The following is a 230686-nucleotide window of genomic DNA, read 5'->3' as shown; positions in this document are numbered from 1 at the left end:
GGGCGGCCTGATGGAGGCGTCGGGCTTCGCGGATGGAGTCGTGCCGACCTGCAACTTCTATCCGAACGACCGCGACCCTGCGTTCGAGGAGAAGGTCGGCCGCTATCAGGAGCTGCTCGCCGGGAAGGGACTGCCGCTGCTGGTGACGGAGACGAACCGCTCCCACTTCCTGCTCCGGCGGCTGCTGTCCTGCGGCGCGAAGCTGCTCGGCCCTTATTTGCAGGTGTCAGGGACGGATTTCGGATTCACCAACGCGACGAACAACTGGGGCAAGCCGCTTGCTTTCCTAACCTCGGACTATGACTTCGGCGGCATGATCTCTCCGGAAGGGCATATCCGTCCCGAGGCGTACGAGGGCAGGCTGCTCGGCCGCTTGATGGCGGCCTATGGCGCGACGCTGGCGGAAGCGGCGCCTGCGGGGCAGGGGATGATGCGGACCTTGGCGGCTCCGGAAGGAGCGGCGGCCGGCTCGAGAGCGCTTAAGCTGCGGGACGGCGGCTATCTCGGCTTCGTCTCCAACGTCGCGGAAGAAACGGCGGCTGTCGTGCTGGAGATCGCCGGGACGCGGATTCCGCAGCGGTCGACGCTCCGGCTGGAGCGCTGGCGCTCCTTGGCGCTGCCGGTAGGCGTGCCGCTTCGCGCCTGGGGAATCGAGGGCACGCTGCTGCATGCGACGGCGGAGCTGTGGAGCTGCCGCAAGCTCGGCTCAAAGACGGTCCTCGCTTTCCACGCGGAAGGCCAGGGCGAGATCGCGCTGAAAATCGAGGGAGCGACGGTGCTGGAGACGTCGGGCATGGACGCGGATGAAACGGCTGGAGCGCTCATGCTGACCTTCGATTCGAGCGAGGACGCGGCGTGCAGGATCGCGCTCCCGGACGGCTCCGTGCTGGAGCTGATCGCGATGGACCGCTCCCGCGCCTTGCTGCTGGAGGAGATTGGAGAAGACGGCGAGCTGCGGTTCGGGGAAATGCCGGACTATCGAAAGGAAGCCGTCGAGCTTGACATTCCGTGGACGTTCTCGCCCGTGGAGGCGGATCGCCCGCTATCGACATCGCGCCGCCACGGCTTCTCGGCCGGCGGGGCCGGATATCTGGAGTCGTACGGAATCCAACGAGGCTACGGCTGGTACGTCGCGGAGACGGAGCCGCCGCCAGCCGCGGAGCCGCAGGGGCTGCTCGTGCGCAACGGAAGCGACGTCCTGTCCCTTTATGCGGGCAAGCGGTACTTGGCCACGATCGTTCCTGGAGGATCGAGCCGATACGTTCCGTTCGCAGATCCGGCGACGGACGGTCCGATTCCGATTACGGTGCGGGCGGAGATCTGGGGGCATAGCAATTTCGACGATATCCGTCTTCCTGGACTACGGCTGCACGCCGGCAAAGGATTGACGGGGCTCGCCACCGTCACGAAAGTCATCCCTCTGACGGGAAACTGGCGGGTGAAGGCCGCCACGGACCGCGAGCCGAAGGAGGAATGGATCGGCAGGACGGCCGACGAAGCGTTATGGCCGATCGTCAGCTTCGGAGGCTGGCTGTCGTCCGCGAGACCCGCTCTCGAGTATTATCGTAACCGCTTTCAAGCGGCGAGCGACGCAAATTGCTGGACGCTGCATTTCGACGGTCTGCAGGCATCGGTCCATGTCTTCGTCGACGGAAAGGACGCCGGCCCGGTTCATCCGGGCGATCCATACGTCGATCTCTCCGCTTTTGTCCAGCCTGGAGAGCCGGTTCAGCTCGCGGTATTCATGGAGAGGCAGCCTGGGCCCGCCGCCGGCAAAGTGACGCTGTACGAGGGCGTCGCAGCCAACCGATGGGAAATCTTCTCCGGCGAGGAAGAGCAGCTGCATGCCCACGCCCAGTCGCTGCAGGAAGCGGCAAACGTCCGGCTGCCCGTCCAGCTGGAGGCCGGAGACATGGGCTGGCTGATCGGAGCCGTCGGCCATTCGAATGACGGCAAAGGCTGGCGGGTTCAGGCGAAAGGCTCGAATCTCAAGCTGACGGCGCTGTTCAACGGGCGTCTGGTCGGCCGCATCTGGCTGCAAGGCAGCCGTTCTCGTCCCTTCTTCACGGGCGGGAGCCAGGATTCGTTTTATGTGCCGGGGCCGTGGTTCCGGGAGGAGGCCGGCCAGCTGGCGCTCCTGCTGGAGGCGGTCGACGGCGAAGCGCCGTCCGTGCTGGAGGAGCTGTCGTTCCGCCCGGTATAGGCTGGACGGGGGTGGAGGCGAGCGGGGCTGTCGATTTATGTAACCCGTTTCATCATAGTCCATACGTCGATGACGGCAGCGTCCAGGATAGGGGGAGAAGCGATGCGGAACAGGTCAAAGAGGATCGTTCTGGCCGGATTGGCAGGTCTGGCGGCATGCGGCATCTTGATTCTGCTCCTCGCGATGCCGCTGTCGCCAAAGCACGGCGCGGATGAGGAGCCAGGGAAAGGGGAAGCGCTCATGGGCAAACGGATTCAGCTGGACTACGACACGGCTTACCAGACGATCGACGGATTCGGAGCCTCCGGAGCGTGGTGGGCGCAGGAGGTCGGCGGCTGGAAGCATCTGGATGCGATCATGGACCTGCTGTACGACGACAAGCAGGGCATCGGGCTCGACATCTACCGCTACAACATCGGAGCCGGCAAGCCGACGATCGCAACCGATCCGTGGCGGACGACGATGACGGTGGAGGTATCCCCCGGCGTCTATGACCTCGACCGGGACCGGAACGCGGTCCAGGCGATGAAGGAGGCGGCCAAGCGCGGAGCGGACATCGTGCTGTTCGCCAACAGTCCGCCCGCCAGGCTGACCGCATCGGGCTATTCCTCCGGAGAGCCGTCGGGCAAGCCGAATCTCCCTCCGGAGAACGAGGAGGCGTTCGCCAAGTATCTCGTGGACATCACGGAGCTGATCGTCCGCGAAGGATTACCGGTCAAATACTTGAGCCCGATCAATGAGCCGCAGTGGGACTGGAAGGGAGGGCAGGAGGGCTGCCATTACGAGCCGGAGCAAGTGATCCGCCTGTCCCGCAAGGTGGCGCTGGAGCTGGAGGCGAGAAAGCTCCCCGTCAAGCTGCTGGTCGCCGAGTCGGGCACCTGGAACGACCCGGAGTACACGCTCGCGATGTATAAGCGGATCATGGGCGACGAGGTGCTGTCCCGCGCGATCGACGCCTACGCCGTGCATTCCTACTGGTCGAGCGTGAAGGACAAGAAGATCGCGGCCGAGTATTTCTCGCAGTTCGACGACCTGCTCCCGCTGCATCAGACCGAATGGTGCGAGATGGTGGACGGCAACGCGGCGGGCATGGAGGCGGCTCTCGTGCTGGCGAGGACGATCCATGAGGATATGACGATCCTGTCGGTATCCACCTGGGAGCAGTGGCTGGCCGTCGCCAAGGGCGACTATCGCGACGCCCTGGTGTACGTCGATCCGTCCACGAGGCAGTTCGGCGCCGCGAAGCGGATGTGGAGCTTCGGCAATTATTCGCGGTTCATCCAGCCGGGCTCGACCCGGATCGGGGCCGCGAGCGAGGACAGCGACGTGCTGGCCTCCGCTTATGTCAGTCCGGACCAGGACCGGACCGTCATCGTGGCGGTCAATGCCGGGAAGCAGGAGAAGCCGGTCTCGTTCGCCGGGCTGCATGGCAAAAAGGCGGAGATCTACGAAACGTCGGAGGCTCGCGACCTCGGCCTCGTGAAGGAGGTGAGCTCGCTCGGGAACTATGTCCTGCCGCCGGAATCGGTTACGACATTCGTCGTCCAGGCACGAACGGCCGGATTTTGGCAAAGATGAAGGCGCAAACCAAATGGGGAGGATCGAACATGGCAATCCAATCGAAAAGGCTGCCTGCGATGTTCATGGCCATCGCGATGTTTTTCACCGTCTTGATCGGCTGCGAGAATTCGAACGGAGATCCGGCAGCGGAAGCTCCGGCTAAAAACGAAGCGGCGCAAAACAAGGAGGAGCCGCAGCCGAGCGGAGGAGGCGGCAAGGGAGAGCCGACCGTCATCGTATTCGGCACCCACTGGCAGGCGGGAGACGACCCGAGCTGGAAGGATCCTGTGACCGGCGAGCCGGGCATGTCGCCGGAGCAGCTGCTCGCCCGCCAGAAAGCCCAGGAGGCGGTGCTCAGCGAGCTCAACGTCGAGATCAAATGGCTGCAATACCCGACCGACCTGCGGGAGTCGCTGCTGAAGTCGGTGCTCGCGAATGCTCCGCTCGTCGACCTGGCGCTGCTGTGGGGCGGCTCGCAAGGAACGCTCATCGGGCAGAACATCTTCCAGCCGCTGGACGAGTACGAAAGCATCTTCAGCGATCCGGACGACGCCTGGATGCTCGGCGAAAAGATGTTCGGCAACAAATATTTCCTGAACTACATCCTCGACTTTGTCAACGCCTGGCCGCTCGTCTACAACATCTCGTACCTCGACAAGGTCGACGCGCTCAAGGAAAACGGCAAGACGGTCTATCCGCATGATCTGTGGAAGCAAGGCAAATGGACCTGGTCGGCCTTCGAGAGCTACCTGTCCAAGGTCAACGAGTATTACGCGAACAAAAAGTCGCCGGTGCGGACGGACGTGCCGATCAAGCCGTTCCAGACCGACTATCGCTATACGGCGTTCCAGGCGATCCACGCCAACGGCGGAGCGGTGTACGGAGCCGACGGGCTGACGGCGGATTCGGCGGAAGCCAAGGAGGCGGTAGCCTATCTCGATCGGCTGATGTCGAAAAGCCTGATGATGACGTCCCGATACGGCGACGACTCCTCCGTTCCGGGCTGGACCTGGAACGGCAGCGACTTCGGCAACGGAGAGACCGTGTTCACCAACATGGTGCCGTGGCTGTCGAACGGAGCGGGCCAGACGCTGGCGTCCCGCGGCGAGTCGATGGGCGTCGTGCCGTTCCCGAGACCGGACGGCATCGCGGCCGACGATCCGAAGTATGGCCAGGTCATTTTCCCGAACAATCAGTTCGCCGTCCTGAAGGGCGTCTCCAAAGAGAAGACGGAGCTTGCGCTGAAGGCCTACAAGACTTATTGGTCGACCGTCTACAAGACGCTGGCGAGCAGCGACAAGGCGCTGGACTTCTTCAGCAAGCAAGCGAAGAGCACGGCGATCAACTACGGCTTCGACGTCACGAACGAGCAATATGGAGACGCCGTTTTGGAAGCGTTCACAGCCATCTCCGGCAGCAGCCCGAACGAATATGCGTCGATCATGCCATGGAGCAACATATGGACGGACGTCATCCTCGGCAATTCCTTGTACGGACTGAACGGCTCTCCGAAATATGCCGGCGCGATCGACGCGCAGAAAAACGTCATCGTAGACGCGATGGCTGCGGTTGAAAAGACGATCAGCTCCGGCGAATCGAAGGACAACATGCCGCCTGCCTTTACGGCGACCGGCACGCCGATCGCCGTCGCGGCCGGCACGGATCCGTCGACGATCAAATGGGATGCGTTCGTCAAGGCGGCGGACGGCATTGACGGCGAGATTCCGTTTGCAAGCGTCGCGGTCGACGTCTCCAAGACGAAGTTCGATACGGTCGGAAGCTATGACGGCGGCCTTGCGCTTTCCGCCAAGGATGCCGCCGGCAACGAAGGCAAAGGAGCCTTTGCCGTCATCGTCTACGATCCGAACAACAAAAAGCCGCCGACCCTCGCCGCAAAAGCGGAATACCGCAAGGTGAAGGTGGATGAAGACGCCTCGGCCATCAACTGGGGAGCGGACTTCGTGGATCAGGCGGTCGACAAGGACGGCTTCGATCTGAAGGGCCAGATTGCCGCGGACATCGGAAGCCTCGATGTGACGACGCCGGGCACCTATGACGTGAAGCTCTCGGTGAAGGACTTTGCCGGCAATGCGGCGGAGCTGACCATTCCGGTGACGGTCGAGTAAGGAGCAGACGCGAATCGCTGCGGGCTGCGGATGCGGCGCCCAGCCGGGCGGCGGCCGCCGTCCGCAGCCCTTTAATGGAGGGTCCAGGCGTATGTCCAAGATGAAAAGAACGATGTTGTGCGCGGCGCTGGCCTTGCCGGCATTCGCCCTGCTCCTGTCTGCGGCAGGAGCAGGCAGCGTGAATGCGCTGACGGCGGATGGAACGCAAGAGCGGCAAGGCTATCTCGAGGAATCGTACCGCGCCTACCTCGAGAGCGCCGGTTATGCAGGGAAGATGGCTTCCTCGGCCATCGAGGTGGATGTCGCTTCCTTCACCGCCTCGGACGGCATGGAGGCAAGCTACCGGGACGGCGCGGCCATCGCTGGCGAGAACGGCAGCATCACCTGGAGCGTGCCGGTGCGGGAGGCGGGATTCTACCATATCGCGCTCACGTATGCGCCTGTCGCAGGAACGAACGCGAAGATCGAGCGCAAGCTGCGGATCGACGGCAAAAGCCTGTTCGCCGGCATGGACCAGCTGGTCTTCCATCGCGTATGGGACAGCAGCGCGGCCATCGCGCAGAAGGATGGGAACGAAATTCGGCCCAACGCGATCGAAAAGACGGAGCCGATGACGGTCTATTTGAACGACTCGCGCAAGCGAGGCTTGGAGCCGTATGCCTTTTACTTGAGCGCGGGTACGCATGACCTCTCCTTCGAATCCGTCAAGGAGCCGATCGAGATCCGCGGCATCACGCTGCGAGCGGCGCCTGAGATCAAGCCCTATGCGGACGCGCTGGCGCAATGGCAATCGAAGCTCAAGGTATATGACGGAGCGAGCCTCGTCTATCAGGCGGAACGGACCGACGGCCGCACGGTCGGAATCGAGAAATCGTCGGTCGACATCATGCTGGCCACCGACTACGCCAATCCCAGCACCGTTCCCTACCATCCCTATAAAATCAAGCTGAACACGATCGGCGGCACGAGCTGGAGGACGCCGGGCGACTTCATCTCCTGGCGCATCGAGGCGCCGGAGGAGGGGCTGTACCGGATCTCCTTCCGCGGGGCGCAGAATACGAACCGCGGCGTCATGTCGTACCGGCAGCTGAAGGTGAACGGGGAAGTCCCTTTCCGCGAGGCGGAAGCGATCCCGTTCGCCTTCCATTCCGGGTTCGTCCACTATGTGCCGGGAAGCGGCGGCGAGGAATACCTCATTCCGCTGAAGCAAGGCGAGAATACGATCTCGCTGGAGGTCGTGCTGGGCGATTTTGCCATGCCGCTGTCGGAAGTCGAGAAGAGCGTGCTCGCTCTGAACGGCTTGTACCGCAAGACGGTCCAGATTACCGGCCTCGTGCCGGATCGGTACATCGACTATGAGATCACGAAAAAGATTCCCGGCTACGCGCAGACGCTGCAGGAGGAGAGCGAGCGGCTGCAGGCTGTCGTCCGCGAGTTGGTGAGGATCACCGGCGAAAAGGGCGAGAAGACGGCGATGATTGAAAAAATGCAGGTGCAGGCGGAGCGGCTGAGCCAAAATCCGGAAGCGGTCATCACGGAGCTGGCCACGATGGAGAACAACATCTCCTCGATGGGCACCTGGATCTCTTCGATCTCGGAGATGCCGCTGCAGCTCGACAGCTTTACGCTGTCCGCGCCCGACGCCCCGCTCCCGGCCGCCAAGCCGAATCCGTTCGTCCGCGCCTATTACGGAGCGGTCCGATTTTTCTCGACCTTCTTCGTCGATGAGACGACGCTGTCCAGCGGCGAGCAGGACGGCGCCATCAAGGTGTGGATCGCGGCGGGACGGGATCAGGCCCAGGTCATCAAGACGCTGATCGATCAAAGCTTCACGCCGAGGTCGAACATCCCCGTCGAGCTGCAGCTGATCCCGGAGGAGGTCATCCTGCCGGCGACGCTGGCGGGCAACGGCCCCGACGTCGCACTCGCCATCCCGCAGGCGACGGTCGTCAACTTCGCGATGCGCAGCGCGCTCGCGGACTTGTCCAAGCTGGACGGCTTCGACGGCATCCGCAGCCGCTTCAACGAAAGCCTGTGGAGGACGGTATCGTACCGGGACGGCGTATACGGAATTCCCGAGCAGTCGACGTTCCTGATGATGTTCTACCGCAAGGACATCCTCGACCAGCTCGGCCTGCAGCCGCCCGGCACCTGGGCCGAGGCCGAGCATGTCATCTCCGTCCTTCATGCCAACAACTACGACTTCTATATCTCCGGCCAGGAGCTTTATCCGTCGCTCGTGTACCAATCGGGCGGAGACCTGTACCAAGGCAGCGGCAGCGATTACGGCATCCAGAGCGGGCTGGCCAGCGATGAAGCGATGAGCGCGTTCAACCAGCTGACCCGCTTCTTCACGAGCTATCGCCTGCCTGTCACCGCCGACTTCCCGAACCGGTTCCGCACCGGATCGATGCCGGTCGGGATCGCGCCGTACGTCACCTACAACCAGCTCGAGGTGTTCGCTCCGGAAATCCGCGGCTTATGGTCGTTCGCGCCGCTGCCGGGAGTCGAGCAGGCCGGCGGCGGCGTGAACCGCGCCGCGCTGGCGACGACGATCGACAGCGTCATGATGGAGGCGTCGGACAAGAAGGAAGCGGCATGGGAATTCATGAAGTGGTGGGCCGAGACGGAGACGCAGGCTCAATACGCCAATGCGCTTGAATCGGTCATGGGCTCCGCCGCCAGGTACCCGACTGCGAACGTCGACGTGCTGAAGCGGCTGCCCTGGGCGGCGAAGGACGCGGAGCAATTGATGCGGCAGCTCGAGGACACCGTCGGATTCCCCGAGGTGCCGGGCGGCTACATGACGCCGCGGGCGATCGATTATGCATTCCGCTCGGTCGTGACGAGCGGCCGGAACCCGCGCGAGGCGCTGTATATGAACATCAAGCAGATCGATCGGGAGCTGGAGAAGAAGCGCAAGGAATTCAAGCTCTCCACAGATAGAGGGGCAAGGTGAGTATGCAGACGAGTCGGAATTCGATCCGGGAACCTATCCTGACCCGCAAGAGCGAGACGTCGATCTCGCATGTCTGGAAAAGACATAAAGAGAAATACTTGCTGCTGCTTCCGTTCTCGGTCATCTTCATCGTGTTTACCGTCATTCCCGTCCTGACTTCGATCGTGCTCAGCTTCACCTCGTTCAACATGCTCGAGCTGCCGAAGTTCGTCGGATTCGGGAACTACATCAACTTGCTCGTGAACGACGAAATCTTTCTGGTCGCGGTGAAGAACACGCTGTTTTTCGCGCTCATCACCGGGCCGGTCAGCTATATCATGTGCTTCGTCTTCTCCTGGCTGATCAACGAGCTGACGCCGAAAGTGCGCGCGGTCATGACGCTGGTGTTCTACGCGCCTTCGATTTCGGGCAACGCCTATCTGATCTGGAAGCTCATCTTCTCGTCCGATATGTACGGCTATTCCAACGCCTGGCTGCTGCGGCTCGGCTTCATCAGCGAGCCGATCCTGTGGTTCGACAAGAAGGAGTACGTGTTCCCGATCCTGATTTTGGTCCAGCTGTGGCTGAGCCTTGGCGTGAGCTTCCTGGCGTTCATCGCGGGCTTGCAAAACGTGGACCGGACGCTGTACGAGGCCGGACAGATCGACGGCATCCGCAACCGGTGGCAGGAGCTCTGGTTCATCACGCTGCCGTCCATGAAGCCGCAGCTGCTGTTCGGAGCCGTCATGCAGATCACCAGCTCGCTGTCGGTGTCGCAGCTGTCGATCGAGCTTGCCGGCTTCCCTTCGATCGAGTATTCAGGCCATACGATCCTGACGCATCTGTATGACTACGGCTTCATCCGCTACGAGATGGGCTACGCCTCGGCGATCGCGACGGTGCTGTTCTTCATCATGGTCTTCACGAACATCATCGTGCAGAAAGCTTTGAGAAGGGTAGGGGTTTAGGTGAGCGTCGTTCCTGCAGCGGTCAAAAAAGCGTACTTGTCGCGAAAGTTCAGGCGAAGGAACCGAAGCATTCTGGGCGACATGAGCCTGACGTTTTTCCTCGGCCTGTTCGGCCTGTTCAGCGTCTGGCCGCTTGTGTTCATCCTCAACAACGCGTTCAAGCCGCTCAACGAGATTTTCCTCTTCCCGCCGAAGCTGTTCGTACTGAGCCCGACGCTGACGAACTTCCAGGATCTGCTCATCATCATCGGCAACTCCTGGATCCCGATGTCCCGCTATCTGTTCAATACGCTGTTCCTTACGGCGGCCGGCACGGCGGGCACGGTCATCATCGGCTCGATGGCGGCTTTTCCGCTGGCCAAATACGTCTTTCCCGGCTCGAAGACGATGTCGAAGCTGATCGTCTACTCCCTCATGTTCAACGGCACCGTCACCGCGCTGCCGAACTACGTCATCATGTCGAAGCTGAATATGATCGACAGCTACTGGGCGGTCATCCTGCCCTCGGTCGGCTCGACGCTCGGACTGTACCTCATGCTGAACTTCATGGTCCAGGTGCCCGACGCGCTGATCGAGGCGGCCAAAATCGACGGAGCGAGCGAGTTCACGATCTTTTGGAAAGTCATGATGCCGCTGTCCAAGGCGGCCTGGATCACTCTCATCATCCTCTCGTTCCAGAACTTCTGGGGGACGACGGGCGGCGGCTTCATCTTCAGCGAGAAGCTGAAGCCGATCAGCTATGCGCTGGCGCAGATCGTCAATGCCGGCGTCGCCCGCACGGGGGTCGCCTCGGCCGTAACGCTGATCATGCTGGTCGTGCCGGTGGCCGTCTTCATCTTTTCGCAGAGCAACGTCATCCAGACGATGGCCTCGGCAGGCATCAAGGAATAACGACGGAGAGGAGGGTTCTCGCGATGAGGAAAACGTTGCGGGCGGCCGGCATCGCGGCCGTGCTCTGCTTGATCTGGCCGCTGGCGAGCGCGCATGCCGCCACGACGTTCGAAAGCAATTACACGTACGACGCCTGGGGGAACGTCAAGCGAAGTCCTCCGGCGTTCGAGCTGGTCGATACGCTGGACAGCCGCGACATGGAGCCGATCAAGGTCGGAAGCTTCGATGATGTCTTCGTCTCCGAAGACCGGATCTTTGTGGCGGACGCGACGGAAAGCCGCATCAGCGTCTTTGATGCCCAGCTCCGTTTCGCAGCGTCGATCAAGCTCATCCGCGACGGAGCCGGCAAGATCATGGTGAGCGAAGCGACCGGCAAGCAGCTGATGCTGACGAATCCGGAGGGCGTGTTCTACAGCGAGGCGTCCGAGGAGCTGTATATCGCGGACACGGGCGCGGAGCGGATCGTCGTCCTGGACGGGATGACCTATGCGTTCAAGCGGACGATCGAGAGGCCGGAGAACATGGTCGGAGCGACCCTGTTCAAGCCATCCAAGCTCGTCGTCGACAAGAACGGGAAAATCAGCGTCGTCGTGCAGGGCAGCTACGAAGGCATCATCGAGATCCAGCCCGACGGGTCCTTCTCCCGGTATTTCGGCTTGAACAAGCCGCGGGTCGATCTGGCGGACTTCTTCTGGAAGTCGCTGGCCTCCAGCCAGCAGAAGGAAAAGATGAAAAAGCTGTTCGCGCCTTCCTTCAACAACATCAGCATCGATGCGGAAGGACTCATCTATGCGACGACGTTCGACCCGTCCGCGCAGAACAAAGTGTTCCGGTTCAACTCGAAGGGGGAGAACATCCTCGTCCAGAACGGATATTTCCCCGTCATGGGCGATCTGACGCGGGTCACGGGCCAGGAAAGCCAGTTCGTCGACATCGCCGTTTCCGATTACGGCGTGTACGCGCTTCTGGACAAGACGATGGGCCGGGTGTTCCTTTACAACTTCGAGGGCGACATCATGAACGTGTTCAACTCGATCGGCAACCTGAAGGGGAACGTCAAGGAGCCGACCTCGATCGCCTGGTTCGGAGATCGGCTGATCCTGCTCGACCGGCAATTCGGAAGCGCGTCCGTGTTCCAGCCGACGGAGTTCGGAGCGGCCGCGCTGGAAGCGGAGAAGCAGTATTTCAACGGGAATTGGAAAGCGGCGGGCGGAGCTTACCTGGACACGCTCGAGCGCAACGCCAACTACGACATCGCCTATACGGGAGTCGGCCGCAACCTTCTGATGCAGGACGAGTTCGACGAGGCGATGTACTACACGAAGCTCGGCAACAGCCGCGGCTATTATTCGCAGGCGTTCGCGGAGTATCGCAACCTGTTCATCCAGCATCATTTCCTGTGGTTCGTCCTCGTGTTCGTCGCGTTCGCGGTCCTGTTGTTCTATTCGGAATACCGGTACAACCGAAAGACCGGCTGATCGATGCGGCGGCTCCATCATGTTCTCGAAAGAAAGGCAGGATCGCGACTTATGACCGGAATTGTCGAAGACGGCAAGTCTATGCTCCGCGTGCTCTTCCATCCGTTCGACGGGTTCTACGAGGTGAAGTTCCTGGGCAAACGGAATTTCGCGCTGGCGACGATCATCATGCTCCTTTGCGGCTTGACGGGCATCTTGAGCTATCAGTACACCGGCTTCATCCTGAACTACTTCCCGCTGTTCGAGATGAACAGCATCGCCCTCTTCGTGACGACGCTGTTTCCGTTCCTGATGTTCCTGCTCAGCAATTGGAGCGTGACGACGCTGTTCGACGGCAACGGCACGATCGGCGACATCTACATCGTGCTCAGCTATGCGCTCCTGCCGAAGCTGGCGTTCGACCTCGCCGGCATCGTTCTGAGCAATGTCGTGACGCAGGAGGAGGCGGGGCTGCTGCAGGCGTTTACGGCGATCGGGACCGTATGGTTCGCGTTCCTGCTGTTCTGCGGCTTGACCGTCACGCATGAATATTCGGCTCTCGTCAACATCGTGACGCTGGCCGCATCATGCGCCTCGGCGGTTCTGATTCTTTTCCTGTCGATGCTCTATTTCACGCTGATCGGGAAAGTCGTCGGCTTCGTCTATGCCGTGTTCCTGGAGCTATCAAAGAGGTGGTGACGACATGCTGAAGGATTTGCGCGAAGCGGCGTCCTTACGAAAAAAGGCCGCGGGCCGGATGGCGCTGGCGCTCGCGCTGCTGGCCGTGCTGGCGTCCGCCGCGATCGCTTATCTCCCCTCCGTCGTCCAGCATTACAGCATCGGACGGCAGCCGCTGCCGGAATACGAGCGGGCGGGACTGTCGCCCGCGACGGGCGAGATCGACAAGGGGGCCGGCACGGTGCTGCTGGCCCAAAACGAAGGCAGGGAGCTGTACCTCGACGCCCGCACGCTGAATCTGAAAGTCGTGGACGCGCAAAGCGGAGCGACGTGGAACAGCCTGTTTGAGGACGGCAAGAGCGGGGATGCCGAAAAATCCCCGCTCCTCATCCGGTTCCTCGGCAAGGACAGCGCGATGTACGAATGGGATGCGTACAAGTACGCGATCCAGAATGGCCGCTACACGCTGAACCGGATCGACGGCGGCGTGCAGATCGTGTTTGATTTTTTTGAATCGGAATCGTACCGCCTGCAGGAGTACCTGCCGCAGAAAATCTCGATCGAACATTACGAGAAGCTCTTCCTCGAAAAGTTGGAGCAGGCGGTGAGCCAGGGAAAGCTGACGGAGGCTCAGGCGAAAAAGCATGAAGAATCGCTCTCCATCGCGTACCAGCGGGATGAGGACAACGGCCTCTACTTCTTCAAGTTTTCCGGGCTGCCGCCGCTCTCGCTCGTGAAGGATCTGATCCAGTTCTCCAAGGCGGTCGGCTATACGACCGAGATGCTGCTGGCGGACAGCCAGCAGTATGGCATTTCGGTCACGATCGCGCAGCCGGCCCGCTTCGTCGTGACGATGGAGGCGAAGCTCGATCGAGGCGATCTCGTCGTCCGCGTGCCGTCCTACTCGATCGAGGGAGACAACGACTTCTACACGATCCAGAACATCAGCGTGCTTCCTGCATTCGGACTGGTGTCGGCCGAGAAGGCGGAGGACGGGCAGATCGTCGTGCCGGACGGGGCGGGCGCGCTGTTCCAGATCAATACGTTCAACGGCAAGTTCCCGGAATACGAGCGTCCGCTGTACGACAATACCTACTACAACACGTTATACGAGCTGCCGGAATATCCCGAAACGCTGTCGATGCCGGTGTTCGGCCTGTACGCGACCGATCTCCGCGGCAAATCTCAAGGACATCTGGGCATCGTCGAAAAAGGCGCGGAGCTCGGCTACGTGAAGGTGCAGCTCGGCACGAAGGACGCTTCGGCGGGAGGCTCGCTGTACAACAAGGTGTACAGCTCCTTCGACTCCACGCAGTATTCGCGGGTGAAGGTGTTCGGGCCTTACAGCGACAACGAGGCTCGCTTCCTGGCGGACACCGGCTTAATCCCGGTCGACTACACGGTCCGTTACAAGCTGTTCGCCGGGAAGGTCGACTATTACGATCTGGCCCAGACGTATCGCCAGCATCTGATCGACACCTACGGCCTGAAGCCGGCCTATTCGACGGAGCCGAAGCTGTTCCTGGACGTGATCGGAACGGTCACGCTGGAGAAGAGGAGGCTCGGCGTCCCGTATACCGAGCCGTATTCCATGACGACATACAGCCAGCTGCTGGACATCGTCAAGGATCTGCAGGACGTGAACGCGGTCGTGAACTACAAGGGCGTCTTCAACGGAGGCATGGACAACACGATCGGAAACAAGGCGGAGCTGGTCGGAGCGAACGGCAGCAGGAAGGAGCTCGAGGCGCTGCGCAAGCAGGTCGAGAGCGGGAACGGCTCGCTGTTCCTCCACGCCGATCTGATGCGGGTGGCGGACACGAGCGGAGGCTTCTGGCCGAAAAGCAACGCCTTGTACGGTTACGACGGCAAGCCGGTCGAGATCCGCAAGTACAATTATGCCTTCGGCAAGTTCGATCCGGACAGCCGAGGCCGCTATCTGCTCCATCCGCTTCGTTTGAGCGACACGGTGGACAAATTCCTCAAGGACTCGCAGGCGTATCCGAATCTCTCGCTCGGCGACATGGGCTCGACCTACTATGCGAGCTACAATCCGCGTGAAATCGTCGATCCGGTCATCAGCCGCGGCATCGTCGAGGAGAACCTGAAGAAGCTGTCCGCCCGCAAGAAGCTCATCCTCGAAAATCCGGCCATCGACCGGATCGGGTATGCGGCCTATGCCTCCGACATCTCCCGGGAGAGCAGCGGCTATGCGACGATGTACAGCTCGATTCCGTTCCGGCAGCTCGTCATGAACGGGTTGACGGAATATACGACGCTGGACGTGAACCTTGCGGCGGATCGCAGCGATTACTTCCTCCTGCAGGCGTTCGAGCTCGGCAGCCTGCCGAAGTTCACGATCAGCGCGGAGAACGTCGACGTCCTCAAAAACTCGGAGTACAGCGATTACTTCTCCATGCAGTACGCCGTCCTCGCCGACGAGATCAAGGCCGTATACGCCGAATACAGCGAGGGGCTGGCGGCGATCGGCTCCAAGGAGATCGTCGGCCATCGGATGCTTGCGGATAATGTGTTCGAAACGACCTATGCCTCGGGCGCCTCGGTCATCGTCAACTACAATAAATTTCCGGTCGCAGCAGCCGGATCGAATCTGGACGCTCTTGGCTATGTCATCCAGCCAACGCCGTAAGGAGGTAATGCCATGCCGGGTGCGGCAGAAAAGATTCGGAAGAGATCGCGCCTCTCCTACCAAACGATGCAGAAAATCCATGGCATCGTGTTCGTGCTGCCGTGGCTGATCGGGTTCGGCCTGTTTTTCGTCACGCCGCTGGCCAGTACGATCAAGTACGCTTTTCATGAAGTCGGCGTGGCGGAAACGGGCGGCATGGCGCTCCGGTATGTCGGCCTCGACAACTTTACGAATCTCTTCAATGTCGAGGTATCGAGCCAGAGCCAGCCGTTCCTGAGGGTGTTCTCCGACGAGAACGTCAATATTTTCATCAACACGCCGGTCATCGTCGTCTTCAGCCTGTTCTGCGCGATTCTGGTCAACGTGAAGTTCAAGGGCCAGGGACTGGCGAGGGTCGTCTTTTTCCTGCCGATCGTGCTTGGACTGAAGGTCGTCGTCGACCTGATCATGGTCTCGACAGGCGGGGACGTGGCCGATGCGGCCGTCGACAGCACCATCGACAACGAGATGATCTTCGATTTCCTGAGGGAGTACACGTTCCTGCCCCGGGACATCACGATGTTCATCTCGGATCTGGCGACGAACATCTTCCTGCTGCTCTCGCAGACAGGCGTGCAGACGCTCATCTTCCTCGCCGGACTGCAGTCCATCAACCCGTCGCTCTACGAGGTGGCGAAGATCGAGGGCGCCAACAGCTACGAGATCTTCTGGAAGATTACGCTGCCGCTGGTCGGCAACATCTCGCTGTTCGCGCTGATCTATACGTTCGTCGACATGTTCCTCAAGTCTCCGATTTCCACGGAAATCTATTATTTCGCCTTCAACAAGAACAATATCGGCGCGGGCTCCGCCTTGTCGGTCGTTTATCTCGTCAACGTGCTGGCCGACCTGCTGCTATTGATGCTGATCATGAACCGGGTGGTGAAGCTGAGCCATGCTGCAAAGTGAAACGCGGACGAAAAATCGAGTCCAGGCTTATCGGCTCAAGAAGGCGATCCGCGGCATCGTCATCGGGTATTTCTTCTATTCGCTTGTCATCGGGCTCGGGTTCGCCATCCTGTATCCGTTGATCAAGCTGATTCCGTTCGTGTTCAACAACCTCGAGGATCTCGGCAATCCCGACGTCATCTGGGTGCCGATCGAGCTGTCCGTAGACAGCTTCCGGGCTGCGATGCGGCTCGTCTTCGGCAACGGCCTGCCGTTGCTGCAGTCCGTCGCCTACGGGGCGGCGATCGCCTTGATTCAGATCTTCATGTCCGCCATCGCCGGCTATTCGCTCGGCCGGATCGGTTTTTGGGGCCGGAACGCCGTCATGGGGCTCGTCATCCTGTCCTTCGTCGTCCCGCCTCAGTCGCTGCTCATCTCGCAATACTTGAGCTTCAAAAACTTCGATGTCCTGGGGATCGCCTCGGCGCTCGGCGGCGGCCCGATCGACCTGATCAACCAGCCGTATACGCTGTACGCGATCGCGCTGCTCGGCTTCGGCGTGAAGCAGAGCATGTTCGTCTTCATTTTCCGCCAGTTTTTCAAGGGGATGCCGGCCGAGCTCGAGGAAGCGGCTTATATCGACGGCTGCGGCTTCTATCGGACGTTCTTCAAGATCGGGCTGCCCAACGCGCTTCCGGCGATCATGACCGTCGGAATCCTCGCTTTCGTATGGAACTACGGGGATACGTACTATACCGGCTACTTCCATCCCGATGGCCCGTACCTGAGCATCAAGCTGGCGACGACGTTCGCTCCTGCGAACGTAAACAACATCCTGTACGCGGTCCGCACCTGGTACGACGTGCCGGGCGCGACGACGTTCGCGTTCGACGCCGTCAAGCAGGCGGCGGCTCTCATCTTCCTGCTGCCGCTCCTGATCCTGTATTTCTTCGCGCAACGGCGGATCGTCGAAAACCTGGAGCAGTCCGGCATCGTCGGGTAACCGGCCGGGCTGCCGACCCCATCCAGACAGAAAGAGGCGTACACCTTTATGAAATCCTTATCCTTATCCAGATCTGCCGGCCAGCGGCAGTCGAGAGTCGACTTCGACCGCAAAAGCTTTGTCATCGATGGCGAGCGGGTCTTCCTCCAAAGCGCCTCTATCCATTATTTTCGAATGCCGCGCGCGGAGTGGCGGGAGACGCTCGTCAAGGCGAAGCTGGCGGGGATGAACAGCATCGACACGTACTTCGCCTGGAACGTCCATGAACCGGAGGAGGGGCAGTGGCGCTTCGAGGGCGATGCAGACTGCGGAGCGTTCCTCGACCTGTGCGCCGAGCTCGGCCTATGGGTCATCGTCAGACCGGGGCCGTTCATCTGCGCCGAATGGGACTTCGGCGGCTTCCCGTGGTGGCTCAGCCGCAAGGAGGGCATCCGCTTCCGGGAAGCGAACGAGACGTTCCTGCGCGCCGTGGACATCTATTTCGACCGGATCGGCGAAATCATCCGGGACCGCCAGCTCGGTGCCGGCGGCACCGTCATTCTCGTCCAGGTCGAGAACGAATACGGCTATCTGGCCGATGACGAGGCCAGCCGGCCGTACATGGCTTATTTGCGGGACGGCTGGCTGCGGCGGGGCATCGAGGTGCCGCTGATCACCTGCGCCGGCGGCGTAGAGGGGGCGGTGGAAGGCGCGAACTTCTGGAGCGGGGCGGATTCGCATTTTGACAAGCTCGCCCGGAAGCAGCCGGATGCTCCGAAAATCGTGACCGAGTTCTGGAGCGGATGGTTCGAGCATTGGGGAGCGCCGGCCGCAATTCAAAAAACGCCGGAGCTGTATGAGAAGCGGATGTTCGAGATCATTCGGGCCGGATTTTCCGGGATCAGCCATTACATGTTTTTCGGCGGCACGAACTTCGCCGGATACGGCGGCCGGACGGTCGGCGCGAGCGATACGTTCATGGTCACCTCCTACGGCTACGATGCGCCGCTCGACGAGTACGGCCGGACGACGCCGAAATATTTCGCCGCGAAGCGGCTCGCCTGCCTCGTGCAGGCCATCGAGCCGTTCCTGCTGGAGTCGGAGCCGCTGGATGCTGCCGCCGTCAGGGCGTCGGCAGGGCTGGACGTGCGCGGCAGGAGGCGGGGGGATCAGCAGCTGCTGCTCGTCGAAAGCGGGAAAGAGGAAAGGGAGACGTTCCATCTGACGCTGGAGGACGGCAGGACGCTGCCGGTCATCGTCCATCCCGGCGAGATCGCCCCCGTGCTCGTCTCCGTCGACATTGGCGGAGGGCTGCGTCTGACGAGCACGGCGAGCCTCGCCTGCAACGAGCCCGTCGGCGGCGTGCGGACGCTGATCGTCCATGCGCGCGACGGACTGCGCTCGTTCGTGGAGCTGACCGCCGCCGCGCCGATCCGGCTCGCAGGCGAGCGGCCGCAGCTCGCCTCCTGGAGTCCGGACGGGAGAACCGTTTCCTTCGACCTCTACCATTTTCGCGAGCCGCAAACGATCGAGCTGACGATAGGCGGGGAAGCGCTGCGCCTGATCGTGCTGAGCGGCAGCGAGATGGACCGGACCTGGCGCCTCGGCGCCGGGCGGTGGCTGTTCGGCTGCGACGATGTCGATCTGACGCCCGCAGGCGAGGGGGAGTTCCAGGTCGCGGTCAGCCGTGCGGCCGCCCGCCTGCCGCAGCCTCCGGCGCTGCTGGACTGGTCGAGCGCGGCGTTGGAGCTGGACTGCATCGGCGGCATGCCGGTCGATCGGCCTCGGGACTTCACGAGCTGGGGGCAGCCGTACGGCTATCTGCTGTACAGCTGCGAGATCGAGCGGGAGCACGAGGGCTGGACGACGCTGATTCTGCCGAGGCTGGAGGATCCGGCGCGGGTATTCGTCAACGGAACCGAAGCCGCGCTGATCCGCGAGGTCGGCTCGGCTGCCGTCCGCCTTCCCCTGCGGCAAGGAAGCAATCGGCTGCAGCTGCTCGTGCAGAACATGGGCCGCTTGAACTTCTCGCCCGATCTGGGCGAGCCGAAAGGGCTGTTCGACACGGGATATGTCGATGGCGTGGCGCTCGACCTGCGCGCGGGCTGGAAGGCCGATGACGGCGAGACGGAGGCGGCCGTTCATTTGGACCGGGTCGCTGCCGTCGACGGGCAGCCGAGCCTGTCCCGCATGTTCAGCCTGGACGGACAGGACCGGGCGCTGCTCGTCGGCGCCGTGGCCGTTCCGCTTCGCGTCAACGGCCGGATCGTGCCGCTCGAGGGCTACCAGAACTGGTTCGCTCACCGGACGGTCGATCTGTCGGCATATGTGCAGCAAGGCATCAACATCATCGAGATGCCGTACTTCAAGTCCCCGATCCCGCGCCTGGAGCTGCTGGCTTACCGCTCCGCCGACAGCGTCGGAGGCTGGAGCATGGCCGGCATCGGAGAGGAGCGGCCGGAGGCGGCGGCCCGGCTCGGCGCGGCTGCAGCGACGGTTGAGGAAGCCGAAGCGGCGAGGGCGGACGGTGCGGCGAGGGCGGCCGGAAAAGAAGCGGCTGCCGCCGCCGGGACTCCAGCTTGGCATGCTTGCGAGTTCGCAGCGCCGTCGCTGCCGGAGACGCTGCGCCCGAGGCTCAAGCTGCGGCTGACAGGCATGAGCAAGGGCTCGATCTGGCTGAACGGCATCGACCTCGGGCGATATTGGCAGATCGGACCGCAGGAGGACTACAAGATTCCGATGTCCTGGCTGCAGGAGCGCAACCGGCTCGTCCTGTTCGATGAGCAGGGCCGCTCGCCGGACCGGGTGCGGCTGCTGTATGACGAGGCGTCAGCCCGCGAGTGGGAGCCGCATATCGAGTAGGAGAACGCCGGCCGCCATGGACTCGACGATCCGCGAGGAGGCGCGCTGGCGGAGCCGAAAGTCAATATCGCCGTCAAAAGGGTAAAAAAGCCGATACCGGCCCGTTCATTTTCGCGCTAAAATGATCGAAACGATGGATTCGCGGACCGCCGCCGGCTGCTGCGGACCGCTAAAGGAGAGTGCTCGCTTGCAGCCAGACCGATCGAAGGAAACGGAGATCGCCTTCTATGAGCCGTATCCGGCTGCCGGGCTCTACGGACGGGACGGCGAAGCGCCTGACTGGGCCGCGATCGCGGCCGATCCCGCTCTCGCGGAGCCGATCGCCGAGCTGCGCGCCGAGGCGGCCCGCCTGCAGGAGCGGCCGGAGCCGCAGCTGACGGAGGAGCTGTATGCCGAGTTCGAGCGCGAGGGCAGGAGGCTCGGCTACGAAGCGGCCTATTTCGAGCGGCGCGGACGGCTGACGGCGTTCGGGCTGCTGACGCTGCTCGGCCTCGGCGGCGATTCCGCGCGGGCGCTGCTGCGTCAGACGATCGACGCCGTGCTGGGCGAGAACACCTGGTGCCTGCCGGCGCATATGAAGGGCGAGGCGATCGAGCGCGGCATCGACCTGTTCGCGGCCGAGACCGGCTTCGCGCTGGCGGAGCTGCTCGTGCTGGGCGGCGACGCTCTGGACGAGCCGCTGCGCCGCCGGATCGCCGGGCAGCTCGAGCGGCGTCTGTTCGGCCCGTATTTGGAGCAGGGGCCTTATCCCTGGGAGACAGCCGAGCATAACTGGTCGGCCGTCTGCGCCGGCTCGATCGGCGCGGCGGCGCTGCTGACGCTGCCGGCCGACGATCCGCGGCTGGAGCGGATCGTCGCCAAGGCGCTCGGCTCGATGGATGCCTACCTTGCGGGCTTCGGGGATGACGGAGCTTGCCTGGAAGGAATCGGCTACTGGACGTACGGCTTCGGCTACTATGTCTATTTCGCCGATCTGCTGCGGGCGCGCACCGGCGGCAGGCTCGATCTGCTGGACGGTCCGAAGGCGCAAGCGATCGCGGGCTTCCAGCAGAAAGCCTATCTATGCGGCAGCCGCACCGTCAATTTCTCGGACGCCGAGCCCCATGAGCGAGCCATGCCCGGCCTGGCCGCCTATCTGAGCCGCCGCTATCCCGGCCTGCCGTCGCCTCCGCCGTCCGTGCTGGGGCGCTTCGGCGACGATCCCTGCGCCCGCTTCGCGCCGGCCCTGCGCAATCTGCTGTGGAGGGCGCCGGCGGAGCGCGGCGCGCCGGCGCCGGAGAGCTGGCCGAGCGGCAGCTGGCTGCTGCCCGATGCCGGCTGGCTCGTCTCCCGCCATCGCAGCGCCGGCGGGAGCTTCGGCTTCGCCGCCAAGGGCGGGCACAACGCCGAGCCGCACAACCATCTCGACCTCGGCCATTTCCTGCTCGTCGAGGAGGGAGAGCCGGACTTCGCCGCCGATCTCGGCAGCGGCGAGTACACGGCCGCCTACTTCGGCCCGGAGCGGTACGGCTATGCCTGCACCGGGGCGCACGGACACTCGCTGCCGTCGCCGCTCGGCCTCTCCCAGCTGCCGGGCAGGGAGCGCTTCGCCCGCATCCTGGAGGCGGAGGCCGGCGCCGCCGAGGACCGGCTGCGCCTGGAGCTGGCCGCCGCCTACGGGCTGCCTCTCGGCGCCTCGCTGACCCGCCGCCTCCGCTGGCGCAAGCAGGAGCTGCCCGAGCTGGAGCTGACCGACGAGCTCCGCCTGCCGGAGCTCGCCGGCGCGGCGCGGCCGGACGGCGTGCCGCTGCTCGCGACGGCGCTGATCACCCGCTGCGAGCCGCTCGGGCAGGAGGACGGCAGCCTGCTGCTGCAAGGGAGCCGTCGCCGGATGCGCATTACATGGCCCGCAGGCTCGCTCCAGCTCCGCATCGAGAGGCATTCGTTCTCGAACCACTCCGGGCTGGAGGAAACTTACGTCCGCCTGGCCTTCGAGACGGCGGCCCCTGTCGACGCGGCAGCTTCGTCCGCGTCCATTTCGCTGTCGCTGCGCTTCCTGCCGTAGGAGTCGAGTCGCCGGAGCGCTGACTCGTCCGCCTGCGGAAGCCATCCGAGACTTGCCTGCAGCAGCCGTCCTCCGGCTGCTGCTTGTTTCGTTTCCGCCGCTTGCGCAAGCAGTCAAAATGAGCGTGAACGAGATCAAAATACCGTCACTGCAACGCGCGGGCTTTTCCTATACTGGAACGAGGAGGCGGCCATCCCGGGAGCATGCGGCCGGGATGGCCGTCCATCGTGCAAAGGCGAGGTGGACCTCATGAAAGCAACGACGACTGGCGGGGCGGCGGTCGAAGCCGCCGCCCCGCCCTCGAAGGCGCGGAGAAGAAGCCGGGGGAGGAGCTGTGGGGCTGGCTGTTCGTCAGTCCGATGCTGCTCGGCGTGACGGTGCTCGTGCTGCTGCCGATCGTAGCCACGTTTGTCCTCAGCCTGGCGGACTGGAACTTCGTCCAGGGCTGGGACGGCATCAAGTGGATCGGACTGGACAATTTCGACAAGCTGCTGCGGGACGACCTGTTCCTCCGATCCGTCCGCAACAACGTCATCTTCCTGCTCGCCGTCCCGGTCTACATGGCGATCTCGATGATCCTGGCCGTCGTCATCGACCGCCATGTGTATATGAAGGGCTTTTTCAAGGTCGCGTACTTCATGCCCTACATCTCCAACATCGTGGCCGTCGCGGTCGTCTGGCAGGTGCTGTTCCACCCGTCGAACGGACCGGTCAACCAGATGCTGCGCGCGCTCGGCTTCAGCCAGCCGCCGGGCTGGCTCGCCGATCCGAACTACGCGCTGCCCTCGATCATGCTCATCGTCGTCTGGACGTCGATCGGCTTCAACCTGATCCTCTACATGGCCGGCCTGCAGTCGATCCCGCGCGACCTGTACGAGGCGGCGGAGATCGACGGCGCGAGCGGCTGGGTCAGGTTCGCCCGGATCACGGTGCCGCTGCTGTCTCCGACGTCCTTCTTCCTGCTCGTCACCGGCGTCATCAGCACGTTCAAGGTGTTCGACATCATCGCCGTCACGACGCAGGGCGGGCCGATCGGCTCGACCTCGATGATGGTCTGGTACCTGTACGACACCGCCTTCGTCAACCTGAAGGTCGGCTATGCGTCCTCGATTGCCGTCGTGCTGTTCGCGTTCGTGCTGCTCATCACGCTCGGCCAGTGGGCCGCCCAGAAAAAATGGGTCAATTATTAAAGGGGGGGAAGACCAAGTGACGGAAACCGCCGCCGCATTCAGCTGGAAAAAAGGCATCCTGACCGCCGCGCTGCTCGTCCTCAGCCTCCTGTTCCTGCTGCCGTTCGTCTGGATGCTCGTGACGTCGTTCAAGCCGGAATCGGAAGTGTTCGTCTATCCGATCCAGTGGATTCCGAAGCAATGGAACGCCGTCCAAAACTACTCGGAGGTGTGGGCCGGCTCCTATCCGTTCTGGCGCTACTATCTCAACTCCATCCAGGTCGCCTTGATCACGACGGCGATCTCGGTGGCGGTGTCGAGCCTGGCCGCCTACGGCTTCTCCAAAATCCGCTTCAAGGCGGCGGGGCCGCTGTTCCTGATCGTGCTCGCCACCTACATGGTCCCGCATCAGGCGATCCTCGTGCCGCAGTTCATCCTGTACCGCCGCATCGGCTTGTTCGACAGCCATCTCGGCCTCATCCTGCTCGGCTCGTTCAGCGTGCTCGGCACGTTCATGCTGAGGCAGTTCTTCATGGGGGTGCACAACGAGCTGATCGAATCGGCGAAGATCGACGGCGCGAGCCATCCGCGCACGTTCGGGTCGATCGCGCTGCCGCTCGTCCGCCCCGCCGTCGCCACCTACGCCATCCTGCGCTTCATCTGGACGTGGAACGACTACCAGAACCCGCTCATCTTCCTGCGCAGCGATTCCCTGTTCACGATCCCGCTCGCGATGCAGAAGTTCACCTCCATGAGCGGCCAGTTCTACTCGCTCATCATGGCGGCGGCCGTCTCGGCGATTCTGCCGCTGCTGATCGTGTTCATCCTCGGCCAGAAGAGCGTCATCGAAGGCATCGCCACGGGCGGCGTCAAAGGCTGAGGCCGGGGATGTAAACGGAACCAAAAAAGTAAAAATGCCGCTAGTTCCGGTCAAGATAACGACATTGGCGGCGAGCGCCGGCTTCTATAATGAAGAAGCAAGCCAACGAGAACGGAGAGGGGAATGCATATGGCAAGAACGAAACCTTGGATGACGACCGTGCTGGCAGGGGCGCTCGTCGCCGGACTGCTGTCCGGCTGCGGCAACGGGGACGCCGGCGGCAACGGAGGCCAGGCCGCCGCAGGCAACGACGGCCAGGCGGGCGCGAGCGGCGATCCGGTCCAGCTGCGGCTCTATACGTACGGCACGGAAGAGGCTTATAATTGGCAAAAAACGCTCGCCGCCTATACGGAAAAGAAGCCCGGCGTCTCGATCGAGCTCGTGCAGCTGAGCGAGAAGGGCGATACGCAGGAAGCGTTCAAGAAGCTGGACCTGGCGGCCGCCTCCGACGAGCAGATCGACGTGCTGATGTTCTCCGATCCGGCCGGCTACGCGCAGCGGGTGGCGCTCGGCATGGCCGCTCCGCTCGACGACTTCATCGCCAAGGAAGGCATCAAGCTCGAAGAGGAGTACAAGGTCGACACCCGTCTGAACGGCAAGGTGTACGCGCTGCCGGGCAAGTTCAACCCGTGGTACGTGCTGCTCAACAAGGATCATCTCGCGGAGGCGGGACTCGACGTTCCGACCGAGTGGACCTGGGACGAGTTCGCCGATTATGCCAAGGCGCTGACGAAGGGCGACGGCCCGTCGAAGCGTTACGGCGCCTATTTCCACGGTCCTCAGAACGGCGGCTGGATGGAGTTCCTGAAAATCGCCATGGAGAACCAGCCGGAGGGCGCGGATTTCCTGAAGGAAGACGGCACGTCGAACCTCGACAGCCCGAACTTCCGCAAATCGCTCGAGCTGCGCGTGCGGATGGAGAAGGAGGATCAGTCGACCGTTCCTTACGCGGACATGATCTCTCAGAAGCTGGCCTACCGGAACCAGTTCTTCAACCAGACGGCGAGCATGATCCCGATCGGCTCCTGGATGAACACGGAGATCGGCGGCACGGACAAGGTGCCGCTGACGTTCAACGTCGCGGTCGCGCCGTTCCCGAAAACGAACGCGGCCGACGAGAACGGCCTGACGCCGGTGACGACCGACTACGTCGCCGTCTACGGCAAGTCGAAGCATCAGCAGGAGGCGTATGAGTTCGTGCGCTGGTACACGACGGAAGGCCAGGTCGTGCAGGGCAAGAACATCCCGGCCTGGAACGGAGTCAAGACGGAAGACGTCAGCGCGACGATCGACACGATCCTGTCCGGCACGAAAAATCCGGAGCTCGTCGACAAGGAGTCGCTCGTCACGGTCATGCTGGAATCCAAGGCGTCCCAGATCATCGCGCCGGCGACGTACCAGAGCGAGGTGTACAAAGCGCTGAACGAGGAGTATGAAAAGCTCATCCTGGGCAGCCAGGATATCGACAAGACGATCGAAGCTTCCAAGAAACGCGTCGACGAGATCATCGCCGCGAACAAAAACTAACGAAGCGGGGAAGCGGCAGGGGACTCGGTCCCTTGCCCGTTTCCCTTTCCTTGATGGAGGGGAGGGGCTCGGATGTACAAGGTGCTGCTGGCCGACGACGACTATCCCGTGCTGGAGCTGCTGTCCGAGGCGATCGACTGGACGGAGCTCGGCTTCGAGCTTTGCGGAGCGTACGAGAACGGAGCCGCCGCTTGGGCGCATGCCGAGCGGGACATGCCGGACGTGCTGGTGACCGACATCGGCATGCCCCGGATGGACGGGCTCGAGCTGTGCCGCCGGATGAAGGAGCGGCATCCCGGATTGTGCGTGGCCATCCTCTCCTGCCATTCGGATTTCCACTACGCCCGCCAGGCGATGCGGCTGAGCGTGCAGGAGTATCTGGTCAAGGACACGCTCGACCCGGCCGACCTCAAGGAGGTGCTGCGCAAGTTCAAGCAGGCGCTCGACGCGAAGCTCGAGACAGACTGGGAGCATATGCGCATGAAGCAGGTGATGCGGGAAGCGGGCGAGCTCGGCAAGGAGAAGTTTTTCCGCAGCTTCATCCAGCAGCCGCTGCTCAGCTCCGGACAGTGGCAGCAGGAAGCGGCCGCCTACGGGCTGCTGCGCGGAGGGGAGCATGTGCTGCCGGCGCTCGTCTGCACGGAGAGCTACGAGCGGCTCAAGGAGCGCTTCTCCTCCGAGCAGACGCTTCACTTTGCGATCGGCAACGTGCTCGGCGAGCTGCTCCAGCATGAGGGAGCGATCCATGTCGGCTACGGCCAGCGCCATACGTTCCTGCTGTTTTCGTTCCGGCGGGGCATCCACAGCCGCCCGGTCGGCGCGGCGGAGGAGACGCTGGTCCGCCTGCAGCGGGAGCTGGAGCGGGTGCTGGGCGTGCGCTTCGCCGCTCTCATCGGCACGGGAGCGGGCACCCCGGAGGAGCTGCGGCGGGGGATGAAGGAGCTGCTCGCGGCGACCGAGCAGCGCTTCTACCTTGAAGAAAGGGAGATCGCCCGGCTGACGCCCGTCGCGCCCGGACGCGGGGATCTGTTCAGCCGCTACGACGAGGCGCGGACCGAAATCCGCGACGCGGTCGCCAGCCCCGATCCCGGCGCCCGCAGGCTGGCGCTGCGGCGCTGGATCGACGTCATCCGCGCGGAGCGGCATCCGGAGCATGCCGTCAAGGAGTGGATGCTGAAGCTGCTGCTCGATCTGAGGCTCGGCCTGCGGCGCATTCCGTATGCCGGAGCCGCGCCCAGCGCCGACCGGATGCACCGGGAGATCGTGGAGACGGACTCGCTCTGGAGCCTGGAGCAGTGGACGGCGGAGCGGCTCGACGCCTACTACCCGAGCGCGCCGAAGCGAGGCGGAACGGGGCCGCGGCCGGAGGTGGCCGAGGCTTGCCGCTACGTTTCGCGGAACCTGGAGCGGCGGATCGCGCTCGAGGAGGTGGCCGGGCAGCTGCATCTCAACGCGAGCTATTTCAGCCGGCTGTTCAAGAAGGAGACGGGGCGCACGTTCATCGAGCATGTGACGGTCGAGAAGATGGAGCGGGCGCGGGAGCTGCTGGAGCATACGGCGCTGTCCGTCGGCGAGATCGGCGAGAAGCTCGGCTACGACAACCTGAGCTACTTCATCAAGACGTTCCGGTCCCACGCGGGAGCGACGCCGATGGAGTACCGCACGGCGGGCGCCGGCCAGGCCGGCGGAGGCGGCCGGGCGTGAAGGGCGGCTTCGGGAGGCTGCCGGGCTTCCGATCGATCCGCGGCAAGCTGATGGTTGCGGTCGTCGTCTGCGTGCTGGCGCCGGCGCTCCTGACGCTGCTGCTGTTCAGCTCGCTTGCCGAGGACGCGGTGCAGCGCCAGGCGATCGCGAATGCGGAGAACGCGATGAAGCTGACCGGGGCTTCCATCGAGACGCAGCTCGGCGACATGCTGACGATCGCCAACCACATCCAGCTCAATCCGGACATGACGGGGTATTTCAAGCGGTACGTGCGCTTCGGGTCCGAGCAGCCCGATCCGGTCGGGAAGTTCGCGGCCGGCAGCCGCATCCTGCAGCAGCTGGAGAGCCTGAGCGCCGTCGGGGACCGGAGCTACATCAGCATCCTGCTCACCGACGGCACGGTGTTCACCAACTACTCGACCGACGAGTTCCATCCCCGGCGGTTCCGGGAGGAGGCCTGGTTCGGGGAGCTGCAGTCGTTCATCGGCCTGCAGAGCTACTGGATTCCGACGTCTCCGACCGTGTTCCTGTACGAAAAGAAGAACAGCCCGTACCAGCTGAGCGTCGCGCGCACGCTTCGGCTCGACGACTCGACGATCTACGGCTATGTCGTCGTGACGACGATGGAGAGCCGGCTGCGCGTCCAGTTCGAAAAAGTGGCGCAGGAGCGCCGGGTGCTGCTCGTGGACGAAGAAGGCACCGTGCTGTCGGGACCGGAGCTGAGCGACATCGGCTCCGCGCAGCTCGCCAGAGTCCGGCCGGCCGATGCAGGCGTCCCAGCATCGGTCGTCGTCCGCGAGGACGGCGGAAAGCGGCTCGTGACGGAGATGCGCCTTGGCATCAACGGCTGGAGCCTCGTCTCCGTCCAGCCCTACAAGGAGGCGATCGCCAACATCAGCCAGATCTTCAACCGCGTCTTCCTGGCGCAGCTGCTGCTGTTCGTCGCGATGCTGGCGCTGCTCGTCGGCATCATCCGCCGGCTGACGTATCCGCTCGTCCATCTCGGCAAGGCGGCGAGCGCCGTGCAGCGAGGTAATCTGGAGATGCGGACGGGCGTGCGCGGGCCGGACGAGATCGGACGGCTCGGCATCCTGTTCGACCAGATGCTCGACCGCGTGCAGGACATGATCCGGGAAATCTCGGCCGGCCAGGCGCGCAAGCGGCTGGCGGAGCTGGCAATGCTGCAGGCGCAGATCAACCCTCATTTCCTGTTCAACGTCCTGAACTCGATCCGGATGAAGGTGCTGCGCTCCGGCGACGCCGACAGCGCCAAGATGATCTCCTCGCTGTCGCGGCTGCTGCGGATGACGATCAGCCGGGAGGAGGCCGCGATCACGCTGCATGAGGAGATCGAGCTGCTGCGGCATTATGTGGAGCTCATGAACCTGCGGCAGAAGGAGGGAGCCGATCTTGTCCTGGACATCGACGCGGACGCTTTTCTCGTGCCGGTGCCGCGCTTCATCCTGCAGCCGCTCGTAGAGAATGCGCTCCTCCACGGCCTCAGCCGCAGCGGAGGGACGGTGCGCGTGGAGGCGCGGCTGGAGGCCGGCGGCGCGCGGCTGCTGCTGCGCGTCGAGGACGACGGAGCGGGCATGGACGAGCCGAGCCTGGAAGGGCTCCGGCGCCGCCTCGAGGAGCCGCGTCCGCAGGAGGCGTCGGCTGCGGAGGCGAGCATCGGCCTGTCGAACGTCGGCGAAAGGATGCGGCTCATGTATGGCGAAGGGTTCGCGATCGAGGCAGACTCGTCCCCGGGACGAGGAACGTCGGTGACGATGAGGGTGCCTTTGCCGGCCGCGCGGCCGGCGGAAGGAACGATCGCGGCGAAGCGGCAGATGACAAAGGGGGAACGAGAGGATGGGTAACGAGACGATGGCGGATATCGAGCACAAGGCGGGAGCGAAGTGGGCGGAAGCGGCATGGGAAAGGGCGCTCGCCAAGACGCTCCGCGTCAGCAGGCGCATCGGCGCGGAATTCCCGCATGCGAGCCAGGGCGGCTCGTACGGGCTGGAAGCGCCGCATTGGTGGACGGCAGGCTTCTGGCCCGGCATGCTGCTGCTGCTCGACGAGGGCGGGCGCGCTCCGGAGCTGAGGGAGATCGCCGAGCGATGCGAGGAGCGGCTCGACGCCGTGCTGGACGGCTACGACAAGCTCGACCACGATCTCGGCTTCATGTGGGTGCCGACGAGCGTCTATCGCTATAAGCGGACCGGTGCGGAGGACTCGCGCCGCCGCGCCTTCAAGGCGGCCCAGTATTTGATGGGGCGCTTCAATCTGCAGGGACGCTACATCCGCGCCTGGAATCCCTGGTTCGAGGGCGACGACAACGCGGGACTGGCCATCATCGACTGCTCGATGAACACGTCGCTGCTCTACTGGGCTTCCCGCGAGAGCGGCGATCCGCGCTACCGCCACGCGGCGAACGCCCATATGGATACGGTCGTGAAGCATTTCGTACGCGAGGACGGCTCGGTGCGCCACATCGTCCGCTTCGATCCCGAGACGGGCGAGGCGCTCGAGGCGCTCGGCGGCCAGGGCTGGTCGCCGGAATCCGGCTGGTCGCGCGGAACGGCCTGGGCGCTGTACGGCCTGGCTCTCGCCTATCATCATACCGGCCGCGAGCCTTATTTGAACGCGTCCAAGCGCGTGGCCCACTATTTCCTGTCCCAGCTTCCCGAGGACGGGGTGCCGCACTGGGACTTCCGCGCGCCGGAGGACACGCTGCATCTGCGCGACAGCTCGGCCGGCAGCTGCGCGGCGTCGGGGCTGCTGCTGCTCGCGGGCCTCGTGCCGCCGGCCGAGAGCGCGTCGTACTGGCGCGCGGGCGTCCGCCTACTGCGGGCGCTCGACGAACGCTGCGGCGCCTGGGACGATCCGGCCGAGGAGGGGCTGCTGAGACATGGCACGAGCCACTATCCCGAGCGCAAGCATCTCGACGTGCCGCTCATCTACGGCGATTATTTCTTCGTCGAGGCGCTGGCCCGCCTGCGCGGCGCCGACGTCATCGGCTGGGAATAGGGGGCGGCCGTCATGCATGGATCGATCCGGCATCCGGCGGCGGACAATCCGCTGCGTACGAGAGCCGAACTGCAGGAGGCGGTCCGCCAGCTGATCGCCCCGCTGCGGCCCCATTACAGCGAAGGCGGCGCGCGGCTGCGGCTGGGAGCGACCGGCGCGAGCTACGCGCCCGAGGTGTCGCAGCTCGAAGGCTTCTCGCGCGTGCTGTGGGGCGTGGCGCCCCTGCTTGCGGGACAGCGCGGCTCGGAGCTGGCGGCGGACGATCGGGACTGGGCGGAGCGCTGCGTCCGGGGCTTCCGCTCCGGCACCGATCCCGCCCATCCCGATTACTGGGGCGACTTCGCCGACTACGACCAGAAGATGGTCGAGACGGCCGCGTTCGGCTTCGCGCTCGCGCTTGCGCCCGAGCAGCTGTGGGAGCCGCTGTCCGAGGCGGACAAGGAGCGCGTCGCCGCCTGGCTGTCCTCGTTGAGCGGACATCCCGTCTGGGATTGCAACTGGCTGTTTTTCCCCGTCATCGTCAACCTCGCGCTGCGCAAGCTCGGCCTTCCTTGGGACGAGGCGCTCGTGGAGCGCAATCTGGACCGGATCGACGCCTTCTACCTGGGCGAAGGCTGGTATGCGGACGGCGTGGGCGCCCATGCGGACTACTACGTGCCGTTCGCGTTCCACTATTACGGCCTGTTCTACAGCGTGCTGATGGGACAAGAGGACCCGGAGCGTTCGGCGAAATACCGGGAGCGCGCCGCGGCCTTCGCCCTCGACTTCGTCCATTGGTTCGATGCGGACGGCGCGGCGCTGCCGTACGGCCGGAGCCTGTCGTACCGCTTCTCGCAGGCCGCCTTCTGGGGCGCGCTGGCCTATGCGGGCGTCGAGGCGCTGCCGTGGGGCGTCATGAAAGGGCTGCTGCTGCGCCATCTGCGCTGGTGGCTGCGGCAGCCGATCTTCGGGCCGGACGGCGTGCTGACGATCGGGTACGCGTATCCGAACCTCGTCATGGCCGAAAACTACAACGCCCCGGGCTCGCCGTACTGGGCGCTCAAGTCGTTCCTGCCGCTGGCGCTGCCGCAGGATCATCCGTTCTGGTCGGCCGAGGAGCTGGCGCTGCCTGCGCTGGAGGCGATCCGTCCGCAGCGGCCGGCGCGCCTCGTGCTGAGCCGCGCTGCCGGCGGCCGCCATGTGGCGGCGTTCAACGCGGGCCATCCGGGAACGAACGAGCATACGCATGCGTCGGCCAAGTACGAGAAGTTCGTCTACTCGACCGTCTTCGGCTTCAGCGTGCCGCGCGCGGAGTGGGGGCTCGCCCAAGGCGCGTTCGACTCGATGCTGGCGCTGTCCGAGCGGGACAATCTCTACCGGGTACGCCGGCGCAACGAGGAGTCGCAGGTGGACGGAGAGTTCCTGTACGCGCGCTGGCAGCCTTGGCATGACGTCGAGATCCGCACCTGGCTGGTCGCGGGGCTGCCCTGGCATATGCGGATTCACCGCATCGAAAGCGCCAGGCCGCTGGACGCGGCCGAGGGCGGCTTCGCGCTGCGGCGGGATCTCGCCGACCCGCAGGCCGAGCAGGGCCCGGGCCTGGCGGCCGCCTCGGGCGCAGGCGGAGCCGTGGCGATCGAGGCGCTGCTCGCGGGCGGCGAGCGGAGCGGCGAGCTGCTCCAGGCGCAGGCGAATACGAACGTGCTGCATCCGCGCACGTTCATCCCGATGCTGCGCTCGAGCCACGAGCCGGGGATATTCTGGCTCGCCTCCGCCGTCTTCGGGGCGCCGGGAGAGGCGGTCGGGGCGGATGCTGGAGCAGGAGACGGCTCCAGCGCCGCGCCGAAAACGGCGGGAGCCGCAGGGGCGGAGCTTGCGGGAGCGGGAACCGCAGGCGCAGAGGCGCCGGCAGCGGAAGCAGCGGTCGCTGCCTCTGGGCTGCGCGGCGGATGGCGCTCGTTGTTCGCCTTCGAGGAGCGCCAAGGCTCGCTGCGGGTCCAATCTCTCAGGTCGGGACGGACGCTGACGATCGACCTCGACACCGGCGGATGGAGCCTCGCATGAGGGCGGACCCGGGCCGGCAGTCGGAGAGGAGCAGGAGGAGGTCCGTCAGGGCGGCAGCCAAAAGGGCGGCAATGGTCAGGACGGTGTGCGGCGAGGTCGGCAACGACTAGCTCCGCAAGGCAGCGCCAGGCAAGCAGGGCAAGGCATAAAGTAGAGAGAATGGAAAAAAGCGGCGAGGCGTCTGCCCCGCCGCTTTGGCGCGTTTTCAAGTTTGGGATAGCGAAGCGCGCCTGCTGCCGGTTGTGCAGCGGCTGCAGCTTCGGTTGAGAAGCCGGTTGAGAAGCTGATTGCTTCTCGATTGTGAAGCCAATAGCGAAGTCGTCCATGGAGCTAACGACGAATCAGCTCGCTAGAGCGCTGATTTCGGCTCTCTCCATACCGTAACGACTCGTGAGACGCTTAGAGGCGGAAAATGAAGTCCAATCGGCCTAAATAACGGTCCTGGTGACTTGTAAGCGTCTGAGGCGTCGTTAGCTGGTCGGAAAGTCGAAAACCAGGCTTCTAAGCGTTTGACGCGTCGTTAGCGCGTGAAGCTACATCGATTTTTGCTGGTCCAGCAGCTCGCGCCAGCGCGAGACCTTTAGACGTGATAGATTCCGTCCAGCAGCTCGCGCCAGCGCGAGACCTCTAGACGTGATAGATCCCGTCCAGCAGCTCGCGCCAGCGCGAGACCTCTAGACGTGATAGATCCCGTCCAGCAGCTCGCGCCAGATTCCATCATTGTCATGGAACATGTCGGGGACGCGGGGGATCTGCACGGCGCACACATGGGGGATGCGCCAGCCGAGGTCGACGATGCCCTCCGTATCGCCATGCTGCACGTAGAGCACGGCGAACGTCGCGCCGACGAGCGAGCGCAGCACGAGCTGCAGCTCGAACAGCTCCGGATAGCTGCCCTCGGTGCGCACGAGCAGGATGCGGCTGCTGCCGGAGAGCTTGCCGAGCATTCGGTCGACGCGCCGGTCGAGCTTGGCCTTCACCTCGGGATAGGGAAGCAGCGCCTCCGCATGGTCGGCACGCACCGGGTAATCGTGGTTGGATACGATGTGGTAGGCCGGATCGTACACGAGATAGCAGCCGGCGTTCGGATCGATGCCGGTGACGCTCAGGTTGCGCAGCTCCATGAAGCTCGCAAAGCGCTCCTGCAAGGCGCGCGAGACGCCGCTCAGCAGCGGGGAGCCCATCCAGTCGATCGGCCCGGAGTAGCGCCGGAGGCCGTTCTTGGCCAGCTGCACGCCCGGCAGGCAGTTGTGGCCGAGGCTGTAGATCGCGTCGTAGGGTCCTTTCAGTTCCGAAAGCGTCATCATCGGATGTCCCTCCTCGTTCAGCTTTCTATCAATAGATGCTAGAAGGCGATAGATGGACAGGGCAGGCGCAGAAAGCGGGACAAATTGGGCAGGCGGTGCTATAATCCGTCCTGACACCAATCCTGCCCGTCCGGCAGAGGGCCGGCGAGCGGCGGGAGAGACGGAAGGAAGAGAAGAAATGGGCTCAAGGCTAAGGTGGAGGCTCCCCGCACGCGCGGTGCTTCCGCCGGAAAGAAGGCTCGGCCGCGACGCGGTCGTCTCGCTGATCATCCACAGCTGCTTCCAGTTCGGAGCGTCGATGTCGGGGCTGTTCCTCAACCTGTATCTGTGGCGGCTGACGGAAAGCCTGGCGGTGAACGGCATGTACAACATCATCAGCTTCGGCATCACGCCGGCGGCCTTCGCGCTCGGCGGCTGGCTCGCCAAGCGCAAGGACCGGATGGTCGCGTACCGGCTCGGCATCGTCATGATCGCGGTCTTCTACCTGCTCGTCGTCATCGCCCAGGAAAACGTCGCCGAGTTCTTCGTGCTCTTCGCCTTGCTGAACGGCATCTCGTCGGGCTTCTACTGGGTCGGCTACCTCGTGCTCCAGTACGACGTCTCGACCGAGGCCAACCGGATCCGCTACCTCGCGTTCAACATGATCTGCTTCAACTCGGCCGGACTCGCCGGGCCTGCGCTCGCGGGCTTCATCATCCGCCGCAGCGAGGGGCTGCAGGGCTATATCGTGATCTTCGCCCTCGCCTTCCTCATGTTCGTCGTCGCGGCGGCCGTCAGCTTCCGCATCCCGTTCAAGCCGGACCGGCACCGGACCTACTACCTGAAGCTGATGGGGCTGCTCATGGGCAAGAACCGGCGCTGGCTGCTGGCGCTGTACGGCTTCCTCGTGTTCGGGCTGTTCCAGGGCGTCATGCTGTTCCTGCCGAACATCCTGCTCTTCCGCACCGTCGGGCGCGAGGACTGGGTCGGATACCTCGGCGTCTTCTTCTCCGCGCTGACGGTCGCCACCGGTTATGTCATCTCCCGCTCCGCTCAAAAGGAACAGGTCCACAAGTACCTGCTGATGTCCTCCAGCGGCGTCACGATCGGAGCGTCGCTGCTGCTCGTCGACGTCTCGCTCTGGTCGGTCGTGCTGTTCATGATGCTGTTCTCGATCTTCAACCCGCTCGCGGTCAACACGCTGACCTCCTACTATTACCGGCTCATCGGCACGCTGCCGCTCAAGGGCAACCTGAGGGTGGAGTCCGTCATCATGCGCGAGCTGTTCCTCAATACGGGGCGGGTCATCTCCATCGGCATCCTGCTGCTCGTCGCCGGCGGCCTCCAGCCTGCCGGCATGGCGCTCGTGCTCGTCGCGATGGCCGGCCTGCAATTCCTGCTGCTGGTGCTGGTCCGCCGCGACGAGCCGGCTGCGGAGCCGGCGGAGGGATGAAGGGCCGCGCCTTCCGACTCGGATGGGCGGATGCAGAGGTTCTCCCGGCCCGTTCGATCCAGCCCGCCTTCGCGCTTTCCGGCGCGAGGGCGGGCTTTTCGAATGCGGCCGGCGGCGCAAACTTCAGCCGTTAGGTTTGTTTTTTCAAGAACTTGGAAAAACCCCATATCCAGCCTATAGGAGGCGATTTATACTGGAAAAGCCATCCGCCCAAGCGGGGGCAGAAGCACCGGCGATACGGAGAGAGAGGAGGCGGCTGACAACCTTTTTGAAAACGATTACAGAAAGACGGCCAGCCTGAAAAAACAAGCAAGGCCAATCCGAAGGAGGATGAAAAATGAAGCGATTGTTCCTGACGGCCGCCGCGGCGATGGCGCTGGGCGGCCTGGCGGCTGGGGCGGCCTCGGCCGCTCCGGTCAGCGACGCCAACACGACGATGTTCGGACCGGACGTCTATGTGTTCGATCCGTCCATGCCGGCGGCGGACATCTCCGCCACGGCGACGTCGATTTTCGGCTTGCTGGAGTCGGCCGAGTTCAGCACGAGCCGCAAGGCGCTGCTGTTCAAGCCGGGCACGTACAACGTCAGCTTCAACGTCGGCTTCTACACGCATGTCGCCGGACTCGGACGCAATCCCGGCGACGTGACGGTGACCGGCGGGGTGAATGTCAATGCCGACTGGGACAACGGCAATGCGACGCGCAACTTTTGGCGCGCGATCGAGAACATGACGCTTGCGCCGGCTAGCGGCAAGACGCAGATCGCCGTCTCCCAGGCCGCGCCGCTGCGCCGCCTGAACGTCAAGGGCGAGCTCGACCTGTTTGACTTCGACTCCAACTGGAATGCCGGCTGGGCGAGCGGCGGCTTCCTCGCCGACTCCAGGGTCGACGGCAAGATCGTGCCTGCGTCGCAGCAGCAGTGGTTTTCCCGCAACAGCGAGTGGGGCGAGTGGACGAACGGCGTCTGGAACATGGTGTTCGTCGGCAGCAAAAACGCGCCGGCCGCCAGCTTTCCCGATCCGCCCTACACGGTCGTGCCGACGACGCCGCTCATCCGCGAGAAGCCTTATCTGTATGTGGACGGAAACGGCCAGTATCAGGTGTTCGTGCCCGCGCTGCAAAGCGGCACGCAGGGCGTCAGCTGGGCGGCCGGCTCGACGCCGGGCCAGTCGATTCCGATCGGACAGTTCTACATCGCGCGTCCTGAAAGCGCTACCGCAGCCGCGCTGAACGCCGCGCTCGCTCAAGGCAAGCATCTGCTGTTCACGCCGGGCATCTATCATCTGAACGATACGATCCGGATCACCTCCGCCAATACGGTCGTGCTCGGCATCGGCATCCCGACGCTCGTGCCGGATACGGGCCTGGCGGCGATGAGCGTCGCCGACGTGGACGGGGTGAAGATCGCCGGGCTCATGTTCGACGCCGGCCCGGCGAGCTCGCCGGTGCTGCTGGAGGTCGGCCCGCAGGGCAGCGCCGCCCGCCACCAGGCCAATCCGACGTCGCTCCATGACCTGACGTTCCGCACTGGCGGAGGATCGAACGGACGCAACGAGGTCAGCCTGCGCATCAACAGCAGCGACGTCATCGGCGACCATTTCTGGATCTGGCGGGCGGACCACGGCGCCGGAGCGGGCTGGACGTCCAACGTCTCCAAGAACGGGCTCGTCGTCAACGGAACCGACGTTACGCTGTACGGCCTGTTCAACGAGCATCACAACGAGTACCAGACGGTGTGGAACGGCAACGGCGGGCGGCTGTACTTCTACCAGTCCGAGATTCCGTACGACGTCCCGAACCAGGCTTCCTGGAAAAGCGGCGGCGGCGCCGTGAACGGCTATGCCTCCTACAAGGTCGGAGACGGCGTGACGAGCCACGAGGCGTGGGGGCTCGGCATCTACTCCTACTTCCGCGACGCGGCCGTCAAGCTGGGCAGCGCCATCGAGGCGCCGAACGCGCCGGGCGTGAAATTCCACAACATGACGACGATCTGGCTCTCCGGCACGGCAGGCAGCGAGATTACGCATATCGTCAACAACATCGGCGGCCGCGTGTACGCCAACACGCCGGCCGAGGCGATGCGCCAGACGCTGACGGAATGGGCCGGCAACGGCTCGGCGACGCCTGCTCCAAGCGCGACTCCGACACCAACGCCGACACCAACGCCGACACCAACGCCGACACCAACGCCGACGGCAACTCCGACACCAACGCCGACGCCGGGAGCGGCGCTGGACCGTACGGGCTGGACGGCGAGCAGCACGCCGTCGAGCGGCGACGCCGCGTCCAACCTGCTGGACGGCAGCATGGCGACGCGCTGGAGCACGGGCACGGCGATGGCGCCGGGGCAGTCGATCACGATCGACATGAAGGCGTCCAAGTCGTTCAGCAAGCTCGTCATGGACTCCACGGGCAGCGACGGCGATTATGCTCGCGGCTATGAAGTGTACGTGTCGGCGGACGGCGCGAGCTGGGGCAGTCCGGTCGCGACGGGCACCGGCAGCGGACCGGTCGTGACGGCCACGTTCGCGTCCCAGACAGCGCGCTATATCAAGATCGTGCAGACCGGCACGGCGAGCAGCTGGTGGTCGATCCGCGAGCTGAACGTGTACGGCACGGCAGGCGGAGGCCCGACGCCGACGCCAAGTCCAACGCCGTCCCCGAGTCCGACGCCGGGAGCGGCGCTGGACCGTACGGGCTGGACGGCGAGCAGCACGCCGTCGAGCGGCGACATCGCGGCCAACCTGCTGGACGGCAGCATGGCGACGCGCTGGAGCACGGGCACGGCGATGGCGCCGGGGCAGTCGATCACGATCGATATGAAGGCATCCAAGACGTTCAGCAAGCTCGTCATGGACTCGACGGGCAGCGACGGAGATTATGCGCGCGGCTATGAAGTGTATGTGTCGGCGGACGGCGCGAGCTGGGGCAGTCCGGTGGCGATGGGCACCGGCAGCGGACCGGTCGTGACGGCCACGTTCGCGCCCCAAACAGCGCGCTATATCAAGATCGTGCAGACCGGCACGGCGAGCAGCTGGTGGTCGATCCGCGAGCTGAACGTGTACTAGCACAACGGGCTTTTCGGCCGGGCGGCCGGAACCAAGGCATAAACCTGCCTTGGATTTGCGAAAACCGGCCGGGTGGCCGGAACCAAGGCATAAACCTGCCTTGGATTTGCGAAAACCGGCCGGGCGGCCGGAACCAAGGCATAAACCTGCCTTGGATTTGCGAAAACCGGCCGGGCGGCCGGAACCAAGGCATAAACCTGCCTTGGATCATCGAAAACCGGCCAGGCGGCCGGAACCAAGGCACAAACCTGCCTTGGATCCGCGAAAACCGGCCGGGCGGCCGTCCCGCCCAACTCAAAGGGGCAGGGTCAAGGTCCATTTTGGACCTTGACCCTGCCCCTTCTCCTTGCCCGGCAAGACCCGACCTGAGCGTCAGCCCTCGTCCGGCCTGACGCGGCGCACAAAGCTCAGCACGAGATCCTGCGCGTAGTCGCCGAAGCCCGTGCCGAACAGATTGAGGCCGCGAGCGTTCGCCGCATCGGCGGCGACGGCCAGCCTGATGCGGATCGGCTCGTTGAACGCAAGCGTCAGGTCGCCGAGCGACAGCTCCGAGCAGCGCTCGCCGTTCAGGAACGAGCCGTCCCGGGTCACCTTCCACTCCGTCAGCCGGCCATACTCGGTATTGCCGCGCCAGCGCTCCGGCGTGAAGCGTCCCTTGCGGTCGCCGAAGTCGCCGGGACTCGTCCAGGTGCCGACCGGCAGGCCGTCGACGAGCATCGTGATGTCGGACGGCCAGTCGTCGCGGAAGCCGGGCGCCTCGGAGCAGAGCTCGGCCGTCAGGACGAGCTCGTCGAGCTCCGCTCCGGGCGGCATCGGATTGGCGAATTCGTACTCCAGGCTGCCGCTGCCGGAGAACCAGAGGATGGCGGCCTCGGCGCGCTCCGGCATATAAAAGACGCGCGGGTCGTCCGGCGACCCGAGTCCGGCTCCTTCCCGAGAGGCCATGCCGCATGGGGCCTGGATGTCGCAGCGGGAATAGAGGCCGATCGGCATGCGGATCTCCTCCACGCGGCGAAGCGCGTCGCCGGAGCGCAGCGGAAGCTCCAGCAGCACGGAGCGGCAGCTCGCCGTGCAGATCTTCTCGCGCCCGCTGCCCTGGCGGCAGGAGACCAGCTCGGCCTGCTCGAGCGCCTGCACGTTGATCGAGATGGTCGGCTGAGCCGCTCCGAGCGCCTCGGCCAGCTGGCTGACGCTCATCGGGCGCTCGCCGAGCGCCTCCAGAATCCGCAGGCGGATGTCGCTCGACAGCGCCTTGGCGACGTCCAGCAGACGGGAGGCGGGATAGCGGATCAGCTCTTGTTTCGGTTCGTTCATGTCAGCCCGTCCTTTGGCGAAATTGGGATGCTTCTAGTCTAGCCGGAATCCTCAATATTGTAAAATAACAATACATATTGCGAAATCATTATGTATGCGCTATGATGAGGGCAATTCCTGCTGGAAAGGTGTGTGTCCGAACGTGCCATCCCTAACCGAAACGAAGCTTGAACAGCCTCGCCCCGAGCATCCCCGCCCCGATTGGGAGCGACGGGACTGGCTGAATCTGAACGGCGAATGGGACTTCCGCTTCGAGGCGGCCGCTGCTCCGACCGCTGCTCCGACCGCTGCTCCGACCGCTGCTCCGGCAGCCTCCGGCCAAGCCGCCGCCGAATCCGAATCCGCCGCGTCCTCCCCCCGCAAGCTGCCGGAGGACGCGGACTTCGACGCCCGCATCACCGTGCCGTTCTCGTGGGCGAGCCCGCTGTCGGGCTGGGGCCGCGACGAGAAAGGCGTCGGCTGGTACCGCCGCGCCGTCCGCTGGAGTCCTGCCGCCGCCGGCTCGCTCGTATTCCTGCGCTTCGGCGCCGTCGACTACGAGTGCGACGTCTGGGTGAACGGTGTCCATGCCGGCTCCCACCGAGGCGGGTACGGCTCGTTCGACCTCGACGTGACGGCTGCCTGGCGGGCGGAGGCGGACAATGAGATCGTCGTGCGCGCCGAGGACCTCGACGGAGCCTGGCAGGCGCGCGGCAAGCAAGGCTACGGCGAGATCCGCGGCATCTGGCAGCCGGTCTGGCTGGAGGGCCGGCCGCTGACGTTCGTGCGGAGCGCCAAGTTCGAGACGGCGATCGACGGCTCGGTCGAAGCCGTGCTGCGCATCGAGGCCGCGCAGGCGGGAGAGGCGCTGCTGCAGCTGGACTTCGGACCGGACGCGTCCGCCAGCGAGCAGCTGCAGCTGGGCGCCGGCGCGAACGAGGCGCGGGTCCGCTTCTCGGTCACGGAGCCGCGGCTGTGGAGCCCGGACGCTCCGCATCTGTACGAAGGCGGGCTGACGCTGACCAGCGTGGCGGGCGAGGACCGCATCGGCACGTATTTCGGCATCCGCGAGATCGGCGCCGAGGCGTTCGGCGAGCGCGGCTATAAGTGGGTCACGCTGAACGGCAAGCCGATCTACCTGAACGGCACGCTCGACCAGTCCTACCACCGGACGGGCTACTTCACGTACCCGTCCGACGAAGAGATGCGCGAGGAGATCTATTTGATGAAGAGGCTCGGCCTCAACTTCGTGCGCATCCACATCAAGCCGGAGGAGCCGCGCAAGCTGTACTGGGCCGACAAGCTCGGCATTCTCGTCATGGAAGACATGCCTTGCTTCTGGGGCAATCCGGACGAGCGGGCGCGCGCCGCGTACGAGAGCGAGGCGCGGGAGACGATCGAGCGCGACTGGAACCATCCGTCGATCTTCTCGTGGGTCATGTTCAACGAGACCTGGGGACTGAAGACGGATGCAGGCGCGGTGTCGACGACGGGGGACGCGGGCCAGCAGCAGCTGTACCTCCCGGAAACCCAGGAGTGGGTGCGCCGCTGCTACCGCTGGGCCAAGGAGCTGGACCCGACCCGTCTTGTCGAGGACAACTCGCCGTGCAACTGGGATCATGTCGAGACCGACCTCAATACGTGGCACTTCTATGTCAACGGGTACGCCAAGCTGCGCGAGCATGTCGAGCATGTCGTCTCGGGCACGCATCCCGGCTCCGAGCTCAACTACATCGGCGGCAACAAGCAGGCGGACGCCCCGCTCATGAACAGCGAGTGCGGCAACGTCTGGGGCATCGAGGGCGGAGCGGGCGACAGCGACCTTGCCTGGCATTACCGCTATATGCTCAACGAGTTCCGCCGCCACGACAAGCTATGCGGCTTCGTCTTCACCGAGTTCCGCGACGTGACGAACGAATTCAACGGCTACTACCGGCTGGACGGCACGTCCAAGGACTTCGGCTATGACGGCGTCATGCCGGGCATGAGCCTGCGCGACCTGCACGCGGCCGACTTCATCGTCGTCGACGAGCCCCCTTGCCGGACGGTGGAGGCCGGCTCCGAGGCCGAGGTGAAGCTGCTCCGCTCCAGCTACAGCGACGCCTATCACGGCCGGACGCTGACGCTGCAGTGGGAGCTGGCCTATGACCGGGACGGGGCGCGGACGATCCGCGAGAGCGGCAAGGCCGAGCTGGGGTGGGACGGCTACGGCGTCGCCGAGCTGCAGCCGCTGCGCGTGACGATGCCGGACGAGGACGCGGTGGCCGTGCTCGGCCTGCGGCTCGTCGACGATAAAGGCGCGGTCGTCAGCCGCAACTTCACGACATTCGACGTCAGAGGAAGGGCCGCCAGCCCGCTCGCCGCATCCGTGCCTGTCGCCGAGACGGCGGAGCGCTCGTTCGAGCCGGATTGGACCGCGATCGGCGGGCAAAAGCTGAACGGCGGCCGCGCAGGCAGCTTCGCCTACGAGATCGCGCTGCCGGACGCGCAGCGGCTGCCGCTGCTGTCGGAGGTGGAGATCCGCTTCGAGGCCAGCGCCAAGCGCCTGCTCGCGCATCATGTGGAGGGACAGAGCCAGGCGGCGAACGTCAACTTCATGCACGGCGACCGCGCCGACGCGCAAAACAACGCCAACACGCACTTCATGACGGGCGAGGAGAAGCATGCCTCGCAGGTCGACGTGCTCGTGGACGGGGAGCAGATCGCGACATTCGTCCTGCCGGACGATCCGGCCGACGCGCGCGGCATCCTCTCCTGGCACTACCAGGAGGCGGACAACCGGCTGGATGAAGCCGGCTCCTACGGCTGGCTGTGCCGGGCCCAGGTGCCGGCGCGGATCGCGGCGAAGCTCGACGCCAGCCGCCGCCTGCGCCTGGAGCTGCGCGCCGCCGAAGGCGGCCTGTCGCTGTACGGCCGCGATGCCGGTCGCTATCCGGTCGCGATCGAGGCGATCTGCCGCTGAGGCGAGGATCGGGCCGCGAAGGGAAGCCGAGGAGTCCGTCCTATGGACGGACTTTTCGCCATGCGGTAAGGTAAGGTGGAGAAGGACACGCGAGTCATGAGGAGGAGCCTGAGACATGAAGCATGAAGCATACGAGGGTACATACCAGGGCGAAAAGGCGGTCTGGCTGCGGTCGGGCAAGTATGAAGCGGCGCTGCTGCCGGAAATCGGCGGCAACCTGATCGCCTTCCGCGACGCGGAGACGGGCAGCCGCTTCCTGCATGAGCCGGCCGAGGACGAGATGGAGGCGTTCAAGGCGCGCCCGATGATCCACGGCATCCCCGTGCTGTTCCCGCCGAACCGCTACGAGGACGGAGCTTTTCCGTGGGAGGGCCGCACGCTCCAGCTGCCGGTCAACGAGCCGGAAACGGGCAACCATCTGCATGGCTTCGTCTACAACATGCCTTGGGAGATCGAGGAGTTCGGCACGACGGCGAGCGGCAGCTACGTCGTCACGTCCATCCGCGTCGACGAGAGCCATCCGAGCTATGCGAGCTTCCCGTTCCGCTATACGATCCGGCTGAAATACGAGCTGGGCGAGCTCGGCCTCGCCCAGCAGGTTCAGGTCGTCAACGAGGGCGACGGCGCGCTGCCTTGCCTGCTCGCGTTCCATACCGCGGTGCGGGCGCCGTTCCATCCCGGCAGCGCGGCATCCGACTGCAAGGTCAAGCTGACGATCGGCGAGCGCTGGGAGCTGGACGGCCGCATGCTGCCGACCTCGCGCCATCAGCCGCTCAGCCCCGAGGAGGAGCAGCTCAAGGGCGAGGGCGTCTATCCGTTCTACGCGGCGATGGACAACCACTACACGGCCGTGCCGCAGCAGGGCCGCAACCGGATGGAGCTGACCGACGCCAAGGCGGGCTTGACGCTCGTCTACGACGTCGGCACGTCCTACAAGCAGTGGATGATCTGGAACAACTTCGCGACGGAGGGCTTCTTCTGTCCCGAGCCGCAGGTCAACCTCGTGAACGCGCCCAAGTCGCCGCTGCCGGCGGAGGAGATCGGCCTGTTCCGCCTGGAGCCCGGCGAGATCTGGGAGGAGCGCGCCCGGCTGTATGTGAAGGCCGCCCGCTAGCGTCCGCTCCGGGCAGGGCAAGCCAATCGGCAATAGAGGAGAGAGGCGACATGTCCGCGCATGATCGGGGCAAGCTCCATTTCTCGGCCAAGGAGAACTGGCTGAACGACCCCAACGGAATGGTTTATTTCGAAGGCGAGTATCATCTTTTCTTCCAGCACCATCCCCATGGCATGACGCATGGACCGATGTACTGGGGCCATGCGGTCAGCCGCGACCTGACGGAGTGGGAGGAGCTGGACATCGCGCTCTTCCCCGACGAGCACGGCATGATCTTCTCCGGCAGCGCGGTCGTCGACTGGAACGACACGACCGGCTTTTTCGGCGGCGAGCCGGGGCTGGTCGCGATCTTCACCCATCACCTCGAGCGCGAGGGACAGCCGGCGCTGCAGACGCAGAGCCTGGCCTACAGCAAGGACAGAGGCAGGACATGGACGAAATACGCCGGCAATCCGGTGCTGAAGCACGACGACTACATCGACTTCCGCGATCCGAAGGTTCTGTGGCATGAGCCGACGTCGCGCTGGGTGATGGCGGTCGCTTGCGGCGACACCGTCTGCTTCTATGCCTCGCCTGACCTGAAGGAGTGGACGTTCGGCAGCGAGTTCGGCGACGGCATCGGCTCCCATGACGGGGTCTGGGAATGCCCGGACCTGTTCGAGCTCGCGGTCGACGGCGATCCGGCCCGCTCCAGATGGGTGCTGCTCGTCAGCATCGGCGATGCTCCCGCTGTGGAGGAAGGCTCGCGCACGCAGTACTTCACCGGCTTCTTCGACGGCGCCTCCTTCGTCCCCGACGCGGCCTCGCAGGCTGTCCGCTGGCTGGACGGAGGGCGCGACAACTATGCGGGCGTAACCTGGTCGGACGTGCCGAAGGAGGACGGGCGGCGGCTGCTGATCGGCTGGATGAGCAATTGGAAATACGCCAACCTGACGCCGACGGAGGGCTTTCGCGGCGCGATGACGCTGCCGAGGGAGCTGGCGCTCGCCTCGACGCCGAGCGGCGACACGCTCGTGCAGCGTCCGGCGAGAGAGCTGGAGCGCGCGCTCGTCCCGCTGCTGGAGCTTGCGGATGCTCCGCTCGCGGCAGCCGCCGAGGCGCTGGCCGCTCTGAGGCTGGACATCTGCCTCATCCGGGCCGTGCTGCCGGCGCAGTCCTCCTTTGTCCTGGAGGTGCGCAAGGGCGCCGCGGAAACGACCGAAATCGGCTTCGACGCGAAGCTTGGACAGCTGTACGTCGATCGGACCCGCTCCGGCCGGAGCGGCTTCCACCCGCAGTTCGCCGGACGGCATGCGGTCGCGGCGGAACCGGCCGACGGCCGGATCGAGCTCGACATCTGGGTGGACCGTACATCGGTCGAGGTGTTCGCTTGCGGTGGACAGGCGGTGCTGACCGACCTGATCTATCCGTCTCCCGGCTCCGACGGCTTCTCGCTGAGCTCCGAGGACCCGGAGCTGCAGCTGCCGTCTCTGCGCGTGTTTGCGCTGGAGCTGCCTGGCCGGGGCTGAGGAGCGGCGGACGAAAAGCTCGTGAAACGAAAAAAGCGCCGCGGACGTCCGGGAACCGAGACGTTCGGCTGGAAAAAGGCTGCCGCTGAGGCGGCCTTTTTGCTGTTGGAATGGAGACGGCCGGAAAGAGCGGTTTGACAAAACCGCTCGCCCGCCTATAATAGTAATTATTACGTTTAGATCCGAAGGAGAATTAGACTCATGAGCAAGTCGTCGGCCTACCGCCTGCCGCGCTCCAAAGGAACCGATACGGCGACGGTGTACAGCCCGAAGGAATGCGCCCGCAGGACGAGGCGCATCGTCTACCAGGAGGACAACCGCCGCATCGTCGAGGAGTTCCTCCGCATTCTGAGCCTGAAGGACAAATTCGCGGAGCATGACGTTCCGATTCCGAACAAGCTGCTGCTGTACGGCCCGCCGGGCACGGGAAAGACGCTGACGGCCTTTGCGATCGCCGCCCGGCTCGAGGTGCCGCTGCTGCTCGTACGGCTCGATTCCATCATCCACAGCCATCTGGGCGAGACGGCGAGCAACATCCGGCGGCTGTTCGACTACGCCCGCTCCCAGCCCTGCGTGCTGTTCCTCGACGAGTTCGACGCCGTGGCGCGCACGCGGGAGAACAACGACGAGGTGAAGGAGATGACGCGCGTCGTCAATACGCTGCTGCAATGCCTCGACGAGTTCGAGGAGGGCAGCGTGTTCATGGCGGCGACGAATCTCGACGGCGATCTCGATGCCGCCATCTGGCGGCGCTTCGATACGAAGCTGAGCTACGCCCACCCCGACGAGCCGGCGCGGCTGCGGTTCGTCGGGCTGCTGATCGGCGACTTCCCGGCCGAGCCCGCCTTGACGGCAAAGGCATCCGATTGGCTGCGCGGCTGCAGCTTCGCCGACATCGAGCAGATCATGCTGAAGGCCAAGCGCAAGGCGATTCTGGCCGACGGGCCGCTCACGGCCGCGCTTGTGCGGGAGGCGGGCGAGGAGTACCAGCCGAGGCGGACGCCGGACCTGGAGGAGGCGCCGGGCGCAAGCGCTCTGGCGCTGTGAGGATTCCTGCTTGAAGATTCTCATTTAAAAGGAGAGAGGCAACATGGCCAAGAAGTCCAAAGTCGTCAAAGAACAGAAACGCAAGGCGCTCGTCGAGAAGTATGCGGAGCGGCGGCGCCAGCTCAAAGCGGAAGGAAATTACGAGGCGCTCGCCAAGCTGCCGCGCGACTCCTCGCCGACGAGGCTGCATAGCCGCTGCGAGATGACCGGCCGCCCGCATGCCTATTTGCGCAAGTTCAAGGTATCGCGGATCGCGTTCCGCGAGCTGGCTTACAAGGGCCAGATTCCCGGCGTCAAAAAAGCGAGCTGGTAGTCCCGTGGCGATCGATCCGTTCACGAGATTCCGGATCAGCCGCATCATGGAGGGCTACGCCGAGCTCAAGGTGCCGCGTCCGCTGCGCGACCAGGTGCGCCTGTCGAGCGAGTGGGACGAGGACTGCTTGACGCTGCTGGAATGGCGGCCCGCCATGCGCGGCAGCAAGCCGCAGTGGGAAGCGCGTCCGATCGCTCGCTTCCGGCATGACGGGCAGCTCTGGGAGGTCCAGCGGCTGGACCGGTCCGGCAAGGCGTGGAGCCGAGTGCCGCATATTTCGCCGGATGCCGACTTCGAGCGTCAGCTGGAGCAGGTGGAGCACGATCCGGACGGCCTGTTCTGGGCGTCGCTCGCCGACTAGCGCCTGCTGGCGCACGGCCCGGCTGCCATCCGCCGCAGGCAGGATCGAAAAGACTCTTTCTCATCGGCCTGGAAAAGGTATACTTGGAAGAGATCCTCAACCAGGACAATTGAAAAGGAGTGGACAACCCCATGTGGAAAGACTTCAAGGCGTTCGCCATGAAGGGCAACATCATGGAGCTGGCGATCGCCGTCATCATCGGAGCCGCCTTCGGCAAGATGGTCAGCTCGCTCGTCGCCGACATCGTCACGCCGCTGCTCGGCATCGTGCTCGGCGGCATCAACGTCTCGGGGCTAGAAGTCACCGTCGGAGATACGGTGCTGACGTACGGCCTGTTCCTGCAGTCGATCATCGACTTCTTCATCGTCTCGTTCTCGATCTTCCTGTTCATCCGCCTGCTCGGCAAGCTCAAGCGCAAGGAGAAGGTGGAGGAAGGACCGGCCGAGAAGGAGATCGTGCTGACCGGCGAGGAGAAGCTGCTCATCGAGATCCGCGACCTGCTCAAGGAGCAGGCGAACCGCCCTTAGGCGCACTTGCCCCAGTCCCAGCCTGATAGCTTGGCCCGAAAACCGCTCCTGCGCGCGAGGAGCGGTTTTTTGGCGCGTCGCGGCCCTGTCGCCCCGGCTCTGACCCGCCTCGGCCTTGCAGCGAGGCGCTTCCGTCCACGCGTGTCCGCCCCAACCCCATCCCCGCCCTTCCGTCTCCGACATGTCCGTACAAGCTTGCATGTGGTATACTGGTCGGTAGCTTGATGGACGGGGTGCAGGCATGGAAGACAGACAACCGAAATACCGCTTGCTGAAGCAGCAGATCGAAGGCTGGCTGCGAGCGGAAAAATACCGGGCGGACGAGCAGCTGCCGTCCGAGAACGAGCTGGCGGCCCAGTTCGGGCTGAGCCGCCAGACGGTGCGCCAGACGATCGGCGAGCTGGTCAGCGAAGGGCTGCTCTACCGCGTGCACGGCAAAGGCACGTTCGCGAGCCCGTCGGCTCGTCCGGGAGCGGGCGGCGGCACGGCCGTCGGCATGATTACGACGTACATCTCGGACTATATCTTCCCGCATATCGTACGGGGAGCGGAGGCCGAGCTGAGGAGCCGCGGCTGCGGGCTGCTACTGTCGAGCACGGACAACAGCAAGCAGGCGGAGCGCCAAGGGCTCGAGCGGATGCTCGCCCATCCGGTCAAGGGGCTGATCGTCGAGCCGACCCGCAGCGCCCAGGGCAACACGAACCTGGATCTGTACGTGCGGCTCCAGCTCGACGGCATCCCGCTCGTCATGATCAACGAGCGCTACCCGGATCTGGACTGCCCCTGCGTCAAGGTGGACGACGAGGCCGGCGGCTACGCCGCCGCCGCCCATCTGCTCCGGCTCGGCCACACGCGTCTGGCCGGCCTGTTCAAGACCGACGACATGCAAGGAACGCGGCGCCTGCAGGGCATGCTGCGCGCCTGCCGCGAGCATGGCCTGACGCCGGAGCCGGACCGGCTCGTGCTCTATGCCTCTGAGGACAAGGCGAGCAAGCCTGCGGCCGCCGCGAAGCGGCTGCTGGAGCTGCCGCAGGGCGAGCGCCCGACGGCGCTCGTCTGCTACAACGACGAGCTCGCCGTGCAGCTCGTCGACCTTGCGAGCGGCCTCGGCCTGTCCGTTCCGGACGAGCTGTCGGTCGTCGGCTTCGACGACTCGCAGCTCGCGCTCGCCGGCTCGGTCAAGCTGACGACGCTGTCGCATCCGAAGTCCGAGCTCGGGGCGCGAGCCGCGCGGCTGCTGCTCGACCTGGCCGACGGCCAGCCGGCTCCGCCCCAGGAGCAGCTCATTTATGCCCCGGAGCTGATCGAGCGCGGCTCGACGGCTCCGTGGAACGGCTAATCCATTGCTTTTTGCTGCGCGGCTCGATTTATTTTTTTATTCGCATCGTTTTGCAGAGGCGTGAACCAAAAAATAAATCGAGTTGCAGCATCAATAATACGAAAAACAATATACTTTCGATTATTCCCATAAATTTCATCCCCATTTTCGCCTCATTTATCCCCTCGTCCTTGCTTGACAAAGGAAAGTAAATTGAATATCCTTGACGATAATGATTCTCAATCGCATAGACAAGAAAAGGGGATATTCATGTTCAACTTGACTAAACGGCTCGGCGGCGTTTCGCTCGCCACGGCAATCGTCATCGGTCTGATGGGCTGCTCGGGAGCCAACAATAACGGAGCGGACAGCTCCAATTCGACCAATGCCAATCCAAGTCCGTCGCCTGCCGCGACGGAATCGTTCAACGCCAGCATCGACACCAAATTCGGCCAGGTGACGATCACCGAAGAGCCGAAGCGCGTCGTCGCGCTCGGCTGGGGCGATGCGGAGACGGCGCTCAGCCTTGGCGTGCAGCCGGTCGGCGCAAGCGATTGGCTCGCCTTCGGCGGAGACGGAGTCGGCCCATGGCTGGAGGGAGCCTATGCGGAAGCTCCGACGATCCTCGGCACGATGGAGCTTGACTACGAGAAGATCGCCGCGCTCGAGCCCGATCTGATTCTGGACGTGAAGTCCTCCGGCGACGAAGAGCGCTACAAGCGCCTGTCCGAGATCGCGACGACGGTCGGCGTTCCGGCAGACGGAGACAACTATTTGACGTCCGCGAGCGAGCAGGTCGACATGATCGCCAAAGCGCTGGGCAAGGAAGAAGAAGGCGCGGCGCTGCTCAAGCAAGTCGACGACGCCTTTGCAAAAGCGGCTGCGGCCTATCCGGAATTCGCCGGCAAGTCCATTGTCGTCGGAGCTTATTCCTCCGACGGGTTCGGCGCTTACGTCAAGGGCGATGCTCGGGTCGACTTCATGGAACGGCTCGGATTCAAGAACAAGGCCGAGGTCGAGCAAAAGGCCGACGGAAACTTCTATGTGAAGGTTTCGGACGAGCAGCTCGACCTGCTGGATGCGGACGTGACGGTCGTCATGCCGATCTGGGTCGATCCAAAGGAAATTACGGACAACAAGCTGTTCCAGAAAATTCCTTCCGTCGTAGACGGCCGAGCCATCATTCTGGATGAGAACACATCCAATGCCTTCTCTACCGGCACGATTCCGTCCCTGCTGTGGACGATCGAGAATTTGCCGAAGCAGATTCAAGCCATCGCTAAAACCGGAGCGTGAGAACGTTGGCCAAGCAGCCCAAGCATGATCAGGCTCGAACTCGACCTGTCGGGTCCTTGCGATCCAAAAGGATAACGGGGTTCATCATCGCGCTCCTCCTGCTTGCGGCTGCCGTGTGCCTTAGCTTGATGATCGGAGCGAAGCGGCTTTCCATCGAGACGGTTTTCCAGGCGCTGCTTTCCAGCAGCGACACGTATGAGCATCGGGTCATTCTGGACTCCCGGCTGCCGCGCACGCTGCTCGCGCTCGCGGTCGGTCCTGCGTTTGGACTCGCGGGAGCGCTCATCCAGGCTTTGACCCGAAATCCATTGGCTGACCCCGGCATTCTTGGCGTGAGTGCAGGGGCAGCCTTTGCTGTTGCTGTGGGGGTCGGCGTCTTTTCGATCGGCACGGTGACGGGATATGTGGGCTTCGCGCTTGCCGGCGCGTTCGCGGCGACGGTCCTCGTGTATTTCATCGGCGGAGGCGCGGGCAAAAGCTCTCCGACGCCCGTCCAGCTGACGCTGGCGGGGGTCGCGATCGGAGCGGTCTTGAGCGGATTTACGACCTCCATGACGCTTTTGAACAGCAAGGAGTTCGAGCGCATGCTGAACTGGACCGTCGGTTCGCTCGCCCGGGCGAGCCTGGCCGACATCTGGCCCGTGCTGCCGATCCTGCTGGTCGGCGCCGGGCTGGCGTTGGCCCTCGCTCCCGCCTTGAACGCGATTGCCTTCGGCGAAGACCGGGCAGCCTCGCTGGGCGTCAACGTCATCCTGATCCGCGGCATCGGCCTGGTCGCCGTCACGCTGCTTGCCGGCGGAGCGACGGCGATCGCCGGCCCGATCGGCTTTCTCGGCCTCATGGTCCCCCATTGCATCCGCTGGTTCGTCGGACCGAGCCAGCCCTGGATATTCATCTACTCGCTCGCCGTCGCTCCGCTGCTGCTATTGATCGCCGACATGATCGGAAGAATCGTGCTTCTGCCGAGCGAGGTGCCCGTAGGCATCATCATGGGCTTCATCGGCGCGCCGATCCTGATCCTCCTTGTCCGTCGCCGCGCCGCCAGCAAGCTGTCTTGAATGGAACGAAGTTTGGAAGCAAACGCTATTTTCTAAAAGGTGGAGGAGTGGCTGCAATGACTCCCGTTCCGTTCGGCAGGCGGTACATACGAATCAAAAAGGGGATCCAGCTTCGGATCGATGCGAGGAGCCTGGCCGTGACGGCCGTGCTCGTCTCCATGACCTTGGCGCTGGCGGTCGCCGGACTGATGATGGGCTCCTTGCGGCTCAGCGTGGCGGAAGTTTGGGCCGCGTTGAACGGGGAAGGAACCAAAATGGCACGGACGATCGTCGTCGAGTGGAGGCTGCCGCGCGTGCTGGCGGCGATCGTCTTCGGCGCCGGGCTGGCCGTCAGCGGCGCTATTTTCCAGTCGTTGACGCGGAACCCGCTCGGATCGCCGGACATCATCGGGTTTACTTCCGGCTCGTATACGGGTGCTCTTGTCGCCATGCTCATCGTCGGCTCCACGTCGTTTGCAGGAATCGCGGCGGGCGCGCTGATCGGCGGCCTGGCGACGGCCGTCCTCATTTATTCCTTGGCATTCCGCAAAGGGACGCAGGGCTTCCGGCTGATCATCGTCGGCGTCGCCATCTCCACGATTCTGAGCAGCTTGAATTCAATGCTGCTGCTGCGCAGCAAGGCAGAGGTCGCGCTCACGGCCGCGGCCTGGGGCGCAGGCTCGCTTAACGGCATCAGCTGGGCCCAGTCCGCTGGAAGCCTGATCGTCGTCGCCGCGCTGCTGCTGGCGGCTATGGCCATGATCCGTCCGCTGCAGGCGATGGAGCTTGGCGAGGACGCGGCCAAAGCCCGCGGCGTCCGCGTGGAGCGCTCGCGCCTCGTCCTCATCCTGCTGGCTGTCGTCCTGACCGCCGCTCCGACGGCTGTCATGGGGCCGGTCAGCTTCATCGCCCTTGCGGCGCCTCAAATCGCGCTGCGTCTGACTAAATCGCTGCATAGCTTCGCTCCGGCGGCGGCGATGGGGGCGTTCATCCTGCTGAGCGCGGATCTGGCCGCGCAGCGGCTTGTGCCGGGCGTCCTGCTTCCGGTCGGAGTCGTCACGCTGACGATAGGCGGCTTATACCTCGTAGGCATATTGTTCAGGCAAGCGCGGTCGGCCTTGTAGCCGACCCATCGGCCTGGAAAGGAACGGAACCCTGACATGACAAGATCCGTGGATGGCAGCCGGCAAGCGAGCAGCTCCGAGCCGGCGTCGAGGCTTTGGACGGAAGACATTACGATCCGCTATGACGACCGCATCATCTCGCAGAACCTTTCCGTGACCATACCGGACGGCTCCTATACGGTCATCGTCGGACCGAACGCATGCGGAAAATCGACGCTGCTGCGGACGCTGGCCAAGCTCATCAAGCCTGCCGCCGGGCAGGTCCTGCTGGACGGCAAAGACATCTCCGCCTACAAGTCCAAGCAAGCGGCGCGCAAGCTCGGCCTGCTGCCGCAATCGTCGACCGCGCCGGACGGCATCACGGTGGCCAATCTGGTCGCGCACGGACGCTACCCGCATCAAAGCTTCATCCGGCAATGGACCGACGAGGACGAAGAAGCGGTCGTCGACGCGATGCGGCTGACCGATACGAGCGAGCTTGCGCAGCGCTTCGTCGACGAGCTCTCCGGCGGCCAGCGCCAGCGCGTCTGGGTCGCCATGGCGATCGCGCAGCAGACGCCGCTGCTGCTGCTCGACGAGCCGACGACCTATTTGGACATCGCCCATCAAATCGACCTGCTCGAGCTGTTCAAGGACCTGAACGAGCAAGGCCGCACGATCGTCGCCGTCCTGCATGACCTGAACCATGCGGCGCGATATGCGACTCACCTCATCGCGATGAAGGATGGCCAAGTCGTCGCGCAAGGGAATCCGAGCGAGATCATGACGGAGAGGCTGGTCGAAGACGTCTTTGGCCTGGAGTGCAGAATCATCGACGATCCGGTATCGCATACGCCGCTTGTCGTCCCGCTCGGCAGGTGACGTCCGAGCAGCGCCCGCCGCAGCGGCCGCGCCATGAGCCGCATCCAACTGCGAGACAGCCTCTTCTTTTGCGAGAAGGGGCTGTTTTTTTCTTTGCCGGAAGTTGACGCATGAACGCGGCATCGTACAAGATGGATGGAGCGCTCGGATTCCAGTTCTGGAATCGATTTCGCAGCGGATGCGCATGATGAAGGGGGAGCCGGACATGACGGAGGCTTATTTGTTCGTTCATTTCAAGGAAAAGGAAACGCCGGACGGAGAACAGGTGTACTTCGGCCTCAGCAAGGACGGGTTCCGCTGGGAGCAGGTGAACGGCGGCAGGCCGGTGCTCGAAAGCGTGCTCGGAGAAAAGGGCGTCCGCGACCATACGATCGTCCGTACCCGCGAAGGCGGCTTCTGCATCCTGGCGACGGATCTCAGCCTCGCGAACAGCTTCCACGGCAAGTACAAGGGCGACTGGGGCAACATCGGCATCGACGGAAGCAAATGCCTCTCCCTGTGGAAGTCGAGCGACCTGATCCACTGGTCCGAGCAGCGACTGATTCCGCTTGGCGACGACTCGTTCGGCTGCCTGTGGGCGCCGGACATCGTCCATGACGAGCGGAGCGGCGACTATATCGTCCACTGGTCGTCCTCGCACGCGTCCAACGGTTACGGGCCGAAAGCGATCTACTATTCCCGCACGCGCGACTTCGAGCAGTTCAGCCAGCCCGAATTGCTGTGCCGCAAGGAAGACAGCGGCATCATCGACTCGGCGATCTACGTGGAGGACGGGAGCTTTTATCGGTTCTTGAAAAGCGAGGCCAATCCGGCCGCGATCGTGCTGGAGAAGGGAACAGCGGTCGCCGGAGACGATTATGTCCGCGTCGAAGCCTTCGACGCAGAGATGGCCAAGCTCGAGCAGGGCGTCTACGAGGCTCCGACCGCTTTCCGCCTGCCGGATGGCAGATGGTGCCTGATGCTGGATTTCTACGGCGTGCAGGGCGAAGGACAAGGCTATGTGCCGTTTGTCGCCGAATCGCTCGCAAGCGGAAGGTTCATCCGTTCCGACGAGCTGTTCAGCTTTCCGTACGGATTCAAGCACGGCACGGTGCTTCCGATCTCGACCGAGGAATACGATCGGATCAAAGCCCGCTTCGGCGGCTGAATGTCGTGGCGACGGGGGGGCGCTCCGCATCGCGCTGCAGCAGCCCTCCTGTACGATTTGGCATTTTTGCATATTGTTGAGAATTGTTCACTGCCCCTAACGGCCGTTTGTCCATACAAATGGCCTTTTTTCACTTTCGCGCCTCGGAAGGGACTGGTATATCTATAGAAGGAAGCGCTTCCAAATTGACGTGAAGAAAGAGGGAGAATGATGAAAAGCTGGCTCAAGCTCATTTTGCTGCTCGCCTTGATCGCCCCATGCCTGACGCTGCAGTCGCCGAAAGAAGCGAGCGCCGCGGTCCAGACGATCGCGAACGGCACGCCGTGGAAGGATGTGAACAATGCCTCGTTCCAAGCCCATGCCGGCTCCATCCTGCAGGTCGGCTCGACCTACTACTGGTATGGAGAGGACAAGATCCACAACAGCGCGAACTTCAAGGCCGTCACGGTGTACTCCTCCACGAACCTGAAAAACTGGACATGGCGCAGCTACGCCCTGACGACGGCATCCAGCCCGGAGCTGGCGTCCGCCAAGATCGAGCGTCCCAAAGTCATCTATAACGAGGCGACGAATAAGTACGTGCTGTGGGCCCACTACGAGGACGGCAACGGCTACACGCTGGCTCGCGTCGCGGTCGCTTCCTCCTCTTCCCCGATAGGACCGTTCACCTACCATGGCAGCTTCCGGCCCAACAGCAAGGAATCGCGCGACATGACGATTTTCAAGGACACGGATGGACAAGCCTATCTGTTCTCCTCCTCCGACAACAACTACAACCTGCGCCTGTACAAGCTGACGCCGGATTATCTGGGCATCGCGCAAGAGATGAACATGATCTATGAAGGCGATCATCGCGAGGCTCCGGCCATCGTCAAAAAAGGCTCGCTCTACTACCTCATCACGTCGGGCGCGACGGGCTGGTACCCGAACCAGGCGATGTACTCCACCGCGACGAGCCTGAACGGGCCTTGGTCGGCCTTGCAGCCGATCGGCGATCCGTCCACGTTCTACACCCAGCCGGCCTTCATCTTCACGATCCAGGGCTCCAGCGGCTCCAACGCGATCTATGTCGGCGACCGCTGGAATCCGAGCGCGCTTGGCGATTCCAGATACGTCTGGCTGCCGCTCGTGCTGAACGGGACGAGCGCCTCGCTGACGTACTCGGATCAGATCCAGGTGGACGCGGACACGGGCTTCGTCGCCGGAGTCAACAACGGGACGCTGCTCTCTCAAGGCAAGCCGGCGACCGCGCAGACCGCGCAGGCCGCCTATCCGGCGAGCCGCGCCAATGACGGCAATTACCAGACGGGCTGGGTGGCGACGGGAGTGACGTGGCCGCACTGGTGGCAAGTCGATCTCGGCGCGGTCAAAAGCATCAAGAACGTGCAGATTTCATGGTACATGTACAAAGGCTCCGAAGCGTTCTACAAGTACAAGATCGAGACGAGCAGCGACAACGTCAACTGGACCGTCGCTCTGGACCGGACGGGGAATACGACGTACGGCTTCACTTCGGACTCGCTGACGGCGACAGCCCGCTACGTCCGCATCAACATGGTCGACGCCGTTTTGTGGAACAATCCCGGCAACTGGTATACGCCGCAGCTGTGGGAGGTCAAGGTTTTCGGCACTTAACCGTTACCCGTAACCGTAGGCCAATATCGAAGCGTCGGCCGGGAGCCTCGCGCTCGGAACGAGGCTCCCGGCGACAAGAAAGGACGGCGAAAGCCGTCCTTTCTTGTACATACCACTATGCAGCAATAAAAAAGATCTTCCCAACATGTACATACAAGTTTATACTAAGGGCATATTCATGCGAAGGGAGCATGCAGGCATGCTGGAGCAGCTGAAGCAAGAGGTGCTGGAAGCAAACCTCGACTTGCCGCGCCACGGGCTGGTCACGTTTACATGGGGCAACGTAAGCGGCATCGACCGGGAGACCGGACTTGTCGTCATCAAGCCGAGCGGAATCGCCTACAGCGACATGCTGGCCGAGGACATGGTCGTCGTCGACCGCAAGGGGGCCGTCGTGGAGGGCAAGTGGAAGCCGTCCTCGGATACGGCGACCCATCTGGTATTGTACGAGGCGTTTCCCGGCATCGGCGGCATCGTCCATACGCATTCGCCGTGGGCGACCTCGTGGGCGCAGGCTGGACGTCCGATTCCGGCGCTCGGCACGACGCACGCGGATTATTTCTACGGAGAGATCCCGTGCACGCGTCCGATGCTCGATGAGGAGATCGCAGGCGCTTATGAGGAGGAGACGGGCCGCGTGATCGTGGAGACGTTCGCACGGCGCGAGCCGGACGACATCCCGGGCGTGCTCGTCCACGCCCACGCGCCGTTCGTGTGGGGCAAGACGCCGGCCAAGGCGGTGCACAACGCGGTCGTGCTGGAGGAGGTCGCCAAGATGGCGTACCATACGTTCCAGCTCCGCCCCGAGGCGCAGCCGATGGCGGCCAGCCTGCTCGACCGGCATTACCTGCGCAAGCACGGCGCGGGCGCTTATTACGGACAGACCACGACCTAGGAGGAGATCAGGATGGCCAAGTATGCAATCGGCGTCGATTACGGCACGCAGTCCGGACGCGCCGTGCTAGTGAATCTGGCGAACGGGGCGGAGATCGCGGATCATGTGACGCCCTATCCGCATCATGTGATCGACCGCAAGCTGCCCGGAACGGGCCAGCTGCTGGAGGACGACTGGGCGCTGCAGCATCCCGGCGACTACATCGCCGTGCTCGAGCGCTCGATCCCGGAGGTGCTGCGGCAGTCCGGCATCGATCCGGCCGAGGTGATCGGCATCGGCATCGACTTCACGGCCTGCACGATGCTGCCGGTCGACGAGAGCGGCACGCCGCTCTGCCTGCTGCCGGCGCATAGCGCGGACCCGCACAGCTGGGTCAAGCTGTGGAAGCATCACGCCGCGCAGGACGAGGCGAACCGGCTCAACGAGATCGCGGCCGAGCGCGGAGAGCGCTGGCTGGCCCGCTACGGCGGCAAGATCTCCTCGGAATGGATGTTCGCCAAGATCTGGCAGATCCTCGACGAGGCTCCGCATATTTACGAAGAGACGGACCTGTTCCTGGAGGCGACCGACTGGGTCATCTCGCAGCTGACGGGCGTGACGCTGCGCAACAGCTGCACGGCGGGCTACAAGTCGATCTGGCACAAGCAGGACGGCTATCCGAGCGGGGATTTCCTGAAAGCGCTTGATCCGAGGCTGGAGCGGCTGGCGGAAACGAAGCTGCGCGGCGACATCGTGCCGCTCGGCACGCGCGCCGGCGGCCTCACGCCGGAGATGGCGGAGCGCACCGGCCTGCGGGCGGGCATCGCGGTCGCGGTCGGCAACGTCGACGCCCATGCGGCCGTGCCGGCGGTCGGCGTCGTGACGCCGGGCAAGCTCGTCATGGCGATGGGCACGTCGATCTGCCACATGCTGCTCGGCACGGAGGAGCGCGAGGTGGAGGGCATGTGCGGCGTCGTCGAGGACGGCATCATCCCGGGCTACTACGGGTATGAGGCCGGCCAGTCGGCGGTCGGCGACATTTTCGAGTGGTATGTGACCGAGGGCGTGCCGGCCTATGTGCGCGAGGCGGCGGAAAACGCGGGCGTCGGCGTGCACGAGTGGCTCGAGGCGGAGGCGTCCAGGTCCCGTCCGGGCGAATCCGGCCTGCTCGCGCTCGACTGGTGGAACGGCAACCGATCCGTGCTCGTCGACACCGACCTGACCGGCGTGCTGCTCGGCTATTCGCTGCAGACGCGCCCCGAGGAGATCTACCGCGCGCTGCTCGAGGCGACGGCCTACGGCACGCGCAAGATCGTCGACGCCTTCCACGGCAGCGGCGTGCCGGTCGACGTGCTGTACGCCTGCGGCGGCCTGCCGCAGAAAAACCGCCTGCTCATGCAGATCTACGCCGACGTGACCGGGCGCGAGATCCGCATCGCCGACTCGCGGCAGACGCCGGCGCTCGGCGCGGCGATGTTCGCCGCGGTCGCGGCCGGCGAGGAGGCGGGCGGCTACGCGACGATCGTCGAAGCCGCCGCCGCGATGGCGCGGGTCAAGGAAGAGAGCTATCATCCGATTCCGGAAAATCAAGCCGTCTACGAGCGCCTGTACGAGGAGTACAGCAAGCTGCACGACTATTTCGGCCGCGGCGCGAACCCGGTCATGAAGACGCTCAAGTCGATCCGCGAGACCGCAAAATCGGCGGCTCATGCGGAAGCATCCCCAACCACCAACTGAAAGCGAGGCTGACATTATGCTCACTGTACCCGCCTATCAATTTTGGTTCCTGACCGGCAGCCAGCATCTTTACGGTCCCGAGACGCTGCAGGAGGTAGCCGCGAACGCCGCTGCGATCGTCCGCCATATGAACGAAGAAGGAGGACTGCCGTACGAGGTGTCGCTGCGCCCGGTCGTCAAGACGCCGGACGAGATCCGCCAGGCACTCGTCAGCGCAAGCGCGGACCCGCTCTGCGCGGGCGTCATCACCTGGATGCATACGTTCTCTCCGAGCAAGATGTGGATCGGCGGCCTGAGCGCGCTGACCAAGCCGCTGCTGCATCTGGCGACGCAGTTCAGCCGCGACATCCCGTGGGATGAGATCGACATGGACTATATGAATACGAACCAGTCGGCGCACGGCGACCGCGAGCACGGCTTCATCACCGCCCGCATGAACGTGCCCCGCAAGGTCGTGTTCGGCCACTGGCAGGACGCGTCGGTGCTGAGCCAGCTCGGCGGCTGGCAGCGCACGGCGGCGGCGCTGGCCGAGAGCCGCTCGCTCAAGGTCGTCCGCTTCGGCGACAACATGCGCCAGGTCGCGGTCACCGAGGGCGACAAGGTCGAGGCGGAGATCAAGTTCGGCTGGTCGGTCAACACGTACGGCGTCGGCGATCTGGCGCAGCGCGTAGAGGCCGTGACGGCGGAGCAGGTCGAGGAGCTGATGGCTCTCTACGCGGAGCGCTATGAAATCGTCGCTCCGGGGCCGGAGCAGCGCGAGGCGATCGCCTACCAGGCGCGGCTGGAGCTGGCGATCCGCTCCTTCCTCGAGGAAGGCGGCTTCACGGCGTTCACGACGACGTTCGAGGATCTGCACGGCCTGCGCCAGCTGCCGGGCCTCGCGGTGCAGCGGCTCATGGAGGACGGCTACGGCTTCGCGGGCGAAGGCGACTGGAAGACGGCCGCGCTCGTGCGCCTCATGAAGGTGATGGCGGGCAACGAGGGCACTTCGTTCATGGAAGATTACACCTACCATCTCGAGCCGGGCAACGAGCTGGTGCTCGGCGCGCATATGCTGGAGATCTGCCCGACGATCGCGGCCGACAAGCCGCGTCTGGAGGTGCATCCGCTCGGCATCGGCGGCAAGGAGGACCCGGCGCGCATGGTGTTCAACGGCCGCGCCGGCGAAGCGCTCAACGCGACGATCGTCGATCTCGGCGGACGGTTCCGTCTCGTCGTGAACGAGGTCGAGGCGGTCGAGGTCAGCAAGCCGCTGCCGAAGCTGCCGGTCGCGCGCGCGCTGTGGAAGGTGCTGCCGACGCTCAAGGACGGGGTCGAGGGCTGGATCGCAGCCGGCGGCGCGCATCATACCGGCTTCTCGTACGTCGTGAAGACGGAGCAGCTGCTCGACTTTGCGGAGATGGCGGGCATCGAGGCGGTCGTCATCGGCCGCGGCACCGATCCGGGGCGCCTGCGCCAGGAGCTGCGCTGGAGCGACCTGGCCTGGCGGCTCGGCCGCTAGGCGGCGGGTGCGGTCATGAGCGATCTGAGGGAAAGCTTCCGCCGCCAGGCGGAGGCGCTTGGATTGGAGGAGCGGCTGCAGGCATGCCCGCTGCCGGAGCCGATCCTTGTCGAGGCGGACGCGCTGGAGCGGGTGCCGGCCTATATCGCGGGCCAAGGCTGGCGCAAGGCGGCGATCGCCTGCGACGAGCGGACGGCCGCCGCGGCGGGCCGGCGGCTGCAGCGGCTGCTTGAGCAGGCGGGCATCGACGCTTTTGTCGCCGTCATAGCGGCGGATGCCGCCGGGGACGTCGTCGCCGACGAGGCGTCGCTCATGGAGCTGCTGCTCGCGGCCAAGCCGGCGGGAGCGGACGTGCTGTTCGCGGCCGGAGCGGGCACGATCCACGACCTGACCCGCTTCGCCGCTTATGCGCTCGGCATTCCGTTCGTCAGCGTGCCGACCGCGGCTTCGGTCGACGGCTTCACCTCGCTCGGCGCGCCGCTGCTGCTGCGCGGCGTCAAGACGACGGTCGCGGCCGTCGGCCCGGCGGCCGTGTTCGCCGAGACCGGGCTGCTGCAGGCCGCGCCGGCTCCGCTGACCGCCGCCGGCTTCGGCGACATGCTCGGCAAGCTGACGTCGCTCGCCGACTGGCGGATCGAGCATCTGCTGTCGGGCGGCGCGCAGGGCGGCTGGAGCGCAGGCGTGGCGGCGCTGACCGACAGCGCGCTGCGGCGAAGCATCGAGCAAGCGGATCGCTTGCGAGGCGGCGAGGCCGCCGGGGGCTCGCAGGCGGAGCAGGGCGGAGCGGTTGTGAGCGTGCAGGCGGAGGCGGAGCAGGGCGGAGCGGCATCCGGCGTCGAGACGCTCGCCGAGGCGCTGATCGAATCGGGCCTCGCGATGCTGCTGCTCGGCGCGTCCCATCCGGCGTCCGGCGCGGAGCATCATCTGTCCCACTACTGGGAAATGGAGCTTCACCGCGCAGGAGCGCGGCCGCTGCTGCACGGCGCGAAGGTGGGCGTCGCATGCGCGATCATCGCCGACTATTACCGCGCCATCGTCGCCGCTGCTTCGGGCAAGGACGGAGGGGCAGGCAGCGGCGAGGCAGCTGCTGCGGCAGCGGGCACAGGGCGGGCTGCGGGAGTGGATGCAGAGGCGAGGCCGGGAGCGGCCGAAGGGGCTGAGCCGGCATCGCCGCCAAGCCGTAAGTCCGGGCTGGCTGCTCCAACGTACGCCAGCCTGCCTCCCGTGTCGGCGGAGGCGGCGTCGCGCGTCGCCGCCGCGGCAGGTCCGGCCTGGAGCGAGATCGAGCGGATCGTCGGCTCGCTGCCTTCCGGCGAGCGGATTCGGGAGCTGCTCGCTCTGGCGGGCGGACCGGGAAGCCCGGCCGAGCTCGGCCTGAGCGACGCCCAGGTCGAGCGGGCGCTGCTCGAGGCCGACCGGGTGCGCCCGGGCCGGCTCACGCTGCTCCGCGCTTACAACGAGGAGCTTCGCAAGCTCGGCTGAGTCGTGTCTGCATGCTCCGAAGAAAGCCGATATTGCCGAAAATTTCGATCCCTGCAAGGAACGTAGGCGATGGCGTACGGGGGTACGTCAAGCCTGCGTGACGAAGCAGGAGGCGTACGAGGGTACGTCAAGCCTGCGTGAGGGGGTACGTCAAGCCCGCGTGACGAAGCAGGAGGCGAAAAGGCCGTGACGCGATGCCTCGGAGCGGGTTTGCAAGCACGCTCTTAGGCTGGAAGCTGCAGAGCCAGCGATGAGGCGGCCGAGCCAGAATCGCTTGGCGGCAGGATAATCCCCAAGCATCACGGCTTTCTGCGGAGGCTGTCCTAGAGGTCAGAGTCATTGACCGAGGGACAGCCTCTTTTTTTGCAGCTGGAATCGGCCGGCTCACGAAAAGGCTGCGAGCCACGCGCAACAGGCAGGATGAGGCATGATATCCACAGCCGCCGCATCCAGTCGAAAGCGTTGACAGGCGATGGAAGGCGTTGCCATAATAGGACGATCATGCGATGCGGAAGGGGGACGTCGATGAATCAGGAAGCGATGGAAGCGCGGGTCGCGCGGCTCGAGGAAGAAGTGCGGGAGCTCCGGCGTCAGCTGTACCGATACGGGCGGCTGCTTCAGGACGGGGGGCCGCTGCAGGCAGAGGCGCAACCGCCAAGCAGCCAGCTGCAGGCAGAGGAGCATTCCGGGGCGCGTCCGTCAGGAAGCCACCTGCAGGCGGCGCCTCCGCCAGGCAGCCAGCAGATAGGGGCGCATCCGCCGGGCAGCGGCCAGCAGACAGGGGCGCATCCGCCGGGCAGCGGCCAGCAGACAGGGGCGCATCCGCCGGGCAGCAGCCAGCAGACAGGGGCGCATCCGCTTGCCGGGCCTAATCAGGCCGCTTCTCCTCCGCAGGCTGGCCATCTTGAAGCTCATTCGAAAGAAGGACCGCTCGCGGGAGCTCCATGGGCCGGTCAGAGCTCGGCCGCAGGCGCGGCAGAGCCGCCGCTGGCGGCAGGGCATCCGGCTGCCGGCTGGAGCGGAGCGTCTGCGCATTCGGGCGCCGAAGGGCGGCCGGGCCAGCCAGGGGCGGCCGGAGCCGGAGCGGGAGCGAATTCGCCGCGGCCGCCGGTGGATTGGGAGCGCCAGATCGGCCAGATATGGCTGCCGCGGATTTTCATCGTCGTCCTGCTGATCGGCGTGCTGTGGGGCTTCTTGGCCGCGGCGAGCGCGGGCTACATCACGCCGGCGATCCGCTGCTGGATCGGGCTGGCCGCCTCGGCGGCGATGTTCGGGCTGGGCGTCCGCTGGATGCAGCAGGATCGGCGAGCGCTGGCGCAGACGCTGCTTGGCGGCGCGAACGGAGTGCTCGTGCTGACGCTTTTCGCCGCCCACATGCTGTACGGCTTCATCGGCCCGGCAGCGGCCTTCGCCCTGTACGTCGCCGTCGTGCTGCTGTTCGTCGGCTGCTCGCTGCGCTACCGGTCGCAGGCGCTCATGCTGGCGGCCGGAGTCGCCGGCGCGCTCGTGCCGTTCCTCGTCGACTCGGTCGCTCCGAGCCTGCCGCTGTTCATCGGCTACGAGGCGGCGTTTGCTGGCGCGGTGCTGCTGCTCAGCTACCGATTCGGCTTCCGGATCGCCTATGTGCTGTCGTATGTGCTGCTTTTGCCGCCGATGCTGTTCGGAGGGGTCAGCGCGGACGAACCTGGCGAGCGCTGGCTCGTGCTGGGCGCGCTGCTGCTGCATTATGGGCTGCAGCTCGGACTGTCGCTGCGGGATGCGGAGTTCGCCAAGCGGCCGGAGCGGCAAGGGCTGCTGCTCGCTTCGTTCGCGCTGAACGCGGCCTGGCTGCATGAGCTGGCCGGACCGTCCGGCTACCGCTGGACGATCGCCGCGCTGTCGCTGCTGCTGGCTGGAGCCGCCTTCGGCTTCCGTTCTCTGGACAAGGACCGGATGCGCCTCTACGCGGCCGCCTCGACGCTGGGCTGGGTGCTTTTGGCCTTCGACGCCGCCTCGTACCGCTACCTCGGTCCGGTGCTGCTCGCGCAGGGCGTCGCATCGCTGTATCTAGGCCTCCGGCTGTCCTCCTGGATGCAAAAAACAGCGGCTGCCGCCACGCTGTTCCTCGGCGTCGGCCTCGTGCTGAACGCCCCGATCCGCGAGGCATGGTCGGAGGAGACGTTCGGCTGGCTCGCGCTGCTCGCCGCTTGGGCGGCCATGTACTTCCTGCTGCGGCCGCTGCGCCACAAGGAGCTGCCGGGCGGTCCCGGACCGCTGCTGCTCTGGAGCGGGGGGATGCTCGTGCTCGTGTTCCTCACGCAGCTGACGCTCGTGCTCGCCGAGACGCTCGATCCGGACCGCCGCTCGCTCGTCCTGTCCGCCGTCTGGGTCGCGTATGCGGTCGCGCTGTTCGCCATCGGCCTGCTGGCGCATAAGTCCAAGGTGCGAGCCGCCGGCATCGTGCTGCTGTTCCTGACGCTGATCAAGGTCATCTTCGTCGATCTGCCTGGCGTCTCGACGGCCGTGCGGGCGGTGCTGTTCATCGGTCTCGGCGTCGTCGGCATCCTCGCGTCGCGGCTGCTCTACCGCAAGCAGCAGGAGTAGCGGGCGGGATCGGTCGGAGCCGCAGGGACGGAGGCTTCGTTCAGTCGGAGAATCCTTCACGGTGAAATTGGCGCTAGGACTCTCCTTAACGGCAAAATTGTCGTTAAGAAGCCCCGCAGATGATGAATGGCTCTCCTTAGCGGCAAAATTGTCGTTAGGAAGCCCCGCAGCTGAGGAACGGCTCTCTTTAGCGGTAAAAATGGCACTGGAGAGCCGCGCCAGTCGGCTGCTGGGACAGCTCGAAGAAGTCCTATTTCGTAAAAAAGCGTCCAGCCCCTGGAATGGGGCTGGACGCTTTTTGCCTGTCGAGGACGGCATGTCGCGGCGAAGCCGCCTCAAACGCTTCGCCGCCGACTCTCTGCCGCGGCGCTGCCAACGGGCGCCGGCTCGTTCATCGCTGCCGCGCCGTCGCCGCACCGCCGCCAATGTTCACCGGCTCGCTCCACGACGCCGCTGCGCCGCCAACGTTCACCGGCTCGCTCCACGCCGCGCCGTAGCCGTGAGCCGGCTCGCTCCACGCCGCAGCCGCCGCCAGCGAAATCCAGCTCGCTCAGCGCTCCGCGGAGAGCCGCAGCCGGACGGAGCTTTCCAGCTCTAGCAGCCGGCGCTTCATCTCCAGCCCGCCTCGGTAGCCCGTCAGCGTGCCGCCGGAGCCGACGACGCGATGGCAGGGCACCGACATGAGCACCGGATTCGCCCCGATCGCCGCGCCGACGGCGCGCGCCGCCGACGGACGGCCGATCGCCTCGGCGATCTGGGCGTACGTCCGCGTCTCGCCGTACGGAATCCGCCGCAGCTCGTCCCATACGGTCCGCTGGAAAGCGGTGCCGCCAAGCGACAGCGGCAGCCGGAACTCGCGGCTCGCTCCGCTCAGCAAAGCGGCGAGCTCATCCAGATAGGGCTGGAGGACGCGGTCCGACCGCTCCAGCGCCGCGCCTGGCCGGCGGGCCGCCGCCCACTCGGCCAGCTCCTCGAACGGCGCGTCCTGCGATCCGCAGAACGCGAAGCCGTCCGCATCCGCTGCGGCATGCAGCCGCCAGCCGTCCTTTTCCAGCACGCTCCAGTACAGCCTGTTCTCTTCTGCGCTCATTCGGCCTTGCCTCCCTCGACATCTTGGTCTCCGCCTGTCCGGCGGCGGTACTCGGCGGGCGTGCAGCCCGCTTCCTGGCGAAACAAAGCGATGAAACGGCTCGCGGAAGGGATGCCGCATTCCTTGGCGACGGCCCCCGCGGTCAGCTCCGTATCGTCCAGCAGCCGCTTGGCCCGCGCGATCCGCTCGCGGCGGATGTACTGCTGCGGCGTCAAGCCCGTCGCCCGCTTGAAGCGGCGATGCAGATGCCAGGGCGACAGGCAGGCGGCGTCCGCCAGCTCGCCGAGGGACAGTCCGGCGCGCAGCCGCTCGGCGATCAGTCCCTCCATCTCGGACAGCCAGGCCTCGTCGGGCTTGGCGGCCTTTTCCGGCTCGCAGCGCTTGCAGGATCGGAAGCCGGCGGCCATCGCCTGCTCCGGCGTCCGGAACACGAGCGTGCGGTCGCGCCGCGGATCGCGGGAGCGGCAGGACGGCCGGCAAAAGATGCCGGTCGAGCGCACGGCGTACCAGAACGCTCCGTCCGCCGACGCGTCGCAGCCGGTGATGGCCGTCCATTCGACGTCCGACGGGAGCTCGCCGCCAAGCAAGGCTCCGGCCGGGCCGGAGCGGGTCGTTCGCTTCATGCGAGTCACCTCCATGACGCCAGTATACCCTTTTTCAGGCGCTTGCGGGCGCATCGGAGGATGAAACCGCAAGAATGGAGCATGGGGCGGGCAGGCGGCCTTTTTCCAGGCCCTTCTGTCCGCCCCATGCGGTTTCGGCTAGATGAACAGATTGATGCCCGACTGGTCCGCCTTGCCGAGGTAATAGCCGACGCCGCCGACTTTGATGCCGTCGATCAGCTCCTCGCGCTTCAGCCCCATGACGTCCATCGACATCGAGCAGGCGACGATCTCGACGCCCTGGTCAAGCGCCGTCTGGATGAGCTCCTCCAGGGAGGAGATGCCGCTGCCCTTCATGACGCCGCGGATCATCTTGGCTCCGAGGCCGCCCATGTTCATGCGGGACATGCCGAGCCGCGTGCTGCCGCGCGGCATCATCAGGCCGAACATCTTGCCGACGAGGCCTTTGTCCGCCTGTACGCGCTCCGGCTTGCGGATGATGTTGAGCCCCCAGAAGGTGAAGAACAGCGTCACCTTCTTGCCGCTTGAGGCGGCGCCGTTGGCGATGATGAAGGAGGCGATCGCCTTGTCGAGGTCGCCGCTGAAGACGACGAGCGTGCTGCCCTCGGGCGTGGCGGGAGCGGCTGCCGAAGCGGCGGACGCTGCGGCGCCTGCCGCTGCGGACGGCGACGCCTGCGCGCCGGCTGCCGGCCGCTTGCGCAGCAGCGCCTCGAAGCGGCCGCCTGCCGCGCGGCCGGACTGCAGCAGCTCCGCTCCGTACATGCGGGCCCATGCGCCGACATCCTCGCCGAAGCCGGGATCGGTCGCCTGCACGCGCAGCACTTGGCCGGGCTCGAGCGCGTCCATGCGCCGCTTGACCTCGACGAGCGGGCCGGGGCAGGAGAGGCCGCAGGCGTCGAGCGTCGCGTCCGGCTCCGGAGCGCCATCATCGCCGGCGGCCTTGCCGCCGGGGCTGTCCGGAGCTTCCGCCGTCGCCGCGATCGGCATCGCAGCCGGAGCTTGGCGGCTTGCTTCCGCGGCTTTTTCGCTCATCCGCTTCGCCGCCTCGAACAGACGGTACGTCTTGAAGCCGCCGCTCAGGTTGCGCGTCCGGTAGCCGTGCTGGGCGAGGATGCGGGAGGCGGTGTAGCCGCGCATGCCGACCTGGCAGTACACCCAGATCTCGCGGCCCGGATCGAGCTCGGCGAGGCGCTCCCGCAGCTCGTCGACCGGCACCAGCAGCGAGCCCGGAATGTGGCCGGCCTCATGCTCCATGACCGAGCGGACGTCCACGAGCAGCGTCGCGGACTCGTCGCGCTCCGCCAGCTCCGGCGCATGGAAGACCGGCATCCGTCCGGCGAGGATGTTTTCCGCCGTGTAGCCGGCCATGTTGACCGGGTCCTTGGCGGAGGAGTAAGGCGGCGCATAGGCGAGCTCCAGCTCCGCCAGATCGTGGACGGTGCCGCCGAGCCGCAGCACGGCCGCGATCGAGTCGATGCGCTTGTCGACGCCGTCCGCTCCGACCGCCTGCGCGCCGAGGATAGCGCCGTCCGGGGCGAACAGCAGCTTGAGCGCCATCGGCGCGGCATTTGGATAATAGCCGGCGTGGGAGGCGGGATGCACGTACGTCGCTTCGTACGGGACGCCTTGCTCGCGCAGCGTCTTTTCGCTGCGGCCGGTCGCCGCTCCGGTCAAGCCGAACACCTTGATGATCGACGTGCCCTGCGCGCCCTTGTACGTCGACGGCAGGCCGCAGATCGCATCGGCGGCGATGCGGCCTTGCTTGTTCGCGGGGCCGGCGAGCGGCACGGCCGACGGGCGGCCGCTGCCCAGCTCGCGGACGAGCACGGCGTCGCCGACGGCGTAGACGCCCTCCGCGCTCGCGCGCATCGACTCGTCGACAAGGATGTGGCCGCGCTCGCCGAGCGCAATGCCGCTGCCCTGAAGGAAAGCGGTGTCCGGCTCGACGCCGACCGCCAGCACGACAAGCTCGGAGCGGACGAGGCCGCCTCCGGCGAGCTCGGTCTCGACGGCGCCTCCGGCGAGCTCGCGGAAAGCCTTGGCCGTCTCATGCAGCAGGACGCGCACGCCCGCGTTCTCCAGCTCGGCTTGGAGCATCGAGGCGAGCTCGGGATCGAACGGGGCGAGGATTTGGCCGGAGATTTGCACGAGCGTCACGTCAAGTCCGGCCTCGCGCAGGTTCTCGGCCATCTCGACGCCGATGAAGCCGCCGCCGACGACGAGCACGGAGCGCGTGCCTTGGCGGTCGACGAGCGACTTGATGCGGTCGGTGTCCGCCAGGTTGCGCAGCGTCGTCACCGCGCCGAGGCGGGCGCCCGGCACGGACGGCACGATCGGCTTCGCGCCGGGAGAAAGCAGCAGGGCGTCATACGCTTCCTCGTACGTCTGTCCGTCGCGGGTGCGCACGGTGACCGTGCGGGCCGCCGCGTTGACGGCGACGACCTCGCTGCGGACGCGGATGTCCAGCCGGTAGCGGGCGGTCATCGCCTCCGGCGTCTGGACGAGCAGGCGGGAGCGGTCCTGGATCGAGCCGCCGATGTAGTAGGGCAGGCCGCAGTTGGCGAAGGAAATATGGTCGTCGCGCTCGAACAGGACGATCTGCGCGTTCTCGTCGAGCCGGCGCAGCCGGGCGGCGGCCGAAGCGCCTCCGGCGACGCCGCCGACGATCAGAATTTTTTTGCGGGTCATGATGGGGTCTCCTCCTTGAGCAGGATGCCGGCGAGCTGCTTCACGCGCTCGTCGGCGATCGTATAGTGGACTTCGAGGCCGCTGCGGGACGTCTGCACGATGCCCGCGGCGCGGAGCTTCTGCAGATGCTGGGAGACGGTCGACTGGGGCAGGCCGAGGCAGTCCTGCATGAAGCTGACGTTGCAGGAGCCTTTGGCGAGCAAGCCGTTCACGATGCAGAGCCGCACGGGATGGGCGAGCGCCTTCAGCAGCTCCGCCGCCTCCTCGAACGCTCGGCTGTCGGTGTTCATGGGCGGATCTTCCTTTCGGGAAAAATAATCGTTATAACGTAATATTACGATATATGGATGGAAAGGGCAAGCGAGGCCGCGGGCAAGGGAAAACTTGCCGCGTCCGCAGGCGCCAGACTGCATCGGGCTGGGCTCGCGCCCGCGCCGAGCGATCCGAGCGGAGCAGGCTGGCCGCGCCAGCGCTCGCGCCGCGTCGCGCCTCAACTATCCGCGCCTCAACTATCCGCGCCTCAACTATCCGCGCCTCAACTATCCGCGCCTCAACTCGCCGCGCCTCAATGCGCGCCGCGCCTCTTACGTCCGGCTCACTTCTCCTCCGGCTCGTCGTTCTCGGTGAACCAGAGCGGGTCGTCGCAGTCCGGCTCGCCGTTGTAGTTGATCATGATCTCCTCGCCCGCCGCGATGTCGCGATAGGCGTAGAACTCGACGGTCAGCTGCTCGAAGTTCAGCTCGTACACCGCGTTCGGCTCGTAGGAGTGGTTGAACAGGCTTCCGTATCCCAGCACGAGCGCGCCGTGGTTGGCCCCGAAGTTGAACACGTAGTCCTCGAGGATCGTCTGCTCGATCAGCTCATGCTCCTCGTTCGGGTATGTGACGACCGGAGCCTCGTGGAACAGCGTTCCTTTGGCGATGTCGCGGGTCGCGAAGACGCCTCGGGTGAATTCGCCCGTCGTATTCGGGGATTGGCGCACTTCCAGCATAGAGCGGCTCACCTTCCTCTTCTTTGGAATGAATATCTCAGTTTAACCCGCCCCCGCGAAAACGGCAAACCATGCCTTTAGTCTCCTGCCTGAAGCAGCGCTTTCATGGTAAAATTGGATTGCGCTTCCTGCGCGAGGACCTTCGCGTCCGCACGGCCTGTTTTTCCGCCAGCCGCACCTGCTCACACGACACGAGGCGGCACTCGGATGAACGGGCTTTTTGACGATGCGGCGCGCCTGCGGACGGCAGCGACATGGGTGATGGGGAGAGGGATGGCAATGGCTCTGCAATCGGCTTGGACGGAATGGGAACGCACGCTTCAGACGGGGGACCTGGTGTTTTTTCACGGCATTTTCCTCGAATCGGAGGAGATCGAGATCATCAGCCGCTCGGAATGGTCGCATGTCGGCATGGTCGTAAGGCTGCCCGGCTTCGATGAGGCGCTGCTGTGGGAGTCGACGACGACCGAGACGCTCGAGGACGTCGAGCAGCATCGGATCAAGACCGGACCGATGCTCGTGCGGCTGCGCGAGCGCATCGCGACCGACGAGGCGGACCGGTACGATTCGCGGTACGCGTTCCGGCAGCTGCAGGGAGACAGGCCGGCGGACACGCTGGACAAGTTCCAGGCGTTCGTCGAGGAGGTGCATGACGCGTCGTTCCCGAGCCTGACGAAGATGGCCGAGGAGCTGCTCGCGGGGAGCTGGGATTGCCAGGCGGATGAAAAGACGTTCTTCTGCAGCGAGCTGGTGGCGGAAACCTACATGCGCCTCGGCTGGATGGAGCGCGGGCATCCGTCGAATTATTATACGCCCAAGCTGCTGGCCAAGAGCCAGGACCTGCCGCTCGCCGCCGGGCTTGTGCTCGCCCGCGAGCTGAGGTATTTGAAGGATGCCGAAATTCCGACCGTCCAGCCGTAAGCGATGGCGGCTCCTGCCGGCCGCGCTGCTGCTGCTGACGATCGGGGGGGCGGCGGCCTGGACGCTGCTGGTGCCGGATAGCGGCGGGGAGCAGGCGCCTGCGGCGACGGCGGGAAAAATCGACCTGACCGGCCAGCCGTTCGACGAGGCGATCGCGCTGCGCGGACAGTGGGAGTTCTACCCCGGCCGGCTGCTGGAGCCCGCCAGCTGGGATGCCGGTGCCGGAGCGCCGCCGCAGCCGGCCGGCTACATGGACGTGCCCGGCTACTGGAACAGGCAGCCGATCGACGGACGGACCTATCCGCTGGAGGGCTGCGCGACGCTGCGTCTGACGGCGCTTTTGCCGGAGGAGCTGCCGCTGCTCGCCGTCAAGCTCGGCAATACGTTCACCTCGTACCGGCTGTGGGCGGACGGCCGCGAGACCGCGTCGGCCGGCGTCGTCGCCTGCTCGCGGGAGGAGGCGGTGCCGCGCCAGATCGTGCAGGTGGCGCCGCTGGAGAGAGGAGACGGGCCGGAGCTGGAGCTCGTGCTGCAGCTGTCCAACTACGACTACTATAAAAGCGGCTTCCAGCGAAGCCCGCTGATCGGCACGGAAGCGCAGCTCGAAGCGTCATATCGCCGCGACGCGGCCGTCTCCTGGTTCGCCTTCGGAGCCTGCGGCATCATCGCGTTTTACCATCTGCTCGTATTCGCCGTGCGGCGGCGCCATCTCGCTTCGCTGTATGTCGGCTCGTTCTCGCTGCTCATGTCCGTGCGGACGCTGCTGGTGAACGACCGCCTTGTCTATACGATCTTTCCCGAGCTGGACTGGCAATGGTTCGCCAAAGCGCTCTACCTCATCTTCTACCTCGGCCTGCTGCTGCTGACCCGGATGCTGCGGGAGCTGTATCCGGCGTTCGTCGGACGCCGGCTCGTCCGCGCCTCCGACGCCGTCGGCGGCCTGGGAGCGCTGCTATGCCTGCTGACGGAGCAGCGGGTGTACGAGCATGCGCTGCTGCCGGCGGAGCTTTACGCCTGCTTTGTCATGGCGTACGGGGCCGGCGCGATCGCCGTGGCCGTCGCCCGGGGCGAGCGGGGGGCGCTGCTGTTCCTTTGCGGCTTCGCCGTCCTCGCCGCTACGATCATCCACGACTTCTTCTACATGGCGGACCTGACGCGGGCGGCCTCGCTCGCTCCGCTCGGCTTCCTGGCGTTCTCGCTCTTCCAGTCGGTCCTGCTCGCCCGCCAGTACGCCGGCTCGTTCGCCGAGGCCGAGCAGCTGGCGCAGCGGCTGCTGGCGATGGACCGGCTCAAGGACGAGTGGAGCCAGACGCTGGAGCAGCGGGTGCGGGAGCGGACGGCGGAGCTGCAGGAGGCGATGGAGCGGCTGGAATCGGCGCAGCGGCAGCTCGTGCAGGCCGAAAAGATGGCCTCGCTCGGCAGTCTCGTCGCCGGCGTCGCCCATGAGATCAACACGCCGATCGGCATCGGCGTCACCGCGTCGAGCCATCTCGCCCAGCGCGCCGAGCGGCTGCGGCAGCTGTACGCCTCCGGGCAGATGAAGCGGACCGAGCTCGAGCGGTTCCTGGCCGAAAGCTCGGAGTCGGCGTCCATCCTGCTGTCGAACCTGCAGCGCACCGAGCAGCTCGTGCGCAGCTTCAAGCAGGTCGCCGCCGGCCAGGCGAGCGAGCTGCCCCAGCGGTTCGAGGCCAAGCAGGCGGCGCTCGACGTGCTGATCAGCCTCAGCCCTCTGCTGCGGGAATCCGGCGTCCGGCTGGACGTGCGGGTCGAGGCGGAGGAGGGGCTGGAGACGACGGGATATGTAGGGGCTTTTTATCAGATCCTGACCAACCTGCTCGTCAACTCCGTCACGCATGCGTATCCGGAGGGCGGCTCCGGCATCGTCGCGATCACCATCTCGCGGCTGCGGGAGCGGGCGGGGCTCTATGTGGAATTCGAGGACGACGGCGTCGGCATGGAGCCGGAGCTGGCCGCGCGGATCTTCGATCCGTTCGTGACGACGCGTCGGGGCCGCGGAGGAACCGGGCTCGGCCTCAGCCTCGTGTACAGCCTCGTCGCGACGACCTGGGGGGGAGCGGTCCGCATCTGGAGCGAGCCCGGACGCGGCGCGCGCTTCGAGCTGGAGCTGCCCGAGGCGGCGGAGGAGACGGGCGAGGAGCGGGCGCACGAACGGAGGGACGGCGGGCAGGCGCAGGCAAGGAATCGGTCATGAAGGAGGAGCAGAGGATGGAGGAAGAGGAGATCGGCTTCGCGCCGGAGGAGGAGCCGGCGGCCGAAGACGGCTCCGGCTGGAAGTTCCTGATCGTCGACGACGATCCGGACATCCACCGCGTCACCCGGCTCGTGCTCGGGCCGGAGACGTTCGAGGGACGGCCGCTCGTTTTTTACAGCGCCTACAGCGCGGCGGAAGCGCTGGAGCTGCTGCGCGGGCATGCCGACTTCGCGGTCGTGCTGCTGGATGTCGTCATGGAGACGGAGGATGCCGGACTGCGGCTGGCGAGATCGATCCGGGAAGAGCTCGGCAATGCGCTCGTGCGCATCGTGCTGCGCACCGGGCAGCCGGGCCAGGCTCCCGAGTCGGACGTCATCCGCAGCTATGACATCAACGACTATCGCGAAAAGACGGAGCTGACCAGCTCGAAGCTGTTCAGCACCGTCTACGCCTCGATCCGCGCCTATCGCGCGGCCGTGGAGCTGTCCCGCTCGCAGGCGCGGCTCGAGGAGGCGGTCCGCCGCCGCACGCAGGAGCTGGAGGAGCGCGGCCGGCAGCTGGAGGCGTCCATCCGCTCGGCCTACGAGGCGATGGCCGAGGTGGCCGTGCTGGAGGAGCGGGGGCGGATCGCCCGCGAGATCCATCACAGCGTCGGCCATACGATGACGGCGGCGATCGTGCAGCTGGAGGCGGCGCGGCGGCTGCTTGCCGCCGGCGAGGGCGACGAGGCCGAGGCCAAGGTGGAGATCGCCCGTCAGCTCGCGCGCAAGGGGCTGGAGGAGATCCGCGGCTCGGTGCGCGCGATCGCCGCGGACAGCTCGGTGCGGCGGTCGGCGGGCGAGGAGCTGGAGCAGGTGGCCCGGGAAGCCGAGTGGGCGAGCGGCGTCCGGGTGGAAGCAAGCTTCGGCGGCTTGCCTCCGCTCAGCTGGTACCAGGCGCGGCTGCTGCGGGATATTTTGCGGGAAGGGCTCACCAACGGCATCCGCCATGGCGGAGCGCAGCGCTTCGCCTGCCGGGCGGAGGTGGAGCCGTCCGCCGAGGGCGGGCGGCGGATCGCGCTGTCGCTCTGGAACGACGGCCGCTGGAGCGGCGACGCGGAGCCCGGCTTCGGGCTGCGCGCCCTGCAGGGGCAGCTCGCCGAAGCCGGCGGCAGCCTGACGCTCGCCGCGTCCGCGCGCGGCGGCGCGGAGCTGCGGGCCGCGCTGCCGCTGCCGCGAGAGGCGGCCGCGGCCGTGTCGGCGGAGGAAACGGCCAGCGGGGCGAGGTTGCGGACCGTGCTGCCGTTGAGCCGCGAGGCGGAGGCGGCGACAGCATTCGCTAATGGGGCGGCTCCCTCCGAGGCAGGAGAAGCGGGCGACGTAGCGGCGGCCAGCGAGCATGCGGATCGTTCCGAACCGCGTTCGCCAGGAGGCGGGACGCCATGAGTCCGCTGCGCATCGTCATCGCCGACGACCAGGCGCTCATGCGCGACGGCCTGCAGACGATCGTGCGGCTCGAGCCCGACATGGAAGTCGTCGGTCTGGCGGCGGACGGAGCGGAGGCGCTGGAGCGGGTCCGCGAGCTGGAGCCGGACGTGCTGCTACTCGACATCCAGATGCCCCGCATGGGCGGCATCGAGTGCGCTCGGAGGCTCGCCGAAGAAGGCTCGCCCACCGTCGTGCTGCTGCTGTCCACATTCCTCGACGACGGCTACGTCCGGGACGGGCTCGCGGCGGGCGCATGCGGCTATCTGCTGAAGGACATGGACGCCCCGCAGCTGCTCGACGCGATCCGCGACGCCGCCAAAGGCCGGCTCGTCATGCCGGCCGCCGTCGCCTCCAACGTCGCCGCGCAGCTGCGTCGGCTCGCGGAGGAGGCGGCGCCAGCCGGAGCCGCAGGCGCAGGATATCGAGCGGGTGAAGGCACTGGACAGCCAGCGGAATCTTGGCGAGCGGGAGCAGCAGGCGCTGGGCAGCCGCGGGAATCTGGTCGAGCGGGAGCAGGCCAGGGTCGATCCGTAGAAGCATGGCGTTCGGGAGGACCCGGTTCAGGACTGCGCGCCACCGCGAGCTCCGGCCATCGCACGGGCGTCGGCAGGCTGCCGGGCACGCCTGCGGGAGCAGCATGGGGGTTTACCGAGCGTGAGCTGGAGGTGGCGCGCCATATCCGCAGCGGCTTGTCCAACAAGCAGATCGCGGCTGCCATGTTCATGAACGAAGGCACGATCCGCAACTATGCCAGCGTCATCTACAGCAAGCTCGGCGTCGGCGACCGCACGGCGGCCGTACTGCTTCTGCGCGAAATCGAGCTGTAACGTCAAAGAGGTCCCTCTTCATCCGCTGCGGATGAAGGGGGACCTCTTTTTTTGTCGGCGCAGGCAGCATGTGTCGGCTTCAACTGCATGGAAGTCGGGGAGCGAGCTTGCAGCCCGAAAAAATCGGGTTGCAGAGGAGACCCACTAGCCAAGTCGGTTACATGAACGGAGTTACACGGAAAAACCGAGTAATTCGGGTGTGAGGTGATGCAGGCGGGTGGAGTTGCGCGGAAAAACCGAGTAACTCGGGTGTACGGGGATGCAGGCGGGTGGAGTTACGCGGAAAAACCGAGCAGCTCGGGTGTGAAGGGATGCAGGCGGGTGGAGTTACGCGGAAAAACCGAGTAACTCGGTTGTACGGGGCGGCAGGTGGGGGGAGTTGCGCGGAAAAACCGAGCAACTCGGGTGTGAGGTGATGCAGGCGGGTGGAGTTACGCGGAAAAACCGAGTAACTCGGGTGTGAGGGGATGCAGTGGGTGGAGTTGCGCGGAAAAACCGAGTAACTCGGGTGTGAGGTGATGCAGGCGGGTGGAGTTACGCGGGAAAACCGAGCAGCTCGGGTGTGAGGTGATGCAGGCGGGTGGAGTTACGCGGAAAAACCGAGTAACTCGGGTGTGAGGTGATGCAGGCGGGTGGAGTTATGCGGAAAAACCGAGCAGCTCGGGTGTGCGGGGACGAAACGGACGTAATTACGCGGAAAAACCGAGTAACTGGGAGTTGTGCTGTCCTTGGAGACAATCGTGCGGGCGGGGCAACTGCTCGCCAACTCGAAAAATCGATTTACTCAGGAACGAGGAGGCGCAGCATGATGGCGATGGCGGCGAAAAGCTGGAGCGGAGAGGATGGACCCTCTTGGAGAAGCGGAGCGGTTCCCTTGAAGGCCGGATTCCTTCCGCTTCGGAAAGGGAGATCAGAGGAATCTGGGCTTCACAGGAATCGGAAAGAGGGCCCATCCGCGGAGCGGCGCAACAACAAGCAGAATGATCCATCCGCGGAGCGGCATAACAGCAAGCAGAATGGCCCATCCGCGGAGCGGCGTTGAGCAAGCAAAGAGTCCATCTACGCATCGGCAAAGAAGCAGGCAGTCGAGGAATTGCATGACGTCCGCCATCTCCGGCCTCCCCGCTCCATGACGTCCGTCATCCCCCGCCCCCCGGCTCCATTACGCCCGTCACCGCATATACGGACAAAAACGGCGACTCCCGTCTCTGTCCGAATGACGCGCCGTCCCGGTATAACGGAGACAGGAAGTCGAAAGGAGAGGATAGGATGGCGAAAGGAATCGACACGGCGGTCAACTGCCACTCGCTGGCGAAGGCGATCCACGAGGCGGGCTATGCGTTCGTCGGCCGCTACTACAACCGCAATCGGCCGCAGAAGAATTTGACGAGGGAGGAGGCGGCCGCCCTGAGCGCGGAGGGGCTCTACATCGTCGCGGTGTGGGAGAACGGCTTCCCGACGAGCGCGGCGTACTTCGACTACGAGGCCGGCCAAAGAGACGGCGCCGACGCGGCGGCCTACGCCCGCCGGACGATCGGGCAGCCGGGAGGCACGCCGATCTACTTTACGGTCGACTACGACGCCTCCGAGGCGGATCTGAACGGACCGGTGCGGGACTATATCCGCGGCGTCGTCGAGTCGGTGCAGGCGGAAGGGGCCGAGGCGGCCGGCAAAGGCGGAAAGCCGTACGCGGTCGGCATCTACGGCTCGGGCTACAGCTGCAGCCGCATCCGCGCCGAGCATCCGCAGGTCGCGTACGCCTGGCTGGCGGAGTCGCGCGGCTGGCGGGGGCATGAGGCGTTCGCCGGCTGGAATATCCGGCAGCTGCAAAGCACGACCGTCTGCGGCCTATCGGTCGACACGAACGAGTCGAGCGGCGACGGCGGCGGCTTCCGCATCGCCGTGCCGGCCGGGTAGCGGCCGATGGAGCTGACGCTTCGCAAGCCGCCGCGTCCGATTCGCGGCGCCGCGCTGCCGGCGGCGATCGCGCTGCTCGTGCTCGCGCTGGCGCTGCTGCCGCCGCTCGTGACCGCGTACAACCTCACCAAGGCGCCGACGCGGACGCTCATCGCCGAGCTCGACCGGGGCCGGACCGACGGGCCTCCCGTGGCGGCCGACGAGCTGAAGGACCGGCAGGCAGCCAAAACCGCCGTCGCCCGGCTGCTCGGCCCTCCCCGAGCAGCAACGAGCGCTGCCGCCTTCGGAGCGAATCCGACGGCAAACGGGCTCGGCTCCGGCACGGATCCGTCCGCAGACGCTGCCGCCCCCGCCCCCGCGCTCGATCCCGAGCGGCTCGCCGAGCTGAAGGAGTCGCTCAGCTCCGGCCAGGGGGCGCTCTGGGCCGGACATGCGCTGCTGCTGGCGCTGCTGTGCGGACTCGTCAGCAAGCGGCTGACCGGCCGCTATCGCGGGCTGCTCGTGAACGAGCGCAACGTCATGAGCCTGTCCCGCTTCCAGACGGTCGTCTGGACGGTGCTGCTGCTGTCCGCCTACTATACGGCCGCCTCGCTGCGAGCGTACGGCCTGGCGGACCCGACGGCCGCGCTGCAGATCGACATGGACTGGCAGCTGTGGGCGCTCATGGGCATCAGCGTCACCTCGCTCGTCGCCGCGCCCGTCATCCATGCGCAGAAGCAGGACAAGCAGCCGGATCCGGCGGCGGCGGCCAAGCTCGATCCGGAGCAGGTGGCGGCCGGCGACGGCATCCTGCTCGCCAAGCCGCGGTTCCAGGATGCGGCGTGGAACGACCTGTTCCAGGGCGAGGAGCTCAAGACCGCGGGCTACGTCGACCTGGCCAAGCTGCAGCTGTTCTTTTTCACCCTCGTCGGGGCGGCCGCCTACAGCGCGCTGCTGCTCCAGCTGTTCGGCACCGTCCCGGCGGAGGAGCTCGGGCGGCTGCCGACGCTGGGCCAAGGCTTCCTCGCCGTGCTCGGCATCAGCCATGCCGGCTATCTCGCCAGCAAGACCGTCGACCGCACGCAGACGGCGGACGATTGAACGGCGCCGCAGCGCCATGCCCTTCCGCCATTCCCCTTTCCACCGATCCCCATCCGAAAAGGAGTGCAAAAAACGATGACCGACAGCCGCAATGCCCTGACCGACTTCGACCTGTGCCTGGCGCTCGCCCAGACGAGCCTCGACAGCCAGCTCGGCTACGCCTGGAAAGCCTGGAAAAGACGGCGCCAGCTCGACGAGACGCTGAAGCTGCATCCGCTCAAGAAGGACGGCACGCCGTCCCCGTACGGCCTGACGGCGACGCTGGCCCCGCTGCGCGTCGATCTGAACGTGCCGGACGCCAAGCTGGCGCAGGTGAAAGTGACGCTGACGCTGCTGAGCGGCACCGTCACCTATTACGACGAAGACAACGATGAGGCCGCCGAGGCGCCGATCGACAACTGGAGCGTGTCCTTCCTCACCGATCTGGACAAAAAGCCGGTCGATCTCAAGGCGCTGCGCGCCATCGACCCGGCCAGCGCCCAGACGGCGCAGGACGCGATCGACTCCGCCAAGCAGCAGGCCGGCTTGCCGGATGACGTGTTCTCCATCGAGTACCTGTTCCTGGAGCTGACGAACGCGAACCTGCTGATGGCCGACAACCACGACGTCAACATCCCGCCGGACGTGCCGCAAGCGGCGCGCGTGAAGGCGCTGTCGCTGCTCGGCGGCCTGCTTCAGTCCGGCGACTCGGACGACTTCCTGCTCGGCACGGTCGTGCGCCGCAACGCGGGCCAGCAGCAGCCTCCGACGTTCGCGCTGACCGACTTCGTGTTCGACGTGCATGCGGTGCCGGAAGCGCCCGCCGCGAGCACGCTCAGCTATCTCGGCGCGCTCGCCGGACGCCCGCTGCCGGCGGACAAGGACGGCGCGCGCGTCGCGCTCCAGGACCGCTGGATCGATCCGGCGATGCTGGACGGCTCGAAGGGGCTCGTCTCGGGCCTGCTCGCGATCCGCAAGGAGGTGTTCGTGGACAACTACCTCATGCCCCAGTTCGCCAAGGCGCTCGGCGGCCTGCAGCCGCAGGCGGACGGCTTGAACCGCCGCTTCCAGCGGGAGGAGACCCAGTCGAACCGCAGCCGCGACATCATCGACCACTTCATCGACCTGACGAAAGGCTTCGAGCTGAACGTGGCGATCCGCCCGGGCAGCGCCTCGATGGACGTCACCGGCCGCGTCTACTGCTCCTTCGTCTATCGCGAGCATACGCTCGGCCCGGCCGGCATGGAGACGGCCAAGCTCGACGCCGCCGGCGAAGCCCCGATCACGGGCAGCGTCGCCCTCTCGACGCCGGGAGGCACGAGCGCGTTCCGGCTCGATCCGCAGTTCGACTATTCGTTCGGCGACTTCCATACGACCCGCAACGAAGCGAGCGGCTTCGGCAAGGTCGAGGAGGCGTTCTCGGAAATTCCGAAGCTGCTCGGCATCACGGGCGGCACGCTGCTGGAAATCATGACCCATGCCGCCAGCGACATCGTCGGCGAGCTGGAAGACGGGCTCCGGCAGGCGTTCTCGCAGCTCGAGCTCGACCTGTCGCAGCACAGCTTCGTGCCGCCGGGCGGAGGCGTGTTCGCCTTCCAGAACTTCCGGTTCTCCGGCGCGACGGGCGACCTGCTGCTGGACGCGATCTACAAGGCGCCTTGAGGCGCGACCTTAGAAGGGAGAGGGATGGATATGGCAGACAAGCAGCCCCGCGTGGAGGCGTTCTCGGCAAAGGATGCTTCAGGCAAGGAGTGGAGCTTCACCGTCAGCTCCGACATTATCGACCACTATGAGCAGGCGCGCGTATTCGGACCGGAGGCGCTCGCCGATCCGGCGGAGGTCGGACGGTACCAGCGGCGGATTGTCTCGCTGCCGGATCATCGCGGCGGCGCCGTGCTGCCGATGCTGCTCAGCATCGGCACGGACGGCGAGCTGTTCCTGGCGCGGCGCGACCTCGAGTCGCCCGACGGCTGGCAGACGATCGACCTGACGCCCGGACGGACGGCGGACGGATCGCCCCGCGTGCAGGCGATCGGCGCGGCGTGGACGGAGGACGACCGGATCGCGCTGGCGGTCGCGACGGAGGAGGCCGGCGGTACGGGCGCGAGCCGGATCTGGACGGCCTTTAACCTGAGCAGCGCCGCCACCGCCTGGGAGACGCTGATCTGGACCGACGGCGGGACGAGGGAAGGGCGGCGCGTCGAGGCGATCCGCGTGCTGGACGAGGGCGACGGCAGCTGGACGGCCGTGCTGGCCGGACACGGGGGAGCGGGCGATCTGCTCTATCTGCTCCGCAGCGGCGGCAAAACCGGCTTCGCCGACGCGCTCGTATTCAATCCGGCGACGACGCTGGACGAGATCTACGACTTCGAGGCGGGCGTGCATCCGACCTACGGCTCGGGCCTGTACGTGCTCGGCACCGGCAGCGGCACCGACACGCTCATGTTCCGGCCGTTCCCCGACTATGACGCATCCGGCCATGCGGCGACCGTGCCGCCGGTCGTGCCGCTGCCTTGTCCGGCGGGAGCCCGCCTGCTGGAGACGGGCTTGACCGGAGCGGACGGCACCGACCTGTACGTCGGCGGCAGCGGCGTCAGCCTGCTGACGGCGGACGAGCAGGACAACGCCGACCAGGCCGCGCCGGCGGTCGTCGTGCCGCCGGAGGCCGCGCCGGCCGTGACCGATCTGTGCCTGGCCGAGCGTCCATCCGCAGGCGGCAAGGCGACGAGCGTCTGGTGCCTGCTGCAGGACGGCGGCCTGCTGACGGCCGCCCAGGACGCGGGCGGCGGCTGGCTGGCGCCGCTGCTCGTGCGGACCGGCGTGCTGGAAATGGCTCCGGCCATGGGCGACGGCAGCCTGCGCTCGTCCGTGCTGGCGGTGTACGCCGGCGGCGGAGCGGGGCTGATCGCCCAGGCGGCGGACGGCCGCAGCTGGCAGGAGACGGAGCTGCGCGTGCAGGATCCGGCCGCGATGATCGCCTCCACCTGCTACGCCGTCACGCTGCGCGTCGTCGAGCCTTCGACCGGCGAGCCGCGCCTGGGCGTCGCCGTGCAGGTCGAGGCGTCCGCGCCGACGAACATCCTGATCGGCGGCCGCCCGGCCTTCATCGGCCCGGGAGTCTCGGCGCAGGCCGTCACCGGCGCGGACGGGGGCGTCAGCCTGTACAGCCGCGTCCAGTCGCTGGCGCCGCCGTCGTATCGGCTGACGGTCGCCGGGCTGGACGGCCATCTCGACCTGCAGCCGGCGGCGGCCGCGCTGGAGCGGTTCGCCAGCCTGACCGGAGCGGAGCTGCGCTCGGCGACGGTGGCCATGCCCGGCGGCGAGCAGCCGCTGCTGCCGGATGCCTGGCGCTCCGGCTCGGGCGCGGAACAGGCCGACGCCGTCGCAAGCGCGCTGCGCCAAGGCGCGCAGCTCGCCGCCGGGCCGAGCGGCAGCTCGTGGACGATCCGGCGCAGCGCGGCCGGAGACCCGTACCGCTCGGACCTTTCCGCCTCGTCCGTGCCGGACGGCTACCGCTGGGGCATCGTCGCCGACGGCCGCGGCGGCGTGCAGGCCGCGGACGACAGCGTCATCGGACGCCTCGTGCAGGCGGCGGAGAGCGCGGAGAGCTTTTTCGTCCAGCTCGGCCATACGGTCGCGGACTTTTTCGAGGGACTGGCTCATCGGGCGGAGGAGGCGTGGACGTTCGTGCTGCACAAGGCGGAGGACGCGCTGCACTTCGTCTGCGAGCTCGGCGGCAAGATCAAGCGCTTCGTGCTGAGCTGCCTCGAGGAGGCGGCGGGCTTCTTCCGCTGGCTGTGGCGGCAGGTGGAGACGGGGCTCGACAAGGTGTGGCAGTTCCTCAAGTTCCTGTTCAGCTGGGAGGACGTGCTGATCGTCCGCGACGCGATGAAGGAGGCGGTCGACGACGCGCTCGGCTACGTGCGCAGCCGGATCTCCGCGCTCAAGCCGACCGTGGAGAGCGGCTTCCGCTCGGCGATGCTGGCGCTCGACAGCTGGCGGCCGGAGGGGGGAGCGGCGTTCCAGCCCAGCCCGCCGGCTCCGGGCGAGAGCCTTCAGGACAAGCTGGAGGCGGCCGCGTCTCCGGTGCGGGAATTCATCGACGCCATTACCGGCAACAGCGTCGTCAGCTGGGTGCGCCGCAAGCTCGACGACGCGGTCGGCGAGATCGTGCATGTCGACGGGCCCGATCCGGCGGCGGAAACGATCCAGGCGGTGGAGACGTTCATCGAAGGGCTCGTGTCCGACGAGGCGCAGGCGCTGATCGACACCTGGGACCGCGTCGAGGCGGACCTGTCGGCGCTGTTCAGCGGCAAGCTGCCGGGACGGTCGGCGCTGTCGCTGGAGACGTTCCGCGATGCGGCGGCAGCCGTGGCGGCCGACGTCGCGGAGGGGCTGCTCGAAGGGCTGCAGGCGCTCGTGCTGCGCTCGCTCGACCTGATGGACGCGCTGATGGGGGCGCTGCGCGACGCCTTGTTCGCGAGAGTCCGGTTCCCGTTCGTGGAAAAGCTCGTCGAGCTCGTCGCGCCGGGCACGCATGTCGACGCCTCCTTCTCGCTGATCGACGGCATGCTGCTGCTGCTCGCCGTGCCGGCGACGATCGCCTACAAGCTGATCGTCGGCGAAGCGCCGCTCGCCAAGGGCGAGATCGTGCCGCTCGCCTTCGGCAACGTCACGGCGCAGTCCGGCTTCTCGGCGCTGAACCGGTTCAGCTGGATCGGCGGGCTGATCGGAGCCTTCCTCAAGGCGGGTGCCGCCGCCTACGCCTGGGCCCAGCAGGCGAGCGACGACGCCAAGCCGTCCAAGCCGGCGATGTTTTTCGGCGTCGCCGTCCAAGGCATCGGCACGGCAGTCGAGGCGATGAGCCGGCGCACGACCCGCGGGGACGCGGTGGAGGCGATCGACGACACGAACCTCGCGATCTCCTCCTTCATGTCGGCCAAGGCGCTCGTGCCGGCGCTCGCCTCGCTGACGAAAACGTACAGCGACCTGGAGTCGGCCGCGTTCAAGAAGCTGGCCAAAGCCAATGCCGCGATCGACCTCGTCTGCACCGGCGTCCGCACCGTGCTGCGCACGGCGGCGTTCGGCATCCTGATCGACGAGGAGCGCAAGTCGGACGATCCTGCCGTGCGCGGCATGCAGACGGCGGAGTCGCTGCTGTGGGTCGACAATTTCTTCGACTATACGGGATCGATGCTGGCCTCGGCCGCGGTGCTGGACGACGAGCCCGAGACGAAGACGATCCTGCTTGGCGTCAGCACGGCGGAAAAAGCCGCCGCGATGCTGGTGGACATCGGCTACGTGATCGCGGTCCAGAAAAACAATCAGCCGGCGTTTTGACGGGAGCCGAGATAGGCCGATAGAGCGGCATAGGCCGATAGAGAGGATAGGCGGATAGGAGAGGGAGAGGCCGATAGAGAGGATAGGCGGATAGAGCGGAATGGACCTGAGGCGGAGCGATCCGCCTCGGGTTTATTTTGTTCGGGAGCGAGGGGGGCCTGCCGGGAGGCCGGGAGGAGGGAATGCCAAAGCGGGGCGGGACTGGGGCGAGAGGAAGCGCGGCGAGATCCGCCGACGGCTTGGTCGGATGGGGGATGCCCGATGCGGAAAGCGGGCTGCAGGCGCTGGCGGCGGAACTGACGGCGCTGACAGAGCTGGCGGAACGGGCAAAAGTGCCGGCTGACGGGGTTGGCGGAAGTGCCGGAGCTGGCGGGGTTAGCGGTGCTGCCGGTGGGATTGCGGGTGCTGACAGAGGCCGTCGGCGCTGGCGGGCTGCGAGAACTGCCGGAGCTGCCGGAGCTGCCGGAGCTGCTGGAGCTGCCGGAGCTGCCGGAGCTGCCGGAGCTGCCGGAACTGCCGGAACTGCCGGAACTGCCGGAACTGCCGGAACTGCCGGAACTGCCGGAGCTGCTGGAGCTAACGATACTGCAAGTCGCTATTGGCCCGAAAAGAGCGCGATTGGAAATTTAACGATACGGAGAAGCGCTATTGGTTGGGAATACGTTGATGTGCAGCGGAATCGGCCCGATAGCGTCTGTGAGTATCGTTAGAATTTCGGAATGGCCGTTTTGAGCGAAATAGCGTCTCTGAGTATCGTTGGCGTTATGGAGCAGGAGGCGGGGCGCCTTACCGTACTGGCTGAGACGGGAGATTCGGCCGACCCAAGTGCATTAGTCGAAAAGATAAGCCAGGCATCCCATCAATACGATGAACAAAAAGGCGACCGACAGAATCTTCAAATAAATGAGGTAGGAGTCCGATGGCTCGGTTCCGTCGTCCGTTGTCCAGCCAATCGTAATCCGCCATACTTTTTCCGGATAGAACCAAGTCGCGACCGATCCCCCTCACGAAATGAACATTCGACTCCAGCCATCGGCGCCTTGCCGGGAGCGGATCAAGGGATTCGACGGCTCATAACAACAGCGGCCAATGGCTGCTTCCTTCGTCGTCGGCAATGAATTCGGCGCCAGCCAGCAGCAATGCGAGCTGCTCGTCCACGCCGATGCCGGGAAAGCGGCTGCAAAGAGCTGCCAGCCGACCGGCCGCGAAGGCTGCCGCGCCGCTCGTATGCCCGGGCGGATGGGCGGGAGCGAACAACGTCGTGCCGCCGCCTGCCGATGCTGCCGGCGCTCGCTGGCTGTTCGGCTCGAGCATCCAGCCGCCAGCCGCACCCCCGTCCGCTTCGCGCAGCCGCTCCTCCAGCAAGCCCCCGTCCGCTTCGCCGAGTCGCTCCGCCTCCTGCACACAACCGTCCGCCTCGTCCCGTCTCCCCTCGCTCCGCCCGCAAACGGCTGCGCCGACGCTGACCGCGTCCGGGCAGCTGGCCGGCCAGGACATGCCCCAGCAACGCTGCCGCCGCGCAGCAGCATAAAAATTGCCGGCCGCAGCGACAAAAGCGACGCCTCGCCGCCGCAGCTCGCGGATCCGCTCCGCCGTCTCCGGCTGGCCGTCCGGCTCGTCCGGCAGCAGATGCCGGCCGTCGCCGAAGGCGGCGCAGACGACCGTCGGCCCCTCCGGCAGCTCGCGCAGGATGCGCTCAAGCGCGTCGGCGACCCGGCCGCGCTCCCACAGCGCGCCTCGCCGATCGAGCAGCCGGACCGGCACGAGCCGGATCGGCGCCGGCCCGCAAGCCTCGAGCAGCGTGCGCGCGACGGCCGTGCCATGCCCATGCGGATCGGAGCTGTCGTCCGGGGAGCCGTGCCGGCTCATGTTGAAGCCGGCGTGCAGGCGGACATGCGGAAATTCCTTGGCTGCGTCCGGATCGAATCCGGTATCCATGACAAAAACCGTCACCGCTGCAGGCATGAGGCAGAGCCTCCTTTCGTCTGCGAGCCCTTTTCGATGCCGCGGCTGCCGATTCCTGCTCAAGATGCGCGGAGCCATGAGGCGCAAGGACGCCGATCGGCGCCAGCCTGGCCCGCAACGCCCTCCGATGCCGCCGCATATCGACGCCGGCATGGAGCCAATCTAAGGAAATAGGCGATTGATGGCGGATTTACTTCTTGACCAATATAGGGGTGGGGGGTATATTGGAGTCAAGGAATCACCATTGGAGGAGAAGCGAGATGGCTCGAACAGACTCAACGACGGCCCCGTCGGGCGAGCATAAATCCGTCCTGCAGCTGACCGGCATGACCTGCGCGGCCTGCGCGACGCGCATCGAGAAGGGCTTGGGCAAGATGGACGGCGTTTCGGCGGCCAGCGTCAATTTCGCGACCGAGCAGGCGAGCGTCGTCTACGATCCGGGCAAGGTCGACCGCGAAGCGTTGGAGGATAAAGTGAAGAAGCTGGGCTACGGCACGGCGAACGATACGATCCAGCTGCGGCTGGAGGGCATGACCTGCGCCGCTTGCGCCGCGCGCATCGAGAAGGGGCTCTCCCGCATGCCCGGCGTCGCCTCGGCGACGGTGAACTTTGCGATGGAGACGGCGCGCGTCGACTACGCTCCGGGCGAGGTCGGCCTCGCCGACATGCAGGAGAAGGTGGCGAAGCTCGGCTACAAGGCGCTGCCGATGGAGCAGGAGGAGGGCGGGGCGGAGGCGCGCAAGCGCAAGGAGCTGAAAAGGCAGGCGCTGCGCCTCGCCGTCTCGGCGCTGCTCTCGCTGCCGCTGCTGTACACGATGGCGGCGCATTTCGGCTTCCTGTCGTGGCTGCCGGTGCCGGCGCTGCTGATGAATCCGTGGCTGCAGCTCGCCTTGGCCACGCCGGTGCAGTTCGTGATCGGGGCGCCTTTTTACCGGGGGGCGTTCAACGCGCTGCGCAGCGGCGGGGCGAACATGGATGTGCTCATCGCGCTCGGCACGTCGGCGGCCTATTTCTACAGCCTGTACCTGACGATCGAGTGGCAGCTCGCCGGCGGCGGCGCGCATCACGGCGCGCCGTCGCTCTACTACGAGACGAGCGCCGTGCTCATCACGCTCGTCGTGACCGGCAAGCTGCTCGAGGCGCTGGCCAAGGGCCGCGCGTCCGAGGCGATCAAGTCGCTCATCGGCCTGCAGGCGAAGACGGCGACCGTGCTGCGGGACGGCCTGGATGTCGCGGTGCCGCTCGAGGAAGTCGCCGTCGGCGATCTCGTGCGCGTCCGCCCCGGCGACAAGATTCCGGTGGACGGACTCGTCGAGGACGGCAGCAGCAGCGTCGACGAGTCGATGCTGACGGGGGAGAGCCTGCCTGTCTCCAAGCAGGCCGGAGATTCGGTCACTGGCGCGACGATCAACAAAAACGGCGCGCTGCTCGTCCGCTCGACGCGGGCCGCAGGCGACTCCACGCTGGCGCAGATCGTCCGCATCGTCGAGCAGGCGCAAGGGTCCAAGGCGCCGATTCAGCGGGTCGCCGACCGCATTTCCGGCATTTTCGTGCCGATCGTCGTCGCGGCGGCGCTCGCGGCCGGACTTATCTGGTACTTCCTGATCGCTCCGGGGGACTTTGCCCGCGCGCTGGAGATCGCGATCGCCGTGCTCGTCATCGCCTGCCCGTGCGCGCTCGGCCTGGCGACTCCGACCTCGATCATGGCGGGCTCCGGGCGCGCCGCGGAGCTCGGCATCCTGTTCAAGGGCGGGGAGCATCTGGAGCAGACGCATAAAGCCGATACGATCGTGCTCGACAAGACCGGCACGGTCACCGAGGGCAAGCCGGTGCTGACCGACGTGCTGCCGGCGATGGAGCGCGACGAGCTGCTGCGCCTGACGGGAGCGGCGGAGCTCGGCTCCGAGCATCCGCTGGCCGAGGCGATCGTCGCCGGCATCCGCCGCGACCTGCCGGAGCTGCCGGAGCCGACGTCCTTTGAAGCGATCCCGGGCTACGGCATCCAGGCGGTGGTCGAAGGCCGCCGCGTGCTCGTCGGCACGCGCCGCCTGATGGAGCGCGAGGACGTGGACGCCGCAGCCGCCCATCCGCAGATGGAGGCGCTGGAGCGGGACGGCAAGACGGCGATGCTCGTCGCCGTCGACGGCCGCTACGCCGGGCTGGTCGCCGTCGCCGACACGATCAAGCCGAGCTCGGGCGAAGCCGTGGCGAACCTGAAGGAGATGGGCTTGCGCGTCATCCTGATGACCGGAGACAACGAGCGCACGGCCCGGGCGATCGCCGCCCAGGCCGGCATCGAGGAGGTCAGGGCCGAGGTGCTGCCGGAGGGCAAGGCGGACGAGGTGAGCCGCCTGCAGCGCGAAGGCCGCGTCGTAGCGATGGTCGGCGACGGCATCAACGACGCGCCGGCGCTCGCCACGGCCGACATCGGCATGGCGGTCGGCACCGGCTCGGACGTCGCCCTGGAGGCGGCCGACGTGACGCTCATGCGCGGCGACCTGCGCAGCATCCCGGAAGCGATCCGGATGAGCCGCAAGACGATGGCCAACATCCGCCAGAACCTGTTCTGGGCGCTCGGCTACAACTCGCTCGGCATCCCGGTCGCGGCCGCCGGCCTGCTGGAGCCGTGGGTCGCCGGCGCGGCGATGGCGCTCAGCTCCGTCTCGGTCGTGCTGAACGCGCTGCGCCTGCAGCGCGTCCAGGCGGGCTGATCCGCCTCGCGGGCTGATCCGACAAGCTGCCCTGATTGGCCGGCTCGCCGACCCGCTTCGCGGACGCGACTTCGCCGGCAGACCCGCCGACCCGACTCGGCAGGCCCGCCTCGCCGGCTGATCCGCCGATCTAGCCCTCCGACACGGACTCGCCGAACTTCTGGAGCAGGCGGCTGAACTGCTCGACCTCCTGCGCGGTCCAGCCTTCCAGCAGCTCGCCGACGCGCTCGGTCCGCATCTGCTTGTTCCGCTCCAGCTCCAGGCGGCCGAGCTCGGTCAGCTCGAGCGTATAAGCGCGGCGGTCATTCTCCACCGGCCTGCGCGCGAGATGGCCCTTCTTCTCGAGCGCGGCCGTCTGGCGGCTGATTGTCGAGCTGTCCAGCCGGAACTCCTCGGCCAGCGTCTTGACCGACGCCCAGCCGCTGCCGGCGATATGGTCGAGCAGCAAATAGGCGGCGCGGTCGAGGCTGTCGCCGCTCTTGCGGTACGTCGTTTCCGCGATGAGGCGCCGGATCAGGTGGGCCAGCTCCATTTCGATCGTTTCGACTGCATGTGGGTCCATCGTCTCTCCTCCTGACAAGAGAGGCGGCGCCGATCGCCTTCCCGGGCGCCATCCGCCGTCTCCTTGGCCTGCCATGACGCATACTCTGCATTGACAGGCATCTATACAGTTGTATAATACAATTATATAGTTGCATGATGCAAGTATTGTCTAGCAGACGGGAACGCAGCCGGGGGGTGCGGGGGATGAAGGCGCATGAGATCATGGTCCGCCAGGTCCACAAGGTCAAGGAGACGGACACGCTCAAGGACGTCGTCGAGAAGTTCATCAAGTACAGGATCAGCGGCTTGCCGGTCGTCAACGAGCGCAACGAGATCGTCGGCTACATCAGCGACGGCGACATCATGCGCTACATCGGCCAGCGGGAGGACTTCGTCCTCGACGCGTTTTATTTTTCGGCCGTGATGAGCATGAACGAGGGCGAGTACGACGACCGCACGCGCCGGCTGCTCGGGCGCAACGTCATGGAGCTGTCGCGCAAGAAGGTCGTGGCGGTCAGCCAGGACGAGGACGTCGCGCAGATCGCGGGACTGCTCGGCCGCAAGCGGATCAAAAAGGTGCCCGTGCACCGCGGCGGCGTGCTTGTCGGCATCATCAGCCGCGGCGATGTCATCCGGCATTCCTTCGGCAGCTATTTGACCGAGGAAAGCTGAAAAAGGTGGAAGGAGAACCGGCCGAGCCGGCTTCCCTTCCACCTTTTTTGCGTCCGCAGCGCCCGCCGAAGCGGGATCAAGCCGAGCCGAGCGCCGTTCCATGCGAGGGCGGCCCGCCGCTCGGTCCGGCTTCCCGCCGGCAGGATCGCCGCAGCGCAGCCCGCTCGGGCCGGCTTCCCGCCGGCAGGATCGCCCCGGCGCAGCCCGCTCAGCCCGCGGCCTGAACCACGGACTGCCTCCCCGCTAGGCGGGATCGAGCCGGTACAGCGCCGCTCCGTGCGGAGGCAGCTCGGCGCTCAGCCGGCCGTCCGCAAGCTCGGCGGACCGGCCGCTCCACAGCTCCTTGGCCGTGAAGGCGCCGGCGCCTCCGAGCTCGGCGAGCGTCGCCTCGACGGCCGCCGCCCGCTCGCCGACGTTGAACAGCGCCGCGTACAAGCTGCCGCCGTCGCCGTCCGCCGCCCAGACGATCGAGCCGCCCTCGCGCTTGACCAGCCGGGCGCCGCTGCTGCTCCGGTGCAGGCGCAGCACGTCGCGGTTCGTCAGCAGGCTGTTCGTCCACGCGTCGTTGTCGCGCAGCTCGCCTCCGAAAAACAGCGGCGAGCGGAACAGGCACCAGAGCGTCATCATCGTCACCTGCTCGTCCCGCGTGAAGCGGGTCAGCCGGTCGGCGCCGCCTCCGTCGACGGAGCGGATGCCGATATGGCCGAGCGGCAGCATGTCGCAGTCCGGCCAGGCGCCGTCCGCTCCGAGGCCCTGCCACCGCTCGCAGCGGTCGAACATGTCGAGCAGCAGCTCCCAGCGGTCCCAAAAGTCGTCGGTGATGCGCCATAGATTCGCTCCGGCCTTGAGCTGCTCGGCCTGCTCGACCGCCGCGGGTCCGGGCGACAGGCTCAGCACGATCGGCCGCCCGCAGCGGTCGATCGCCCGCCGGATCAGCGCGATCTCCTCGAGATGGGCGCCGTACAGCCGGGACGCGGCGATGTCGTCGACCTTGACGAAGTCGACGCCCCACTCCGCATACAGCTCGAACAGCGAGTCGTAGTACGCCTGCGAGCCTTCGTGCCGCGGATCGACGCCGTACATGTCGGTGTTCCACGGGCAGATCGAGTTCGGATGCGCGATGTCGCGCGCCGTCGCCTCGCTGCCGAGGATCGGGGACGCGGCATGGACTGCCTGGCGGGGGATGCCGCGCATGATGTGGATGCCGAACTTCAAGCCGAGCCCGTGCACGTAATCGGCGAGCGGACGGAAGCCTTTGCCGCCGGCGGCGGACGGAAAGCGGTTCGCGGCGGGCATCAGGCGGGAATGGCCGTCCATCTCCAGTGGAACGAACTTGCGGTAGAGGGAGCTGCTCGCTCCGGGCTCGTACCACTGGATGTCGACGACGACGTACTCCCAGCCGAACGGCTTCAGCCGCTCGGCCATGTATTCCGCGTTGCCGCGGATTTCTTGCTCGGTGACGGCTGCGCCGTAGCAGTCCCAGCTGTTCCAGCCCATGGGCGGGGTCGGCGCGAGGTTCAGATGGCTCATCGTTTCCTCCTGTTTTCGCATCAAGCAGCGTTCTTTCTTGAACTATACTCGACGCGTCCCGGCGCCAACTACGACAATTTCACGCAGGCAATAGCATGAAATTGCTGTCTTGCTCCGAGAGGCTCAGTCGAAAAAGATGCGGCTGTAGGGAAGCCCTTCGCCGCCCAGGCGGAACGAGCCCGGCGTCCGGCCGGTCAGCCTGCGGAACGCCTTGATGAAATAGCTGCCGCTGCTGTAGCCGACAGCCGCGCCGATCCGCTCGATGCTCCAGTCCGTCGAGCCGAGCAGCTCCACGGCCTTCTGGATGCGCACGCGGGCGAGGTACTGCGCCGGCGTCACGCCGGCATGGCGGGCGAAGCTGCGGACGAAGTGGAATCGGGACAAGCCGACTCGGTCGGCCAGCTCATGCTGGCTGATCATGTCGGCATAGCGCGTCCGCATGCAGTCGGCCGCTTCGCGGATCGCAGCGGGCCAGTCCGTCTCCGGCCGGGCGCCGGTCGACGCCCAGCGGCAGAGCTCGACGAGAAAGGCGTGCACGCAGGAGGAGGCGACGAACGGATCGGATATTCCGCCCGCGCTGGCGCGCTGGAACAGATCGCGCAGCAGCAGGATCGGCGGACTGTCCGCCGACAGGCGGGGAAAGGGGCCGGTCCTGCTTTTGACGTAGTCCCACAAGCCCTGCGCATGCGTCGGCCGGAGGAGAACGAAATAGAACTCCCACGGCTCCTTTCCTCCCGGATAGCGGTAGCGGTGACGCCCGGGAATTTCCGTCATGAACGCTTCTCCCGCCGCCAGCCGGCGTTCGCCGCCGCTCTCGTAGATTCCTTCGCCGCTCGTCGTATATTGGAAAAGCAGGAGCGGGCCGTCGGTCCTCTTCTCCCCGTCCCAGTCGTAGTCCGTCGAGTCGATCGCCTCACGGCCGACCGCGAACAGGCTGCAAAGCGGCAGCTCCGCGCTCTCCTGGAAGCGGAACCCGTAGATGCCGTAGCCCTCGTTTCTCGCCATATGCGCCCGTCCCTTCCTCCATGCTGAATGAATCCATCGTAAAGCGGACGGGCGGCGCTGTCCACCTGCGGTAGGCGCTTGGGAGAAAAACGAGCGGCGGCAAGCCGCCGGAGACGATGCGTCCGCGCGTCAAGCGAGCCGCGGCAGGCGAAAAGGCGAAAATGCCGCAGGTCCGTTTGGACCAGCGGCATTTCTCCGCGCCTGCCGTCATGCCGGGCGAGGCGGTCAGGAATTCAGCGCCGTGTGGATCGCTCCCAGCAGCTCGCCGTCCAAGTTCTGCCCGTACTCCCAGAACATGATGCCCGCGAGGCTGTTCGCTTTCAGGTACTTGACCTTTTCGGCTAGCGACTGCGTGTCGTCGTAGCTGAGGAAGCCGCCGCCGCTGTTCGTCAGATACGGAGCCTTGGCCGCATCGTCCCATTGGCGCGTCCAGCCGTTTTTGTTGATGAAGCCGGCCTTGAGCTCGTCGTACGTATAGTCGGCCGTGCCGTGGGAGTAGAACGCGCCGCCGATGACCAGCTTGGACGCGGGCAGCCCCTTGCTCTTGAGCAGCTTGACGGCGGTGTCGACGCTGTAGCTGGCGCGCGAGGAGTTGTAAAGCGCCGTATGATGCGTGCCCGAGCCGGCCTGCATGTCGTAGGTCATCACGTTCAGGAAGTCGAACGACGGCTGCACGGCGGCGATGTCGATGTTGCCGAGGCCGTAGTCCGAAGCGCCTACGGCGGCGGTCAGCTGGTACTTGTTGCTGCCTCGGCCGTCCGCTGCGCTGCCTGCGTCAAGCACCGAACGGAGCTTTTGGATGAACAGCGTATAGTTCTGCTTGTCGCCGGCGGCCGGGTATTCCCAGTCGATGTCGACGCCGTCCAGCTTGTTGGCGCGGATGTAGGAAAGGGCGCTGTTCGCGAACGCCGTCCGGCTGGCGTCGGTCGAGGCCGCGCCGGCGAAGCCTTGCGAGCGGCCCCAGCCGCCGACGGAGACGAGCACCTTCAGGCTCGGATTTTTGCTGCGCAGCGTCGTCAGCTGGGCGAGCTTGGAGGCGTCGCCGCCGCTCACGCCGTTGTTGGCCACGTCGGCGAAGGCGTAGAACACATGCGTCAGCTTTTCGGCCGGCACGGTGCTCACGTTCGGGAAATGCCAGTCGGCGACGTAGGCGCCGGTAATCTTGCCGCCCGGAGCGCCGGGCGTCGGAGTCGGCGTCGCGCTAGGCGAAGGCGTCTTGGTCGGAGTCGGCGTCGGAGTCGGAGCGGACGAGCAGGCGCCGAGCGATTTCCATGCGCCCCATGGGCCGGACAGGTCGGGGCGCTCGTTCGTCGTCCACCACTTCGCTTCGTACAGCGTGCTGCTGTACACGGCTTTCTGGCCCGCGGTGTAGATCGCCGAGGCCGACCAGGCGGAGACGCCGGTGCAGGCATCGGCGGCATGGGCGGTGCGGACGGCGAGCGAGCCCGGCACGATCGAGCCGATCAGGAACACGGCGAGCAGCAGCGCGCGCAAAGCCTGGAAGCGGGGGGTGGAAGTGCGGGATTTTGCGGACATGAAAGTCCTCCTTTTCAAAAGTAGGATAAAAAAGCGGAATTCGGCAGGCGGCCTCCTTTCACTCGAAGAGTTCCACTATTATCCTATTAAATTCATAACGCTTAAAGGATAGTTTCTCAGAATGGCAGGGGGAAATATCCATTTCTTCCTCTGGGCAGGAGGACAGGGGCGAAAATCGCGTCCATTCGATGATATGAGCAGAAGGGCCTAGGCTGATTTATGAGAAAAGTAAGGGATTTGATGAGGGACTTCTAATATTTCCCGGGCAGGGATTCGACAAAAAACTACGAATATTAACCTTTAATAAAAATGATGAATCATCATGCCGAATTTTCGAGAAGAAAAACGGGGGAACCATACCGGGTGAATGAATCTTGCAAGAGAGGATTCTAGGGAACCTTCAACCGAACCCACAGCTAACTTCGTAGGCATCCGAAGGGAGAAGCAACTTGTGAAGAAAGTCATCCTGTCCATGCTTGGCCTGGTTCTGCTTCTGACGTTCAGCAGCAGCGCGTTCGCGAATACGCCGGATCTCGACAGCGCGATCAAAAAAGTCATCGGCACGCCTTACAAATACGGCGGCACGACGACAGCCGGCTTCGACTGCTCCGGCTTCGTCCGCCATATTTTCAACCAGTTCGACGTCAAGCTGCCCCGCACGTCCAAGTCGCAGGCTCAGGTCGGCTCCAAAGTGGACAAGGACGATCTTCGTCCCGGCGATCTCGTCTTCTTCAATACGAGCGGCCGCGGCATCTCGCATGCCGGCATCTACGTCGGCGACGGCAAGTTCGCCCACGCCTCCAGCAAGGGCGTGCGCTACACGAAGCTGAGCGATTCCTACTACGCCAAGCGGTACGTCACCGCCCGCCGCGTCGTCACCGGCGAGGACTACAGCAAGATGATCGGCGAGGACGACGGCGAGGACGTCGCCGGCGAAGAATAAGCATGGTCGTTGAAGTCCCGGCAGCTTGGGCTGCCGGGACTTTTTGCATCCGGACCCGCAGGGGAGCCGTTGGCGATACAGGAGGAGGAGGAGTCCATCATGAAGCTGCAAGGCCTTAATCATCTGCTGTTCAGCGTCTCGTCGCTGGAGCGGTCGATCGCGTTCTATCGGGAGGCGTTCGGCGCGAAGCTGCTCGTGCGCGGACGGTCGACCGCTTATTTCGATCTGGACGGTCTGTGGCTCGCCTTGAACGAAGAAAAGGATCTCCCGCGCGAGGAGATCCGTCTGTCTTATACGCATATCGCCTTTTCCATTAAAGAGGAGGAGTTCGACGAGGCGGTGTCCCGGCTGCGGCGCATCGGCGCGGACATCTTGCCGGGACGGGAGCGGGACGAGCGTGACCGGCGCTCGGTCTACTTCGCAGACCCCGACGGCCACAAGTTCGAATTCCATACCGGCACGCTGGCGGACCGGATGGCCTATTATCGCCAGACCAAGCCGCATATGGAGTTTTTTGACTAGAGGCTCCGCATGGCTCATAGGCCCGCGCAGTCGTTTCGTTAGCGCTTAGAAGCCTCGCTCGCGGACAGAAAGGAACAAGGGGCTGTCCCGGCATCCGTGAAACGGACGTCGGGACAGCCCCTTGTCGCATGGCCGCCTCTGGCGCCGCAGCCTCTCGCTCCTCGGGTTCGCGAACGGCAGAGCCGCGGCTTCTCGCCGCTCGGATTCGCGAACGGCAGCGCCGCTCCAGGCTCCAGGCCTACCGCGCAGCTGCTTTCATCGCTCTCGCTTGCGGCTCGACGAGCGCACGATCAGCTCCGCCGGCAGGATGAGCGTGCGCGGGCCGCTGCCGTCGCCGTTTTCGATCCGGTCGACGAGGCGCTCCAGGCCGAGCGCGCCGAACTGATAGGCCGGCTGCGCGGCCACCGTCAGGAACGGACTCAAAATGCTGGCGAAGCCGAGATCGTCGAAGCAGACGACCGACAGATCGTCCGGCACAGCCAGGCCGCGCTCGCGCAGCGACTGGATGACGCCGAGCGCGAGGAAGTTGTTGGCGGCAAAAATGGCCGTCGGCGGGGAGCTCAACGCCAGCAGTGGGTCGAGATCGCTCGGATTGAAGCCGTCCGAATAGTCGAGATGGCGGACGAGCGTCTCGTCATACGGGAGGTCGTTCAGCTTGAGCGCGTCCCGATAGCCCGCATGGCGCTCGCGCGCGGTGGAGACGTCCTCCGATCCGTTCACCAGCGCGATGCGCTCGTGGCCGAGTCCGATCAGATGCTCGACGAGCCGGCGCGCCCCGTCGCGGCTTTCGCCGAGGATGCGGTCCGCCTGGATGCCGGGCACGTCCCGGTCGAGCAGCACATAGGGAATGCGGTGCTGCTCCAGCAGCCGCAGATGCGGGGCGGAGCCGTCGCCGGCCGGAGCGAACAGCACGCCGTCCACGCGCGTGGAGAGGATCATGTCCACATAGTCCTTTTCCTTGCCGTAATCCTCGTCGCTGTTGCCGAACAGCAGCCGATAGCCGAGCCGCTTGGCCGCATCCTCCGCCCCCCGCGCCAGCGTCGTATAAAACGGGTTGGCGATGTCGGCGATGAGCAGGGAGAGGATGTTCGTCTTCTGCAGGACGAGGCTGCGGGCGTTGGAGTTCGGCACGTACTGCAGCTCCTCCATCACCTGCCGGACCCGCTTTCTCGTCGCTTCGCTGATCCGGCCGGTATCGTTGATGACCCGCGACACTGTCATGGCGGAGACGCCGGCCACGCGGGCGATGTCGTAGATGGTGACCATGAAGCTCCCCCGTTCCCTTTTTACAAGCTGCAATCATTGTAGCCAATGCGGTCTATTGACAGCAAGCATGAGGTCGCTTACATTTGAGTTACCGATAACCCAAATCGAGGAGCGCGGCCAGCCGATCCAAGTCGTCTGCCGGCGCAAAGAGGAGGAGAAGGCATGGAGCATGCGTTGGAAGCGGGAGCGGACGCGATCGTCATGGATGTCCGCGACCATGTCGCGACCGCGCTGCGGGATGTGGCGGCAGGAGAGACGATCCGCTACAAGACAGGCGGGCGGGAAGGAAGCGTCGTCGTCGCGGAGCCGGTCGCGTTCGGCCACAAAATCGCGATCGCGGCCGTAGCGGCAGGCGACGAGGTGCGCAAGTACGGCGAAGTGATCGGCCGCGCCGTGACGGCGATCGAGGCGGGGCGCCACGTCCATGTGCACAACATCGAGGGTATCCGCGGACGCGGCGACCAGGCTGCGGCTTCAGGAACGGGAGGAGCGAACGAATGAGCGCAGACGAAAAGGCGGCCGCAAAGGCCGTAGCGATGATGGCTGGAAGCCAGGCGGCGGCTGGATCGCAAGGAGCAAAGGCAAGCGCCGACGCGGCGCAGCTTTCAGACGCCGGCGCTTCGCCAGCGTCGCCAACCTCGCCAGCAGGGGCAGCGTCGCCCATGATCATGGGCTACCGAAGGGAGAACGGCGACATCGGCATCCGCAATCATCTGCTCATCATTCCGACCGTCATCTGCTCGAACCAGGTGTGCAGCCGCATCGCGCAGCTCGTGCCGGGCGCGGTCGCCGTGCCGCATCCGCATGGCTGCAGCCAGATCGGGGCGGACAAGGACCGCACGTTCAGCGTGCTGGCGGGGACGGGGGCGAACCCGAACGTCGGCGCGGTGCTGATCGTCAGCCTCGGGTGCGAGGTGGTCGATCCGCAGCAGCTGGCCGACGCCATTCGAGTTACCGGTAAACCGGTCGAATGGTTCGACATCCAGAGCGTCGGCGGCTCGGTGAAGGCGATCGAGCATGGCGCGAAGCTGGCGCGGCAGCTGCAGGCGGGCCTGATGCGCCTGCGGCAGGAGCCGGTGCCGCTGTCCAAGCTGAAGGTCGGCGTCAAATGCGGCGGCTCGGACGCGACCTCGGGACTCGCCTCCAATCCGGCGCTAGGCGCCGCGGCCGACAGGCTCATCCGCGAGGGCGGCACGGTCGTCATCGGCGAGACGACGGAAATCATCGGCGCGGAGCATGTGCTTGCCGAGCGCTGCCCGGACGCCGCGGTGCGCGAGCGGCTGTACGCGATCGTCGGCCGCTTTGAGCGCGAGGTGGAGCGGATGGGCGCCGACATGCGCGGCGGCAATCCGAGCCCCGGCAACATCGCCGGCGGGCTGTCGACGATCGAGGAGAAGTCGCTCGGCTGCATCAGCAAATGCGGCACGTCCCCGATTCTCGGCGTCACCGAATACGCCGAGCCGCTGCCGGAGGGCGGACTTTATTTCATGGATTCTCCCGGCAACGACATCGAATGCGTCTCCGGCATGGCGGCGGCCGGCGCGCATATCGTCTGCTTCACGACCGGCCGCGGCACGCCGACGGGCTCGGCTGTCGTTCCCGTCATCAAGATCACCGGCAACGGCCGCACGTTCTCGCTCATGGAGGACAACATGGACGTCGACGTCAGTCCGATGCTGGACGGCTCGCTCGACGTGGAAGCGGCCGGCGAGAGGATCTGGCAGGAGATCGTCGAGGTCGCGGACGGCAAGCTGACCAAGGCCGAGATTCTCGGCCATCAGGAATTTTCCATCAACCGCATCGGCCCGAGCCTGTGAAGGAGGTCCTATGAACGTCATCGATCTGGAGCTCGACTACAAGCCCAAGCTGCCGCAGGACGCCCGCATCGGCATCGCGATCATCGGCGCGGGCGAAATCGTCGGCGCCTGCCATCTTCCCGCTTACCGCAAAGGCGGCCTGAACGTCGTCGGCATCTACGATCTGAACGCAGAGCGCGCCGCGGCGCTAGCCGCGCAGTTCGGCCTGCCGCGCGTCTATCGCACGCTGGAGGAGCTGCTTGACGATCCGGCCGTCCGCGTCGTCGACATCGCCGTGCCGGCCAAGGCGCAGCCGGCCATCGCGCGCCAGGCCGCGGCCGCCGGCAAGCATATGCTTTGCCAGAAGCCGCTCGCCGAAAGCTACCGCGAGGCGGCCGCCATCGAGCGCGCTTGCCGCAAGCACGGCGTCCGCGGCGCGGTCAACCAGCAGATGCGCTGGTCGCCGGGCATCCGCGCCAGCCATGCGATCCTGAGCCGCGGCTGGCTCGGAGAGCTGACGCAGGCGACGATCTCGGTCGACGTCCGCCAGGATTTTGCCGCGTGGAGCTGGCTGCGGGAGATGCCGACGCTGGAGGTCATGTACCACAGCATCCATTACCTCGACAGCATCCGCTTCCTGTTCGGCACGCCGGACTCGATCTACGCCGACGGAGCCCGCTTCCCCGGCCAGCGCACGGTCGGCGAGACGCGCACGATGCTGTCGCTGCGCTATCCCGGCGAGCGGCGCGCGCTCGTCCACGACAACCACAACCATATCGCCGGCGAAGAGGACTGGCACGCGACGTACCGGTTCGAGGGCACGGAGGGCATCGTCCAGGGGACGAACGGCTCGCTGTACGACTATCCGGTCGGACGGGAGGACACGCTCAGGTTCCACTCGCGGCTGCTCCATCCCGATTATTGGTTCGTTCCGACGCTGCACGGCAAATGGTTCCCCGACGCCTTCCTCGGCACGATGGGCGAGCTGCTGCGGGCCGTGGAGGAGGATCGCGAGCCGGAAACCTCCGTCCGCGACAACCTGGAGACGATGCAGCTCGTCTTCGCAGCTTACCGATCGATGAGCGAGGACCGGCCGGTCGCGCTGCGCGAAATTGCAAACGAAGAGGAGGAAGCGGCATGCTGAAAGGAATTTCTCCGCTGCTCTCGCCTGAGCTGCTCCATGCGCTGCGGGCGATGGGGCATGGCGACGAGCTTGTGCTGGCCGACGTAAACTTCCCGGCCGCATCGACGGCGGCGCGGCTCGTCCGGGCGGACGGCCATGGCATCCCGGAGCTGCTGGACGCGATCTTGACCTTGCTGCCGGTGGACACCTACGTGCCGCAGCCGGCCGTCGTCATGGCGGTCGTGCCCGGCGATCCGCCTGCCCCAGCCGTCTGGCAGCAGTACCGGGAGCTGCTGCGCCGGCATGAGCGGCGCGAGGTCGACATCGCCGAGCTGGAGCGCTTCGCTTTTTACGAGCGGACGCGCCGGGCCTATGCCGTCGTCGCGACGAGCGAGGCGGCTCCTTACGGCAATCTGATTTTGACAAAAGGCGTGGTGCGGATATGAGGCTGAAAGACAAGATCGCGCTGATCACCGGGGCCGGCTCGGGCATCGGACGCTGCTCGGCGCTGCGCTTCGCCTCGGAGGGAGCGCATGTCGTCGTCGCCGACATCAACCTGGAGGCGGCCGCAGAAACGGCCGCCCTGATCGCCCAAGCAGGCGGCGAGGCTTCCGCCGTCGCCTGCGACGTCACCGATCCCGCCTCGGCGGAGGCGATGGCGCAGCAGACGCTGGAGCGGCACGGGCGGATCGACGTGCTGTTCAACAATGCGGGCATCAGCGGCGTCGGCGCGCTGCACGAGGTCGAGCCGGACGCCTGGGACCGCGTCATCAGCGTCAACATCCGCGGCACCTATTTGCCGAGCCGGGCCGTGCTGCCGTCGATGATGGAGCGCCGCGGCGGCGTCGTCATCAACATGAGCTCCTGCATCGCCGAGATCGGCCTCGCGCGCCGGGCTTCCTACGCCGCGACCAAGGGCGCGATCCTCGCGCTGACCAAGTCGATGCAGGTCGACTATGCGCCGTACGGCATCCGCGTGAACGCGCTGCTGCCCGGCACGATTTTGACGCCGTTCGTGGAGAAGTACCTGCGCGAGTCGTACGCGGACCCGGAGGAAGGGCTCGCCGGCATCCGCAGCCGCCAGCTGAGCGGCGATCTCGGCCGGCCGGAGGATGTCGCCGAAGGCGCGCTGTTCCTCGCCTCCGACGAGTCGAAGTTCATGATGGGTTCGCCGCTGTATTTGGACGGCGGAGTCGTATTCGGCAAAAATGCCTGACGGCAAGGAAAGCATGAGAAAGGGGAATCGGCGATCATGAAGCTGTTGACATACCGCAAGGAGGGCCGGCTCGCGCTCGGCGTGCGCACGGAGCAGGGGGTGCTGGACGTGGCGGCGGCTGAGATCCGGCTCGGAGAGGGACGGCAGGTGCCGCTGACGGTCGAGGCCGCGATCGAGGGCGGAGCCGAGGCGCAGCGGACGCTGGAGACGCTGGCCGCTCAGGCGGACGGAGTCCCCGAGCTGTGGCTGGACGAGGACGCGCTGCAGCTCGGGCCGTGCGTGACGGCTCCCGGCAAGATCATCTGCGTCGGCCTGAACTACCGCAAGCACGCGGAGGAGACGAATGCGCCGATTCCGGAGTATCCGATCCTGTTCAACAAGTTCAACAATACGCTGGCCGCGCATCGGGAGGACATCCCGCTGCCGCGCGTCAGCTCGGAGGTCGACTACGAGGCGGAGCTCGTCATCGTCATCGGGCGCACGGCCAAGGACGTCGGGCGCGAGCAGGCTCTGGAGCATGTGTACGGCTACTGCTGCGTCAACGACCTGTCGGCCCGCGACCTGCAGATGCGCACGCCGCAATGGCTGCTCGGCAAGACATGCGACAAGTTCAGCCCGCTCGGCCCGTATCTGGTGACGGCCGACGAGGTCGGCGATCCGAACGCGCTGGCGATCTCCGCCGTCGTGAACGGCGAGACGCGCCAGTCGTCCCGCACCTCGGACATGATTTTCCGCTGCGACGAGATCGTCAGCTACATCTCGCGGCATATGACGCTGTCGCCCGGCGACATCATCCTGACCGGCACGCCGGAGGGCGTCGTGCTCGGCCTGCCTCCGGAGAAGCGGGTTTACCTGCAGCCGGGCGACGTCGTTGAGATTTCCATCGAGAAGCTCGGCACGCTGCGCAACCGGATGACGGCGGAGCAGGGCGCGGAGGCTCGGATCTGACGATCAGGCTTCGGAAGAATAAACGAGCGATGCCGGGGCAAGCCCCGGCATCGCTTTTTTAATGGGAGAAGCGTATCAGGACTCTTTTTTCCGCAAACGCTGAATGGGAAGGAACGGAAAAAGAGGAGGGACGGCATGCGGATCGGCAGCCATGTATCCATGGGCGGGAAAGAAATGCTGCTCCAAGCGAGCAAGGAAGCGGCTTCGTATGGTGCGAATACGTTCCTGATCTACACGGGCGCGCCCCAGAATACAAGAAGAAAGCCGATCTCGGCCTATCGGATCGCCGAGGGGCAGGCGCATATGCGGGAGCACGGCATCGCCGACATCGTCGTGCATGCTCCGTTCCTGGTCAATCTGGCCAACGCCGTGAACGATCAGGTGTTCCGCCACAGCATCTCGTTTCTGCGCGACGAGCTGGAGCGGACGGAAGCGCTTGGCTCGAGGCAGCTCGTCCTGCATCCGGGAGCTCATGTCGGGGAAGGCATCGACATCGGGCTGGGCAAAATCGTCGAAGGCTTGAACGAGGTGCTGGAGCCTGGCGGCAAAGCCCAGATCTCGCTGGAGACGATGGCCGGCAAAGGAACGGAATGCGGCAGCCGATTCGAGGAGCTGGCCCGCATTTTGGACGGGGTCACGCATAACGACTCCCTTTCCATCTGTCTCGATACCTGCCATGTGCATGATGCCGGCTACAATATCGTGGACGATTTCGACGGGGTGCTCGATCAGTTCGACCGCCTGATCGGCCTGGACCGGCTGAAGGTGCTGCACATCAACGATTCCAAAAACGTGCGGGGCTCCCGCAAAGACCGGCACGAGAATATCGGCCACGGCTTCATCGGCTTGAAGGCGCTCGATTCTATCGTCCATCATCCCCAGCTGGCCGACATTCCGATGCTGCTGGAGACGCCTTCCTTTGGGCCGGTCAAATATAAGAACCCGCCCTATAAGCACGAAATCGCCCTGCTTCGCAGGCAATTGGCCGATCCGGTGAACAAGGAGCCGACCGCGTAGGCGGGACAAGCTTGGTTTGACGCGCCCAGGCGGGCCTCTGGCAACGCTGCAAGGATTTTGAAATTTCGGGGAAGGCTAGGTGCAGAATCGCATGCTGAGGAGGCTGAATCGTGATGTTCACTGTCGATCCGACGACGACCGGCATCGTCCTGACCGATCCGCAAAATGAATTTTTGTCGCCGGGGCATCCCGGGTATGAGCTGCTCAAGCCGGTCATTTTGCAAAACAATACGGTCGGCAACCTGGTGAAGCTGCTCCAGTCAGCCAAGCAAAAGGGGTATAAGGTCTTCGTCTCTCCCCACTACTTGTATCCGCATGACCATAAGTGGCAGTTCAAGGGAGCGGAGGAGACGCTCCTCCTTTCCACCTACGCCTACGATCGTCCCGATGCGCGGAGCCCGGTGCCGCCGGCCTCCGGAGCGGCATTCGTGCCGGACCTGCTGCCGTTTCTCGAAGACGGGCAGACGATCATCGCCAATGCGCACAAGATCGCCAGCCCGGCAACGAACGATCTGTGCTTGCAGCTGCGCAAGCAAGGGGTAAGCAAAATCGTTCTGGCCGGGGTCGTATCCAATGTGTGCGTCGAATCCCATATGAGGCATCTGATCGAGGAGGGATTCGAGGTCGCGATCGTTCAGGATGCGACGGCGGCTCCTGCGGACGGGTTCAATGCCGCTCTCGTCAATTTCAAAGGGTTCGCCTCGGCTGTCTGGACGACCGAGCAGGCAGTCGTCAATCTATAGAGCCTTGTCGAAAGGCAAACGAAAGACCCCCGGTCCACGGACCGGGGGTTTTTTTATGCTGCCGCGCCATTGCGCGCAAAACGAAGCTATGGTATCATCAGAAAACCAGTCGCTTCAATCGTTTGTTAAGAACCATAGTTATTGCATCGTACCTTTAATTCAATATTACCATGGGTCGCGGCTGGATGTCAAATGCCTTTTTCAGAGGAAAACGGGAGGAGTCGGTGCGGACATGCGGCACGAGCGCGAATGGAACGAAGAGCAGGCACGGCTGGATCGAGTCGCCCAAAAGCTGCGGGAGCGGATCGCCGAGCTGGAGCCGGAGGTGGCCGGGCTGCACGGGCAAGCGGGGGACATCCGCAAGCGCTTTTGGGAAGAAGTGACGGTCAACACGGCCACGGACGAGGACTTCGAGGAAACGTTCTACAGCATCCGGCAGCAGGAGGCGCTGCTCTCGGAACGGGAGCGCAGCCACCGGCTGCGGCTGCAGCAATGGAAGAGCATGACCCGGCTGCTGCCCTCCCCGTACTTCGGACGCGTTGATTTCCGCGAACATGGCGTCGGCTCCGCCGAGCCGGTTTACATCGGCGTCTCCTCCTTCGTCGACGCGGAAGGAATGGACTTTCTCGTCTACGACTGGCGCACGCCGATCGCAAGCTTGTACTACGACCACTCTCCGGGGCCAGCCTCCTACGACACGCCAGACGGCGCCGTGCGGGGCGACATGGAGCTGAAGCGCCAGTACCAGATCCGCCAAGGCCGGCTGCTGAACGTATTCGACACGAGCCTGACGATCGGCGACGAGCTGCTGCAGCAGGCGCTCGGACAGGGCGCGGACTCGCAGATGAAGAGCATCGTCGCGACGATCCAGAAAGAGCAGAACGCCATCATCCGCGACGACAGGAGCCGGATGCTCATCGTGCAGGGAGCGGCGGGCAGCGGCAAGACGTCTGCGGCGCTTCAGCGCGTGGCGTACCTGCTCTATAAAAACCGGGACCGGCTGAAGGCGGACCAGATCGTCCTGTTTTCGCCGAATCCGATGTTCAACAGCTACGTCTCGACCGTGCTTCCCGAGCTCGGCGAGGAGAACATGCAACAGGCGACGTTCCAGGAATATCTGGAGCAGGGCATCGGCTCGATGCTGAGCCTTGAGGATCCATTCGATGCTATCGAATACGTCCTGCAGATGGCCGGCTCGCCGGAGCATGACGCCCGGGTGGAGGGCATCCGCTGCAAGGCGTCGGGAGCTTTCCTGCAGGCGCTGAGGGACTATGCGGAAGGGCTGGGGCAATCCGGCATGCGCTTCAGCGGCATCCGGCTTGGAGATCGCGAGCTTATTCCGGCCAGCCGGATGGCGGAGCGCTTTTACGGGTACGATCGTTCGATCCGCCTGGCCAATCGCGTCGCCATGCTCCAGGAGTGGCTGCTCCAGGAGCTGGCCGGGCTGGAGCGCAAGGAGCGCGGCGCGGACTGGGTGAGCGAGGAGCTCGACTATCTCGACAACGACCGCTACGACGCCGTGCACCGGGAGCTGCACAAGGAACGGGGCGTGTTCGACTTCGCCGAGCAGTACGAGCGCATCCAGGAGTTCGTGCAGAACAAGCGGCGCCGGGACGAAGGAGACTTCGACTACGCGGAGAGGGAGCAGGAGCTGCTGGCCGGCGCGATCGTCCGGGAGCGGTTCGAGCCGCTGCGGCGAAGCGTGAGGCGGATGCAGTTCGTCGACATGGCCGGATTGTACGCGCAGCTGTTCGATCCGGAGCAGGCTTATGCGGCGCTGGCAGAGCAGGCGGCCGCGCCCCGGCTTTGGCCGGATATCTGTGATCAGACCCGGGAGAAGCTGGCTCGCGGGGAGCTGTTCAGCGAGGATGCGACGCCGTTCCTTTATTTGCGGGAGCTTGTGGAAGGCATGCGGACAAATACGCAAGTGCGGCATGTTTTCGTCGATGAAGGCCAGGACTACTCGATGGTTCAATATGAATATTTGCGGAAGCTGTTTCCCCGCGCCCGCATGACCGTGCTGGGCGACTTCGGCCAGGCGATCTTCGCCCAGGCGACGGAGCTGGACGGCGAGGACTCGCCGCTGATGCGGCTTTACGGGGAGGCGGACACGAGGCTGATCCGCCTCGTCCGCAGCTATCGGTCGACGCGCGAGATCGTCGAGTTCACCAAAGCGCTGCTGCCGAGCGCAAAGGAGATCGTGCCCTTCGCCCGAAGCGGCAAAAAGCCGCTGCTGATCCAGGCGGACGACAGCGCACGGCTGGCGGCGCGGATGGCCGAGGAGCTGGCGGCGCTGCAAGCGGAAGGCTTCGCCTCGATCGCCGTCATCACGAAAACGGCCGCCGAAAGCCGCGAGGCGCATGAGCTCCTGACCAAGCAGGGCTGCCCGTCGCTGCGGCTCGTCACCAAGGAGACGCCGACGTTCGAGAACGGGACGCAGGTCATCCCGGCCTATCTGGCCAAAGGCGTCGAGTTCGACGCCGTGCTGATCTACGACGCTTCGTCGCGGACCTATCAGCGGGAAAGCGAGCGGAAGCTGTTCTATACGGCGTGCACGCGCGCCATGCACCGGCTGCAGCTGTATGCGGCAGGAGAATGGACGCCGTTCCTGCAAGGCGTCGAGCCGTCTTTGGTCGAGGAGGGGGGCCAGACTCGCTAGGGCGTGTCTGCCAGCATGCTCTAGGAATCGAGAGCGGCGGATTCGATCTTTCCTTTGCCGTTCTTGTCGAGCTTGTACAGCACCTTATGGAACGATTCGCTTCCCTCTTCGTTCATCGCATGCTCATTCACTTTCACTTCCCAATCGGACTCTTGCTCGGCTATGGAGAGGATGGATGGATAGAAATTCCGCTCCTGCTTCGCGTGCATGAACGTGAACAGCCGCTCGATCGCTTTTTGTTCTGCCGCAGGGACAGCGATCTCGTACAGGTTCGCCGGAGCTTGGAGGGGAAAGGACGAATTGACGCCATCGTCCTCATAGAATACCTCCACTTTGGTTCCGATCTTCAACCGGGTGATTCCTTTGCGCATCAGGACGATCGGATTTTCCTCGCTGTTCGCGCCGACAATGACGGTTTTTTTGTTTTCCTTGTCGTATTTGTAGATGTAGCCGATGAAGTCAGGCTCTCGCTGCGAGCAGCCGCTTGCCAGCAGCAAGGCGAGTACGAATAGAAGGAAGAGGAGCTTTTTCATGATAACCTCCTTGGAATGGATGGCATCAGCGACAGAGCATTTAGAAAAATTATACTTAAATGAGCCGAATAACGAAACTGCCGCGCCGTTTTCAAAAACATCTCCTTTTTATCCCAAGGTCGGCTATAATAGGTCCTTAATAGCGTCCGACATGGGAGGAAGCCAAGCATGCAGCCTTGCCGAGTACTGCTCGTCGACGACGAGTTCATCATCCTGGACGGAATCGCTTCGGTCATCCCTTGGGAGCGCCATGGGACCGTGCTTGCCGGTACGGCGCAGAACGGCATCGCGGCGCTGGAGCTGATGGAGTCGGTCCGTCCGGACATCCTGATTACGGATATCCGCATGCCGGGCATGGACGGACTGGAGCTTGCCGAGCGGGTGTCCGAGGCGTACCCGGATGTCGGAATCATCATGCTGACGGGATTCAATGAGTTCGAATATGCCAAGTCGGCGATGCAGCACGGCGTCAAGCATTATTTGCTGAAGCCTTGCAGCTCGGAGGATGTGACCGCCGCGCTCGACGAGATCGTCGCCGCTCAGCGGGAGCGGGACTCCGGGCGCCGCTTCCTGGAGTCGGTCAAGCACAACCTGGCGCAGGCGCTGCCGTACGCGCGGGAGCAATTCCTGCGCGAGCTCGTCTCCAACAAGCGGTACGGAGAGCGCGAATGGACCCGCGGCCGCGAGATGTTCGGCCTTCAGCAGAACGTCGGGAGCATCCGCCTGCTGCTGTTCGAGGCGGATGGCGATCCGGAGTACGAGCAGCTCTTCGCCATGAAGAACATCGCGGAGGAGCTGCTGCCCGGCTGCCTGCTCAGCGCGCTCAGCGGCAGCTACGCGATGCTCCTGCTGGAGGATGGCGACGAGGACGAGCTGTATCGGGGCATCGATCTCGTGCGCGAGGCGTACCTCCGCTATTACCGGCTGGACGCGACGGCCGCGCTCAGCGAGGCCGGCCCGCCGGAGCAGGCGAGGCGGCTGTACCTGCAGGCGCTGAGCTGCCTCGGCTACCGCTTCTATCTCGGCGAGGGCGGCCTCATCACGCCGCAGGACGTCATGGAGCCGCTGGCAGAGACCGGGACTCGGGGCGAATTCGACATGCAGCGGCTGCTCATGCTGATCCAGGCGGGCAACGAAGCTGAATCGCGAAAGGAACTGGACCGGCTCATGGAGGAGCTTGCCGCCTGGCGGCTGGACGTGCCGGAGGCGAAGTCCTACCTCATCCAGCTGTTCATGGAGCTGAGCCGCCTGTACGGCCGCGAGGAGATGGACCGCAGCCTGGAGCGGCTGTCGGAGCTGATCGCGACCGGCTCGATCCGGCCGCTTCAGGGGCTGCTGGAGCAGATGCGGCGCGAGATCGCCGGACAGCGCGCCGAGCAGACCCGCCGCCGCCACTCCCGCATGGTCGAGTCGGTCAAGGCGATCGTCGAGCGGAGCTACGCCGACGAATCGCTGTCGCTCTCCTCGGCAGCCAAGGAGATGTTCATGAATCCGGACTATGTCGGCAAGCGGTTCAAGCTGGAGACCGGCGAGAGATTCACCCAGCATGTGCTTCGCTACCGCATCCAAAAAGCGATCGAGCGGATGGAGCAGGATGCCGGCATGACCGTTGCCCAGCTCGCCGAGGAGACGGGATTCGGCTTCAACGCTTCCTATTTCAGCAAGATGTTCAAAAAGATGACCGGCGTCTCCCCGACCGAATATCGCGGCTCCCGCTGATTGCCCTCGCTCCCTCCGAGCGGGGCTTTTTTTCGTTTCGGCAATGCTCGGTTTTTTGCTGCTCTTGTCCGGTTTTGGACATGGGAAATAAAGGATGGCGAAGGTAAAGTAAAGGAGTGCATTGAAAGCGCTTCACGCTGCCAGACGGCGAAAGGAAAGAACGGGGGGATCGACTTGAAGCTGGAAGAGGCCGCGGCGGCGGGAAGGACCGGATGGACGCGGAGCCGGACGGCCTGGATCAAGAAGGAGCTGTTTCGCAACAAATATGTCTATCTCATGCTGGTGCCGGTAATCGCTTATTATGCCGTCTTTGCTTACGGACCGATGTATGGACTGCTCATGGCGTTCCAAAAGTCCTACAGTCCCGTGAGGGGGATTCTGGACGGGCAGTGGATCGGCTTCGACAACTTCAAGATGTTCTTCAACAGCTACTACTTCGAGCGTCTGATCAAGAACACGCTCCTGCTCAGCCTCTACAGCATCGCCATCGGCTTTCCCGCGCCGATCGTGCTGGCGCTGCTGCTGAACGAGGTGCGCAAGAAATGGTTCAAGAGCGCCGTCCAGACGTTCAGCTACATGCCGCACTTCATCTCGGTCGTCGTCGTGGTCGGCATGCTCAAGACGTTCTCCTCGCTGGACGGCGGCCTGTTCAACGTCATCCGCGGCCTGTTCGACCTGCAGCCGGTCATGTTCCTGGCCGAGAAGGATTTCTTCCGGCCGCTCTACATCCTGTCCAACATCTGGCAGGGCGCGGGCTGGGCCTCGATCATCTTCCTGGCCGCGCTCAGCGGCATCGACCCGCAGCTGTACGAGGCGTCCAGGATCGACGGCGCGGGCCGCTGGCGGCAGCTGCTCCATGTGACGCTGCCCGGCATCCTGCCGACGATCGTCGTCATGCTCATCCTCCGGCTGGGCGCGGTCATGAACGCCGACTTCCAGAAGATCCTGCTCATGCAGACGGCGCCGACCTACGAGACGTCCGACGTCATATCCACCTTCGTCTACCGATCCGGCATCCTGGAGGGCAACTATACGTACTCCACCGCCATCGGGCTGTTCAACGGACTCATCAACTTCGGCTTGCTCCTGCTGGCCAACGCGATCAGCCGCAAGGTGAACTCGACCAGCCTGTGGTAGCGGCGAAAGAAAGGAGGACCCATGAGAAGGTCTCTCGGCGAAAAAACATTCGATGCCGTCAATACGGTTCTGCTGCTTGGCGTCATCGCCATCTCCTTTTATCCGATGCTGTACGTGCTCAATTCCTCGATCAGCGATCCGGAGCGGATGCTGCGGTCGCGCTCGTTCATGCTGACGCCCGAAGGCTTCCAGCTGGACGCTTACGCGTATGTGCTTAAAAACCCCAAGATCCTTCAGGGCTATCTGAACACGCTGTTCTACGTCTCCGCCGGCACGCTGGTCAACCTGATCATGACCTCGCTCGCCGCCTACACGCTGTCGCGGCCCGATCTGCTCGGTCGCAAGACGATGATGAAGCTCATCACGTTCACGATGTTTTTCGGCGGAGGCATGATTCCTTCGTTCCTGCTCGTGCAGAATCTCGGACTCGTCGACACCCGCTGGGCGATCATCATCCCGGGCGCGATCAGCACGTTCTATTTCCTCATCATGAAAACGAGCTTCGAGGGCTTGCCGATCAGCCTGATCGAATCGGCGAAGCTCGACGGAGCGAACGATCTGCTCATCCTCGCCCGCATCGTGCTGCCGCTGTCCAAGCCGATCCTGGCCGTCATGACGCTTTATTACGCGGTCGACCATTGGAACGACTTTGTCGGTCCGATGCTGTACCTGCGGAGCCAGGAGCTGTACCCGATCCAGATCGTCATGCGCGACATCCTGATCAGCAGCAGCACGGAGGCGATGGGCGCCGGCATCGATACCGGCTTCGCGCTCGGAGAGAACATCAAGTACGCGACGATCATCGTCTCGACGCTGCCGATCATGCTGCTCTATCCGTTCATCCAGCGATTTTTCGTCCAGGGCGCCCTGATCGGCGCCGTCAAGCAATAACCCATCTATGGAGGCGAATCCAATGGTAAAAAAATCAGGGGCCATCCTGCTCTCCGCTGTCATGCTGGCCGCGCTGGCCGCATGCTCCGGCAACGCCGACAGCCCTTCCGCAACTCCCGGAGCGGAAACGAACGCCGGGCAGCCGTCCGCCGCGCCGCAGCCGCTCAGCGAGATCCCGCTGCCGATCGTGAAGGAGCCGCTCGAAATCAAGTATTGGCGGGCGAATGACGCCAAGCTGACCGCTTCTCTGGAAAACTTCGGCCAGATGGCGGGCTACAAGAAAAAAGAAGAGCTGACCGGCATCAAGGCGACGTTCACCCACCCGCCTCTCGGCCAGCAGAAGGATCAGTTCAACCTGCTGATCTCGACGAATGAGCTGCCCGACATCATCTACTACAACTGGGCGGATGCGGTCGGCGGACCGGAGAAGATGATCGAGGACGGGCGCATCATCCGGCTGAATGAGCTCATCGACCAGTACGCGCCGAACCTCAAGAAGATCATCGAGTCCGATCCGGATGTGAAGAAGCAGATTACGCTCGACGACGGCACGATCTACATGTTCCCTCTCCTCAAGCTGGACGCGGTGAAGCTGAACGCGACCTCGGGCCTGATCATGAGGAAGGACTGGCTCGACAAGCTCGGCCTGCAGCCCCCGACGACGATCGACGAATGGCATGCCGTCCTCAAGGCGTTCAAGGAAAAGGACCCGAACGGCAACGGAAAGCCCGACGAGCTGCCGTTCACGGGCAACTGGGGACCGGGCAACCTGACGAAGCTGCATGACTTCACGACCGCTTTCGGCCTCATCGGCGGGTTCCAGATGCTGGACGGCAAGGTCGCCTACGGGCCGATCCAGCCGCAGTACCGCGACTTCCTCGAGACGATGTCCGTCTGGTACAAGGAAGGGCTCGTCGATCCGGAAATCATGACCAATGACGGCAAGGCGTTCGACTACAAGGTGACGAACAACCTGGCGGGCTCTTATGCCGGCGGCGTGTTCAGCGGCATGGGCAAGTATTTCAACCTGATGCGCAAGGACAACCCGGACTTCAACCTGACCGGCGTGCTGGGACCGGTAGCTCCGGACGGAAAAGTCTACGCCGCGTTCAATCTCGAGAACAAAGTGCTGTCCTACGGGGAAGCGATCACCTCCAGCGCGGCCAAAGAAAAGCTGCCGTACCTCGTCCAGTGGATGGACTTCAACTACAGCCCGATCGGCCATGAGCTGTTCAACTACGGCATTGAAGGGGAGAGCTACGTCAAGGAAGGCGACGGCATCAAGTTCACGGAGACGGTCACGAACAATCCAAGCGGCCTCACCTACGACCAGGCGCTCGCCTCCTACGCGCTCTCGATCATGGATGGTCCGATCAATCAGGATCCGAAGTATCTGGACGCCTTGCTGTTCGATGACGGTCAGCGCGAGGCGAACAAACAGTGGATGAAGGCGAGCTCCGAGCTGACGCTGCCTCCGCTGCGCTTGACGACGGACGAGGCGAGTCAAGTCAGCTCCATCATGAGCCAGGTCAACACGTATCTGAACGAGACGATGACGGCAATCATCAGCGGGCAGAAGCCGATCTCCGAATTCGACAAGATGGTGGAAACGATCAAGGGCATGGGCATCGACGAGGCGGTCCGCCTCCATCAGGTCGCTCTGGACCGCTATAACGCCAAATAAATCGATAGCATGAAGAGACCGCCGCGGGACCCCCGAGTCCGGCGGAGTCTCTTTTTTGCGTAAAGGAGAACCTTCCATGTGGATGTTCAGCCGGCTCAATATCCTCCAAAGAACATTCCTGCTCATTCTGATCGCGGCGGTGCTCATTCTGGCTACGGCGTTCGGCTCCCTGCAATACGCCTACTCCATCTACGACAAGCAGCTCTACGACAAATCGCATCGTCTGCTGAACCTGTCATCGACGGTGATCGACCGGGAGCTGCAGAAGCTGGAGGCGCTCAGCCTCGGCATCCTGTCGGACAGCCAGGTGCAGGCCGGACTGAAGCAGCTGTGGGAAGGAAGCTCTGACTACGCGGGCTACCAGATCCGCAAGCAGCTGACGGAACGGCTGTTCAAGCAGATCAGCTCGTCCGAGCGCTACGTGCAGTCCGTCCAGGTCATCGACGCGACGGGAAAGGTAAGCCGGTACGGAGCCTCGCCTTCGTTCACGGAAGCCAAGTACGCTTCCGTGATCGAGGCGTCCGAGGAAGGCAGGGGAGGCGTCCGCTGGTTCTATCCCGATGAAGGCGACTCGACGCTGATGCTGGTGAGGCAAATCCGCGCCTATGAGCCGATGACGCTGAAGCGGATCGGCGTCCTCATCCTGCGCGTGAACATGGAGCGGCTGATCGAGGATTATGCGGGCTTCGCCTCGACCGACAGCGACATTATCGTGCAGACGGGCGGTCGGGTGCTGTTCCCCTATCAGGGCGAAGGCGCTGCGGCATCGCCGCATGCGCTTGCGGACGATGGCTACCGGATCGTGAAGAAAGGAGGGGAGACCGTTTTTCTTTCCTATAAAAAATCGGCCTACATGGGGTGGACCTATATCAATTCCGTGCCGTACGAGGGAATCTTCCAGAAGATCATTCATCTGAAGAATACGCTGCTCGCGGTGTTCGCGCTGCTGCTCGTCCTGCTGCTCGTCATCGGCAGAGGCTTCGCCAAAAGCCTGACCCGTCCGATCCGGTCGCTGATCAGCCAGATGAAGGAGGTGCAGCTCGGCCAGCTCGAGCAGATCGATGTCGCGGCCTCTGCGCCTCCATCGCAGCAGCTGGACGAGATCGGCCAGCTGCATCGCACGTTCCGTCTGATGATCGCCCGCATCAACACGCTGATCCGAGAAAACTACGCGAACCAGATCCTGCTCAAGGAAACGGAGTTCAAAGCTCTCCAGGCGCAGATCAATCCCCACTTCCTCTACAATGCGCTCGACTCCATCCACTGGCTCGCGCAAAAAAACGCCCAGCCGCAAATTTCGAGCATGGTGCTCTCGCTCGGCTATCTGCTGCGGGCGTCGATCAGCAACAAGAAAAAGGTCATCACGCTCGAGGAAGAGCTCGCCACGGTCCGGCACTACGCGACGATCCAGAAGCATCGCTTCCGGGATCGCTTCGATTTTGCCGTCGATATTCCGGAACGGGTCATGAAAGTGAGGCTCCCGAAGCTGACGCTGCAGCCGCTGATCGAAAACGCGATCCTGTATGCCCTGGAGCCGTTCGTCGAGCCGTGCCGCATCCGGGTCTATCTGGACCGAGAGCGTCCGGACGGGCTGGAGATCGTCGTCGAGGACAGCGGGCCTGGCATCGACCCGGAGCGATTGCAGAAAATCTGGGCCGGAGAAGTGGAGACGAGAGGGACGGGAATCGGCCTGCTCAACATCAAGGACAGATTGAGGCTCGCCTTCGGCGATGCCGGCGGCATTGAAGTCGAAAGCGTCCGCAGCGGCGGCACCCGAGTGCGCGTCCGCTTGCCTTTGCCGGAGGAGGATCCGTCATGAAGAGACCGTTCAAAGCCATTGCTGCCGTTATGGTCCTGCTGCTGGCGGCGGCCGGCATCCGTTGGGGCGCATCGCAGCCATCGGAGCCTCCGACCGTCGCGCCGGAGCCGCTGACGCTGCGGATCGCCTGGTGGGGAGGCGACTACCGCAATGAAGCGACGATCAAGGTGATCCACCGCTACGAGCGGCTGAACCCGCACATCAAGATCGAATATGACTACAGCGCCTTCAATGAATATTGGAAAAAGCTCGCGCCGCTCGCAGCCGGCAACGTCTTGCCGGACATCGTGCAAATGGATGTCTCGTACTTGTATGAATACATGAGCCACGGCTTGCTGGCGGATCTGCAGCCGTTCGTGGAGCGCGGCCTGATCGACAGCAGCGACATTCCGGACGCTCTGCTCGCGGGCGGACGCGGCGCGGAAGGCGGCCTGTATGGCTTCAGCCTGGGCACGAACGCCTTGTTCGCCGCCTATGATCCTGCCGTGCTGCTCTCGCTTGGGCTGGAGCGGCCGACTGCGGATTGGACCTGGGACAGCTTTGCCGGGATGGGGCAGGCCATTCAGGGAAAAGGCGTCTATTTGAGCCTTGATCTGACGCCGGAGCAGTTTTTCGCCTATTACCTGCGCCAGCACGGCCGATCGTTGTATTCCAGCGACGGCAAGAGCCTCGGCTATGAGGACGACCGCTTGTTCGTCGGCTTTTTTGCCCGCCTGCAGAAGCTGGCGAAGGCCAAGCTGATGACCTTGCCGAACATCTGGAACCATGAAGCGATGAAGGAGAACAATCCTTTTGTCGAAGGAAAAGCGCTGTTCTACTGGGGGTATTCCAATCAGTTCATGGCGCTGGACGAGGACAGCAAAAGCGAATTGGCGATCGCTCCCATGCCAGGCCCGGACTCCAGCAAAGGCTTGTTCCTCAAGCCGGGCATGTTTTTCTCCATCGCCGAAAGCTCGACGCACAAGGCGGAGGCGGCCCGCTTCATCGATTTTTTCATCCATGATCTGGAGTCGAACCTGATCCTGAACGGAGAACGAGGGGTGCCGGTATCGGCGGCCGTAAAAGAAGGGATGCTGCCTCATATCAATCCGGCGCTGGCGAAGGTATTCGCCTATGTGGATTGGGTCCAGGCCAACAGCTCGCCGATGGATCCGCCGGATCCGCCGGGCGCCGCGGAGGTGACGGCGGCGCTGCGCGAGCTGAACGATCAGCTGCTCTTTCAGCGGATCGAGCCTGCGGCGGCGGCATCGGAGTTCCGGCGCAGGGCCGAACGGATTTTAGGGGCGCGGTAGCGGCTTTTGGCTGGCCTTTGCAGAAGAAGGAGTCTTGCTCCGGAACCATGCCATGAATTCAAGGACGATGTCGACCAGGGCATAGACGAGGAGAACGTTCACGAGCAGGCCGTTCAGGCGGGGCCAGACCGACACCAGCGTATCGTAGCCGTCGCCGCTCGACGGCAAGGGGCTCGCAGCGGCCAGGTCCGCTATGAACGTCGGGTTCCAGAGGGCGTCGTCGGCCAGCATGAGGCAGGCCAGCGTCGTGATCAGGACCGTCATCGCGATATGGAAAGCGAGCAGCCGGCCCGATCTTCGCTGCGCGATCAGCCGCACGCTGTCCTTGAGGATGGCGAGCGCGGCCAGCCCGCACAGCAGCGGGGCATAATGGAGGAGCACGTCGCGATCAAAAAAAGGAACACTGGCGGCGCTGCCGTCATGGATTCTCCACACGCCGATCAGATCGGGCGAGAAGAGGGCGAGCATGATGGCGGCGACGGCAAAAAAGATGCCGAAGATCGGTCCGCTTTTCTTGACCTTCTGGCCGGCCTCGGGAATCGGCGGCAGCTCGGAAGGCTTCCATGCCTTCTTCATGCGCCCGCTTCCGGCCGTTTTGGCCCGCTGGCTGCGCTCGACGCAGACGAAGATCAGAGTGACCCACAGAAATCCTTGGGCGACGCTCGAGACGAGCGAGGCAAGGAAGCTCAGGGCGCTGTCCAGCATCCCCGCGTCCGTCCGGAACGAATCGATCGCGAGGGCGGCGGCAAGGCTGAATACGATCGCGGCCGTCACGATCTTGAGCGTCGTCCAGTACGCGTCGATCAGCGCCGGCCCGATCAAATAACGCTCGTAGCCGCGGTATTTCGCGGCCAGCTCGCTCGGATGGCCGAGCTCCTGCAGCACGCTTTCCGCGTCTTCGACGGTCGGGGGGCTCTCCGGACTGCGCTCCTCCAGCATGTCTTCGATCAAGCTCTGCAGTTCCCGCTTGATATCCTCTCTCTGCGCCTCAGGCAGGCGCGCCGTCACCGCATGAATATAGCGATCAACGAGTTCCATCCCGATCTCCTCCTTCAGGTTCGTTCATTAGGCCTTCCATGCTGGCGACCAGCTTGCGCCACTCCTGCTGCAGCTCCGCGAAGATTTGCTTGCCGAGCTCGCTGAGCAGGTAGTATTTGCGCGGGCGGGACTCGTTCGTATCCCAGCGGCTCTCGAGCAGCTCCTGCTTCTCGAGCCTGCGCAGCAGCGGGTACAAGGTGCCCGGCTCGACGGCGATTCCCTTTTCCTCCAACAACGACACCAGCGAATAGCCATACTGCGGCTCGGCCAGCTGGCTGAGCACGCCCATGACGATCGTGCCTCGGCGCAGCTCGCTGAGCAGGCCTGCCAGCGTCTCCTTCACATCCGTCATATGCATCAGCTCCTGGAAATCATTATAGTGTATGGCGCACACTATTGTAAATGGGACGCTAATAAATAAGATACAATGATCGCTGGAGCTTAGGAGTTGCGTCGCGGGCGAAGAGGGCGGCAAGCCGTACTCGATCGTCATGGAGGTGCCGCTGCCGGACCGGCAGCGGTAGGGAGAAGCGGCGGCGTCTGGATGTGGAAGAACGGATAGGCAGGGAAGGCATGGAGGAGGCATGGGGAAGGACATCCGCGAGGATGTCCTTTTCGGGTTGAAGTCCTGACTAGCTCGATGAGCCGGGTACGTTCTTCGGCTGCTTATGCGGCAGCTTCTGGACGGCTGCTTGGAAGAAGGGTAAGGTGAAGCTGACTCCATTATTCGTTGCAGAGAGGGCGTTGCTTGAATTGAAAAAATGGTGGATCTTCTTGCTGATCGTTTCTTTCCTGGCAAATGGTTATCTGATCTCCAAGAGCTCGAAGGAATCCAATGAAATGCTCCAGGCGGCAAGAGAGAACTCCGTTCAGTCGTTGACGATTGATCAGCAACCGTTTCACTCCCTTAACAGCTTCATTTTACTCGACTTCCGGTACTGCATACATTCTGCCGAGTCGTGCTGAAGAGAGTACTAACACAATTCATATTTTCCAATGATCTCCAGTGCGCGCTATCCTAAATCCGTGAAACCGCGGATTCAGGGTTAGATTTATAGTGACAAATTTTTGGTACTGTGGGAAAATAGTCGTGGTAACAGGGTCTCTAGCTTTGTACTCATTAATTTGAGTGGACTCTTCGGGGTAAACCTAGTTAAAAGGCGTCAAAAAGCTTATGTCTTTGCCTCATCCTGACCTGTTTACAGGTGACATCCTTTATCCTCTAGAGACACTGTTACTAATACATTAAGCAGGTGACCTTTTATGAGCATTTCCGAACTATTTTCTCGAAAGTTTCAACTTGAACATTTGAGAAATGTTTATAATTCGAAAATTTCCCATAAAGCGAACCTTGGACTTGATAGAATGAATCGAAATGCATTTGAAAAAAATTTAGATGATCATTTAAATCTCATTAATTATAAAATATATAACCGCACATATAAATTCACTTATTTTAAGGAAAAGCTTCTTTCTAAGGGAAAGGGAAAGCTACCGAGAGTAATTTCTATTCCAACAATTCGGGATAAAATTACACTTAGCGTGCTAAATGAATTGCTTACTGAGGTTTACAAGAATGAAATTGAAGGAAAATTAACGCATACCATTATAGATGAAATAAAAAATGCAGTGAATTCAGGTGAATATAATTACTTCATTAAAATAGATATTAAGAATTTTTACGATAACATTAACCATCAGATAATCCTTAGGAAAATCAAAAAGAAGATTAAGGATAAAAGTATCTTATCTCTAGTCGAAAAAGCCTTGACAAACCCTACAGTTTCGGAAGGCAAAAGAAATGCAGAACCGGAAGTACCTTCAGTCGGGGTTCCACAAGGTGTTTCAATCTCGAATATCTTAGCTAACATTTATTTATTAGAAGTTGACAAGCGAATCAGTAATTTCAAAGGTGTTAAGTATTTTCGCTACGTGGATGATATTTTAATCCTTTGTACAACTAGCAATAAGAAGAGAACGTTAAAGTCCATTGAAAACGAGTTATGTAATAAACTAAAACTCGCTATAAATAGTAAGAAGGACGAGGGCTTACTTACAGTAGGTTTTGATTATCTTGGTTATGCTTATAAAAAATTAAATGAATATAAGTATGGTTTTAGCGTTAAATCAAACAATCTTTTAAAGTTAGAAACATCAATAATTGAAATTTTTTCGGAATATAAAAGAACAAAAAGCAGCGAACAGTTTTTGTGGGATGTAAACAATCGAATTACCGGTTTTGTTCTTGAGGATAGTAAGTATGGATGGTTGTTTTTTTACTCTCAGATTGACAACGTCGCGATATTGTACCATTTAGATTGGTTTGTAAATAAAATGTGTATTGTGTACAAAGTTAATCCAGCTTTACAGAAACAGATAAAAAGATTCGTCAAAGCGTTCTTTGAAATTATTATGAGAAGAGGCAAATCGGCATACATACCAAATTCAAAACAGTTTCCTCTGGACGAGAAAAAAAGAATCCTTCAAACAATTTACAACATTAACAAATCAGAGCTTGATAAGATTTCTGATGAAGAAGTCGACATATTATTCAAAAGAAAAGTGTATATTTCTGTAAAAGAACTTGAGAAAGATGTGCAAAATATTTCGTAGATTGGATGGAAATAATGGATGATATTTTAGCTCAGATAAAGTACTTTGCTGAGGAACGCATTTGGAAAACAAAGAAAACCAGAATGGAAGCTGAGGCTAGATTAAAATTCAATCACATGATATCAAATATATTAATCAATTATTACACTTTTGCTGTATTAGCATTCTCAATTTGGGCGTTGTTCTTAAACCCAAACAGTGAAACGGTTAGGTATGTTACGCTTATGACACTTATAACTTCAGTTGGTTTATTTGGAGTTACTCTACTTATCTCAACTTTAGGTTATAGAGAAAGGTCGGTTCAGTTTAAAGACTCATATATTAAACTAGATATTTTAGAGAGCGAATTCAAACAATTAATTCGAACAGCATACAAGTTACAAAAAGAAGAAGTTATTGATCAGTTTCATAAACTCGAGAAGAAATATTTTGATGTATTAACTTTGTCAGATAATCATGATCAAATTGATGTTGAAAAAATGACTATTGATAGAAAGTTGCCTGGATTTGAAAATTTGACTGATAGTTATAGAAGGAAAAAATGGTTTAAGAGATTTGTGATCACCTTGCTGTTTGTTTTTCCGCTAGTCCTCGTTTTTATAGTGACAAGAATTCAATAATAGGGTAGAAGGTTGTTAGTAGCCGATTGCACGCTTGCTCGATGCCTCTATCCTCGTTTCTTTCCCACACCGCTGCTTCTTTCAAGAATTCATCCCTAGCCCGCATGTCCTTAGAGACATCTCATTAAGAACAATTCGCAAGCCTATGTGGGTTGGGTTTGACGTTTAACACTCAGCACTAACAGTGACACTCCACATGGATGTACGGTAGAGCATAAATTCAGATATATAAAATGAAAGGCCACCTTCACTTTGGTATTGAAGGTGGCCTTTCAAGCCGATTTATTGCTGATTGGCATCTTTTTAAGTTCACCTCGTAAAAAACAGGACACCGGATTATCCCGACAAGACGTACAGCTCCGAACTCTCCCTATGATTGGAAAGATTTTATAAAAGCTCTTGAAACAATCCTCCTATCGGAGAAGGAGCAAAAGGTATCCAACCGCTGATGCAATCCAAGGCACTCTTGGCTCCATCCGCCTTCCCGATCGACTCCTCAAAGGAGAGGCGAACGCTCGAAAAAGCGCTCCGGGTCCGCCAGGAAGCGGGAAAACTCCGGCAGCCGGGAAGCCTCGTCCGCGTCGAGCAGCTCCAGGAGCAAGTCGCGGTACTCGCGGGCCTCCTCGATCTTGCCCATCGCGATCAGCAGGGCGATCATGCGGGCATGGGCCGTCTCCTCGAGCGGCAGCAGCAGCGTCCACTTCTGCAGCAGGCTCTGCGCCGCTTCGTAGCGCTTCGCGGCGAAGCAGGCGCCCGCGGCCGACTCCAGCAGCTCGGCATAGCCGAGCTCCAGCTCCGCCTGGCGCGGAGCGGCCCAAGCGTACCCGCTGCCGTGCAGGAATCCTTCTCCGTACGCCTGGATGGCCTGCATCGCCGGTCCGAGCGCCTGCGTCTGCCGATAGTCCGCGAGCAGCCGGCCATAAGCGACGACGTCATCGTCGACCGGCCCCGGCCAGCACAGCCGGTAGCAGCCGCCGGCCGTCTTCGACGACTCGAGCAGCCCGTGCAAGCCGCAAGCCTCCAAATCCTTGCGCAGCTGATACACGGTCGAATACAGCGTGGCCTGCGACCGCTCCGCATCCTTTTCTCGCCAAAGCGCTTCGAGGATCTGCGCCTTGCCGACGGGCTTGCCGCCGAACTGATGCAGATAAGCGAGCAGCTCGCGGCTTTTGGAATTGCGGAAAGCCACGGCGCGGCCTTGCTCCGTCACGACGGAAAAAGGCCCGAAGCTGCTGACCGCCAGCCTCGGCTGCGAATCGGCCGATGGCGCCTCCGCCGCCGCCGCCTCCAGCCGCTCGCGGGGGAGGCGCTTCGCGGCGCGGCGGACGGTGCGCGCCAGATCGTCCGCCGTGAACGGCTTGAGCAAGTAGTCGATCGCCTCCACCTCGAACGCCTCCCGGGCGTATTCCTCATACGCGGTCAAAAAGGCGATCTGGATGTCCGGCCGCTCCGTCCGAAGCGTCCTGGCCAGCTCCAATCCGTCGCAGCCCGGCATCTCGATGTCCAGCAGGACGAGCTCGACGGGCTCCGGGCTCGTCCGCATATGCTCCAGAAACCGTTTGGCGCTGTCGAACAAGCCGCTGATCTGCACGCCGTCCATTTCTTCCAGCAGCTTGCCCGCCCGGCGCAGCGCCGGCTGCTCGTCGTCGACCGCGATGATCCTCATCATGCCGATTGTCCCCTTTCGTGGTCGATATGGCGCGGGATGGCGATCGTCACGACCGTCCCGCCGATGCCGCTGTCGATGCAAAGTCCTTCTCCGTAGGCCCGCAGCAGGCGCTGGTGGATGTTGCGCAGGCCGACGCCGCTCTCGCCCTCGGCCTCCGTGGCGAGCAGCGCCTGCAGCGAAATGTCCATGCCCGCGCCGTCGTCCGCGACGGCGATGACCGTACGGGACTCCTCGCCGCGAACCGTGATCGTGACCGTGCCTCCTTCTTCCTTCCGAATGACGCCGTGCCGGACCGCGTTCTCGACGAGCGGCTGCAGCGACGTCGGCGGGAGCAGCCCGTCGACGCCTTCCTCGATCTCGTAGCGGACGCGCAGGCGGGAGCCGAACCGGGCCTGCTCGATCTGCAGGTAAGCCTCCGCCAGCTCGAGCTCCTTGCGGAGCGGCACCAGCTTCTGCTTGTTGTTGAAGTCGAAGCTCCCCCGCAAGTAGCGGCTGAGGTGAAGCAGCAGATCATGCGTCGTCCTCGGCTCGTCCAGCGACAGGGAGATGATCGTGTTCAGCGTATTGTAGAGGAAATGGGGCTTGATCTGCGCCTGCAGGAACGCGCTCTCCGAACGGACCGCCTCCTCCGCGGAGCGTCTCATCTCCAGCAGCGTGTGCGCCCGCGCCCGCAGCTCGTAAGGGTGGAACGGCTTCGCGAGAAAGTCGTTCGCGCCTGCGGCGAAGCCGTAGACAAGCTCCTCCGGCTCGCTGCGGACCGTCGTGAGCAGGATGGGCAGCTCGGCCAGCGTGTACGTCTCGCGGATGCACAGGCAGGTCTCGTAGCCCGACAGGCCTGGCATCATGACGTCGAGCACGACGAGGCCGAACGGCTCCTCGGCGTTCCGCAGCAGCTCGAGCGCTTCCTCGCCGCCGGTCGCGACGACGATGCCGTAGGGCTCGTCCAGAAAGACCGACTGCAGCACCTGGAGGTTGACGGGATCGTCGTCGACCGCCAGGATCGTCGGCCAGCCCTTGGCGGCCCGCTGCGGCTCGCGGATGACGCCGCGCTCGGAGCCGGCGGAGCGGCTCCGGGCAGCGGGGAATCCGTCCCGGGCCGAGCCGGCCGCAGGACGGGAGCGATCGCCCGGGACGGCGCCATGCGGCCGCGCCGCCGCGCCGCTTGCCGGCGCCGCCGGAAGCGTCACCGTAAATACCGAGCCCTCGTTCACTTTGGAGGTCACCGTGACGACGCCTCCGTGCAGCTCCACGAGCCTGCGCGTAATGCTGAGCCCGAGGCCCGCGCCGCCGTATTCCTTGGCGACGGCGGTGCCGTGCTGCTCGAACGAAAGGAAGATCCGCTCCTGCGCTTCTTCCGGTATCCCGATGCCGGTATCCGCGACCGTGAGCCGCAGCATCCCGCCTTCCGCGCGGGCGGAGACGACGACCTCGCCCTCCGGCGTGAACTTGATGGCGTTGCCGATCAGATTGTAGGCGATCTGCAGCAGGCGGCTCTCGTCGGCGAGCGCGTCCGGCAGGGAATCCGGCCACTCCATCCGCAGCGAGACCGGCTTGCCGCCGATGTAGTGGCGGAATACTTCCTCCTGCGAGGACAGCGCCGCCCGCAGGTCGACCGGCTTCAGCTGAAGCGCGATGCCGTTGTTCTTGAGCAGCGACAGGTCGAGGATGTCGTTGATCAGATTGGACATGCGCCGCGAGACCGCGACGATCGTCTCGAGCTGCTCCCGCTGCGCGGCGGCGAGCGGGCCGAGCTTGCCGTCCGCCATCGACTGCGACAGGTTCAGGATGCCGTGCAGCGGCGTTTTCAGCTCATGCGACGTATTGGCCAGAAACTCGTCCTTCAGGCGGCCGACGGCGATCAGCTCGTCCTTCATCGTGCCGATCGTGCGGTAGGCGCTCGTAAAGCGCCGCGCCAGCTCGAGCGCTTCGATGAAGACGAGCAGCACGAAGCCGTACGGTACGAGCTGCACGTCGATTCCGAGCATCCAGCCGGCGCTGTACAGAATATCGTGGACGGCGGCGGCGACGAACGCCAGCCAGCCGGCCAGCTGCAGCAGCGCCCCTTCGCGGCCGCGCCAGCAGGCCAGCGCGAAGCCGTAGAGAAAATAGAGCAGCGCGATCAGCGAAAGCAGCTTGTACGCGCCGAGCCAGGCGGTGAAGCTTTCGACGGGCAGCAGCAGGACAGAGCCAATGAAGACGAAGCCGGCCAGGACAAGCGCGTTGATCGCGAGGCGGTTGAATTCCCGGGGGTACAGGCTGCGGACGAACAGCGCCGCCGCGGTCACGCCGCCGTAGTAGGTCAAGTATTCCAGCACGATGATGAGCCGGATGTCCGCCTCGGGGTAGACCTGCACGAGATGGATGCCGCCGACGACCCACTGGCGGACGCCGCCGAGCAGGCAGCAGATGCCGAAGTACAGGGTGGAGCGGTCGCTGCGCCGAAGCAGATAAACGGCGATCTGGTACAGGCCGAGCAAGGCGCAGCCGCCAAAAACGGCCATGTCCGCGAAGGAGCTGCGCTCGCTGCGCGCCAGCATGTCCCGTTCCGCGCCGAGCGTCAGGCTGTACCAGACGCCGCCTTCCGGATACAGGTCATTGGAGATCTGGAGATACAGGTCGAACGAAGGCGACTCGGGCGTGAAATAAGCGGTCTGAGGCCGGTAGGCGGAGACGGGCTCCGTCCCGTCCGGACCGAACGAGCCGGCGGAGGCGATCTCGCGGCCGTCGACGAGGATCCGGTAGGCCGGGGCGATCGCCGGAACCTGCAGCCCGAGCGGCTCGGTCGCGTCTGCGGTCCGCACCTGCAGCCGGTAGGTGGCGATGCCTTTGCCCGGCATGCCGTAGCGGGTCCACACTCCGGGCACATGCGCGAGAGACTCGCCCCCTGCGGCGCTTCGGTCCGGCTCGGCGCCTGTCAGCAGGCGTCCTTCGTACAGCGTCCAGTCGCCGTTCAGCCGGAGCGGCCCGTTCCGGGCGAGCTCGCCTTCCCGGAGCTGGAGGACGCCTTCCTGCGCTTTCGGCCTGGCGTCGGGCGAGGGAAAGCCCGTCAGAGCGAGCAGGAGGGGGGCGAGCAGGGCGAAGCCGAGCGCGAGGGCGAGGAGCCCCGCCGGCTTCGGTTTGCGTTTTCGTAGGTTGGGCATCGGTTGTCGCGCCTTTCGCGTTCCGGCATTCGCGGAAATGATCAGCCCTATCATACCGCATCCGCCGATCGTTGGGGATGGAGGAAAGAAGCCCCCGCTCCGAGGCCGATGCGCGCATCGGTCCGGAACAGGGGCTTTTTGCTGCTGCCAAGCGGGGCGTGCTAGCGGGCTTCGCCGCCGGCCAGCCGCTCGTGCAGCCGGTAGAGCAGCGATGCCGCCTCCGCCCGGGTCAGGCGGCCTTGCGGACGGAAGCTGCCGTCCTCATAGCCTTTCAGCAGCTGCAGCTCCGCCAGCAGGCGAACGTCCTGGCGAGCCCAGGCGGAGATCGAGCTGTCGTCGGCGAAGGCAGGCGCCGCCTGGCCCGCGGCGGCTCCGCTCCGTCCCAGCGCGGCCGCTGCGAGCTTGGCCGCCTGCTCGCGCGTCAGAGCCGCCTGGGGCTGGAACGTCCCTTTGCCGTTGCCGGCGACAAGACCGTGCTCGAATGCGGCGCCGATTTCCTCGGCATACCATTTGCCGGCATCCACATCGGCGAAGTCGTTCCGGTAGCCGTTTTGCGTCTTGTAGCCGAGCAGCCTGACGAGCAGGGCGACAAACTCGCTGCGGGCGATCGGGCGCTGCGGCTCGAAGCGGTCGGCGCCGTCGCCTCGGATGAGGCCCTTCTGCACGAGGAATTCGATCTCGCCGCGGTTCGCCAGATGGGCGGTATCCACGAAGGAAACGAGCGGCTTCGTTGCCGGAGGAGCGTCCGTCGCATCCGGCACCGCCGGAGACGGAGACGCGGGAGCAGGAGACGGCGCTGCCGTCGGACCCGGCGTCGCCGGCGCCGAAGTCGGCGCGGAGGAAGGCGTCGGTGCCAGCGTCGGCGTGACAGTAGGCGTCGGCGCGGAGGAAGGCGAAGGACCAGGCTCGTCGCCGCCTCCGCCCGCAGGAGCGGCTGGCAAGGTGCGGCCCGTCGCGGCTTTTCGCTCGCTGCGGACGCCAGCGCCGTTTTCCGTCCACAGCTCGACCTCGACGCTCGTGTCCGCCGGCAGGCCGCTCAGGCGGAACTCCCGATCCTTGCCGCGGTAAAGCTCCTTCCCGCCGGAAGCGAGCACGAACCATTCATTGGCGGAAGCGAGCGTCCAGCGGACGAGGATCTCGCTCTCGCTGGCGTGGACGGCTTCGACGGCGAAGTCCCCGCGCGGAAGCGTCTCGAACGCCGGCACGGCCGCGCGCGCGCCTTCGCCAACCTCGTTGACGGGCGCGACGGCCAGCCGGTCGTACGTCCTGGCGCTCTCGAGCCCGTCCAGCCGGACCTCGGTCCCCTCGGCGGTCAGCAGCGGCCGATCGTCCGCGTAGACGACATAGGAGATCGCATAGGGAGCGGCCTTCCAGGAGAGAAGGGCGCTGCCTGCAGCGACTTCGCCGACGGTCGGCGGCTCGGGCAGCGCGTCCGGCCGCGACGCTATCACTTCGACCGAGACGGCATCCGACTCGCTGGCCGAGTAGGCGTCATTGCCTTCATAAGAAGCGGTGAAGGTATGGAGGCCGGGCGGAAGCTCGGAGACGTCCAGCGCGGCCTGGCCCTCGGACAGCGGAATTCGCCCAAGCTCGTCCTCGCCGCTGCGGAACGCGACGAATCCGGCTGCCGTGCCGCCATCGGGACTGCCGACCTCCGCCGTCAGCTTCACGGACTCTCCGCGCAGGACGGAGCCGCTGCCGGCCGTCAGGACGGTCTCGGTTCCACGAAGCTCGACGATCTGCAGCAACGGGAACGAGGTGCTGGGCGCGTGGAGCTCGTCGCCCTTGTAGCTCGCGAGGATCGGATGCCATCCGGCGGCCAGGTCGGAGACGTCCAGCGCAGCCGCGCCGTCGACGACCGGAGCCGTGCCCAGGAGCTCGTCTCCCTTCATGAAGTCGACCTCGCCGGTCGGCGCGCTGCCGTCCGAGGCGGACACCATCGCCAGCAGCTGCGTCTCGTCTCCTTGCAGCGACGGATTGTTCGACGAAGCCGCGGCGGTGGAGGTGCGGATCTTCGCGACGGCAAAGGACAGCGGGGCGGAGCGGGTCTCTCCGTAAAGGGAGTCTCCGGAATAGACGGCGGTGATGTCATGCGTGCCGATCGCAAGCTCCGCTGTCGTCAGGCTGGCCGCAGCCGGCGGCTGCACCAGCTCGTCCCATCCCATCGTGACGGAGTAGCTGTCCTGTCCCCAGAACGTCGCCGTCCGGTTCTCCTTGTCGATGGTGATCTGCCACAGATAGCGCGCGCCCGGCTTGTTCCACGTCCGCAGCAGGTTGCCGGAAGCGTCGTAGGCGGCGATGGCGAACGCGTTGCTGTTGTCGAAATAGCTGAACGCCCAATACGTGTATCCGCCCCATTGCAGCACCGGGCATGTCGCGAACGAATGGCTGTTCGGCCCGGCGACGCAGTTGCGGCCGGAGCCTTCCGGCGGCCGGACGCTGCCGCTGGCCGTCGCGACGGCGGGCTCGGGCTTGGACAGCGGCACGGTGCCGAGAGGCGAGTCGCCGTCCAGGAAGGTGATGGAGCCGGTCGGCTGCGCTTCTTCGGCGCCTGCGCCGGACGCCGTGGCCGTGAATGTGACCGTCTCGCCGAAGGAAGAGGAGGCGACGCTCGCCGAGAGCGCGACGGCCGGCGCTCCTTCGGCGCGGCTGACGCCGATGTCTTGCAGTAGAGTGAATGCGGCCAACGCCGCCGCCACGACCGCTCGCAGCCGAGCCGATCGTGCGGGATGATTCCACTTGAACAACAGGATGTCCCCTTTATCGTGAATTTGCCTTGCCGCTTGCTGCGCGGATGCGTCGGGGCGATGCCGCCTTTCGTCCGCGCTTTTCATGCTATCGCAGCTGGCTCTGCAGCAAACTGAAAAGAAAGCGCTTCATGTCAGGTTCGGCGCTGAAAAAGCGGTGTCAGAGTTGACTTATATACCCCCAGGGGGTATATTGAAGAGGAAGAAGGCAACCCTATTACCTGCTCGGATCCGAGCCGAAGGAGAAGTTGAGATGAAAACCGAAACGCTGCAAGTGAAGGGCATGTCCTGCGGCCACTGCGTGAGCTCGGTCGAGTCCGCCGTCAAGGAAGCCGGAGGAGCGGCCAAGGTCGATCTGTCCGCAGGCAAGGTGACGGTCGAGTTCGACGAGGCGAAGCTCTCGCTGCAATCCATCAAGGAAGCGATCGAGGAGCAGGGCTACGACGTCGTCTGATGGCGTCGGTGCTGATCGTCGACGATGAGCCGCTGATCCGGGAGTCGCTCGCCTCCTATTTGCAGCGGGAAGGATATGAGACCTCCGAGGCCGCGAGCGGCGCGGAGGCTCTTCGTCATGTCCGCGAGGGCCGGTTCGATCTCGTCGTGCTCGATCTGATGCTGCCGGACGGCAGCGGCGAGGAGGCGTGCCGGGACATCCGCCGCTTCAGCCCGGTGCCGGTGCTGATGTTGACGGCCAAGTCCTCGGCCGAAAGCCGACTGCGCGGACTGGCGCTAGGCGCGGACGATTATGTCGCCAAGCCGTTCGATCCGCGCGAGATCGTCGCCCGCATCCGCGCGATTCTGAGGCGGGCCGATCCCGGCTCGCTGCTGGCGGAGCGGCTGAGCTTCCGCGGCGGACTGCTGGAGCTGGACGCGCTGTCCGGCGAGGCGCGCTGCGCCGGACGGACGGTCATGCTTACGCCAGCGGAGCAGCGGCTGCTGCAGGCGCTCGCCCGGCGGCCGCGCCGCGTGTTCGCCCGCGACGAGCTGGCGGAGCTTGCGCTCGGACCGGATTACGAGGGCGACGTCCGCACGATCGACCAGCATGTCAAGAACATCCGGCAGAAGCTGGAGCCGCCTGCCGGAGAGCCGCCGTTCATCGAGACGGTGTACGGGCGGGGCTATCGCTTCGGGGGCGAGCCGTGAGCGGCCGCCGAAGCGACGGCGGCCGGCCGGCGCGCTGGAGCGGATGGCGGGCGCTGCGCCGAGGGGCGGCCGCCCGCGCGCTCGGCAGCGGGAGCCTGCGCGGCCGGCTGACGCTGCTGCTGCTCGGCTTCGCGGCGCTCGTGCTGCTGCTGTTCGCCGGAACGGTGCTGGCCGGGCTGCATCTGCATGTCGCCATGTACGAGCGGGAGCTGCGGCTGGCGCGCCATGCGGCGGAGGCGTCGCTGAGCGGCCATCTGGAGCGGGCGATCGCCGAGTCGGTGCTCTGGACGCTGCTCGGCTCGGTGCTGATCGCCGCCGCGATCGCTTATGCCGCCGCCGGCCGGCTGGCGCTGCCGCTCGTACGGATGAAGGAGGCCGCCGCCGACATGGAGCGAGGCGCGTATTCCGCCCGCGTGCAGGCGGCCGGGCCGGCCGAGCTGGCGGAGCTCGCCGCCTCGATGAACGGGCTGGCCGCCCGGCTGCAGGAGCAGGAGCGGCTGCGGCGCAGCATGAGCGAGAACATCGCGCATGAGCTGCGCACGCCGCTTGCCGCTCTCGGCGCCTCCCTGCGCGCGATGGAGGACGGGGTGTGGGAGGCGACGCCGGAGCGGCTGGCCGCCAGCTATGGGGAGGTCAGGCGGCTGGGCCGTCTGGTCGAGGAGCTGGAGGAGCTCGGCGGCTACGGGCGGCCGGAGTTCCGGCTGGAGCCGTCGCTCCAGTCCGCGGGCCGGCTGCTCGCGGAAGCGGCGGCGAGCTTCGAGGCGCGCTGCGGCGCGGCGGGGATCGAGCTGCGGCTGGAGCCGGTCCCTCAGGCCTGGTCGGTCGTCGCCGATGCGGGCCGGATCGGGCAGATCCTGCACAACCTGCTCGACAACGCGGTCAAGCACACGCCTCCGGGCGGGGCCATCGCGCTGCGGGCCGAAAAGAGCAAGCGTTTGCTGGCGCTCATCGTCGAGGATGACGGCTGCGGCATCCCTGAGGAGGAGCTGCCGTTCGTGTTCGAGCGCTTTTACCGCGCGGATCGCTCTCGCCGGCGCTCGCCGCAGGCGCCGGACGGCGCCTCGGGCCTTGGCCTCGCGATCGCGCGCCAGTTCGCTGAGGCGCATGGCGGCTCGCTGCGCGCGGAGCGCTCCGCAGCCGGCGGCGCCCGGCTGAAGCTGGAGCTGCCGCTGCCGGAGCGCTCCGGCGCCGGGCGTACGGCTGATTTCTGGCCGCCTGGTTCGCGCGGGGATTTCCAGCCATAAGGTCAGTCGAGATAAAAAAGCCAGCCTCATGGGCTGGCTTTTTGTTGCGATTTCAGCTCTGCGGACAAGTCCGCTGCGGCTTAGGACGATTCCTCTTGCGTGGCAATCCACCACGTGTTTCCGGCAGGATCCTTCACTCCTGCACGTCGATCGGGATCTCCTTCTTTGCGGGTCGGCTCCATGATTGATTTACCGCCGGCATGAACGGCACGCTGATAAGCGCTTTTGACATCCTCTACATAAAGATGCAATTGAGCGACCGTTGCACTCCAAGCAGGGGTGGCTTCTCCAAGCATAACAACCGTATCTTCGATCTGCAGTTCGACATGCATGATCGAACCATCCGGCCTATAAAAACGTCTTAGCTCGTTTGCGTCGAACGCTTCCTGCAAAAAATGGATTGCACGCTCTGCGCTGGGCACTACCAAATAGGGGGAAACGCTCGAATATCCTTTCGGCTTCCATGCGTTAGACATGTTCGTGCCTCCTGTTTAAACAAATGACGTTCAAGGGCAAGAAATCCAACCGCTCAGGCTGTCGAAATACTGGCAAGGCTGGGTTGAAGAGATGGAGCCAGCCGTTTTTTTCAGCGTACTCCATCACGGCGGGATTGGCAATGCGGCAGTCGAAGGAGCCGCTGGCGATTTCTACCCGGCTTTGTCGAAAATGCCGAAGGCCGAAGAAGAGGCGTTTTCTTCGTCCAGAGAAATTCGCTCGCGCCGCGAGAGCGAGCTCGTGCCGTTGCATGTTGTCGCGATTTCGCACCCTCGATGTCCGATTCCGATAGTCCCCGCGCTTGTTGTGCTGTGCTACAGTAGAGGCATGGACGCGAAGTCCGAGATTATCGAACCGGGAGGAACTCTGACATGACCCAAACGCTCCGAGTCGGCATCATCGGCTGTGGCGGCATCGCAAACGGCAAGCACTTGCCCGCGCTCAGCCAGAACAAGCACGTCGTGCTCGCCGCTTTCTGCGATATCGAGGTGGACAAAGCCCGCGACGCCGCGGAGAAGTACGGCATCGAGGGAGCCGGCGTCTACGCCGACTACCGCGAGCTGCTCAAGGACGGAAGCCTCGACGTCATCCACGTCTGCACGCCGAACGACTCTCATGCGCCGATCTCGATCGCCTCGCTCGAGGCGGGCAAGCATGTCATGTGCGAGAAGCCGATGGCCAAGACGGCGGCGGAAGCCCGCGCGATGCTGGACGCCGCGAAGCGTACCGGCAAAAAGCTGACGATCGGCTACAACAACCGCTTCCGTAGCGACAGCCAGCATCTCAAAAAGGTGTGCGAGGCAGGGGAGCTGGGCGACATCTACTATGCCCGCGCCCATGCGATCCGCCGCCGCGCGGTGCCGACCTGGGGCGTCTTCCTCGACGAGGAGAAGCAGGGCGGAGGTCCGCTCATCGACATCGGCACGCATGCGCTCGACCTGACGCTGTGGATGATGGACAACTACAAGCCGGTGTCCGTGACGGGCTCGGTGTACCACAAGCTCGGCTCCAAGGAGAACGCGGCCAACGCTTGGGGACCATGGGACCCGGCCAAGTTCACGGTCGAGGACTCCGCGATGGGCTTCATCAAGATGGAGAACGGCGCGACGATCACGCTCGAGGCGAGCTGGGCGCTCAACACGCTGGACATCGACGAGGCCAAATGCTCGCTCAGCGGCACGGAGGGCGGCGCGGACATGAAGGGCGGCCTGCGCATCAACGGCGAGGAGAACAGCCGCCTGTTCGTCAAGGAAATCGACCTGAACGCCGGCGGCGTCGCGTTCTACAGCGGCAGCAGCGCGCGCGACATCGACGTCGAGTGCGCGGCCTGGATCGACGCGATCCTGCAGGACAAAGACCCTGTCGTGCTGCCGGAGCAGGCGCTCGTCGTGACCGAGATCCTCGAGGCAATCTACGAGTCGGCCCGTACGGGCAAGACGGTGTATCTGAATCAGGATCAGCCCGCTGCGGTCTGATCGGAGAATAAAAAAAGGACCATTCCCGTCAAGCTATGACGGGGATGGTCCTTTTTACATGCTAAATCCATGCAAATTGACGATGCTGATTAGCGTCAGCGTTTTTCCATTTTGATATTCCTATCAAGAAGCTGACTAAACAGCAGTTGTAACTTTTTGAGTCTAACATCTATAAAGATGAGTAATCCGTTGCTATGGGGTTCCGCAACTGCCACGACAAACGGCAGCTATTTTCTTGTAGCGGATATTCACTGTAGCAGATGAACAAAAGCGGTAATTTCCTAATCACAATCATTAACTCACAAACTCCAAACACAACAGTGAATCACATCACTTCCTTATCTATACAAATGATTCCCAAAAAGTATAATGAGCTTATTACTTGTCCGGGGGTGTTCAAATCAATGAAGGCTTCTTCCGAGTTTATAAAGCAGTTGGAGATAATGTTCGAGCAATATGAGAAAGAGGTTTTGGAAAAGCAATGTGAAGGTATTCTTGAGGAAAAGACAGTTAAAACGTACCTTCTCCACTCTAACAACTTTGTCAGATGGTGTCGAAATGATTTCGTGCCTGGGGTAAGGAAAGCCAAGGTGAAATGATGAAGTTTGAACTAAGGAAAGAAATACTGATGCTAATCGACTCAAAGCGTGAAGACGATTATTGGGACTTCAAAGTGAAGTATCATAGTAATTCGGCTAATCTGTTACACGATATTATTTGCATGGCGAATAATCGTGTAGACAGAGATGCCTACATTATATTTGGAGTAGTTGACGGGACATACGAGGTCGTTGGGGTTAAGGACGATGAAAATCGAAGGACTCAGCAACATATGATTGATTTTTTAAAGGATAAGAAGTTCGTTTCAGGTATTCGACCTAGAGTTGAAGTACGTAACTTCATTATCTCTGGTTTGGAAGTTGATGTGTTGGTCATAAAGAATAGTACTGACACTCCGTATTATCTAACCGAAGATTATAAGGATCAAGGAAGAATAGTTCGTGCTAATCACATCTACACAAGGGTGGGCGACACTAATACCGATATTAATCGTAGCGCGGATATTAATAATGTCGAGTATTTATGGAAGAAACGATTCCTATTGACCAGATCTCCATTGGAACAAGTCCTTAAGCGACTTGAAAATAAGAGCGAATGGAAAAATGGTGAAGGCGGCTATTACAACTGCATTAAACCTGAATTCACAATCACTATTAATAATGAAGATGACGAATATGACAGGCGCATACCTGAGTTCTACTCATATGCATTGATAAATTCATCTACAATGTATCGAGAACTCAGAATCAAATACTTTAACACGCAGCTATTCAATGACTTAATTGTCATACTTGATGGTGGCAGGTACAGCACACCTGCTCCAAAGTGGGCGTTCCTCAATTTTGGAGAACACAAGGTGCATGCAGATTATCCATTTAAATATTTCACGATGGATAGCGCGTCGTATAAACTGAACGAGTTTCTTTACAATGAAGAAGATCAGGAAGAGGCCCACGTTCGAAGAAGATTTTTTGAGGTTGTTCTGTTGTTTAATGATGAACTTGAGAAGGAAACTTTCTTAGAATATGTCCACCATTACGAGGATGACTTTATCAATAAACTAAATACTTGTGATGATTATTTCTCGGTTGATGTAGATACAGATCATCATCGGGATCATATTGTAGAGCGTTTGAAAACGGGTAAAGTGTTGAATCAGATGCTTTTGGATTTTCGATTTAGATGGGGGTATTTATGAGCGATCCTTATCATCGCGAGTCCGAACTTAAGGAGCGCTTCAACCGATTTGTCACGGACAAAATAACCGGCAATTCCGAAGATTACTATTCAAAATTGTCGATTGAAGACTTTGAAGATATTAAGACTACACTCAGAGACATTCATAATATTATTACTTACAGAACCACAGTCCGCTTCATTGAATGGTTAGTGAACGCTTCCCTTACGTCAGGGAAAATTATCAAGTTTATTTGGATCAAGTATTAAACATCAAGCCAAGCGACAATGGTTATGACCTTGTAGTCACAGGGGATATTAATGTTTTAGCTGAGATAAAATGTAATAAGCCGATTAATAATGGATTTAAGTTTGGTGCTCAACAGAAAACGGGTCTTATTAAGGATATCACTGGGTTGCTTGAAGGTAAGTCCAAAGTGAAGTCGGTCAATCCGGCTGAGGCGCTCAAGTTTTTGGTGATCTATGATTTCGGTGACCATACATTACTCGCCGTGCAGCACCTGATCAAGAACCTTCCGGCTTACCTGAAGGGTAAAGTTTTTCTTTATAAAGAAGAAATAGCATTGGACAAAGACAAGGTATATATCGTGTTTATTAAGTGACACAAATTGGAGAGTTCATAATGACAAAAATTGAGTTGTAGTTGTTTCTATGGACTATTTTAAGCAGTAAAGTCAGGAAGAGCACATTTTTAACTGAATTCCGGCGATGGGATTCATCCCGAGAGCTGGCATCAAGTTTCACATAATTTCGACGCGGCAAGGCTTGACTTGGAGAGGACTCCAGGAGGTAGACTTTCCATAGGCTGGCCACTATGAATCCGAAGGAGCGCTGCAACGAATGGACTACGTGAAGCTGGGAAAGACCGGATTGGACGTCTCGCGGATCTGCTTGGGCTGCATGGGCTTCGGCGACGCGACGCGCTGGACGCATCCGTGGGTGCTGGACGAGGAGCGGAGCCGGGAAGTGATCCGGCAGGCGCTGGAGCTCGGCATCAACTTCTTCGACACGGCGAATGTCTACTCGGCCGGCACGAGCGAGGAATATCTCGGACGCGCGCTGCGGGATTACGCGAACCGGGATGAGGTCGTGATCGCGACGAAGGTGCATTTCCGCATGCACGACGGTCCGAACGGGGCCGGGCTGTCCCGCAAGGCGATCCTGAGCGAGATCGACAAGAGCCTGAGCCGGCTGGGCACGGACTATGTGGACTTGTACCAGATCCACCGCTGGGACTACGACACGCCGATCGAGGAGACGATGGAGGCTCTGCATGACGTCGTCAAGGCAGGCAAGGCGCGCTACATCGGCGCTTCCGCGATGTTCGCCTGGCAGTTCCAGAAGGCGCTGCATGTGGCCGAGAAACGGGGATGGACGAAGTTCGTCTCCATGCAGAACCATTACAACCTCATCTATCGCGAGGAGGAGCGAGAGATGCTGCCGCTATGCCGGGAGGAGGGCATCGGCGTCATTCCTTACAGCCCGCTCGCGGGCGGACGGCTGACGCGCGGCCGGGAGGAGTCGACGCTCCGCTCGGAGACGGATCAGGTGCAGAAGTCGAAATACGACCGCATGGCCGAAGCCGATCAGGCGATCGTCGATCGCCTCGCCGCCATCGCCGAGCAGCGGGAAGCTCCTCGCGCTCAGGTCGCGCTCGCTTGGCTGCTGCAGCAGTCGCCGGTATCCGCTCCGATCGTCGGCGCGACGAAGGCCGCCCATCTCGAAACGGCCGTGGCCGCGCTGTCGGTCCAGCTGACGCCGGAGGAAGCCGCTGCGCTCGAGGCGCCTTATGTGCCGCATCCGGTCGTCGGCCCGCAGTGATGCCGATGACCATATCGGAAGTGAGCGAGCGGTTCGGGCTGTCGCAGGATACGCTCCGCTATTACGAGCGCATCGGCTTGATTCCGCCGGTGCGCCGAAGCGCCAGCGGGATTCGGGACTATGGGGAAGAAGACTTGAAATGGATCGACTTCGTCAAGTGCATGCGGCAGAAAGCCGGCCTGCCGGTCGAGATGCTGATCGAATACCTGGCGCTGTTCCAGCAGGGAGACGGCACGCTGGATGCGCGCAAGACGCTGCTCGTCGAGCAGCGCGGCCGGCTGGCGGAGAAGATCGACGACATGACGAGCACGCTCCGGCGGCTCGACGACAAGATCGCCCGCTACGAGCAGACGATCGGCGGCAAGGAGCAGGCGCTGCGCGCGCCGTAATCCGGCACGCCGCCGATCGTTCCGTCCGCTTGGACGAGCGCTTGGAGAGAGGCAGGGACGAAAAAGGGACGAAACGGCGCAGGCGCCGTTTCGTCCCTTTCTATTGCGATCATTGCGGAACCCGATTCCTCCCTACAGCGAGGACATTCCGAGCAGGGCGCCGCCGACCAGGAAGATGATGCCGGGCAGCTTGTAGTAGCCCAACTCGCCGGACTCCGGATCGGGGTCTTCCCGGCGCAGCCAGTCGAGGGAGAGCCAGTAGAACGTACTCCACACCCGCTCGAAGCGCAGCATGCCCCAGCCGAGAACGAACAGCAGCACGGCGAGGCCAAACGGGATCGGCTGGCCGCGGCTTTCCTGAAAGTCCGGGTAGGCTGCCGTCAAGACGGCAGCAGGATGGAACCGCTCCGGAACGGTGCCGCCGCCGACGGGAGCTCCGTTCGCATAGGCAGCTGCGCCGGCATAGAACTCTCCTTTGGCGTCATAGGCCAGCAAAAGACCTTGCGCCAGCTCGACCCGGTAAGCCTCGCCCCCGGGATAGGCGATGCGGAACACCGCGTCGGCCATGGCAGGCGGCTTGCCCGCCTCGGCTACGAGCTCCTCGATGCGGAACTGGTAGCCGCCGGCCGTGACGACCCTCTCCGTGTCCGAGCCGGCTGCGACGACCGCTCCGGCCGCGCTGCCCGTCACCGGCGCGTACCGCCTCGTCTCTCCGGCAGCCGACTCCAGCTTGTAGAGGGTGCCGTCCAGCTCGAAGACGCGCGCGGAGAAATGCTTCGTCGCCAGGACGCATACGGCCAGCAGCAGCAGCCCCAGCACGGCGTCGCGAATCCATCTCTTCCGCCGGCTCGCGCGGACATCCTCCGGATGCTCCGGCTCGTACTCGTCCCGCCATTTCAGCGTCAACGGTCAGGCTCCTTTCTTGCCCTTCTAGCTCTTGAGCGGAGGCATCGGCTGGAACACCATCGTGATCGGCAGGTTGCTGCCGGAGGCGATCATGTACTTGAGCTCGACCGTCTCCGGGCTGTCGCCGGAGCGGTGCAGCACGGCCGCCTCGCTGGAGTTCTTGAGCTGCTCGTTGTTCGTCACCGGCACGATCTGGCCGTTGACGATGAACGCTCCCGCATATAGGCCGCCGCGCGGATTGAGGTAGATGACCGTGCGCGGGGCGAGCGTGACCGTCATTTTGTACAGCACGCCGAAGTTGCCCCGGTTGAGCTGCAGCGAGCCGTCGGAGTTGTCGTAGCCGTCGAGGTACGGATCGAGCTTGTTGTCGCCGAGCACGACGCGCTCCGCCTTGCCGCCTTCGCCGAGCATGCCGTCGATGTGGATGTCGCGCGTCGTGTTGTTGAACGAGCCGCGCGTGTGGGTGCCGTCCGCCGGCAGCAGCGAGAGCTGGTCGAGCGCGGCGATCGGCTCGCGGCCGTCCCGCACGACGACGACGCGGAAGCGCAGCGTGCGGTCGGCGGTGACGTCCGCGTAGGCGGAGTACACCATGCCCGGCTTGATCGCATTTTGCGAGATTTCGTTCAGCACGAGCTTCGTCTCGCCCGCCTTGATGTCCGTGTACGTCTGCGGTCCATTGGCGTTGACGGCGGTCAGATAGCGGATCGTCGACAGCTTGCCGGTGCGGATCTCGGACGGGTCGGGGCCGCCGGTGCCGGTCGCGCCGACGCCGAAGCGCGCCGTCTGGTAGCCCTCGTTGGTGACGGCCAGATACATGCGCACGTTGCCGGACATGTTGTTCTTGTTGTGGAACAGCAGCCGCACCTTGCCGTCGAACTGGTCGTCGAAGACGATGCCTTCCTCGTTCCAGATCTCCGGGCTGTTGCTGCGGATCATCTTGGACGGCTCGGAGTCGAAGTCGTAGCTGCGCGTCGGGATGCTGTACACCTGATCGCCGTCTACGCGGATCTTCTCGCCCGGCTGAGCGAACAGCAGGCCGAATTCATTCTCCGTGTAGAGGATCTCGTCGGTGACGGAGATCGTCTTGCTGACGGTCGACGTCAGTCCCTGCGCATCGGTGACGGAGAGCGTGACCGTATGGTCTCCGGGCGAGAAGAAGGCGTCCTGCTTGCCCGTCCACTTCGTCTTGGCGGGATCGATCGCGTTGTTGTCGTCGCTGCTCAGATCCGTGTAGGCGATCTTCTCGCCTTGGCGGTAGACCGGCTTGTCGGTCGTGAAGTCGGCGACCGGCGGCTGGTTGACCGCGAGCACCTGCACCGTGACGGTGAACGGCTCGCTCCAGTTGCCGTCCGCATCCTGCGCGCGCCGAGTCACCGTATACGTGCCCGGCTCGACGAAGACGTCCTGGCGTCCCGTCCATTCTTCATTCAGCAGCGGCGCTCCGGACGGCGAGGCGTACTGGTCGACGTAGGTCACCGGATCGCCGGCATAGATGACGGCAGGCTGCACCTGGAAGCCTGCGGTCGGCGCCTGCTGCTCCGTCCAGCGGAGCAGGATCTGCTTGCCGCTGAAGCTGATGCTGCTGCCGCTGATCTTGGCCCAGGTGCGGATCGGAATCATGAGCGAGCCTTTTTCGGAGTAGCTCGCCGCCTCGCCGGTCCATTTGGTCCCGTCGACCCAGATGTCCTTCGTATTCATCCGGAAGCGGATCTCGCCGCTCGGCGTCTTGGCGATCGATTCCTTGGCCTTGGCGTCGTAGGACGTCTTGTAGCCGTACAACTGGGCGAGCGTGCTGAACGCCGCGTAGCTGACGTCGTTCTTGATCGTCAGCGGCTGCACCGCCGTAATCGCCGCGCCGTCCTTGTCCATCTGCTTGCTTCCTTTGGTCAGCGTGATCGTGTTGACTCCCGGCTCGGCGCTCGCTTCGCCGGCGGCTCCGTAGAGCGGCGCGGCGGCAAGGCTGAGCAGGGCCAGGCTTTTCCACCATTTCATGAACGTGAACGACTCCTTTTCGCTTCCTGCATGCAGGGTGATTCCCCGTGAAACTCCCGTAACTAAGAACGCGCCCGGACTGGAAAAGTTGCGCCGAAGGAGGGAAATGTTCCCGGATGCGGGAGGCGTCACAGGCCGAGCTTCAGCGCGGCCAAGCCGAGATGCTCCTTGAGCGCCGCCTGGCTGAGCGCGAGCGCGGCGCCGGAGGGCAGCAGCTTGCTCCAGTACCAGCGAGGCTGGACCGGAGCCGCATAATCGACCGGATAGGGAAGAGGCTCGAGGCCGGCCTTGCGGAACTGCTCCAGGGCGCGGGGCAGATGGAGCGCGCTCGTCAGCAGCACCGGCCGGCTCAGGCCGCGCTCGTCCAGGAGGCGGCGCGTCAGCCGCGCATTCTGCTCCGTATTGAGCGAGCGGTTCTCCAGCAGGATGCGGTCCGGGGGCAAGCCGAGCTCCCGCAGCTGGCGGCCGGCGATGTCGGCCTCGTTGCCGCTGTCCGGGTACACCTGGCCGCCGCTGAACAGCACCGGCAGCCCGGTCGAGCGCGACAGCCGGACCGCGGCGAGCAGCCGCGCCTCGGCGGTGGCGGACATGTTGCCGAGGCCGCCGACATCCGGCGTATCCGGCACCGCGCCCGCCCCGAGCACGACGATGACGTCGCCCGCCGTCTCGTTCAGGGCGGGCTGCGGATAGCGCTGCTCGAGGCTGCGCGCCAGTCCGTCGGCGACCCAGGGGGAGGAGAGCGCATAGAGCAGCAGCAGCGCCGCGAGCGGAAGCGCCGCCCAGCGGCGGTCTCGCCGCAGCATGCGCCACGAGGCGGCGCCGAGCAGCAGCAGGAACAGGCCGGGCGGCAGCAGGAAGCTATAGATGGCTTTAATGAAGTAGATCAACCAGGCACCTCCAGCTGTAGCGATCGGTTCGTTTCTTTTATCATCGAGGAGCGGGCGCTCGGGCGCAAGCCCTTCGTTTCTTGCAGTCTCGCGGTGATGAGGTGCATTGACACCATTTTCGGGTACCTTTAAAATAAGTTGTTTGGTAACCGGGGTATGCTTTTTCGGTTCCTTTCGCAATCTAAAATTCATGCAAGCCGCTATAGACAAATGATAGGTCAGACTCTATAATACCACTTAAATCACTTGGTTTTGTAGGAATATTGACGGGCGGTGTTGTGCAGGAGGGATTAACCTGATCGAGTTGCAGCATGTCACCAAGATCTACAAGGGACGCGGAGGCACGGTCGACGCTGTCAAGGACGTCTCGCTCAAGGTGGAGCCGGGAGAAATCTACGGCATCATCGGCCATTCCGGCGCGGGCAAGAGCTCGCTGATCCGCTGCATGAACCTGCTGGAGCGTCCGAGCTCCGGCAAGGTGCTGTTCGGCGGCCGGGAGCTGACGTCGCTCAAGGAGCGCGAGCTGCAGGCGGAGCGCCGGCGGATCGGCATGATCTTCCAGCATTTCAACCTGCTGACGAGCGCCACGGTGCGCGAGAACATCGCGTTCCCGCTCGTGCTGGCGGGCCAAAGCAAGCGCAGGCAGGCGGCGCGCGTGGACGAGCTGCTGGAGCTCGTCGGGCTGCAGGCGCACGGAGACAAATATCCGGCGCAGCTGTCCGGCGGGCAGAAGCAGCGCGTCGGCATCGCGCGGGCGCTGGCGGCCGAGCCGGCCGTGCTGCTGTGCGACGAGGCGACCTCGGCGCTCGACCCGCAGACGACGAGCTCGATCCTCTCGCTGCTGCTGAGCATCAACGAGAAGCTGGGGCTGACGATTATACTCATCACTCATGAGATGCAGGTCATCCGCTCGATCTGCGACCGCGTCGCCGTCATGGACGCCGGACGCGTCGTCGAGGAAGGGCCGGTGCTGGACGTGTTCCTGCGTCCTGCGCATGGCGTGACCAAGCAGTTCGCGGACGAGCTGTCCGAGCTCGAGGGCGGCGCTCCGCTGCCGCGGCGGGCCGGATCGAAGCTGGTGCGGCTGCACTTCGTCGGCGAGGAGACGTATGAGCCGGTGCTGTTCGAGGCGGTCAAAGGCAGCGCGGTCCAATGCGCCATCCTGCAAGGAACGGTGTCGCGGATGAAGCATACGCCGTACGGCCAGCTGCTCGTCGAGCTGAGCGGCAGCCCGTCCGACATCGACGGGGCGATCGCCTCCCTGCGGAGCAGCGGCATCGACGCGGAGGTGCTGCCATGAGCGGGAACCTCAGCGCGCTGCGCTCTACCGGGATGGACTGGAGCCGCATCGATCCGGCCGAGATCTGGACCGCCACGCAGGACACCTTGTCGATGCTCGGCCTGTCGCTCGTGTTCACGATCGCGCTCGGCCTCGTCATCGGCGTCCTGCTCTATCTGACGTCCAGCCGCCAGCTGCTCTATCTTCCGGTCGTCTACTCGTTCTTGTCCCTCGTCGTCAATATTCTGCGCTCGGTGCCGTTCATCATCCTGATGATCGCCGTCATGCCGCTCACCAAGGAGATCGCCGGCACGACGATCGGCGTCGCCGGCACGATTCCGCCGCTCGTCATCGGCGCCGCGCCGTTTTTCGGCCGGCTCGTCGAGACGGCGCTGCGCGAGATCGACCGCGGCATCATCGAGGCCGCCCAGGCGATGGGCGCGTCCAAATGGGACATCGTGCGGCGGGTGCTGCTGCGCGAATCCCGGCCCGGCCTGCTGGCGGCCGTCACCGTGACGGCGATTACGCTCGTCTCGTACACCGCGATGGCGGGCGTCGTCGGCGGCGGCGGACTCGGGGATCTGGCGATCCGCTACGGCTACCAGAGGTATCAGACCGAGGTCATGATCGTCGCGGTCGTCGTGCTCATCCTTTTGGTCCAGCTGCTGCAGATGCTCGGCGACTGGCTGGTGCGCAAGATCAGCCGCAAGTGAACCTAGCTATACGATTTTTATTATAGAGAGAACCTACAGGAGGGTTAACCATGAACAAATGGCTCAAAGGAATCACCGTCGCGGCGCTGGCCGTATCGCTCGCTGCTTGCGGCGCCAAAAACGAAGGCAACAACGCTCCGGCTGACAACGCTGCGAACAGCGGCGGCGCGGCTGCCGAGCCGGTCACGCTGACCGTCGGAGCGACCGCGGTTCCGCATGCCGAGATCCTGAACCACGTCAAGGATCAGCTGGCCAAGGAAGGCGTCGACCTCGTCGTGAAGGAGTTCACCGAATACGTGCAGCCGAACGTTCAGCTGTATGAAAAGCAGCTCGACGCGAACTTCTTCCAGCATGTGCCTTACCTCGACGATCAGAACAAAGAGCGCGGCTATGACCTCGTGAAGGTCGTGAACGTGCATGTCGAGCCGATGGGCGCCTACTCCGACAAGATCAAGTCCGTCGACGAGCTTCAGGACGGCGCGACCGTAGCGATCCCGAACGACGCGACGAACGGCGGCCGCGCGCTGGCGCTGCTGGCCGAGAACGGCCTGATCACGCTCAAGGAAGGCGTCGGCATCGCCGCGACGGTGAAGGACGTGACCGAGAACGCGAAGAACCTCAAGTTCAAGGAGCTGGAAGCCGCGACGCTGCCGCGCGTGCTCGGCGAAGTCGATCTGGCCGTCATCAACACGAACTATGCGCTCGAAGCCGACCTGAACCCGACGGCGGATGCCCTCTTCATCGAGAGCAAGGACTCCCCGTACGCCAACATCCTCGTCGCCCGTCCGGACAACAAGGACTCCGAGGCGATCCAGAAGCTGGCCAAGGCGCTCAACAGCGAAGAAGTGAAAACCTTCATCGACGAGACGTACAAAGGCGCGATCGTCGCTGCATTCTAAACGCACATAATAGGAAAGGCCGTTCCCGGAAGTCCGGGAGCGGCCTTTTTTGACATTATGGGTAGCCTTGGCCCCGCGTGCCGGGGAGCCTGCACGTCAGTGGTAAAAATACCACTGGTGGAAGCGCTGCGGCGGAAAAGGCGCCCGTTAGTGGTAAAAGTACCACTGGTGGGGGCGCTGAGGCGGGATTGGCGTAGCAAAAGACCGCTGACGCTTCTCCGAACGGCAGCGGCCCGCTCTGCTTGATTGGCCTGATCGTACTCCGCGTTCAGCCGGAGACGATAGAGATTGCAATGGCCTCAGGCGAGGCGATCAAGCCGTCAGCGAGGTTGAAACCGGATGCGAAGCGGACGGGGGCTCGTGGAGAAGCGGCAGCGGTTCCCTTGGAGGCCGGATTCCTTCCGTTTTGGAAAAATAGAATCAAAGGAATCTGGGCTCCAGGGAGATCGGAACGAGTCCCCGCGCCGCGAAGCGAATGCCGGTTTCGGTGCCGCTCCGCGAAGCGAATACCGGTTTCGAGTCCCCGCGCCGCGAAGCGAATGCCGGTTTCGGTGCCCGCGCCGCGAAGCGAATACTGGTTTCGAATGCCCGCGCGTGTCGATGCTCGCTCCGGTCCCGCTTTTCCGGTCGTCCGCCGAATGTAATCGTCCGCCAGCAGCGCCGTCAGAGCGTCGGCAGAGCCGCCTCCGCTCCGGCAGCGGAGCCGCTCGTCCGGCGCAGCATGGCGCGTGCGATCCAGACGCCGGCCGCGCCGGCCTGGGCGAGGCCGCGCGTGATGCCGGCTCCGTCGCCGCCGCAGTACAGGCCGGAAATCTCCGTCTCCAGGTCGTTCGTGAGCTTCGGACGGGCGGAGTAGAACTTCGCTTCGACGCCGTAGAACAGCGTATGCTCGGACGCGATGCCCGGCGTCACCTTTTCCAGCGCCTCGACCATCTCGATCAGGCTGCGCATCGTGTTGTAGGGCAGCACGAGGCCGAGATCGCCCGGCACCGCCTCATGCAGCGTCGGCTCCAGGAAGCCCTCGCGGATGCGGCTCGCGGTGGAGCGCCGTCCGCGCAGGATGTCGCCGTACTTCTGCACGATGACGCCGCCGCTCGACAGGTCGTTGGCCCGCTGGCAGATCTCGCGCGCGTACTCGTTCGGCTTGTCGAACGGCTCAGTGAAGCGGTGCGAGACGAGCAGCGCGAAGTTCGTGTTGGACGAGCCGAGCGCCGGATCCTTGTAGGAGTGGCCGTTAGCCGCCATGACGCCGCTGTGGTTCTCGACGACGACGTGGCCGGACGGATTGCTGCAGAACGTGCGCACGCGCGTGCCGACGGAAGTGTTGTAGATGAACTTGCCCTCGTACAGATGCTCGTTGATCTCGCGCATGACGACGTCGCTCGTCTCTACGCGCACGCCGACGTCGACCTGGTTGTTGTGCATCTTGAGGCGTCGGCGCTTCAGCACCTCGGTCAGCCAGGCGGAGCCGTCGCGGCCTGGGGCGACCATGACGACGTCGGCTTCATGCGTCTCGCCGCCGCGGATCGTAATGCCGGTCACGCGGTGCGCGCCGTTCTCCTTGACGGTGACGAGATCCTCGACCTCGGTCTTGAAGCGCATGTCGATGCGCGTCTGCAAGTAGTCGAAGATCGACTTCAGAATCGCGAGGTTCTGCTCCGTGCCCAGATGGCGCACCTCGGCGCGCAGCAGCTTGAGGCCGGCGGCGTAGCCGCGCTGCTCGATGTCGCGGATCGTATCGGTCGTCGGATCGGTGATTGCCGTCGTCGCTCCGTGCTCGAGGTTGATGCGGTCGACGTAGCGGATGAGCTCCAGCACTTGAGAAGGAGGCAGATAGTCCGTCAGCCAGCCGCCGAATTCGGTCGTGATGTTGAACTTGCCGTCGCTGTACGCGCCGGCGCCGCCGAAGCCGGCGGTGATCGAGCAGGCCGGCAGGCAGCCGGCGAATTCCTTCTTGCCCGCGGGCGGAGGACAGAGCTGGATCTTCTCTTCGAGAATTGGACAGCTGCGGCGGTCGATCGAGTGGCCCTTGTCGACGAGCAGCACCTTCAGCTGCGGCGCTTTGAGCGTGAGCTCGTAGCAGGCGAAGATTCCGGCCGGACCGGCTCCGACGACGATGACATCATATTTTCCCATGACCTTCATTCTCCTTTGGACGCAAAAATTCCCGGCTGCAAACGGGTATGCGAAAAGCAACCCGTTCGTAGCCAGGAATTTACGGTTCCTTGTAGAGACCCTCGGGCCGATTCCCGAGGATATACGAACGCGCCTATCGGCGACAGTTGATATCGTAGCTCAGGAAAACGGATGTGTCAACGGTGGGGATGAAAATCATTCGCCTATCAGTAGTTTGGAAGAGAGAATGTATAGGTTCCATCGAATAAAATGACCAAAATCCGAACGATGAATCGGCGGCGAGTCTCCAATCAAAGCCGGACGTCCGAAGCGGGCGGAAGCGAACGGAAGCGAATGGAAGCATGTGAAAACCAACGGAAACGCCCCTCGATCCAGGCCGTGGAACGGCCGGAACGAGGGGCGTTTAGGGAGATGGCGCTCGCTATAGCACGCGCGCGGCGGAGACGAATCGTTTCTGATAGCTGCTGTTGAAGCTGCTGATGACGACGCCGTTCACATTGGAGCCGATCGTATTATGGATGAACTTGCCGTCGCCTATGTAGATGCCCACATGGCTGATCTTCGAGGAAGAGCCGCTGCTGCTGCGGAAGAACATCAGATCGCCTTTGCGAAGGCTGTCCTTGCCGACCTTGACGCCTTGCTTGCTTTGCGCCGTCGAGCCCCATTTCAGGCTGACGCCTTCGGAAGCGAACACATATTTCGTAAACGAGGAGCAGTCGAAAACAAGCCGGGACGGCTGGTTCGCGCCATAGACGTACTTGACCTTGCCTCGCAGCGACTGGGCGAAGGCGATGATGCGGTCGGCTTTCGAACTGGCCGAGACGGATGCGGCTGCATCGTCAGCCGAAGCGCTTGCCGCCGATGTCGAGACGGACGATACTGCGGCGGTGCTGGCGGCGGCCGTAGAGGGCAGCGAGAGTCCGGCGACAAGCGTCGCGGCGGCCGTGACGACAAGCAGACGGCGAAGCATCGGATGGTGGTGATGGTTCATGTTGGAGCGCCTCCTTATGCGTTGTGGGCCGATTGTAGCATCGGAGGACGAGCCTGGGTATCCTTCTTAGAAGATCCTAATACAGGAAAATGAAGGCAAAAAAAGCCCGGTCCTGAGCAAGGACCGAGGCTTGGGGGAGAGCGAATTCAGGTTGAAAAGCCGAGCCGCCCGTCTGGCGGGCCGTCAGCCGCCCGTTTGTCAGCGGGCAGGTCCGGTCAGCTTGCCGCCGGCCGGCGAGCGCAGCCCGCTCGCGCCGCCATGCGGCTCGCTGATCGTGCCCGGCCGGCCGGCGCCGAGGCCTAGGGCGACGACAACGACGGAGACGAGCAGCAGCACGGCCAGCACCGGATTCCACGAGCCGGTCCGGTCATGGAGCGTGCCGAGCAGCACCGGGCCGAAAGCGGCGAGAAAATAGCCGATCGACTGGGCCATGCCCGACAGGCGGGCGGCTTCTGCCGCCGTGCGCGTGCGAAGGCCGAAAAACGTCAGCGCCAGCGAAATCGTGGCGCCTTGGCTCAAGCCGAGCAGCGTGATCCAGAGCAGCGACATCGACGCCGAGCCCCAAAGCAGCCCGGCATATCCGCTCAAGGAAAGGGCGCCGGCAATGCCGACGAGAGGCACCTGGGAGCGCATCCGGCTCGCCCAGACGGGAACGAAGAAGGAGGTAGGCAGACTGACCAGCTGCATCAGCGACAGCAGCCAGCCCGCCGACGCCGCGCTGAAGCCGCGCTCGTGAAACAGCACGGGCAGCCAGGTGATCGTCGCATAGAACGTGAGCGACTGCAGGCCCATATACAGCGTGATCCGCCAAGCGAGCGGCGAGCGCAGCATGCGCGCCGGAGACTGGGCCGGAGCGGCGGCAGTCACGCGCTTGGAGCTCAGGCTGACCGGCAGCCAGACCGCGAACGCCAGCGCGGCGAGCAGCGCCCAGAGCAGCAGCGAGCGGCTCCAGTCCCAGCCCGGCAATGCGGCGAGCGGCACCGACGCGCCGGAAGCGATCGCCGCGAAGACGCTCATCGTCACGGAGTAGGAGCCGGTCAGCAGTCCGATCTGTCCCGGGAAGTCGCGCTTGATGAGGCTCGGCAGCAGCACGTTGCTGACGGCGATCGCGAGCCCGAGCAGCGCGGTGCCCGCGAACAGCGCCTCCGTTCCAGGGAGCGCGCGGATCAGCATGCCGGCGAGCAGCAGCGCCAAGCCGTACAGCAGCGAGCGCTCGGAGCCGAGCTTTTCGGCCAGGCGGGGAGCCAGCAGCGACATCGCTCCGAAGGCGAGCAGCGGCAGCGAGGTAAGCAAGCCGGACATCTCGCTGCTCAGGCGATAATCCGTCGCGATCCGGTCGAGCAGCGGACCGACCGAGGTGATCGCGGCGCGCATGTTGGCGGCGATGAGCAGGATGCCGGCGACGGCAAGCCATGTCGGACGGCGTCCGGCAGGCGAGGAATGAGGAATCATGGATAAAGCCCTTCTTTCTGACATGCCTGTCATGACATAAGATGTAAGGTTATAAAACGGCCTGAAACGTACTATAGCGCATCTGGAGCTTTTCGTAAACGGCGGACAGGCTGTTCTATGCGAATGTAAAGCGGTGACGCGGTTGAAGAAGCAGCTCTTCTAATGCTTGCTGCGGTCGCCGGCCGCCTTGCGGACATGAGGGAGGGGCGGCTTTTGTTAGCCTTTCCTGAGCCGCCGCGCCTGACGAGCGGAAGGTTTTCGGGGACGAGCGATAGGATAAGGTCGGCCGCCAACGCTCATACTAATCCCAGACCATGGGCCGATCGCCGCGGTGGACCGCGTGCCGATCCAGCGGCCAGACAGGGGGATTCGACATGCCAGGCAACAGCGTTAAAGGCGAGGACTATAAAAAAATGACGATGTCTCCCAAGGAGTACAAGGCATTCGCTAAAAACCGGGAGCCGGCGCGCTCCGTGCTCGGCAACTGCATTCGCGCGTTCCTCGTCGGCGGCTTCATCTGCCTGATCGGACAGGGCGTCCAAGAATTTTTCATGCATGCCTTCGGCTTCGATGCGGAAAAGGCGGCGAACCCGACGGTCGCGGTCATGATTCTGCTGTCGATCATCCTGACCTGCCTCGGCGTCTACGACAAGATCGCCCAGTGGGCGGGAGCGGGGACGGCCGTGCCGGTGACGGGCTTCGCCAACTCGATGTGCTCCGCCGCGCTGGAGCATCGGAGCGAGGGGCTCGTGCTCGGCGTCGGCGCCAATATGTTCAAGCTGGCGGGCTCGGTCATCGTATTCGGCACCGTAGCGGCTTTTTTTGTCGGCATCGCGCATCTGATCCTCGGCACGGGGGGGCAGTAAGATGAAAAAAGGCAAGCAGACCTGGTGGTTCGAGAACCGGCCGGTCATCATCGGCACGGCGACGGTCGTCGGTCCGGACGAGGGCGACGGGCCGCTCGCGGCCGACTTCGATCTCGTCCATCCGGAGCTCGACCTGCAGCAGAAAAGCTGGGAGAAAGCCGAGCGGCTGCTGCTCGAGCAAGCCTCCGACCTGGCGATCAAAAAATCGGGAATCGCCAAGGACGAGCTGGAATTCTACGTCGGCGGCGATCTGATGAACCAGATCATCAGCAACACGTTCGCGGCGCGCACGCTCGGCGTGCCGTATCTTGGCGTCTTCGGCGCCTGCTCGACCTCGATGGAGTCGCTGGCGATCGCCTCCATGATCGTCAATTCGGGCAACGGCACCCATGTGCTCGCCGGCACCTGCAGCCATAACTGCACGGCCGAGAAGCAGTTCCGCTATCCGACCGAGTACGGCTCGCAAAAGCCGCCGACCGCCCAGTACACGATCACGGGAGCGGGCGCGGCGATCGTCGCTCCGGCAGGCAGCGGGCCGGTCGTCGAATGCGCGACGATCGGCCGCATCGTCGATCTCGGCGTCAAGGATCCGTTCAACATGGGAGCGGCGATGGCGCCGGCGGCCGTCGATACGATCCAGGCGCATCTGACCGACACGGGCCGCTCGCCCGGCGACTACGACATGATCGTCACCGGCGACCTGGCGACGGTCGGCCACCGGATCGCGACCGATCTGCTCAAGCGCGGCGGCGTCCCGATGGAGGAGACGGTGTTCGCCGACTGCGGGCTCATGGTGTACGATGTCGACCGCCAGAAGGTCCAGGCCGGCGGCAGCGGCTGCGCCTGCTCCGCTATCGTCACCTACGGCCATCTGCTCAAGCGGATCGAGAAAGGCGAGCTGAGGCGGATCCTGGTCGTCGCGACCGGCGCGCTGCTGTCGCCGCTGTCGTTTCAGCAGGGTGAGAGCATCCCGTGCATCGCGCATGCCGTATCCATCGAAAGAAACGAGGTGAAGCCATGATCTATCTGTGGGCGTTTGTCATCGGAGGGGCGATCTGCGTATTCGGGCAGCTGCTGTTCGACGTCGTGAAGCTGACTCCGGCGCATACGATGTCGCTGCTCGTCGTGCTCGGCGCGATCGTCGACGGGCTCGGCTGGTACGAGCCGCTCATCAAGTTCGCCGGCGCGGGGGTGACGGTGCCGATTACCAGCTTCGGCAACTCGCTCGTGCACGGGGCGCTGACGGAGCTGCATGATACCGGCTGGATCGGCGTCATCTCCGGCATCTTCAAGGTGACGAGCGCGGGCATAAGCGCCGCGATCATCTTTTCGTTCCTCGCCGCGCTCATCGTTCGTCCCAAAGGGTGAAACCTTTTGGCCGTTCCGCTCGTTGATTGGAGAATCCTCCTCCTGGAGGATTCTCCAATTTTTTTTGCGATGCGAGCGGACTGGGAAATGTTGTTGAGGCATCCCGGTTCCTGTAAACTAATGAGACCAGCGTCCCATGGCGCTGGCTCACTCGATGTAGAATTCGGGAAGGAGTTGTCGACTTGGAAGTCTATGCCCCTCATACGCGGCTGTGCTCGTCCATCCGCAGCAACCTGGAATCCGTCATCCTCGGCAAGGAGCGGGAGATCGAGCTTGTTCTGATCGCGCTTCTCGCCGGCGGCCATCTGCTGCTGGAGGACGTTCCCGGCACCGGCAAAACCCAGCTGGTCAAAGCTCTTGCCCGTTCCATCGGCGGCGATTTCCGGCGCATCCAATGCAATCCGGACCTGCTGCCTACCGATATCACCGGCCTCACGATCTATCATCCCCGCGAAGAACAATTCATTTTCCGTCCCGGTCCGATCATGTCCCATCTCGTGCTCGCCGACGAGATCAACCGCGCCACCACCAAGACCCAGTCCGCGCTGCTCGAGGCGATGGAGGAGAACAGCGTGACGGTCGACGGCGAGACGCACGCGCTTCCCGCGCCGTTCATCCTGATCGCCACCCAGAATCCGATCGAGTTCGAAGGCACCTATTTGCTGCCCGAGGCGCAGATGGACCGCTTCATGATGAAGCTGTCGCTCGGCTATCCCGGCGAGGCGGACGAAAAGCGGATGGTGCTGGGGCGCCAGAGCGGCCATCCGGTAGACGCGCTGGAGCGCGTCGCCTCGATCGCCGACATCATCGCCCTGCAGCAGCAGGCGGAGCGGATCCATGCCGACGAAGCCGTCGCCGACTACCTCGTGCGCATCGTGCGCGGCACGCGCGAGCATGAAGGCGTGCAGCTCGGCGCCAGCCCGCGCGCGGCCGTAGCGCTCATGCGCGCGGCCAAAGCGCGGGCGCTCGTCGAGCAGCGGGAATACGTCATTCCCGATGACGTCAAGCAGCTTTCGCCCCATGTGCTCTCCCACCGGCTGCTGCTGCAGCCTTCCGCCCGTCTGCGGGGCACGCGTCCCGAGACGGTCGTCCAAGATGTCATCGAGCGGACCAAGGCTCCGGTCCGTCTGGAGCGATGAGCATGCGACGGCCGGCCACGGATCGACGCTCCGTCCGAGCGCGGCGCCGCTGGGGGCTGATGGCCTCGCTTTACGTCAGCAGCCTGCTGTACATGCTGTTTCAGGGCGGCAAGACCGCGGTCATGCTGTTCTGCATCTTCAATGGCCTCATCCTTTATCTGATCCTCGGTTATTGGAGCGGCATCCGCCGCATATCGGGCTCGCGCCGGATCGCCGCGACCGCTCCGGCAGGCATGGCCGCGGGCAGCGCCGACAGCCGGGTGCTCGCGGCGGGCGACAGCCTGCGCGTAGAGATGCAGCTGCGGCTGCCCGGCTATTATCCCGTTCCTTATGTGCTCGTGCAGGAGCGTCTCGAACGCAACGGCGGAGAGACGATTCCGTTCGAGGTCAGCTTCGTGCCGGGCATGCGCCGCAGCGGCGCCGCCGACTTCGAGACGCCGCCGCTGCGGCGGGGCGTCTACCGCTTCCTGCCGACGCTCTGCACGACCAAGGACGTCTTCGGCTTCCTTGAGCATGAAGGCAGCTTCGAGGAGGAGATGAGCTTCTCCGTCCGTCCGCGCACGATCGCGGTGCCGGGCTGGGACCGCGTCAGCCGCGGAGCCAAGGGGCATTTTTCCCACTCGGCGGCGCCGCGCTCCTCGCGCGAGACGACGCAGATCAACGGCATCCGCGAGTTCATCCCGGGCGACCGCCTCTCGCGCATCCATTGGGGAGCGACGGCCAAGACCGGCCAGTGGAAGTCCAAGGAGTTCGAGCGCGAAGCGCTTCCCCGCACGATCGTGCTGCTCGACGCCTGCGTCCGCAGCGGACCGGGCGAGGCCGAGCGGTTCGAGACGGCCGTATCGGCCGCCGCCTCGCTGTTCGAGCACGGCATGAAGCGGGGCACGTCGATGGGGCTGTGGTGCTCCTCGGCCGTCCCTGCCGCGCTCAAGGCGAGAAGCGGCGGCGACCAGCTGCATCGCGCGATGGAGCTGCTCACCGAGGCGAGCCGGGACGGCGCCGACCGGCTGGCGCAGGCGGTGCTGCGAGCCGATCCGATTCTGGAAGCGGGATCGATGACGCTGCTCGTGACCGACGCTCCGCCGGAGGAGATCCGGCAGGCGATGAGCTGGCTCGCTCGGCGCGGGCACAACCCGTGCTGTATCCGCGTGCTGGATGAAGACCAGGCCCGCTCCGCCGACGGCTTGTCCGATCATGCCGTCGGCCCGGTGCATGCGATCCGCAGCCTCGAGGAGCTGCCTGAGGCGCTGAGCGGAAGGGAGGCGGCTGCCGATGCTGGAAGCTGAACCGACGCGCGGCCGGATGCGCACCTCGCGCGGATGGGAGCGGCTGCAGCCGCCGGCGCGGGCGCGCTGGTTCCTCGCGCTGTCCGGCGTATTGACCGCCGTCATGATCGCGAGCTCCCTTTCGGTGCTGGAAGAGCTTTGGTGGGAAGAGACGTATACGATCGTCTATGCCGTGCTGGGCGTTGCGGCGCTGCTGGAGCTGCTGCCGGTGCGCCGTCTGCTGCGGCTCGTCCTGCAGGCTGTGGCTGTCGCCGTCATTTTGGTGCAGCTGGCGCCGGTCGATTGGAGCCTGCTGCCGAGACCGGCCGAGATCGGCTTAGGGGAGAGCGTCCGGGCCGCCGCGACGCTGCTGCATCCGTTCTGGGAAATCGCGCTCGCCGTTTGGGCCGTGCATGCGATGTTCGCCGCCTGGAACCGGGCGCGCATCCGCATCGTCGGCTTCACGACGGTCAACCTGCTCGTGCTGGCGATCTCCGACTCGTTCACGCCGATCTACTTGTGGGACAGCGTGGCGATCGTCGTGTTCGCCGGCCTCGTCTGGCTGATCGCCGAGCATTACGCCGGCTTCCAGCAGCGGCATCCGGTCAGCTGGCGGCGGCTGCTGCGATATCCGCTGCAGCTGCTGCTGCCGATCGTGCTCGTGCTGTCGCTCGTCATGGCCGCCGGCCTGGCGGCCCCCGAGATTCCGCCGCTGCTCAAGGACCCGTACACGGCCTGGCAGGAGTCCAGAGGGGTGGCGGTCCAGAACTTCGTCGGCGACAAGGGCATCGCGCCGGCCTCCTCCAAGAAGTCGGCCAAATCCGGCTACAGCCGGGACGACAGCAAGCTCGGAGGCGGCTTCAACTTCGACTACTCGCCGGTCATGGAAGTGTCGTCCACCCACAAGAGCTACTGGCGGGGAGAGACGAAGGATTATTACAGCGGCGAGGGGTGGAAGGCGAGCGAGGCAATCTCAAGCCCCTTTGACCTTCCGCTCGGCACCGATCTTGGCGATCGTCCGGACATCGCCGGGGCGGAGACCGTGATGGTCGACCAGACGTTCACGATGCTGCGCAAGGACAAGTTTCCGGTGCTGTTCGCCGCTCCTTCCGTGCGTTCGCTGAAGCCGCCCGAGCGCGAGGACGGCTCGCGGATGCGGGTGCTGTACGATTCTAGGACGGAAAAGCTGATGCCCGATCCGGGCGGCAATGCCTATCCTTCCAGCTATACGATCCGCTCGGAGCAGGTCGTGCTCTCGGAAGAGCTTAAAGCGGCTCCAGCCATTATGGAGACTGGCATGATTTCCGACTATTACCGCCAGGTTCCTTCAAAAACGCCGAGCCGCGTCGCCGACCTCGCCCGCGAGATTACAGCCGGCGCGGCGACCGACTACGACAAGGCGAAGGCGATCGAGACGTATCTGAGCACGACGTTCCCGTACACGAACGAGCCCGACTTGACCAAGAAAAAGAGCGCCGACTTCGTCGATTCGTTCTTGTTCGAGATCCAGGAGGGCTACTGCGACTACTTCTCGAGCGCGATGGCCGTGCTGGCCCGCTCCGCCGGCTTGCCGTCGAGATGGGTCAAAGGCTACGCTTCGGGCACCGGCACGGTCGATCCCGAGGCGATGATGCGCGGAGGGCGCGAGGCGGCCGAGCGGATGGACCGCGACGGGGCCGATACGTACACGGTGCGCAATTCCGACGCCCACTCCTGGGTGGAGATCTACTTCGAGGGCTACGGCTGGATTCCGTTCGAGCCGACGCCGGGCTTCGCCTTCCCGTACGCTTCGGCCGCGGCCGAAGCCGCGCCGGAGCCGAGCCTCGCGCCGGAGCCGTCCGCAGCGCCAGACGCGACAGAGGCTCCGGCCGAAGCCGCCGGGCCGCTCGTGCCGAGATGGCTGGGCTGGACAGGGCTGGGCCTGTTCGCGGCGGCGGCGGCGGCGCTCGCTTTCCTGCGCCGCGACTGGCTCGCCGCCAGATGGCGCGGCTACCGGACCCGCTCGCTCACGGCCGAGCAGCGGATCGTCTGGGAGACCGAGCGGCTCATCCGCTCGGCGCGCCGCCACGGCCTCGCCAAGGCGGAGCATGAGACGCTGCGCGAGGCGGTGGAGCGCTGGTCCGGCCAGCGCCGCTTCCTCAAGCAGGAGCTGGGTGAAGTGCTCGGCCTGTTCGAGCGCACGAAGTACGGCGGCCGGCCGGCGACGCGCGAGGAAGCCGATTCGTATGCCGCCAAGGTCCGGGAGCTGAGCGGAAGGCTGCGCTCGCCGGGCTGATGCCCGGCCGGCGCGCTTACGCCGGCGGGGCTCGGCAGGGGCTTCCCCTCCGAGCCCCGCAAGCCGTCCCTGCGCGCCGCATGGATGCGGCGAAAGACTCCGTTTCGAGCGCTGGCGAGCCGGCGCGCGGGACGGGGTTTTTCGCGCTTTTGCGCTTAAGGTTCCATTTTGCGCCTGCATCCTGTACTATGGTATAGTTTCGTAAGACAAGCAGGCTCTATAGCAAGGGAGACAAAGCGATGTTCGAACGGCTGGTGCCGCACATGCGCGTGAAATCTATATATGATATCGATCTGGATCTGCTCGCCCGCAAAGGCGTCAAGGGCATCATCACCGATCTCGACAACACCCTTGTCGGGTCGAAGATCGCGCTTGCTACGCCCGAGCTGATCGTTTGGCTCGACCGGGTGCGGGAGCTCGGCTTCCAGGTCGTCGTCGTGTCTAATAACCACGAGACCCGGGTGTCGCGCTTCGCGCTGCCGCTGTCGATCCCGTTCATCCATGCCGCCCGCAAGCCGTCGACGCGCGCCTTCCGCAAGGCGCTCGTCGTGCTCGGGCTCGAGGCGGAGCAGACGGTCGTCATCGGCGACCAGATGATGACCGACGTGCTCGGCGGCAAGCGGATGGGATTGTACACGATTCTCGTCTCCCCGATCGCGCCGCTGGACGAAGGCTTCGGCACCCGGATCAACCGGCTGCTGGAGCGGATCGCCCTGACGCGGCTGCGCCGCAAGGGCCTGTGGCAGGAGGAGGAAACAGGCAAGTGAGCAAGCAAGTGAAGCCGATAATAGGGAAAAATAAGGACAAGCCGTCCTGCGCCGGCTGCGGCGCCGAGCTGCAGACGCTGAGCAAGGACCGGCCGGGCTATGTGCCCGCCTCCGCGCTCGACGCGGATGGGGCGATCTGCCAGCGGTGCTTCCGCATCCGCAATTACAATGACGCGGTCCAGGTGTCGATGGACCACGACGAGTTCCTCCGGCTGCTCGGCGGCATCGCGTCCACCGACAGTCTCGTCGTGCATATCGTGGATCTGTTCGACTTCGAGGGCAGCCTGATCTCGGGCCTGCAGCGGTTCGTCGGCGCCAATCCGGTGCTGCTCGTCGTCAACAAGATCGACCTGCTGCCCAAGGGCACGAACTACAACCGCATCCGCAACTGGGTGCAGCGCCAGGCCAAGGCCCAAGGGCTGCGCACGGTCGACGTCGTCCTGTGCAGCGCCAAGAAGGGCATGGGCTTCGAGCGCGTCGTCGAGTCCGTGGAGCAGCTGCGCGGCCGCCGCGACGTCTATGTCGTCGGCGCGACCAACGTCGGCAAATCGACGCTCATCAACCGGCTCATCTCCGACTACAGCGACCTGGACCGCGAGCTGACCGTCTCGCGCTTCCCGGGCACGACGCTCGACGAGATTCGCATCCCGCTCGACGACGGCAAGGCGATCGTCGACACGCCGGGCATCGTCTACCCGTCGCGCCTGACAGAGCTCGTGCCGCGCGGCGTGCTCGGCGCGCTGCTGCCGGACAAGCCGATCAAGCCGCTCGTCTATCAGCTCGACGCGGGGCAGACGCTGTTTTTCGGCAGCCTCGTCCGCTTCGACTATACGCGCGGCTCGAATCTGAGCTTCACGCTCTACACGGCCAACGGGCTCAAGGTGCATCGCACGAAGCTTGAGCGCGCCGACGAGCTGTACGCCCAGCACAAGGGCGAGCTGCTCGCGCCGCCGACCGCGGCGGAGCTGGAGACGATGCCGGCCTGGACGCGCCATTCGCTGCGCGTTCCGCGCGGCAGCGAGTCCGATATCTTCATCTCCGGCCTCGGCTGGATCCGCGTCAACGGCACGAGCGGAGCCCAGATCGAAGTGTACGCGTCCAAGGGCGTCAAGGTGCTTGTCCGCGAAGCGCTCATCTAGAAGCTGCGCCACATCTCGCTACGGGAGGACTTACGATGCAGACCCGACTGGACGGCTCGGACCGGATCGCCGTCGACAGCTCGACGACGCTGTTCGGCGTCATCGGCGATCCGATCCGCCATTCCAAATCTCCGATCATGATGAACCGCGCCTTCCGCGAGACGGGCGTCAACGGCGTCTACGCGGCGTTCCATGTGACGGCGGACAAGCTCGGCGACTTCTGGCTCGGCGTCCGCGCGATGGGCATCCGCGGCGTCAACGTCACGATTCCGCATAAGCTGGACGTCATGCGCCATCTCGACTTCGTCGACGAAGGAGCGCGGCGGATCGGAGCGGTCAATACGGTCGTCAACAACGGCGGCATGCTGACCGGCTACAATACGGACGGCATCGGCTACGTGCGATCGCTCAAGGAAGAGGCGATGCCGGAGCTGAAGGGCAAGCGCATCGCCGTCATCGGCGCCGGCGGCGCGGCCCGCGGCATCCTGCACGCGCTGCTCGGCGAGGAGCCGGAGCGCGTGAGCGTGCTGAACCGTACGGAGTCGCGGGCCCGGGAGCTGGCGGACGCCATGTCCGACCGCGGAGAGGTCGAGGCGCTGGCCGCGGCCGGCACGGACGCCGACGAGGCGATCCGCCGCGCCGATCTGGTCGTCAATACGACGTCGATCGGCATGTACCCGTATGTGGCCGACATGCCGATCGACATCTCGCTGCTGCGGCCGGATGCCGTATGCAGCGATCTCATCTACAATCCGCTGGAGACGGCCTGGCTGGCCGGCGCGCGCGAGCGCGGCTGCCGCACGCACGGCGGACTCGGGATGTTCATCTACCAAGGCGCTTACGCCTTTGAATATTGGACGGGACTGCCGGCTCCCGCGCAGGCGATGCGCGAGACCGTGCTGCAAGCGCTGCAGGTCCCGGCCGCGACTTGAAATTCCCGCCTCGCAGCGGGACGAGACAGAGAGGAAATGTGACGTTCATGACATTGACCGGCAAGCAAAAGCGCCATCTGCGCGCGCTGGCCCACCACCTGACCCCGATCTTTCAGATCGGCAAGGGCGGCTACAACGAGCAGCTGGTGAAGCATATCGAGGAAGCGATCGAGAAGCGGGAGCTGCTCAAAGTGAACCTGCTCAACAACTGCGACGAGGATCCGCGCGAGGTCGGCGCCCAGCTGGCCTCAGGCTCCGGCTCGCATCTCGTGCAGGTGATCGGCAAGACGATCGTCCTGTACAAGGAGTCCAAGGACTACAAGACGATCGAGCTGCCGCGCTAGGAATTCGGCCCGCGATCGCGTAGAGGAGGAAGCCGATGCGCAAGATCGGACTGATGGGCGGCACGTTCGACCCGATCCATATCGGGCATCTCGTCGCCGCCGAGCGCTCCATGGAGGCATGCGGCCTGGACCAGGTCTGGTTCATCCCGAATGCCGGCCCGCCGCTCAAGGAGCGCGCGCCCGGGGCGTCCCCCGAGGAGCGGCTGCGCATGACGGAGCTCGCGACGGAGGGTCATCCGGCCTTCCGCGTGCTGGATCTGGAGTTGCGGCGCGGCGGCGTCAGCTATACCTACGATACGGTGGAGGAGCTGAGCTGGCTGGAGCCGGACGCGGAGTTCCACCTGATCGTCGGCACCGACCGCATTCGTGATCTGCCGCTCTGGCACCGGATCGGCGAGCTCGCGCAGCGCATCCGCTTCATCGGGGTCGACCGTCCCGAGGACGGCGGCCAGCCGGCGGACCCGGCGCTCATGCCGCCGCTGCCGGAATCTCTGCGCGAGCGCGTCATCCGCGTGCCGATGCCGCAGCTGGACATCTCGTCGACGGCGATCCGCACGCGGCTCGCCGCAGGTCTGTCCGCGCGCTATCTCGTGCCGGACGCCGTGCTGAGCCATCTGACCGCAAAGGGGCTGTACCGCCATGATGGATAAGGAGCGTATGATCGAGACAATCCGCTCCGGCATGCCGGAGCGCCGCTGGCTGCATGTGCAGGGCGTCATCGAGACGTCGATCGTGCTGGCGCGGCGCTTCGGCGCCGATCCCGCCCAGGCCGAGCTGGCCGCCATCCTGCATGATCTGGCCAAGTATTGGCCAGTCGACCGGATGGAGGCCTACATCCGCGAGGAAGGCGTCGATCTGGACGTGCTCGGCTACGACAAGGAGCTGTGGCATGCTCCGGCCGGCGCCTATGCGGCGGCCAAGGACTTCGGCGTGACCGACGCGGAGGTGCTGGACGCCGTGCGCTGGCATACGTCCGGCCGCGAGTCCATGACGCTGCTCGACCGGGTCGTCTGCCTCGCGGACTATATGGAGCCGAGCCGCGAGTTTCCCGGCGTCGACCGCATCCGCGAGCTCGCCCAGACCGATCTGGACGGCGCGCTGACGGCCGGCTTCGATTCCACGATCCGCTTCCTGCTCGACAAAGGCAAGCGCATCTATCCGCTTACTGTAACGGCCCGCAACGGCCTGATCCGCAACACCACTACCACTTAAGCCCAAGGAGGCAACGGAATGGCCCTGAATTCCGAACAACTGCTGCAAGCGGCCGTCGAGGCGGCCGAAGATAAAAAAGCCGGCAACGTCGTCGCTCTGAACCTCAAGGAAATCTCGCTCGTCGCCGATTATTTCGTCATCTGCCACGGCAACTCCGATACGCAGGTGCAGGCGATCGCGACCGAGATCCGCAAGCGCGCCCAGGAGGGCGGCGTGACGATCCGCGGCATCGAGGGCATGGACACGGCCCGCTGGGTGCTGATCGACCTCGGCGACGTCGTCGTGCATGTGTTCCACCGCGACGAGCGGGATTATTACAGCCTGGAAAGGCTCTGGTCCGACGCCAAGGTCGTGGAGTTCGCATGACGACCTACGCCGGATCGACGATGAAGCTGAGGGTGGCGCGCGAAGTGTCGCCCTTCGGCTATTTTTTGTCTCTGGGCGACGATGAGGACACGGAGGTGCTGCTGCACTACTCCGAGACGAACGGCGTCAAGGTCAAGGAAGGCATGGAGGTCGAGGCATTCCTGTTCCACGATACGGACGACCGCCTTTCCGCTACGCTCAAAAAGCCGCTTATCCGGCTCGGCGAGCTGAAGCGCCTCGCTGTCGCGGACATCCATCCGCGGCTCGGCTGCTTCCTCGAGATCGGGCTCGGCCGCCAGCTGCTGCTGCCGATCTCGGAGCTGCCGGAGCTGATCGACCTGCGTCCGCTGCCGGGGGACGAGGTGTTCGTGACGCTGACGCATGACAAGAGCGGCCGCCTGCTCGCCAAGCTCGCCCGCGAGGAGGACCTGGCCAAGCATGTGTTCCCGGCTCCCGCCACCTGGAAAAACGAGTGGAAAGAGGGCTGGGTGAGCCGCACGCTGCAGATGGGCTCGTTCGTCGTGCTCGACGGCGGCGTCGTCGGCTTCGGCGCGTACGGCATGATTCCGGCGGCGGAGCGGCCGGAGCCGCTGCGCCTCGGCCAGCGCGTGAGCGCGCGCGTCACGTTCGTGCGCGAGGACGGCCGCGTCAACCTGTCGATGGGCAAGCTCAAGCAGGTCGGCCGGATCGAGGACGCCGACCGGCTGCTTGCTTTTCTCAAGGAGCGTCCGGGCGGCGCGATGCCGTATTCCGACGAGACGCCGGCGGAGCTCATCAAGAACAAGTTCGGCATCAGCAAGTCGGCGTTCAAGCGGGCGGTCGGCAAGCTGATGCGCGACGGGATCGTCCGCCAGGAGGGCAACTGGACGAAGCTGCTGACCGAAGAGGAAGCGGCGGCGTTCAAGGCCAAGGCGGATGCGGTTAAGGCGGATGCGGCGAAGGCCGGAGCGGCCAAAACCGATGCGGCGAAGGCGGAGTCGGCGAAGGCCGGGGCGGCGCCAAAGCAGCCTGCCGCCACGGAACGCGCAGCCAAAGAGCCGGCGTCCAGGGAACCGGTGAAAAAGGCGCCGCAGAAAAAGCCTTTCCCGGGTCCGAACCGCGGCCGCTAGCCAGGAAGGAGATGCGAACGCGATGAGAGCGTACCGTCAATTCGCCGGCGTCTACGACCGGCTCATGGAGGACATGCCGTATCCGGACTGGATCCGCTTCATGCGGGAGTGCTGGGACCGCTACGGCATCCCGGAAACGGTGGCCGATCTCGGCTGCGGCACCGGCAGCCTGGCGATTCCGCTGGCGAAGTCCGGCTTCACCGTGTACGGCATCGACCTGTCGGCCGACATGCTGGCGATCGCCCGCAGCAAGTGGGACGAGACGCCGCAGCAGGCGATCCGTCCGCGCGCGGGCTCGGTCCGCTGGCTGCAGCAGGACATGCGCGACTGGGAGCTGCCGCAGCCGGTCGACGCGGCGATCAGCTTCTGTGACTGCCTCAACTACCTGACAGAGGAAGAAGACGTCGAGGCGGCGTTCCGCGCAGCCTATCGGGGACTGAAGCCGGGAGGCGCGCTGCTGTTCGACGTTCATGCGCCGCTCACGCTGCGCCGCTACGCCGAGGAGCAGCCGTTCACGCTCGACGAGCGCGACGTCGGCTACATCTGGACGTCCGAGCTTGACGACGAGCGCGTCGAGATCCGCCATCATCTTACGATTTTCGCGCGCGACGAGTCCGACCGCGAAGGCCGGTTCGTGCGCTTCGAGGAAGTGCATCAGCAGCGCGCCTACGACCCGGACTGGATCGCCTCCGCGCTGCGCGCCGCCGGCTTCTCCCGCGTCGACCGCTACGCGGACTTCCGCCTGCACGAGCCGACGGAGCAGTCGGAGCGGCTGTTTTTCGCGGCCGTGAAGTAGATATTCACAAAGCCTCCAGCTTATCGGCGTTGGAGGTTTTTTTGTCAAGCGGGATGTGACTAATCATACGATTTTGAATCGTTAAAATAAGTGGGGAGATGCGACGATGGACAAGCCGCTTAGGCTCGCAGCTCCATGCCTGGAGCTGCGGGAAGAGTACGAGTCGTATTACCGGGAATGGCTGGAGAGCGGGGAGACGTTCGTGCCCTGGGTTACGGAGAGGAAGCCGGAGCCGTTCGAGGAGATGCTGGCCTGGCTGGAGGAACGGGGGCTGGAGGACAAGCAGCCGCCCGGCTGGGTGCCGGACTCGACGTTCTGGCTGACGGACGGCGCAGGACGCGTGCTCGGCGCGGCCAACCTCCGGCATCGCCTGACGCCGGGCTTGCTGGCGGCGGGCGGGCATGTCGGCTACGGCATCCGGCCGTCGGAGCGGGGAAAAGGCTACGCAAAAGCGCTGCTCAAGCTGACGCTGGAGCAGGCGGCCGCGCTCGGCGTCGAGCGGGCGCTGCTCGTCTGCGACCGGAGCAACGAGGCGTCCGCCCGCGTCATCCTTGCCTGCGGCGGCGTCGAGGACGAGCCGCATGAAGAAGCGGACGGCAACGTCGTGCGCCGCTTCTGGATCGGCTTGCCTTCCGCGCGGTAAGCACTTCGCTGCATTTCGACGAATTGTCGCAAAAAACGCGGCGGCCGCTCCCGGAATCGTCCGGGCCTGCGGCCGCCGCGTTTTTTTGCGTGCGTGGGTCAAAGGTCAAGGATTGGTCGTCCAGATGCCGGCCGTCTTGATGAAGACGCGGTCCGGCAGCTTGAGCGTGGCGACGATCAGCTCGGCGACGTCCTCCGGCTGAAGGATGCCCTCGTCGTGCCCGCCGCCCTTGAGCAGGCCGTTGGCCGAGGCGAGCGGGGTGTTGACTGTGCTCGGCGTCAGCGCCGTCACGCGGATGTTCGACTTGCGCACCTCCTGCATGAGCGCTTCGGTGAAGCCCATGACGCCGAACTTGGAGGCGTTGTACGCGGAGCCGGTGGCGAAGCCGCGCTCGCCCGCCGTCGAGGCGACGTTGATGATCGAGCCGTACTGGCGCTCCAGCATGAACGGCAGCACGGCATGCGTCACATAGTAGGTGCCGAACAGGTTAATGCGCACGATGCGCTCCCACTCGGCCGGTTCCATGTCGGCGACCTTGCCGAAGCTGGCGACGCCGGCGTTGTTGAGCAGGATGTCGACTCGTCCGAGCTCCTGGGCGAGCCCCTGCGCGGCCTCGGCGGCCTGGGCGGCGTCCGCGATGTCGGCGACGGCGTAATGGACGTCGACGCCGTGGCGGTCCGACAGCTCCTTGGCGAGCGCGGCGAGCTCGGTCTCCGTGCGCGAGATGAGGCCGAGGCTGACGCCCTCGCGGGCGAGCGCTTCGGCGGCGGCGCGGCCGATGCCTTTGCCGGCGCCGGTGATGATGGCGGTCTTTTTCTTGAGCTCCATGAATGATCTCTCCTTTGGTCTCGGATGGATAGGTCAGGTCCTAGTATATCGGATGGAGCCGCCCTGCGCCAAACGGCGCTCCGGACTAGCTGGAACGAAGCCTGGAATATGCGCTGAAGGCGCTTCGAGCTGCCCGGGCAACCGCGCAGAGCGGGCCTCCAGCTTGACACGCCCTCCAACGATCCACTATAATCGAGGTTAATTCGCTATAATTGGCGTTGATGAGGAGCAGTAGGCTCCGCAGCGGAATTCAGAGATCCGGAGAAGTGGTGCGAGCCGGAGCCGCAGCGTGCCGAATCTCGCCTCGGAGCCGCAAGGTCATCCCCGCGCGCGGGAGCAGCCTTGCCGACCGGCCCGCGTTAAGGGCGTCAAGAGGGGGCGGACCGGGCCATCGGCCGGACGTCAACTAGGGTGGTACCGCGGGAATTCAAACCTCTCGTCCCTAGCGTTCAGCGCTGGGGGCGAGAGGTTTTTTTGCATGTCCGCACCGCTTCAACTCGAACAGGAGGCCATAACGATGAGTCAAGACCGCAACCACAGCCAGGGCTACAACCCCCAGCAGCTGGAGCCGAAATGGCAGCAGTACTGGGATGAGCATAAGACGTTCGCCACGACCGAGGAGCCGGGCAAGCCGAAGTTCTACGCGCTCGACATGTTCCCGTATCCGTCCGGCGCCGGCCTGCATGTCGGCCATCCCGAGGGCTACACGGCGACCGACATCGTCTCCCGCTACAAGCGGATGAAAGGCTATAACGTGCTGCATCCGATGGGCTGGGACGCGTTCGGCCTGCCGGCGGAGCAGCATGCGCTCGACACGGGCGAGCATCCGCGCGACATCACGGTCAAGAACATCAACAACTTCCGCCGCCAGATCAAGTCGCTCGGCTTCTCCTACGACTGGGACCGCGAGATCAGCACGACCGATCCGGACTACTACAAGTGGACGCAGTGGATCTTCATCCAGCTGTACAAGAAGGGCCTCGCCTATGTCGCCGAGATCCCGGTCAACTGGTGCGAGGCGCTCGGCACGGTGCTGGCCAACGAGGAGGTCATCAACGGCTTGTCGGAGCGCGGCAACCATCCGGTCGTGCGCAAGCCGATGCGCCAGTGGGTGCTGAAGATCACCGAGTACGCCGAGCGGCTGCTCGAGGATCTGGAGGAGCTCGACTGGTCGGAGAGCATCAAGGACATGCAGCGCAACTGGATCGGCAAGTCCGTCGGCGCGGAGGTCGCGTTCGCGGTGGACGGCTCGGACGCCGAGATCCACGTGTTCACGACGCGTCCGGACACGCTGTTCGGCGCGACGTACTGCGTGCTGGCGCCGGAGCATGAGCTCGTCGACGTCATCGCCAGCGAGGAGCAGCGCGCCGCCGTGGCGGCCTACCGCGAGGCGGCCGCCCGCAAGAGCGATCTGGAGCGGACCGACCTGGCGAAGGAAAAGTCCGGCGTATTCACCGGCGCGTACGCGATCAATCCGGTGAGCGGCGCGAAGGTGCCGGTCTGGATCGCCGACTACGTGCTCGCCGGCTACGGCACGGGCGCGATCATGGCGGTGCCGGGCCACGACCAGCGCGACTGGGAGTTCGCCAAGCAGTTCGGCCTGCCGATCGTCGAGGTCGTGCAGGGCGGCGATATCGAGCAGGAGGCTTTTGCCGGCGACGGCCCGCATGTGAACTCGGAGTTCCTGGACGGCAAGTCCAACGCCGAGGCGATCGCCGCGATGATCGCACGCCTCGAGGAGACCGGCAAGGGCCGCGGCAAGACGACGTACCGGCTGCGAGACTGGCTGTTCAGCCGCCAGCGCTACTGGGGCGAGCCGATCCCGATCCTCCATCTGGAGGACGGCAGCATGAAGCCGGTGCCGGAGGACCAGCTGCCGCTGCTGCTGCCGGATGTCGACGCGATCAAGCCGTCGGGCACGGGCGAGTCGCCGCTGGCGAACGTGACGGACTGGGTCAACACGACCGATCCGGAGACCGGCCTGCCGGCTCGCCGCGAGACGAACACGATGCCGCAGTGGGCCGGCAGCTGCTGGTACTACCTGCGCTTCATCGACCCGCACAACGACAAGGAGCTCGTCTCCAAGGAGAAGCAGCGCGAGTGGATGCCGGTCGACCTGTATATCGGCGGCGCGGAGCATGCGGTGCTCCACCTGCTGTACGCGCGCTTCTGGCATAAGGTGCTGTACGACATCGGCGCCGTCGACACCAAGGAGCCTTTCCACAAGCTGGTCAACCAGGGCATGATCCTCGGCACGAACAACGAGAAGATGTCCAAGTCGCGCGGCAACGTCATCAACCCGGACGACATCGTCAGCCAGTACGGCGCCGACACGCTGCGCCTGTACGAGATGTTCATGGGGCCGCTGGAGGCGACCAAGCCGTGGAACGAGAGCGGCGTCGAGGGCATGCACCGCTTCCTGAGCCGCGTCTGGCGCCTGTTCGTGGGCGAGGGCGGCGAGCTGAACCCGCGCATCACGGAAGAGGCCGGCAGCGACGCGTACAACCGCGTCTGGCACCGCTCGATCAAGAAGGTGTCGGACGACTTCGAGAACCTGCGCTTCAACACGGCGATCAGCCAGCTGATGATCTGGGTCAACGAGGCGTACAAGGCGGAGACGCTGCCGCGCCGGTCGATGGAGAACTTCGTGCAGCTGCTGTCGCCGCTCGCCCCGCATATCGCGGAGGAGCTGTGGGAAAAGCTCGGCCGCGAAGGCTCGATCAGCTACGTCGCCTGGCCGGAGTTCGACGAGCAGTGGACGGTCGACCAGGAGGTCGAGATCGTCGTGCAGGTGAACGGCAAGATCGCCGAGCGCGTCTCGATCGCCGCCGATATGGATACGGCCGAGATGGAGCGCGTCGCCAAGGAGCTGCCGCGCGTGGCGGAGCTGATCGCCGGCAAGACGGTGCGCAAGGTCGTCGCCGTCAAGGGCAAGCTCGTCAACATCGTGGCGAACTGAATCGGCTGGGGCTTGGAGCGTTTCACCCTCATGGAGAAAGAAAGGCCCGTCGTCCAGTTGGACGACGGGCCTTTTTCTAACTCGATATCAGTTTGTTGACGAAAGGGAAGCTTCAATCTTAAGAATGGCTTTGTTCATTTGGTGTTCATTAGCTAAAACGGATTCACTGTCTACGGCATCAACACCACGATAGACATATTTGGTATTCTGATAAAAATCAAAAGCAAAGGAATCTAACGGCAGATTCTCGGCGTCATCCATGAAACGTTCTAGGACGACTGCTCGGAATATATTTGATAACATATATTCATCATCATCTTTCTTGGTCAGATAGGTCTTGTCTGAATATTCCTGTAAAATAAATCCAGAAAATTCGAGCAGTTCATCTTGAGTAGGCTTATATGTACGGGCCAATGCCTCGGCCGCGTCAGCTCGTTCTGTTTTTGTTCCTGAGATATCAGCGATTTGGAATAGTTCATCCTTCCAGTTCGCAGCTGTCTCTACATTAGGAGTCGAAGCTGGCTTTGCTTCGGTCTTTTCAGGAATAGGGGAAGCAGTTTCTTCTTTTGGCGTAGAGACTGAATCGTCTGACGGTTCAGGACTTTCCATGACGGCAGGAACAAGAGAATCCTGGGACGCGACTTTTGGTTGAGACTCGGGAATCATGATTGTACTAATAAAGAAGACAATGAATCCAGAAGCAGCGAAAATCAAATGCTTCTTAAAAGTAGAGCTTTTGCGAACTTTCCCTACAATCCCCATTGTCAAAAAGACAATGAAAGAAATGAAACCGACAATCATCAGTAAAACCGACATCGTTTAACTTCCCTTCGAATGTTTTGTAATAATATTACTTCATTTGTCGAATTAGGTCTATAGAATCATGTACATAGAACTATATATCCTTATTAAAATAAATCTTTATTATTATAAGAGTAAAAAATGCTGATGGAATGTATTGATTTTTTGTGTCAGAAATACATCATAAGGGCTGAATTATGCTATGATGAAAAAAAAGCCCCCGAGGGGGCTTGATCTTTCCTGAGGAAAGCATCCCGGAGAGGTGAACGGACCCTGAGTCCGCTTCTTATGAAGCGGTCAGGGACCGTTCACCTCTTCGCCGTATAGGGCGGCTTGCACCTTCTCGAGATCCTCGCGGTACTTGTCATGCGTCGTGCGGATCAGCTTCTGGAACACGCCGTCGGTTTCCTGGCGCAGCAGCTGCAGCCCCTGCTGGGTGATGCCGCCCGGCACGGAGACGCGCTGGATCAGCTCCTTCGGCGTCATGCCGCCTTCGGTGAGCAGCTTGCCGGTGCCGAGCAGCATGGCGCTCGTAATGGCGACCGCCTCGTCGGGGTCGATGCCGGTCACTTCGACCGCGGCGTCGACGAGCCGCTGCGCGAGGAACGCCATGAACGCCGGCCCGCAGCTGGACAGGTCGGACACGACGCGCGTGTACTGCTCGTCGATGAGCAGCGGCTCGCTGATATGGGAGAGCAGTCCTTCGAGCAGGCAGCAGTCGGGCACGGTCATGCGGCTGCCGAACATGCAGAGCGAGACGCCGCTCAGGACGCCGCTCGTAATGCTGGGAATGACTTTGGCGATGCGGCAGGGGAGCTGGTCCTCGAGCTGCTGGATGAGGATCGGGCTCGTGATCGAGACGACGATCTGATCCTCCCGCGCCCACGGGCGCAGCTCCTGCAGCACCGTCTTGAATTCGGACGGCTTGATGCAGAGGAACGCGCAGTCGCATTGCAGGATCAAGTCGCGGTTGCTCGCGGCGGCGGTCATGCCGGGATAGGCGGCGGCGAGCCGCTCCGCTTTGGCTTGGGTGCGGTTGGCGACGACGACATCGGATGCCTCAAGGGCTCCCGAACGGACTAAGGCGTCCACGAGCAGGCTGCCCATGCTGCCGGTACCGATGAAACCCACCTTCATGAATGAATCCCTCCTAGCGGGCTGAGGCGCGCTCTGTACCGGCCTGGCTTGGCAGGGCGCCTCGCATGGAACCGGCTGGGAAATTGCCGCTTGCGCGGGAATTCCGCCGATTCCGTCAGGCCATCCGGGAGCCGCTGGGCGGACGGATGGCGAATCGCTATTACTGTATGCGGCGAGGCCCGGCCAACATGTCGAAACGAACGTCGGATTTTGGAAAAACATGAAAACAAGGAAGGATGAGGGGCATGGACGATCGGATGAAAGGGAGGCAAGGGTGGAAGAAGGCGGGCATCGGCGTGCTGGCGGCGACGGGCTGTCTGCTGCTCGCGCTCGGCCTGCAGCCGGCTCGGGAGGCGGAGCCGTCCGGCTGGATCCGGCTGGACGCCGCCGCAGGGGATTCGGCGGCGCTGACGGCCGCTGCGGGGGAGAGCGGGCAGGAAGCGAAGAGCGGGCAGGCGGGAACGAGTGACGGGGGCGGTGCCGGGAGCGGGAAAACAGGAATTGGTGACGGGGACAATGCCGGGAGCGGGAAAACGAAGGATGGAGCGGGGAGCAGCCAGCAGGAGCAGGCTGCATCCGGAACGGAGCGAGGCGCGGATCAGAGCGCTTCGAGCGGCGCGGTCTCTGCAGCGGGGCAGGGCGGAACGGCGGGAGCGGCCGGCGGAGCCGCGGGTGCAGGAGCGGGAAGCGGAGCGGCAGGAGCAGGTGCAGGGGCGGGAGGTGGAGGCGAGGGAACGGGGGGCGGAGCGGCAGGAGCAAGTGAGGGAACGGGAGGCGGAGCGGCGGGCGCAGGCGAGGGGGCGGCCGCTGATTCCGGCAGCGGCCAAGGAGGCGCGTCCGCGCCTGCCGGCGGCTATGCGGCGGACGGCCGCCTCGACCTGAACCGGGCGACGGCCGAGGAGCTGGACGGCTTGCCCGGCGTCGGTCCCGCCAAAGCGAAGGCGATCGTGGACGACCGCGAGCGCAACGGACCTTTTGCCAGCGTGGAGGATGTCGAGCGGGTCAAGGGGATCGGCCCGAAGCTGCTCGAGAAGTGGAAAAATCTTGTTGTGGTCTCCCATCGGATGTGAGAAGATGGACAGGACGAAACCAATTAATCTTACCGATATAGGAGGAGAATGAATATGGCAGAACAACGCAAGCCGGCCCCGGAAACGCTGGCCGTACACGGCGGGCAGGAAATCGATCCGACGACGCAGTCCCGCGCGGTGCCGATCTACCAGACGACGTCCTACGGCTTCGAGAGCACGGAGCATGCCGCAGACCTGTTCGGTCTCAAGCAGTTCGGCAACATCTACACGCGCATCATGAACCCGACGAGCGACGTGTTCGAGAAGCGCGTCGCCGCCCTCGAAGGCGGCGCGGCCGCGCTTGCGGTCGCCTCGGGCTCCTCCGCGATCACGTTCTCCATCCTCAACATCGCCTCCGCGGGCGACGAGATCGTCAGCTCCTCCAGCCTGTACGGCGGCACGTACAACCTGTTCGCGCACACGCTGCCGAAGCTCGGCATCACGGTCAAGTTCGTCGACAGCTCCGATCCGGAAAACTTCCGCGCCGCGATCACGGACAAGACGAAGGCCGTCTTCGGCGAGACGATCGGCAACCCGCGCGGGGACGTGCTGGATATCGAGGCGGTCGCCGCGATCGCGCATGAGAACGGCATCCCGCTCATCGTGGACAACACGTTCCCGAGCCCGTACCTGCTCCGTCCGATCGACTTCGGCGCCGACATCGTCGTGCACTCCGCGACCAAGTTCATCGGCGGCCACGGCACGTCGATCGGCGGCATCATCGTCGACAGCGGCAAGTTCGACTGGACGCAGAACGACAAGTTCCCGGGCCTGACGCAGCCGGATCCGAGCTACCACGGCCTCGTGTACACCGATGCGGTCGGCCCGATCGCCTACATCATCAAAGCCCGCGTGCAGCTGCTGCGCGACATCGGCGCGGCGATTTCTCCTTTCAACTCCTTCCTGCTGCTGCAAGGACTGGAGACGCTCCACCTGCGGCTGGAGCGGCACAGCACGAACGCGCTCGCGGTCGCGCGCTGGCTTGAGGGGAACGACGCCGTCGCCTCCGTCAGCTACGCCGGCCTGGAGAGCCACCCGTCGCATGGGCTGGCGCAGAAGTACCTGCCGCGCGGCCAAGGCGCGATCCTGACGTTCGAGATCAAGGGCGGCGTCGAGGCCGGCAAGGCGCTCATCAATTCCGTCCAGCTGTTCTCGCATCTGGCCAACGTCGGCGATTCCAAGTCGCTCATCATCCATCCGGCGAGCACGACGCACCAGCAGCTGTCGCCGGACGAGCAGCTGAGCTCCGGCGTGACGCCAGGCCTGATCCGGCTGTCGGTCGGCACGGAGCATATCGACGACATCCTGCATGACCTGGAGCAGGCGATCCTGGCGAGCCAGGCCGTAGCGGCCGGATCGGCGAGCTGAAGGCGGCCGGCAGCCGTATGACTTTCCTTTCGAATCCGGTATAATGGCTTCAGACAGGATTCGACAGGGAGGAGGGGCTTCGATGCCCGATCGGATGCCAGGACAGCAAGAAGAGGTCCGCAAGGACTGGGATACGTATTTCATGGACATCGCCTATATGGTCTCGACCCGCTCCCGCTGCCCGCGGCGGCATGTCGGCGCGCTGCTCGTGCAGGGCAAGAAGCTGCTCGGCACGGCGTACAACGGCGCGCCGATGGGCGTCGCCGACTGCTCGGAGGCGGGCTGCATGATCGTCGAGGAGTGGGAGCAGCGCGAGGGCGTCGCCGGCGAGCCGGAGATGGTCAAGAAGCAGCGCTGCATCCGCACGATCCATGCCGAGCAGAACCTGCTGCTGTTCACCGACCGGATCGACCGCGAGGGCTCGACGGTGTACGTGACGGACCAGCCGTGCTGGACGTGCGCGAACATGCTCGCCAACAGCGGCATCGTGGAGATCGTGTTCCACCGGGGCTACCCGAAGGATGCGGCCAAGGTGGAGCATCTGATGGCGCAGAAGGGCATCGTGTTCCGCCGGCTGGACGGCTATGCGCCTCCTCCGCAGGCGGGCGCGGCGGTGGTCGACTGAGCAGCCGGACGGCTGCCGGGTGATGGAGGCGGCTGGAGCAAGGGCGGCTGCTTGGTGGATGAGGACGACTGGAGAAGATCGGCCGGAGCAGCGTCTGCTGGTTGGCAGAAGGCGGGCTGGAGAAGGACGGGCCAGAGCAGGCGAGTCTCTGGGACGAACTGGTTCGGGTGGCTCGGACGAGCACGGAAGTGGACGGACGAGCGACTCCTCGACGGAGCAGCCGGCTTGGAACGACCCGATAGGCGGCAAGGACGAGGTTGAAGAATGGTTGCAAGGAGGAAGCACCTCCTGGAGCATCGCGTGTTCGCGATGGCCAGGAGGTGCTTTTTTCGTTGCGAAAAGGGACTTTAGCGAGCGGCTCCAATGCCGAGCGGCGGAGTTGCGCGGAAAAACCGAGCAATGGGGTTCGAACAGGAGCCCTCGCGTCGGAGTTGCGCGGAAAAACCGAGCAACGGGGTTCGAACAGGAGCCCTCGCGTCGGAGCTGCGCGGAAAAACCGAGCAACTAGGCTCGAACAGGAGCCCTCGCGTCAGAGTTGCGCGGAAAAACCGAGCAACTAGGCTCGAACAGGGGCCTTCGCGGCGGAGCTGCGCGGAAAAACCGAGCAACGGGGCTCGAACAGGAGCCCTCGCGCCAGAGTTGCGCGGAAAAACCGAGCAACTGGGTTTGAACACGCGTTTCGCAGTGACGGGTGTTTCTAACGCCAACTGTATCCGTTAAGGAGATTCGCGATGAACCACGCTTGAATGGATATGAGGAGGTGAAGCCGGATGATCGAGCCTTCGATGCGGCAGCAGCGGGGAGTGGCGGCCGAGCCGCTCCGGCAAAGAGAAGGCTGGCCGATCGAGCCGCATCGGCGGATAAAAGGCTGGCTGGACGGGCGGCCGCTCGTGTGGGCGGCCGTCTGCTTCGTCGCGGGCAGCTCGGCGGCCGCGTATGCGTCCCCCGGCGGCATGCTCGCCGCCGGGCTCGGGCTCGGCCTGGTCCTGGCGGCGCTGGCGCTCGCCGGTCAGGCCAGGCCCGGGCTGGCCGCCGCTTGCCTGGCGGCCTATGCGCTTGCCGCAGGCGAGCGGCAGTGGGCGGAGGCGCGGTCCGTGACCGCGCTTGCCGCCGAATACGCCGCCGCCGCGGCGCAGCTGGAGCCGCCGGAGCTGCGCGCCGAGGCGGCCGGGACGATCGCGTCGCCGATCCGGATCGACGGCGACGTGGCGCAGCTGCGCGTGGAGGCGCATCGCCTCCGCGCGGGGGACGCGCAGCAGGCGGCGCCGCTGCGCGAGACTTTGCTCGTGCGCGTGAAGCTGCTGCACGAGCACGAGCTTGCCGCCGCCCGAAGCTGGCGGCGCGGGGACAGCGTGCGGCTGCGCGGCACGCTGGAGGTGCCGGCTCCGCCGGCCAATCGCGGCGGCTTCGACTACCGCCGCTACCTGCGCAGCCAGGGCATCGCCTGGCTGCTGCAGGTGCAGGGCGCGGACGCGGTCGAAGCCGCGCCCGGCCGCCCCTGGAGCGCCGCCGCGCTGCTCGGCCGCATGGACGCGGCCCGCGCGTCGCTCGGCGGCGCGCTGGCTCGGCTGTATCCGGCGGACCAGGCCGGATACATGCAGGCGCTCGTCCTCGGCGACCAGGACGAGACGGACCCGGAGCTGTACCGCCGCTTCGCCCGGCTCGGCCTGACGCACATCATGGCCGTATCGGGCATGCATGTGGCGGTCATGCTCGGCTTGCTCGGCGGCATGCTGCGCCTGCTCCGGCTGTCGCGAGAGCGCATCCTGCTGCTGCTCATGCTCGCCGTGCCGCCCTATGTGCTGCTGACCGGCGCGTCGCCGTCGATCCTGCGCGCCGGCTTGATGGCGCTGCTCGGCCTCGCCGCCGCCCGCGCCGGCAAGCTCAAGGACGGGCTGCATCTGCTGGCCGCCTCCGCGGTGCTGCTGCTTCTTTGGGAGCCGCGGCTGATCGAAAGCGTCAGCTTCCAGCTCAGCTACATCGTCACCGCCGGGCTCATCCTCGGCGTGCCGGCCGCGCAGCGCGTCTGGCCCCGTCCGCGCGGCCGGTCGCGCTTCGTCTACGATGCCGTCGTCGTCACGATCGTCGCGCAGGCGGCTTCCTTTCCCGTGACGATCTTCTATTTCAACCAGCTCCATCTGCTGTCGCTGCCCGCCAACCTGCTGCTCGTGCCGTTCATCAGCTTCCTCATCATGCCGGCCGGCGCGGCGGCGATGCTGCTTGATCCGCTGTGGCCGGGGCTCGCGCAATGGATCGCGTCCGCTTCCGCTGTCGGCAACGAATGGACGTTCCGGCTCATCTCCGGGATGGGCGGCTGGCGGCCGGGAGCGACGGTGTGGGCGACGCCTCCGCTCTGGTGGATCGGCGCCTACTACGGGGCGGCGTTCGGGCTGCTGCTGGGCCTGGCTCGTTGGAAAGCACTCCGGCAAAACGAAGCGGCCGCCGCCGCCGAGGCCGGGGAAGACGACACGCAGCCGCTTGGCGTCCTGGCGACGGCAGCGCCAGCGAGAGCGGCCTCCGCTGGAGGACTCGGCCCGCGAATGCATCGCCTCGAGGCTGTTCTCGCCTATGCGCGAAGCCGCTCGCCCCGTCTCCGCTCGCTCGCAGCAGCGGCCGCAGCGGGAGCGGCGCTGCTCCTCCTGCTGCTGCATGCCGCCCATCCGGACTGGAGCGGGCGCTCCGCGACCGTGTCCTTTCTGAACGTCGGCCAAGGCGATTCGATCCTGATCCGCACCGCTTCGGGCAAAACGATGCTGATCGACGGCGGCGGGACGATCTCATTTCAAAAGGAAGCCTGGCGCGAAAGGCGCGATCCATATGAGATCGGCCGCAAGCTGCTCGTGCCGCTGCTGATGAAGCGCGGCGTCGACCGCATCGACCTGCTCGTCGCGACGCATCTCGACCAGGATCATATCGGCGGCCTGGAGGCCGTCGTCGACAGCCTGCCCGTGCGGCGGCTGCTTTGGAACGGCAGCCTCGACGCCGCAGGCGAGCCGCCGCCGTTTCTGCGAAAGGCGATGGAGCTCCGCATCCCGCTCTACGGCGCTCAGAGCGGACAGTCCTGGCAGCTCGACGGCGAGACGAGGCTGGACATGCTGTGGCCGGACGAGCAGGATGCCCTGCAGCCGCAGGAGGAGCAGAACGAGCGCAGCGTCGTGCTGCTGCTGACGATTTCGGGGCGGACGTTCCTGCTGACAGGCGATCTCGGCAGCGTCAGCGAGCCAAACGTGCTCGCAGAGGCGCGAGAGCACGGGCTCGCAGGCCCGATCGACGTGCTCAAGGCGGGGCATCACGGCAGCAAGCATTCCACGTCGCCGGCTTGGCTGGCCGCTTGGCGTCCGTCGATGGCGGTGCTGTCCGCGGGCCTCGGCAACCGGTACGGCCATCCGGCGGAAGAGGTGCTGGAGCGGCTTAGGCGCGCCGGCTCGCAGCCGCTGCGCACGGACCACAGCGGGGAGATCGAGTTTCGGATCCATCGAGACGGAGAGATGGAGATGAGGCTGCTGCGGGACGAAGGGGAGGCGATAGGGCAGCGGAGCTGAAATGCTTGATCTCATCCAAGAGGGAGCAAATCCAAGCAACAATCGGGCTGTAAGCCATCAGTAAATGGATGTAACTTTCTTTAGTGATTAACGGATTTAAAAAAAGCGTCTGAATGGTTAAGCTGTTGTAATAATACACCGATAATTGCCTAAAGGCTGTGCATGCATAGGAGGGAATAAATATGAAAACCGTAGGCGTTGATATTGCTGGGGCAAAGAATACATGGATGGCTTTGATTGATCTTGATTCACAGTCGAATGAATTTGATGAAGAATACCCTAAAATGCAGACACTAGAAGAGATTGTAGTTTATTGTTTAGATCCTAAAAACGATGTGAAAAATATCGTGATAGACGCGCCGCTCTCGTATGCTATTGACGAAGAAAATGGGATGAGAGATTGTGAGCTCTTGTTGCGAGAAGCTCTTTTTTGCAATGGATATAAACGCGAGTATGTGGCTTCAAGCAATTCACTGCAAGGGGTGGCCATTCGAGGATACCGTCTTGCTGAAGAGCTCCGGCAATGCGGATTTAACGGGGACATTCTTGAAATTATCCCCCGCTACTGCCTGGCCCAATTCGCTACCGCATCTGGTAACAGCCAGTTGATCCAAGCCATTAAGTCCTACAAGGTACTGTCAAAGAAAGACAAGCAGGGAAATGAAATCATTGATAAAAGTTCCGTCATATTAAAACGAAAATGGATATGGGATGAATGGCGGAGCTTTTATTTTGGCGCCCGCGAAGATGGATTTCTGCTTGGAAAGTTTGAAGGCTCCAATCAAGACGGCATCATAGATGCTTTTATCTGCGCGACAATTGGATACTTGCTTCATAACCAACCATCATCACTACGATTGGTTCCACACAAACCGAATCATCCTGAAAAAAGGAGAGGCTTTGTTGCTGGTATTCATGTTCTAGGGGAGGGACACTTTTGATCGGTCGTGTCAGTCGAGGTGAAAAGGATGCACGGTATTGGTTTGATCAAGGTTTTACAATGAAAGAAGCTGCAAATTATTTGAATATGTCACTATATAAAATTTGAAAACTAATTCGCGAAGATTGCATCGCCTATTCAAAAATTAGCTCAGGGGTTACCTTTCATAAGCGAATACTGGATTCGTGGTCTAATGATGAAGATGATATTGAAACAGATCATCGAGTAGCATTATATGAGCACTCTGAACGCTATCCAGTACTATTGCCTGCAAATCTAAAGGCACCCTTTGAGTCCGTTGTCCAATATATCGACGGGCAAAAAGTGACCATTGATGGGGACAAAACAACCAAGAAATGAGTATACCTCAAAAGTACATTGAAACGCATTGTGCTCTTGAACCGGAGCTTTAACGCATAAAGTCTTTGAGCCGAACGTTAAGCTAATATTTGAACGATAGAATCCAAAGAACCATCCGAATCCGGAATGGCTCTTTTAATGGTTAAAATATTTTGCAGGTACCACCCAAGCGTCGGCCAAAAAGGAAGATTTTTTTTGTACATCCGATAGACCATGGACCAGCTTTTCCTGCCCGTGGATTTGTCCGAGGACACCCCCGAAAATTACCTCGTTCGTGTCGTGAATTTTGCAAATGCCTATCCAGGTGAAGGCCGAGGCATGCGAAATGGCCAGTTCAAGCCGGGCTACAACGTTCAGATCGGTACGGAAAAGCAGTTCATTCTCACACCTTGCACCAGAGTCCGACGGAAACGAGATGCTTGAAACTTCATCTGGAGCAGGTTAAAGCTACGCTCGGCACCCTGCCGAAAACGCTCATCCGGTTACGGCGGAGAAGAGAACTACGCCTGGTTGGCAGCGCGATGACCTCAAACGCCGGGACATGGAACAGCTGGTCCAGACTCGTCAAATTCTCTGCAATGAGAATTATAGTTCAAAATAAAACCGAATTTGAATATGAATTCACGTCCTATACAAGTTATAATTTCGCAAGATACTTCGCGGTGCGAACCATTTGACTGGTAAAAGAATTCTCATTGTCATACCATGCCGCTATTTTTACCAGTGTATCAGAGCCTAACTCCGTTACTTTCGTTTGTGTGGCATCAAACAATCCACCATAATTCATTCCAATTATATCTGATGATACAATCGGTTCATCTGTATATCCATATTGTTCAGACTCGGATTGCTTCATCTTCCGATTGACTTGTTCTATTGTTACAGAGCCGTCCACTACCGCAGTCAATTCGGTGAGTGAGCCTGCCATAACCGGCACCCTTTGAGATGTTCCATCCAATTTACCGTTTAATGCTGGAATGACCTGTCCAATAGCCTTTGCCGCTCCTGTTGTAGTGGGAATGATGTTTCCGGCCGCAGATCGCGCTCGGCGCAAATCAGCTTTAGGATGGGGGCCATCAAGGGTATTCTGGTCATTTGTATAGGCGTGTATTGTTGTCATGAATCCTTTTTTGATAGGTGCAAGCTCGTTCAAGAAATATGCCATCGGAGCCAGGCAGTTCGTGGTGCAAGACGCAGCCGAAATAATGGTATCATCTTTGGTCAAAGTGTGCTCATTGATGCCGTAAACAATAGTGGAAACATCTTTTCCCGCAGTGGTGGATATCAATACCTTTCTTGCGCCCGCATTAATATGTGCCGCCGCCGCCGCTTTTGATGCAAAAAAGCCTGTACATTCCAGAACCACGTCAATTTGCAGCTCTTTCCATGGAAGTTGGCCGGGGTCTTTTTCGGCATAGATTGGAATAGTCACATCGTCCACGATTAAGCTATTCTCATTGTAGCGAATGACTTTGTTATAATGCCCCTGTGTAGTATCATATTTCAACAAATGTGCAAGCATTTGGGGGCTTGTAAGGTCATTGATGGCCGCAACTCGATACCCTTTCTCGTTGAAAAGCTGTCGGAATGCAAGCCTTCCGATCCTACCAAATCCATTTATCGCGATGTTGACATCCATACCTACACCTTCCCTTCTCATAATAAAAACCTCGTCACTAAAGCATTTTTATTATATCAATTGACTTTTATGCTACAATGTTATAAATGAAGGATCTAACTATACTTTCTGTTGGGAGAATATTATGCCGCAATTTGACCAATATAAAAACAAAAGTGTAGATATTGAGTTTGTTGCAGTCGAAAACTTTGAAAAGATTCCTTATCCCGAGCGGTTTACGCTAATATTTATTACAAATGGAATTATAAATGCATATTTGAATGAACGGCCAATAGAAATTTCAGCCCCCGGGGTTCTATGCTTGTCTATGGAGGATAAACTGCAAGTTGTCCATAAGGATAGTATCTCCGCCCAATCCTTTAGTTTTCACCCGGACTTTTTCAAAACATCCCAAGTTTTTGAAACACAAACGTATAAACCAAGCAATCTGAAGATACAAATAGGTCTTTCCCTTTTCCAAAGGGACAATAGCCAAACTGGCGTAACCCATCTATCTGGCAAAGCATATTTGCAACTGCTTGAATGGTTTTTTGTACTGGGAACAGAAGTGTATGCACATAGCAATGCACTTTGGGTATGCAGAATTAAAAAATATCTTATCCAGATATTAAGACTGCTTGAGGACTTAAACCGCCAAGTCGAGCAATCTCCCATTGATCTGGTTTTAGACTATATACATACAAACTATCCCCAAAAAATTACATTGGAGGATTTAACGAATTGTGCCTATTTAAATCGTATATCGCTCAATGAAATGTTCCAAAAAAGATGCGGGTGTACGGCTATGGGATATCTGCTGTCATATCGCCTAAAGGTTGCAGGGGATCTTCTTGTCCATACAGATATGACCTTAGATGAAATTGCCCGTTCCATCGGCTTTCAGTATGATACTTACTTTATAAAACAATTTACGGCCAAAAGAGGACTCTCACCCACAGCATTTCGGAATGCTTATCGAAACCCACAGCTTTATTGAATAAATTTACTGAATTTGTCAGGCCGAGCAGATGGGATAGGTCAATGATCTTCACCTCGCGAGCCCTCCTGTCGTTGCTGGAATGTCGATGGCGATCATCCGTCCACCCGACTCGCCTGTCGCCGTTCTCATCCGAATCAACACGATCCGGCCGTCGTTCAGCCGCGCGTCGAAGCCCTCGCTTGTCCACGCGCTGCCGTCCCCCGCAGCTTCAGGCTCCATCCGGGTCCAGCCGGCAATGGCGCCCGAGCGCTTCCAGTCTTCCAGCTGCGACCCGTAGAGCCGGTTGAATTCATCCGCAGTCGCATACGTTCGGTAAAAAGGAGAGCAAGCGTTGGTCTTCCCTTTGAAGACGGTCCGTTTCGGCAACGGAATCGTGAACGGCTCCTGCTTCCGGCTTCCATCGCCGTCAAGCTCGCAGCTGTAGGAACGGCTCGGAGCGAGAACGCTTCGAGCCGCGTCATGAAACGGAATATGCCAGAAGTAAAGCAGCAGAAAGGCGGCCGCGAGCGGGGACACAATCAGCACTCCGCGTCCGAGCCGCTTTTTGCGCTGCGCCCATCCAATGCCGAGCAGCGCGATCAAGGCGGCGGCAAGCACGAAGGTAAAGGGGACATATGCTGGATTTGATGCCACGCAACCGCCTCCTTCCCGAATCGCCTGGGCGATCCGCAACCGCAGCCTGCGCCGAGCTTAAGGGGAAACTTTCTCCATCCGGCAGCGCCTTTCCCGCCTGACCGGACCTCCGCTCGAAAAAAAAGTTTCGCCAAGCGCAGGGGGAAGTCCCTCCCCGCTCGTCTATATTCAGGATGGGGAAAGGGGGGCGCAGACGATCAGGCAGGACGAAGCATGGCTTCGAGCCGTCCGGGACAGCGGGGCGGACCGGTTCGGAGAGATCATCGACGAATATGGAGATTATCTATACCGCACGATCTACGCGATTTTGCGCTCCCCCCACGATACGGAAGACGTGCTGCAGGAGGCGCTGCTCGCCATCAGCCGCGCCTTGCCGGAATGCCGCCTGGAAGGCTTCAAGACGTGGATCACCCGCATCGCGGTCAACCGCGCTATCGACTGGAAGCGGAGCAAAGCCCGGCGGGAGGAGCCGGCCGAGCTTCCGCTCGGGCACGAGGCCGCCGCAGCGCCATGGATGGAGCTGGGCGACGAAGCTCCAGGCACGGCCGAACAGGTCATCGAGCGGGAGCGGAGGCGCGAGGTGCGGCGCAAGGTCGCCGAGCTGCCGCAGGAATACCGGACGATGATCCGCGACTTTTATTTTCGCCGCCGGACGCAGGAGGAGATCTCGCAGGAGAGGGGGCTGCGGCCGAGGAGCGTGGAGTCCAAGCTCTACCGCGCCCGCAGCTGGATGAGACGGCATTGGCAAAAGGAGGACTTCGAATGAACCCGCATCCACCGATGGAATCGTGGAGCCGCTATGCGGCCGGGCTTGGCGGCGCGCCGGAGCGGCTCGCCATGGAGCGGCATCTGGAGAGCTGCGAGCTTTGCCTGGAGGCGTTCCAGGCCGCGGCTCTCGCAGAGGAGCCGGCACGCGATGAATGCCCCGAACAGGCTGCGCTTGCGGAGCGGCTTCGGGGAGAAGCGCTGGAGCGCGTCCGTGCCGCGGTGCTGGACGAGCTGGCCCGCGAGCAGGCGGACGCCGAGCGCAGGCCGCCGCCGCGGCGCCGGAGCTGGACGCGCCATCCGGCGTTCCACTACGGCCTGGCGGCGGCGCTGACGCTGCTGCTGCTCGGCAGCGGAGCGCTCGGCGAGCTCGGACGCCAGCTGGAGCACGCGGCTTCCGCCCATCCGCCGCAGCCGTCTCTCTCGGCCGAGCGTCCAGCCGCCGCCGAGGAGGAGAGCTGGTCGTCCCGCGTGGTCGACCGCACGTCGCGGCTGCTGCAGGAGTGGCAGTCGGCCCGTTATCGGGACGGCGGAGCGAGCTGACGGATGGCGCTTGCTGCGCGCGCCGTCGAAGCGCGGCTCCGTCTCGCTTGCTCCCGCACCGGCCGAGCGGCCCGCTAAATCCGTCGCCCTAGCCGCCCCGGCCGAGCCCGCGTCCGAACCCCGCGCTGCCGCCCTAGCCGAGCTCGCGTCCGAATCCCGCGCTGCCGCCCTAGCCGAGCTCGCGTCCGAACCCGCCCTAGCCGCCCCGGCCGAGCGTCCTCTATGAATTTTTAGCACGACATCTATTCCCGACAAAGGAGCGACAACGACCATGAACCACCCTATGCATCCCGCCCCTGCGGCGCATCCGCTGCTGGCGCTGCTGCTCGGCTTCCTGCCCGGAGCCGGACACGCCTATCTGCGCAAGTTCGGGCGGATGGTGCTGTACGGCCTGCTGTTCTGGGGCCCGTCGGCGCTGCTGCTGCTGATCGCGGCGACCGGCAGCATGGACGGAGAATTCCTCGTGTTCGCGCTGTTCCCGATGCTCGTCTGGGGCGTCAGCATGATCGACCTGCTCGTCACGGCGCTGTCGGCGCCGGCCGCCGTCGCATGCGTTCGAGCCCGGTCCGATGGACGGCAGCGGCATCCCCTCCGCGCTTCTCGTGCCGACGATGGCGGCGGAGCGCCAGCGCGAGAAGACGGCGGCGATCCTGCTCGCCTTTGTCCCTGGGCTCGGCCATATGTACCTGGGCCTCATGCAGCGGGGCGCCGCCTTCCTCGTCTCGTTCGCGGGCCTCGGCGTGTTCGTCGTTTTCGTCGCCATCGTGATGGATACGCCGGTGTTCCTGCTCTTCCTGCTGCTGCTGCCGGTGCTGTGGATCTACGCGATGTTCGACGCCGTGCATCTCGTGCAGCGCAAGCAGGCGGGAGAGCCGCTCGTCGACCGCTCGCTGTTCGAGGAGCTGGAAGGGCATTTCGCCTCCGGCCGCAAAAACAAGATGGCCGCCGCCGCGCTCTCGTTCCTGCCCGGAGCGGGCCATCTGTACCTCGGCCTGCAGAAGCGCGGCCTGCAGCTGATGGGACTGTTCCTCGTGTCCATCTACTTGATGGACAGCCTGCGGATGACGCTGTTCCTGTTCCTGCTGCCGCTCGTCTGGCTGTACGCCTTCTTCGACGCGATCCAGCAGCATGGCCGCTCCCAGCGCGGCGAGCTGGCGGACGTGCCCGTCCTGACGGAGCTGTCGGCCTACAGCCGCTGGATCGGCGCGGCGCTGATCGCCGTCGGCGCGTTTTTCCTGGCGGACCGGTTCGTCATGCCGCTCGCCGCCGAGCATGCCCCGCGGCTCTACGCTCTGTACCAGACCGTCCGCTACAACCTGCCCGCCGCGGCGACCGCGTTCCTGCTGCTCGCCTTCGGCCTCCGCATGCTGCTCGGCCGGCCGAATCCGCCGGCGGCGATGCCGCTGCATGAAGCTCCGGACGCCATGCGCCGTACGGAGCCGCTCGGCTGACTGCGGTCTCGAAGCGTCCAAGCGCTGCCTCCAGCCGGAGCAAAAAAGCGTTCCCATCCGCCTATGCGTGCGCGGATCGGAACGCTTTTTCCTTTTCACCCTAACGAACGGCGGCTAGCCTCCTGCGCCTTGTCGATAAAGTCTTGCAGAAGCTCCATGAACAGCTTCGCCGCTTGGCTCATGAACCGGTCCTTGCGGTAGAGGATGCAGATGTCCTGGCTCGGAGTCGGGTTTAAGAGGGTCACGGCAGCGATGGAATCGCGGCCGAGATTGTCTACGAGCAGCCGCGGCAGGATGCAGGCTCCGACGCCTTGCTCGACCAGGGCGAGAAGGGTCGACAGCGAGGGCGCGACAATCGGGCGGTCGAGGAGGATTCCGGCTTTTCGACTGCTCTCCCGGATGACCTTGGTCATCTGGTGCTCGTCTCCGAAGGCGACCAGCTTCAGCTGCTGCAGCTGCTCGAAGGACATCGCTTTGGCCTTGGCGGCGGGATGGTCGGACCGGACTGCCAGCACGAATTCTTCATGAAAGAGCGGAATGACCGCGATGCGGTCATCCGGATCGGCCGGCGTCGTCGTCACGCCGATGTCCCGGACTCCTTCGAGCACCTGCCCGTACACCTCCGTCGTCTCCGTCACTTGAATCGACAGCTTCGGATAGGAGCGGTGGAAGTCGATCAGCAACGCGTCGAACAGAAGATCCCCGTCGCCGGGAAGGATGCCGATATCGAGCTGGCCGCCCTCCATCCGCTTCAAATCCGAGATCGCCGCTTGAATATAATCGACTCGTTCGAAAATAAGCCGGCTCTGCTCCAGGACGATCCGTCCGGCCTCGGTGAGCGCGATTCGCCTCCCGATGCGGTCGAACAGCGGAGTTCCCAGCTCGTTCTCCAGAAACTTGATCTGCTGGCTGAGGTTGGATTGGGTCGTGCAGAGAGCTTCCGCCGCCTTGGAAAAATGCATGTCCTTGCAGATGGCCGCGAAATAGTGGAGCTGCCTAAGTTCCATGTCATGGCTCCTTCATCGAATGAAGTGGTCGGGCACGGATGGTCCAGTTCATTCCATTATAGCGCAAAGCCGGCCGGCCGCGCATTGCGCCGCCCTTGGAGTAGCGAAACCGATCGATGGCATCGGAATTGCGGGATGGCTGGCTCTCCGCGATTTCGGTACTCTTGAATCAAGGAAGCCATCCGAAACCAAGGAGGAATTCAATCATGCATCAAGCCATCGTCCATACGAGTCAAGTGGTGCGTCAAGTCGTGCTCGGCCAGGTCCAGGCGGCAGCCGAGGAGCAGCTGGATCGGCAGCCGGAAGGCTTCGCCAACACGATCCGCTGGAATATCGGTCATATCGTGTATTGGAGGGATCGATATGCGGCCTTGTGCTTCGGCGTGCCGTCGGCCATTCCCGACCATTATGCGGCGCTGTTCGACTCGGGCACGAAGCCTGCGGATTGGACGGAGGCTCCCCCGACCAAGGCGGAGCTGCTGGAGCAGCTGGCCGCCCAGCTCGGCCGATTGTCGGAGATCGCGCCGGAGAAATGGGAGGCGGAGCTGAAGCCGCCGCTGGAGATGGGGCCGTTCTCGTTCCGCACCGCGGCCGAGCTGTTCAACTTCGCTCTCGTCCACGAGGGCATCCACCTCGGTGTCGTGATGAGCCTGCTGAGAGCGACCCGAACGAGCGGGGAGCGACGTCCATGAAGGCGGACCAAGTCTTGCTGAGCTATATGGAAAGGATGAGGGAGGTGGAACCGGCTCTCGAGTACGTCCACCCGGAAGCGATTTTCATCGCGGCCTGCGAGCATGAGTCGGAGCGGCATCCCTTTTATGGCACTTATCGCGGAGTCGAAGGGGTTCGGACGCTGTTGTCCAAGCTTCAGCGGGAGCTGGAGCCGCAGGAGGTCAAGCTGCATCGGATGCTGGCCGATGAAGGGACGGTTTTCGCCTGGGGGGAGTTCCGGCACCGGGTCCGCTCGACCGGCCGCATTTTTGCGAGCTCTTGGGCGGCCGCATGCGAGGTGGAGGACGGCAAGATCAAGCATTTCCGAGGGTTCGAAGATACGGGAGCGCTGGAAGCGGCTTTCCGTAAAGAGTAAACCGTTCCAGGGCTGCCTTGACGGCGGCCCTTTTTTCTCGTGCTGGCGCATGTGTGGAGCAACGCTTCGCCGCGCGACCCTGCCCTTGGAACTTGCCGCTGCGTTCCTTATACTGGAGAGATGCAGGCTATTCCTTTTCTTAGTGGAGGTTGACCATGATTCCGACTCAGCAGCAACTGGAAAACTACGCCGAACTGATCGTCCGCGTCGGCGTCAACGTGCAGCCCGGCCAAAAGGTCGTCGTGATGGCTCCGATCGCCGCCGCCCCGCTGGCGCGGCAGATCGTCTCCCGCGCCTACAGCGCCGGAGCGAGCGACGTGTTCGTCGAGTACAACGACGAGCAGCTCACCCGCATCCGTTTCCTCCAAGCGCCGGAAGAGAATTTCTCCAAGTATCCGATGTGGCGCGCGGAAGCGTTCCAAGGCTTCGTCGCCGAAGGCGCCGCCTTCATCCAGATCTATTCGCCCGATCCGGACCTGCTGAACGGCGTCGATCCGGAGCGTGTCGCCGCCAGCTCCAAGGCGGCGTCGACGGCGCTGGCTCCATACCGCAACGCGCTCATGAACCATGAGAACGCCTGGACGCTCGTGTCCTGGGCGACGCCGGAATGGGCGGCCAAGGTGTTCCCGGACGAGCCGTCCGAGACCGCGGTCGAAAAGCTGTGGGAGCGGATCGTCGACGCCACTCGCATCGGGCTGGAGGATCCCGTGGAGGCATGGCGCGGCCACAACGCCACGCTGCTGGACATGGTCGAGCGCCTCAACGCCAAGCGCTACGCGGAGCTTCGCTTCACGGCGCCGGGCACCGAGCTGACGATCGGCCTGCCGGACGGCCATCTGTGGCTGGGCGGCGGCAAGAAAAACGGCCGCGGCGTCCTGTTCAACCCGAACATGCCGACGGAGGAAGTGTTCACCATGCCGCATAAGGACCGGGTGAACGGCATCGTCCGCAGCACCAAGCCGCTCAACTACAGCGGCCAGCTCATCCAGAACTTCTCCCTGACGTTCAAGGACGGCAAAGTGACCGACTTCACCGCCGAGCAAGGCTACGAGGCGCTGGCCAAGCTGCTGTCGATGGACGAGAATGCGGTGCGCCTCGGCGAGGTCGCGCTCGTGCCTGACGACTCGCCGATCTCGAACTCCGGCGTGACGTTCTACAATACGCTGTTCGACGAGAACGCCTCCTGCCATCTGGCGCTCGGCCAGGCGTATCCGGTCAACCTCGAGGGCGGAACCGAGCTGTCGCCGGAGGAGCTGGCGAGCCGCGGCGCGAACCGCAGCCTCGTCCACGAGGACTTCATGATCGGCTCGCCCGAGATGAATATCGACGGCGTGACGCAGGACGGCTCGGTGGAGCCGATCTTCCGCGGCGGCAACTGGGCTTTCTGATCGTTCGAGCCGAGCTTTCGGCGGATTTTCCGCATTCCTATGACTAGAACCTTCCGGGCGTCGCGAACACGACGCCCGGAAGGTTCTTTTTGGACCGTTTATCCTCGCAGGTTGACAGGGCTGCGACGGAAAAATGCGCTCGCATGCCCAAGAGCGATTGGCTCCTCGTCATCTCCTCCGCTCCAGCCTCTGAGCGGAGGAGCGGGGCGGTCAGTGATAGGCCGGCGTTTCGATGCCGCAGGGACCACCGTCCGGATTGGCCTGCAGGCGCAGCTCTGTCCCGTCCGCGCGGTAGAGCGGATTGTACCAATGCGAGATGGACGTGGACGAGAGGCCGGCATAGTGGCAGATGAACGCGCGCCGGAAGCGGTCCTTGGACTTGTTGCGGTACGAGCCGTGGATGAGGCTTCCGTTGAAGAACAGCACGTCGCCGGGCTCCATGACGGCCGCGACCGGCTTCTCGCCCTTCGGCGGCTTGACGTAGTGAGTCGTAAAAGACTCCTTGACATCCGCCTCCTCCGGGCAGACGATATCGCTGACGTTCGTTTTCGGAACGAGCAGCATGCAGCCGTTCTCCTCGTCGCAGCGGTCGACGGCGGTCCAGGCGGCGATGCAGGTGCCGGGCTCCACCTTGAGGTAGAAGTTGTCCTGATGCAGCGCCTGGCCCCGCGATCCGGGCGGCTTGTAGTAGAACATGCTTTGGGCCGCGACCGCTTCCTCGCCGAGGAGCTCCCGGAGCACGCCCATCACGCCGGGATGCAGCATGAAGCTGCGGGACAGCGCATTGAACCGGTGCGGATGCATGACGCGGGGGTACCGCTTGAGGGGATCGGCGGCGGCATCGCTGCCGAACTGCGGCTCGAAATAGCCGGGGACAGCCGTTCCGGCGATGGCGTCGAACTCGCGCCGGATGGCATCGATCTCCTCCTGGCGGAGCAAGCCTCGTACGATGAGGTAGCCCTCGTCCTGGAACGAGCGCAGCGAGTCTTGAGGCGAAGCGGGCTGGGTCATGCTTCATCATCCTTTCGTGGGAGCGGGATGAGTCCAGCATAGAGGATGAAGGAGGACGCGCGGAAGTCCGGATCCTGCTTATAACTGGCTGGATTCTGCTGCCGCATCCGCATCCGCCGCACGGCGGCATTTGAAAAAAGGAGGGCGCGTCATGAGAGAAAGCATCCCCGGCCTCGTCGCCGGCCATTTCCGCCGCGGCGACGATTATTCCGTGCGCCGGCCGGAAGGCGCGGACAGCTGGCTGCTCGCCTACACGCTGGAAGGAAGGGGATATTTCCGCACCCCGGCCGAACAGAGCTCGTGCTCGGAGGGCGATCTGATCCTGCTGCGCAAGGATGTCGCCCACGAATACGGGACGGCAAAAGGGGAGCAATGGCATTTCATGTGGTGCCATTTCGCCCGTCTTCCGCACACCGGCCTGCTGCCGGAGAAGGAGCTGCTGAACGTGCCTTTGTCCGGCACTTTCCGCCGCCGCGCGCTGCGCTCGTTCCGGCTGCTGCTCCAGGATGCCCGGGAGCGCGGCGCTTACGGGCTGCTGCGCTGCGAGAACCATCTCGGGGCGCTGCTGCTGCTCGCGGCGTCGCAGCTCGGCGACCGCGTCGATCCCCGCGTCGCCGCCGTCCTGCGCGTGCTCGCCTCGCGCATGGAGGAGGAGCTGCGGATCGAGGACCTGGCCCGCATCGCCGCGCTTTCGCCCTCCCGGCTGTCCCATCTGTTCAAGGAGCAGACCGGCAGGACGATCCTCGAGACGCTCGCGGAGATGCGGCTCGAGCAGGCCGCGCTGCTCCTCGCGCATGCCGGCCGTCTGCCTTCGGAGGCGGCGGCGGAGGTCGGATTCCGCAGCTACAACCATTTCGCGGCTCTGTTCCGCCGCCGCTTCGGCGTCAGCCCGTCCGCATACCGGACGGATTCGGCCCGGCTGTCTGAAGGGGATTTTCAACGCTTGACATAGACCGGATTCGTCAGGCAGGTCACGAATGTCCGGGAAGAAGCGGGCAGGCGGCGCCGGGCCTCGAGACGATAGAACAGGCGGTCGCCGCTTCCGGCGAAGCTCAGCGTGGCGCGCCCTTCCCGGTCCGCACGGACATCCGTCGCCGGGACGTCCGGCTGCGCGCGGGATGGGCCGCCGTCCTCCGGCAAGCCGCCTGGACCGGCGAGCGACGCGTATGCCGCAGCCATCGCGGCTGCTTCCGGGGAGGGGTCCGCCCTGCCGGCCAGCCTCCATGCGGCTTCCAGGCCGCGATCGGACCAGAGGAAGATCTCGTCGTCCGCCGCCGCATGGATGCCGATCGTCAGCGGCAGGCTGCCGTCCGGATGCGGCGCAGCTTCGTCGCCGACGCCGGCGCTGCCGGAGCGCAGCGTCAGGAACGTATCCTCCGGATCATGGGAGAGGACGACCCTTCCCGCGCGCAGCGCCTGCATCAGCCCTGCCGTGCCCGGAGAGCGGGTCCAGAGGGACGCCGCCGGCCTTCCGTGGCGGACGTAGCGATCCGGGCGATGCGTATCGCTGCCTCCGAGGGCGACGATCCTGCGGCCGAGAGACAGCTGGCGCTGCCACCAGGACAGCGCCTGTTCGTTCAGCTCCCGCCAAGGACCGTTCCAGACCTCGATGGCGTCGAACGGCAGATCGAAGCCGAACTCCCAAGGGCAGTCGGGACAAAACGGATGATTGAGGGAGACGAACGCTCCGCGTTCCCTCGCCAGGCTCAGCTGCCGCTCCGCCTCTTGCGGAGACGCGACGCGGAAGTCGTCCAGAGCATCCGGATGGCCGAGCAGGTTGGCGTGGCCGCCATAGCTGGTCAGCTCCACGCCGGGCAGCAGCAGCAGGCGCTCGTCGGCCCGATCGGCGAACGCATTTTGCGAGGATGTATTATGGTCGGTCAACGCGAGAAAGTCGAGCCCGCGGCTCGCCGCCGACGAGCTGGCCTCGGCGAGCGAATAGGCGCCGTCGCTGTGCGTCGTATGCGCGTGCAGGTCGCCTTTGACCCAGCGGCTGACGGGCCGCCGGAGCCGCACCTCGACCGACACCGTGACGCCGCCCTCCGGAATCCGGTACGCTCCGAGCATGACCGCCCACCGCCCGCGCCCGGGCTTGCCGCTGCGGTAGCCCGGCGTAGCCTGCTCCGCGGCGACAAAAAAGCGGCTTCTCGCTCCGCCGCTCCATCCGACGATGCGCTCGGGCGAGCGCAGGCCGATGTCGATGACGGCCTCGCCGCCTTGACGGTCGTATTCGTAGAGGACCTCGATGCGCTCGAGGTCCTCTTCCACGTCAAAGGCGAGTTCCGGATAGGTCCTCCTCTCCTCCGCCGAGATCCGGCGCGTGAGCCGCAGCGTCTGGACGCCCGGATGCTCCGCGTCCGGTCCGTTCTCCAGGCGGTCCGCATCATAGCGGAGCCCGTCGTCCGGCAAGCTGTTTCCATTCATCTCCAGTCCTCCTTCTGCTCGAAGTCCTATTCCTTGTTGGCGCCTGCGAGAATGCCTTTCATGAAATGCCTCTGCACGAAAGGATAGACGGCGATCAGCGGCAGGACGCTGATGACGATGCCGGCCATCCGCACGTTGGTCGTGATCAGGTAGCTGCTCGAAGTGGCCGCCGAATCGACGATCATCGACTTCAGGGCGACCTGAAGGGTGATCTTGGCCATGTCGGTAATATACATGACCGCAGGCGTCAGCATGTTCCAGCGACCGACGAACTCATACAGCGTCACCGTCGCCAGCCCCGCCGCCGCGAGGCGCATGTACATCGTGAAGAAGACGCGCAGCTCGCCGGCGCCGTCGATCTTGGCCGACTCGGCCATCTCGTAGGGGATGGCGGAGAAGAAGTTCCGCATGAGCAGGATGGAGAAGCCCGACACGAGGCCGGACAGCACCAGCACGCTCAGCGTATTGATCAGATGCAGGTCTTTGTTCACGACATAGAGCGGAATCATGACGGCCTCCTGCGGCACCATCATCGTCAGCAGGATGAAGCTGATCATGAGCTTGCGGCCCGGCAGATGCGGATGGATGAACACATAGCCCGCCAGGCTGGACAAGAGCACATGGAGCGCGGTTCCGGACAGCGTGACGATCGTGCTGTTGAGCAGCGGCCGCCACAGGTCCAGGCTGCTCCAGACCGTGACGAACCCTTCGGTGCTGAAGTCCTTCGGGATCAGCACGATATCCGGCTGCATCGAGGCGATGCCGGAAGAGAAGGCCAAGGCGAGCACGTTCAGGAATGGAATGATCATCGTCAGCATGAGCAGGATGAGGAATCCCGCATTCAAGGCGTCGAAGGTCCGATTGGCCCATCCGAGCCGGTCATAGCGATCTCCCACGGGCTACACCTCGTCAAAGCGGATCAGACGCCGGACGGCGAATGTCAGCGCAAAAGTCAGCAGCACGACGAGGAAGCTCGCTGCCGCTGCAGGTCCGATCTTCATTTCCAAAATGCCTCTCTGGAACGTATACATCATCAGCACGTCGACCTTGGAGGCGGTCGCCGGATTCCTCAGGATGAACACCGGATCGAAGATCCTCAGGATGCCGAGCGTGTTGAGCAGGAAAATGACCTTCATCGTGCCGGACAGCTGGGGCAGCGTCACATCGCGCATCTGCTGCCAGCGGGAAGCCCCGTCCATGCGCGCCGCCTCGTAGAGCGACGGGCTGATCGACACGATGCCGGCCAGAAACAGGATGCAGTTGTAGCCCATGTCCTTCCACGTCGCGAGCAGGATGAGCATCCACCGGGACCAGCCCGCATCGGCGAGGAAATGGATCGGTCCGCTCATTCCGAGCTTGACGAGGACGACGTTCACGAGCCCCGTATCGGGGGAGAGCAGGAAGATCCACATCCCCCCGATGACGACCCACGACAGGAGATGGGGCAGATAGAGGACCATCTGGGCCGTCTTGCGGAACCAGCTGCGCAGCACCTCGTTCAGCGACAGGGCGATCGCGAGCGGGGCCGCGAAGCCGAGCGCCAGCGTGCCGCCGCCGATGAGAAGCGTATTGACGAACGCATCCAGGAAGGAAGCGTCCTGCAGCACGAGGCGGTAGTTGTCCCAGCCGGTGTAGGGATGGGCGCCCATGAGCCGGTAATCCTGGAAGCTGATCTGAAGTCCGCGAGCCAGCGGATAGTAGGCGTAGACAAGGAAGTAGAGGACGACCGGAATCATCATCGCGTACAGGGCGCCGAAGCGCTTCATCGTCGTCAAGGCTGCTGCTCCTTTCCCGGGCCGACCGCCCTTGTTATTCGTCGATCAGCTTCTTGGCGAGCAGCTCCTGGCGCATCCGCTTGACCGCGTCGGCCGCTTCCCGCTTGCCGGACATCGCCTCGAGCGCGTACTGCTGCACGATCTTCTCCGCGTCGCTCCAGCCGGGCAGCGCCAGCTCGAGCGAGGCGTGGGCCTTGACGAGGTCCTGCGCCTCCTGCACGCCCGGCAGCTTGCCGAACGGAGGCTTCACGTTCTCGTTGTACCAGAACGGCACGCCGTGATCCATGTTGTGCATCTTGCCGATGTCCGTCAGCTTCAGGCTATCGCCTTCCTTGACGTAATCCTCGCCTTCGATGCCGAGGCTGCCCAGCATGATGCCGGGCTCGGTCTGCCAAAACTCGAGGAACTGCTTAGCCGCTTCGGGATGCTCGGCGTTGGCCGGCACGAACCAGTAGTCCGGGTCTCCCCGGCGCATGATCCGCTCGCCGTCCGGGCCTGACGCCGGCGGCAGCGCCGCCGCCGTGAAGGCGGTGCTGGGATCCTGCTGCTGGCGCAGGCTGTTGAACATGCCGACCCAGGCATCCCAGTACGTGACCATGCCGACCCGATCCGTGAGGAACAGATTGCGCATCTTGGCCGTATCGTTGGTGACGAAGTTCGGATCGAGGATGCCTTCCTTGAAGAGCTTGGCGAACCATTCGTACATCGGGACCGCGGCATCGGTGGCGTACGGAATCGTCCGTTTTCCGTCCTCCATCACATACCGGTATTTAAGTCCGGCCGCGCTCATGAAGCCCTGGATGTCATAGAGGCCGGAGGTGCTCAGTCCGTACGTGTCGTCCTTGCCGTTGCCGTCCGGATCCTGCTCCTTGAACGCCTTGAGGACCTCGTAGTAGTCCTCCAGCGTCTGGGGCTCGCTCAGCTTCAGCTTGTCCAGCCAGTCCTTGCGGACGATCGGCATCGTGCCTCCCTGGAACTTGCTGAAGACGGCCACGATCCGTCCGTCCTTGTCCGTCAGCTGCTCCCACTCCGCGGCGGGGATGACTTTCGGATCGGACAGCACGGCGGAGCTCTCGACGAACTCGGTCAGGTCGCTGACGACTCCCTGCTCGACGAAGGTATCGAGCACGCCCAGGTTGCTGCCCTCGATCAGATCGTATTTCTCGCCCGAGCCGAGCGCGGTCAGCACCTTCTGGTCGTAGCCCTCCGCCGGCTTCTCCAGCGTCACGTCCATCCCGGTGAGCTCGCTCAGAGCGGCCTCGAACTTCTCGTTTTCTTCCGGCGTCTTGCCGCCGACGTTCGCGCTCAGGATGCGCAGCTTCTGCGGAGCGGCAGGGCTCGCCGAGATGCCGGGAGCGGGAGATGCCGCGTTGCCTCCGTTGTCCGCTCCGCTGCAGCCGGACAGCAGGCTCGCGCTCAGCGCCGCCGCCATAGCGGCAGCCAGCCAAGGTTTCGTTTTCATGAAGATCAGCCTCCTTAGAATTAGACAGATTGAGGGGAAACGGCGGGAGCCGAGCAGGACGCCCGAGGGACGAGCTCGGCAGGAACGAGCGTCCGGCGCGCGGCCGAATTGCCGCTGCGCAGCTGCTCGATGAGCATGGCGGCCGCCTCCATGCCGAGCTGCTCCGCATGCTGCCGGACTCCGGCGAGCGGCGGGGAGAGCTCGGGGAACAGGACGGCATCGTCGCTGAAGGCAAAGACGGACAGCTCGCCGGGGATCGACAGGCCGAGGCTTTCCGCCGCCTTGTACACGCCTAGCGCCATCATCTCATTGTCCGCGATGACCGCCGTAATCGCGGGATGCCGCTCCAGCATGGCGCTGGCGGCGTCGAAGCCGAACTGATGGGAGGACGTGCCGCGCTCCGGCTTGTGGAGCAGCCTTTGCGGAGGAGGCTCCAAGCCCGCCTTGCGGTACGCCTCCCGGTAGCCGTGAGCGCGGTCCTCTGCGACGGTCCGCAGCTCGGGAGCATTGAGGAACAGGATGTCCCGGTGGCCGAGCTCCAGCAGGCAGCGGGTGACGCCGGCCGCGAGGCCCGCGTTGTCATGGTCGACATAGCTGACCTTGGCTTCATGCTCGGCGGAGGGACGGCCGATGACGACGAGCGGCGTGCCGCTGGCGAGCCGGTCCTCGATCCGGGCATCTCCTTTGGCGGAGGGGTCGAGGATGATCTCGCCGTCCACCGGGTCCGAGGCCAGGTTCTCGACCTGGCTGAGGTAGCCCGGGGACAAGGTGTTCACGAGCAGCCGGTAGCCATGCTCATAGCAGACGCGCAGCACGCCGTTCATGAGGGCGAGATGGAAGGGACCGAAGCGGTAAGGCTCCCCGCGGATGTTGAGCCCGATGATGCGGGTGGAGCGGCTCGCCAGGCTGCGCGCCCAGTAGTTGGGCTTGTAGTTCAAGCCGCGGGCGGCTTCCAGCACCCGCTCGGTCACTTCCTTGCTGATGGGGCGTTTCTTGCTGAACACGCTCGATACGGTGCCTTTCGACACGCCGGCTGCTCTTGCGACATCCTCGATGGTAGCCACGAATTGCGTTCGACCTCGCTTTCCTGTCTCTCGAAGCCCACATTAAACCGGTTTTATAAACTCACACTAAACGTAGGGTGAACCTTTCGTAAAAAGCCCCGATTCGATGAAGATTGGCGCGATTTTGCAGGGCGATGTCGCTTCTTTCCCCACTTCAACGTCCGATCCTCGTCGTTAAACCGGTTTTGCAGCTGCGCCGGCTGCAAAAAAAACAGGCTGCCCCTCGCTTTCGCGAGGGACAGCCTGTCGGACAAGGTCAAGCTTGGTCTGGATGATCGAAAAAACGGTACCATAACGGCCCGGTCAGCGCGCCAGCCAGCCCCCGTCCACGCAGAGCACGTGGCCGTTCAGGTAATCGGAGGCGGAGGAGGCGAGGAAGACGACCGGACCCTTCAAGTCATCCGGCGTGCCCCAGCGTCCGGCCGGGATGCGCTCGGTGATCGAGCGGTAGCGCGCCTCGTCGGCGAGGATCGGCGCGGTGTTGTTCGTCTCCATGTAGCCCGGCGCGATGGCGTTCACCTGGATGCCCTTGGACGCCCACTCGTTGGCGAGCGCCTTGGTCAGGCCGGCGACGGCATGCTTGCTGGCCGTGTAGCCCGGCACGTTGATGCCGCCTTGGAAAGACAGCATCGAGGCGATGTTGACGATCTTGCCGCTGCCGCGTTCGATCATATGCGCGCCGGCGAGCTGGCTCAGGTAAAAGACGGCGTTCAGGTTGAGGTCGATGACCGCCTGCCAGTCCTCGCGGCTGTGCTGCGCCGCCGGCGTGCGGCGGATGATGCCGGCGTTGTTGACGAGGATGTCGATGCCTCCGAAGCGGGATGCGGCGCGCTCGAACACGTCGCCCAGCTCGTCGAGGCGGCTGAGATCGGCTTGCAGGTCCTCCGCCTCGCGGCCGAGGCCGCGGATCTGGCCGACCGCGGCCGCGCTGCCGGAGGAGCTGACGGCGACGACATTCGCTCCGGCTTCGGCGAGGCCGACAGCCATCGCCTGGCCGAGCCCGCCGGACGTGCCGGTCACGAGCGCGGTCTTTCCTTGCAGATTGAACATAGGGATCCGTCCTTCTTTATCGAGAATGGGGTCGTCCGCTCAAGAGGAAGGGCGCGCGCCGTTCCAGACGGCGATGCCGGCGGCGCGAAGCGGCCGGGTGGCCTCCTCGTCCGCGTCGGCATCGGTCAGGATCGCCGTCGCTTCGTCCAGACGGGCGAAGGTGAACAAGGCGCTCTGGCCGAACTTGCTGTGGTCCGCCACCGCATAGACGGCGCGGGCCGTCTCGACGAAAGCCCGCTTCAGCTCCAGCAGGTCGCCGGTGTAGATCGTAAAGCCGTTGTCCGGATGCACGCCGGTTGCGGACAGGAACGCCGTCTGGATGTTGAGCCGCCGCACGTACTGGGCCGCCTCAGCGCCCGCAAGCATGTTGCGCACCCGATAGCCGCCCGGCACGACGAGCTGGATGCGGTCCTTGGGCGCGAGCTCGGCGATGATGCGGACGTCGTTCGTGACGACGGTGAGCGGCTCGTTGTCGAGGAGCCGCGCGATCTCGAGCGTCGTGCTGCCGCCGTCGAGGGCGATGACGGCGCCCGGCTTGACGAGCGTGAGCGCCAGCGCGGCGATGGCGGCTTTTTCGGCATGGTGGCGCTCCAGCGGCTCCTTGGCCGTCAGGATGCCGAGCTGGCCGTCCTGGGCGAGCACCGCGCCGCCGTGGATGCGGGCGAGCAGGCCGCGCTCCTCGAGCTTCGCGAGATCCTCGCGCACCGTCTTGCCGGTCACCTGCAGCCGCTCGCTCAGCTCGGCGACCGTCACCTCGCGCCGGGCGAGCAGCATTTCCATAATCGTCTCATGTCTTCGCAATGGGTTCATCCGCGTTCATCCTATCCGGGGGCAATTTCCGCTTCGTGCAAGGGTTGATCTTATCTTAGCGCATCAGCGCAGATCCTGCATCGCCACGGCGTCCATGTCGTCGAACACCTGGTTCTCGCCGGCCATGCCCCAGATGAACGTGTAGCTGCTCGTGCCGACGCCGCTGTGGATCGACCAGCTCGGGCTGATGACGCCCTGCTCGTTGCGCACGACGAGATGGCGCGTCTCCTGCGGCTCGCCCATCAGGTGAAAGACGTTGCCGCTGTCCGGCATGTCGAAGTAGAAGTACACCTCGGAGCGGCGGTTGTGCGTATGGCACGGCATCGTGTTCCACATGCTGCCTTCCTTGAGCAGCGTCATGCCCATGACGAGCTGGCAGCTCTGGATGCCGTCGATATGGATGTACTTGTAGATCGTGCGCTCGTTGGAGTTCGTCTGGCTGCCGAGATGGGCGGGCGTCGCCTCGCTGATCGCGGCTTTGACGGTCGGGTACGTCTGATGGGCCGGAGTGGAGTTGAAATAGTACTTCGCCGGGCTCGCCGCATCGTCGCTGCGCAGCTCCACGTCGAGGGCGCCGCGGCCGATGTACAGGCAGTCCTTCGGCGCCATCGCATATTCGGTGCCGTCGACGACGATCGTGCCGCTGCCGCCGACGTTGATGATGCCGATCTCGCGGCGTTCGAGGAAGCTGGCGGCTCCGATCGTCTTCTTGTCGGCTTCGAGCTTGATGCCGGTGCCGGCCGGCACGGCGCCGCCGACGATGAAGCGGTCCACATGCGTGTGCGTCAGCGTCAGCCGGTCCGGCTGGAACAGGCTTTCGATGAGGAATTCCTGTCGCAGGCGGGTCGTGTCGAACGCCTTGACTTCGTTCGGATGGGATGCGTAGCGGATTTCCATGATGAACCTCCTATGAGTTCGTATTCGTATTAATACGTTCATATTAGTTCATTCATGTTCGATGTGCAAGCTGATCCTAGGAGGGACGAGCAGGGACCCCTTAGGCTCGGCGAAGGAATTGATGGCGAGGCGGCTTGCCGAGGGCATCCAAGCGGGGAGGTCTGCGGGAAGCGGAGAGGGCGGAATCCTTCTGGAGAAGCGGCTACAAGCAGACGTCCCGAACCATGTCACAATCGTGCTCAAGCCGGTCACCAGGTTGGTAGTGGGCGCATGGCCCCAGCCTCTACAATGACATCATGCAAGCTGGATCGCGACACATAGGGGAGGATACAACGATGAACAAAAAAACGACCGCAGCGGCGGCGCTGGTGCTGGCGCTCTCGCTCACAAGCCTGGCGGCCTGCGGAAGCAACGGCAACAGCAACAGCGGCAGCGCCGGCAATGCGGGCAGCGCCGCGAACGAAGCGGCGCCTACGGCCGCGCCGTCCAACGACGCCGCCGCGAACGCAGGCGGCGAAGCGAGCGGCATGCCGGAGAAGCCGGCCGAGCTGACGATCTGGCCCGACGACAACGCCGAGAGCGTCGCCGCCATCACGGCCATCACCGACAAGTACACGGAGAAGACGGGCATCAAGGTGAGCGTCAAGCCGGTCAAGATGAACGACCAGCAGCAGATCCTCTCGCTCGACGGACCGGCCGGCAAAGGGCCGGACCTGTTCTTCCAGCCCGGCATCGGCAACCTGGTGCTCAAAGGGCTCGTGCAGCCGGTGAAGGCGGAGCAGCCGGTGTTGGACGCGTACACGCCGGAATCGCTCACCGCGCTCAGCCAGGACGGCCAGCTGTACGGCCTGCCTTTCGTCACAGAGACGTACGCGCTGTTCTACAACAAGAAGCTCGTGCCGACGCCGCCGGCGACGGTCGCCGATCTGGAGAAGCTGGCGGCCGAGCAGACCGATGCGAAGAAGCAGAAGTACGGCTTCCTGATGGAAGGGCTGAACTTCTACTATGCGTGGGCGTTCATGGGCGGCAACGACGGCTACATCTTCAAGAAGACCGACACCGGCTTCGACACCGCCGACATCGGCCTGAACAAGGAAGGCGCCGTCGCCGGCGTGAAGCTGATCCAGAGCTGGTTCGACAAGGGCTACCTGCCGAAAGGCGTGAACGGCGACGTCGTCGGCGGCCTGTTCGGAGCAGGCCAGGTCGGCGCGGTCATCAACGGACCGTGGGCGATCACCGACTACAAGAAGCAGCTCGGCGACGACCTCGGCGTGGCGCCGCTGCCGACGCTGGACAACGGCAAGCACCCGACGTCCTTCATCGGCGTCAAGGGCTGGATGCTCTCCAAGTTCTCCAAGAGCCCGGAGTGGGCGAGCGATCTGGCCGCGTTCATCACGAACGAGGAGAACGCGCTGGAGTATTACGAAAAGACGGGTCAGGTGCCGCCGGTCAAAGGCGTGCTGAACAACGAGAAGCTGACGGGCGATCCGCTCGTCGCCGGCTTCTCCGAGCAGGTGCAGTACGGCCAGCCGTTCCCGACCGTGCCGGAGCTGGACTACGTCTGGGATCCGATGGCCAACGCGCTGAAGTTCGCTTCCGAAGGCCGCGACGTGCAGCAGTCGCTTGACGACGCCGTCAAGCAGGTGCAGGACAAGATCGCGATGTCCGGCAAGTAAGCGAGCGTGCACGAGCCTGCGGGCCGCCGGGCGACCGGCACGCTCCGCAGGCTTTCTTTTCGGCCGCGCATGAGAAATAGAGCTGGGATAGGAAGGAGAGTCATCATGCAAAATGCGCTGCAAACCGGGCCTGGTCCGGGCGGGGCGCCGTCGCCGAAGCGGGCGGCGTGGCTGTCCGTCGTGCCCGGCCTCGGCCAGCTGTACAACCGGCGCTACATCAAGGGATCCATCCTGCTGCTGCTGGCGCTGTCGCTGGCGGCGTCGCTCGGGGCGTGGACGGTCCAAGGGCTGCAAGGACTCGTCACGCTCGGCGAGGACCCGAACGTCGACGACAGCCGGACGCTGCTGACCGAGGGCATCCTCGCGCTGCTGCTCGGCCTCGCGCTGCTGGCCGCCTACGGGCTGAACATCCGTGACGCCTGGCGCGACGCGGTCCGCCGCCGCGAGGGCGAGCGCATCCCGTCGATGCGGCAGGCGTTCCACGACAGCTACGACAAAGGCTTCCCGTACTTCGTCGTCGTGCCGAGCTTCATCCTGCTGGCGATGGTCGTCATTTTCCCGCTGCTGTTCATGGTCGCGCTGGCGTTCACGAACTACAGCCTGTACAATTCGCCGCCGGCGAAGCTGCTCGACTGGGTCGGCTGGGCCAACTTCAAGGAGCTGTTCGTCAACCCGCTGTGGACGCAGAGCCTGCTGTCCGTCCTCTCCTGGACGGTCTTCTGGACGCTCGTCGCCACGACGCTCCAGATCGCGCTCGCGATGCTGCTCGCGGTGCTGGTGAACGACAGCCGCATCCGCTTCAAAAAGGCGATCCGCACCGTGCTCATCCTGCCGTGGGCGGTGCCGTCGTTCATGACGGTGCTCGTGTTCGCGGCGATGTTCAACGATACGTTCGGGGCGATCAACACGCAGCTGCTCGCGCCCTTCGGCGTTCAGATCCCGTGGCTGACCGACGCCGGCTGGGCGCGGACCGCGATCATCCTGATCCAGGTGTGGCTCGGCTTCCCGTATGTGTTCACGCTGTTCACCGGCGTGCTGCAGAGCATCTCCAAGGACTGGTACGAGGCCGCCGACGTCGACGGAGGCAGCCGCTGGCAGAAGTTCCGCTTCATCACGCTGCCGCATGTGCTGTTCGCCACCGCGCCGCTGCTCATCATGCAGTACTCGTTCAATTTCAACAACTTCAACATCATCTTCCTGTTCAACAAAGGCGGTCCGCCGGTGCCGGGCCAGAGCGCGGGGGCGACGGACATCCTCATCTCCTGGGTGTACAACCTGACGTTCACCGACAACAACTACAAGATGGCCGCGGCCATCAGCATCATCATGGGCGTCGTCGTCGCCGCCTTCGCCCTGTACCAGTTCCGGCGGACGCGCTCGTTCCGCGAGGAGGGATATTGATGGGCCGCACGCTGCGTTCCCGGCTGGAAGTGTCCGGCATCTACCTGATCGTCCTGGTCCTATTCGCCGTCATCCTGTACCCGCTGCTGTGGGCGGTGAGCATCTCGCTCAACCCCGGCAGCACGCTGTTCAGCGCCAAGCTGATTCCCGACAACCTGACGCTGGACCATTATCGCTGGCTGTTCGCCGATCCGCTGAGCGAATACGGGCTGTGGTACAAAAACACGCTCATCGTCGCCTCGTTCAACGCGCTCATCAGCGTCTCGCTCGTGTCGATGCTGGCGTTCGTATTCTCGCGCTTCCGCTTCGCGGGCCGCAAGCACGGCATCTACACGTTCCTGCTGCTGCAGATGTTCCCCGTGCTCATGGGCATGGTGGCGATCTACCTGCTGCTGAACCTCGTCAACCTGCTCGATACGTTCGCGGGGCTGATCCTGATCTATTCCATCGGCGGGCTGCCGATGAACGTCTTCCTCGTCAAAGGCTACCTCGACACGATCCCGCGCGACCTCGACGAGTCGGCGACGATGGACGGAGCCGGGCATCTGACGGTGTTCTTCCGCATCCTGATGCCGCTCGCCCGGCCGATCCTGGCCGTCGTGGCGCTGTTCACGTTCATGGCGCCGTTCATGGACTTCCTGACGCCGCGCATCATCCTGCGCTCGCCGGAGAAGTACACGCTGGCGCTCGGGCTGTACAACTTCATCAACGACAAGTTCTCCAACAACTTCACGATCTTCGCGGCGGGCACGATCCTGATCGCTGTCCCGATCGCCACCGTGTTCCTGCTGCTGCAGCGGTTCCTCATCTCCGGCCTGGCGGACGGAGCGACGAAGGGGTGACCGGATGGGGAGCCGTGGGAGCCGGAGGCGCGTAAGAGAGCCGTATGCGCTTCGGCAGCCGTCCCGATCCGTTTCATCAAAAAGAAGCGTCCCTCCCGCATCGCTGCGGGTCGGGACGCTTCTTTTTGAATTGGAGCGCTTGCGTATGCCTTCTGAATTGGAGCGCTTGCGTATGCCTTTTAAAATGGAACGCTTGGTGTGCCTTTTGAATCGGAACGCTTGCGGTCCGCCTTACGGCTTCCGCGCGGAAGCGACCTTCGCGACCTGCTCGCGCTCGCCGCCGGCCGCGTTCAGCTCGGCGATCAGCTTGTCGCCCTCGACGTCGAGGTTCGGCAGGATGCGGTCGAGCCAGCGCGGCAGGCTCCACGCCTTGTCGCCGAACAGCGCCATGACGGCGGGCACGAGCGTCATGCGGATGAGGAAGGCGTCGAGCAGGATGCCGAGCGCCAGCGCGAAGCCGATCTGCTTGATCATGATGTCATGCGTGAAGATGAAGCCGGCGAACACGGACACCATGATGACCGCCGCCGCAACGACGACGCGGCTCGCCTGCTCGTAGCCGTGCACGACGCTGTCGCGTCCGCGATGGCCGTGGACGTACGACTCGCGCATCGAGGAGACGAGGAATACCTGGTAATCCATCGCGAGGCCGTACAGGATGCCGGTGACGAGGATCGGGATGAAGCTCATGATCGGGCCGCCCGTATCGAAGCCGAGCAGGTCCTTCATCCAGCCCCATTGGAAGATGGCGGTCGTGATGCCGAACGTGGCGAGCACGCTCAGCAGGAAGCCGACCGTCGCCTTGATCGGCACGAGGATCGAGCGGAAGACGAGCAGCAGGATGATCAGCGACAGCAGCACGATGATGCCGATGTACAGCGGGAATACTTCGGCCAGTCGGGCCGACATGTCGATGTTGATCGCCGTGAAGCCGGTGACGCCGATCGTCACGCCGTTGCCCGCGGACAGGGCGGAGTCCTGGTCGCGCAGCGTCTCGACGAGCGTCTTGGTCGCCTCGTCGGTCGGGCCGGACTTCGGAATGACGCTCAGGATCGCCATCTTGCCGCCTTCGGAGAGGCCCATCGGCGTAACGATCGAGACGTCCTTCACCTGCTGCAGCTCGGCCGCCAGCTTGCCGAGCGCTTCCGGAGCGATCGCGCCGCCGGCTTCGCGCGGCTCGGCCACGAGCAGCAGCGGGCCGTTGTAGCCTTCGCCGAAGCCTTTGGCGATCGCGTCGTAGCTCTGGCGCTGGCCGGAGTCGAGGTTGGCGGTCGCGCCGGACGGGATGCCCATCTGCATGTCGCGGACCGGCAAGGCGGCCGCGCCGAGCGCGACGATGACGACGAGGATGGCGAGCCAGCGGAAGCGGATGATGAAGCGGACCCAGCTATGGGCGAAGCTGTGCTTCTGCGTTCCCCCGGCCTTGCGGCTTTTCTCGCGCGCCTTGGCCGAGCAGATGCGCTCGCCGACGAGCCCGAGCAGCGCGGGCAGCAGCGACAGCGCGACGAGCACGCTGATGAACACCGTGACGGAGGCGACGAGCGCCATCGTGCTCAGGAAGGCGATGCCGATGACGAGCAGGCCGCAGAGCGAGATGATGACGGTCAGGCCGGCGAAGAACACGGCGCTGCCCGCCGTGCCGACGGCGCGTCCGGCCGCTTCGCGCGCCGTCAGCCCCTGGTCGAGGATGAGGCGGCGCTGGCGGTTGACGATGAACAGCGCGTAGTCGATGCCGACCGCGAGGCCGACCATGAGGGCGAGGATCGGCGTGAACGACGTCATCGGCACGAAGCTCGAGATCGAGTACGCGCCGCCGACGCCGATGCCGACGCCGATGAGCGCGGTCAGGATCGGCAGGCCCGCGGCGACGAGCGAGCCGAGCGTGACGAGCAGCGCGAGGACGGCGACGACGAGGCCGTACACTTCGTTGGCGCCGATCGGAATTTCCGGCATGAGCAGCGAGTCGCTCGGCAGCGAGGTGATGCCGGTGCCGCTCTCGGCTTTTTCGACGGTGGCGATGATGTCGTTCAGCACGTCCGTCGGGACGGATGTCTTTTGCACCGTGAATTGGAACTGGAACAGAGCGACGCTGCCGTCGGAGGCGATCAGCGCGCCGGGAACGGGCTGGCCGTCGACGATCAGCGGGCCGTACGGCATCGCCGCCGCGCCGGTCGCGCCTGCGGCGGCTCCGCCTTGGGCTGCGCCCGCGGCCTGGTCCTGGGCGCCGGCGCCTTGGCCTGCGGCGGCATCCTGGCCGCCCTGAGCCGCGCCTTGCTGCGCCTGGGCGCCGGCGGCCGCCGCCAGATCGGCGGGGTTGATGACATACTCCTGCTTGTAGATGTCGGCGATGGCGGCGAGGATCGCCTGCTGGCGCTCCGGCGTGTCGAGCCGCTCGCCGTCAGGCGCGGTGAAGACGACGCTGCCCTGATCTCCGGCTGCCTGCGGCAGCTCCTGCTGGAGCTTGTCGAGCACTTTTTGCGATTCGGTGCCTTCGATCTTCATTTCGGAGCTGACGCTCACGCCATTGGATGCGATCAGGGCGACGACGGCGCCGAGGATGACGACCCAGGCGGCGATGAACGCCCATGGCTTGTCGAAGGCGGTCTTGCCGAGCTTGTAGAAGAGCTTGGACATGATGGGATGCATTCTCCTTTGATGGGGGATGAGGCGAGCGGGCGGCGAAGCGCCGCGCGGGCTGGGGCAGGGCGGTCAGAAGCCGCTTTTCAGATAGCCGAACGTCGTCTCCAGATGCTGCTCGAACGGAATCGCGTCCGGCGCGCGGTCCTCCGGATCGCCGGGCAGCCGCACCTTGAGGGTGCCGTCGAGAATCGGCAGCACCGCGCCGAATACGGCTCCGGCGAGCAGATGGGTGTAGACGATATCTCGGCCGTCCGCGGAGTAGCGCCGCAGCTCCTCCTCCGCGCCGGCCTGCAGTCGCTTGAGCACGCTCAGGATGAACGGCTCCAGCGTAGGATGGCGGCGCGAGAGCGTGAACAGCTCGCGCACCTTTCCCAGCAGGTCGGCCGTGAAGCGGGCCTGCAGCCAGCGATGCAGCACGTCGAGCGGCGAGAGCCGCTCCGCGAGATCGATGTGCAGCTCCTGGTCTTCGTCGACGTTGCCGTCGAACGTCATGGCGATCATCGCGACCGCCTCTTCCTTGCACGAGAAGTAGTTCGCGAACGTCCGCCGCGAATAGCCGGCCCGCTGCACGACGTCCTCGACGACGAAGCCGTCCAGCCCTTTTTCGAGCGCAAGCTCGAACGCCGCCTTGGCCAGGGCGTGGGCGGTCGCTTCTTTTTTAAGATCGCGCAGGCTGTGCGGGCGCATGTCAATCACCTCCTTGAATAAGCGGACTGAAAATAGCTGTTTTCATCGTACTTTACTTGTTGCCCAATGTGCAAGTTTGCCTTTTGAGCAACGCTTTCATTTTCTCCATGCAGCATTTCCCTCCGCTGCCTGCCGGTTCATAAGGCGCTCAGCCGCCCGATGCGCTATACTAGGCGGAGCCAAGGACAAAATCCGCGGCGCTGCGGTCCGCTCGGCCTCCTTCCCAGAGCGCTTATGTGAGAGTGGGCGCGGATGAGGGCTCCGGGCCGCAGCATAACCTTTCTGTCTCCTCCTGCACATACGTGCGGGAGGCTTTTTTGCGTTCCGCGGCGGCCTTGGCCTGCGCATCAGGTCACGATCTTGCTCTTGGAGGTCCTGTTTGTGGTAGAGGGCCGGTCCGTCTTTTCTTAAACTGAAAGCGCTTAGACGAAAGGACGACTCATGAGGGGGAACGACAGATGGGGAAAAGCTTCAGCCGGCTGCTGGCCGCGCTGCTCAGCCTGATCCTGCTGCTGCCGCCGCTGTCGGCGGCTGCGGCGGAGGAGCCGGGCGCAAGCGCTGGCGCGGGGACGGCAGCGACGGTCGGGGAGTCCGTGTATGTGCGGCTCAAGAACGAATGGAAGGGCTACTACCTGTATGAAGCGGAAGGGAAGCTGCGGTACGGATTCCCGGCGATCGCCGACCGTTCGGCCCAGTGGAGCGTGGAGGAAGGGCCGGGGGGAGCGAAAAGGCTCGTCAACCGGGCGACCGGCCATGCGGTGACGAGGGAGGGCGCGCCGAATCCGCTCGATGCGCTGGGCGTATCGAGCGCGGCTCTTGAAGAGGCGGCGGCTTGGACGTTGTCGGCAGCCGGAGGCGGCTATGGAGCGGATGCGGTGAACGTATCCGTTCCGGGAGCGCCGGGCCGTGTGCTTAACATCCAGATGCGGACCGGCTTCGCCAACGCCAGCGACTGGGCGCAGCCGTCCTGGGGCTCTGCCGTGTGGCATCTGGAGCGCGCGCTGGACGCCGAGCCGGTGCGGCTGGTGGAGGATTGGAAGGGCATGGCTCTGTATGAAAAGAACGGCCAGGTCGAATACGGAACGCCGGCTGCGAACGACCCGGCCTCGCATTGGCTCCGCGTGCCCGGCGCGACGCCGGGCAGCGAGCGGCTCGTCAACCGGGCGACCGGCCATGTGCTGAACCGCCTCGGCAACGACGGCGACGCGCTGAACGCGCCGGCGAAAGCGGCCGAGCTGCCGGAGGGCAGCTCGGCGGGCGACCTGCTCGTCGAGACTCAGGCCGGCGGCAAGCTTACGCTCCGCAGCGCGGAGCATCCGTCGTACATTCTGCATGTGCAGCAGCAGACCGGCTTTTTGCAGATCAGCGACTGGGCGCAGCCCGGCTGGGGCAGCTCGAGCTGGCGGCTGGAAGCGGCGACGGACGCGCCGGCCATGCGGCTGCAGGACGGCGGCTCGGGGCTGTATCTGGCCGCCCGGGACGGGGCCGTCGCTTCGCTCGCGGCGGATTATCAGGACCCGTCGTCGCATTGGGCGATCGAGGACGACGGCATGGCGGTGCGGCTGCGGAACGTCGCCGACGGCCGGTATATGAGCCGCGCGGCCGCAGGCGCGCCGCTCGCGCTCGCGGCTGCGGGCGCAGCGGGCGATTCGGTCCGCTGGAGCCTGACGCCGGCCCGCGACGAGCTCGGAGCGGGGACCAAGGCCGGCTTCGCCGCATGGGGAGAGCCGGAGCTCAAGCTGCATGCGGCCGCAGGAGACGGCACGGCCCGCGCGGGCGCGATCGGCGCGGAGCAGGCCGCCTTTGCCGAGTGGACGGTCAAGGAGCCGGCTCCGGACGCGGAGCTGTCGCCTTATGTGCGCATCAAGAACGATTATCTGGAGCTGTATCTGTTCGAGCAGGACGGCAAGCTCGCCTACGGCAACGCCGCGGCGGCGGATGAGGCCGCCATGTGGCTCGTCGAGGACGTGCCGGGCAAGGAGGGCGTCAAGACGATCCGCAACCGGGCGACCGGACATTACATGACGCTGGAAGGCGTCAAGCCGGACTCGCGCGAGCCGGTGCGGGTGGCGGAGCGGACGAACGGCTCCCTGCTTGCGGAATGGATCGTGAAGGACACGAAGGGGCTGCGGCTCATCCGCAGCGCGGCGGACGCGCGTCCGGAGTCCGCATCGGGCTACCTGAACGTCGAGCATCAGCTCAAGACGGCGGAGTACAACCCGATCGATCCGAACTGGGGCAGTCCGAAATGGCGCTTCGAGACGTTCGCGGAAGGCGGAGAGCCGCAGCCGCAGCCGCCGCTCGAGCTGCCGGACGGCTATGTGCGGCTGATCGGTCAAAGCGGCGGCGAGGCTCTGCTGGCTGGCGGCAGCGGCGCGGTGCTGTACGGCTCGGCGGAGCCGGGCGACGAGCGCTCCCACTGGCTGCCCGCTCCTGCGGAGGACGGCGGCTGGCGGCTGCAGAACCGGGCCACGGGCGGCTGGCTTCGCTGGAGCGCGGGCAAGGCTTATTTGACGGCAGCGGCAGCGGACGAATCCGGCTCGGCCGGGACCGGCTCCGGCTCCGGCTGGGCGCTGGAGCGCGGGCCGGCGGACGGCACGGCGCTGCTGCGCAGCCTGTCGCCGGGCCGCTCCGACGAATACGTGCATATCGAGGACGGCCAGGGGTATGCTCAGCTCGGCCTGCGCTCGGTGGACAAGGCCCGGGTGCAGTGGCGGCTGGAAGCCGCGCCGCTGGACGGGTTCGTGCCGGAGGAGGACGCCGCGATCGGCGACGGCTCGACGCCGGCCGCGCCGCATGGAGGCGTCTACCGGCTGAGGAATGGCGCGGATCGGTATGCAGGCATGGCAAGCGATGGCGCCGTATCGGCGCTTGCGGGCCGCGACGCGGGAGCAGCCGCGCTGTGGCGGCTGGAGGATTTCAACGGCAGGCAGCGGCTGCGCGGCGCGGGCGGCCGTTATCTGGCGGTCGGCGCCGATGGCCAGATCCGCTCCGTGGAAGCGTCGGAAGCGGCGGCGGAGCCGGCGCAGTGGCGGCTTGAGACGCGCGGCGGCAGGATCATGCTGCACAGCGCGGCGCGGCCGGGACAGGCGCTGGCGCTGTCCGGCGGAGGGCTGCGCCTGGAGGCGTCCGCCGAGACGGGGGCGGCGCCGGAGAGCATCCTGTGGACGCTCGAGGAGCTGCCTGGCGATATCCGCTACGAGGCCGAGAACGGCTTCATGAGCGGCGGCGCGGCGGCGTCGTCGCAGCGGGACGGATATAGCGGCTCGGGCTATGCGGCCGGAATCGGGCAGGCGGGCAGCCGCCTCATCGTGGCGGTGGCGGCCGGCGCGGCCGGCGACTACGAGACGGCGTTTCGAGTCGCGGCCGAGGGCGGTTCGGGGGCAGCGGACGTTGCCGTCAACGGCCTGCCGCAGGGACGGCTGGCGCTGGACGGCGCCGCAGGCTGGACGGACCTCTCCCTCGCGCTGCCGCTGCGCGAAGGGTCCAACTCGGTCGAGCTGAGCTTCCCGGACGGGGCTGCCGGCGGGCTGCTCGTCGACCGGCTGACGGTGAAGGGCGCGACCAGCCGCGCTTATCGCGGAGCGACGCTGCCTTTTTTGACCTATGAAGCCGAGCATGCGGCGACAAACGGCACGGCCGTCGGGCCGGACCGGGCGTTCATGACGTTCGCCTCCGAGGCTTCGGGCCGTCGCGCGGTCCTGCTGGACGCGCCGGGCCAGTTCGTGGAGTTCCGGCTGGACGAGCCGGCCAGCGCGATGACGCTGCGGTACGTCCTGCCCGACAGCGCCGACGGGGCGGGGCTGGACGCGGCGCTGAGCGTGACGGTCGACGGCGAGGATGCGGGCCGGATCGGCTTGTCCAGCAAGCATAGCTGGGTGTATGGCAGCTATCCTTGGTCCAACGAGCCGGAGGACGGCGATCCGCACCGGTTCTACGACGAGTCGCAGCTGCGGTTCGGCCGCACGCTGCCGGCGGGCTCGCTGCTGCGCCTGCAGCTTGGCGGCGACAGCGGAGCCGGGTATGTCGTCATCGACAGCGCGGACCTGGAGCTGGCTCCGGCGGCCTATGCCCGGCCGGACGGGTACCGGTCGATCGTCGATTACGGCGCCGCGCCGAATGACGGCCAGGACGACTCCGAGGCGCTTCGGGCCGCGATCGAGGATGCCCGCAGGGCCGGAGAGGGCGTATGGATTCCGGCCGGCACGTTCGAGCTGCGGCAAGGGCCGATCGAGCTGCGGGACATCGCGATCCGCGGCGCGGGCATGTGGCATTCCAAGCTGCAGGGCGCGGGCTTCATGGGCGTCGGCGGCGGCATTTCCGTGTATGACCTCATGATCGACGTCGGCGTGACGGCTCGGCATGACGAGCTGCGCGAGGCGGCGTTCGACGGCACGTTCGGGCGAGGCTCGACGATCCAGCAGGTATGGGTCGAGCATGCCAAAGCCGGCATCTGGTCGGTGCGCAGCGACGACGAGGACGGCGGCGTCGTCACGGACGGGCTGTACGCGGCGGGCTTGCGCATCCGCAATACGTACGCGGACGGCATCAACTTCTCGACCGGCACGCGGAACTCGATGGCCGAGCAGATCCACGTCCGCAACAGCGGCGACGACTCGATCGCGCTCTGGTCGGCGCGGCCGGAAGGCGTGAGCGCGGACGACGCCCGCGTGTCCGGCAACACGGTCCGCTACAACACGGTGCAGCTGCCGTGGCTCGCGGACAACATCGCGGTGTTCGGCGGCTCGGACAACAAGGTGCAGGACAACGTGCTGAGCGATACGGTCGGATTCGGCGCTGGCATCGCCTTGTCGACGCGCTTCAATCCGGTGCCTTTCGGCGGGCGCACGGTCGTCGAGCGCAACACGCTGATCCGCACCGGCGGGCGCGAGGCCAACTGGAAGCAGGACTTCGGCGGCATCTGGCTGTTCACGGACAGCCTGCCGATCGAGGCGAACATCGACCTCTTCGACAACAATGTGCTGGACAGCACGTACTCCGGCCTGTACGTCAGCGGCAATCAGCCGATGGGCGCGGCCGGAGGCGAGATCACGATCCGCAATCTGGTGCTGGCCGGCTCCGGCACCTGGGGCGTGCATGCCGGACCGGGCGTGGCCGGCCGTGTGTTGCTCGAAGGGCTGGAGCAGCGCGGAGCGCTGCTCGGCAGCCGGTTCCGGGCCGGCGGCGCGACGGTCGAGCTGACCGAGACGCCGGGCGCGCCAGCGGCGGCGGCGCTGCCGTCCGACGGCGCGGCGACGGGAGAAGGGCTGGTCTGGCCGGGAGAACCGGGAGAACCGGGGGAGCCGGGTGAACCGGGAGAACCGGGGGAGCCGGGAGGACCGGGAGAGCCGGGCGGTCCGTCGGCGACACCGTCGCCGTCAGCTAGTCCGGCTCCTTCGTCCAGCGCCGCCCCGACGGCTTCGCCGACAGCCTCTCCGGCAGCAGCGCTTGCCGAGGATGCAGACGCTTCTCTCGCCGCCAACGAACAGCTCGTGGAGGAAGCGGTCCGCACGGGACAGCGTTCCGTGCGGCTGCAGGCTTACCGCGCGGAGGACGGCCGATTGGCCGCGCTTGTGCCGCTCGCCGCGCTGCAGAGCTTGGCATCCGAGCCGGGCGTCCTGCTGCGGCTGGAAGCGGCTGGCCGGGCGGTGGAGCTGTCGGCTCGCCAAGCGGCCGGGCTCGCCGGGCTTGTCGCGGCGGGCGATAAGGCGGCAGCGCTGCGGCTTGCGCTCGGCGACGCTCCGGCGTCGGCGAAGGCGCAGCTTGCGGCAGCGGCAGCGCAGCGCGGCGGCGTGACGGGAGCTGTCGCCGCCAGCTGGAGCGCCGAACTGATCGCCGGCGGCAAGACGCTGCCGCTGCCGGACGGCTCGCTGGGCTACATTTCCTTGCAGCTCCGTCTGGCGGAACGGCTGGATGCGGCCCGGACGGCCGCGCTCGTCGCCGGCTCGACCGGAGGCAAGCTGCGTACCGCGCCGGCGTTCGCAGCGCCGGATGGGTCCGGCAGCCTTGTCGTCGTGCGCACGCTGAGCTCCGGCAGCTTCGCGGTCGCGCAGCTGCCCGCTCAAGCGTTCCGCGACGTGGCGGCCGGCCACTGGGCGGCAGGGGCGATTCATGCGCTTTCGGCCAAAGGCATCGCTTCCGGCGTGCCGGGAGGCTCGTTCGAGCCTTCGCGCCGCGTGACTCGCGCGGAAATCGCGCTGCTTCTGGCCCGCGCGTTCGAGCTGGAGGCGCTGCCTGCCGTTCCGGCAGCATGGAGCGACGCCGGCAAGCGCCCGAATGCCGCGGCGGCGCTGGCCGCCGTGCAGGCAGCCGGCATCGTGCAAGGCGATGCCGACGGACGCTTCCGTCCGGATGACGCGCTCAGCCGGCAGGAGCTGGCGGTGCTCGCCGCGCGCATTCTGGCGTTCGCGGGCGTTTCGGCAGCGAGCGGGGCCGCCGCTTCCGAGGCCGCTGCGAGCGCCGGCCTGGAGGCAGGCGGCGGCGCGCAAGCAGAAGGGACTCCCGGAAGTCCCGTTGCCGGAGCGGCATCGTCCTCGGCGCCTCCGTTTGCAGATGCCGCCTCGATCCGCCCTTGGGCGGCGGACGCGGTACGCGAGCTGGCCGCGCGCGGATTGCTGCTCGGCGCTCCGGACGGCAAGTTCCATCCGGAGGCAGACGTGACGCGCGCCGAGGCCGCGATGCTTCTGCTCCGCCTTCTGGAGCAGCTGCGGCCGTAACTCCATTTGACCGCACCTAGGAAGCTCTGGCCGCCCGTTTTGCCGATCCATCGGCATGCGGGCGGCTTTTTTGTTTTTGTCTCCGGAACGACGAGCCGAAGCAGCCGGTCCAGGGAACATGGGGGACGGCAGTCGCCTTTGTGCGATACGTTTGGGAGCCAGGATGTCAGCCAGTGGTGCGCAGTCGAGCCATTAAGTCGAGAAAATCGAGTTAGTCGGGATGCGGGGCGGAGCAACTCGGGCGAGTGGAGAGCCGAACGGTCGGAGATGCGCGGAAAAACCGAGTAACTCGGGAGAGTGGAGAGCCGGACGGTCGGAGATGCGCGGAAAAACCGAGCAGCTCGGGAGAGTGGAGAGCCGGACGGTCGGAGATGCGCGGAAAAACCGAGTAACTCGGGAGAGTGGAGAGGCGAACGGTCGGAGATGCGCGGAAAAACCGAGCAACTCGGGCAAGTGGAGGGCCGAACGGTCGGAGATGAGCGGAAAAACCGAGCAGCTCGGGCGAGTGGTGGGCCGAACGGTCGGAGATGCGCGGAAAAACCGAGTAATTCGGGTCAGTGGAGGGCCGAACGGTCGGAGATGCGCGGAAAAACCGAGTAACTCGGCAGTTCGGGTTGCATCTCGAAAGAAGAGCACGCGGCAAGCTGTAACCCGATTATCTCGGGTTGCAGCTCGAAAGAAGAGCACGCGGCAAGCTGTAACCCGATTATCTCGGGTTGCAGCTCGAAAGAAGAGCACGCGGTAAGCTGTAACCCGATTATCTCGGGTTACAGCTCGAAAGAAGAGCGCGCGGCAAGCTGTAACCCGATTATCTCGGGTTACAGCTCGAAAGAAGAGCACGCGGCAAGCTGTAACCCGATTATCTCGGGTTACAGCTCGAAAGAAGAGCGCGCGGTAAGCTGTAACCCGATTATCTCGGGTTACAGCTCGAAAGAAGAGCGCGCGGTAAGCTGTAACCCGATTATCTCGGGTTACAGCTCGAAAGAAGAGCACGCGGTAAGCTGTAACCCGATTATCTCGGGTTACAGCTCGAAAGACGAGCTCGCGGTAGGCTGTAACCCGATTATCTCGGGTTGCAGCTCGAAAGAAGAGCGCGCGGCAAGCTGTAACCCGATTATCTCGGGTTACAGCTCGAAAGAAGAGCACGCGGTAAGCTGTAACCCGATTAGTTCGGGTTGCAGCTCGAAAGACGAGCACGCGCCAAGCTGCAGCCCGATTGTTTCGGGTTACAGCTCGATGGGGCGGTGAATGAGGATCGGATCGCGCACGAATGGAAGCGAAAATCTGCTCAAAATGTCCGTACAGGTCACCAGAATGGTAGTATCCGCATCCGGTTGTCGAGATAATGGACTCGTAGAAAGCGCTTTCGACAAAGGAGCGAGCTTTTTCGGAGCCCGCATCTCGGCATGAAAGGGGAGAGAGGCGCAAACCAGGATCCGATCATCCGGACCGCCCGAAACGGTCCGCGGATGATGCCGAAAGGCGATCAGCCTACTTTTAAGGAGGAACAAGAATGAACCGATCTCCATGGATGCAGCGATGCGCTGCTGTCCTCGCCGCCGCCGTCCTGGCCGTGCAGCTCGTCGCGGCTGCGCCGCAAGCGTCCGCCGCGCCGACGATCTACGAAGCGGAGTCCGCCGCCCGAGCCGGCGGCGCGTCCGTCGCCAGCGACCATGCCGGGTATACCGGCAGCGGCTTTGTCGGCGGGTATACCGACGCGAACAAGGGCAGCGCCGCCACGACCTTCACGGTCAGCGCCGCCGCTGCCGGCAGCTACTCCGCCGCGCTCCGCTACGCCAACGGCACCGGCTCGTCGCAGACGCTCAGCCTGTACGTCAACGGCTCCAAGCTGAAGCAGCTGCCGCTGCCCGCGACGGCGAACTGGGACAGCTGGGCCGCCGCCAGCGAGACGGTGTCGCTGAACGCAGGCTCGAACACGATCCAGTACAAGTTCGACGCGGCCGACAGCGGCAACGTCAATCTCGACCATCTGGCGCTCGAGGCGTCGCTCGGCGCCAACCTGGCGCTGGGCAAAGCTGCCACGGCCAGCAGCAGCGTCGGCGGCTTCCCGGCTTCGAACGCGGTGGACGGAAATGTCTCTTCGTATTATGAAGGCGCTGCCGGCACCTACCCGAATACGCTGACCGTCGACCTGGGCAGCGCGCAGAGCATCTCCAGCGTGAAGGTCAAGCTGCCTTCCGGCTGGGGAACCCGCTCGCAGACGCTGGCCGTGCTCGGCAGCGCGAACAATACGTCCTACTCGACGCTGAAGGCGTCGGCCAGTTACACGTTCGACCCGGCGACGGGCAATGAGGCGGCGATTTCCTTTTCCGCCTCGTCCGCCCGGTACGTCCGCCTGAGCTTCACCGCCAACAGCGGCGCGACGGGCGGCCAGGCCGCCGAGCTCGAGGTGTATGGCCAGGCCGGGGCGACACCGACGCCGACTGCCACGCCAACCGCCACGCCAACTCCGACCCCTACGGCCACTCCGACCCCTACGCCTGCGCCGTCCGGCTCCTTCGGGGCGACGATGCCGTACGACACCTATCAGGCGGAAAGCCTGACCCACAACGGAACGGCCATCGGTCCGTCCCGCACGTTCGGCGATCCGGCCTCCGAGGCATCCGGCCGCAGGGCGGTGCGCCTGACCGGCGCCGGCCAGTACGTGCAGCTGACGCTGGCCAAGGCGGCGCAGGGCGTGACGGTGCGCTACTCGATCCCGGACAACGCCGCCGGCACCGGCATCGACGCAGGCATCAGCCTGTACGTGAACGGCACGCTCAAGCAGCAGGTGCCGCTGACGTCCAAGTACAGCTGGATCTACGGATCTTACAATACCGAGGGCGGCGAGATCCGCTGGTCCAACAACCCGAGCGCCCAGCCGACGACGCCTCATCACATGTACGACGAGGTCAGCTTCAAGCTCGACCAGAGCTACCCGGCCGGCACCGTCCTCAAGCTGCAGCGCGACGCCAGCAACTTGAATTTCGGGCAGACGTCCTACGTCACGGTGGACCTCGTCGAGACGGAGGCGGTTCCCGCCGCCCTTTCCAAGCCGGCGAACTATGTCTCCGTGACGGACTACGGCGCGACGGCGAATGGCGGCGGCGACGATACGGCGGCGTTCAACAGCGCGATCGCGGCGGTCAAAAACTCCGGCGGCACGCTCAAGGGCGTCTGGATTCCGGCGGGCTCGTTCACGATCGGCAGCGGCACGAAGGGCGCCGGCTACAACGGCACCGGCACCCGCCTGTACCTCGACAGCGGCGTCTCCATGCGCGGGGCGGGCATCTGGCATTCCGAGATCAACGGCGCGTATGCCGGACTGTACCTGCGCGGCGGCAACGTGACGATCTCCGACTTCAAGATCGCGCCGGACGACCGCATCCGCGACGACTACAACGGCGTGACGGCGGTCGAAGGCAACGGCACGAACTCCACGATCACGAACCTGTGGATCACCCATGCCAAAGTCGGCCTCTGGCTGACGAACCAGACGAGCGGCGCGACGTTCTCGAACTCCCGCATCCGCCACGTCTGGGCGGACGGCGTCAACCTCCACTACGGCACGTCGAACACGACCGTGACGAACAACTCGGTGCGCACGAGCGGAGACGACGGGCTGGCGATGTGGTCCGATACCTACCTGAACACGAACAATACGTTCAGCTTCAATACGGTGCAGATTCCGACGCTCGCGAACAACATCGCCATCTATGGCGGCAAGGACAACAAGGTGCTGAGCAACCTGCTGGAAGACACCGTCGTCAACGGGTCGGGCATCAGCTTCGGAACGAACTTCAATCCGCCGTCGATGACCGGCACGCTGACCGTCCAGAACAACCGCCTCGTGCGCGCCGGCTCGCTGCACAAGGACTACGGCTACGGCATCGGCGCGATCTGGGCGTACTGGCTGAACAACAACGGCAAGGCGCAAAGCCTGACCGTATCGGTAGCCGGCAATACGATCGAGGAGAGCACGTACGCCGGCGTCTTCATCGAAGAACCCGCGCCGGGCATCTCGGTGACGTACAGCTCCAACACGATCACGAATGCCGGCACGCACGGCTTCTACGTGCGCGGCTCCGCGACGGGCAGCTCCACCTTTACGAACAATGCGGTGAACGGCGCGCCGTCCGGCAAATTCGTGAACGACTCGCCGAGCTTCACGGCGAGCGGCTCCGGCAACAACTGGTAGATCGAACGGTTTTTCGGGCGAGACGGCGTTCATTTTCGCTCCCGAGGGGTATAACAAGGAGGAACAGGCCGGATTGAACCGGCCGCAAGCCCCTCGATAAAGGAGAGATCGCATGATGAGCGACCCGAACCGCATGCAGGACCCGACGACGCAGTACCCGAAGGCCGGACCGGAATACAAGCAGGAGCAGGCTCCTCCGGGATTGGAAACGAAAATGGATCCGAAGCCGGATGACGGCTCCGGCAGCTACAAGGGCTCCGGACGGCTCGCTGGCCGCAAGGCCGTCGTGACGGGCGCGGACAGCGGCATCGGCCGCGCCGTTGCGATCGCCTACGCCCGCGAGGGCGCCGACGTCGTGCTGACGTATTTGCCCGAGGAGGAGGCCGACGCCAAGGAGGTCGTGCAGCAGATCGAGCAGGCCGGCCGAAAGGCGGTCGCCATCCCGGGCGACCTCAAGGACGAGGCGTTCTGCGAGTCGCTGATCGAGTCGGCGGTCAAGGAGCTCGGCGGCATCGACATCCTCGCCAACGTGGCGGGCATGCAGCAGTACGTCGAGGACATCGCCGACCTGACGACCGAGCAGTTCGACGCGACGTTCAAGACGAACGTCTACGCGCTGTTCTGGCTGTGCAAGGCGGCCATCCGCCACATGCCGGCCGGCGGCGCGATCATCAACACGTCGTCGATCCAGGCTTACTCGCCGTCGGAGATTCTGCTGGACTACGCCACGACAAAAAGCGCCATCAATACGTTCAGCAAGGCGCTTGCCCAGCAGGTCGCGCCGAAGGGCATCCGCGTGAACGTCGTCGCGCCGGGGCCGGTCTGGACGCCGCTGCAGATCAGCGGCGGCCAGCCGCAGCAGGTGCTGCCGGAGTTCGGCGCCAAGACGCCGCTCGGCCGTCCCGGCCAGCCGGCGGAGATGGCCGCGGCCTACGTGTTCCTGGCGAGCCAGGAGGCGAGCTACGTCGTCGGCGAGACGCTGAACGCCAACGGCGGCATGCCGACGCCGTAAGGCGGAGGCTGGCGAAGCCGCCTGTGGAACCCGCGTGAACAAGGGAAGAAGCTCCCTTGTCGGCGCTGGGGTGGAGCTGCGCCACGAAGCCCTTTCCCCAGCTCTGCCGCATCCAAAGCCCCCGCGCGGGCGAGCCATCCGGCTTGCCTGCGCGGGGGCTTCGTTTTTCTTTCGCGCTCTTTTCTGGTAGAACAGTAGGAAAGGCGGTGACGACGATGGAGGGACAAGCGACGATCCTGATCGCGGAGGACGAGGCCGAGATCGCGGATCTGATCGAGCTGCATCTGCAGAAGGAAGGCTTCCGCATCGTAAAGGCGAAGGACGGCCTCGAGGCGATCCAGGCGGTCGAGCTCGGGGGCATCGACCTGGCGGTGATGGACCTCATGATGCCCGGCATCGACGGGCTCGAGGCGACGCGCCGCATCCGCTCGGCGCATGCGCTGCCGATCCTCATGCTGAGCGCGCGCACGTCGGACTTCGACAAGATCTCGGGGCTCGTCATCGGCGCGGACGACTACATGACGAAGCCGTTCAATCCGCTGGAGCTGGTCGCGCGGGTGAAAGCCCAGCTGAGGCGCTCGGCTCTGCTCGCCCAGCCGAGGGGCGAGGACAGCGGGCGCGTCGAGGCGGCGGGCCTCATCCTCGACCCGGCGAGCCGCAGCGTGCGGCTGTACGGGCGCGAGCTGGAGCTTACGCCCAAGGAGTTCGACCTGCTCTACGCGCTGGCGCGCCATCCGGGGCAGGTGTTCAGCGGCGAGCAGCTTTTCCGGCAGGTGTGGAAGGAAGACTACTACGAAGGCACGAACACGGTGATGGTCCATATCCGCTCGCTGCGGCGCAAGCTCGGGGCCGACAAGGACAAATGGATCAAGACGGTATGGGGAGTGGGGTACAAGTTCCATGCCTAGGTCCTTCCGCAGCTTCCGCTCGCGCATGATCGTGCTGCTCGCGCTCAGCATGGGCCTTGCCGGGCTGGCGACGTACATCGCGTACAAGCTGCTTCAAGCCTACTACACCTCGAGCGTGCGGTTCGAGGACGAGTCGGTCGTCCGCCTGCGCCAGGTCATCCGGCTCGTCGGCGACTTCAACTTCTTCCTCCTCTTCTTCATCCCGCTCGCCGTGCTGTTCTTCTACGCGCTGTCCTCGCCGTACGCGCGCTACTTCCAGCAGATCTCGGGCGGCATCCGCGCGCTCGCGGAGGGCGACTTCGAGCGCCGCGTCGAGATCCGCTCGGGCGACGAGTTCCAGTCGATCGCCGAGGATCTGGGGCAAGCGGGAGACAAGCTCCGGCAAGCGGTGCGCAGAGGCGACTTCGCCGAGAGCAGCAAGGACCAGCTCGTGCTCAACCTGGCCCATGACTTGCGGACGCCGCTCACCTCGGTCGTCGGCTACCTCGACTATGTGCTCAAGGACGACGGCTTGACGCCGGAGCAGACGCGCCATTATCTCGGCATCGCGGCGAGCAAGGCGCAGCGGCTCGAGCGGCTCATCGACGAGCTGTTCGAGGTGACGCGCCTGCAGCATGGCCAGCTCCCGCTGGAGCGCGCGGAGCTGGATCTGGCGGAGCTGCTGTCGCAGCTGAGCGAGGAGATGCAGCCGCTGTTTGAAAAAAACGGACTCGAAGCCCGGCTGGAGCTGGAGCCGCCGCTGCTTGTCCAGGCGGACGGCGACCTGCTCGCCCGCGTATTCGAGAACCTCGCCGTCAACGCCGCCCGCTACGGCGGGGACGGACGTTATGTGGACTTCCGCTGCTTCGCGGAGGGGGACGAGGCGGTCGCGCAGATCGTCAACTACGGCAGCCGCATCGAGCCGGAGGAGCTGCCGCATCTGTTCGACATGTTCTACACCGGCGACAAGTCGCGGCAGAGCGGCATCGGCGGCACCGGCATCGGCCTGTTCATCGCGCAGAACATCGTCGAGCGCCACGGCGGGACGATCGCGGCGCGCAGCGACATCGTGCGGACGGTTTTCGAGGTGCGGCTGCCGCGGGACGGGGCATCTGCATCTGCGAAGCCGATTTTAGAAAAAATTTAGGTTTGCCCGCCGGTTGTCTTTAGGTTCTTGCTCTAGGATTGAGCCTATCGGACAAGAGGAAGGCGGAGAGCGGCATGGACAACAGACGATGGCGGACGATCGGAATCGCGGCGGGACTCGCGGCCGTGCTGGCGGGCGGACTGCCCGGCTGCGGCATGGCGGAGCGGATGACCGCAGCCATCGGCGCAGGGGAAGAGCATGGAGGCGGGAGCGCGGGGCAGGCGCAGACGGCTGGCGGGGATGCGGCCGGGAGGGCGTCCGGAGCGGATACGGGGGACGGGGCGAGCGGCGCAAGCGGCGCGAGCAAGGCGGACAGCGCGAGCGATGCGGACGGCGGCAAAGCGGACGGGGCGAGCGATGCGGCCAATGCGGCCGGAGAACGGCTGGAGGCGGGACTGGAGCAGGCTTTTTCCGGCAATCTGATGCTCGTCAACCGCGATCACGGCCTGCAGCCGGACGGCGCCCGGCTTGATCTCGTCACCCTGTCCAAGCAGCCGGGCGAGCTTCGCCTGGCGGAAGGAGAACAGGACGCCCAGCTGTCGCGCGAGGCGGCCGGGCGCTTCGCGGAGCTGGTCGCGGCGGCTCGCAAGGACGGCGTGGACGGGCTCGTCGTCAACAGCGCCTACCGCTCTGCCAAGGAGCAGGAGCGGCTGTACCGCGAGCAAGGGCCGGACTATGCCTTGCCGGCAGGGCACAGCGAGCACAACACCGGCCTGGCGCTCGACGTCGGCTCGGTGTTCGGCCGGATGGAGTCGACGGTGGAGGGCAGCTGGATGCGGGAGCATGCTTGGCGCTACGGCTTCGTCCTGCGGTATCCCGAGGACAAGACCGAGGTGACGGGCATCCAGTACGAGCCGTGGCATTTCCGCTACGTCGGCTTGCCGCATAGCGGAATCATGCAGGAGCGGGGCCTCGTGCTGGAGGAATACATCGCGCTGCTTCGGGAGGAAAAGAAGCTCCGCTTCAAGTCGCTCGGCAAGACGTATGCCATCTCCTGGCAGAAAGCGAGTCCCGGCGGAGCGGTTGCCGTCGCGGCTGGAAGCTTGGCGGAGCTGTCCGGAGACAATGCCGGCGGCATCATCGTCACGACTTGGCGGAACAAAGGCGGAGCGGGATGACAAACGAGACGGCAAGGAGGACAAGCGAGATGGCGAGTCGGACGAACGAATCGCTGCGGCGGACGAGCGGAACGGCCAGGCGTGCGGCGGCGACGAAAAGACAGGCTCCGATTGTCGGACGCCTGCTTACGCTGGCTGTCTCCATCCTGCTGCTCGGGTATGGCTGGGTGCTCGTCAAGGTCATCCTGTTCAAGCTCGGCACCGGCGACATCGGCTTTCTCGCCGAGCAGCTGAGGCATTCCTTGAGCGACCCGGGACTCGTCCTGGAGCGGATCCGCCGCGGAAATCTGGAGCCGTTCGGCCAGATTCGCAGCGACTGGGACGGAGGCAGCTCGATCGGACGGCTGAATCTGTTCGGCAATATCCTGATTTTCATTCCGTTCGGCATGCTGCTGACGCTCGCGCTGCGCCGCTCGCCGCTCCGGCTGCTCGGCGCGGCGGCGATCAGCTTCGCGGCCAGCCTTGCGCTGGAATGCGCCCAGGCGCTGCTCGGCATCGGCACGTTCGACGTGGACGACCTGATCCTCAATACGGCGGGCGGCGTGCTCGGCGCGATGGCCGCCGGAGCGGCGCTGCGGCTGTTTGGGCCCGGCCGGAAATCGGTGCGGCCTTAGGCAAGGCGTGTTCTGCTTTGCGAACGGACGGCGACCCAACGAAACGGAGGAGCCTTATTTTGTCGAATCGGACTCGTTTTTGCAATCCAACGATACTGACGAGCGCTATTCGGCCTTTCTGGCATGGCAGAAGCTCATTTTTGAAGCCATAAGCTCGCTGAGTATCGTTACATTTTTTGCGAGCCTCTTTTGGAGCAAATAGAGCCTGTCCGTATCGTTAGAGATGGTGGAGGGGCTGGTGGAGAGGCTGGAGGAACGGGAGAGGCTGGAGGGTCAGCGCAGCTCCCGGAATCGGACAGGGCATTAGGTTGACAGCCATCACGCATCGTCACACCTCGCGCGGGCAGCCGCGCGAGGTGCCGAAAGCTGCATCCAAGCCTGCAGCACGGCGGCCTATGATGGAGTCCGAAAAAAACGACCCGCCCGGCGTTTTCGCGCCAGGCGGGTCGTTTTTGCTTAGCGCGTCTCCGCCTGCAGGTCGAGCCAAGCGAGCTCGGCCGGAGAGAGCGCGATCTCGACTCCGTCCCGGCAGGAGCTCAGCTCGCCCGGGTTCTGCGCGCCGATCAGGGCGCAGGTCGGGAACGGCTGGTTCAGCACGTAGGCGAGCGCGATCTGGATCGTGCTGACGCCCTTCTCCGCGGCGAGCTCGCCTGCGCGGCGCAGCCGCTCCCAGTTGGCGTCGCTGTAGAACACGCGCACGAGGTCGGCGTTGCTGGTGTCCTCCGGTCCGAAGCGGCCGGTGAAGAAGCCGCGCGCCTGCGACGACCACGAGAACAGCGGCAGCTGCTCGCGCTCATGCCAGCGCAGCGTTTCCTCGTCGGCGGAGACGCAGCCGGTCCAGAACGGCTCTTTTGCCTTGGCCAGGCTCAGGTTCGGGCTGCTGAAGGCGAAGCCCGTCAAGCCGTGGGCGGCGGCGTAGTCGTTGGCCTCCTGCAGCCGCTGCCACGTCCAGTTGGAGCCGCCGATCGCGCCGATGCGGCCGGCCTCGATATGCTCGTTGAGCGCTTCGACGATGGCGCCGACCGGCACGGAGTGATCGTCGCGATGCAGCGCGTACAGCTCGATATGGTCGGTGCGCAGCCGCTCGAGGCTCGTCAGCAGATCGCTGCGGATCGCCTCGGCATTTACGCGCGGGCCGGACTCGTCATGATGGGAGCCTTTGGTCAGGATTACGATGTCGGAGCGGTTGCCGCGCTCCTCCATATAGCGGCCGATGACGGCCTCGCTCTGCCCGCCGCAATAGATATGCGCCGTATCGATGGCGTTGCCGCCGGCGGCGAGGAAGGCGTCGAGATTGGCCGCCGCGCGCTCGTAGCTATCGTTCGTAAAATAATCCGAGCCCTTCATCAGCACGCTGATCGGCTTGGCGACACCTTTGACCGAGATCGTCTTCATGATCATTCGACTCCTTTCGATTCGAGAGTGCCGGCCGCGGCAGCCTCGGCCGAGCCGGCTCCGCAGGACGGCAGCTCGATGCGGACGCGCTGCTCCGCGGAGCGGAGGCACGCCTCCAGCACGCGCATGCCCGCGACCGCATCCTGCGGCGGGAAGCGCTGCGGCTCGCCGTGCAGCACCGTGCGGGCGAAGTCGTCGGCTTCGAGCGAGAAGTGGTCGACCTGCGGCACGTCGACATAGCGCCGGCCGCTGCCCGTCGTCACATAAAAGCCGGTCTCGCCTTCCAAGCCGGCCATGAACGCGGACGGCACCTCCAGGATGCCGTCCGTGCCCAGCACCTCGAGCTTGTTGCGGAACGCGCCCCACATGCCGCAGTCGAACGTGACGCCGAGGCCGCCGGGGAACTCCAGCAGCCCGCTCGCCATCATGTCGACGCCGCCGTGCTCGGGCGAGAACAGCGCGCGCGCCGTGACCGCCTCCGGCTCGGCGCCGATCAGCATCCGCGCGACGGAGATCGGATAGCAGCCGACATCGTAGAGCCCGCCGCCTCCCCATTCCTTGACAAAGCGCACGTTGCCGGAGCTGCCGGAGCTGTTGAACGTGAACGCTCCATGCAGGCTGCGAAGATCGCCGATCTCGCCGGAGGCGATGACCTCGCGGATCATCGCGTAGCGCGGATGATGCCGGTACATGAACGCCTCGGCCAGCTGACGGCCGGCCTTCTGCGCCGCGAGCGCCATTTCCTCCGCCTCGGCGGCGGTCAGCGCGAGCGGCTTTTCGCAAAGCACATGCTTGCCGGCCTCGAGGGCGCGGATCGTCCATTCGCGGTGCAGATGATTGGGCAGCGGGATGTATACCGCCTCGATCGAATCGTCGGACAGCAGCTCCTCATAGCTGCCGTACGCCGCTTCGATGCCGAATTCGTCGGCCGTCCGCCGGGCTTTGTCCCGGTCGCGGCTTGCAAGGGCTTTCACTTCGTTGAGCTGCGAACGGAGCAGGCCGGGGATGACAGAGCCTCGCGCGATGCCTGCGGCTCCGAGCACGCCCCAGCGCAGCTTGGCTGATTGGGTCATGAACAACGCCTCCTTTAAGGTAGCTAATACGATATTGTGATTGTACCTGATGATTTACTTTTTAAAAATGAAAATATATGATACGAGTTAACACGATATTGCGATGGAGGTCGAACATGCAGCGACAGACGCATCTGCTCACGCTACCGGAGCAGCCCTATTTCATCCTGCCGGAATCGGTCGGAGTCTACTGCGACTACCCGGAGCATGAGGTGATGCGGGACGCCGGAGCGTTGAACAATTTCAGCATCCACATCGTCGTCTCCGGCAAAGGGTACGTGCGGACGGAATCCGGCCAGCAGGAGCTGACGCAGGGGCAGGCGGTGCTGTACTTTCCGCAGGCGGCCCAGCAGTACGGCAGCAGCAAGGACGATCCGTGGGAGGTGCGCTGGATCCACTTCTACGGCGGCCGTCTGCGGGACTTCATGGTCGAGCGCGGCTTCCACCAGAACCTGCTCTGGAAGCTCCGCCAGCCGGCCGGCTGGCTCGAGGCGCATCAGGCGCTGCTCGAGGAGGCGGAGGCGAGCAGCATGACGCGGCCCGCGCTGCTCTCGACGCTCGCCTACGGCGTGCTGGCGGAATTCGTGCAGCAGGCGGTGCCGCTCGGCTCGCCGTCCGCCAGTCCCGCGGAGGAGCGCATCCTGTCCTTGCTGCCGCGGCTCGAGGAGGAGGCGGCGAAGCCGTTCGTGCTGCAGGAGTGGGCGGAGCGGGCCGGCGTCAGCACCCACTATTTCTGCCGGCTGTTCAAGGGGGCGCTGGACATGACGCCGAGCGAGTTCGTCACGCGGGCCCGCCTGCAGCGCGCCAAGCAGCGTCTGCTGGAGCGGCGCGAGGCCAATATCGGCGAGATCGCGCTCGAGGCCGGCTATCCGAGCGCGAGTTATTTCAACAAGCGGTTCCAGGAGCATGAAGGCATGACGCCGACGGAATACCGCAAGCTGTTCCGCGGCTGACCGGCCCGCTGGCGCACTCGCCCGCCGACCCAGCCGCCCGCCGACGCACTCGCCCGCCGACGCACTCGCCCGCCGACGCATCCGCCCGCTGACGCACTCGCCCGCCGACGCCTCCGCTCCGTCTCGCCCGCCCCGGCGATCCCGAGCCGCCGCGGCCCGCAAGGTCACAATCGTGGCATTCGAGGTCCGATTCCTAGTAGAAGCGCGGCCGGGGCCGGCGTATAATTGAAATCGCTTCCGGACCGGAACGGTCCGGATCATCGAACGAAGAGGGGACTGCCGCATCATGACCGACCACGATCTCGACCGCAGCGGGCTCCGCGCCCGCCGCGTCCGCCTGCTGGCCGCCGCCGGCGCGCTGCTGCTGCTCGCCGCTCTGGCGGCGTGGCCGGCCGTCCGATCCGAGCGCTCCTCCGGCGGAGAGCCGTCGCCCGGCGCCGCCTCGTCCGGTACCGAGGCGTCCGACCGCCTCGTGCTCATGTTCCCGGCCAGCGTCGCGCCGCCGGACCTGCCGCTCGTGCAGGCGGAGATGAACCGCTACCTGCGGGACAAGCTGGACGCTTCCGTCGAGATCAAGCCGGTCGACATGAGCAGCTGGTGGGACCGCACGGGGCTCGTCTACGCTTCCGGCAGCCAGGTCGACCTCATGTTCACCGCCGGCTGGATGCGCTTCGGCGACGAGGTGTCGCGCGGCCGCTTCCTGCCGCTCGACGAGCTGCTGCAGCGCGAAGGCGCCGGCATCGCCAGCGTGCTCGATCCGGAAATTTTGCGGGCGAGCCGCATCGGCGGCAAGCTGTACGGCATTCCGACGAACAAGGAGTTCGCCGCCAGCAAGGGCATCGTGATGCGCGCCGATCTCGTCGAAAAGCACGGCATCCGCCTCGATGCGATCCGCACGCTCGCCGATCTCGGACCGGTGCTGGAGACGATCAAGCGCCGCGAGCCGGGCGTGACGCCGCTGCAGGTGCGCGCCGACCGGAGCCCGCTGACATTCCTGCTCCAATACGGCCTGTTCGACATGCTCGGCGACGGTCCGGGCGTGCTGCAGCGCGCGGGCGGCAGCCTCAAGGTCGTCAATCTCGCCGCCGCCCGGACGTACCGCGACTACGCCAAGCTGATGTACGAATGGCGCCGCAGCGGCTACCTCAACGCCGACGCGGTCACCTCCCGCGACAGCGAGTACGAGGCGGTGAAGGCCGGAGCCGCCTTCGCCTTCGCGGAGTCGATGAAGCCGGGCTTCGAGATCCAGGCTTCGCGCAACACCGGCATGCCGATGGTCGCCGTCGAGCTGACCAAGCCGTACACGACGACGGCAGACGTGACGAGCGCGATGTTCGCCATCCCGCGGACGTCCCGCCATCCCGAGAAGGCGATGCGGCTGCTGGAGCTGCTGTATACGGACCGCTATCTGCTCAATCTGCTCGACTGGGGCATCGAAGGCCGCCACTACGTCGTGCGGCCGGACGGGCGCATCGCCTACCCGCCGGGCGTGGACGCGCGCACGGTCCGCTACAACTTCAACCTGCCCTGGATGTTCGGCAACCAGCTGAATTCCTATCTGTGGGACAACGAGGATCCGCAGCAATGGGACAATTACCGCCGCTTCAACGAGGAAGCGGAGCCGTCCAAGGCGCTCGGCTTCGTCTTCGATCCGTCGCCCGTCAGCAACGAGATCGCCGCCTGCAGCCGCGTCGACGAGGAGTTCTCGCCCGCGCTCATCACCGGCGAGCTCGATCCCGACGCCGTCATCCCGATGTACCTGGAGCGGCTGAAGGCCGCCGGCGCGGACAAGGTCATCGCGGAGAAGCAGCGCCAGCTCGACGCCTGGCTCGCCGCAGGCGGAGCCTCCGCCGGAGAGGGGGAATCCTGATGCCGGCTGCCTGGCTGCCTGCGCGCCGCAACGGATCCGGCCCGGCACGGCCGAAGCAGGCGAAGACGCTGCGGACCCGCCTCATCATCGGCTTCGTCGGCGTGACGGCGCCGCTCGTGCTGCTGCTGCTGTGGAACAACCTTTATTCGACGTCGGTCGTCCGTTCCCAGGTCGCCCAGTCCAACCGCAGCCTGCTGACGATGTATCTGAACGACATGGACAAGGTGCTCGAGGAGGTCCAGAACTATCTGTTCAAGACGGCCGAGCAGAACCGCGACCTGATGACGCTCTCGCAGAACGAGCGGGGCGGCTGGGACTACTACCGGGCGAAAACGCAGGCGGCGGCCGATCTCGGAGCCAATACGAACTACTACGAGGCGGCCGACGTGCTGTTCGCCTACAGCTCCCGCTACGAGGACCTGTTCCTCGCCCAGCAGCAGAACGTCTCGTTCGAGCGCAAGGAGCGCATCGTCGCGCGGCTGCGGGACGTGCTGCGGGCCGGGCCCGGAGCGGACACGCCGTACACCGGCTGGACGCTGCAGCGGCTGGACGGCTCGTTCGCGCTGCTGCGCGTCGTCGACAACGGCTACGGCTCGGCGATCGGCGCCTGGGTCGATATCGGCCGGCTGATGGCGCCGCTGCATGAGCTCGGCACGGGCGGCAAAGGCTTCGCCGTGCTGACGAGCGGCTCCGGCGAGCCGCTGACGGAGCTCGCCGCCGGGCTGCGAGGCGGCCTCGCAGCGGGCATGCCGGGCGCGCTGGCCGAGGCGCTCGCCGGCTATGCGATCGCCGACGTGCCGCAGCCGCATCTGCTCGTCGCCAAGGATTCCCGCATGGCGGACATGCGGCTGCTGCTGCTCATGCCCGAAAAGTCGCTGCTGGAGGGACTGCCGTATTTCCGCTATCTGACCTATGCGGTGCCGGTGCTGGCGGCGGTGCTGCTCGGCGTCTACCTGTACGTCCTGCAGCGAGCGGTCGTCATGCCGATGTACCGGCTCATCCGCGGCATGCGCAAAATCCGCGCCGGCGATCTGAGCGCGCGGCTGCCGGACAGCCGCCTGCCCGAGTTCGATACGATCAACGAGACGTTCAATGGCATGGCGGAGCAGATCGAGCATCTGAAGATCGACATCTACGAAGAGAAGATCCGCACGCAGAAAGCCGAGCTCAAGCATCTGCAGGCGCAGATCCAGCCTCATTTCTTCATGAATTCGCTCAACATCGTCTACCAGCTCGCGCAGATCCGCAGCTACGACATCATCCAGAGCATCGCCCTCCATCTCGTGCGCTACTTCCGCTTCACGATCAACACGGGGGCGGCCTCGGTGACGGTGTCCGACGAGCTGGAGCATATCCGCGACTACCTGACGATCCAGAAGCACCGCTTCCCGGAATCGCTGGCCTTCGGCTTCGAGGTCGAGCCCGGCCTCGAAAGCTTCCCACTGCCGCCGCTGTCGGTGCAGCCGCTCGTCGAGAACGCGATGGTCCACGGCTTCAAGGCGAGCGGGGGCGGGCCGTTCCGCATCGAGGTGACGGTCCGGCGGAGCCCGGAGGCGGAGGAGGACGCGGCCGGCGGCGAAGCGGCGGTCCTCATCGAGGTGAGAGACAACGGCAAGGGCATCGCGGCCGGCTCGCTCGGACCGCTGCTGGAGCGGATCCATGCGGCGGAGCCGGGCGAGCGCCATGTCGGCCTTTGGAACGTCGTTCGCCGCAGCCGCCTTTATTATGGAACGGCGGTGAGGCTTGAGCTGGACAACGGAGCGGAGGGCGGGCTGAGCGCGGTCCTCCGGCTGCCGCTGCACGCGCCGTCCTCGGGCCAGAGGACGGCAGGAAAGGAGAGGATGGCATGAACGCGCTGATCGTGGACGACGAGATCTATGCCGTCAAGGGCCTTCGCGCCGGCGTTCGCTGGGAGCGGGCGGGCATCGCCGAGGTGTACGAGGCGCACGGGGCGGAGGAGGCGCGCCGGCTGCTGCTCGAGCGCGAGGTGGACATCCTCATCTGCGACATCGAGATGCCGGAGCAGTCGGGCCTGGAGCTGGTGGAATGGGTGCGCGCGGAAGGGCTGCGGCTCGAGACGGTGTTCCTCACCTGCCACTCCGAGTTCCGCTATGCGCAAAAGGCGCTGCAGCTCGGCAGCAGCGACTATATCCTCAAGCCGGTCATCTATGCCGAGCTGGAGGAGGTGCTCCGCGGCCTCGGCGCCCGCATCGCCGAGCGGCGGCGGGGCGACGAGGAGTCGGAGCGCTACCAGCAGATGGCGGAGCAGTGGCAGATGCAAAAGCCGCTCGTCGCCGAGCGGCGCTGGAACGACCTGCTCGAAGGGCGCGACAGCGCCGACGGGCGCTGGCTGGAGCTGACCGCCGGAGCGGCCGATGCCGACCCGGACGCGCTGTCTCGAGTGCGGCCGCTGCTCATCAGCGTCGAGAACTGGGACAAGCCGATCAGCGAGCGCGACGAGCGCGTGATGGAGTTCGCCCTGCGCAAGGCCGCCGAGGAGCTGCTGCTCGCCGAGCATCCCGGCGCGGTCGCCGAGGACGACCGCGGCAACGGCTGGATTCTGCTGTTCGAAGGACGCGGCGCGCTCGGGGAGGCGGAGCTGATCGGGCTGTGCGACCGCTACCGCCAGGCGTGCCGCGACTATTTCTATTGCAAGATGTCCGTCTACATCGGCAGCTCCGTGCCGGTCGCGGAGCTGCGCGGCGAATGCCTCGGCGTGCTGCTGGACGAATACCGCAGCGTCGGCGGCGGCGATGCGAGCGTGCGGACCTCGCCGGAGCTGCGGCATGCGGGAGAGGAGCGCGAAGGCTCGCCGCCGGCGGCCGAGCTGCTGGAATGGGCGGATCTGCTCGAGCGGGAAGGAACGTCCGGCATGAAAGCGCGCTTGGCCGGGCTGGTGGCGGCCCGCCAGGACGAGCTCGCGCCGCGCACGCTGGAGATCTACGCCTACGCGCTGCTGCAGGCGGCCTATCTCGCGCTGCATCGCAAAGGCTTTCCCGCCCATCTGCTTCATCGCTGGCGGGAGCAAGGCGTGCATGCGGCCTCGCGCTCGGCGGAGCGCTTCCTCGCCTGGGCGGACGCCCTGCTCGAGCAGATCGGCTCGCTCGCGCAGTCGCGCCGCGCGGAAAGCCCGGTGCTGCGCCAGGTCAAGGCGTACATCGCCGAGCATCTCGACCGCGACCTGTCGCGCGAGGAGCTGGCCGAGCAGGTGTATCTCAATCCGGCCTATCTGTCGAGGCTGTTCCGCAAGGAGACGGGCAAGGTGCTGACCGACTACATCCTGCAGGAGAAGATGCGCGCGGCCGCCGCCCGGCTGCTCGGCACGGACGAGAGCGTCAGCGAGATCGCGGCGGGGCTCGGCTACGGCAACTTCTCCTACTTCGCGCGGCTGTTCCGCAAAGTATACGGCTTGAACCCGCAGGAATACCGCAAGCAGGGAGGCTAGGGCGCGTCCGCAGCCCCGCTCCGGGGCATCGCTTGCCGCTCTTGCCGCAGTCAAGCCAGCGCCGTCCGGCGGCCCGTTCGGCACGGTCTCCAGTTTCTCCCGCTCCCGGCGTCTATACGCCGGGAGCTTTTTTTGCTAAGGTAGGGGAGTGCTCTCGGGGCGGGGAAATATTCTCTCGTCCCGCTTCCTTGTGAAAATTTTTTCCATTACTCACTTTTTTATATTTATTTTGAATGCGCCGCAACCTTGAGCAGCCCGGCTGCGTCAGTGACGGTGCAAGAGAGGGGGAACCTTCGTGGTAGAGCCTGGCCTCATACGAGCCGCTCAACAGGGCGATCGCGACGCTCTCGTGTCCCTATTGCGCGACATAGAGAACCACGTTTACCGGACCGCCTATTACATTCTGGGCAACGAGCAGGACGCGCTGGACGCTTCGCAGGAGGCGCTGATCCGCATCTACACCAAGATCAACTCCTACGAAGAGAAAGCGCAGTTCAAAACCTGGATCCAGCGGATCGTCACGAATATATGCATCGATAAATTCCGCCGCACGAAGCCCGTCGTCTCCATCGAGGAACATGACATGGTGTTCCGGGAGAAGCAGGACGTGGAGGAGGAAGTGCTGTCCGCTTACGCGGCCAAAGATATTCGAGAGGCGATCGACAAGCTGCCGGATCACCACAGGGCGGTTGTCGTGCTTCGGTACCTGCAGGACTTTTCCTACAACGAGATCGCGGATTCGCTCGACCTTCCGCTCAACACGGTGAAGTCTTACTTGTTCCGGGCCCGCCAGCAGCTGCAGACGCTGCTCCATGATTATCAGAAAGGTGGTGTCCGAGGATGACTTGTCAAGAGGTGGTAGAATACATGAACCGATATCTGGACGGAGATCTTGACGAGCTGGAACGCCAGGAGCTGATGGAGCATCTCCGGCGTTGCCCGGACGACCAGGAGCTGTTCGAGCGGCTGCAACGGCTGTCTGGAGAGCTCGGGGAGCTTCCCAAAGTAACCCCGCCTTTCAGCCTGGTCGACTCGATCCTGCCGCAGCTCGACGAAATCGACGCGCATCGCGAAGCCAAGGCGTTCGCGCTCCAAGCGGCGGAGACGGCGGAGACGGGTGCAAGCGGCGGACAGCCTGCCCGTCGTCCGGCAGCAGGCCGCTTCACCCGGCGCGCCCGCATCTGGACGGGCTCCGCGGCGGCCGCAGCCGCCGCGGCGATCATTCTCATCCTCGCTCCGTGGGGCTCCGGACCGCAATCTCCGCTCGGCCATTCGAATACCGTGGCCGATACGGGCGGTGAAGCGGCGAGCCTGATGAGCGCGAGCGAGGAATCCGCTCCGGCCAGCGCCGACCGGACGGAGGGGGCGGCCTCGGGAGGCAGCGAGGCGGGGGCCGAGTCCAAGCAGCAGATCGTGGACAGCCAGACGGTGCCGACCTCGACGACGCCTCCCGACAGCGAAACACGGTCGGTGGCGCCCCGCACGGAACAGAACCAGCGGACGCAAGGACCGGAATCGCCGTCCGTCTCCGCAGGCGGAGGCCAGGGCTCGACGGTCTATCCGTCGCCTGGCGGCGGCGCCGCGCGCGAGTTCGCCAAGACGCCGCAAGGCATCATGAACTTCGCCGGTCCTTCGCCGGGCGTCGTCTCGGACATCATGGGCAGCGCCGACATGGGCTTCGCGGCCGTGCCGGAGGCGACGTATTCTCCGGATCGGGCGTACAGCTATTCGATCAGCCAGGGCTGGATCGTCATCCAGAATGCCGCCGGAGGCAAGGTGTTCGACCATACGTTCGAGGGCGTCGTGTCCCATCCGGTCTGGAGCGACGACAGCCGCTACCTGAGCGTCACCGTCACTGCGACGGACGGCACCGCCAAGCCGTACCGGATCGACGCCGATAACGGCGCGCTCGTGGAAGAATAGGCGGGCGGGCCAAGCACCGAATCGGGGGCATCCGCGTATGATGCTTCATCAGCCCGTCAGCGGGGAGGACGCAGCCCCTGACATCGTATGACCATCGGCCGAGGCGCCTGGGAGCCTTTGGATCGATGTTTATATAGATGGTCCGATCGTGCTCCAAAAGGCGCTGCCCTGCGACATGCAGGCAGCGCCTTTTGTCATGCGGCCGCTTGCCGGTCGACGCGATCTGTCCTATGATGGGACGACAGGCTAGGAGGGGACGGCATGCATGCGAAGGACGTAGGGAAAGACATCAAGGCGGGCCGGATCGCGCCGGTTTACGCGGCGTTCGGCAAGGACCGGTACCGCATGGGGCAGTTCGCCTCCATGCTCGCGGACAAGCTGCTGGCGCCGGACGAAAGGGAGCTCGGCATGGTCCGCTTCGATACGGCGGAGACGGCGCTGGAGGAAATCGTGGCGGAGGCGCAGACGCCGCCCTTTTTCGTGCCGCGCAAGCTGATCGTCGTGCGCGACGGAGCGGTGCTGTGCGCGGCCGCCAAGGAAAACGGCAAGCTCGAGCATAAGGCCGAGCGGTTCCTGAGCTATATGGAGCAGCCGTCCGAGACGAGCGTCATCCTGTTTCTCGTGCAGGCGGACAAGCTCGACGAGCGCCGCAAGATCGTGAAGCTGCTCAAGGAGCGCAACCTGATCGTCGCTTTTCCCGAGCTGAGCGAGGGAGAGCTGGCGTCCTGGGCGGTCCGGCGCGCGGCCGATCAGAAGCGCTCGCTCGACGAGGAAGCGGCGCAGCTGCTCGTCGCGCGGCTCGGCACCGGCATGCAGGCGCTCGCGCAGGAGGTCGACAAGCTCTGCCTGTACGCCGGCGAGGGCGGCGCCGTGACCAAGGACGACGTCGCCCGCTTGACGGCGGCGACGGTCGAGGAGGATGCGTTCGCGCTCGTCGACGCGGCGCTGGAGCGGCGCATGGACCGCACGCTCGCGCTATACCGCGAGCTGCTGCTGCGCAAGGAGGAGCCGATCCGCATCGCGGCGCTCGTCGCCCGCCAGCTGCGCATCATGCTGCAGATCAAGGAGCTGGAGCGCCACCGCTACTCGCCGCAGCAGATGGCCGGGCAGCTCGGGCTGCATCCTTATGCCGTCAAGCTTGCGGCCGAAAAGGCGCGCCGCTACGACACGGCCGTGCTCGGCCGGCATCTAGCCGCGCTTGCGGAGTTGGACTACCGGATGAAGACCGGCCAGGTGGACAAAGAGCTTGGCCTGCAGCTGTTCTTCCTGTCGATGGGAGCGCAGCCGGCCGCGGTGCCGCAGCCTTGAGCGCGCGAGCCGGCCGCCGGCGGCTTGCCTGGGAAGGCATCAAAAAAAGCCCCGCTCCGGGAGGAGCGGGGCTTTCCGCATTGGCGGCGATTAAGCTTGAGCCGTAAGGGCGTTCAGCTTCTTGGCCAGGCGGGATTTTTTACGGGCTGCGGCATTTTTATGGATCAGGCCTTTGGTAACGGCTTTGTCCAGCTTCTTGGAAGCCACGATCAGGGCAGCCTTCGCTGCTTCTGCATCGGTACCGGCGATAGCGACATCAGCCGACTTGACAGCCGTGCGAAGCGCGGATTTTTGGGAAGCGTTCAGAGCGCGGCGTTTCTCGCTCGTTTTCACGCGTTTGATGGCGGATTTAATGTTTGGCACTTGTGATTCACCTCCTACAAGGGGTACAGGCCCCGTACTGCAACACAACTTAAAGTATCTTATCATGGGCCTGCCCAAATTGCAACCATATAGGAAGGATGAGGGAACCGCTTCCGCATAAGATCGGAGGCCGCTTCGCACACTAGGGACAAAACGGGCAGAGGAGCTGTTCGCATGACCCATGATGTCGATTTGAGCCAATATGCCGTCCATACGGATCTGGCGCTGGAAGCGAAGGAAATGGCCGAGGAAGCGGGAAGCCCGGTTCCCGGCGTGCTGATGGAGACGGCGGAAGCGGACGGCATCAAGGTCACGCGCCTGGAGGTGCAGAACGAGGCGGGCTCGCAGGCGATCGGCAAAGTGATCGGCAAATACGTCACGTTCGAAGTGCCGGAGCTGCGCACGCATGACTCGGAGCTCGGCGACAAGGTGGCGACGCGCTTCGCGCAGGAGTTCGAGCGCTTCCTGCAGCAGCTCGCGGTGCCGGCGAACGCCAGCGTGCTCATCGTCGGGCTCGGCAACTGGAATGTGACGCCGGATGCGCTCGGCCCGCTCGTCGTCGAGAACACGATGGTGACGCGGCAGTTTTTCGAGCTGATGCCCGATCAGGTCGCGCCGGGCTACCGCGCCGTCAGCGCGGTAGCGCCGGGCGTGCTCGGCATCACCGGCATCGAGTCGAGCGAGATCGTGCAGGGCATCATTGAAAAGACGAAGCCGGACGTCATCATCGCCATCGACGCGCTCGCCTCGCGCTCGCTCGAGCGGGTGAACACGACGATCCAGATCGCCGACACGGGCATCCACCCCGGCTCCGGCATCGGCAACAAGCGCAAGGGACTGACGAAGGACATTCTCGGCGTGCCCGTCGTGGCGATCGGCGTTCCGACGGTCGTGTACGCGTCCACGCTCGTCAACAGCGCCATCGACATGATGAAGGAGCATTTTCGCAAGGAGCAGGGCGATACGAGCCAGATCATGGGCCTCGTCGACCAGCTCGCCGAGCAGGAGCGGCTCGCGCTCGTCAAGGAGGTGCTCTCCCCGCTCAAGCATGACCTGCTCGTGACGCCCAAGGAGATCGACCAGTTCATCGAGGATATCGCCAACGTCATCGCGAGCGGCCTGAACGCTGCCCTGCACGAGGCGGTCGACAGCTCCAACGTGGCGGCCTATACGCATTGACCCACGGCGTCAGGCGAGGCTTATTCGGGCCTCGCCTTTTCGTTGAACGCGATATAGTCGAGCCGGTGGTTGAGCTGCAGCATGAGCTGGCGCGCCATGTAGGAGGCCGAGAACTTGAACCCGGTCTCGGCCCAGTACAGCAGCGTCCCGATCGTGGCGGAAGCCCGGTAATGCAGCATGAAGTCCTGATCGACCTCGGCGGGATCGCCTTCGAGCGTGAGCCGCAGGTCGCGCCGCATCGACTCTCTCAGCACGCGGGTCATCGCCTCGGGCAGGCCGGCATCCGTGCCGAGCAGCGCGAGGAAGGTTTCCCGGCTGCGCTCGACATGCTCGAACAGCATCAGGCTCGACGGGTAGATTTCCGCCGCCTCCACGCCGCTGCGGTCCGGATAGGGCGCGAGCAGCAGCTCGGAGAACCGGCGCAGGAACTCGCTGCGGATCT

General features: G+C 64.3%; 177 protein-coding genes and 2 riboswitches (2 of these 179 running past the window's edge). Of the genes, 130 read left to right on the top strand and 47 right to left on the bottom strand.

Annotated features, from left to right (window positions below; genetic code table 11):
* The 20 genes from NYE40_RS16295 to NYE40_RS16200 form a co-directional block, all read left to right on the top strand.
* On the top strand, positions 1 to 2203 hold the 3' portion of the coding sequence (locus NYE40_RS16295) for a beta-galactosidase (protein ID WP_180968382.1). Its footprint begins 602 nt before the window's first position; 2203 of the gene's 2805 nt are visible here — the last part of the coding sequence; its start codon lies off the left edge, out of view; the stop codon is at positions 2201 to 2203.
* A 240-nt stretch (positions 2204 to 2443) separates the two neighbouring features.
* Positions 2444 to 3781: a glycoside hydrolase family 30 protein gene (locus NYE40_RS16290; RefSeq protein WP_339278683.1), complete on the top strand. Its 1338-nt coding sequence runs from the start codon at positions 2444 to 2446 to the stop codon at positions 3779 to 3781.
* Between the two features lie 29 nt (positions 3782 to 3810).
* Entirely contained in the window at positions 3811 to 5889 is a 2079-nt protein-coding gene (locus NYE40_RS16285) for a hypothetical protein (RefSeq protein WP_339278682.1), read from the top strand.
* Between the two features lie 100 nt (positions 5890 to 5989).
* Positions 5990 to 8848 carry an extracellular solute-binding protein gene (locus tag NYE40_RS16280; protein ID WP_339278681.1) on the top strand — a complete coding sequence of 953 codons (2859 nt, stop codon included), beginning with the start codon at positions 5990 to 5992 and terminating at the stop codon, positions 8846 to 8848.
* A gap of 2 nt (positions 8849 to 8850) precedes the next feature.
* Positions 8851 to 9795 (top strand): sugar ABC transporter permease, encoded by a 945-nt coding sequence (locus tag NYE40_RS16275; RefSeq protein WP_339278680.1) that lies wholly within the window; start codon positions 8851 to 8853, stop codon positions 9793 to 9795.
* 81 nt (positions 9796 to 9876) lie between these two features.
* A complete protein-coding gene (locus NYE40_RS16270; RefSeq protein WP_127464327.1) occupies positions 9877 to 10686 on the top strand; it encodes a carbohydrate ABC transporter permease in 810 nt (269 codons plus the stop codon).
* A gap of 23 nt (positions 10687 to 10709) precedes the next feature.
* Complete coding sequence (locus NYE40_RS16265) at positions 10710 to 12164, top strand: hypothetical protein (protein WP_339278679.1); 1455 nt, start codon at positions 10710 to 10712, stop codon at positions 12162 to 12164.
* A gap of 51 nt (positions 12165 to 12215) precedes the next feature.
* Entirely contained in the window at positions 12216 to 12842 is a 627-nt protein-coding gene (locus tag NYE40_RS16260; RefSeq protein ID WP_339278678.1) for a YIP1 family protein, read from the top strand.
* 4 nt (positions 12843 to 12846) lie between these two features.
* A complete protein-coding gene (locus tag NYE40_RS16255) occupies positions 12847 to 15471 on the top strand; it encodes a DUF5696 domain-containing protein (protein ID WP_339278677.1) in 2625 nt (874 codons plus the stop codon).
* Positions 15472 to 15483: 12 nt separating this feature from the next.
* Entirely contained in the window at positions 15484 to 16419 is a 936-nt protein-coding gene (locus NYE40_RS16250; RefSeq protein ID WP_028597629.1) for a sugar ABC transporter permease, read from the top strand.
* Complete coding sequence (locus NYE40_RS16245; protein ID WP_339278676.1) at positions 16406 to 17401, top strand: carbohydrate ABC transporter permease; 996 nt, start codon at positions 16406 to 16408, stop codon at positions 17399 to 17401. The genes NYE40_RS16250 and NYE40_RS16245 overlap by 14 nt, the downstream gene beginning before the upstream one ends.
* Positions 17402 to 17449: 48 nt before the next feature.
* Complete coding sequence (locus NYE40_RS16240; RefSeq protein ID WP_339278675.1) at positions 17450 to 20242, top strand: beta-galactosidase; 2793 nt, start codon at positions 17450 to 17452, stop codon at positions 20240 to 20242.
* A gap of 187 nt (positions 20243 to 20429) precedes the next feature.
* A complete protein-coding gene (locus NYE40_RS16235; protein ID WP_339278674.1) occupies positions 20430 to 22286 on the top strand; it encodes a heparinase II/III family protein in 1857 nt (618 codons plus the stop codon).
* A gap of 227 nt (positions 22287 to 22513) precedes the next feature.
* Positions 22514 to 23476 (top strand): sugar ABC transporter permease, encoded by a 963-nt coding sequence (locus tag NYE40_RS16230; RefSeq protein ID WP_339278673.1) that lies wholly within the window; start codon positions 22514 to 22516, stop codon positions 23474 to 23476.
* A gap of 16 nt (positions 23477 to 23492) precedes the next feature.
* Entirely contained in the window at positions 23493 to 24335 is an 843-nt protein-coding gene (locus NYE40_RS16225; protein WP_028597632.1) for a carbohydrate ABC transporter permease, read from the top strand.
* Between the two features lie 129 nt (positions 24336 to 24464).
* Positions 24465 to 25862, top strand: coding sequence for an extracellular solute-binding protein (locus tag NYE40_RS16220; RefSeq protein ID WP_028597633.1), 1398 nt, complete (start codon positions 24465 to 24467; stop codon positions 25860 to 25862).
* Positions 25863 to 25934: 72 nt separating this feature from the next.
* Positions 25935 to 27566 (top strand): response regulator, encoded by a 1632-nt coding sequence (locus NYE40_RS16215; RefSeq protein ID WP_101807880.1) that lies wholly within the window; start codon positions 25935 to 25937, stop codon positions 27564 to 27566.
* The gene (locus NYE40_RS16210; RefSeq protein WP_240478932.1) at positions 27563 to 29428 is read left to right on the top strand and encodes a sensor histidine kinase; all 1866 of its coding nucleotides are present in this window, start codon (positions 27563 to 27565) and stop codon (positions 29426 to 29428) included. The genes NYE40_RS16215 and NYE40_RS16210 overlap by 4 nt, the downstream gene beginning before the upstream one ends.
* Entirely contained in the window at positions 29421 to 30581 is a 1161-nt protein-coding gene (locus NYE40_RS16205) for a glycoside hydrolase family 88 protein (RefSeq protein ID WP_240478933.1), read from the top strand. The genes NYE40_RS16210 and NYE40_RS16205 overlap by 8 nt, the downstream gene beginning before the upstream one ends.
* Positions 30582 to 30593: 12 nt before the next feature.
* Positions 30594 to 32624 carry a DUF2264 domain-containing protein gene (locus NYE40_RS16200; protein ID WP_339278672.1) on the top strand — a complete coding sequence of 677 codons (2031 nt, stop codon included), beginning with the start codon at positions 30594 to 30596 and terminating at the stop codon, positions 32622 to 32624.
* Positions 32625 to 33298: 674 nt separating this feature from the next.
* Here NYE40_RS16200 and NYE40_RS16195 read toward each other — a convergent pair.
* Positions 33299 to 33931 (bottom strand): DUF1796 family putative cysteine peptidase, encoded by a 633-nt coding sequence (locus tag NYE40_RS16195; protein ID WP_052332975.1) that lies wholly within the window; start codon positions 33929 to 33931, stop codon positions 33299 to 33301.
* A gap of 178 nt (positions 33932 to 34109) precedes the next feature.
* Here NYE40_RS16195 and NYE40_RS16190 point away from each other — a divergent pair, with 178 nt between their 5' ends.
* Together NYE40_RS16190 and NYE40_RS16185 are read left to right on the top strand one after the other, a co-directional pair.
* Positions 34110 to 35363 (top strand): MFS transporter, encoded by a 1254-nt coding sequence (locus tag NYE40_RS16190; protein ID WP_028597636.1) that lies wholly within the window; start codon positions 34110 to 34112, stop codon positions 35361 to 35363.
* 337 nt (positions 35364 to 35700) lie between these two features.
* Positions 35701 to 38430 carry a discoidin domain-containing protein gene (locus tag NYE40_RS16185; protein WP_028597637.1) on the top strand — a complete coding sequence of 910 codons (2730 nt, stop codon included), beginning with the start codon at positions 35701 to 35703 and terminating at the stop codon, positions 38428 to 38430.
* Between the two features lie 372 nt (positions 38431 to 38802).
* Here NYE40_RS16185 and NYE40_RS16180 read toward each other — a convergent pair whose 3' ends face one another.
* The gene (locus tag NYE40_RS16180) at positions 38803 to 39744 is read right to left on the bottom strand and encodes a helix-turn-helix domain-containing protein (RefSeq protein WP_028597229.1); all 942 of its coding nucleotides are present in this window, start codon (positions 39742 to 39744) and stop codon (positions 38803 to 38805) included.
* A 142-nt stretch (positions 39745 to 39886) separates the two neighbouring features.
* Here NYE40_RS16180 and NYE40_RS16175 point away from each other — a divergent pair, with 142 nt between their 5' ends.
* The 19 genes from NYE40_RS16175 to NYE40_RS16085 all read left to right on the top strand — a co-directional run bounded on the left by NYE40_RS16175 (position 39887) and on the right by NYE40_RS16085 (position 64150).
* Entirely contained in the window at positions 39887 to 42685 is a 2799-nt protein-coding gene (locus NYE40_RS16175; protein WP_244912718.1) for a glycoside hydrolase family 2 TIM barrel-domain containing protein, read from the top strand.
* 115 nt (positions 42686 to 42800) lie between these two features.
* Positions 42801 to 43799 (top strand): aldose 1-epimerase, encoded by a 999-nt coding sequence (locus NYE40_RS16170; RefSeq protein ID WP_101807877.1) that lies wholly within the window; start codon positions 42801 to 42803, stop codon positions 43797 to 43799.
* A 50-nt stretch (positions 43800 to 43849) separates the two neighbouring features.
* Positions 43850 to 45307 carry a glycoside hydrolase family 32 protein gene (locus NYE40_RS16165; RefSeq protein ID WP_028597226.1) on the top strand — a complete coding sequence of 486 codons (1458 nt, stop codon included), beginning with the start codon at positions 43850 to 43852 and terminating at the stop codon, positions 45305 to 45307.
* A gap of 201 nt (positions 45308 to 45508) precedes the next feature.
* A complete protein-coding gene (locus NYE40_RS16160; protein WP_028597225.1) occupies positions 45509 to 46354 on the top strand; it encodes an ATP-binding protein in 846 nt (281 codons plus the stop codon).
* A gap of 43 nt (positions 46355 to 46397) precedes the next feature.
* Positions 46398 to 46667, top strand: a complete 270-nt coding sequence (rpsN, locus tag NYE40_RS16155) for a 30S ribosomal protein S14 (RefSeq protein WP_028597224.1) — start codon at positions 46398 to 46400, stop codon at positions 46665 to 46667.
* 4 nt (positions 46668 to 46671) lie between these two features.
* Entirely contained in the window at positions 46672 to 47028 is a 357-nt protein-coding gene (locus NYE40_RS16150; RefSeq protein WP_052332885.1) for a DUF3024 domain-containing protein, read from the top strand.
* Positions 47029 to 47159: 131 nt separating this feature from the next.
* Positions 47160 to 47555 (top strand): large conductance mechanosensitive channel protein MscL, encoded by a 396-nt coding sequence (mscL, locus tag NYE40_RS16145; protein ID WP_028597222.1) that lies wholly within the window; start codon positions 47160 to 47162, stop codon positions 47553 to 47555.
* Positions 47556 to 47796: 241 nt separating this feature from the next.
* Positions 47797 to 48894: a GntR family transcriptional regulator gene (locus NYE40_RS16140; protein ID WP_028597221.1), complete on the top strand. Its 1098-nt coding sequence runs from the start codon at positions 47797 to 47799 to the stop codon at positions 48892 to 48894.
* Positions 48895 to 49143: 249 nt separating this feature from the next.
* The gene (locus tag NYE40_RS16135) at positions 49144 to 50169 is read left to right on the top strand and encodes an iron-siderophore ABC transporter substrate-binding protein (protein ID WP_043110756.1); all 1026 of its coding nucleotides are present in this window, start codon (positions 49144 to 49146) and stop codon (positions 50167 to 50169) included.
* A complete protein-coding gene (locus NYE40_RS16130) occupies positions 50166 to 51227 on the top strand; it encodes an iron chelate uptake ABC transporter family permease subunit (protein WP_043110755.1) in 1062 nt (353 codons plus the stop codon). The genes NYE40_RS16135 and NYE40_RS16130 overlap by 4 nt, the downstream gene beginning before the upstream one ends.
* Positions 51228 to 51283: 56 nt before the next feature.
* Positions 51284 to 52330 (top strand): iron chelate uptake ABC transporter family permease subunit, encoded by a 1047-nt coding sequence (locus tag NYE40_RS16125; protein ID WP_043110754.1) that lies wholly within the window; start codon positions 51284 to 51286, stop codon positions 52328 to 52330.
* Between the two features lie 36 nt (positions 52331 to 52366).
* Positions 52367 to 53191 (top strand): ABC transporter ATP-binding protein, encoded by an 825-nt coding sequence (locus NYE40_RS16120; protein WP_043110753.1) that lies wholly within the window; start codon positions 52367 to 52369, stop codon positions 53189 to 53191.
* Between the two features lie 205 nt (positions 53192 to 53396).
* Positions 53397 to 54338, top strand: a complete 942-nt coding sequence (locus tag NYE40_RS16115) for a glycoside hydrolase family 43 protein (RefSeq protein ID WP_043110752.1) — start codon at positions 53397 to 53399, stop codon at positions 54336 to 54338.
* Positions 54339 to 54545: 207 nt separating this feature from the next.
* Positions 54546 to 55973, top strand: coding sequence for a family 43 glycosylhydrolase (locus NYE40_RS16110; protein ID WP_028597215.1), 1428 nt, complete (start codon positions 54546 to 54548; stop codon positions 55971 to 55973).
* 199 nt (positions 55974 to 56172) lie between these two features.
* Complete coding sequence (gene araD, locus NYE40_RS16105) at positions 56173 to 56868, top strand: L-ribulose-5-phosphate 4-epimerase (RefSeq protein WP_028597214.1); 696 nt, start codon at positions 56173 to 56175, stop codon at positions 56866 to 56868.
* A gap of 12 nt (positions 56869 to 56880) precedes the next feature.
* On the top strand, positions 56881 to 58584 hold the full coding sequence (locus NYE40_RS16100) for a ribulokinase (protein ID WP_028597213.1): 1704 nt from the start codon (positions 56881 to 56883) through the stop codon (positions 58582 to 58584).
* A 16-nt stretch (positions 58585 to 58600) separates the two neighbouring features.
* On the top strand, positions 58601 to 60085 hold the full coding sequence (gene araA, locus NYE40_RS16095; RefSeq protein WP_028597212.1) for an L-arabinose isomerase: 1485 nt from the start codon (positions 58601 to 58603) through the stop codon (positions 60083 to 60085).
* Between the two features lie 15 nt (positions 60086 to 60100).
* Complete coding sequence (locus tag NYE40_RS16090) at positions 60101 to 61567, top strand: sn-glycerol-1-phosphate dehydrogenase (protein WP_043110751.1); 1467 nt, start codon at positions 60101 to 60103, stop codon at positions 61565 to 61567.
* Positions 61568 to 62092: 525 nt separating this feature from the next.
* Positions 62093 to 64150: a DUF2339 domain-containing protein gene (locus NYE40_RS16085; RefSeq protein WP_028597211.1), complete on the top strand. Its 2058-nt coding sequence runs from the start codon at positions 62093 to 62095 to the stop codon at positions 64148 to 64150.
* Between the two features lie 550 nt (positions 64151 to 64700).
* On the opposite strand, the gene NYE40_RS16080 is transcribed toward NYE40_RS16085, so the two are convergent.
* The 5 genes from NYE40_RS16080 to NYE40_RS16060 form a co-directional block, all read right to left on the bottom strand.
* Positions 64701 to 65240 carry a methylated-DNA--[protein]-cysteine S-methyltransferase gene (locus tag NYE40_RS16080; RefSeq protein ID WP_339278671.1) on the bottom strand — a complete coding sequence of 180 codons (540 nt, stop codon included), beginning with the start codon at positions 65238 to 65240 and terminating at the stop codon, positions 64701 to 64703.
* Positions 65237 to 65863: a helix-turn-helix domain-containing protein gene (locus NYE40_RS16075; protein WP_052332884.1), complete on the bottom strand. Its 627-nt coding sequence runs from the start codon at positions 65861 to 65863 to the stop codon at positions 65237 to 65239. Before NYE40_RS16075 ends, NYE40_RS16080 begins: the two co-directional genes overlap by 4 nt.
* A gap of 138 nt (positions 65864 to 66001) precedes the next feature.
* Complete coding sequence (locus NYE40_RS16070; RefSeq protein ID WP_028597209.1) at positions 66002 to 68551, bottom strand: DsrE/DsrF/DrsH-like family protein; 2550 nt, start codon at positions 68549 to 68551, stop codon at positions 66002 to 66004.
* Entirely contained in the window at positions 68548 to 68841 is a 294-nt protein-coding gene (locus NYE40_RS16065) for a metalloregulator ArsR/SmtB family transcription factor (RefSeq protein WP_028597208.1), read from the bottom strand. The genes NYE40_RS16070 and NYE40_RS16065 overlap by 4 nt, the downstream gene beginning before the upstream one ends.
* A gap of 305 nt (positions 68842 to 69146) precedes the next feature.
* Positions 69147 to 69542 carry an SET domain-containing protein gene (locus NYE40_RS16060; protein ID WP_028597207.1) on the bottom strand — a complete coding sequence of 132 codons (396 nt, stop codon included), beginning with the start codon at positions 69540 to 69542 and terminating at the stop codon, positions 69147 to 69149.
* A gap of 279 nt (positions 69543 to 69821) precedes the next feature.
* Between NYE40_RS16060 and NYE40_RS16055 the strand changes: the two genes are divergently transcribed.
* The 9 genes from NYE40_RS16055 (at position 69822) to NYE40_RS16015 (ending at position 83914) form a co-directional block, all read left to right on the top strand.
* Positions 69822 to 70463, top strand: coding sequence for a hypothetical protein (locus NYE40_RS16055; RefSeq protein WP_052332883.1), 642 nt, complete (start codon positions 69822 to 69824; stop codon positions 70461 to 70463).
* Complete coding sequence (locus NYE40_RS16050; RefSeq protein ID WP_339278670.1) at positions 70435 to 72675, top strand: sensor histidine kinase; 2241 nt, start codon at positions 70435 to 70437, stop codon at positions 72673 to 72675. Before NYE40_RS16055 ends, NYE40_RS16050 begins: the two co-directional genes overlap by 29 nt.
* A 14-nt stretch (positions 72676 to 72689) precedes the next feature.
* Positions 72690 to 74099 carry a histidine kinase gene (locus NYE40_RS16045; protein ID WP_156876686.1) on the top strand — a complete coding sequence of 470 codons (1410 nt, stop codon included), beginning with the start codon at positions 72690 to 72692 and terminating at the stop codon, positions 74097 to 74099.
* On the top strand, positions 74096 to 74968 hold the full coding sequence (locus NYE40_RS16040; RefSeq protein WP_339278669.1) for a response regulator transcription factor: 873 nt from the start codon (positions 74096 to 74098) through the stop codon (positions 74966 to 74968). Before NYE40_RS16045 ends, NYE40_RS16040 begins: the two co-directional genes overlap by 4 nt.
* A gap of 1269 nt (positions 74969 to 76237) precedes the next feature.
* Positions 76238 to 76885 (top strand): DUF1906 domain-containing protein, encoded by a 648-nt coding sequence (locus tag NYE40_RS16035; protein WP_339278668.1) that lies wholly within the window; start codon positions 76238 to 76240, stop codon positions 76883 to 76885.
* 6 nt (positions 76886 to 76891) lie between these two features.
* Positions 76892 to 77965 (top strand): hypothetical protein, encoded by a 1074-nt coding sequence (locus tag NYE40_RS16030; RefSeq protein ID WP_028597204.1) that lies wholly within the window; start codon positions 76892 to 76894, stop codon positions 77963 to 77965.
* A gap of 75 nt (positions 77966 to 78040) precedes the next feature.
* Positions 78041 to 79606, top strand: coding sequence for a hypothetical protein (locus tag NYE40_RS16025; protein WP_339278667.1), 1566 nt, complete (start codon positions 78041 to 78043; stop codon positions 79604 to 79606).
* Between the two features lie 30 nt (positions 79607 to 79636).
* A complete protein-coding gene (locus tag NYE40_RS16020; RefSeq protein ID WP_028597202.1) occupies positions 79637 to 83284 on the top strand; it encodes a hypothetical protein in 3648 nt (1215 codons plus the stop codon).
* A gap of 348 nt (positions 83285 to 83632) precedes the next feature.
* Positions 83633 to 83914, top strand: a complete 282-nt coding sequence (locus NYE40_RS16015; RefSeq protein ID WP_339278666.1) for a hypothetical protein — start codon at positions 83633 to 83635, stop codon at positions 83912 to 83914.
* Positions 83915 to 84355: 441 nt separating this feature from the next.
* Here NYE40_RS16015 and NYE40_RS16010 read toward each other — a convergent pair whose 3' ends face one another.
* Entirely contained in the window at positions 84356 to 85249 is an 894-nt protein-coding gene (locus tag NYE40_RS16010; protein ID WP_028597201.1) for a S8/S53 family peptidase, read from the bottom strand.
* A 260-nt stretch (positions 85250 to 85509) separates the two neighbouring features.
* Here NYE40_RS16010 and NYE40_RS16005 point away from each other — a divergent pair, with 260 nt between their 5' ends.
* Complete coding sequence (locus tag NYE40_RS16005; RefSeq protein WP_153783908.1) at positions 85510 to 87960, top strand: heavy metal translocating P-type ATPase; 2451 nt, start codon at positions 85510 to 85512, stop codon at positions 87958 to 87960.
* Positions 87961 to 88090: 130 nt separating this feature from the next.
* Here the strand turns inward: NYE40_RS16005 and NYE40_RS16000 are convergent, their stop codons facing one another.
* Entirely contained in the window at positions 88091 to 88522 is a 432-nt protein-coding gene (locus tag NYE40_RS16000; protein ID WP_028597199.1) for a MarR family transcriptional regulator, read from the bottom strand.
* Positions 88523 to 88707: 185 nt separating this feature from the next.
* Here NYE40_RS16000 and NYE40_RS15995 point away from each other — a divergent pair, with 185 nt between their 5' ends.
* Positions 88708 to 89175 carry a CBS domain-containing protein gene (locus tag NYE40_RS15995; protein WP_028597198.1) on the top strand — a complete coding sequence of 156 codons (468 nt, stop codon included), beginning with the start codon at positions 88708 to 88710 and terminating at the stop codon, positions 89173 to 89175.
* Positions 89176 to 89418: 243 nt separating this feature from the next.
* On the opposite strand, the gene NYE40_RS15990 is transcribed toward NYE40_RS15995, so the two are convergent.
* The 3 genes from NYE40_RS15990 to NYE40_RS15980 form a co-directional block, all read right to left on the bottom strand.
* Positions 89419 to 90705, bottom strand: coding sequence for a glycoside hydrolase family 27 protein (locus NYE40_RS15990; protein WP_028597197.1), 1287 nt, complete (start codon positions 90703 to 90705; stop codon positions 89419 to 89421).
* A gap of 123 nt (positions 90706 to 90828) precedes the next feature.
* Complete coding sequence (locus NYE40_RS15985) at positions 90829 to 91710, bottom strand: AraC family transcriptional regulator (protein ID WP_028597196.1); 882 nt, start codon at positions 91708 to 91710, stop codon at positions 90829 to 90831.
* A gap of 225 nt (positions 91711 to 91935) precedes the next feature.
* The gene (locus tag NYE40_RS15980) at positions 91936 to 93246 is read right to left on the bottom strand and encodes a glycosyl hydrolase family 18 protein (protein WP_028597195.1); all 1311 of its coding nucleotides are present in this window, start codon (positions 93244 to 93246) and stop codon (positions 91936 to 91938) included.
* 313 nt (positions 93247 to 93559) lie between these two features.
* Positions 93560 to 93693: riboswitch (cyclic di-AMP (ydaO/yuaA leader) on the top strand.
* A 4-nt stretch (positions 93694 to 93697) separates the two neighbouring features.
* On the opposite strand from NYE40_RS15980, the gene NYE40_RS15975 reads away from it, so the two are divergent.
* Both NYE40_RS15975 and fosB read left to right on the top strand, forming a co-directional pair.
* Positions 93698 to 94189 (top strand): C40 family peptidase, encoded by a 492-nt coding sequence (locus NYE40_RS15975; RefSeq protein WP_028597194.1) that lies wholly within the window; start codon positions 93698 to 93700, stop codon positions 94187 to 94189.
* 99 nt (positions 94190 to 94288) lie between these two features.
* The gene (gene fosB / locus NYE40_RS15970; RefSeq protein ID WP_028597193.1) at positions 94289 to 94711 is read left to right on the top strand and encodes a metallothiol transferase FosB; all 423 of its coding nucleotides are present in this window, start codon (positions 94289 to 94291) and stop codon (positions 94709 to 94711) included.
* 255 nt (positions 94712 to 94966) lie between these two features.
* On the opposite strand, the gene NYE40_RS15965 is transcribed toward fosB, so the two are convergent.
* Entirely contained in the window at positions 94967 to 95977 is a 1011-nt protein-coding gene (locus NYE40_RS15965) for a LacI family DNA-binding transcriptional regulator (protein ID WP_028597192.1), read from the bottom strand.
* Positions 95978 to 96139: 162 nt separating this feature from the next.
* On the opposite strand from NYE40_RS15965, the gene NYE40_RS15960 reads away from it, so the two are divergent.
* From NYE40_RS15960 to helD, 9 genes are all read left to right on the top strand, one after another.
* Entirely contained in the window at positions 96140 to 96478 is a 339-nt protein-coding gene (locus NYE40_RS15960) for a UxaA family hydrolase (protein ID WP_339278665.1), read from the top strand.
* A 161-nt stretch (positions 96479 to 96639) separates the two neighbouring features.
* Positions 96640 to 97794 (top strand): UxaA family hydrolase, encoded by a 1155-nt coding sequence (locus NYE40_RS15955; protein ID WP_339278664.1) that lies wholly within the window; start codon positions 96640 to 96642, stop codon positions 97792 to 97794.
* A gap of 10 nt (positions 97795 to 97804) precedes the next feature.
* Entirely contained in the window at positions 97805 to 98917 is a 1113-nt protein-coding gene (locus NYE40_RS15950; RefSeq protein WP_153783901.1) for a Gfo/Idh/MocA family oxidoreductase, read from the top strand.
* Positions 98911 to 99342: an L-fucose mutarotase gene (gene fucU, locus NYE40_RS15945; RefSeq protein WP_028597188.1), complete on the top strand. Its 432-nt coding sequence runs from the start codon at positions 98911 to 98913 to the stop codon at positions 99340 to 99342. Before NYE40_RS15950 ends, fucU begins: the two co-directional genes overlap by 7 nt.
* Complete coding sequence (locus NYE40_RS15940; protein WP_028597187.1) at positions 99339 to 100112, top strand: glucose 1-dehydrogenase; 774 nt, start codon at positions 99339 to 99341, stop codon at positions 100110 to 100112. Before fucU ends, NYE40_RS15940 begins: the two co-directional genes overlap by 4 nt.
* A gap of 36 nt (positions 100113 to 100148) precedes the next feature.
* Positions 100149 to 101060, top strand: coding sequence for a fumarylacetoacetate hydrolase family protein (locus NYE40_RS15935; RefSeq protein ID WP_339278663.1), 912 nt, complete (start codon positions 100149 to 100151; stop codon positions 101058 to 101060).
* Positions 101061 to 101195: 135 nt separating this feature from the next.
* The gene (locus NYE40_RS15930; RefSeq protein WP_028597185.1) at positions 101196 to 102077 is read left to right on the top strand and encodes a deoxyribonuclease IV; all 882 of its coding nucleotides are present in this window, start codon (positions 101196 to 101198) and stop codon (positions 102075 to 102077) included.
* 113 nt (positions 102078 to 102190) lie between these two features.
* Positions 102191 to 102820, top strand: coding sequence for a cysteine hydrolase (locus tag NYE40_RS15925; RefSeq protein WP_153784758.1), 630 nt, complete (start codon positions 102191 to 102193; stop codon positions 102818 to 102820).
* Positions 102821 to 103052: 232 nt separating this feature from the next.
* Positions 103053 to 105479 (top strand): RNA polymerase recycling motor HelD, encoded by a 2427-nt coding sequence (helD, locus tag NYE40_RS15920; RefSeq protein ID WP_339278662.1) that lies wholly within the window; start codon positions 103053 to 103055, stop codon positions 105477 to 105479.
* Between the two features lie 20 nt (positions 105480 to 105499).
* Here the strand turns inward: helD and NYE40_RS15915 are convergent, their stop codons facing one another.
* The gene (locus tag NYE40_RS15915; RefSeq protein ID WP_101807851.1) at positions 105500 to 106012 is read right to left on the bottom strand and encodes a hypothetical protein; all 513 of its coding nucleotides are present in this window, start codon (positions 106010 to 106012) and stop codon (positions 105500 to 105502) included.
* Between the two features lie 168 nt (positions 106013 to 106180).
* Between NYE40_RS15915 and NYE40_RS15910 the strand changes: the two genes are divergently transcribed.
* From NYE40_RS15910 to NYE40_RS15885, 6 genes are all read left to right on the top strand, one after another.
* A complete protein-coding gene (locus tag NYE40_RS15910; RefSeq protein ID WP_101807850.1) occupies positions 106181 to 107731 on the top strand; it encodes a response regulator in 1551 nt (516 codons plus the stop codon).
* Positions 107732 to 108007: 276 nt separating this feature from the next.
* Positions 108008 to 108868 (top strand): ABC transporter permease subunit, encoded by an 861-nt coding sequence (locus NYE40_RS15905; protein WP_101808229.1) that lies wholly within the window; start codon positions 108008 to 108010, stop codon positions 108866 to 108868.
* Positions 108869 to 108889: 21 nt separating this feature from the next.
* The gene (locus NYE40_RS15900) at positions 108890 to 109759 is read left to right on the top strand and encodes a carbohydrate ABC transporter permease (protein ID WP_101807849.1); all 870 of its coding nucleotides are present in this window, start codon (positions 108890 to 108892) and stop codon (positions 109757 to 109759) included.
* Between the two features lie 22 nt (positions 109760 to 109781).
* Complete coding sequence (locus NYE40_RS15895) at positions 109782 to 111443, top strand: extracellular solute-binding protein (protein WP_339278661.1); 1662 nt, start codon at positions 109782 to 109784, stop codon at positions 111441 to 111443.
* 76 nt (positions 111444 to 111519) lie between these two features.
* The gene (locus NYE40_RS15890; protein WP_339278660.1) at positions 111520 to 113262 is read left to right on the top strand and encodes a sensor histidine kinase; all 1743 of its coding nucleotides are present in this window, start codon (positions 111520 to 111522) and stop codon (positions 113260 to 113262) included.
* Positions 113259 to 114554 (top strand): extracellular solute-binding protein, encoded by a 1296-nt coding sequence (locus tag NYE40_RS15885; protein ID WP_339278659.1) that lies wholly within the window; start codon positions 113259 to 113261, stop codon positions 114552 to 114554. Before NYE40_RS15890 ends, NYE40_RS15885 begins: the two co-directional genes overlap by 4 nt.
* Here NYE40_RS15885 and NYE40_RS15880 read toward each other — a convergent pair.
* Entirely contained in the window at positions 114540 to 115592 is a 1053-nt protein-coding gene (locus NYE40_RS15880) for a hypothetical protein (RefSeq protein ID WP_339278658.1), read from the bottom strand. The two genes, NYE40_RS15885 and NYE40_RS15880, sit on opposite strands and share 15 nt — an antisense overlap.
* Positions 115579 to 115944: a PadR family transcriptional regulator gene (locus NYE40_RS15875; protein ID WP_339278657.1), complete on the bottom strand. Its 366-nt coding sequence runs from the start codon at positions 115942 to 115944 to the stop codon at positions 115579 to 115581. Before NYE40_RS15875 ends, NYE40_RS15880 begins: the two co-directional genes overlap by 14 nt.
* A 911-nt stretch (positions 115945 to 116855) precedes the next feature.
* Here NYE40_RS15875 and NYE40_RS15870 point away from each other — a divergent pair.
* On the top strand, positions 116856 to 118205 hold the full coding sequence (locus NYE40_RS15870; protein WP_339278656.1) for a reverse transcriptase/maturase family protein: 1350 nt from the start codon (positions 116856 to 116858) through the stop codon (positions 118203 to 118205).
* A 14-nt stretch (positions 118206 to 118219) separates the two neighbouring features.
* The gene (locus tag NYE40_RS15865) at positions 118220 to 118825 is read left to right on the top strand and encodes an SLATT domain-containing protein (RefSeq protein WP_339278655.1); all 606 of its coding nucleotides are present in this window, start codon (positions 118220 to 118222) and stop codon (positions 118823 to 118825) included.
* A 496-nt stretch (positions 118826 to 119321) separates the two neighbouring features.
* Here NYE40_RS15865 and NYE40_RS15860 read toward each other — a convergent pair whose 3' ends face one another.
* The 3 genes from NYE40_RS15860 to NYE40_RS15850 all read right to left on the bottom strand — a co-directional run bounded on the left by NYE40_RS15860 (position 119322) and on the right by NYE40_RS15850 (position 126381).
* Positions 119322 to 120494 carry a response regulator gene (locus NYE40_RS15860; protein WP_339278654.1) on the bottom strand — a complete coding sequence of 391 codons (1173 nt, stop codon included), beginning with the start codon at positions 120492 to 120494 and terminating at the stop codon, positions 119322 to 119324.
* Entirely contained in the window at positions 120491 to 123634 is a 3144-nt protein-coding gene (locus tag NYE40_RS15855) for an ATP-binding protein (RefSeq protein WP_339278653.1), read from the bottom strand. Before NYE40_RS15855 ends, NYE40_RS15860 begins: the two co-directional genes overlap by 4 nt.
* A 161-nt stretch (positions 123635 to 123795) precedes the next feature.
* A complete protein-coding gene (locus NYE40_RS15850; protein ID WP_339278652.1) occupies positions 123796 to 126381 on the bottom strand; it encodes an Ig-like domain repeat protein in 2586 nt (861 codons plus the stop codon).
* A 253-nt stretch (positions 126382 to 126634) separates the two neighbouring features.
* Here NYE40_RS15850 and copZ point away from each other — a divergent pair, with 253 nt between their 5' ends.
* Genes copZ through NYE40_RS15835 form a run of 3 tightly spaced genes read left to right on the top strand, consistent with a single transcriptional unit; the run spans position 126635 to position 128768 of the window.
* Complete coding sequence (gene copZ / locus NYE40_RS15845) at positions 126635 to 126835, top strand: copper chaperone CopZ (protein ID WP_101807841.1); 201 nt, start codon at positions 126635 to 126637, stop codon at positions 126833 to 126835.
* Complete coding sequence (locus NYE40_RS15840; protein ID WP_339278651.1) at positions 126835 to 127524, top strand: response regulator transcription factor; 690 nt, start codon at positions 126835 to 126837, stop codon at positions 127522 to 127524. The genes copZ and NYE40_RS15840 overlap by 1 nt, the downstream gene beginning before the upstream one ends.
* On the top strand, positions 127521 to 128768 hold the full coding sequence (locus tag NYE40_RS15835; protein WP_339278650.1) for an ATP-binding protein: 1248 nt from the start codon (positions 127521 to 127523) through the stop codon (positions 128766 to 128768). Before NYE40_RS15840 ends, NYE40_RS15835 begins: the two co-directional genes overlap by 4 nt.
* 80 nt (positions 128769 to 128848) lie before the next feature.
* Here the strand turns inward: NYE40_RS15835 and NYE40_RS15830 are convergent, their stop codons facing one another.
* Positions 128849 to 129244 (bottom strand): VOC family protein, encoded by a 396-nt coding sequence (locus NYE40_RS15830; protein ID WP_101807838.1) that lies wholly within the window; start codon positions 129242 to 129244, stop codon positions 128849 to 128851.
* A gap of 390 nt (positions 129245 to 129634) precedes the next feature.
* Here NYE40_RS15830 and NYE40_RS15825 point away from each other — a divergent pair, with 390 nt between their 5' ends.
* The 5 genes from NYE40_RS15825 to NYE40_RS15805 all read left to right on the top strand — a co-directional run bounded on the left by NYE40_RS15825 (position 129635) and on the right by NYE40_RS15805 (position 134706).
* Positions 129635 to 130738 (top strand): Gfo/Idh/MocA family oxidoreductase, encoded by a 1104-nt coding sequence (locus tag NYE40_RS15825; RefSeq protein ID WP_028597175.1) that lies wholly within the window; start codon positions 129635 to 129637, stop codon positions 130736 to 130738.
* A gap of 595 nt (positions 130739 to 131333) precedes the next feature.
* On the top strand, positions 131334 to 132497 hold the full coding sequence (locus tag NYE40_RS15820; protein WP_339278649.1) for an ATP-binding protein: 1164 nt from the start codon (positions 131334 to 131336) through the stop codon (positions 132495 to 132497).
* A 232-nt stretch (positions 132498 to 132729) separates the two neighbouring features.
* Complete coding sequence (locus tag NYE40_RS15815; RefSeq protein ID WP_339278648.1) at positions 132730 to 133098, top strand: hypothetical protein; 369 nt, start codon at positions 132730 to 132732, stop codon at positions 133096 to 133098.
* Between the two features lie 238 nt (positions 133099 to 133336).
* Positions 133337 to 134317: an aldo/keto reductase gene (locus NYE40_RS15810; protein WP_028597172.1), complete on the top strand. Its 981-nt coding sequence runs from the start codon at positions 133337 to 133339 to the stop codon at positions 134315 to 134317.
* Complete coding sequence (locus tag NYE40_RS15805; RefSeq protein WP_205621410.1) at positions 134317 to 134706, top strand: MerR family transcriptional regulator; 390 nt, start codon at positions 134317 to 134319, stop codon at positions 134704 to 134706. The genes NYE40_RS15810 and NYE40_RS15805 overlap by 1 nt, the downstream gene beginning before the upstream one ends.
* Positions 134707 to 134838: 132 nt before the next feature.
* Here the strand turns inward: NYE40_RS15805 and NYE40_RS15800 are convergent, their stop codons facing one another.
* The 3 genes from NYE40_RS15800 to NYE40_RS15790 form a co-directional block, all read right to left on the bottom strand.
* A complete protein-coding gene (locus NYE40_RS15800) occupies positions 134839 to 135612 on the bottom strand; it encodes a hypothetical protein (protein ID WP_339278647.1) in 774 nt (257 codons plus the stop codon).
* 24 nt (positions 135613 to 135636) lie between these two features.
* Positions 135637 to 137604: a stalk domain-containing protein gene (locus NYE40_RS15795; protein ID WP_339278646.1), complete on the bottom strand. Its 1968-nt coding sequence runs from the start codon at positions 137602 to 137604 to the stop codon at positions 135637 to 135639.
* A 128-nt stretch (positions 137605 to 137732) separates the two neighbouring features.
* On the bottom strand, positions 137733 to 138491 hold the full coding sequence (locus tag NYE40_RS15790; RefSeq protein ID WP_339278645.1) for a YdcF family protein: 759 nt from the start codon (positions 138489 to 138491) through the stop codon (positions 137733 to 137735).
* A 295-nt stretch (positions 138492 to 138786) separates the two neighbouring features.
* On the opposite strand from NYE40_RS15790, the gene NYE40_RS15785 reads away from it, so the two are divergent.
* Genes NYE40_RS15785 through NYE40_RS15775 form a run of 3 tightly spaced genes read left to right on the top strand, consistent with a single transcriptional unit; the run spans position 138787 to position 141382 of the window.
* Positions 138787 to 139791 (top strand): ATP-binding cassette domain-containing protein, encoded by a 1005-nt coding sequence (locus NYE40_RS15785; RefSeq protein ID WP_028597168.1) that lies wholly within the window; start codon positions 138787 to 138789, stop codon positions 139789 to 139791.
* A 32-nt stretch (positions 139792 to 139823) separates the two neighbouring features.
* Entirely contained in the window at positions 139824 to 140483 is a 660-nt protein-coding gene (locus tag NYE40_RS15780) for a methionine ABC transporter permease (protein WP_028597167.1), read from the top strand.
* Between the two features lie 50 nt (positions 140484 to 140533).
* Positions 140534 to 141382: a MetQ/NlpA family ABC transporter substrate-binding protein gene (locus NYE40_RS15775; RefSeq protein WP_028597166.1), complete on the top strand. Its 849-nt coding sequence runs from the start codon at positions 140534 to 140536 to the stop codon at positions 141380 to 141382.
* Between the two features lie 663 nt (positions 141383 to 142045).
* Here NYE40_RS15775 and NYE40_RS15770 read toward each other — a convergent pair.
* The 3 genes from NYE40_RS15770 to NYE40_RS15760 all read right to left on the bottom strand — a co-directional run bounded on the left by NYE40_RS15770 (position 142046) and on the right by NYE40_RS15760 (position 145961).
* Positions 142046 to 143518 carry an NAD(P)/FAD-dependent oxidoreductase gene (locus NYE40_RS15770; RefSeq protein ID WP_043110747.1) on the bottom strand — a complete coding sequence of 491 codons (1473 nt, stop codon included), beginning with the start codon at positions 143516 to 143518 and terminating at the stop codon, positions 142046 to 142048.
* Between the two features lie 48 nt (positions 143519 to 143566).
* A riboswitch (purine riboswitch) is annotated at positions 143567 to 143665 on the bottom strand.
* 274 nt (positions 143666 to 143939) lie between these two features.
* Positions 143940 to 144509, bottom strand: coding sequence for a C40 family peptidase (locus NYE40_RS15765; protein WP_052332875.1), 570 nt, complete (start codon positions 144507 to 144509; stop codon positions 143940 to 143942).
* Between the two features lie 198 nt (positions 144510 to 144707).
* Positions 144708 to 145961, bottom strand: coding sequence for an MFS transporter (locus NYE40_RS15760; protein ID WP_240478903.1), 1254 nt, complete (start codon positions 145959 to 145961; stop codon positions 144708 to 144710).
* A 374-nt stretch (positions 145962 to 146335) separates the two neighbouring features.
* Here NYE40_RS15760 and spoVAC point away from each other — a divergent pair, with 374 nt between their 5' ends.
* The 16 genes from spoVAC to NYE40_RS15680 all read left to right on the top strand — a co-directional run bounded on the left by spoVAC (position 146336) and on the right by NYE40_RS15680 (position 160182).
* Complete coding sequence (spoVAC, locus tag NYE40_RS15755; protein ID WP_028597163.1) at positions 146336 to 146827, top strand: stage V sporulation protein AC; 492 nt, start codon at positions 146336 to 146338, stop codon at positions 146825 to 146827.
* Position 146828: 1 nt separating this feature from the next.
* Positions 146829 to 147848, top strand: a complete 1020-nt coding sequence (gene spoVAD / locus NYE40_RS15750) for a stage V sporulation protein AD (protein WP_339278644.1) — start codon at positions 146829 to 146831, stop codon at positions 147846 to 147848.
* Positions 147845 to 148195 carry a stage V sporulation protein AE gene (gene spoVAE / locus NYE40_RS15745; RefSeq protein WP_028597161.1) on the top strand — a complete coding sequence of 117 codons (351 nt, stop codon included), beginning with the start codon at positions 147845 to 147847 and terminating at the stop codon, positions 148193 to 148195. The genes spoVAD and spoVAE overlap by 4 nt, the downstream gene beginning before the upstream one ends.
* Before the next feature lie 182 nt (positions 148196 to 148377).
* On the top strand, positions 148378 to 149334 hold the full coding sequence (locus tag NYE40_RS15740; RefSeq protein WP_052332874.1) for a MoxR family ATPase: 957 nt from the start codon (positions 148378 to 148380) through the stop codon (positions 149332 to 149334).
* A gap of 2 nt (positions 149335 to 149336) precedes the next feature.
* Positions 149337 to 150620: a DUF58 domain-containing protein gene (locus tag NYE40_RS15735; protein ID WP_043110746.1), complete on the top strand. Its 1284-nt coding sequence runs from the start codon at positions 149337 to 149339 to the stop codon at positions 150618 to 150620.
* Entirely contained in the window at positions 150607 to 152874 is a 2268-nt protein-coding gene (locus NYE40_RS15730) for a transglutaminase domain-containing protein (protein ID WP_339278643.1), read from the top strand. The genes NYE40_RS15735 and NYE40_RS15730 overlap by 14 nt, the downstream gene beginning before the upstream one ends.
* 239 nt (positions 152875 to 153113) lie before the next feature.
* Positions 153114 to 153641, top strand: a complete 528-nt coding sequence (locus tag NYE40_RS15725) for a YqeG family HAD IIIA-type phosphatase (protein WP_028597159.1) — start codon at positions 153114 to 153116, stop codon at positions 153639 to 153641.
* 20 nt (positions 153642 to 153661) lie between these two features.
* Positions 153662 to 154780 carry a ribosome biogenesis GTPase YqeH gene (gene yqeH, locus NYE40_RS15720; protein WP_043110816.1) on the top strand — a complete coding sequence of 373 codons (1119 nt, stop codon included), beginning with the start codon at positions 153662 to 153664 and terminating at the stop codon, positions 154778 to 154780.
* A 35-nt stretch (positions 154781 to 154815) separates the two neighbouring features.
* Positions 154816 to 155712 (top strand): shikimate dehydrogenase, encoded by an 897-nt coding sequence (aroE, locus tag NYE40_RS15715; protein WP_043110745.1) that lies wholly within the window; start codon positions 154816 to 154818, stop codon positions 155710 to 155712.
* Between the two features lie 47 nt (positions 155713 to 155759).
* On the top strand, positions 155760 to 156056 hold the full coding sequence (yhbY, locus tag NYE40_RS15710) for a ribosome assembly RNA-binding protein YhbY (protein WP_043110744.1): 297 nt from the start codon (positions 155760 to 155762) through the stop codon (positions 156054 to 156056).
* 35 nt (positions 156057 to 156091) lie between these two features.
* Positions 156092 to 156706: a nicotinate-nucleotide adenylyltransferase gene (gene nadD / locus NYE40_RS15705; protein ID WP_028597155.1), complete on the top strand. Its 615-nt coding sequence runs from the start codon at positions 156092 to 156094 to the stop codon at positions 156704 to 156706.
* Entirely contained in the window at positions 156699 to 157268 is a 570-nt protein-coding gene (yqeK, locus tag NYE40_RS15700) for a bis(5'-nucleosyl)-tetraphosphatase (symmetrical) YqeK (RefSeq protein WP_028597154.1), read from the top strand. The genes nadD and yqeK overlap by 8 nt, the downstream gene beginning before the upstream one ends.
* A gap of 18 nt (positions 157269 to 157286) precedes the next feature.
* On the top strand, positions 157287 to 157634 hold the full coding sequence (gene rsfS, locus NYE40_RS15695) for a ribosome silencing factor (RefSeq protein ID WP_028597153.1): 348 nt from the start codon (positions 157287 to 157289) through the stop codon (positions 157632 to 157634).
* Positions 157631 to 158743: a S1-like domain-containing RNA-binding protein gene (locus NYE40_RS15690; protein ID WP_084136474.1), complete on the top strand. Its 1113-nt coding sequence runs from the start codon at positions 157631 to 157633 to the stop codon at positions 158741 to 158743. The genes rsfS and NYE40_RS15690 overlap by 4 nt, the downstream gene beginning before the upstream one ends.
* A gap of 22 nt (positions 158744 to 158765) precedes the next feature.
* Positions 158766 to 159539, top strand: coding sequence for a class I SAM-dependent methyltransferase (locus tag NYE40_RS15685; protein WP_028597152.1), 774 nt, complete (start codon positions 158766 to 158768; stop codon positions 159537 to 159539).
* Positions 159540 to 159645: 106 nt separating this feature from the next.
* Positions 159646 to 160182 (top strand): GNAT family N-acetyltransferase, encoded by a 537-nt coding sequence (locus NYE40_RS15680; protein ID WP_043110743.1) that lies wholly within the window; start codon positions 159646 to 159648, stop codon positions 160180 to 160182.
* 105 nt (positions 160183 to 160287) lie between these two features.
* On the opposite strand, the gene NYE40_RS15675 is transcribed toward NYE40_RS15680, so the two are convergent.
* Complete coding sequence (locus NYE40_RS15675) at positions 160288 to 161010, bottom strand: 3-ketoacyl-ACP reductase (protein ID WP_028597150.1); 723 nt, start codon at positions 161008 to 161010, stop codon at positions 160288 to 160290.
* Positions 161011 to 161527: 517 nt separating this feature from the next.
* On the opposite strand from NYE40_RS15675, the gene leuS reads away from it, so the two are divergent.
* The gene (gene leuS / locus NYE40_RS15670) at positions 161528 to 163969 is read left to right on the top strand and encodes a leucine--tRNA ligase (RefSeq protein ID WP_101807822.1); all 2442 of its coding nucleotides are present in this window, start codon (positions 161528 to 161530) and stop codon (positions 163967 to 163969) included.
* Between the two features lie 87 nt (positions 163970 to 164056).
* On the opposite strand, the gene NYE40_RS15665 is transcribed toward leuS, so the two are convergent.
* Complete coding sequence (locus NYE40_RS15665; protein ID WP_101807821.1) at positions 164057 to 164785, bottom strand: hypothetical protein; 729 nt, start codon at positions 164783 to 164785, stop codon at positions 164057 to 164059.
* A 282-nt stretch (positions 164786 to 165067) separates the two neighbouring features.
* On the bottom strand, positions 165068 to 165907 hold the full coding sequence (gene comER, locus NYE40_RS15660; RefSeq protein ID WP_101807820.1) for a late competence protein ComER: 840 nt from the start codon (positions 165905 to 165907) through the stop codon (positions 165068 to 165070).
* 245 nt (positions 165908 to 166152) lie between these two features.
* Here comER and NYE40_RS15655 point away from each other — a divergent pair, with 245 nt between their 5' ends.
* From NYE40_RS15655 to NYE40_RS15635, 5 genes are all read left to right on the top strand, one after another.
* On the top strand, positions 166153 to 166977 hold the full coding sequence (locus tag NYE40_RS15655) for a ComEA family DNA-binding protein (protein ID WP_219623307.1): 825 nt from the start codon (positions 166153 to 166155) through the stop codon (positions 166975 to 166977).
* A 54-nt stretch (positions 166978 to 167031) separates the two neighbouring features.
* Positions 167032 to 168345, top strand: coding sequence for a homocysteine synthase (locus NYE40_RS15650; protein ID WP_028597146.1), 1314 nt, complete (start codon positions 167032 to 167034; stop codon positions 168343 to 168345).
* An 82-nt stretch (positions 168346 to 168427) separates the two neighbouring features.
* Positions 168428 to 168970: a dCMP deaminase family protein gene (locus NYE40_RS15645; protein WP_228551582.1), complete on the top strand. Its 543-nt coding sequence runs from the start codon at positions 168428 to 168430 to the stop codon at positions 168968 to 168970.
* A 770-nt stretch (positions 168971 to 169740) separates the two neighbouring features.
* Positions 169741 to 172512 (top strand): ComEC/Rec2 family competence protein, encoded by a 2772-nt coding sequence (locus tag NYE40_RS15640; protein WP_153783877.1) that lies wholly within the window; start codon positions 169741 to 169743, stop codon positions 172510 to 172512.
* Between the two features lie 182 nt (positions 172513 to 172694).
* Positions 172695 to 173453, top strand: a complete 759-nt coding sequence (locus NYE40_RS15635) for a DUF429 domain-containing protein (RefSeq protein ID WP_153783876.1) — start codon at positions 172695 to 172697, stop codon at positions 173451 to 173453.
* Between the two features lie 996 nt (positions 173454 to 174449).
* Here the strand turns inward: NYE40_RS15635 and gap are convergent.
* Complete coding sequence (gene gap / locus NYE40_RS15630; protein WP_153783875.1) at positions 174450 to 175451, bottom strand: type I glyceraldehyde-3-phosphate dehydrogenase; 1002 nt, start codon at positions 175449 to 175451, stop codon at positions 174450 to 174452.
* A 124-nt stretch (positions 175452 to 175575) separates the two neighbouring features.
* Between gap and NYE40_RS15625 the strand changes: the two genes are divergently transcribed.
* On the top strand, positions 175576 to 176427 hold the full coding sequence (locus NYE40_RS15625) for an AraC family transcriptional regulator (RefSeq protein WP_339278642.1): 852 nt from the start codon (positions 175576 to 175578) through the stop codon (positions 176425 to 176427).
* 51 nt (positions 176428 to 176478) lie between these two features.
* On the opposite strand, the gene NYE40_RS15620 is transcribed toward NYE40_RS15625, so the two are convergent.
* Positions 176479 to 177063, bottom strand: coding sequence for a hypothetical protein (locus NYE40_RS15620; RefSeq protein WP_339278641.1), 585 nt, complete (start codon positions 177061 to 177063; stop codon positions 176479 to 176481).
* Between the two features lie 76 nt (positions 177064 to 177139).
* Here NYE40_RS15620 and NYE40_RS15615 point away from each other — a divergent pair, with 76 nt between their 5' ends.
* From NYE40_RS15615 to NYE40_RS15605, 3 genes are all read left to right on the top strand, one after another.
* Positions 177140 to 177829: a sigma-70 family RNA polymerase sigma factor gene (locus NYE40_RS15615; RefSeq protein WP_339280066.1), complete on the top strand. Its 690-nt coding sequence runs from the start codon at positions 177140 to 177142 to the stop codon at positions 177827 to 177829.
* Positions 177826 to 178371 (top strand): hypothetical protein, encoded by a 546-nt coding sequence (locus tag NYE40_RS15610; protein WP_101807818.1) that lies wholly within the window; start codon positions 177826 to 177828, stop codon positions 178369 to 178371. The genes NYE40_RS15615 and NYE40_RS15610 overlap by 4 nt, the downstream gene beginning before the upstream one ends.
* Before the next feature lie 569 nt (positions 178372 to 178940).
* Positions 178941 to 179822, top strand: a complete 882-nt coding sequence (locus tag NYE40_RS15605) for a hypothetical protein (protein ID WP_339278640.1) — start codon at positions 178941 to 178943, stop codon at positions 179820 to 179822.
* Between the two features lie 95 nt (positions 179823 to 179917).
* Here NYE40_RS15605 and NYE40_RS15600 read toward each other — a convergent pair whose 3' ends face one another.
* Positions 179918 to 180829, bottom strand: a complete 912-nt coding sequence (locus NYE40_RS15600) for a LysR family transcriptional regulator (protein WP_028597139.1) — start codon at positions 180827 to 180829, stop codon at positions 179918 to 179920.
* Between the two features lie 206 nt (positions 180830 to 181035).
* Between NYE40_RS15600 and NYE40_RS15595 the strand changes: the two genes are divergently transcribed.
* The 3 genes from NYE40_RS15595 (at position 181036) to NYE40_RS15585 (ending at position 183304) form a co-directional block, all read left to right on the top strand.
* The gene (locus NYE40_RS15595) at positions 181036 to 181521 is read left to right on the top strand and encodes a DinB family protein (RefSeq protein WP_028597138.1); all 486 of its coding nucleotides are present in this window, start codon (positions 181036 to 181038) and stop codon (positions 181519 to 181521) included.
* Positions 181518 to 181916 (top strand): nuclear transport factor 2 family protein, encoded by a 399-nt coding sequence (locus NYE40_RS15590; RefSeq protein WP_101807815.1) that lies wholly within the window; start codon positions 181518 to 181520, stop codon positions 181914 to 181916. Before NYE40_RS15595 ends, NYE40_RS15590 begins: the two co-directional genes overlap by 4 nt.
* A gap of 155 nt (positions 181917 to 182071) precedes the next feature.
* Positions 182072 to 183304 carry an aminopeptidase gene (locus NYE40_RS15585; RefSeq protein ID WP_153783870.1) on the top strand — a complete coding sequence of 411 codons (1233 nt, stop codon included), beginning with the start codon at positions 182072 to 182074 and terminating at the stop codon, positions 183302 to 183304.
* A 210-nt stretch (positions 183305 to 183514) separates the two neighbouring features.
* Here the strand turns inward: NYE40_RS15585 and NYE40_RS15580 are convergent, their stop codons facing one another.
* Positions 183515 to 184315, bottom strand: a complete 801-nt coding sequence (locus NYE40_RS15580; protein ID WP_339278639.1) for a phytanoyl-CoA dioxygenase family protein — start codon at positions 184313 to 184315, stop codon at positions 183515 to 183517.
* A gap of 151 nt (positions 184316 to 184466) precedes the next feature.
* On the opposite strand from NYE40_RS15580, the gene NYE40_RS15575 reads away from it, so the two are divergent.
* Complete coding sequence (locus tag NYE40_RS15575; RefSeq protein ID WP_339278638.1) at positions 184467 to 185267, top strand: helix-turn-helix domain-containing protein; 801 nt, start codon at positions 184467 to 184469, stop codon at positions 185265 to 185267.
* On the opposite strand, the gene NYE40_RS15570 is transcribed toward NYE40_RS15575, so the two are convergent.
* The 8 genes from NYE40_RS15570 to kduI all read right to left on the bottom strand — a co-directional run bounded on the left by NYE40_RS15570 (position 185252) and on the right by kduI (position 193797).
* A complete protein-coding gene (locus tag NYE40_RS15570) occupies positions 185252 to 186739 on the bottom strand; it encodes a CehA/McbA family metallohydrolase (protein WP_339278637.1) in 1488 nt (495 codons plus the stop codon). The genes NYE40_RS15575 and NYE40_RS15570 overlap by 16 nt on opposite strands.
* A 26-nt stretch (positions 186740 to 186765) precedes the next feature.
* Positions 186766 to 187635: a carbohydrate ABC transporter permease gene (locus tag NYE40_RS15565; RefSeq protein WP_228551578.1), complete on the bottom strand. Its 870-nt coding sequence runs from the start codon at positions 187633 to 187635 to the stop codon at positions 186766 to 186768.
* A gap of 3 nt (positions 187636 to 187638) precedes the next feature.
* On the bottom strand, positions 187639 to 188505 hold the full coding sequence (locus NYE40_RS15560) for an ABC transporter permease subunit (protein ID WP_339280065.1): 867 nt from the start codon (positions 188503 to 188505) through the stop codon (positions 187639 to 187641).
* 43 nt (positions 188506 to 188548) lie between these two features.
* The gene (locus NYE40_RS15555) at positions 188549 to 189976 is read right to left on the bottom strand and encodes an extracellular solute-binding protein (protein WP_339278636.1); all 1428 of its coding nucleotides are present in this window, start codon (positions 189974 to 189976) and stop codon (positions 188549 to 188551) included.
* A 20-nt stretch (positions 189977 to 189996) separates the two neighbouring features.
* Positions 189997 to 191040, bottom strand: coding sequence for a LacI family DNA-binding transcriptional regulator (locus NYE40_RS15550; RefSeq protein ID WP_028597132.1), 1044 nt, complete (start codon positions 191038 to 191040; stop codon positions 189997 to 189999).
* Positions 191041 to 191343: 303 nt separating this feature from the next.
* Positions 191344 to 192096, bottom strand: coding sequence for a 2-dehydro-3-deoxy-D-gluconate 5-dehydrogenase KduD (kduD, locus tag NYE40_RS15545; RefSeq protein WP_028597131.1), 753 nt, complete (start codon positions 192094 to 192096; stop codon positions 191344 to 191346).
* A gap of 33 nt (positions 192097 to 192129) precedes the next feature.
* Positions 192130 to 192900, bottom strand: a complete 771-nt coding sequence (locus NYE40_RS15540; protein ID WP_028597130.1) for a DeoR/GlpR family DNA-binding transcription regulator — start codon at positions 192898 to 192900, stop codon at positions 192130 to 192132.
* Positions 192901 to 192963: 63 nt separating this feature from the next.
* Positions 192964 to 193797 carry a 5-dehydro-4-deoxy-D-glucuronate isomerase gene (gene kduI, locus NYE40_RS15535; RefSeq protein ID WP_028597129.1) on the bottom strand — a complete coding sequence of 278 codons (834 nt, stop codon included), beginning with the start codon at positions 193795 to 193797 and terminating at the stop codon, positions 192964 to 192966.
* A gap of 335 nt (positions 193798 to 194132) precedes the next feature.
* Between kduI and NYE40_RS15530 the strand changes: the two genes are divergently transcribed.
* From NYE40_RS15530 to NYE40_RS15520, 3 genes are all read left to right on the top strand, one after another.
* Positions 194133 to 195473 carry an extracellular solute-binding protein gene (locus NYE40_RS15530; protein ID WP_028597128.1) on the top strand — a complete coding sequence of 447 codons (1341 nt, stop codon included), beginning with the start codon at positions 194133 to 194135 and terminating at the stop codon, positions 195471 to 195473.
* A gap of 105 nt (positions 195474 to 195578) precedes the next feature.
* On the top strand, positions 195579 to 196874 hold the full coding sequence (locus NYE40_RS15525) for a sugar ABC transporter permease (RefSeq protein ID WP_052332868.1): 1296 nt from the start codon (positions 195579 to 195581) through the stop codon (positions 196872 to 196874).
* Complete coding sequence (locus NYE40_RS15520; protein ID WP_028597126.1) at positions 196874 to 197716, top strand: sugar ABC transporter permease; 843 nt, start codon at positions 196874 to 196876, stop codon at positions 197714 to 197716. The genes NYE40_RS15525 and NYE40_RS15520 overlap by 1 nt, the downstream gene beginning before the upstream one ends.
* Positions 197717 to 197947: 231 nt before the next feature.
* Here NYE40_RS15520 and NYE40_RS15515 read toward each other — a convergent pair whose 3' ends face one another.
* Positions 197948 to 200350: an MMPL family transporter gene (locus NYE40_RS15515; RefSeq protein WP_028597125.1), complete on the bottom strand. Its 2403-nt coding sequence runs from the start codon at positions 200348 to 200350 to the stop codon at positions 197948 to 197950.
* A gap of 75 nt (positions 200351 to 200425) precedes the next feature.
* The gene (locus NYE40_RS15510; protein ID WP_028597124.1) at positions 200426 to 201043 is read right to left on the bottom strand and encodes a TetR/AcrR family transcriptional regulator; all 618 of its coding nucleotides are present in this window, start codon (positions 201041 to 201043) and stop codon (positions 200426 to 200428) included.
* Positions 201044 to 201501: 458 nt separating this feature from the next.
* Here NYE40_RS15510 and NYE40_RS15505 point away from each other — a divergent pair, with 458 nt between their 5' ends.
* The 7 genes from NYE40_RS15505 to NYE40_RS15475 all read left to right on the top strand — a co-directional run bounded on the left by NYE40_RS15505 (position 201502) and on the right by NYE40_RS15475 (position 216735).
* Positions 201502 to 207759: an S-layer homology domain-containing protein gene (locus tag NYE40_RS15505; protein WP_339278635.1), complete on the top strand. Its 6258-nt coding sequence runs from the start codon at positions 201502 to 201504 to the stop codon at positions 207757 to 207759.
* Between the two features lie 1513 nt (positions 207760 to 209272).
* Positions 209273 to 211957, top strand: a complete 2685-nt coding sequence (locus tag NYE40_RS15500) for a discoidin domain-containing protein (protein WP_339278634.1) — start codon at positions 209273 to 209275, stop codon at positions 211955 to 211957.
* 115 nt (positions 211958 to 212072) lie between these two features.
* Positions 212073 to 212969, top strand: a complete 897-nt coding sequence (locus tag NYE40_RS15495; protein ID WP_028597122.1) for a glucose 1-dehydrogenase — start codon at positions 212073 to 212075, stop codon at positions 212967 to 212969.
* Between the two features lie 215 nt (positions 212970 to 213184).
* Positions 213185 to 213877 carry a response regulator transcription factor gene (locus tag NYE40_RS15490; RefSeq protein ID WP_339278633.1) on the top strand — a complete coding sequence of 231 codons (693 nt, stop codon included), beginning with the start codon at positions 213185 to 213187 and terminating at the stop codon, positions 213875 to 213877.
* On the top strand, positions 213870 to 215003 hold the full coding sequence (locus tag NYE40_RS15485; RefSeq protein WP_339278632.1) for a HAMP domain-containing sensor histidine kinase: 1134 nt from the start codon (positions 213870 to 213872) through the stop codon (positions 215001 to 215003). Before NYE40_RS15490 ends, NYE40_RS15485 begins: the two co-directional genes overlap by 8 nt.
* Before the next feature lie 74 nt (positions 215004 to 215077).
* Entirely contained in the window at positions 215078 to 216121 is a 1044-nt protein-coding gene (locus tag NYE40_RS15480) for a D-alanyl-D-alanine carboxypeptidase family protein (RefSeq protein ID WP_339278631.1), read from the top strand.
* A 29-nt stretch (positions 216122 to 216150) separates the two neighbouring features.
* Positions 216151 to 216735, top strand: coding sequence for a VanZ family protein (locus NYE40_RS15475; protein ID WP_339278630.1), 585 nt, complete (start codon positions 216151 to 216153; stop codon positions 216733 to 216735).
* Positions 216736 to 217191: 456 nt separating this feature from the next.
* Here NYE40_RS15475 and NYE40_RS15470 read toward each other — a convergent pair whose 3' ends face one another.
* Positions 217192 to 218130 (bottom strand): aldo/keto reductase, encoded by a 939-nt coding sequence (locus NYE40_RS15470; RefSeq protein ID WP_339278629.1) that lies wholly within the window; start codon positions 218128 to 218130, stop codon positions 217192 to 217194.
* Positions 218131 to 218132: 2 nt separating this feature from the next.
* Positions 218133 to 219203 (bottom strand): Gfo/Idh/MocA family oxidoreductase, encoded by a 1071-nt coding sequence (locus tag NYE40_RS15465; RefSeq protein WP_339278628.1) that lies wholly within the window; start codon positions 219201 to 219203, stop codon positions 218133 to 218135.
* Positions 219204 to 219319: 116 nt separating this feature from the next.
* Between NYE40_RS15465 and NYE40_RS15460 the strand changes: the two genes are divergently transcribed.
* The 7 genes from NYE40_RS15460 (at position 219320) to holA (ending at position 228702) form a co-directional block, all read left to right on the top strand.
* Complete coding sequence (locus NYE40_RS15460) at positions 219320 to 220156, top strand: AraC family transcriptional regulator (RefSeq protein WP_339278627.1); 837 nt, start codon at positions 219320 to 219322, stop codon at positions 220154 to 220156.
* Positions 220157 to 220442: 286 nt separating this feature from the next.
* Positions 220443 to 222026 carry an ABC transporter substrate-binding protein gene (locus tag NYE40_RS15455; protein ID WP_339278626.1) on the top strand — a complete coding sequence of 528 codons (1584 nt, stop codon included), beginning with the start codon at positions 220443 to 220445 and terminating at the stop codon, positions 222024 to 222026.
* Positions 222026 to 223876: a sensor histidine kinase gene (locus NYE40_RS15450; protein WP_339278625.1), complete on the top strand. Its 1851-nt coding sequence runs from the start codon at positions 222026 to 222028 to the stop codon at positions 223874 to 223876. The genes NYE40_RS15455 and NYE40_RS15450 overlap by 1 nt, the downstream gene beginning before the upstream one ends.
* Entirely contained in the window at positions 223873 to 225471 is a 1599-nt protein-coding gene (locus NYE40_RS15445; protein ID WP_101807799.1) for a helix-turn-helix domain-containing protein, read from the top strand. The genes NYE40_RS15450 and NYE40_RS15445 overlap by 4 nt, the downstream gene beginning before the upstream one ends.
* A gap of 295 nt (positions 225472 to 225766) precedes the next feature.
* The gene (locus NYE40_RS15440; RefSeq protein WP_028597116.1) at positions 225767 to 226315 is read left to right on the top strand and encodes a sigma-70 family RNA polymerase sigma factor; all 549 of its coding nucleotides are present in this window, start codon (positions 225767 to 225769) and stop codon (positions 226313 to 226315) included.
* Positions 226312 to 227394, top strand: coding sequence for an anti-sigma factor (locus tag NYE40_RS15435; RefSeq protein ID WP_101807798.1), 1083 nt, complete (start codon positions 226312 to 226314; stop codon positions 227392 to 227394). The genes NYE40_RS15440 and NYE40_RS15435 overlap by 4 nt, the downstream gene beginning before the upstream one ends.
* A 261-nt stretch (positions 227395 to 227655) precedes the next feature.
* Entirely contained in the window at positions 227656 to 228702 is a 1047-nt protein-coding gene (gene holA, locus NYE40_RS15430; protein WP_101807797.1) for a DNA polymerase III subunit delta, read from the top strand.
* Positions 228703 to 228792: 90 nt separating this feature from the next.
* Here holA and rpsT read toward each other — a convergent pair whose 3' ends face one another.
* Positions 228793 to 229065 (bottom strand): 30S ribosomal protein S20, encoded by a 273-nt coding sequence (gene rpsT / locus NYE40_RS15425; protein ID WP_028597113.1) that lies wholly within the window; start codon positions 229063 to 229065, stop codon positions 228793 to 228795.
* Between the two features lie 174 nt (positions 229066 to 229239).
* Here rpsT and gpr point away from each other — a divergent pair, with 174 nt between their 5' ends.
* Positions 229240 to 230244 carry a GPR endopeptidase gene (gpr, locus tag NYE40_RS15420; protein ID WP_028597112.1) on the top strand — a complete coding sequence of 335 codons (1005 nt, stop codon included), beginning with the start codon at positions 229240 to 229242 and terminating at the stop codon, positions 230242 to 230244.
* A 20-nt stretch (positions 230245 to 230264) separates the two neighbouring features.
* On the opposite strand, the gene NYE40_RS15415 is transcribed toward gpr, so the two are convergent.
* Positions 230265 to 230686: the 3' portion of a TetR/AcrR family transcriptional regulator gene (locus tag NYE40_RS15415; RefSeq protein WP_028597111.1), read on the bottom strand. 181 nt of this gene lie beyond the right edge of the window; 422 of the gene's 603 nt are visible here — the last part of the coding sequence; its start codon lies off the right edge, out of view — the gene reads right to left on this strand; it ends in the stop codon at positions 230265 to 230267.

The organism is Paenibacillus sp. FSL W8-1187 (assembly GCF_037965485.1).
In the GTDB taxonomy this organism is placed as follows: Bacteria; Bacillota; Bacilli; order Paenibacillales; family Paenibacillaceae; genus Paenibacillus_O; species Paenibacillus_O pasadenensis.
The sequence above is the reverse complement of the archived record's forward strand: the minus strand, read 5'-3'. Positions and strand labels throughout refer to the sequence as shown.

What these genes read in the sequence shown, in the direction of transcription:
- NYE40_RS15585 (WP_153783870.1), top strand. Translation starts at nt 182,072, where the DNA reads ATGATTCCGACTCAGCAGCAACTGGAAAACTACGCCGAACTGATCGTC.
- spoVAE (WP_028597161.1), top strand. Translation starts at nt 147,845, where the DNA reads ATGATCTATCTGTGGGCGTTTGTCATCGGAGGGGCGATCTGCGTATTC.
- yhbY (WP_043110744.1), top strand. Translation starts at nt 155,760, where the DNA reads ATGACATTGACCGGCAAGCAAAAGCGCCATCTGCGCGCGCTGGCCCAC.
- NYE40_RS15490 (WP_339278633.1), top strand. Translation starts at nt 213,185, where the DNA reads ATGGAGGGACAAGCGACGATCCTGATCGCGGAGGACGAGGCCGAGATC.
- NYE40_RS16275 (WP_339278680.1), top strand. Translation starts at nt 8,851, where the DNA reads ATGCAGACGAGTCGGAATTCGATCCGGGAACCTATCCTGACCCGCAAG.
- NYE40_RS16070 (WP_028597209.1), bottom strand. Translation starts at nt 68,551, where the DNA reads ATGACCCGCAAAAAAATTCTGATCGTCGGCGGCGTCGCCGGAGGCGCT.
- NYE40_RS16220 (WP_028597633.1), top strand. Translation starts at nt 24,465, where the DNA reads ATGGCAAGAACGAAACCTTGGATGACGACCGTGCTGGCAGGGGCGCTC.
- NYE40_RS16255 (WP_339278677.1), top strand. Translation starts at nt 12,847, where the DNA reads ATGCTGAAGGATTTGCGCGAAGCGGCGTCCTTACGAAAAAAGGCCGCG.
- NYE40_RS15955 (WP_339278664.1), top strand. Translation starts at nt 96,640, where the DNA reads ATGATCATGGGCTACCGAAGGGAGAACGGCGACATCGGCATCCGCAAT.
- NYE40_RS15590 (WP_101807815.1), top strand. Translation starts at nt 181,518, where the DNA reads ATGAAGGCGGACCAAGTCTTGCTGAGCTATATGGAAAGGATGAGGGAG.
- helD (WP_339278662.1), top strand. Translation starts at nt 103,053, where the DNA reads ATGCGGCACGAGCGCGAATGGAACGAAGAGCAGGCACGGCTGGATCGA.
- NYE40_RS15795 (WP_339278646.1), bottom strand. Translation starts at nt 137,604, where the DNA reads ATGAAATGGTGGAAAAGCCTGGCCCTGCTCAGCCTTGCCGCCGCGCCG.
- NYE40_RS15485 (WP_339278632.1), top strand. Translation starts at nt 213,870, where the DNA reads ATGCCTAGGTCCTTCCGCAGCTTCCGCTCGCGCATGATCGTGCTGCTC.
- NYE40_RS15505 (WP_339278635.1), top strand. Translation starts at nt 201,502, where the DNA reads ATGGGGAAAAGCTTCAGCCGGCTGCTGGCCGCGCTGCTCAGCCTGATC.
- NYE40_RS15995 (WP_028597198.1), top strand. Translation starts at nt 88,708, where the DNA reads ATGAAGGCGCATGAGATCATGGTCCGCCAGGTCCACAAGGTCAAGGAG.
- araA (WP_028597212.1), top strand. Translation starts at nt 58,601, where the DNA reads ATGCTCACTGTACCCGCCTATCAATTTTGGTTCCTGACCGGCAGCCAG.
- NYE40_RS16075 (WP_052332884.1), bottom strand. Translation starts at nt 65,863, where the DNA reads ATGAAGCGAACGACCCGCTCCGGCCCGGCCGGAGCCTTGCTTGGCGGC.
- NYE40_RS16000 (WP_028597199.1), bottom strand. Translation starts at nt 88,522, where the DNA reads ATGGACCCACATGCAGTCGAAACGATCGAAATGGAGCTGGCCCACCTG.
- NYE40_RS15820 (WP_339278649.1), top strand. Translation starts at nt 131,334, where the DNA reads ATGATGAAGTTTGAACTAAGGAAAGAAATACTGATGCTAATCGACTCA.
- NYE40_RS15825 (WP_028597175.1), top strand. Translation starts at nt 129,635, where the DNA reads ATGACCCAAACGCTCCGAGTCGGCATCATCGGCTGTGGCGGCATCGCA.
- NYE40_RS16120 (WP_043110753.1), top strand. Translation starts at nt 52,367, where the DNA reads ATGACAAGATCCGTGGATGGCAGCCGGCAAGCGAGCAGCTCCGAGCCG.
- yqeK (WP_028597154.1), top strand. Translation starts at nt 156,699, where the DNA reads ATGGATAAGGAGCGTATGATCGAGACAATCCGCTCCGGCATGCCGGAG.
- fosB (WP_028597193.1), top strand. Translation starts at nt 94,289, where the DNA reads ATGAAGCTGCAAGGCCTTAATCATCTGCTGTTCAGCGTCTCGTCGCTG.
- NYE40_RS16025 (WP_339278667.1), top strand. Translation starts at nt 78,041, where the DNA reads ATGACCGACAGCCGCAATGCCCTGACCGACTTCGACCTGTGCCTGGCG.
- NYE40_RS15445 (WP_101807799.1), top strand. Translation starts at nt 223,873, where the DNA reads ATGAACGCGCTGATCGTGGACGACGAGATCTATGCCGTCAAGGGCCTT.
- NYE40_RS15775 (WP_028597166.1), top strand. Translation starts at nt 140,534, where the DNA reads ATGAACAAATGGCTCAAAGGAATCACCGTCGCGGCGCTGGCCGTATCG.
- gpr (WP_028597112.1), top strand. Translation starts at nt 229,240, where the DNA reads ATGACCCATGATGTCGATTTGAGCCAATATGCCGTCCATACGGATCTG.
- fucU (WP_028597188.1), top strand. Translation starts at nt 98,911, where the DNA reads ATGCTGAAAGGAATTTCTCCGCTGCTCTCGCCTGAGCTGCTCCATGCG.
- NYE40_RS15555 (WP_339278636.1), bottom strand. Translation starts at nt 189,976, where the DNA reads ATGAAAACGAAACCTTGGCTGGCTGCCGCTATGGCGGCGGCGCTGAGC.
- NYE40_RS16250 (WP_028597629.1), top strand. Translation starts at nt 15,484, where the DNA reads ATGCCGGGTGCGGCAGAAAAGATTCGGAAGAGATCGCGCCTCTCCTAC.
- NYE40_RS15450 (WP_339278625.1), top strand. Translation starts at nt 222,026, where the DNA reads ATGCCGGCTGCCTGGCTGCCTGCGCGCCGCAACGGATCCGGCCCGGCA.
- NYE40_RS15915 (WP_101807851.1), bottom strand. Translation starts at nt 106,012, where the DNA reads ATGAAAAAGCTCCTCTTCCTTCTATTCGTACTCGCCTTGCTGCTGGCA.
- NYE40_RS15910 (WP_101807850.1), top strand. Translation starts at nt 106,181, where the DNA reads ATGCAGCCTTGCCGAGTACTGCTCGTCGACGACGAGTTCATCATCCTG.
- NYE40_RS16180 (WP_028597229.1), bottom strand. Translation starts at nt 39,744, where the DNA reads ATGAACGAACCGAAACAAGAGCTGATCCGCTATCCCGCCTCCCGTCTG.
- NYE40_RS15665 (WP_101807821.1), bottom strand. Translation starts at nt 164,785, where the DNA reads ATGTCGGTTTTACTGATGATTGTCGGTTTCATTTCTTTCATTGTCTTT.
- NYE40_RS15770 (WP_043110747.1), bottom strand. Translation starts at nt 143,518, where the DNA reads ATGGGAAAATATGATGTCATCGTCGTCGGAGCCGGTCCGGCCGGAATC.
- NYE40_RS16280 (WP_339278681.1), top strand. Translation starts at nt 5,990, where the DNA reads ATGAAAAGAACGATGTTGTGCGCGGCGCTGGCCTTGCCGGCATTCGCC.
- NYE40_RS15900 (WP_101807849.1), top strand. Translation starts at nt 108,890, where the DNA reads ATGAGAAGGTCTCTCGGCGAAAAAACATTCGATGCCGTCAATACGGTT.
- NYE40_RS16140 (WP_028597221.1), top strand. Translation starts at nt 47,797, where the DNA reads ATGGAAGACAGACAACCGAAATACCGCTTGCTGAAGCAGCAGATCGAA.
- nadD (WP_028597155.1), top strand. Translation starts at nt 156,092, where the DNA reads ATGCGCAAGATCGGACTGATGGGCGGCACGTTCGACCCGATCCATATC.
- NYE40_RS15645 (WP_228551582.1), top strand. Translation starts at nt 168,428, where the DNA reads ATGCCCGATCGGATGCCAGGACAGCAAGAAGAGGTCCGCAAGGACTGG.
- NYE40_RS16045 (WP_156876686.1), top strand. Translation starts at nt 72,690, where the DNA reads ATGGAGGAAGAGGAGATCGGCTTCGCGCCGGAGGAGGAGCCGGCGGCC.
- NYE40_RS15605 (WP_339278640.1), top strand. Translation starts at nt 178,941, where the DNA reads ATGGACGGCAGCGGCATCCCCTCCGCGCTTCTCGTGCCGACGATGGCG.
- NYE40_RS15875 (WP_339278657.1), bottom strand. Translation starts at nt 115,944, where the DNA reads ATGACGGATGTGAAGGAGACGCTGGCAGGCCTGCTCAGCGAGCTGCGC.
- NYE40_RS15940 (WP_028597187.1), top strand. Translation starts at nt 99,339, where the DNA reads ATGAGGCTGAAAGACAAGATCGCGCTGATCACCGGGGCCGGCTCGGGC.
- NYE40_RS15610 (WP_101807818.1), top strand. Translation starts at nt 177,826, where the DNA reads ATGAACCCGCATCCACCGATGGAATCGTGGAGCCGCTATGCGGCCGGG.
- comER (WP_101807820.1), bottom strand. Translation starts at nt 165,907, where the DNA reads ATGAAGGTGGGTTTCATCGGTACCGGCAGCATGGGCAGCCTGCTCGTG.
- NYE40_RS15570 (WP_339278637.1), bottom strand. Translation starts at nt 186,739, where the DNA reads ATGAATGGAAACAGCTTGCCGGACGACGGGCTCCGCTATGATGCGGAC.
- NYE40_RS16195 (WP_052332975.1), bottom strand. Translation starts at nt 33,931, where the DNA reads ATGATGACGCTTTCGGAACTGAAAGGACCCTACGACGCGATCTACAGC.
- NYE40_RS15635 (WP_153783876.1), top strand. Translation starts at nt 172,695, where the DNA reads ATGAAAACCGTAGGCGTTGATATTGCTGGGGCAAAGAATACATGGATG.
- NYE40_RS15675 (WP_028597150.1), bottom strand. Translation starts at nt 161,010, where the DNA reads ATGGAGCTCAAGAAAAAGACCGCCATCATCACCGGCGCCGGCAAAGGC.
- NYE40_RS16080 (WP_339278671.1), bottom strand. Translation starts at nt 65,240, where the DNA reads ATGAGCGCAGAAGAGAACAGGCTGTACTGGAGCGTGCTGGAAAAGGAC.
- NYE40_RS16090 (WP_043110751.1), top strand. Translation starts at nt 60,101, where the DNA reads ATGAGCGATCTGAGGGAAAGCTTCCGCCGCCAGGCGGAGGCGCTTGGA.
- NYE40_RS15830 (WP_101807838.1), bottom strand. Translation starts at nt 129,244, where the DNA reads ATGTCTAACGCATGGAAGCCGAAAGGATATTCGAGCGTTTCCCCCTAT.
- NYE40_RS15925 (WP_153784758.1), top strand. Translation starts at nt 102,191, where the DNA reads ATGTTCACTGTCGATCCGACGACGACCGGCATCGTCCTGACCGATCCG.
- NYE40_RS15460 (WP_339278627.1), top strand. Translation starts at nt 219,320, where the DNA reads ATGCAGCGACAGACGCATCTGCTCACGCTACCGGAGCAGCCCTATTTC.
- NYE40_RS15470 (WP_339278629.1), bottom strand. Translation starts at nt 218,130, where the DNA reads ATGAAGACGATCTCGGTCAAAGGTGTCGCCAAGCCGATCAGCGTGCTG.
- NYE40_RS16245 (WP_339278676.1), top strand. Translation starts at nt 16,406, where the DNA reads ATGCTGCAAAGTGAAACGCGGACGAAAAATCGAGTCCAGGCTTATCGG.
- NYE40_RS15760 (WP_240478903.1), bottom strand. Translation starts at nt 145,961, where the DNA reads ATGATTCCTCATTCCTCGCCTGCCGGACGCCGTCCGACATGGCTTGCC.
- NYE40_RS15860 (WP_339278654.1), bottom strand. Translation starts at nt 120,494, where the DNA reads ATGATGAGGATCATCGCGGTCGACGACGAGCAGCCGGCGCTGCGCCGG.
- NYE40_RS15595 (WP_028597138.1), top strand. Translation starts at nt 181,036, where the DNA reads ATGCATCAAGCCATCGTCCATACGAGTCAAGTGGTGCGTCAAGTCGTG.
- NYE40_RS15540 (WP_028597130.1), bottom strand. Translation starts at nt 192,900, where the DNA reads ATGAACCCATTGCGAAGACATGAGACGATTATGGAAATGCTGCTCGCC.
- NYE40_RS16260 (WP_339278678.1), top strand. Translation starts at nt 12,216, where the DNA reads ATGACCGGAATTGTCGAAGACGGCAAGTCTATGCTCCGCGTGCTCTTC.
- NYE40_RS16065 (WP_028597208.1), bottom strand. Translation starts at nt 68,841, where the DNA reads ATGAACACCGACAGCCGAGCGTTCGAGGAGGCGGCGGAGCTGCTGAAG.
- NYE40_RS15530 (WP_028597128.1), top strand. Translation starts at nt 194,133, where the DNA reads ATGAACAAAAAAACGACCGCAGCGGCGGCGCTGGTGCTGGCGCTCTCG.
- NYE40_RS16165 (WP_028597226.1), top strand. Translation starts at nt 43,850, where the DNA reads ATGTCCGCGCATGATCGGGGCAAGCTCCATTTCTCGGCCAAGGAGAAC.
- NYE40_RS16160 (WP_028597225.1), top strand. Translation starts at nt 45,509, where the DNA reads ATGAGCAAGTCGTCGGCCTACCGCCTGCCGCGCTCCAAAGGAACCGAT.
- NYE40_RS15515 (WP_028597125.1), bottom strand. Translation starts at nt 200,350, where the DNA reads ATGTCCAAGCTCTTCTACAAGCTCGGCAAGACCGCCTTCGACAAGCCA.
- NYE40_RS16215 (WP_101807880.1), top strand. Translation starts at nt 25,935, where the DNA reads ATGTACAAGGTGCTGCTGGCCGACGACGACTATCCCGTGCTGGAGCTG.
- NYE40_RS16050 (WP_339278670.1), top strand. Translation starts at nt 70,435, where the DNA reads ATGCCGAAATTCCGACCGTCCAGCCGTAAGCGATGGCGGCTCCTGCCG.
- NYE40_RS16115 (WP_043110752.1), top strand. Translation starts at nt 53,397, where the DNA reads ATGACGGAGGCTTATTTGTTCGTTCATTTCAAGGAAAAGGAAACGCCG.
- leuS (WP_101807822.1), top strand. Translation starts at nt 161,528, where the DNA reads ATGAGTCAAGACCGCAACCACAGCCAGGGCTACAACCCCCAGCAGCTG.
- NYE40_RS15500 (WP_339278634.1), top strand. Translation starts at nt 209,273, where the DNA reads ATGAACCGATCTCCATGGATGCAGCGATGCGCTGCTGTCCTCGCCGCC.
- NYE40_RS15890 (WP_339278660.1), top strand. Translation starts at nt 111,520, where the DNA reads ATGTGGATGTTCAGCCGGCTCAATATCCTCCAAAGAACATTCCTGCTC.
- kduI (WP_028597129.1), bottom strand. Translation starts at nt 193,797, where the DNA reads ATGGAAATCCGCTACGCATCCCATCCGAACGAAGTCAAGGCGTTCGAC.
- copZ (WP_101807841.1), top strand. Translation starts at nt 126,635, where the DNA reads ATGAAAACCGAAACGCTGCAAGTGAAGGGCATGTCCTGCGGCCACTGC.
- NYE40_RS16020 (WP_028597202.1), top strand. Translation starts at nt 79,637, where the DNA reads ATGGCAGACAAGCAGCCCCGCGTGGAGGCGTTCTCGGCAAAGGATGCT.
- mscL (WP_028597222.1), top strand. Translation starts at nt 47,160, where the DNA reads ATGTGGAAAGACTTCAAGGCGTTCGCCATGAAGGGCAACATCATGGAG.
- NYE40_RS16035 (WP_339278668.1), top strand. Translation starts at nt 76,238, where the DNA reads ATGGCGAAAGGAATCGACACGGCGGTCAACTGCCACTCGCTGGCGAAG.
- NYE40_RS16005 (WP_153783908.1), top strand. Translation starts at nt 85,510, where the DNA reads ATGGCTCGAACAGACTCAACGACGGCCCCGTCGGGCGAGCATAAATCC.
- NYE40_RS15725 (WP_028597159.1), top strand. Translation starts at nt 153,114, where the DNA reads ATGTTCGAACGGCTGGTGCCGCACATGCGCGTGAAATCTATATATGAT.
- NYE40_RS15810 (WP_028597172.1), top strand. Translation starts at nt 133,337, where the DNA reads ATGGACTACGTGAAGCTGGGAAAGACCGGATTGGACGTCTCGCGGATC.
- NYE40_RS15580 (WP_339278639.1), bottom strand. Translation starts at nt 184,315, where the DNA reads ATGACCCAGCCCGCTTCGCCTCAAGACTCGCTGCGCTCGTTCCAGGAC.
- rsfS (WP_028597153.1), top strand. Translation starts at nt 157,287, where the DNA reads ATGGCCCTGAATTCCGAACAACTGCTGCAAGCGGCCGTCGAGGCGGCC.
- NYE40_RS16285 (WP_339278682.1), top strand. Translation starts at nt 3,811, where the DNA reads ATGGCAATCCAATCGAAAAGGCTGCCTGCGATGTTCATGGCCATCGCG.
- NYE40_RS16110 (WP_028597215.1), top strand. Translation starts at nt 54,546, where the DNA reads ATGATGAAAAGCTGGCTCAAGCTCATTTTGCTGCTCGCCTTGATCGCC.
- NYE40_RS16060 (WP_028597207.1), bottom strand. Translation starts at nt 69,542, where the DNA reads ATGCTGGAAGTGCGCCAATCCCCGAATACGACGGGCGAATTCACCCGA.
- araD (WP_028597214.1), top strand. Translation starts at nt 56,173, where the DNA reads ATGCTGGAGCAGCTGAAGCAAGAGGTGCTGGAAGCAAACCTCGACTTG.
- NYE40_RS15930 (WP_028597185.1), top strand. Translation starts at nt 101,196, where the DNA reads ATGCGGATCGGCAGCCATGTATCCATGGGCGGGAAAGAAATGCTGCTC.
- NYE40_RS15960 (WP_339278665.1), top strand. Translation starts at nt 96,140, where the DNA reads ATGGAGCATGCGTTGGAAGCGGGAGCGGACGCGATCGTCATGGATGTC.
- NYE40_RS15935 (WP_339278663.1), top strand. Translation starts at nt 100,149, where the DNA reads ATGAAGCTGTTGACATACCGCAAGGAGGGCCGGCTCGCGCTCGGCGTG.
- NYE40_RS15625 (WP_339278642.1), top strand. Translation starts at nt 175,576, where the DNA reads ATGCCGCAATTTGACCAATATAAAAACAAAAGTGTAGATATTGAGTTT.
- NYE40_RS16040 (WP_339278669.1), top strand. Translation starts at nt 74,096, where the DNA reads ATGAGTCCGCTGCGCATCGTCATCGCCGACGACCAGGCGCTCATGCGC.
- NYE40_RS16265 (WP_339278679.1), top strand. Translation starts at nt 10,710, where the DNA reads ATGAGGAAAACGTTGCGGGCGGCCGGCATCGCGGCCGTGCTCTGCTTG.
- NYE40_RS15855 (WP_339278653.1), bottom strand. Translation starts at nt 123,634, where the DNA reads ATGCCCAACCTACGAAAACGCAAACCGAAGCCGGCGGGGCTCCTCGCC.
- NYE40_RS15575 (WP_339278638.1), top strand. Translation starts at nt 184,467, where the DNA reads ATGAGAGAAAGCATCCCCGGCCTCGTCGCCGGCCATTTCCGCCGCGGC.
- spoVAD (WP_339278644.1), top strand. Translation starts at nt 146,829, where the DNA reads ATGAAAAAAGGCAAGCAGACCTGGTGGTTCGAGAACCGGCCGGTCATC.
- NYE40_RS15475 (WP_339278630.1), top strand. Translation starts at nt 216,151, where the DNA reads ATGGCGAGTCGGACGAACGAATCGCTGCGGCGGACGAGCGGAACGGCC.
- NYE40_RS15495 (WP_028597122.1), top strand. Translation starts at nt 212,073, where the DNA reads ATGAGCGACCCGAACCGCATGCAGGACCCGACGACGCAGTACCCGAAG.
- NYE40_RS15730 (WP_339278643.1), top strand. Translation starts at nt 150,607, where the DNA reads ATGCTGGAAGCTGAACCGACGCGCGGCCGGATGCGCACCTCGCGCGGA.
- NYE40_RS15765 (WP_052332875.1), bottom strand. Translation starts at nt 144,509, where the DNA reads ATGAACCATCACCACCATCCGATGCTTCGCCGTCTGCTTGTCGTCACG.
- NYE40_RS15455 (WP_339278626.1), top strand. Translation starts at nt 220,443, where the DNA reads ATGACCGACCACGATCTCGACCGCAGCGGGCTCCGCGCCCGCCGCGTC.
- NYE40_RS16290 (WP_339278683.1), top strand. Translation starts at nt 2,444, where the DNA reads ATGGGCAAACGGATTCAGCTGGACTACGACACGGCTTACCAGACGATC.
- NYE40_RS15965 (WP_028597192.1), bottom strand. Translation starts at nt 95,977, where the DNA reads ATGGTCACCATCTACGACATCGCCCGCGTGGCCGGCGTCTCCGCCATG.
- NYE40_RS15685 (WP_028597152.1), top strand. Translation starts at nt 158,766, where the DNA reads ATGAGAGCGTACCGTCAATTCGCCGGCGTCTACGACCGGCTCATGGAG.
- NYE40_RS15510 (WP_028597124.1), bottom strand. Translation starts at nt 201,043, where the DNA reads ATGCGCCCGCACAGCCTGCGCGATCTTAAAAAAGAAGCGACCGCCCAC.
- NYE40_RS15600 (WP_028597139.1), bottom strand. Translation starts at nt 180,829, where the DNA reads ATGGAACTTAGGCAGCTCCACTATTTCGCGGCCATCTGCAAGGACATG.
- NYE40_RS16085 (WP_028597211.1), top strand. Translation starts at nt 62,093, where the DNA reads ATGAATCAGGAAGCGATGGAAGCGCGGGTCGCGCGGCTCGAGGAAGAA.
- NYE40_RS16135 (WP_043110756.1), top strand. Translation starts at nt 49,144, where the DNA reads ATGTTCAACTTGACTAAACGGCTCGGCGGCGTTTCGCTCGCCACGGCA.
- NYE40_RS16055 (WP_052332883.1), top strand. Translation starts at nt 69,822, where the DNA reads ATGGCTCTGCAATCGGCTTGGACGGAATGGGAACGCACGCTTCAGACG.
- NYE40_RS15435 (WP_101807798.1), top strand. Translation starts at nt 226,312, where the DNA reads ATGACTTGTCAAGAGGTGGTAGAATACATGAACCGATATCTGGACGGA.
- NYE40_RS15465 (WP_339278628.1), bottom strand. Translation starts at nt 219,203, where the DNA reads ATGACCCAATCAGCCAAGCTGCGCTGGGGCGTGCTCGGAGCCGCAGGC.
- NYE40_RS15640 (WP_153783877.1), top strand. Translation starts at nt 169,741, where the DNA reads ATGATCGAGCCTTCGATGCGGCAGCAGCGGGGAGTGGCGGCCGAGCCG.
- NYE40_RS16125 (WP_043110754.1), top strand. Translation starts at nt 51,284, where the DNA reads ATGACTCCCGTTCCGTTCGGCAGGCGGTACATACGAATCAAAAAGGGG.
- NYE40_RS15985 (WP_028597196.1), bottom strand. Translation starts at nt 91,710, where the DNA reads ATGGCGAGAAACGAGGGCTACGGCATCTACGGGTTCCGCTTCCAGGAG.
- NYE40_RS16240 (WP_339278675.1), top strand. Translation starts at nt 17,450, where the DNA reads ATGAAATCCTTATCCTTATCCAGATCTGCCGGCCAGCGGCAGTCGAGA.
- NYE40_RS15885 (WP_339278659.1), top strand. Translation starts at nt 113,259, where the DNA reads ATGAAGAGACCGTTCAAAGCCATTGCTGCCGTTATGGTCCTGCTGCTG.
- NYE40_RS15520 (WP_028597126.1), top strand. Translation starts at nt 196,874, where the DNA reads ATGGGCCGCACGCTGCGTTCCCGGCTGGAAGTGTCCGGCATCTACCTG.
- NYE40_RS16170 (WP_101807877.1), top strand. Translation starts at nt 42,801, where the DNA reads ATGAAGCATGAAGCATACGAGGGTACATACCAGGGCGAAAAGGCGGTC.
- NYE40_RS15650 (WP_028597146.1), top strand. Translation starts at nt 167,032, where the DNA reads ATGGCAGAACAACGCAAGCCGGCCCCGGAAACGCTGGCCGTACACGGC.
- NYE40_RS16205 (WP_240478933.1), top strand. Translation starts at nt 29,421, where the DNA reads ATGGGTAACGAGACGATGGCGGATATCGAGCACAAGGCGGGAGCGAAG.
- NYE40_RS15880 (WP_339278658.1), bottom strand. Translation starts at nt 115,592, where the DNA reads ATGGAACTCGTTGATCGCTATATTCATGCGGTGACGGCGCGCCTGCCT.
- NYE40_RS15840 (WP_339278651.1), top strand. Translation starts at nt 126,835, where the DNA reads ATGGCGTCGGTGCTGATCGTCGACGATGAGCCGCTGATCCGGGAGTCG.
- NYE40_RS15735 (WP_043110746.1), top strand. Translation starts at nt 149,337, where the DNA reads ATGCGACGGCCGGCCACGGATCGACGCTCCGTCCGAGCGCGGCGCCGC.
- NYE40_RS15780 (WP_028597167.1), top strand. Translation starts at nt 139,824, where the DNA reads ATGGACTGGAGCCGCATCGATCCGGCCGAGATCTGGACCGCCACGCAG.
- NYE40_RS15690 (WP_084136474.1), top strand. Translation starts at nt 157,631, where the DNA reads ATGACGACCTACGCCGGATCGACGATGAAGCTGAGGGTGGCGCGCGAA.
- NYE40_RS16190 (WP_028597636.1), top strand. Translation starts at nt 34,110, where the DNA reads ATGGGCTCAAGGCTAAGGTGGAGGCTCCCCGCACGCGCGGTGCTTCCG.
- NYE40_RS16030 (WP_028597204.1), top strand. Translation starts at nt 76,892, where the DNA reads ATGGAGCTGACGCTTCGCAAGCCGCCGCGTCCGATTCGCGGCGCCGCG.
- rpsN (WP_028597224.1), top strand. Translation starts at nt 46,398, where the DNA reads ATGGCCAAGAAGTCCAAAGTCGTCAAAGAACAGAAACGCAAGGCGCTC.
- NYE40_RS15525 (WP_052332868.1), top strand. Translation starts at nt 195,579, where the DNA reads ATGCAAAATGCGCTGCAAACCGGGCCTGGTCCGGGCGGGGCGCCGTCG.
- gap (WP_153783875.1), bottom strand. Translation starts at nt 175,451, where the DNA reads ATGGATGTCAACATCGCGATAAATGGATTTGGTAGGATCGGAAGGCTT.
- NYE40_RS15480 (WP_339278631.1), top strand. Translation starts at nt 215,078, where the DNA reads ATGGACAACAGACGATGGCGGACGATCGGAATCGCGGCGGGACTCGCG.
- holA (WP_101807797.1), top strand. Translation starts at nt 227,656, where the DNA reads ATGCATGCGAAGGACGTAGGGAAAGACATCAAGGCGGGCCGGATCGCG.
- NYE40_RS16270 (WP_127464327.1), top strand. Translation starts at nt 9,877, where the DNA reads ATGAGCCTGACGTTTTTCCTCGGCCTGTTCGGCCTGTTCAGCGTCTGG.
- NYE40_RS16010 (WP_028597201.1), bottom strand. Translation starts at nt 85,249, where the DNA reads ATGCCTGCAGCGGTGACGGTTTTTGTCATGGATACCGGATTCGATCCG.
- spoVAC (WP_028597163.1), top strand. Translation starts at nt 146,336, where the DNA reads ATGCCAGGCAACAGCGTTAAAGGCGAGGACTATAAAAAAATGACGATG.
- NYE40_RS15895 (WP_339278661.1), top strand. Translation starts at nt 109,782, where the DNA reads ATGGTAAAAAAATCAGGGGCCATCCTGCTCTCCGCTGTCATGCTGGCC.
- NYE40_RS15905 (WP_101808229.1), top strand. Translation starts at nt 108,008, where the DNA reads ATGCTGGTGCCGGTAATCGCTTATTATGCCGTCTTTGCTTACGGACCG.
- NYE40_RS15950 (WP_153783901.1), top strand. Translation starts at nt 97,805, where the DNA reads ATGAACGTCATCGATCTGGAGCTCGACTACAAGCCCAAGCTGCCGCAG.
- NYE40_RS15870 (WP_339278656.1), top strand. Translation starts at nt 116,856, where the DNA reads ATGAGCATTTCCGAACTATTTTCTCGAAAGTTTCAACTTGAACATTTG.
- NYE40_RS15990 (WP_028597197.1), bottom strand. Translation starts at nt 90,705, where the DNA reads ATGAGCCATCTGAACCTCGCGCCGACCCCGCCCATGGGCTGGAACAGC.
- NYE40_RS16100 (WP_028597213.1), top strand. Translation starts at nt 56,881, where the DNA reads ATGGCCAAGTATGCAATCGGCGTCGATTACGGCACGCAGTCCGGACGC.
- NYE40_RS15560 (WP_339280065.1), bottom strand. Translation starts at nt 188,505, where the DNA reads ATGAAGCGCTTCGGCGCCCTGTACGCGATGATGATTCCGGTCGTCCTC.
- aroE (WP_043110745.1), top strand. Translation starts at nt 154,816, where the DNA reads ATGCAGACCCGACTGGACGGCTCGGACCGGATCGCCGTCGACAGCTCG.
- NYE40_RS15805 (WP_205621410.1), top strand. Translation starts at nt 134,317, where the DNA reads ATGCCGATGACCATATCGGAAGTGAGCGAGCGGTTCGGGCTGTCGCAG.
- NYE40_RS15655 (WP_219623307.1), top strand. Translation starts at nt 166,153, where the DNA reads ATGGACGATCGGATGAAAGGGAGGCAAGGGTGGAAGAAGGCGGGCATC.
- NYE40_RS16200 (WP_339278672.1), top strand. Translation starts at nt 30,594, where the DNA reads ATGCATGGATCGATCCGGCATCCGGCGGCGGACAATCCGCTGCGTACG.
- NYE40_RS15865 (WP_339278655.1), top strand. Translation starts at nt 118,220, where the DNA reads ATGGATGATATTTTAGCTCAGATAAAGTACTTTGCTGAGGAACGCATT.
- NYE40_RS16185 (WP_028597637.1), top strand. Translation starts at nt 35,701, where the DNA reads ATGAAGCGATTGTTCCTGACGGCCGCCGCGGCGATGGCGCTGGGCGGC.
- NYE40_RS15680 (WP_043110743.1), top strand. Translation starts at nt 159,646, where the DNA reads ATGGACAAGCCGCTTAGGCTCGCAGCTCCATGCCTGGAGCTGCGGGAA.
- NYE40_RS15980 (WP_028597195.1), bottom strand. Translation starts at nt 93,246, where the DNA reads ATGTCCGCAAAATCCCGCACTTCCACCCCCCGCTTCCAGGCTTTGCGC.